The following is a 224,779-nucleotide window of genomic DNA, read 5'->3' as shown; positions in this document are numbered from 1 at the left end:
CACTCGACCTGCAGCATGAGGTCGCCGTCGTGTTCGGCGAGCTGCGGGTGGTAGATCTTCACCGGGCGCTTGTGCGACAGGTAGGCGATGCAGCCGCGGGAGGAACCGATCTTCTCGAGGATGATCTCCACTGCGGGCACTGCTAGTTCACTGAGCGTGCGGTTCACCGTGTTGGGCTGGCCCACCTCGTCGCCGAGCCTCGTGGTGTCGCGGTCCGCGACCTCCTGCGCGGCCCAGCGCCACTGGCCCCAGACGCCTTTGCTCGCGAGGATGCTCGGCTCCTGGTTCACCGGCTGGGCCGCCGCGAAGTAGTGGGTGTCGAAGCGACGGTGCGCGAAGTCCGGAGTCAGCCAGTGCGAGAGCGGCTTGATGAGGTCGGTGCGCACGCCCAGTCCCCGTCGGGTGAGGATCTCCGAGAAGCGGCACTCACCCTCGTTGATCGCCTCGCGCGCCTTCATCCACTCCTTGGCCTGCGTACCCTCCACCAGCGACGAGGCATCGGGTCCGGCGAGCAGCACCCCGGTCTCCTCGAACAGTTCACGGATGGCGCACAGCACGTGCCGGCGGGCCATCCGGTGGTCGTCGACGCCGAGGGTCTTCGCCCACATCGAGGGTGGAGGGCCGAACCACGGGAGGTCGTCGTCGTCGGACTCCTCGATGCTCCCGCCCGGGAACCCGATGACGCCCAGGGGCGACTGCCCGCGACGATAGGAGAGGTAGGTCTCCGTACCGATCGCGCTGTCGCGCAGGAGGACCACCGACGACGCCGGCCGGGCCTTCAGGGGCGTGCGCTCCCCGTGCTCGATCCAGCTCTCCGCCGCGGTGCGCTGGTCCGGATGGACGGGGAAGAGCCGGGTGCTGAGACGGTCCACGGCCTAGACGAACTCCGCGATGACCTCGACCTCGACGGGCGAGTCGAGAGGGAGGACGGCCACGCCGACGGCGGACCGGGCGTGGACGCCTGCGTCTCCGAGGACTGCTCCGAGCAGCTCCGAGGCGCCGTTGATGACGCCGGGCTGGCCGGTGAAGGACGGATCGGACGCCACGAATCCCACGACCTTGACGATCCGCGTGATGCGGTCCAGGTCGCCGATCTGGCTCTTGATGGCGGCCAGGGCGTTGACCGCGCAGGTGGCGGCGAGGGAGGCCGCGGTCTCCGCGTCGACGCCGTCAGCAGCACCGACCTTGCCCGAAGCTGTGAGTTTGCCCCCAATAAAGGGCAGCTGGCCCGAGGTGTACACATGGCTGCCCGTGACGACGGCGGGGACGTAGGCGGCCACGGGCGGGACCACGTCGGGAAGGGCGATCCCGAGGTCCGCCAGGCGCGCCTCCACCGCCGAAACCGCGGTATTTCCAGCGGACACTGCTAGCTCTTCTCCCTCTTGAGGTACGCCACGAGACCGTTTCCGTCGGGTCCGGGAACCACCTGCACGAGCTCCCATCCGTCATCGCCCCACTGGTCGAGGATCTGCTTCGTTGCGTGGATGATGAGCGGAATCGTAGAGTACTCCCATTTCTTCATGAGGAAAGCCTAGCGCGTGCTTGTAAACTGGAATAATGGCTGCGCGCAAATCACCCCTGTTCGACACGGCAACCACCCTCGGCAAGATCATTGCATTCCTCGGGATCAGTGCGCTCGCCGGTGTGCTCGCCGCGGGCCTCCTGGTGCCCGTGGCCGCTGCCGCAGGAACGGGGGCTTCCGCGTCCATCCAGTTCTTCGAGGAACTGCCGGCCGAGCTCGAGCGCGAGGCGCTCGCCCAGCCGACGAAGATCGTGGCCTCCGACGGGTCCCTGATCGCGACCCTGTACGAGGAGAACCGCCAGCCGGTCACGCTCGACCAGGTCTCGCCGACCATGCAGGACGCGCTGGTCGCGATCGAGGACTACCGGTACTACGAGCACGGCGGCGTCGACCTCGAGGGCATCCTGGGTGCGATCGCCAGCAACGTCTCGAACGGCACCTCCCGTGGCGCGTCGACCATCACGCAGCAGTTCGTCAACAACGTCCTGATCGACACCGCCCGCCAGAACGGTGGAGCCATCACGCTGAGCGGCGGCGGGAAGACCGTGGGCGACAAGCTGCGCGAGATGAAGCTCGCCATCGCCGTCGAGAAGGAGCTCAGCAAGGACGAGATCCTCGAGGGCTACCTCAACATCGTGCCGTTCAGCGGCACCACCTACGGCGTGCAGGCGGCGTCGCGGTACTTCTTCAACGTGGATGCCAAGGACCTCAACATCCAGCAGAGTGCGATGCTGGCCGGCCTCGTCAACGGTCCGAGCGCGTACAGCCCCGAGTCCAACCCCGAGGGTGCGCTGCAGCGCCGGAACCTCGTCATCGACGCCATGCTCACCCGCGGGAAGATCACGCAGGAGGAACACGACGCGGCCATCGCCACGGATCTCGGCCTCGCCATCTCCCCGACCCTCAGCGGATGCGTCGGCGCAGCGCAGGCTCCGTACTTCTGCGACTACGTCACGCACCTGATCCTCAATGATCCCGCCTACGGCGACACGGAGGATGCCCGCCGGAAGGTCCTGTACCGCTCGGGCCTGACCATCAAGACCACGCTGGACCCCCGCGTGCAGAACGCCGCGCAGACCGCCGTGACCGAGACCGCGAACCCCGACACCACGGACGGCAAGGTGGGGCACACCATGCTGAGCCTGGATCCGAAGACCGGCAACATCCTGTCGATGGCGCAGAACACCCGCTACAACCCCGAGGCGGCCCAGGGCAACACGGTGCTCAACTTCAACGTCGACCAGTTCGACGGCGGGGACCCGAGCAAGAGCCTGGGCGGCGGCGGCGGCTTCCAGCCCGGTTCGACCTACAAGCCCTTCACGGTCGCGGCGTGGGTCGAGAACGGCAAGAGCCTGAACCAGGTCCTCGACGGCACCAAGAAGACCTACCGCCAGTTCGACAAGTGGAAGGCGAGCTGCGCGCAGGGCGGGGAGTTCCTGATCCAGGAGGAGGACGGCTACACGCCGCAGAACTACGGCGACATCAACTACCGGTTCACCACCGTGCTGGACGGCCTCGCCCAGTCGCTGAACACCATCACCATGGCGAGCGCCAAGCAGCTGGACCTGTGCCGCATCCGGGACATCGGCTACGACCTCGGCGTACACCAGGCGAAGAGCTCCGAGGGCGAGGAGGTCCCGTTCGGCTTCGGGCCGTCCTCGCTCATCGGTGGTGGCGGTGAGGCCGCGCCCATGTCCATGGCCAAGGCCTACTCCGGCTTCGCCAACGAAGGCGTGGTCTGCGATCCCCGCGCCCTCACCGAGGTGACGGCCATCGACGGGACGAGCTACCCCGTCCCCGCCGTGTCCTGCGAACGCAAGATCGCCGCGGACGTGGCGCGTGGCGTGAACTACGCGACGCAGCGCGTCATGACCAACGGCTCCGGGCAGCTCCTGGAGTACGGGGACATCCCCATGGCGGGCAAGACCGGCACCAACGACGCGCGTTCGCAGACCTGGTTCATGGGCTACAACTCCGGGATGGTGACCGCGAGCTGGGTCGGCAACTGGCAGGGCGAGGGAGACACCAGTTCGCTCGGCGGACTCGAGATCGGCGGGCAGGTGTACCCGGAGATCGACGGCTCGCTCATCGCCGCCCCGTCCTGGGCGCGTTTCATGCAGCAGATCCCCGGCCTGTACGTCGGGGCGCCGTTCGCCAACCCGCCCGCCGGCATGATCAGCGGCCAGCGCTCGACGAACCCCGGCCGGAACTCGGGCAACAACAACGGCACCAACAACGGTGGCACTGGCACTGGCGGTACCACCGGTGGTACCACTGGAGGACAAGCGGGCAACAGCGGCAACGGAGGCAACGGCTAGCGTGGAATCGACTCAGACAACCCGGAGCGGGGCACCGCTCGGCTGGATGGCAGGCCTCACCCTGACCGCCGCGGCCGCAACCCTCGCCTACGCCTCGGCTGTCGAGCGCACGCTGTACCAGCTCCGGGAGGAGACGGTGCCCATCCTGCCGCCGGGCGCCGCTCCCCTGCGGGTCCTCCATCTCTCGGACATCCACATGGTGCCCGGCCAGAAGTCGAAGGCCGACTGGCTGCACAGCCTCGCCAGCCTGAATCCCGATCTCGTGGTCAACACGGGCGACAACCTCAGTTCCAAGAAGGCCGTCGGCCCGCTGCTCGAGGCGCTCGAGCCCCTCCTGAAGGTCCCGGGCGTGTTCGTACCCGGATCCAACGACTACTACGCGCCGGTCTTCAAGAACCCGCTGCGGTACTTCGCGGGACCGTCGATTCCTCCGAAGAAGTCGAAGGCGCAGGATCTGCCCTGGGCCGACATGTTCAGCGCCTTCGGTGCAGCCGGCTGGGTGGACCTCACCAACAGGTCCCAGTCCGTCGGCTTCGGGAACCTGCGGATCGACTTCACGGGGGTCGACGATCCACACCTCGACCGGGACAGGTACGCGCCCTACCCCCCGGGCAGCAGCACCTCGGCGGACGCTCCCCACATCCGGGTGGCCGTCGCTCACTCGCCCTACCAGCGCGTCCTGGACTACTTCACCGCCGGCGGCGCCGACCTCATGCTGGCCGGCCACACGCACGGCGGGCAGGTGTGCATCCCGGGCTACGGGGCGCTCGTCAGCAACTGTGATCTGCCCACCTGGCGTGCCCGCGGTCTCACCCAGTGGGACTCCGACGGCCGCACCGTGCCACTGAACGTGTCGGCCGGCATCGGGACCTCACGCTTCGCTCCGGTCCGCTTCGCCTGCAAGCCGGAAGCCGTGCTGCTGACGCTGACTCCCCGGACGGCCCGCTAGCCCCGGCATCCTGCCGGCTTCTTCCCGACGTGTGAGCTGGGTTACAGCCCTCTTGGCCTAGGATGGTTGCTGAAGGACACCAACAAGCACCGATCACCGAAGAGTTGGCATGACGAACCAGAACACACTGTGGGAATCGCTCGGACGGCTCTATCCGCACGTCCGGCCCATCATCCCCCGGCTGCTCCTCGGCCTGCTCTGCGCCCTCGGGGCGAGCGTCATGGCGCTCGCCATCCCCCAGGTGCTGCGCGTCCTCATCAATGACGCGCTGGCGGAGGGAGGATCGGCCCGGACCGTCTGGATCGCCTCCGGCGTCGTCCTGCTCCTCGGCGTCCTCGAAGCCACGTTCGTCGCGTTGCGCCGGCAGTTCGTCATCGCCCCGGCGACGACGGTCGAGACGAACATGCGGACGTCCTTCTACCGCCACCTGCAGGACCTGACGATCGAGTTCCACGACCGGTGGGGCAGCGGGCAGCTGCTCTCCCGCGCGATGAGCGACCTCAACCTGATGCGTCGGTGGATGGCCTTCGGCCTCATCATGCTGGTGGTCACCTCCCTGACCGTGGTCATGGGCGTGGTCGTCATGTTCCTGACCAGCTGGGCCCTGGCACTGATCTTCGTCGCAGCCGCCGTGCCGCTCATGGTGTACGGCTACCGCTTCCGCACCTCCTACAGCCGCGTCTCCCGCAAGAGCCAGGACCAGGCCGGGGACCTCGCCACGACGGTCGAGGAATCCGTCCACGGCATCCGTGTCCTCAAGGCCTTCGGGCGCAGCCGTGAAGCGCTGGAGGACTTCGAGGAGCAGGCCGAGGAGCTGCGCCGCACGGAGATCTTCAAGGCGAGATCGCTCGCGAACTTCTCCATGGTGGTCACCCTGCTGCCCGAGCTCGCCCTCGGCGCCTCCCTGGTGGTGGGCGTGACGCTGGCCGCGAGCGGCGACGTGTCCATCGGCGCGCTCGTCGCCTTCTTCGCGACGGCGGCCGCCGTGGCCGGACCCGTCGAGTTCATCGGTCCGCTGCTCGCCATGACCTTCACGGCCAAGACGGCGATCGACCGGCACTACGAGGTCATGGAGTCCGAGAACACCATCACCGATCCCGCCGAGCCGGTACACCTCGAGGCGCCGCGGGGGGACGTGGTGTTCGACGCCGTCCACTTCCGCTACCCCGACGCGCAGGACGGCACCGGTGATGTCCTGGACGGCATCGACCTGACGCTGCGGGCCGGGGAGACGATGGCACTGGTCGGCGTCACGGGCTGCGGGAAGAGCACCCTCCTCCAGCTCGTCCCCCGGCTCTACGACGTCACGGGCGGCAGTATCAGCATCGACGGTGTCGACCTCCGCGAGCTCGCCCTCGCCGAGCTGCGTACCCTCGTGGCGGTCGCCTTCGAAGACACGACGCTCTTCTCGAACTCCGTCCGCGACAACGTCCTGATGGGCTCCGACACCGAGGGCCCGGAGGCGGACAGCGTGCTCGCCGAGGCACTCGAGGTCGCCCAGGCGCAGTTCGCCTACGACCTGCCCGAGGGGCTCGACACCCTCATCGGCGAGGAGGGCCTCAGCCTGTCCGGCGGCCAGCGCCAGCGGATCGCCCTCGCCCGGGCCATCGCGGCCCGGCCCACCGTGCTGGTGCTCGACGATCCGCTCTCGGCGCTCGACGTCGCCACGGAGGAACGCGTCGAGGAGGGGCTGCGCGCCGTCCTCGGCTCCACCACGACGCTCATCGTGGCGCACCGGCCGTCGACGGTCGCGCTGGCGGACCGCGTGGCCCTGCTGCAGGACGGGCGCATCACCGACGTCGGCACCCACTCGGAGCTCCTCGCGCGCAGCGACCACTACCGCCACGTCATCGCAAGCCTCGACGACGAGGAGATCGCACAGCTCGGACGGTCGGTCCTGTCCGACCACGACGACGAGGAGGCACTGGCATGAGCCGCACCACGACGACCCCCGGGGGCGATCCGCCCAGGAACGGGAAGGGCGCCACCTCCGCCGGAGTCCTCAACGAGGACGACGTCCTCCTCGACCGCGCGCAGAGCAGATCGGTCCGCTCGAGGTCCTTCCGGCTGCTCGGGTCCCTGATCCGGCCGAACCGACGCCAGTTCGTCTGGACCGTGCTGCTCGTGGTCATCTCGCAGGCCGCCCGGGTGGCCGGCCCGGCCATCATCGCCTTCGGCATCGACCGGGCGCTGCCGGCCCTGATCGACGGCGACCCGCTCCTGCTCTGGGTCGCCGGCGGCACCTACCTGCTGGCCGCCGTCCTCGCCTCCGTCCTCACGGCCGGCTACGTCCGGGCCACCGCACAGCTCAGCCAGGCCATGCTGCTGGACCTCCGAGTGCGCGTGTTCCGCCACACCCAGCGACTGAGCCTCGAGTTCCATGAGAAGTACACGTCGGGACGCATCATCTCGCGGCAGACCTCCGATCTCGAGGCGCTGCGCGAACTGCTCGACTCGGGCGTCAGCTCCCTCGCCTCGGGCGCCATCTTCATGCTGTTCACCGCGGCCACCATCTTCGCCCTCGACTGGCGGACGGGCCTCCTGATCCTGGCGGCCGCCGTCCCCATGTTCCTCCTGGCCCGCTGGTACCAGAAACACTCCCAGATCGCGTACCGGGAGTCCCGCGTGGTCTCGGCGAAGCTGATCGTCCACTTCATCGAAACCATGACCGGCATCCGCGCCGTCAAGGCCTTCCGCCGCGAAGCGGTCAACGGGAGGCGCTACGACGAACTGGCCGAGGACTACCGCAGGGTCACCGTCCGGTCCATCAACCTCAACGGCGTCTTCCAGCCCGGACTCGTGCTGATCGGCAACGTGACGGTCGCCGTCGTGCTGGTGTTCGGCGGTTTCCGGGTCCTCGGCGGCACCCTCGAGGTGGGCGCCCTGCTCGCCCTGCTGCTCTACAGCAAGCGGTTCTTCCAGCCGGTGGACCAGATGGCCATGTTCTACAACTCCTTCCAGTCGGCCGCCGCGGCGCTCGAGAAGGTCTCCGGCCTGCTCGAGGAGGTACCGACCGTCCGCCCGCCGAAGAACCCGGTGGCGCTCCCGCATCCGCGCGGTGCGATCGACTTCCGGAAGGTCGCGTTCCGGTACGGGACCGGACCCGTGGTGCTGCCCACCATGGACCTGTCCATCCGCGCCGGACAGACGGTCGCGCTCGTCGGACAGACGGGTGCGGGCAAGTCCACACTGGCGAAGCTCATCGCCCGCTTCTACGACGTGTCCGAGGGCGAACTCACGCTCGACGGCGTGGACCTGCGGGACCTCGCGCCGAAGGACCTGCGGCGCGCCGTCGTCATGGTGACGCAGGAGGCGTTCCTCTTCAGCGGCTCGGTGGCGGACAACATCGCCCTCGGCAAGCCCGAGGCCACGCGGGAGGAGATCGTCGCGGCGGCCCGGGCCGTGGGCGCGGAGGACTTCATCCTCGAACTCCCCGAGGGCTTCGACACCGATGTCAACAAGCGCGGCGGCCGCGTGTCCGCGGGCCAGCGCCAGCTCATCAGCTTCGCCCGGGCGTTCCTCGCGGATCCCGCGGTCCTCATCCTCGACGAGGCGACGTCCTCCCTGGACATACCGAGCGAGCGCCTCGTGCAGGAGGGCCTGCAGAAGCTCCTCGGCAACCGGACGGCGCTGATCATCGCGCATCGCCTGTCCACCGTGGCGATCGCCGACCGCGTGCTCGTGGTGCACGACGGCCGTGTCGTGGAGGACGGGACTCCCGCGGAACTGATCGGCGGTACGGGCCGGTTCGCGACCCTGCACGCGGCCTGGAAGGACTCGCTCGTCTGAGGAGCCGGCCGAGGCTGCGGTCCCGGTTTTCCTCGCCGCGCATCCTCGGCTATTCTTGGACAGTTGCTGTTCGGGAGGTTCCCGCCTTCCGTCCGCGACACCGGGGTGTGGCGCAGCTTGGTAGCGCGCGTCGTTCGGGACGACGAGGTCGCAGGTTCAAATCCTGTCACCCCGACCGTAGTCACCACAGAAGGGCCCGTCGGCGGAAGCCGGCGGGCCCTTCTCGTCGTGGTCCCGGTTCAGCGTGCGCCGACCGTCACGACCTCGTACCCGTCGGGATCCACTGCCCCGAACTTCGCGTTGGCGAGCGCCAGGGTGCTGCCGAAGAGCGCCACCGTGGTGGGGACGTCGAACAGCGGACTCGTGATGACGTCCTCGACCTCGCCGGCGGAGAGGTCCTTCGCCAGGTCGATCCTGCTGACCTGGTTGATCCGGTTCTGGACGGCGTAGACGGTGTCGCCCTTCGCGAGGATGCCGTCGACGTTCGGCAGCGGTGCTGTCGTGATGACGGCGCTGGCCCCGGTCTCCGGGTCCACGGTGTAGATCGCCTGGTTGGCCGAGTGCGCCACGATCAGCGTCCTGCCGCGGTCCACGGAGGTGATGCCGTTGAGGTTGAAGGCCGGTGCCGGTGCGACCTCCGCTGCCGGCCCGCTGAGCTGCAGGGTGCGCGGCTCTCCGAGCGCTCCCTTCTTCCCGACCGGGAGGAAGTAGAGTTCGGCGCTGCGCGAGTTCGTGAAGTAGGCGCCGTCCTTCGTGAGTGTGACGTCGTTGATGAACGCGCTGCCCGTGGTCAGCTCGATGTCGGCCACCGTGGCTCCGGTCCGCGTGTCGTAGACGTACGCATGGCCGGTTCCGCCACCCGCGACGAACAGCAGGTCGTTCCTCACATCCGCCTTCAGGCCGACGGCCGCCCTGCCCTCCGGCGCGTCGATGAACAGTTCCGCCGTTCCCCGGCGGATGTCGCCGCGGAAGATGTCCCCGAGGCCGAGGTCGCCCGCGTAGAACGTGGATCCCCTGCCCGCCGCGATCCCCTCGGCCGACGACGCGCCGGGCAACGGGATGCTGAGGCCCTGCTGCCTGTGTGACGTGCTCTGCGACGACGGTCCGGGCGACGGTGGTGCAGCGACGGCCCCCGCGGCCGGCAGCAGGAGAGCGCCGATGGCGAGGACGGCGGCGGCGGCGCGTACGGTGCCCCGCCGGGAGGCCGACGGATGGGATGTGGTCCTAGTGGTGGTTCTCACTCTGTGCTCCTCGTTGGTCCGGCGCTGGAGCGGCCCTCCACGGGTTCCGCACAGCGCTGTGTCGGAAGGGATCGTCGATCATCGTGAACTGCGGCCGGGGCCGGGTGCCGGCCTGAACTGACCGGGCCGTAACCATAACGCTCCGGTTGCGACCATCGTCCCCGGATCGCCCGGTGAAGGACCGGCCGGCCTGTCTCCCGGTACTCTGGTCTACCAGCGCGGAGCCGCCGGAGCCCGCCACCGCGGTGCACGTCGCACCGCCGTTCGAAGGGAAGTGGCGTGCACGAGGCACACCCGGAGTACGCGGCCGCGGCATCGCCGGCCGGTAGCACCGTCCAGGAGGCGGACGCCCTGTGAACCGGGACCGGCTCGTCGGCCTCGGTGCGATCACCGCCACCTCCCTGCTGTGGGGGACCACGGGAACCGCAGCGACCTTCGCCCCCTCGGCCGGCCCGTTGGCGATCGGCGCAGCGGCACTGGGCATCGGCGGACTGCTGCAGGCCCTGATCGCCGTCCCGGCGCTGGCGGCGGCCCGCGCCGCGCTGCGGGCGAACCTCCCCGCCGTCCTCCTCGGCGCCGTCGCCGTCGGGATCTATCCCCTCGCGTTCTACAGCTCCATGCACCATGCCGGCGTCGCGGTCGGCTCCGTGGTGTCCCTCGCCTCGGCGCCCCTGGCCTCGGGAGTCCTCGAACGCCTCATCGACCGCCACCCGTTGAGCAGGTGGTGGATGCTCGCCGCCGGTCTCGGCGTGCTGGGCAGCGTCCTGCTGTGCCTGTCGAAGGTGCAGGGCCCCGCCGCCGACGCTTCATCGACCATCCTCGGCACGGGCCTCGGCCTGGTGGCAGGGGCCACCTATGCCACGTACTCGTGGGCCGTCCACCGCCTCATGGCCCGGCGGATCAGCCGGGCAGCCTCGATGGGTGCGGTGTTCGGCGGCGGCGGTCTGCTCCTGATGCCGGTCCTCCTCATCACGGGAGCCCCGCTCGTCGCCACCCGCGAAGCGTTCCTGGTCGCCGCCTACATGGCGCTCGTGCCCATGTTCCTCGGCTACCTGCTGTTCGGCTTCGGCCTCGCACGGGTCTCGGCGAGCACCGCGACCACGGTCACCCTCACGGAACCCGCGGTCGCCGCGATCCTCGCCGTGGTCGTCGTCGGGGAACGCCTCCCGGCCCTGGGCTGGACGGGCCTGGGCATCATCGGCGCAGCGCTGCTCGTCCTCGCCGTGGCCCCGACGAATGCGACGGCACCCGGGGACACGCGGTCGGCGACGACGCCGCCCGATCCGTCCCCGGTGCCCGGGGACACGCGGTCGCCGACGACGCCGGTCGGTCCCGCCCCTGCGCGCGAGGCGCCGACGGGGAGCCGTCCGGCGCGGCGCTGAGCCCCGGGCGGAGCGGACGCGTCAGGCGAAGGTGCGGCCGGTCAGGCGTTCGTAGGCCTCGATGTACCGGGTGCGCGTGCGCTCGACGACGTCGTCGGGCAGGGCCGGTGGTGTGGACCGCCGGTCCCAGCCCGAGGCGTCCGAGGTCAGCCAGTCGCGCACGAACTGCTTGTCGAAGGACGGCTGCGCCTGCCCCGGCGCGTAGAGGGCGGCGTCCCAGAACCGCGAGGAGTCGGGCGTCAGCACCTCGTCGCCCAGCGTGATGCGGCCCGTCGCCGGATCGAGGCCGAACTCCACCTTGGTGTCCGCGAGGATGATCCCGCGCTCCCGGGCGATCGCCTCCGCGCGGGTGTAGATGTCGAGCGTGAGCGACCGCAGTTCCGCGGCGGCGTCGTCGCCCACGGTCATGACCACGGCGTCGTAGGTGATGTTCTCGTCGTGCTCGCCCACCTCGGCCTTGGCGGACGGCGTGAAGAGCGCCGGTTCGAGGCGTGATCCGTCCACGAGCCCGGCGGGCAGCGGCAGGGAGCAGACGGTCCGTGACTCCCGGTACTCGAGCAGTCCGCTCCCGGTCAGGTAGCCGCGTGCGATGCACTCGATCGGGTACATGGCGAGTTTCCGGCAGATCATGGCACGCCCCTCGACGGCCGCGGGGACGCCGCCTGCCACGTCGGAGGCGAGCACGTGGTTGGGGATCCCGGCGAGGCGTTCGAACCACCACAGGCTGAGCTGCGTCAGGACGCGTCCCTTGTCCGGGATCTCGGAGGACAGGACGTGGTCGTAGGCGCTGATGCGGTCGCTCGCGACCACGAGGACCACGTCGTCGCGTCCGTCCTCCGGCTCGTAGAGGTCCCGGACCTTGCCGGAGTAGACGTGCCGCCAGCCCGGGAGCTCGACGTGTGCCGGGGCGAAGGTGCTCATGCCGGTGCCGCCGCGGGTCCCGTGACGGTGACTTCGGAGCGGGAGGCCTTCAGCGCGATGTCCGTGCGGAACCGGCCGCCCTCGAGTTCGATCAGCGAGAGGCTGTCGTAGGCGGTGGTCCGCGCGTCCGCCAGCGAATCCCCGAGCCCGACGACGGCGAGCACGCGGCCGCCGGCGCTGACCACCTTCCCGTCGCGGAGCGCCGTGCCGGCATGCAGCACGTGCGCTCCGTCGACCTTCGCGGCCTTCCTGAGGCCGCGGACACGGCGACCGGTCGCGGGAGCATCGGGGTAGTTCTCGGACGCGAGCACGACCGCGACGGCGGTCCTGGGCGACCACTTGAGCTGGTCCACCTGGTCGAGGGTTCCCTTCGCGGCAGCGAGCAGCACCCCCCCGAGCGGTGTGGACAGCCGGGCGAGCACCGCCTGCGTCTCGGGGTCGCCGAACCGTGCGTTGAACTCGATGACGCGCATGCCGCGCGAGGTGAGGGCGAGGCCGACGTAGAGGACGCCCGCGAAGGGCGTGCCGCGGTGTGCCATCTCGTCGATCACGGGTTGCGCCACGCGGGACACGACCTCGTCCACGAGGCCCGCGGGAACCCATTCGAGCGGCGAGTAGGCGCCCATGCCACCGGTGTTCGGACCCCGGTCGCCGTCGGCGATGCGCTTGAAGTCCTGCGCCGGCGCGAGCGGGACCACGGTGCGCCCGTCGGACAGGACGAACAGGGAGACCTCGGGCCCGTCGAGGTACTCCTCGACGACCACGGTGCCGCCGGCCCGGAAGCACGACGAGGCGTGGGCGCGGGCCTCGTCGAGGTCGTCCGTGACGACGACGCCCTTGCCCGCGGCGAGTCCGTCGTCCTTCACCACATAGGGAGCCCCGAAGGTGCAGAGCGCCTCGTTCGCCTCCTCGTCCGTGGCGGCGACCCGTGCCATCGCCGTCGGGACCCCTGCGGACGCCATGACCTGCTTGGCGAACGCCTTGGACGCCTCGAGCTGGGCAGCAGCCTTCGTGGGCCCGAAGACCGGCATCCCGGCGTCGAGCAGGGCGTCGGCGACGCCGGCGGCGAGCGGGGCCTCGGGGCCGATCACCACGAGGTCCGAACCGAGCCGTCGGGCCAGGTCCGTCACGACGGCGGGATCGTTCGCGTCGATGTCGTGGGTCGGCACGTCCGCCGCGATACCGGCGTTGCCGGGGGCCGCATGCACCTCGCCGACGAACGGGTCGGCCAGCAAGGCCCGGACGATGGCATGTTCGCGGCCTCCGGGGCCCAGCACAAGTACCTTCACAGTAGGACAGCGTACTGGAGGGGCCCGCGCCCTCCCAGCGTGCGGGCCCTGTTACGCGGGGCCCTACCCATACCCTTCGCGGCCTTCTCCGAATACTTCGCATGAGCAACTCGACCGGGCCCCGCCGCGGCATCGCCCTCCTCGCCGCCCTCGCCGGGATCATCGCCGCCGGCGTGGTGCTCGGTGTCGCCGAACTCGCCGGCGCCTTCTTCCGGGCGAGTGCCACCCCCGTCATCGCGATGGGTTCCACCTTCATCGACTTCACCCCGCCATGGCTGAAGGACTTCGCGATCGCCACCTTCGGCACCCATGACAAGCTGGCGCTGCTCGTGGGCATGGCTGTCACCATCGCGATCCTGGCCGCCGTGCTCGGCGTCGTCGCCTACCGGCGCTGGGCGCTCGGTGCCGCCGGGGTGATCCTCATGGGCGCGATCATCGTGGCGTGCGTCCTCACACGTGCCGGTGCCTCCCTTCCCGACGCCGTCCCCTCGGTGGTCGGCACCGTCGCGGGGCTGCTCGCCCTGCGCCTGCTCATCGCCCGTCTCCGCCACGGCGCCGTCGTCCCCGCCGCCGATTCCGGGACACCCGCTCCTGCGGGGATCACGGGAACCGGATCCCCCACCGACACGACGGACGGCGTCGTCCACCCGTCCGGCAACCGGTCGGCAGCCACGGCCGCGAAGCCCGGCGGTACCACCTCCCGCCGCGGCTTCTTCGCCGCCGCCGGGGCCACCGCCGTGGTCGCTGCCGCCGCCGCCGGCGGTGGGCGGCTGCTGTCCGGAGCGCGCAACAATATCGCCGCCCTCCGCGACAGCCTGCAGTTCCCCGCGCCCGCCAGCCCCGCGCCGGCCCTTCCCGCCGGCGTGCAGTCCCCCGTCCCGGGCGTGACACCGTTCGTCACCCCGAACGGAGACTTCTACCGCATCGACACCGCGCTCAGCGTCCCGCAGCTCACCACGGACGACTGGGTGCTCCGCGTGCACGGCATGGTCGAGGAGGAGTTCGAGCTGTCCTTCCAGGATCTCCTCGACGCAGACCTGATCGAACGCCACATCACCCTGACCTGCGTGTCCAATCCCGTGGGCGGCTACCTGGCCGGCACCGCGAAGTGGCTGGGCTACCCCCTGCGGGAGGTACTGGCGCGTGCCAGGCCGCTCGACGGCGCCGACATGGTCCTGTCCACCAGTTCGGACGGCTTCAGTGCCTCCACCCCCCTGCCCGTCCTGCAGGACGACCGCGACGCCATCCTCGCCGTCGCCATGAACGGTGAGCCGCTGCCGGTGGAGCACGGATTCCCCGTCCGCATGGTGGTTCCCGGGCTCTACGGCTACGTGTCCGCCACCAAGTGGGTGGTGGACCTGGAGGTCACCCGCTTCGCCGACAGGACCGCATACTGGACGGACCGCGGCTGGTCCGAGGAAGGCCCCATCAAGACGATGGCCCGCGTGGAGGTGCCACAGTCCTTCGCATCGGTGGATGCCGGCACGGTCATGATCGGCGGTGTGGCCTGGTCGCAGCAGCGGGGAATCACCGCGGTGGAGGTCTCCGTGGACGGCGGCGACTGGGAAGCCGTGGACCTCGCGGCCGAGGCATCCGTGGACACGTGGCGGCAGTGGTCGTACGGCGTGGATCTCGAGCCCGGACTCCACACCGTACGGGCTCGGGCCACCGACGCCGCCGACGGCCTCCAGACCGACCAGCGCGCGGACACCGTGCCGAACGGCGCCTCGGGCTGGCAGTCGGTGCAGTTCACGGTCAAGTAGACCTCCGATGCACGGAAGGCCACGGAAGGCTCCGGGGCCCGCGCCCACCGGAAGACCGTCCCTCCGGTGGGAGCAGTCGTACCGGGACGGCGGCCCCTGATGGGGAATACTGGGACCATGCCCTCCACCTTCACCACGGCTGACGCCGTCGACTTCGCCGTCCTCGAACGCAACGGCTTCATCGAATCCCGCCACGTCGGTGCAGCCGTCGTCCTCGCGGCGGACGGTTCCGTGGTCACCGGACTCGGCGACATCGACAGCCCGGTCTTCCCCCGCTCGACGCTCAAGCCGTTCCAGGCGCTCGCCAGCATGAAGGCGGGCGTACCGCTGCGCGGCCCCCAGGTGGCCCTCGCCGCCGCGAGCCACGTCGCGAGCAACGAGCACATGGAGGTGGTGCGCACCATGCTCGACGCCGCGGGCGTCACCGAGGACGACCTCCAGTGCCCCGAGGACTGGCCGCAGGACGAGGAGGCCCGCAACGACCTCGTGCGCAGCGGCAAGGGCAAGCAGCGCATCGCCTTCAACTGCTCGGGGAAGCACGCCGCCTTCCTGTGGGCCTGCACCGAGAACGGCTGGGACACGGCCACCTACCTCGAGCCCACGCACCCGCTCCAGCGCTCCGTGGCGTCGGTCATCGAGGAGTACACCGAGGAGTCCGTGGCGGCATGGGGCATCGACGGCTGCGGCGCCCCCGTCGCCGCGGTGTCGCTGAAGGGGCTCGCCCGCGGCATCGGCAGGATCGCGAAGGCGCCGTCGGACAAGCACGCCGACGCGCGTGCGGCGACGATCGCCACGGCGATGCTCGACTACCCGTGGGCCGTGCACGGCAACGGCATGGAGAACTCGGTGGTCATGGAGGACCTCGGCGTCCTCGCCAAGAGCGGGGCCGAGGGTGTCCTCGTCCTCGGCGCGCGGAACGGTGCATCCCTGGCCCTGAAGGTCCTCGACGGCAATGCCCGTGCGGCGACCCTCGTCGGCCTGACGCTGTTCGCCGCATCGGGGGCGATCGACGCCGAGAAGGTCGGCGCGGTCCTCGAGAAGGTCGTCCCACCGGTCCTCGGCGGCGGACGTCCGGTCGGCAGCCTGCGGCTCGCCGCCCCGGTCCTGGCCCTGCTCGACTAGGGCCAGACCATGGCGCGACGACGCATCTCCGCAGAGGACGGCCACCGGGCCCTCACACGCGTGGCCGAGGGCTCGGCCGGCCGACCCGAGCTCGCGACCGCCGTACGGTTCACGCTGGAGGAGCTCGCCGGACTGGCGCCCGGCAACAGCGTCGAGGTCCGTGTGCCGCCCTTCGGCGTCACGCAGTGCGTCGAAGGGCCGCGCCACACCCGCGGCACCCCGCCCAACGTCGTCGAGACGGACGCCGCCACCTGGCTCGCCCTCGTCACGGGAACGACGACCTGGCCGGAGGCCGTCGCCGCGGGCAAGGTCGCGGCGTCGGGCCAGCGCGCCGACCTCGGTGCCTGGCTCCCCCTCTTCGGACGCCGCACATGAACAGGGACGGCACGGACACGACGGCGTCCACCGCGAGGGACATGCCTCCCCGTGCCGGGGACCGCCCGGGTGCCCGGCGCAAGAACCTCGTCGCGGCACTCCGGAGCCGGCCCGCCGGGGCGTGGGCGACCGGCCTCGCGGCCACCCTCCTCTACACCCTCTTCTCCGTCACGCAGTGGTACCGGCTGGACTCACCGTCCTGGGACCTCGGGATCTTCACGCAGCTCGCGAAGGCCTACGCAGCGCCCGGCGCCCCGATCGTCCCGATCAAGGGCGAGGACTTCAACCTGCTGGGCGACCATTTCCATCCGCTGCTCGTACTGCTCGGACCGGCCTACGCCCTCGCGCCGTCGGGCCTCACCCTCCTGGTCGTGCAGGGCCTGCTGTTCGGCCTGTCCGTGGCGGTGGTGGCGCGGACGGGGATGACGCTGCTCGGGCGCGCCGCGGGGATCGGGGTGGGGATCGCCTACGCCCTGTCCTGGGGCCTGCAGTCCGCGGTGGCGGCGCAGTTCCACGAGATCGCGTTCGCCGTCCCCCTCCTCGCGCTCAGCCTCGAGGCGGTGCTGCTGCGCCGCGTGCTGCCCGCCGTGGTGTGGGGCGGGCTCCTCGTCTTCGTCAAGGAGGATCTGGGGCTCACCGTCATCGCCCTGGGACTGGTCCTCGCATGGCGCCTCCGCACCATCGCCGGACTGTGGCTCTCCCTGTGGGGCGCCCTGTGGCTCATCGTCTCGGTACGCGTGATCCTCCCGGCACTCAACACCTCCGGCCAGTACGACTACTCGGACCGCATCGACGTGGGTGGCATGATCGCGGACCCCGCCGGCGCCGTCGTCGACCTCGTCTCCGGGACCGCGAAACACGAGACGCTGCTGCTGCTCCTGCTCGCCGGTGGTGCCCTGTTCCTCCGTTCCTCGCTCAGCCTCGTCCTGCTGCCGACGATCCTGTGGCGGTTCGCCTCCGGCCAGGAGGGGTACTGGGGGCCGGAGTGGCACTACAGCGCGGTCCTGATGCCCGTGCTCTTCCTCGCACTGGTGGACGGCGTGCGGACCCTGCGGATGCACCGCCGCACCTGGGTGCGCACCACCGCCCTGGTCGGCGTCCCCGCCGCGGTGCTGGCCTGCCTGGTCCTGCTGCCGGGCCAGAAGTTCGCCGCCCTCGCAGAACCGGAGACCTACCGACCGTCGGACCGCTGGGACGCGGCCCACCGCATGATGGACCTCATCCCCGCTGGATCCAGCGTGGAGAGCGGGGTGGTGCTGATGGCCTACCTCGTCCCCGAGACCCGGGTGTACTGGCTCGGCAACCCCAATCCGGCGCCGGACTACCTCGTCGTCGACGCGGAGGACTGGAGCTGGGGCCCCGTCCGGCCGAGCGACGCGGAGGCCCATGCGGAGCAGCGCTTCCCCGGGACCGACTACACCCTGGTGTTCGACGAGGCGGGCTACCAGCTCGTCGAGCTGGGACGCTGATGCCCGGTAGCCTTAAACCATGACCGCCGAGCAGCCCCCGCCGAACAGCACCCCCGAGCAGCCCGATACGCGCGGCGCGGTGCCTGCGGACGGGCAGCCGGCGCCCGCCGACCGGGAGGGCACGCAGGAGCCCGGCACGGCTGTCCCCGCACCCGATGCCCCGGCTGTCCGGGAGGTGACCGTCCGGAGAGCCCCGAAATTCATCCCCTTCATGGCCATCGGGGCGATCCTCGGCTTCCTCGCGGCACTCGTGGTCGCCTACACCGGGCCCGCCGATCCCACCCTCACGCGCGAGTCCGTCCTCGGCTTCTTCACCGTGGCGTTCGCCCTGCCGGGACTGCTCCTCGCGGCCCTGGTGGTGCTCGTCGTCGACCGTCGCAGCGTCCGGCGCGCCGAGCGCGCCCGCGCCGAGCGCACGTACGACGACGATTCCGCCTAGGCCTGCCGACGGCGCCCCCACCGCTCCTGATCGGATGCGGCGGTTCGGCTAACGGTGCCGCCCGACCTGACGACAGTAGGGATGGGGGCAATCGATCAGGCTGGTCCGCGGGCCGCGGAAGAGGGAGTTTTTCATGAAGGCATTCGCATGTGGAGATGTCGTACCGGGGTGTGAAGCCCGCTGGGTCTGCAGTTCCGAGGATGAGATCCTCGCCCGCGTCGGCGAGCACGCCGCCGCCGTCCACGGACTGACGGATCTCGCACCCGAGCTCGTCGGGGCCGTGCGCACCCGCATCGTCGCCGCCTGACGCCGCCGGCCCCGATGCAGGCCCTCGGGCAGGACCAGGCTTTCCGCGAGGCCACCGAGCTGGACGCCGCATGCCGCGGCGAGGGCATCTCCTCGGCGTACCAGCCCATCATCGACACCGTCCGCGGCTCGGTGGTCGGCTACGAAGCCCTCGTGCGTTTTCCCGGGTACGAGGAGAAGAACCCCGAGGCATGGTTCGCCCGGGCACGCCGGGAGGGTCGGGACGCCGAACTCGAGGCGGCAGCCCTGCGCAGCGCCTTCGCGCACCGCGCGGGCCTGCCGGGCAACTGCTTCCTCACCGTCAACGTGTCGCCCCACCTGCTGCCCTCCCCCGTGGTCCGGGACGTCTGGGCGGAGCAGGGCAACCTGGGCGGCGTGATCGTGGAGCTCACGGAACAGACTCCCATCGACTCGTACCTGCAGCTGGAACCCCATCTGGACGCGCTGCGGTCCGCGGGCGCCCTGATCGCGGTCGACGACGCCGGGTCGGGGTACGCGGGCCTGCAGCACCTCCTCGCGCTCCGACCCGCCATGATCAAGGTGGACCGGGAACTGGTCCGCGGGATCGACACGGACGAGGCCAAGCGCGCCCTGATCGAGATGCTCGGGCTCTTCGCGGGAAGGGTCGATGCGTGGCTCCTCGCGGAGGGCATCGAAAGGGTCGAGGAACTCGACGCCCTGGCCGCCCTCGGGGTACCCCTCGTCCAGGGGTACCTGCTGGGCCGTCCGGCACCCCCGTGGTCCACCCTCGACGTCGATCTGGCGCTGCGGCTGTCCGCATCCCCGCGCTCGACGTCGTCGCAGACCGTGCGCGGCGTCGTCGAGCCCGCCGCCACGGCCCCGTCCCCGGCGCAGGCCGCAGCACTGTTCGCAGCGAACCCGTTCCTCGCCGACGTCGTGCTCCTCGACGGCCGCCGGCCCGTCGCCGTCCTGCCCGAGGAAGCAGCGCGGCTCGGTGTCGTCACGGCCGGGCTGGTCGTCAACGTGGACACCCCCATCGGCGAGGCGCTGTCCCGCGCCATCACCCGGGACAGCAGTGCCCGCTTCGCTCCCCTGCTCGTCACGGACAACGCGGGCCGCTTCGTGGGCCTCGCACGGATGGAGCGGCTGATCGGAAGGATCGCGGGTACGCCGCACGTCCCGGCCGTGTGACGGGCGTCGTCGCGGCCGCGCGTCCCGGGCCAGCGGCCCGACGCCGCCCATCGCGCGGCCGCCATTGCCTGCCGTGAGAGAATGGGCGCATGGTGCGCGGCGACGGACAACTCTCCCACGATCTTCTCCCCGGCGAAAAAGGACCCCAGGACGCCTGCGGCGTCTTCGGTGTCTGGGCGCCCGGTGAGGAAGTAGCCAAGCTCACCTACTACGGGCTGTACGCGCTGCAGCACCGGGGCCAGGAATCCGCCGGTATCGCGACGAGCGACGGCCAGCGGATCAACGTCTACAAGGACATGGGCCTCGTGTCCCAGGTCTTCGACGAGGCGACGCTCAACACCCTGACCGGCCATATCGCCGTCGGGCACTGCCGCTACTCCACCACCGGGTCATCCCACTGGGCCAACGCGCAGCCCACGCTCGGCGCCACCGCTGCCGGCACGGTCGCCCTGGCGCACAACGGCAACCTCACGAACTCCGCCGAGCTGTACCAGATGGTCCTCGACCGCCACGGCAAGCCCCGCGCCGGCGAGCTCGCGCAGGGCAACACCACCGACACCGCCCTCGTGACCGCGCTGCTCGCCGGGAACGACGGCCGCTCGCTGGAGCAGACGGCCATGGACCTGCTGCCGAGCATCCGCGGCGCATTCTGCTTCGTCTTCATGGACGAAGGAACCCTGTATGCGGCGCGCGACGCCTACGGTGTCCGTCCCCTCGTCCTCGGCCGCCTCGAGCGCGGCTGGGTGGTCGCCTCGGAGCAGGCGGCCCTCGCGACCGTCGGCGCGAGCTACATCCGCGAGATCGAGCCCGGCGAGTTCATCGCCATCGACGAGGACGGGGTGCGCAGCAGCCGCTTCGCCGCCCCGACCGCCGCGGGCTGCGTGTTCGAATACGTCTACCTCGCGCGGCCCGACGCCGCGATCGCCGGCCGCTCCGTGTACGAGTCCCGCGTGGAGATGGGCCGGCAGCTCGCCCGCGAGAACTCCGCCGCCGCGGACATCGTCATCCCGGTCCCAGAGTCCGGCACCCCGGCCGCCGTGGGCTTCGCGGAGGAGTCCGGCATCCCCTTCGCCCACGGCTTCGTGAAGAACGCCTACGTGGGCCGTACGTTCATCCAGCCCAGCCAGACCCTGCGCCAGCTCGGCATCCGGCTCAAGCTCAACGCCCTCGAGTCGGTCATCCGGGGCAAGCGCATCATCGTCGTCGACGACTCGATCGTGCGCGGCAACACGCAGCGCGCCGTCGTCCGCATGCTGCGCGAGGCGGGCGCGGCCGAGGTCCACGTGAAGATCTCCTCGCCCCCCGTGCGCTGGCCCTGCTTCTACGGGATCGACTTCGCCTCCCGAGCGGAGCTCATCGCCAATGGTGCCGCGATCGACGAGATCAGCAAGTCCATCGGCGCCGACAGCCTCGCGTACATCTCCGAGGACGGCATGATCGACGCGACGCAGCAGCCCCGTGAGCGCCTCTGCACGGCATGCTTCACCGGCACGTACCCGATCGAACTGCCCGACGACGACCGCCTGGGCAAGAACCTGCTCGAGCGCACCAACCCCGCCGACAAGTCCGGGGCCACGGGATGCGATCCCGGACCGGACGCAGAGTTCGAAGCCGTACTGACCGACGAAGACAAGAAAGAGCGGGTATGAGCGCGTCCAACCCCATCACGTACGCCAGCGCAGGAGTGGACGTCGAAGCGGGTGACCGCGCCGTCGAGCTCATGAAGGACGCCGTGCGGGCGACGCACGGCGAGCAGGTTCTCGGCGGGGTGGGCGGTTTCGCCGGGCTCTTCGACGTGTCCCGCCTCCTCACCTACACGCGGCCGCTGCTCGCGACGTCCACCGACGGCGTGGGCACCAAGGTGGCCATCGCGCAGGCCATGGACATCCACGACACCATCGGGTTCGACCTGGTGGGCATGGTGGTCGACGACATCGTGGTGGTCGGCGCGGAGCCGCTCTTCATGACCGACTACATCGCGTGCGGGAAGGTGGTCCCCGAGCGCATCGCGGACATCGTGCGCGGCATCGCGGCCGGCTGCTCGGCCGCCGGCACGGCCCTGGTGGGCGGCGAGACCGCCGAACACCCCGGCCTGCTCGGTGAGCACGAGTACGACGTGGCAGGCGCCGCGACCGGCGTGGTCGAGGCCGATCGGGTCCTCGGTCCCGAGCGCGTCCGCGAGGGCGACGTCGTGATCGGCATGGCGTCCTCGGGCCTGCACTCGAACGGGTACTCGCTGGTGCGGCGCGTCATCAACCAGGCCGGCTGGGCGCTGGACCGCCAGGTCTCCGAGCTCGGGCGGACGCTCGGCGAGGAGCTGCTCGAGCCCACCCGGATCTACGCGGCCGACTGCCTGGCACTGGCCCGGAACGACGCCGCGCAGGTCCACGGCTTCAGTCATGTCACCGGCGGCGGGCTCGCGGCGAACCTCGCCCGCGTGCTGCCCCGCGGGCTGGAAGCAACGGTGGACCGCTCCACGTGGGAACTGCCCCCGGTCTTCACGCTCGTCGCGCAGCTCGGCTCCGTCCCGCTGCCGGATCTCGAGCGCACCCTCAACCTCGGGGTCGGGATGGTCGCGATCGTCGGGGCCGAGGGCGCGGACGCCGCCCTCGCCCAGCTCACCGCGGCAGGTGTCCCCTCCTGGGTCATGGGCAGCGTGCAGGTGGCCGGGAACGGGAGCACCGACGGGCCGGACTACGTCCAGGGCGCCAAGGGCGTGGACGGCGGCTCGGTGCGGCTGCTCGGCGCCTACGCCTGACCCGGAACGTCCACAGCACCGCTGCCGGAGTACGGCAGGTCCGGATCCTCCTCCTGATCGAGCCCGGACAGTGGGCATGTTCGAACATTCCCACCGGACGACGGCGAACGGGAGGAGCGAGCCACCCCGCCGAGCACGCCCAGCATCGGACTCCACGACGAAGCCCCTGCCCTCCGGAGAGGACAGGGGCTTTGTCATGGTCGGTGCAGGCCGGTCAGTGCTTGCCCGCCTGCTTGCGGGTCACGACGACGTCGAACGAGCTGGTCCGGGTGTTGCCGGCCTCGTCCGTCGCCGTGCACGTGACCGTCGTGGTACCGACGGGGAACCGGCCGCCCGGTGCGGGGAGGCACGTGATCGGCACGACGCCGTCGAGCGTGTCGATGGCCGACGGCGAGACGTAGCTGACCTTGGCGCCGCTGGCCCCGTTGGAGACGGCGGTGATGTCCGACTGGTCGGCGATCCGCGGCGGCAGCACATCGGCGGGCCGGGCGGGCAGCCTGGACGGATCCACGATGCCCCAGTAGGCCGGCGTGACCTGCAGCTCGTCGTCGAAGGGCAGCGGCTGCTCCCAGGGTCGGGCCATGGGCCAGGTCCGCAGCCAGGTGCGGGCATTGCTGATCCCCCAGAAGGTCACCGAGTCCACGGACGCGTTGTGCTCGCGCAGCATCGCGAAGAGGTCGCGGTAGTAGTAGCCGACCTCCGCTGCGGCGTCCGCGTCGTCCTCGAACGCCGGGCTGTACGGATCCGCCGGGGCGCCGCTGACATCGGCGCCCTGGTTCTCCGTGGAGGCGTTGACGTCGAGTTCCGTGATGGCCTGCAGGAGCGCGGGGTCCAGCGCCTCGACGGCCTCGATGGAGTCCTCGAGCCACTGCACGGGCCGGGCGACGTCCACGTGGGCCTGGTGGCCCACGCCGTCGATCGGCACGGCCCGGGCCTTCAGCGCACGGATCAGGTCGAGGTAGTCGGCCCGCTTCTGAGGCATCTCCGTGTTGTAGTCGTTGATGAACAGGGCCGCCTCGGGGAAGTAGCGGTCCGCCAGGCGGAAGGCCTCGTCCACGAAGCCCTCGCCGAGGACCTGGAACCAGCGGCTGTCGCGCATGTCGTGCGGGTTCGCCGTGTCGCCGTCCGCGATGACCTCGTTGACCACGTCCCAGGCCCAGATGGGGCTGTCCCCCTCGGGGTAGCGGGCGTCGATGTGGTCGGCGATGCCCTTGATGTGCGCTTCCATACGGGCCTTGAGCAACGCCTGGTCGGCGGGGCTGTCGGTGAGGTCGCGGGTGCCGTCCTTGAAGAACCACGCCGGGGTCTGCGAGTGCCAGGCGAGGACGTGTCCGTAGACCTGCACATTGTTGGCATCCGCGAAGTCCAGCAGCTGGTCCAGCTGCGTGAAGGCGAACTGGCCCTCGACCGGCTGGACGCTCTCCGGCTTGCCCGCGTTCTCCGGTGTGAAGGCGTTGAAGTGCTTCCGCACGAGGTCGGCGGCCGTTCCCACGGTCTCCCGGGCATCGATGGCGACACCGACGTGCTCGATGCCGTCCGCGCCGAGCACGTCCTTCAGTCCGGGGACGTCCGACTGGATGGGCTTCTCGACGATCGGGGCGAGGCTGAAGTCGTCCAGCAGGAAGTCCGTCCCCACCGGTCCCTCGACGTACACCTGGGCCTTGTCCGCGGCCGCACCGAGCGTGTAGGTGCCCTTGAGCTGGACCCAGCCGTCGGCCGTCACGGAGGCACTGGCGCCGGCGACGCCGTCGTACGCGCTTCCGCCGCCGTTGTCACGCTGCACGGACACCTTGAGCGAGGCCGGGGCCTCGCCGGGAGCGAGCTTCGCCCACACCGATACCTGCACGGCGGTCCCGACGGGCAGGCCCGCCGTGACGTCGAGCGCGGCACCGTGCCAGGGCTGGGTGCGGTTCGTGACGAGCAGGCTGCCGGTGCCGGTGCGGGCATCGCTGCTCGTGGCGACGGAGACGCCGTCGCCCCGGGCCGTCCAGCCGTCGGTGCCGGTCTCGAAGCCGGAGGTGACCTCGACGGGTGCCGCTCCCGCGCCGCCCTGCGGCAGGGTGAAGGTCCATCCCTCGGCGAGCTTCTCGCTCACCACCGTCGTGACGGCCCGGACCGTGTTGGAGCGGTCGCCGCCGCCGTCGTGGGCGAGGACCACGGCGCCGGGGGTGAAGGCCGCGCGGAGGTTGGCGGTCAGGGTCGCCTCGCTGAGGTCGTTGCCGTCCCAGTCGAAGATGACGTTGCCGAGGCCGAGCGGCTGCATGCCGAGCGCCGCGGCCACTTCTCCGGTGGCACCCCAGCTGCCGTTCGGTGCACGGAAGTAGGGCACCTGCAGGGACGGATCACCGACGGCGGCCCGGATGATGCGCAGGTTCTCCTTCAGGTCGGTCTCGACCTGGGTCTGCGACCAGGAGCCCATGTCCGCGTAGGACGTGCCGTGGTTGCAGAGCGTGTGGCCGTCGGCGACGATCTGCCGCAGCAGGTCGGCGCCACCGGGAGCCTGGACGTTCTGCCCGATGATGCAGAACGTCGCGGTGATGCCCTTGTCCCGCAGGAAGTCGAGGATCGCTGCGGTCTCACCCGGGTTCGGCCCGTCGTCGAACGTCAGGGCGACGGTGTTCCCGGTGCCCCGCGCCGCGGCGAGGGGGGTGCTCGTGGGGTTCGCTGCGCCTCCCGGCACGAAGGACGCGTCGGGGGTGGGTTGCCAGGCTCCGCCGTCGGCGGGCCCGGCCGTCCCGGTGATCACGACGTCGTCCACGAGGTAGTCGTAGGGTGCACCCAGGTCTCCCGTTCCGAGGTAGGCCCGCAGCGTCGCCGGGTCGGCTCCGGCCGGGGCGTTGAAGGTGCCGGTCACCGTGGTCCAGGCATCCGCGGACACCGTGGTGTTGCCCACCCAGCTGTAGGCGGGTTCCACGACGAAGCGCGCCGACGTCGTCGTTCCTGCCGGCGCCGAGAGTTTCACCTGCGCGGAGAGCGTGTAGGTCCCGCCGGCCTGCAGGAGGTCGGCCGGCGTCTTGATGCCGTCGTAGTCGTTGACCCGGCCCTTCACCAGCAGGGCCTTGTCGCCGTCGGCGTCGACGACCGACAGCGTGGGCCCGCCGTTCTGCGCCAGCGGACTGAAGCTGCCGTCCTCGAAATCCTCGCTCAGCAGCACCGACGGTTCGTCCGCCTGGGCGGCCGGCAGCGTCAGCACGCCGGCTCCCGTGATCAGACCGAATGCCGTGGCGCCTGCGATCAGACGTCCTTGTCTCATGGTTCTCCTTGATGGTGTGGCCCGCCCGTGGAGGGGCGGGCCACCGACTGCTGGGGGTGGTCGTGCTGGTTGTCGTGCTGGTGCTGCCTAGCGGTTACCGCGCCCCGGGGACGCCTGCTCGAGGCTCTCCTGCAGTGCGTAGTAGGCCGGCTTGCGGGTGAAGTCGTTCCACATGACGGTCGCCTCCCCCTCACCGGAGAAGAACACCGGCACCCAGGAGTACTTGTCGGTGAAGCCCCAGATCGTGAAGGAGTTGCACTCCTCCACGGCGATGCAGGCGTCGAGTGCCCGCTGGTAGTAGCTCGCCTGCTTCTCGAGCTGCGCCGCGGTGGGCTGGGTCCCCGCTGCGACGTCCATCCGGACGTCGATCTCGGTGATCGCGGTCTCCAGCCCGAGGTCGTCGAAGCGCTGGAGGTTGGTCCGGAGATCGCCCGGAAAGCCGTAGCGCGTGCTCAGGTGCCCCTGGATGGCGAAGCCGTCCACGGGGACGCCCTGGGCCTGCAGCCGCGGGATGAGCTCGAGGTAGGCGTTGCTCTTCGCGTTGACGCTCTCCACGCCGTAGTCGTTGAAGAAGAGCTTCGCCTTCGGATCCGCCTCGTGGGCCCAGCGGAACGCGTCGGCGATGATCTCCGGGCCGAGTTCGCGGATCCAGATGTTGTCCGTGGTGCGCAGGGTGCCGTTGTCGTTGAAGATCTCGTTGGCCACGTCCCACTGCTGGATCTTGCCGGCGTACCGCCCGACGACGGTCTGGATGTGGTCCTTGAGGATGGCGCGCAGCTCCTCCTTGGAGAAATCGCCCTCCTCCAGCCAGGCGGGGTTCTGGCTGTGCCAGAACAGGGTGTGGCCGCGGACCACCTGCTTGTTCTCCTGCGCGAACTCGACGATGGCGTCCATCTCGGCGAAGCGGTAGGTGTCGCGCTCGGGGTGCACGAACTCCCACTTGAGCTGGTTCTCGGGCGACACGGAGCTGAACTCGGCGGCGAGGTGCTGCAGGTACTCCCGGTCGTTGGGGAACGGGGCCGGATAGGGCTGGGTCTCGTGGTGGCCGCCGCCTGCGACGGCGGTGCCGATCTTGAGATCGTTCGGGGCGACCCAGCGGAGGGTGTCCTGCTTCTCGATCCCGGGCGGACGGGGGGCCTGGTGCTGTGCTGCGAGCGCGGGGGCGGCGGTGGGAAGGATCAGTGCCGAAGCGAGGACTGCGGCAGCGAGTGACTGGTGGACCTTCATGAGCTCTCCTTTGAGGTACCTGAGGTGCGGTCGTCCGAAACTTTCTTCGGATCCTTTCCGGAACTTTCCGGAAATACCGTTGCTGTAGGTTAGGAACACCGCGCAGGAGAGGTCAAGGGCGGAAGCGAAAACAGTTCCGGGAGACCTCGACGTTGCTCCAGGCGCCCCGAGGAGGATTTGTGCACGACAACACCCAACCCGCCGTGACGATCTCGGCGATCGCCTCGGCCGCCGGAGTCTCGGTCCCCACGGTGTCGCGCGTCCTCAACGGCAGGTCCGACGTCGCTCCCGCGACGCGGGAACGCGTGGAGGCTCTGCTCCGCGACTACGGGTACCGCCGCCGCGGCACGGCCCCGTCAGCCCCCTCCGGGCTGGTGGACCTCGTCTTCAACGACCTCGACAGCCCCTGGGCGGTGGAGATCATCCGCGGCGTCGAGGAGGCCCTGAACACCGAGGGAATGTCCGTGGTGGTGTCCGCCATCCACCGGCGGGGCAGCGCCGACTCGACGCGCAAGTGGCTCGACACCCTCGGAGCCAGGACCAGCGACGGCGCCATCCTGGTCACGACGGACCTCGACTCGTTCCTGCACGCCGAACTGCAGCGGCTCAACGTCCCGGTGGTGGTCGTCGATCCCGCCGGCGTGCCGGATCTCGAGGTGCCGACGATCGGGGCGACCAACTGGACCGGCGCGGTCACCGCCACGGAACACCTGACCCAGCAGAACCACCGCCGCATCGGATTCGTGGCCGGACGCCCGGGGCTGTGGTGCAGCCGTGCGCGCCTCGACGGCTACCGGGCCGGGCTCGACGCCGCGGGCATCGCCTTCGATCCCGCCCTCGTGATCAGTGGGGACTTCGACTACGCCTCGGGGTTCGCGGCAGGGATGGAACTCCTCGGGCGCGCCGACCGGCCCACCGCGGTCTTCGCGGCCAGTGACCAGATGGCCCTCGGCGTGTACGAGGCGGCCCGCCAGCAGGGACTGCGCATTCCTGACGACCTCAGCGTCATCGGCTTCGACGACCTGCCCGAGGCGGGGTGGGCGTCCCCTCCGTTGACGACGGTCCGGCAGCCGCTCTCGGAGATGGGGGCGCTCGCGGCCCGCACCCTCGTGCGGCTGATCGCCGGCGACGCCGTCGACAGTCCACGGATCGAGCTGTCCACCCGGCTGGTCACCCGGGCGAGCGTGGGAGCACTCGGCGCCTGACGCGTGTCCAGCATCCCTGGCATGGATACCGGCTCGTGATCCGGGCTTGACTCTGGCGGTAAACCTAATATGTTTGTAACGGCAACATATTAGTCACACACACTTCCTGGAGCACTCAATGGCGATCGAGCCCACCCGCGACGACAAATTCTCCTTCGGACTCTGGACGGTGGGCTGGGAAGCCCAGGACCAGTTCGGATCCGCGACCCGTGCACCCCTCGACGTCGTCGAGGCGGTCAACCGCCTGAGCGACCTCGGCGCGTACGGCATCACCTTCCACGACGACGACCTCTTCCCCTTCGGCTCCTCCCCGGCGGACCGCCAGCGCGAGATCGACCGCCTGAAGGGCGCACTGAAGTCCACCGGGCTGATCGTGCCCATGGTCACCACCAACCTCTTCAGCCACCCGGTCTTCAAGGACGGCGGCTTCACGAGCAACGACCGCGGCGTACGCCGGTTCGCCCTGCGCAAGGTGCTGGACAACATCGACCTCGCGGCAGAGCTCGGCGCGAAGACGTTCGTCATGTGGGGCGGACGCGAAGGCAGCGAGTACGACGCCGCCAAGGACATCCGCGGCGCCCTCGAGCGCTACCGCGAGGCCGTCAACCTGCTCGGCGACTACGTCACCGACAAGGGGTACGACATCCGCTTCGCGATCGAACCCAAGCCCAACGAACCCCGCGGCGACATCCTCCTGCCGACCCTCGGTCACGCGATGGCGTTCATCGAGACGCTGGAGCGCCCCGAACTCGTGGGCATCAACCCGGAGACGGGCCACGAGCAGATGGCCGGGCTGAACTTCACCCACGGCATCGCGCAGGCCCTCTACCAGGGCAAGCTGTTCCACATCGACCTCAACGGCCAGCGCAGCATCAAGTTCGACCAGGACCTCGTGTTCGGGCACGGCGACCTGCAGAACGCCTTCTCGCTCGTGGACCTGCTGGAGAACGGCGGCCCCGCGGGCGGTCCGTCCTACGACGGCCCCCGCCACTTCGACTACAAGCCGAGCCGCACCGAGGACATGGACGGCGTCTGGGACTCGGCCGCAGCGAACATGCAGACCTACCTGCTGCTCAAGGAGCGTGCCGCGGCCTTCCGCGCGGACCCCGAGGTCCAGGCCGCGCTGGAAGCATCCCGCGTCTCCGAGATCAACGTGCCCACGCTCAACGAGGGCGAAGGCTACGACGCGCTCCGCGCGGACCGCGCGTCCTACGAGGAGTTCGACACGGACGCCTACTTCAACGGCAAGGGCTTCGGCTTCGTGAAGCTGCAGCAGCTCTTCATCGAGCACCTGCTCGGCGCCCGCTGATCCATGGCCCTCGTTGCCGGCGTCGACTCGTCGACGCAGAGTTGCAAGGTCGTCGTCGTCGACACCGGGACGGGCGCGGAAGTCCGGACCGGCCGTGCCCTCCACCCGGAGGGCACGGAGGTCGACCCCGGCGCCTGGTGGAAGGCCCTGCTGTCAGCGCTCGACGCCGCTGACGGACTCGGCGACGACGTCGACGGGCTCGCCGTCGCGGGCCAGCAGCACGGAATGGTGCTGCTGGACCGCGAGGGGCGGGTCCTCCGCGACGCCCTGCTCTGGAACGACACCCGGTCCGCCGGTGCCGCCCGGGACCTGATCGGTGAACTGGGCGTCGACGGCCTCGTGGAGCGGACGGGCTCCGCCCCCGTGGCGTCCTTCACCAGCACCAAGGTGCGCTGGGTGCGCGACGCCGAACCGGACGTCGTCCCGGCCATCGCGGCCGTGGCGCTGCCGCACGACTGGCTGACGTGGCGCCTGCGCGGCTTCGGGCCCGAGGGGGATGCCCCGCTCGGGCCGGTGCTGGAGGAACTCGTCACGGACCGCTCCGACGCGAGCGGCACGGGCTACTGGAACCCTGCCACGAACGCGTACGACCTCGCCCTCTTCGAGGACATCCTCGGCCGCCCGGCGCGTGAAGCCGGACAGCCGGAGGGCGAGCCGGACCAGGTCGTGCTCCCCCGGGTCCTCCCTGCGGAGGCCTCCGCAGGGACCGTGCATCCCTCGTTCCTGTCGGGAGACCGCCGGATCGTCCTGGGATCCGGTGCCGGCGACAATGCGGGTGCCGCCCTCGGACTGGGCGCGGAGGAGGGAGACGTCGTCGTGTCCCTCGGGACGAGCGGTACGGTCTTCGCCGTCGCCCCGCAGGCGGTGGCCGACCGGTCCGGGACGGTGGCGGGGTTCGCCGATGCCAGCGGACTGTTCCTGCCGCTGGTGGCGACCCTCAACGCCGCCCGCGTGCTGTCATCGGTGGCCGGCATCCTCGGCGTGGACCACGACGGCTTCGCCGACCTGGCCCGCGAGGCAGCACCGGGGTCGGACGGTGTGGTCCTGGTGCCCTACTTCGAGGGCGAGCGCACGCCCAACCTGCCGACGGCGAAGGCCAGCTTCCACAACCTCAGCATCGCCTCCTCGACGCGCGCCAACATCGCCCGTGCGGCGATCGAGGGCATGCTGTGCGGACTGGCCGACGCCCTCGACGCGGTGCGGGCCGCCGGTGTCACACCGCGCCACCTGCTGCTGATCGGCGGGGCCGCACAGAACGCGGCGGTCCAGGAGGTCGCCGCCCAGGTGTTCGACCTGCCCGTGCGCATCCCCGCTCCGGGCGAGTACGTCGCGCGGGGGGCCGCCGTACAGGCCGCGTGGGTCCTGGCCGGCTCCCGGCCGCAGTGGTCGGTGGAGACGCTCGAGGATCGCGCGTCCGACCACCGGCCCGTCATCCGGACGCAGTACCGGGCCGCGGTGGCATCCGTGGCGTTCTAGCCGGTCCCGCACCCACGACGAGAGGCACCACCCCGCGGGGTGGTGCCTCTCGTCGTCGTGGGTGGTGCGGCGTCGCCCGGTCAGAGGCCTGCCTGGTGGTCGATGCCCACCTGGTCCACCTTGCGGTGGAAGCGCATCCCGGCCTTGCCCCCGAGGATCGCGCCGAGAAGGGGCACGAGGATCGCTATGGCCAGTCCGATGAGTCCGCCGGCCGTCAGGGCACTGCCGTCGACGGGGATGTTGGGCTGGCCCTGCACCTGCGCGAGGACGTTGAACTGGCTGCCCGCGACGGCGGCGAGGATCGCCAGGACGATCGCGACGACGATGCCCCACAGCCAGACGGCGACGCCCTGCTTGACGCCGTCGAAGCGTGCCATGCGACCGGCGACGTACCCGCCGCAGTAGTAGGCGACGAACAGGATGACGGCCAGGACGATACCGCTGGCGATGCCGATGGTCTGGGCGTTCTCCTGTGCCTGGTTGGCGGCGTCGGACGCGGTGCCCGTGTCGGCCGCTCCGATGCCGACGCCGATCGCCGTCGCCAGCGCACTGAGGATGACGGTGAGGCCGATCGCCGTCAGCCACCCGAAGAACGCCGACCCCCACTTGATGCCGCCGAACCGCTCCTTCTCCGCGGCGACGACGTCGTTGCGCCGGCTCCTCGGGGTGCTCGCGCCTGATGTGTCGTCTCGTGCCATGATGCTGGTGCCTCCTCGGTAGGGATGGTTGATCCTGCCGGGTCCGGACTGCGGGAGGCTCCGTAACCGGAAGATCAGTCTGCTTACTACCGTGACGCGCGGGGGCTCCGCGCGCAAGCACGTTCTTCTGCACGGCGTGCATCTTCCGGCGTGCATCCCCGGCATGCATCTTCCGGCGTGCAGGGACGGTCCCTGCAGGGATCCCGGCTCCCCGAGGCAGCTGCCGACAGGGACTGCACCAGCCACGGCCGCGGACGGTCCCGACCGGGTGGTCCCGGGAACGACGCAACCCGCCCCCTGCTGAGCGGGGACGGGTTGCGACGGGTTCCGACGGCCTGCGGGCGGGTGCTAGACGGCGTCCACCCGCACGTCGCAGTGGAGCCGCCGGGTGTGGTCCACGCGCCGCACCTCGCCCGTGAGGGTGAGGGGCACGGTCGCCCGGATGTCACTGCTCGATGCGCCGAGGCGCAGCTCCAGCTCCCCGGGTTCGACGATGCGCTGCCCGTCCCGCCCCGTGAAGGAGGTGACGTCGGCGGGCACGGTGAACGCGACCCTCGCGGAGGACCCCGCCGCCAGGGAGACGCGCGCGTACCCGATGAGACGCTGGACCGGGCGGACGACGGATGCCACCGGGTCGTGCAGGTAGAGCTGCACCACCTCGACGCCGTCGCGCTCCCCCGCGTTGGTCACCGTCACGTGCACGGCGACCTCGCCGTCGGTCGGTGCCGTTCCCGCCGTCGCTCCCGCGCCCTGCCACTGGAACTCGGTGTAGCCGAGTCCGTGGCCGAAGGCGAAGGCCGCTGTCGGATCGATGTTCGAGACGCCGTTCGACTGCGCCAGCGGTGCGGCCAGGTAGGTGGACGGCTGGGCGCCCGGCGTCCCGGGGATGCTGACGGGCAGTCGCCCGGCGGGGTTGATCCGTCCGCTGAGGACGCCGGCCACGGCGGCCGCACCCTCCTCGCCGGGGAAGAACCCCTGGACGATCGCGGCGGCGTCGGTGATCGCGGACCCGAGGGCGTACGGGCGGCCGGTCAGCAGCACGACGACGACGGGCTTGCCGGTGGCGAGCAGTTCGTCGAGGAGCTGCTGCTGCACGCCCGGGAGGGCCAGTGATTCGGCGTCGCATCCCTCGCCGCTGGTGCCGCGCCCGAAGAGCCCCGCCCGGTCACCGAGGACCGCGACGACGACGTCGGCTCCGCCGGCGACCGCGAGGGCCTCGTCGAACCCGGTGGTCGCGGAGCCGTCGATCGTGCACCCGGCCGCGATCGTGATGTCGCTCGCGCCGAACTCGCGCTGGAGTGCTTCGGCGACCGTCGGGATGGCGAGGCCGATCTCGACGTCGGGGTGCTGCTCGCCGACGTGCGCGGGGAAGGAGTAGCAGCCGAGGAACGCGCGGTGCGTGTCCGCGTTGGGGCCGATGAGGGCGATGCGCGGCGCGGCGGCGAGCGGCAGGATCCCGCTGTTCCTGACGAGGACGATGGACTGCTCCGCGAGCTCGCGGGCGATGTCCCGGTTGCCCGGGGAATCGAGGTCGACGACGGGCGTCCCGGCGCCGGCCCGTTCGAGGGCCGGCGGGACCGGCGACCACTCGGGATCCAGCAGGCCCAGGTCCAGCTTCTGCCGGAGGACGCGCCGGAGCGCGCGGTCGACGAGCCCTTCGTCCAGCCGCCCGCCGTCGATCTCGGCGAGGAGGTGCTCGCCGAAGGTGTGCACGGTCGGCAGTTCGACGTCGACCCCTGCGGTCAGCGCCGCGGCCGCCGCCTCACCGAGGGTCGCGGCCACGCGGTGCAGCTCCTTGAGGAAGGCGATGCCGAAGTAGTCGGCCACCACGGTGCCGTCGAAGCCCCAGGTGTCCCGCAGGAGCGCGGTGAGGAGCGAGGCGTCCGCTGCGGTCGGTACGCCGTCGATGTCGGTGTAGGCGTGCATGACCGACCGGACGCCGGATTCCCGGATCGCCATCTCGAACGGCGGCAGGAGGACGTCCGCCCGCTCGCGTTCCCCGATGGAGACGGGCGCGAGGTTGCGGCCGGCTTTCGACGCCGAGTAGCCGACGAAGTGCTTGAGCGTGGCGACGATCCCGCCGCGCTCGAGTCCCTGCACGTACGCCGTCGCGATGGTCCCGATCAGGTACGGGTCCTCGCCGATGGTCTCCTCCACGCGGCCCCAGCGGGCGTCGCGCACGACGTCGAGCACCGGGGCGAGCCCCTGGTGGACGCCGACGGAGCGGAGGTCCGCGCCGATGGCCGAGGACATGGTCCGGACGAGGTCGGGGTTGAAGGTCGCGCCCCAGGCGAGGGGGACCGGGTAGGCCGTGGCCTTCCACGCCGCGAACCCGGCGAGGCATTCCTCGTGAACGAGGGCGGGGATGCCGAAGCGGTTCGCCGCCGTGATGCGCTCCTGGGTGCGCTGCAGCGACAGGGCTCCGAGTCCCGGCTCCACGGGGGCGGTGCCGAAGGGGCGGGTGAGCTGGCCGAGTCCGTGCGGCAGGAGTTCGTCGAGGTCCACGGCCTCGTTCATCTCGTGCTGGTGGGGGGCCACCTCGCCGCCCTCGGTGTTGGCGCCGACCCAGACGCCGACCAGCTGGGCGACCTTCTCGCGCGGCGTCATCGCCTGGATGAGGGTCTCCACCCGGTCCTCGGGTGCGGCGGCGGTGTCCCGCCAGGGGACGTCGTTCAGTGTTGTCTCAGTCATGGTTACTTTCCGCCAGCGCCCATGAGGCCCTGGACAAGCGCGCGGCGCGCGAACAGGTAGACGAGCAGGACGGGCACCATCGACAGGGTGACCGCGGCGAGCAGGCCCGGGATGTTGATGCCGTACTGCGTCTGGAAGTTGAAGAGGCCGAGGGTCACCACGCGGGTGCTCTCGGACTGCGTGAGGATGAGGGGGAAGAGGAATCCGTTCCACGCCTGGAGGGCGGAGAAGACGGCGATCGTGGAGATGCCACCCTTGGACAGCGGCAGGACCAGCCGGAAGAAGGCCCGCGCCGGGCTCGCTCCGTCCATGGCCATGGCCTCGTACAGCTCCCCCGTGATGTCGCGCATCGTGCCGCTGAGGATCAGCGTGCAGATGGGCAGCGCGAAGGCCGCGGTGGGCAGGATGACGCCGATCAGGTTGTCGTACAGGCCGACGGTGTTGATCAGGTAGAACACGGGCACGATCACGGCCTGCGCCGGGATCGCGAGGCCCAGCAGGAAGAAGCGGAACACGAACGACGCCGCCCGGCTCTGGCTGCGCACGATCGCATAGCTGAGCGGGGGCACGAGCAGGAGCACGATCGCGACGACTCCGACCGTCACGACGACGGTGTTGAGGAAGTACCGGCCGAAGCCGCTCGTGATCGCATCGACGTAGTTCTGCAGCGTGAAGCTCGTGGGGAAGGACAGCGGGCCGTTGTCCCCGAACTCCTCACGCGTCTGGAAGGTACCCGACAGCATCACGTACAGCGGGATCGCGACGATCAGCAGCCAGACGAAGGAGCCGATGCCGGCGAAGTAGTTGGGGCGGGTCTTCATCAGAGTCCTTCCAGCGAGCTGTTCATCTTGTCGTAGCCGGACACCTTGACCACCACGAGGGAGATCAGGGTGGCGACGACGACGAGCACCAGGGCGATCGCGCTGCCGACGCCGAAGTCGAAGCTCTGGAACGCCTCCTGGTACATGTAGAAGGCGGTGATGGTGGTGTCGGTGCCGGGCCCGCCGTTGGTCAGGATGAGTACCGTCTCGAACGTCGTCAGGCCACCGACCACCATCAGGATGATCGAGGTGATGGCCGTGTTGCGCAGCTGGGGCAGCGTGATGGAGAAGAACTGGCGCACCATGCCGGCACCGTCGATCGACGCCGCCTGGTACAGCACGTTGGGGATGCCCTTCGCAGCGCCCTGGTAGATCAGGGTGTGGAACGGGGTGAACTGCCACATGCCCACGAAGATGAGGACACCGATCGCGCCGGACTGCGTACCGAGCAGGTTGCCGTCACCGAAGAGCCACGAGAGCTGTCCCGGGATACCGAAGTTCGGATCGAGCAGGGCACGCCACAGCACGGAGATGGCGGCCGAGGACAGCAGCAGGGGGATGAAGTAGATGGCACTGAGGACGGCGCGGTTGCGCTGGTTGCCCGCGGCCCAGACGCCGAGCAGGATGCTCAGCGGTGTCTGGGTGACCACCCCGAGGACGATGAAGAGCAGGCTGAGCCAGAGGCTCTTGACCATCACCGGATCGGAGACGAGCGTCTCCCAGTTCTCGAGTCCCACGAACTCCGGGTCACCGAGCCCACTCCACGAGGTGAAGGACAGAACGGCGACCGCGGCCAGCGGCACGAGGGCGAAGAGCGCGAAGAAGATGGTGGCGGGCAGGGCCCAGGCGAAGCCCGGACGCCCCACGGAGGAGGCGCCCGAGCGGGCCGGGCGGCTCGGAGTGGAGCCGCCCGGCGCTGCCTGCCTGCGCGTTGCAAGCGTTGTCATGGGAATGTCCTAGAGACTCTGCATGGCCTTGATGAAGCCGTCTTCATCGATCTGGCCGCTGAAGAACTGGGCCACGGCGGTGTGGATGGTCACCGTCGCCTCGGGCGGGTACGCCTGGTCCCAGGAGAGCTGGAAGTGGGGCGCTTCCTTCACGAGGTCGAACTGGTACTTCGCGTACTCGGGGTTGGAGGCCTCGCCGAGGAACTCCTCCGTGTTGGTGGTGGTGGGCAGGTTGCCGATGGCGATCTGCTCCTGCACGAACTCGTCCGAGTACATGAGCTTCAGGAACTCGCCGGCCTCTTCGGGGTAGCGGGTGTCCTTGTGGACCGAGTAGAAGTTGTTCGTGTTGCCGGCGAGGTTGTCGGGATCGCCCTCGCCGCCCTCGATCGCGGGGAACTCGCTGTAGCCGAGCACGTTCTCCGCGAACTCGGGATTGGCATCCAGGTGCGTCGCGTAGGCCCACGAGCCCATGAGCTCGAAGCCTGCCCGGCCGCTGGAGAGCAGCGTGGGGGACCCGCCGTCGGTGAACTTGACCGAGTCGAAGTTGGTGCCGAAGGCACCCGCGTCGATCAGTTCGCGCAGCTTGCCGAGGGCCTCACGGCTCTCCTCGGAGTCCCACACCTCCGTGTCGCCGTCGAGCGCCGACTGGAACAGGTCCTCGCCGGCGACGCGGTCGAAGACGTACTGGAACCACATCTGGGTGGGCCACTGGTCGGCGCCGCCGAGAGCGATCGGGGTGACGCCGGCCGCCTTCAGCTTCTCGACGGCCTCCAGCAGCTCGTCCCAGGTGGCGGGAGGAGCATCGATGCCGGCCTGCTTGAGCACCTCGGAGTTGTTGAAGAGCATCACGGGCTGCGTGCCGCGCATCGGGATGCCGTAGCTCTTGTCGTCGATGACGGCCGTCTCGAACACCGAGGGCAGGAAGGCGTCCTTCAGCTGCGGGTCCTCCTCGATGAAGTCGTCGAGGGGCATCAGCAGATCGGCCTTCACGAAGTTCGCGATGCTGCCACCGCCCCAGTTGAAGAAGATGTCCGGAGCGGAATCGGTGTCGATGATGGTCTGCAGCTTGGTCTGGTAGTCCGCGCCGGGGATCGTGTCGAGCACGACCTTGACGTCGGAGGTCTCGTTGAACTTGTCCACCATGGCCTGCTCGACCTTGTTGCTGGCATCGCCGTAGACGGCCAGGTGCAGCTCGTTCTCGGGCCGGCTCGACGCGTCGCCGCCGCCTCCGCCGCACCCTGCCAGGGTGAGGCCCAGCATCATGACCGCGGTGCCTGCAAGACTGCGGGACATCCAGGTTCGGTTGTTCATCGTTGAACGCCTCTCGAAAGTTTCGATAATAATATCGAAAGTTATGTAGTGGGATGAGTGTATGTAGCGCTCGCCCGCTTTTGCAACATCCGATGTGTGGGCGGTCACAAATCGTGTCCGACGCCCGCCGGGCCGCACTGGAGCCCACATGTAAGCTGGCCGCATGTCGATTTCGGCGGACGAACCGCGCGTCACCCTCGCCCAGCTCGCGACGGCGGCGGGCGTATCCCTCTCAACGATATCCAAGGTGCTCAACGGCCGCGCCGACGTGTCTCCGAAAACCCGGGCGAAAGTTGAGGAGCTCCTGGAGGAGCACGGGTACCGCCGGCGCAAGGTGTCGGCGGCCCGGGCGGCCCTCGTGGAACTCGTCTTCCATGAACTGGAGAGCGCCTGGGCGCTCGAGCTCATCCGCGGGGTCGAGAACGTGGCACGCGAGCACGGGATGAGCGTCGTGCTGACCGAGACCGGCACGCGGCATGCCCCGGGCTCGGAGTGGATCGAAGGCGTCATGGCCAGGCGGCCCGCCGGAGTGGTCCTGGTCTTCTCGGACATGCCGCAGGACTTCCGCCAGAAACTCGACGCGCGCGCCATACCGTTCGTCATCATCGATCCCGCCGGGGATCCCGCGCCCGACGTCCCGTCCGTCGGGTCCGCGAACTGGTCGGGCGGCATGATGGCCACGCGGCACCTGATCGACCTCGGCCACACCCGCATCGCAGCCATCAGCGGACCCGAGGACATGATGTGTTCCCTGGCGCGCATCGACGGCTACCGATCGGCGATGAGCATGGCGAACCTGTCCATCGACCCGGAGTTCATCCGCTACGGCAACTTCCACGTCGACGGCGGGCGCGACCACGCCTTCTCGCTCCTGCGCAGCGCCGAGCCCCCGACGGCGATCTTCGCGGGCAGCGACCTGCAGGCCCTCGGCGTCCTCGACGCCGCCCGCCAGATCGGGCTGCGCGTCCCCGACGAACTCTCGATCGTGGGATACGACGACCTCCAGCTCGCGCAGTGGTCGAGCCCCGCCCTGACCACCGTCCACCAGCCGCTCATCCAGATGGCGGAAGAGGCCACGCGCATGGTCCTGCGCCTGCGCGACGGCGAGCGGCCCAACAACCTCCGGCTCGACCTCGCCACCAGCCTGGTGGTGCGCCAGAGCACGTCCGCACCGCCCGTCCCCGCCGGGACCGCGCCGAGTCCCGCAGGGCAGCGAGCCTGAACGGCCGCCGGGCCCACCCGGCGCTTCTGGATACGATAGGGCCACACCAGGCGCACAGAGGGCTCCTGCAGGACGAAGGAGAACCGAGGGCCGTGCGCACACTACCCGGAGCGGTCAACGGCACCGAAGGCCTTCGCGCACAGAACCTCTCCCAGATCCTGACGATGGTGCACCGGGACGGACCGCTGTCCCGTTCGGAGCTCACGCGGCGCAGCGGCTTCAACCGCTCGACCGTCGGCGCCCTCGTGTCCGCCCTCGCCGAGAAGCAGCTCGTCCACGAGACGGAACCGGCGGTCGGGGGCAAGGTGGGGCGCCCCAGCCCGATCGTGCATGCCAACCCCGGCGTCGCCGTGATCGCGGTGAATCCCGACATCGACGCGCTGACGGCCGGCGTCGTCGGACTCGGCGGCCACGTCCACCGTCGGGTGCGCCGCGAGACCGACGGGGTGCCCTCCCTCGACGACGCCGTGCGGCTCACCCGCGACATCGTGGCCGACCTCCACCCCGTCCTGGCCGGGCTCGACCGGGTGCTCGGTGTAGGGATCGCGCTGCCGGGACTCGTCAACGCCGGGACGGGCCGCGTCCTCGTTGCACCGCACCTCGGCTGGCGCGCGGCCGACCTCACCGGGCCCTTCAGCAGGGCGCTCGGGCTCCCTGCGGTCGCCGCGAACGATGCCTCACTCGGCTCGATGGCCGAGAGCATCTTCGGTGCGGCGCTCGGTGTGGAGGACGCCGTGTACCTGAACGGCAGCGCGAGCGGTATCGGTGGCGGCATCGTGACAGGAGGCGCCCAACTGGTCGGCAGTCGCGGCTACGCCGGGGAACTGGGCCACACCCTCGTCCGTGCCGGCGGGTCGCCCTGCCACTGCGGCCGGTCCGGATGCCTGGACGCGGAGGTCCGCCTGGAGCGCCTGCTCGACGCGGCCGGCCTCGCAGGCGGCGGGATCGAGGCACTCGAGGACGTGCTGTCCGACGATCCCGGGCCCGGCGTCCAGCAGGAGGCCGAGCGCCAGCTCGACCTGCTGGCCGTGGCACTGGTGAACTTCGTCAACATCTTCGATCCCACGCGGATCGTGCTCGGCGGTTTCCTCGGCTCCCTGTTCGGCTTCCACGGTGACCGGCTGACCCATGCCGTGAACACCGGGTCCCTGGCGGGGGGCGTCGACGTGCGGCGGGCGACGCTCGGGCCGGAGCTCCTGCTGGTCGGGGCGGCAGAACTCGCCCTGCAGCCGCTCCTCGCCTCCCCACACTAGGAACGGACCGACCGCGGACGGGCAGTCCCGACCTGTCCACCGCGCGAGTCGGGGCGTCGCGAGCGCGGCGGCTCACCGGTTCCGGGATCCGGGCACACGAAACGGCGCATCGTCCCGCAAGGGGCCTGATGCGCCGGTTGTGGTGTCCCGGAGGACGGCGGACCGGGAGGTCAGCCGGTGCGGCGGGAGCCGCTCTCCTCGCCGTCGTCGTCGAGTTCGTCGGCGTACTTGTCCGCGTACTCCGAGTAGTCGGGTTCGACCGGCTCGAGAGGTTCGGTACGTCGAGTGGAAGCACGACTACCCGGGCCTGTGAGCTCTCGCTGCAGTGCCGAATAATCAGTGGCCGGGCTGAAGTACTTCATGTCCCTGGCCTGCTTGGTAGCTTTTGCCTTTTGACGGCCGCGCCCCATGGCGTGACCCCCTTTGTGCGTCGATCCGGAGGTGGTCACTGGGGCACGAGGCCCAAGGCTGCAGCGAGGCCCCGGAGTATTTGGTCAGTTTGTCGTATGTACAGGTTACATGCTTTCGGGTGCATCCGAGCGCGGGTGTCCCCGCCTCCTGCAAAGCATGGACGCGAAGCCGCCCCCGGTGCCCGAGCCTGCTCCAGCCGCGTCCCGACCCTTCCGGCGGCGATCTTGGCTAGAGTCGAAATCACGTCGGAGCGCCGGCCACGAGACACCAGGAATGCAAGGAGACAGCGGCCCACCATGAGCAACGAGGAGCAGGCACCCAGGGATCCCGGGCACGGTCCGGGCGGGAACGAACCCGACCGGCCCGACGGCCCCGACGTGGTCGATCCCGACGGCGTCGTGCTCGACGCCGGCACGCTACCTCCCGGGGCGCTGGAACCCGAGCTGTCGGTGTCGCCGGACAGCCTCGACCTGCCGGAGCCCGCCCTCGCGCCGGCGGAGATCAGCAGGGACACGGCGGAAGCGGCCTCCCTCGAGGACGCCGCGGCGGAGGCCCGCGCCGTGGCCGCCGAAGCGGAGAAGGCAGGGACACTGGTGGGTGGTCCCCTGCCGGCGGGCGCCCCGGTCGTCCAGGCGGCCCCGGACGGCACGGCTCCCGCCGGAGGTGTCGCAGGGGACGCGGACCCAGCCGCGGACCCAGCCGCGGACACGGCCGACGGGGCCGGCGTGCCGGCGGCGGGCACCGGCGACGACGTTCCTGCCGGCGGTCCGTACGCCTTCCCGCCCGAGGGCGGCGAGCAGGGCCTCGGCCACCCGGGCCTCTACCCCGGCACGGATCCGGCGTCGATCGGCCCGGCAGCACCGGCTTCCGCGGCGTCCCCGGTGGACCCTTCCCCGGGGTCGCGCGGCGCGACCGCGGCCGCGTGGGCCCCGGGGGCAGCCGGAACCGACCCGGAGGCGACGGACGCGGAGCCGAAGCGGGACCGGTCGAGGGCCCGCAGCAGCAACCTGCCGCTGCTGCTGATCATCGGCGGCGTCGTCGTCCTGCTCGGCCTGCTCGTCTGGCTGCTCGTCTCGCTCTTCGGCGGGGCGGAGGACGAGGAGCGCGTGGATCCGTCGTCGGTCGCCGCCGGCGACTGCCTCGCCGAGTTCACGGGCATCACCGAGGACGCGGTCCCGGTGGACTGCGGCGAAGCCCACAACGCACAACTGGTGGCGAGCGAGAACTACCCGGAGGACGCGGAGTTCCCCGGACGCGAGCAGCTCGGGCTGCGGGCAGAGGAGGCCTGCGCGGCGGCCTCCGCGGCCATCGACCCGGACGCGGTGACGGACGACCTCCGGATCACGCTGCTCCGCGCGACCCCGACCAGCCAGACCTGGGCCGACGGCGACCGCCGGGTGGACTGCTTCGCCGTCGTCGAGGACGGCGACACGATGAGCCGGAGCCTGCTCACCTCCTGACGGACCCGGGCCCGCAGGCGGGAGAGGAAGCAACCTGCGATTCCTCTCGTGCGCCGGGCCCGGCTACCGCGCGGCGTGCACCAGCAGGCCCCCCGCGTCGAGGCTGCCGTCGGCCAGCGCGCCGGCGTCCGGCTCCTGGCGGTCGACGACCACGGTGTCGCCGTCGACGATCTCACCGGCCAGGATGCCCTTCGCCAGCCGGTCGCCGATCTCACGCTGGACGAGCCTGCGCAGCGGACGTGCGCCGTATGCCGGGTCGAAGCCGGTGAGGGCGAGCCATTCGCTGGCCGCAGCGCTGACCTCGAGTTCGAGGCGGCGGTCGCGGAGCCGGTCCCCGAGCGCCCGAACCTGCAAGTCCACGATCCTCGAGAGCTCGTCGAGGCTCAGCGGGTCGAAGACGACGACGTCGTCGAGCCGGTTCAGGAACTCCGGCCGGAAGTTCGCGTTGACGGCGGCCATCACGGCGGAGCGCTTCGCCGCGTCGTCGAGCGACGGATCCACGAGGAACTGGGACCCGAGGTTCGACGTCAGCACGAGGATGACGTTGCGGAAGTCCACCGTGCGGCCCTGCCCGTCGGTGAGCCGCCCGTCGTCGAGCACCTGCAGGAGCAGGTCGAACACCTCGGGGTGCGCCTTCTCCACCTCGTCGAGCAGCACCACGCTGTAGGGCCGGCGCCGCACCGCCTCGGTGAGCTGGCCGCCCTCCTCGTAGCCCACGTATCCCGGCGGGGCGCCGACGAGGCGCGCCACCAAGTGCTTCTCCGAGTACTCCGACATGTCGATCCGGATCATGGCCCGCTCGTCGTCGAACAGGAAGTCCGCGAGCGCCTTCGCGAGCTCGGTCTTGCCCACGCCCGTGGGTCCGAGGAACAGGAAGGAACCGGTGGGGCGGTTCGGGTCGGACACCCCGGCGCGGGCACGGCGGACGGCGTCGGACACCGCGGACACGGCCCGCTGCTGTCCGATCAGGCGCGCGCCGATGACGTCCTCCATGGCGAGCAGCTTCTCGCTCTCACCCTGCAGCATGCGCCCGGCGGGGATGCCCGTCCAGGCGGAGATGACCTCGGCGATGTCGTTCGCGGTCACCTCCTCCGCGACCATCAGGTCGGGAGCATTGGTGGTCTGCTCCTCGGCGGCCTGGGCCTCCCGCAGCTCGCGCTCCAGCTGCGGGATGTCCCCGTAGAGGATGCGGGACGCCGTCTCGAGATCACCCTCGCGCTGGGCGCGGTCGGCCTGCGAGCGCAGGTCGTCGAGGGATGCCTTCAGGTCGCCCACGCGGTTGAGGCCGGCCTTCTCGGCCTCCCACCGGGCGTTCAGCCCGTCGAGCTCCTCCTGGCGGTCGGCCATCTCGGCACGCAGGGCGTCCAGCCGCTCCAGCGATGCCTCGTCCTTCTCCCGGGAGAGCGCCATCTCCTCCATGTGCATCCGCTCGAGGGAACGGCGCAGCTCGTCGATCTCCACCGGTGCGGAGTCGATCTCCATGCGCAGGCGCGAGGCGGCCTCGTCCACGAGGTCGATCGCCTTGTCCGGGAGCTGGCGGCCCGGGATGTAGCGGTGGGACAGGGTGGCCGCGGCGACCAGGGCGGAGTCCGCGATCGAGACCTTGTGGTGCGCCTCGTAGCGCTGCTTCAGTCCGCGGAGGATGCCGACGGTATCGTTCACGGACGGCTCGCCCACGTACACCTGCTGGAACCTGCGCTCCAGCGCCGGGTCCTTCTCGACGTTCTCCCGGTACTCGTCCAGCGTCGTCGCACCGATGAGCCGGAGCTCACCGCGCGCCAGCATGGGCTTGAGCATGTTGCCGGCGTCCATCGACCCCTCCGAGGCACCCGCTCCGACGACGGTGTGGAGTTCGTCGATGAAGGTCACCACCTGGCCGCCGGACGAGCGGATCTCGTCGAGCACGGCCTTCAGCCGCTCCTCGAACTCGCCGCGGTACTTGGCGCCGGCGATCATCGACCCGAGGTCGAGGCTGATGAGGGTCTTCCCCCGCAGCGACTCGGGCACATCGCCCGCGACCATGCGCTGGGCGAGCCCCTCGACGACGGCCGTCTTGCCCACGCCGGGCTCGCCGATGAGCACCGGGTTGTTCTTGGTGCGGCGGCTGAGCACCTGCACCACGCGGCGGATCTCCGCATCGCGCCCGATGACCGGGTCCAGCTTGCCGCTCCGCGCCACCTCGGTGAGGTCCACCCCGAACTTCTCGAGCGCCTGGAAGGTGTTCTCCGGATCGGGCGTGGTCACGCGCCGGTCACCGCGCACGCCCGGCAGGGCCGACGCGAGTGCCTCGCGCGTGAGCCCGACGGAGCGCAGGATGCCACCGGCCGCTCCGTTGTCCGCCGCCAGGGCGAGCAGGATGTGCTCGGTGGACACGAACTGGTCACCGAGGGCCTCCGCTTCCTGCTGGGCCGCGTTGATCATCTGGAGGGCGCCGCGGGAGAACTGCGGCTGCGCCACCGAGGAGCCCGACGACGACGGCAGGGCCTTGATCGCCGTGCTCGCCTGCACGCTCACGGTGTCGGGATCGGCGCCGGCCGTCTTGAGGAGCGCGACGGCGATGCCGTCCCGCTGGTCCAGGAGGGCCTTGAGGAAGTGCGGCGTATCGATCTGCGCATTCCCCGCCGTGGAGGCGTTCATGGCGGCAGCTGACAGCACCTCGCGGCTCTTGGTGGTGAAATTCGTGTCCACGCGCGGTTCCTTTCCGTCCTGACGTAGGTCTTGCATTGAGTGTACTCGACTCAACTTTCGGGCAAGGAGAGATATTCCCCCGCTTCGCCCCTGGCAGAGCGGGAAGGGACGACTGCGGCGGCGCCGGGGCCGCCCGGCACAGTGCGGTTTCCGGAGCCCGCTGTGATCTCGGACATAATGGCCCCTATGGGGAAACTCCGCCGCGCCACCGCCGTCCTGACCACCGCCGCCCTCACCCTCGCGCTCGCGGCCTGCACGGATGACCGCCCGACCGCGGAGGACGCGGCGCGCACGCTCGCCGAGGGACTGGCCCGGCTCGACGTGGGGCAGTCCGCGTTCACGTCGGTGGAGGCGTCCGAGGTGACCGGCGAGCTCGCCACGATCACCGAGGGGTTCGGGCCCGGAGCGCCGAAGGTGACGGTCGCAGGTGTCGAGGAGACCGGCGAGGACAGCGCGACCGCGACGCTCGACTACGTCTGGGACCTCGACGACACCGACTCCGACTGGACCTACAGCACGACGGCGGACCTCACGCGGGTCGAGGACGTCTGGCAGGCTGCCTGGGACCCTGCGCTGTTCGTCCCGAACCTCCTGCCGGACGAGAAGCTCACCCTCACCAGCGTGCCCGGGGACCGCGGCGACATCACCGGGGCGGGCGGCGAGGTCCTCGTCACCGAGCGGCCCGTGATCCGCGTCGGCATCGACAAGACGGGGGTCCCGGACGCGCAGTGGGCCGCCTCGGCCCGTGCGCTCGCCACCCTGCTCGAGCTCGACCCGGCGGCCTACGAGGAACAGGTCGCCGCCGCGGGTGCGGAGGCCTTCGTGGTGGCGGTCGTCCTGCGTGACGACGCGACGCGGACGGTCACCGACGCGCAGATCGATGCCGTCCCGGGTGCACTGCGGCAGGCCGACACCCTGGAACTCGCACCCACCCGCACCTTCGCCCGCGAACTCCTGGGCAGCGTGGGCGAGGCGACGGAGGAACTCGTGGAGCAGTCCGACGGTGCCCTCCGGGCGGGTGATGTCACCGGGCTCGGCGGGCTGCAGCTGCAGCACAACGACCAGCTGGCCGGCACCCCGGGCCTCTCGGTCGGCGCCGCGCCGGTGGCGGACCCCGGAACGCCCAGCCAGACCCTCTTCACCAAGGCGGCCGTGGACGGCACCGACCTCGCCACCACGCTCGATCCCCGCCTGCAGGGCCTCGGCGAGCAGGTTCTCGCGGACGAGCCCTCGGCGTCGTCGATCGTCGCCATCCGGCCCAGCACGGGCGAGATCCTCGCGGCGGCCAACGGTCCGGGCAGCGAGGGCCTGCAGACCGCGCTCCTGGGCCAGTACCCGCCGGGGTCCACGTTCAAGGTGGCCACGAGCCTCGCACTGCTCCGGAAGGGCTTCACGCCCGAGAGCCCCACGGAGTGCACCGAGGAAGTCTCCGTGGACGGCCGCACGTTCAACAACGCCAGCACCTATCCGGTGCAGTTCCTCGGGACCATCCCGCTCCTGGAGACCTTCGCGCAGTCCTGCAACACCGGCTTCATCTCGGCCCGGGACGAGATCAGCCAGGCCGATCTCGCGGCCGCCGCCACCGATCTCGGGATCGGCGTGGAGTCGCGCATCGGCACGCCCGCGTTCTTCGGCTCCGTGCCGACCGAGGCGGAGGGAACGGCCCACGCCGCCGCCATAATCGGGCAGGGCGAGGTACTGGTGTCGCCCCTGGGCCTCGCCACCATGGCCGCATCCGTGGGGGCAGGATCGCGCGTCACGCCGACCCTCCTCGCCGCGGGCGAATCCACCGAACTCGACCCCGGATCGGAGAGCGCCGCGGCCACGGAGGCCCCGTCGGGTGACGCGACGCCGTCGGCCGGGGAGTCCGAGGCGCCGCCCAGCGCGTTCACCGCCGACGAGTCGGCGACGCTGCGGACGCTCATGTCCGCCGTCGTCGAGCAGGGCGGGGCCCGGCTCCTGCAGGACGTGCCGGGCGATCCCGTCCTGGCCAAGACCGGGACCGCCGAGTTCGGGAGCGAGACTCCCCCGCGGACCCACGCGTGGGTCGTCGCCCTCCAGGGCGACCTCGCCGTCGCGGTCTTCGTGGAGGAGGGCGAACTGGGATCCACGTCCGGCGGCCCCCTCATGGAGGCCTTCCTGACGGGCGCAGCCACCGGCTGACCGCCGAGCAGCCACCGGCCCGCCCCAGTGCGCGGGTCCTCTCCTTCGACGACATGGGGGTCGGATCGACACAGTGAACGCAGTTGCTTGATCATCCTCCGGCGCCCGTACGCGACGCCGGAGGCCATCCGAAGACCGTTGAAAGGGTCCCCGTGGATCTCAGGTTCATCCCGCTCATCATCGGCGCCGTGGTGCTGCTCGTCATCATCATCGCCGCCGTCGTCCTCGCCCGCATGGCGCTGCACATCGCCAGCCCGGACCAGGCGCTCATCATCTCGTCCAAGGACAGCAAGGGGCAGCCCGATCCGGACAGCCAGCGCGTCGTCTTCGGCCGGATCTTCATCAACCCGTTCTCGCAGCGGGCCTATCCCCTGTCGCTCGCATCGCGCCAGGTGTCGCTGCGCATCGAGGGCATCTCCAAGAACGGCATCAAGCTCCACCTCACCGGCGTCGCCCAAGTCAAGGTCGGGGGTGACGCGGACGCCGTCCGCAAGGCCGCCCAGCGCTTCCTGAACCAGCAGGAGGCGATCGACCACTACACGCAGGAGACCCTGTCCGGTTCGCTCCGCTCGATCGTGGGAACCCTGACGGTCGAATCGATCATCCGGGACCGCGCGACCTTCGCCAAGAGCGTCAAGGAGGAGGCGGAACACTCCATGCACAACCAGGGCCTGGAGATCGACACCTTCCAGATCCAGTCCGTGGACGACGACTCCGGGTACCTGAAGAACCTGGGCCGCCCGGAGGCCGCCCTCGCGGAACGCAACGCGAAGATCGCCGAAGCCCGATCCATGCAGGAATCGGAGCAGGCACGCGCCCTGTCCGACGAGCAGGTGGCCCTCGCGCAGCAGCAGCTGATCATCCGCCGCGCGGAACTGAAGGAGGAGGCCGATGCCCGCCAGGCACGGGCCGACGCCGCGGGACCCCTCGCCCAGGCCGAACAGCAGGAGCAGGTCATCATGCGTGAGCAGCAGGTCGCCCAGCGGCGGTCCGAGCTCCGTGAGCGCGAGCTGGACACCGAGGTGCGCAAGCCCGCAGACGCCGAGAAGTACCGCCTCATCCAGCAGGCCGACGCGAAGCTCGAGGAGCGGCGCCGGGCATCGGAGGCCACGGAGATCGAAGCCCGCGTGGACCTCGCACGCCGCAAGCTCGTCGCCGAGGGTGACCGGGTGGCAGCCGAGGCGGATGCCGCGTCGAACACGGCACGCGGTACCGCCGAAGCATCGATCAACGAGGCCAAGGGCCGTGCCGACGCCGCGGTCATCGCGTCCCGCGGTGATGCCGAGGCGCAGTCGACGGAAGCCCGTGGCAAGGCGGAGGCCGCCGGTATCGCCGCGCAGGCGGAGGCCTACGAGAAGTTCAACCAGGCCGCCATCCTGTCGAAGGTCCTCGAGGTCCTGCCCGCGATGGCACGGGAGATCGCCGCGCCGATGTCGGCGATCGACACCATGACCGTCGTCTCCAACGACGGCGCGAGCCAGCTCAGCAAGAATGTCTCGAGCGGCGTCCACCAGACCACGCAGATGGTCAAGGACACCACCGGCCTGGACATCATCGCGCTGCTCGGCGACCTGCTCAAGAACTCGGACAAGCCCGGCCGGAACGGGGCCACCAGCCCGACCGTCGTCGGCGGCTCCGACTAGCGGGACCTGCAGGCCGCCGTCGGGGATCCGGCGGCGGCCGTCAGCGGTAGGTCGGCAGGTAGGTCCCCGACGAGGGGACGATCACCTTGCCGAGCGGCGCCAGCGACACCGGGATCAGCTTCAGGTTGGCGATGCCCAGCGGGATCCCGATGATGCTGACGAACATCGGGATGGCCGTGAGCACGTGGCCGATGGCGATCCAGATGCCCGCGACGAGAAGCCAGATGACGTTCCCGATCGTGGAGAACCCGCCCGGCCGACCGCCGCGGTTCACGACGGTCTGACCGAAGGGCCACAGCGCGTAGGCGCCGATCCTGAACGAGGCGATGCCGAAGGGGATGGTCACGATCAGCAGGCAGCAGATGATGCCGGCCGCGAAGTAGCCCAGCGCGAGCCAGATGCCGCCGAACAGGAGCCAGATGACGTTCAGGAGTGCGTTCATCCGCCCATTGTTCCCCACCCGGTGCGCCGGGGCACCCCCCCCGGACGAACGGAAGGCCCCCACCCGCGAGGGTAGGGGCCTTCCGTGGTCAGCGATGCTGCTAGCGGGACCGGCGATCGTTGGACGCAGGCGCGCTGGCCCTGCGGGAGCCGGCCGCACGGCGGGCCCCCTCGGTCCGCGGAGCCGAGGACGGCGCATGGCTGCGCTGCCCGCCGGCTGCGGGGGCGCCGGCCGCGGGACGGCGGACGGCGTCGCCCACGCGCTGGCCGGAGGCGGGACGGCGGCTGCGCGTCGTCGTCTCCGAGGCGGTGCGGGGCTCGTCCGTGCGACGGCGGGAACCTCCGGTCTTCGCAGCAGCACCCGAGTCGGTGCCGAAGCGCGGCGCCTGCGGCTGGTCCTTGCGGCGGTCGGCCCGGTTGCCCTGGGTCGCCTGCGTCTCGGCGGAGACGCGACCGCGTCCACCCCTGCCGCCACGGCCTCCCGCGGACGGGGCTGCGGTACCACGGCGGGCGCGCTTGCGCTCGGCGTTGGCGCCCGTCGAGGTACCTTCGCCGCGTGTGGCCTCACGCGAGGCGAGGAGCGCGGCGCGCGTGCGGGGATCGATCTTGTCGGCGACGTCGCCGACGAGCGACAGGACGAGCGGTGAGGTCGCCTTGACGGTCTCGAAGGCGACGTCGACACCGGCGGCCTTCATCAGCTTCTGCACCTCGGACTTCTGCTCGGGCAGCGTGATCGTGACCACGGTTCCCGAGGAGCCCGCACGAGCCGTGCGGCCCGAGCGGTGCAGGTACGCCTTGTGCTCCGTGGGCGGATCGACGTGGACCACGAGCTCGACGTCGTCCACGTGCACGCCGCGGGCCGCGACGTCGGTGGCCACGAGGACGCGGACGTCGCCGGTGGAGAACTCGGCGAGGTTCCGGTCACGGGCGTTCTGCGACAGGTTGCCGTGGAGGTCGACGGCGGGGATCCCGGCATCGGTCAGGGTCTTGGCGAGCTTCCGCGCGTGGTGCTTGGTGCGCATGAAGAGGAGGCGGCGCCCGGTACCGGACGCGAGCTGGACGATCAGCTGCTTCTTCTGCGTCTGGTCACCGATCATCAGCACGTGGTGCTCCATGGTGGTGACCGCTGCCTGCGGGTCGTCCACGGAGTGGGTGACGGGGTTGGTCATGTAGCGGTTGACCACCTTGTCCACGCCGTTGTCCAGCGTGGCCGAGAACAGCAGCCGCTGGCCGTCGGCCGGGGTGGTGTCGAGCAGCTTCTTGACGACAGGCAGGAAGCCGAGGTCGGCCATGTGGTCGGCCTCGTCGAGGATGGTGATCTCCACGGACTCGAGCGTGATGAGCTTCTGGCGCATCAGGTCCTCGAGGCGCCCGGGGCAGGCGATGACGATGTCGACGCCGGCGCGCAGAGCCTTCTCCTGGCGCTGCTGCGAGACACCACCGTAGATCACGGTGGTGTTGAGTCCGAGCTCCTTGGCCAGGGGCTCGACGGTGGCGTTGATCTGGGTCGCGAGCTCGCGGGTCGGCGCGAGGACCAGGGCCAGGGGGCGCCCGGGCTTGCGACGGTAGGCCGCTTCCTGCTCGGACAGGCGTGCGACCATGGGGAGCGCGAAGGCGAGGGTCTTGCCCGAGCCGGTGCGGCCGCGTCCGAGGACGTCGCGCCCGGCCAGGGAGTCGGGAAGCGACTTGACCTGGATGGGGAATGGTTCGGTGATCCCCTGCGCGGCGAGGTTCTCGACCAGCGCTTTGGGCACACCGAGTGCAGCAAAAGTAGTCATGTAGTTAACACGAACTTTCTTCTCATCTTCCCCGGCACCGGTTGGCGCAGGGGTTCGCCGAAGAAAAGTCAGACAGTGTCCACCGCGCTCACGATCCTCGGAGCTGGATGCGGGACAAAAGAATGCGTTCTATCGACGCAGGCTGCGCGTTCAACTGGCGGACGCGGTCCGCCGTGCGCAGGCAAGTGGTCCCACTTTATCAGGAGGTGCGCCCGAACCCCGCATCGAGTCCGCCCCGCTCTCACCGGCGGGGCGGGTGCGTCGTGTCGTGCACCGGATCAGGCGAGGGCCGGGGTCTCCCAGAGGTTCAGTACGGTGCCGATATTCTTCTCCTCGGCGGCGTGGAAGAGGTCTGTCGCCCATGCGACGTCCTCCACGGGCATCCCTCCGACGGAGTAGAGGATGATTTCCTCGTTGTTACGGCGACCGGGGAGCTTCCCGGTCGCGATGTCCGCGATCTCCTCGATCTTCGATGCCGGTATCGTGTGGTTCTCGAGCAGCCCATACCAGTGCGAACCCGGGATGCCCAGGATCTGATAGGCGGTGGGGCCGTACTCCTCGAGCCACGCCTGGTAGAGGCCTTCGGCATCGATCACCAGGCGTGCGTCCCCTGTGAGGAAATCGTCATCGAATCGCGCTGCGGCTGGAAGCAGCAGCAGAGCGCCGGGCTTGATGGCTGACTGCGGGAAGTAGGGGAAGGCCTCACTTCCCGCTGCGTCCGTGGTGGTGGTCGCCATCACGATGTCGGCATCGGCGATCGCCGCCTCGATCGTCCCGTCCGAGGTGATGCTGCTGAGCTGCGGGAACTTCGCTGTCGCCCAGTCGACGAATGCCTGCGTGCTGCCTTCGCTGCGGCCCTTGACCAGGACGGTGTCGATCGAGGGGCGCAGCGCCAGCGTCGTCTCGAGGACCGACCGGGCGATCACACCCGGGCCGATCACGGCCGCGACCTTCGCGTCGGCCCTCGCGAGGTGCTTCACCCCGACACCGGGTACGGCGCCCGTGCGGTAGGCACTGAGAAGATTCGCACTCATGATGGCAAGCGGCGCGCCCGTGTTCCGGTCGTTCAGCACGAAGACATGGACCGATCGGGGCAGGCCCTTCTGGCGGTTCTCCGCGTTGGAGCCGTACCACTTGACGCCCGAGGTGCCGAAGCGACCGCCGAGGTAAGCGGGCATCGCCATGAACCGGCGATCCGGCCCGTCCTTCGGCATGCCGTCGAACGCGGGGTGTTCGGGGAACGTGATCATCGCGCCGTGGGAGTTGCCGTTCTCTCCCGCCATCCGGTAGTCGCCCTGACGCAGGAGGACGAGGGCCTCTTCCATGACGTCGGTGCAGCGGACGACATCGCCGACGCCGGCCTCGATCATGTCGGGTTCACTGAGGTAACGGAAGTTGATCTCGGTCGACATCTGAGCTCCTTGGTGATTCATGAAGTGAAACAGCGATTACCTCAAGTAAACCCACACTGTATTTCCAGCCGGCGCTGTGGAGATTTCCGCCGTGTAACTTCCCTCCGGCCGGGAGGCATCGCGGAGAGCCCGTGATGCGTGCGGTGACGTAGTCACGGCCGCCTGTGGACGTCGATGAAGACGGCCACTGCGTCGGTGAAGTGCAGGTCCTCCACGCCGACACCACACAGGAGGAAGTCCATCGACTGAAGGATGTCCCCCCGGGAGGTGGTGGCGCTCCCCGCCAGCACCAGGACGGCAACAGTGCTGGGTGCGAGGCGCCGTCCTCCTTCGACGGGGAGCACCCTCATCACCCCCCGGCACGAGCGCCCGGTCATGAGATTGATGGCGGTGGCGGGACCTTGCGGAAGGGCGACGCTCACCTCGTCCTCCCCCGGGAAGGTGATCAGCCCCCACTCGTCGAGGGTCGTCGCGGCGCCGGCGACATCCAGTGCGACGCCCGCCCCGGAGGCGATGAGGAAGGTCCTGTCGATGCCGGGGAACCGGGAGAACGCTGCGTCACGCGTCAGATCCGCGACACTGATACGCCACCCGAGGTCGGTTGCGGATCCTACCGCGCCGCATGCGGCGATTTCCCGCGTCGTACCTGCTCCGTTCTTCCACGGGCCGGGTGGGACATCCCCCGTGCGGACGATCGAGCCCGCAGGGGGCCTCCGGGCGCCGACCGTATTCTCCTGGACCACCAATGTCCGCTTCCTCTCTCACGGCACGCATGTCAGTGACTGCGCGTCGTCGGCCGTGTCACGCAGAGTTAACACCCCGCATGCCTGTCGGAAACACCAGCTTGTCTACTGTAGTTCAACGACGTTTCACTAGAAGCAACAGTAGGCGACAGGAATCTCATGACAAGTCTTGCAACCCCGAAGGCGCAGACCGCCATGGCATCACCGGCTGAAGCGGGTCGCATCTCCCTGGCTGACATAGCGAAGGCCCACGACGTGCGCTTCCTGCTGGCCACGTTCGTGGACATGACGGGCAAGCCCTGCGCCAAGCTCGTTCCGGTGGAAGCGGCGGACGAGTTGGAGGCAGGAGGCATGGGCTTCGCCGGCTACGCGGCCGGCCTCATCGGGCAGAAGCCCCAGGACTCCGACCTCATCGCGGTACCGGATCTGACATCGTTCACACCGGTCCCCTTCATCAGGAAGGGCCTGGCGATCATCCACTGCGACCCGCACGTCGGCGGGAAGCCATGGCCGTACGCGCCGCGCGTCATCCTCAAGAACACCCTCGCAAGGCTGGCGGAGGAGGGTATGCAGGCGAAGATCGGGGCAGAAGTCGAATACTTCCTGGTGAACAAGAACCCGGACGGGACGCTCAGCACGGCCGACCCCAAGGATGATTCTCCCCACCCGTGCTACGACGCGCGTGGCGTCACCCGCATGTACGAGCACCTGACGTCGATCTCCGAGGCCATGAACGGGCTGGGCTGGGGCAACTACGCCAACGACCACGAGGACGCCGCGGGCCAGTTCGAGCAGAACTTCAACTACGCCGATGCCCTCACCACGGCCGACCGCGTCGTCACCCTGCGGTACATCCTGAACATCCTGGCCGAGCAGCGCGGCATGACCGCGACCTTCATGCCGAAACCGTTCACCGACCGGACGGGCACCGGGCTCCACTTCCATCTCTCGCTGTGGGGCGGGGACGAGGCGTTGTTCCCCGACGCGCACGACGCCAAGGGGCTCGGACTCTCCGCCCTTGCCTACTCCTTCATCGGAGGCCTCCTGGAGCACGCGCCGGCGCTGCAGGCCTTCCTCGCACCCACCGTCAACTCCTACAAGCGCACCGGTGCCACCACCAGCTCCTCCGGTGCAACCTGGTCTCCGCGCAAGGCGTCGTTCGGAGGCAATGACCGGACCCACATGGTCCGGGTCCCGGACGACAAGCGGATCGAACTGCGCTCCGGGGACGGCTCCGCCAATCCGTACCTGGCCATTGCCACTGCCATCGAGGCAGGGCTCGACGGCGTCAGGAGCAGGATCGATCCGGGATCCCCTTCCGGTCCCGGGGAGTCGCGCCCGGAAGCTCATCTTCTTCCCGCGACGCTCCTCCACGCGGTCGAGGCCCTGCGCCGCGACCCCGTCATCCTCTCCAGTCTCAGCGGCGACGAAAGCATCGGCCGGTACTACGCCGATGCCAAGGAGGAGGAATTCCTGAGCTGGCACAACCAGGTCAGCGACTGGGAAGTCCGTACGTACCTCACCTCCATCTGATCCGCCCTACATCACGAAAAGGACCCCATCATGTGCGGAATCGCCGCGCTGCAGCTGCGCAATCCCTCGCTGCACCCCCAACTGGGCACACTGCTGTCCTCGATGCTGTGCCAGATCGTGGACCGGGGACCGGATTCGGCCGGCCTGGCCGTGTACAACGTGCCGAATCTGGTCTCCGCCGGCACCTCGACCCTGAGCCTCCTCGGCAGGAACCAGGGCTCGGACCCTGCGACGATCACGGCAGCCCTCGACGATCTCCTGCCGTCGGATGCGGCCACGACCGTGCAGATCATCGGCGATACCACCTTGGTCAACGCAGCTGTCACGACCGACCTCCTGGTCAAGGCCGTCAGCGAGACCCTGCCCGGGTCGACCATCATCGGCCGGGGTGAGCACGTGGCTGTGATGAAGAGTGTCGGTCACCCCATGGAGATCGCCGCCGACCACGACCTGGCAGCGATGGGTGGGAGCCAGGGACTGTCCCATACCCGCATGGCTACCGAATCAGCGGTGACGGCCGGCGGCTCGCACCCGTTCTCCGTCGCGGACGACCTCTGCCTGGTCCACAACGGCTCGTTCTCGAACCACGCCACCGTGCGCCGCACCCTCCTGCGGGAAGGAGTGGTGTTCGACTCGGAGAACGATACCGAGGTGGGCGCCCGGTACGTCGCTTCCCGCCTGGCACAGGGCGACACGCTGGAGGAGGCCCTGGTCAACCTCGGGAGGGTCCTCGACGGCTTCTACACCCTCGTCGTCACCACCGCGGACAGCATGGCCGTGGTCCGTGACCCCATCGCCTGCAAGCCCGCCATCATTGCGGAGACGGACGACTACGTCGCGATGGCGTCGGAATACCGCGCCCTTGCCGCCCTGCCGGGCATCGAGCGCGCCCGCATCTTCGAACCAGAACCCGGAAAGGTCTACACATGGTCACTCTGACAGTCCCCGACGCCGCAGCACCTGGCTCGGACATCAGCACGGGCACCGACGAAGGAGGGGACGCAGCCGGGACGATCACGATCGATCTCGACCTGGCGGCGGTCCGGGAGCTGAACCAGACACTGCATGACGCCGTCGACGGCCAGTCCTGGACCGTCACCAGCCCGGGCGGCAAGCACAGCCTCGCTGTCGGTATCGACGCCGTCATCGACGTCACCATCGAGGGCCATGCCGGTTACTACGCCGCCGGCATGCACCAGAAAGGGAACGTCACCATCAACGGCAACGCCGGCGTCGGCCTGGCGGAGAACATCATGTCCGGCTCCGTCCACGTCACGGGCGATGCGTCCCAGTCCGCTGCCGCGACCGGTCACGGCGGCCTGGTCGTCATCGACGGCAACGCAGGAGCCCGCTGCGGGATCTCCATGAAGGGCGTGGACATCGTCGTCGGCGGAGACATCGGCCACATGTCGGCGTTCATGGCCCAGGCAGGCCGCCTCGTGGTCTGCGGTAACGCCGGTGACGCGCTCGGCGACTCGATCTACGAGGCCCGGATCTATGTGCAGGGCTCTGTCGCTTCGCTGGGTGCGGACTGCATCGAGAAACCGATGAGGCCGGAGCACATCGACGAACTCGCCAACCTGCTCGCCGTCGCCGGCCGCGCCGACGATCCGGCGGACTTCCGGCGCTACGGCTCTGCCCGGAACCTGTACCACTTCAACGTCCACAACTCGACGTCGTACTAGTAAGGACGAATCCATGACCCTCACCCCCCTCCAGCAGGACATCCCGGTTCAGACGCCTGCCCGCGACATCGCCGAACTGGGCCTGCGCGAATCCTCCACCTTCGACCGCGCCACCATCGCCGACATCCAGCGCGCCGCCGCCACGGGCGTCTATGACATCCGCGGGTGGGGGGCCAAACGCAAGGTCCCGCACTTCGACGACCTCCTCTTCCTGGGTGCATCCATGTCCCGCTACCCCCTCGAGGGCTACCGCGAGAAATGTGACACCGACGTCGTCCTCGGTGACCGCCACGCGTCCAGGCCCCTGCACCTGCAGACCCCGGTGACCATCGCCGGCATGAGCTTCGGCGCCCTGTCCGCCAACGCCAAGGAAGCACTCGGACGCGGTGCGAGCGAGGTCGGCACCTCCACCACCACGGGTGACGGCGGCATGACCCCCGAGGAACGCGGCCAGTCCAAGCACCTGGTGTACCAGTACCTCCCCTCCCGGTACGGCATGAATCCGGACGACCTGCGCAAGGCGGACGCCATCGAGATCGTCCTCGGCCAGGGCGCCAAGCCCGGCGGCGGCGGCATGCTGCTGGGCCAGAAGATCACCGAACGCGTCGCCGGGATGCGGACCCTACCCGTGGGCATCGACCAGCGTTCAGCCAGCCGCCATCCGGACTGGACCGGGCCGGACGACCTCGAGATCAAGATCGGCGAGCTCCGTGAGATCACCGACTGGAAGACGCCCATCTACGTCAAGATCGGCGCCTCACGCCCCTACTACGACACCGCCCTCGCCGTGAAGTCCGGAGCCGACGTCGTGGTCGTCGACGGCATGCAGGGTGGTACCGCCGCCACCCAGCAGGTGTTCATCGAGAACGTCGGGATCCCCACGCTCGCGGCCATCCCGCAGGCTGTGCAGGCGCTGCAGGAGCTCGGCGTCCACCGCAAGGTCCAGCTCATCGTCTCCGGGGGCATCCGCACCGGCGCCGACGTCGCGAAGGCCCTGGCACTGGGGGCGGACGCCGTCGCGATCGGCACCGCAGCCCTCATCGCGCTGGGGGACAACGATCCCCGTTATGCGTCCGAATACAGCGCACTCGGGTCCGCCGCGGGCTTCTACGACGATTTCCAGGACGGCCGCGACCCCGCCGGCATCACGACCCAGGACCCGGATCTCGCCTCCCGCCTCGATCCCGTTGCAGGCGGGCGGCGCCTCGCGAACTACCTCCGCGTCCTCACGATGGAAGCCCAGACCATCGCCCGGGCCTGTGGGAAGTCGCACCTGCACAACCTCGAACCGGAGGACCTCGTGGCCCTGACGATCGAGGCCTCCGCCATGGCCCGGGTCCCCCTCGCGGGCACCAGCTGGATCCCGGGCGCAGGATAGGGAACCCTTCATGACTTCCACCGATTATGTCGTCGTCGGTGCCGGCCTCGCCGGTGCCGCTACAGCCTGGCAGCTCGCAGCCCGCGGGTACCAGGTCACACTCGTCGAACGCACCACTCCGGCAAACCACGACGGCAGTTCCCATGGATCGGCACGCATCTTCCGCTACGCCTACCCGGACCCGTTCTACACCCGGGCCGTCATCGAATCCCGGGCGCTATGGGACTCGCTCACCTCGGCGGGCGGACACGACCTCATCAGCGCCGCCGGCGCCGTCGACCACGGTTCCGGACGCAAACCGGCACTGCTCGCTGATGTGCTGGCCCGCGCAGGAGTCGACCACGAATTGCTCAGCGCCGCTGAGGCACGCGATCGATGGCCCTCCATCGACTTCGACAGTGATGTCCTGTGGCACCCCGCCGCCGGAGTCATCGATGCCGAGACTGCTGTCACCACGATGGTCGGACTCGCCGCGGAGAACGGCGCGACCGTGGAGACTGGGTGGGAACTCCACCACCTCGAGCACCGCGAGAACGGCTACTGCTTGACCTCCACCTCCGGTGAGACCCTCAACGCCGGTAACGTCATCATCAGCGCCGGCGGCTGGCTGCCGCGCCTGCTCGACGGCCTGGCTCTTCCCTCGGGGTTCCTCGCCGGACTCCCGGAGATCACCGTCCGGCAGGAACAGGCGTACCACTTCCGGTACAGGGACCCGACAAGCGTAGGGACGTGGCCCACCTTCATCCACAAAGCCGCGACCATGCAGACCTACGGGCTCCCCGGAGGACGGGACGCCGGCCACGTCGGGCAGAAGGTCGCCGAATACAACGGCGGACCCAGCATCCCGTCCGCTGCGGAGCAGACCGGCCGCGTAGATCCCGCCAACCGGCACAGGGTGGCGGACTACGTGCGCCGGTACCTCCCCGGTCTCGATCCCGAACCATACGCCGAAACGACCTGCCTGTTCACCAACACGCCCGCCGAGGACTTCATCATCGACAGGGTGGACGGAATCACCATCCTCTCGCCCTGCTCCGGGCATGGGGCCAAGTTCGCCCCGCTCATCGGACAGTGGGCAGCCGATCTCGCAACCGGCTCGGGCAGTGTCCCGCGACGCTTCCGCCCGTCCCTGAACGTCAGCAGCCGCTGACCCCCGTTCGTCCTCGGTTATCCACGCTACGACAGAATCGGACCGATCATGGTGCCCTCCCCCGCTGCCCCGACCACCGACGTCACTGCTCTTACTGGACCCACGGGAACCAGGGGAACGACCGTCAGCGGTCTCCTGCGGAGCATCACCACTGTGGGCAGGGACCGGGCGCGGGGCGGTTTCACGCGTCCGGTGTTCTCCGTCGCGGAGATGGATCTGAGGACATGGTTCGTCGAGCAGGCAGAACTGCGCGGCCTGGAGGTGAGAACGGACTCCAACGGGATCATCTGGGCATGGTGGGATACAGCCTCGGGAATCCGGGAGAACGCGGTGGTCACAGGCAGTCACCTCGACTCCGTGCCCGGCGGCGGAGAGTTCGACGGGCCCCTCGGCGTGGCCTCCGCCCTGGTCGCCGTCGACATCCTGCGTGCGCGAAAGCTCGAGCCCCAGCGGCCACTGGTGTTAGCGGTCTTCCCCGAGGAGGAAGGCTCACGGTTCGGAATCGCCTGCCTCGGATCACGCCTCCTCACCGGCGCGATCGATGCGGACAAGGCCCGCCTGCTCAAGGACGCGGACGGCACCACGTACGCCGATGCCGCGGCGTCCCAGGGCCAGGACCCCGGAATGATCGGCGTCGACCACCGCATCCTTGCGCAACTCGGCGTCTTCGTGGAGCTGCATGTGGAGCAGGGACGCGGCTTGATCGACCTCGACCAGCCCGTGGCCATCGGCTCGTCCATCCTGGGGCACGGCCGCTGGAAGCTCAGCGTCAGTGGCCAGGGGAACCACGCCGGAACCACGCTGATGACCGGCCGTCGGGATCCGATGGTCGCTGCCGCGAAGATGATCGTCGGTATCCAAGAGATCACCAGGTCATACCGGGATGCCCGCGCCACGGTCGGTCGGCTGCAGCCGGTCCCGGGAGGGACCAACGTCATCGCCTCCCGGGTGGACCTGTGGGTCGACGTACGACACCCCGATGACTCGGTCACGGCCGCCGTCGTCGAAGCCATCCAGGCCCGCGTTCTGGTGCACGCTGCCGAGGAAGGGTGCACCGCCCGCCTCACCATGGAATCCCTCAGCCCGACAGTCCACTTCGACGGTGCGCTGAGGGACCGCCTGCAGGAGCTTCTTCCCGCCGCACCCGTCCTGCACACCGGTGCCGGACACGATGCGGGGGTCCTCGCCGCCCACATCCCCACGGCCATGCTGTTCGTCCGGAATCCTACCGGCATCTCGCACTCGCCGGAGGAGCTCGTCGAGGACGACGATGCAGAAGCAGGTGCCGTTGCGCTGGCCGACTCACTCGCCGGGCTGCTCTCCTGAGACGCCCGGAGGCTCAGCGTGTGCCACCTCTGCTCATGCTTCTACCTAGGATGGCAGCTATGACCGAACATGCTCAGGACGACGATGGCGGCGGGAAGATCGAGCAGGTCATCGGCACCCAGGTGAGGCACTACCGGACGGCCCAGAACCTGTCGTCCGCCGAACTCGCGGCTCGGACAGGGCTGTCCAAGGGCATGATCTCGAAGATCGAGACCGCCAGCACATCCTGTTCGCTCACGACACTGCAGCGACTTGCCGACGGACTCACCATCCCGGTCACAGCGCTCTTCCGCGGAGCTGATACCGACCGTGATGCCACCTTCACCAAGAGTGGCGAAGGCAGCGTCACCGTCCGCAGCGGCACCCAGCACGGCCACGAATACCGCGTTCTCGGGACTCTCAAGGGCCGACCGGATGCAGTCGAGCCGACTCTTGTCACGCTCAGCAACGCCTCGGACGTCTTCCCCTTGTTCCAGCATCCAGGTACCGAATTCATCTACCTGCTCGCCGGCAGGATGACCTACGGGCATGGACCCTACGAGTACACGATGGAACCCGGAGACTCGCTCCTGCTCGACGGAGAAGGACCGCACGGCCCCCTCGAGTTGCTCGAACTACCCATCCGGTTCCTGGCCGTCGCAGCCCGCTGAGCGAGCGGTGGAGTCCTTCGTCATGGGTTCCGGCGGGCAGAGACTCACCGCGCACTCTTCGAGTCCTCGTCCGGTGTGATGAGGCACATCTCTCCAACGGCTGCGCGCGTTCCTAACGTTGCGACAGGTCGGCGCCCGCGTCCATCAGCAGTTCCAGGGACGGGTATCGATGACGAAGGTATTCCACCGGGAGTCGGGTCTGCCTGGCTACCCAGTCGTAGCTGAGAGCCTGCGCGGGGCAGGCCAGGACAGCGCGGGAGATCAGTTCCTGCCGTCGCTGATCGCGCAGGGCGAACTGCTGCTCCCGGTTCCGGGGGCGGGTGCGTCCTGTCGGGCCCCAGCCGCGGTGTCGATCCTTCTGAGCAGCCTCGGTTGTCCGGGGCAGGCCGTGCTGCTGCGCCCAGGCTCCGACGTCCGCGACGTCGCGGTGAAGCTGCCGTACAAGGTGCGACGAGTCCTCGAAGCCCCACTGGGGACGAAGGCGATGGATGAACTGCACCCGAACCCGCTGACCGTAGATCTGGTCATCGAAATCGAGGAGGAATGCCTCGATCAGACGCACTCCGTCCTCCGCGTAGTAGGTGGGCCGGCTACCCAGGGAGATCGCTGCAACATACTCTCGTCCGTGCTGGTGCGGGTTCACGTGAACCGTCCCTGCCCAGACGCCGTCCTCGAGCATCACCGATCCACCAGCGAGGTTCGCGGTGGGAAAACCGAGGAGACGACCACGCTTGTCCCCGTGAACCACAACTCCCTCGACCACACCGTTCTGCGGACTCGCTACTGCTGGGTGCCCGTTGTTGGGTGCCTGCATCTCTTACCTTTCCCTGAAGGACGATCAGAATGAGTTGGACTGTGCAACAGGTCAGCCGATGGCGGTCGGCCCACTCGTCGAGAACGGCGAAGAGCATCCAGCGTCAGGATGATGCGGACCAGGGGTTCTCGATGCCGATGTACTGGGTGGTGGTGTACTCGGCGATGCCTTCTGCTCCGCCTTCACGCCCGATACCCGACTGTTTCACCCCGCCGAAGGGTGCAGCTGCATTGGAGATGACACCGACGTTCAGGCCCATGAGCCCGAATTCGATACGGTCGCCGATGCGCAGGCCGCGGGAGATGTTCTCGGTGAACACGTAGGAGGCGAGTCCGTACTCGGTCGAATTCGCCAGGTCGACGGCTTCGTCCTCGGTCGAGAAGGTCACCACCGGTGCTACCGGACCGAAGATCTCCTCGCGCACGACCCGGGCGTCCCTGGGTACGTTCGTGAGCAGGGTGGGCTGGAAGAAGTACCCCGGGCCGTCGACGCGCGAGCCGCCGACGACCACTGTCGCCCCCTGCTCGACAGCGTCCTGCACGAACTTCTCGACGGAGTCCCGCGCCTTGGCTTCTACCAGTGGTCCGACGTTCGTCCCCTCGTCCGTTCCGTTGCCCACGGACAGCGCTGACATCTCGTCGGCGAGCTTGGCGACGAACTCGTCAGCGACGGATTCATGGACGAGGAGACGGTTGGCCGCGGTGCACGCCTCACCCATGTTGCGCATCTTCGCAGCCATGGCCCCGGCTACGGCCTTGTCGATGTCCGCGTCCTCGAAGACGATCAGCGGACCGTTGCCGCCGAGCTCCATCGAGGTGCGTAGCACGTTGTCCGCCGCCAGCTTCATCAGTTCCTTGCCGACGGGCGTGGAGCCGGTGAAGGACACTTTGCGCAGACGCGGATCAGCCATGATCGGCTCGGAGACGACCGAGGCCGACGCCGAGGAGACCACGTTGAGGACTCCGGCGGGGATGCCGGCGTCGATCATGATCTGGGCGAAGTACTGCGAGGTCAGAGGTGTGAGGCGGGCCGGTTTGAGCACCATGGTGCAGCCTGCAGCGACGGCAGGTGCGATCTTGCGGGTGGCCATCGCCAGGGGAAAATTCCAGGGCGTGATGAGCAGACATGGCCCCACCGGCTTGCGCGAGACGAGCATGCGCAGGTTGCCTTCCGGCGCCTCCGAGTATCGGCCGTAGTCGCGTACGGCTTCTTCGGAGAACCAGCGCAGGAACTCAGCGCCGTACTTCACCTCGCCGATGGCTTCTGGGAGGGGCTTGCCCATCTCGAGGGTCATCAGCAGCGCCAGGTCTTCGGCGCGAGCCCGGACCAGGTCGAAGGCCCGGCGCAGGATCTCCGAACGGGACCGGGAAGAGGCCCGCGCCCAGGGCTCCTGAGCCTCGGCGGCGGCATCCATTGCCGCTTGTGCATCCTCGCGGGTGGCAGAGGCCATGGTCGCTATCACCTCGGCGGTGGCGGGGTTCTCCACCGGAAAAGTGCCGCCATCCGAGGCGTCCTGCCACCTGCCGTCGATCAGGAGCCCGGTGGGGGTCTTCGCCAGTACTTCCTCGATCCTCTCCCGCATCGTCGGTGTTTCCAGGACCAGGGTGGGGTTGCTCATGTATCGGCCTCTTTGTTGGTGTCTTCGGGATGGGAAAGGTACGTCCCGGGGCGCTCGGATGCAGAGTCGACGGGCGAGGCAGGGGCATTGTGCCCGGCTCCTGCCCCGCCGTCGAGCTCAGCGCTGGTCCGCGCTGGAACCCTGGTGCGGGATGTCCCCGAGGCGGGCGCGACGCAGCAGTTCGAACTCCGGGTCCTTGCGTAGCTCGAGGATCAGCGAGATGCCAAGGATCGCCACGATGATCGTGAAGGGCAAGGCGGACAGCATCGCCGCCTGCTGCAGGGCTGCGAGTCCGCCGGCCGCGAGGAGAAGCACTGCGCAGAGCCCCGTCAGTACCCCCCACAGCGTGAGGACGGGCCTGGTAGGCGTCAGGGTGCCCTTGGACGAGAGCATGCTCAACACGTAGGTGTTCGCATCGGCACCGGAGATGAAGAACAGTGCAACCAGAAGCACGGTCAGCACGGCGGTGACCTCGGAGAGCGGGAGCTGATCGAGCATCGTGAAGAACGCGGAGTTGATATTGGCGGTGGTCGCTGCACCGATACCAGCCCCGTCCATGTCCATCTTGATGGCCGCGCCACCGAAGATGGTGAACCAGGCGAAGAACACCAGGCTGGGTACCAGGAGCACGCCGGCCACGAACTGCCGGACGGTCCGCCCCTTGGAGATCTTCGCGAGGAACACCCCGACGAAGGCCCCCCAGCTGAGCCACCAGGCCATCATGAAGTAGGTCCACCACTGCATCCATTGCAGATCCTCGGGCGTGGAGGGGGTGATCAGGCTGGTGGTGAAGAAGTCGCTGGCGTACTGGCCGACGGACCGGAAGAAGAGGTTCGAGATGAAATTCGTCGGCCCCATCACGAACACATAGACCGCCAGGAGGGCCGAAAGGCCCATGGTGATCTCACTGACGTACTTGATGCCCTTGTTCACCCCGGAGAGCGCCGAGAGGGTGAACAGGACGGTGATCACGGCGATGATGACGATCTGCACTGCCAGGTTGGTCGGCAATCCGAGGATGCGGTTCAGGCCCTCGGCGATCTGCGAGGCACCCAGGCCGAGGGAAGTGGTGGTCCCGAACAGTGTGGCGATGATCGCGAAGATGTCGATCGCCTTCCCGAACCAGCCATCGACGAGCCTGCCGAGTACGGGTCGGAGCATCGGTGATACCAGCCCGGGGCGCCCCTTGCGGTGGGTGGAGTACCCGATGGCCAGCCCGAAGACCCCGAAGACCGCCCACGCGTGGAGGCCCCAGTCGAAGAAGCTGTACTGCATGGCCAGGACGGCCGCGTCCATCGTCTCGGGTTCGGCCAAGGCGTGCGGTGGTGCCATGAAGTGGGAGATGGGCTCGGCGACGCCGTAACTGACCAATCCGATGCCCATGACCGCCGAGAGGATCATGGCCAACCATGCCCACGTGCTGTACTCGGGGCGGGCGTCGTTGGACCCGAGGCGTATGCTGCCGTACCGGCTGAAAGCCAGGAAGAGCAGCAGGCCGATGCTGAGCAGGGTCACGATCAGGTAGCTCCACCCGACGGAGCCCGCTGCCCAGTTGATACTCGCGGTCATGACCCCGTTCAGGGACGTCGGGGACAACGCGGCCCAGAAGACGAACGCCGCAATGAGTGCGATCGAGACGACGAACACTGCCCCCGGCTTGGTTCTCCGTGACAGGCGGCCGTTATGAGAACGGGTCGGGGTTTGTGGATCGAGGTGCTGGACCACGGTTTGCTCCGGTTTCTGTGGCGCGGGAGGAGGGCTCACTCTTCGGCTGGATTCACAGCTGGGTGAGGTCGTTGCTGTCGTAGAAGCGCCCCGCTTTGTAGATGATCGGGGTGGTCTCGACGACTTCTGCGTGGCGGACCCTGCAGATGAAGACGGTGTGGGTCTTGGCCTGGAATCGCTCACGGATCTCGGCCTCCAGTGAGGCCGGGGATCCGTCGATCAAGGGGCTTCCGTTCGGCCCTGCATGCCAGTCGACCTCGGCGAACTTGTCGGCGGACTTGGAGGCGAATGTCGCGATCGTCTCCCGCTGCCCGGTACCGAGGATGTTGATGCCCAGATGCGTTGCGGCGAACAGTGCCGGGTAGGTGGAAGAGGTCTTCTGTATGCACACCATGACCAGCGGTGGCTCGAGGGAGATGGAGGCGTAGGCGTTGACGGCCAGGCCCTTGGGCACCCCCTGATCCTGGGTGGTCACGACCGTCACACCGGTGATGAACTGGCGGTTGAAGGTTTTCATCACCTGCGGGTCGGGTTCGCCCGAGAAATCATCGAGCGTGATGTCGCCCGACGTCGATGGAGCATCGCTCAGATGACGGATGCCCAGGCTGTGCAGAAGCTCGGAGCCGTCCCACGTGACCTCTTCCCGGTCGATCTTTCCGTCCACGAGGTTCACATGGTTGCAGCCGCGGGTCTGCACACGGCGGTTCGTAGCCGGCACGCCGAGGAAGGTTTCCGTGTGGGTCCCGGTTGTCGTCCAGAAGATCGCAGCCGTGTCGCCCTCGGTGACCACTGAATCGATGGTCGTCACCAGATCCGGGAAGCCGGACCGAATGGTCTCGATCTCGTTCTGCAGATCGGCCAGTTCTGCGTGGTTGCCGGTGGAGCGGCTGACCCTCACGTAGTCGGGTGTGACGATCGATGCCAGAGCGGCCACGTCTCCGTGGTCCCAAGCAGCACCCCAGGTGGAATCAAGAGTCTCTCGAAATGTCTGTTGCATGGTAGACAACGTAATCCACATCACATAAGTGGTCAACAGCTTGAGCGGCTTTCCATGTTAAGTCGCGGTGAACGTCCTGTTTCGTGGGTTCGGGCCCTGTCGTCTTGACGCGCTTCACGCAGGTCCCTAACGTTTGTTGTATGCAACAGCTTCTACATTCCGAGGACCAGGACCTCAGCGTGAGCGAGACACCCCTGCTCGACCGTGTGCGCCAGTTGGTGCTCAGTGGCAGCTTCTCGCCGGGCGCGCCGCTCTCAGAAGTCTTCCTGGCACAGGAGTTCGACGTCAGCCGCACCCCCATCCGCGAGACGCTGAAGCAGTTGCAGCACGAAGGCCTCGTGGAGATACGCCCGAAGGTGGGGACTTTCATTCGCGAGCCCACCCGCCGGGAGATCGTGGAGCTCTTCCAGCTCAAGGAGAGTCTCGAGGGTCTTGCAGCGGGCCTTCTGGCCCGTCGTGGCTCGGTGCCGGAACTTGACGTGCTCGAGCACAACATCGAGGAGTCGGACCGTGCGACCGTGAACCAGGATGCGGCGCGGTACGCGGAACTCGTCCACGAGTTCCACCGCACCATCATCACCGGTGCGGAGAACTCCAAGCTGGTCGAGCACTACGACCGACTCATGAATCAGTTGGCCTACCACCGGCTCGTGCTGCGCACCGCTGAGCACCCTGGTCGTATCCGTGCTTCCACGGGTGAGCACCGTGTGGTGCTGACGATGATCCGGGACAAGGACCATTTCGGAGCCGAAGCGGCGATGCGCAACCACGTCCACGCGTCGGCTCGGGAAGTCCTCACCGACGCCCGCACCGCTCCCGTCCAGCTCTCCTCCTGATCATTGCTCACGCCCGCCGGCAGCCACGGAAGACCTGCGTCGTGCGCAGCCCCGAGCCTGTACCCCAGGCGGGCGAACCATCCCGTTGACGTCATCACCCCCCGGAAAGGCCCTACATGTCCATGACCGAGCGAACGGCCCCCGGAGCATCCGGTGCGGGCGTCCGGAAAATCGTCTACTACCAGGAGGACGTCCTCCTGGAGAACGGCCAGAGCCCGGCCGGGTCCATCAGGCGTGCGACTGTCGCAGCCGTGGTGTCCAACCCCTGGGCCGGAACCGGCCCGGACACGGATCTTGCCTCGGCCACGGAGGATCTTGCTCCGCAGTTGGCTCGCGTGCTCACCGACCGCCTGCTCGAGGGGCTGGGCGGAGCCGAACAGATCGAGGCTTTCGGCAAGGCCGCCATCGTGGGAACCGCAGGGGAGATCGAGCACGCCGGGGCTCTGATCCACACCCCGTTCTTCGGAAACCTCGTCCGCGAATTCCTGGAGGGATCATCGATCATCTGTTTCGCTGACGACCGCGCCGAGCCGGGTCAGCCGTTGGTGGTGCCGATGTGGCACAAGACCCACGCCGCGACCCGCAGCCACTACCAGACCATCACCACACGGGTGAGCGATGGTCCACGGGCCGACGAGATCGTCGTCGTCGTCGCTGCCTCCACCGGATCCCGACCCCACCCGCGCATCGGGGACCGTATCACCGACCCCGTCGTCACATCCGCCATCCTCGAAGGAGCTTCCGCATGAATACACGCAAGATCGTCACCCTGGTCGAAGAAGTCCTCACCGAAGGTGGCCGGCCTGTGGAGCCGGCAGCACGTGTAGCCGTCGTCGCGGCCGTCATCGCCAATCCCTGGGCGGGACAGGGGTTCGTCGAGGACCTCAACCCCGGTATCGACGCGACCGCGTCCGATGTGGGAGCCCTGTTGGCAGCTCGCGTGGTCGAAGCCCTCGGAGCCCCGGTGGAAGCGTTCGGCAAGGCCGCCATCGTCGGCCTCGACGGCGAGATCGAGCACGGTTCGGCGCTCATCCACACCCTCAAGTTCGGCAACCATTTCCGCGACGCCGCGTCAGCGACCACCCTGCTGCCCGCCGTGGAAAAGCGTGGACCCGCCGGGGTCGCCTTCGACATCCCCCTCAAGCACGTCACGGACGCCACCATCCGGTCCCACCACCAGAGCATCGAGGTGCGGCTGGCGGACGCACCCCACGCAGGTGAAATCGTCATCGCCCTTGCCGCAGCAGCCCAGGGCCGTCCCCAGCAGCGCCTGGCTCCCCTGAGCAGCGAGCAGTGACCCTCCCCCAGCCCCTCCCGATCGTCCTCCTCCACGGCGTGGGACTGGACCGAACCATGTGGGAACCCCTGACAGCCGCACTGCAGCCGCTGACTGGTCAACCCGTCGTCGCCCTCGACCTACCCGGCCACGGTGACCGGCCCGCACTCGAGGGCCCCACGACGCTCGGGGACCTGGCTGAGGATGTCGCCGGACGACTGCCTGGACGGTGCCACCTCGTGGGGTTCTCCCTGGGTGCCCTCATCGCACAGCACCTGACCCTGCATCGCCCCGAACTGGTGGCAACGCTGACCAGTGTGAGTTCCGTCTGCCGGCGCACCGCCGATGAGTCCCTCTCGGTGCATCAGCGACTCCAGGGTGCCAGGGCGGACTTCCGCGGCAGCGTGGAAGCCTCGATGGAACGGTGGTACCCGCAGGGCCACGGGGTGGACCAGGAACGGGTCGAACAGACCCGGACCACGCTTCTGGCGAATCCGGTGGAGTCCTACCTCCACGCATACGAGGTGTTCGCCACCGGGGACGCCGAGATAGGCCCGGATCTCGGGCTCATCGACATCCCCTCACTGGCTGTGACAGGAGAGCGTGATCCCGGTTCCACCCCGGAGATGACCCACCGGCTCGGCAAAGCCATCCCTGGGACGAGAACTGTCATCGTCCCCGGCGCCCGCCACATGCTCCCGGTGGAACAGCCCGACGAACTGGCGCGCATCATTCATCACTTCATCAAGGAATCGAGTCGAGAAGACCATGTCTGAGCGATACGACCACTTCATCGGCGGACACTATGTCGCGCCGGTCGCGAACGAATACTTCGCGAGCACCAACCCGGCCACCCTGGAAGTCCTCTACGAGGCTGCCCGCGGCACAGCCGCGGACATCGACACCGCAGTCACGACCGCCGGCCGGGCGTTCCACGACCCACGGTGGCGGGACCTCTCCCCGACCAGACGCGGGCACCTGCTCCGAAGCCTCGGTGACCTGGTCGGGCAGCACGCCGAGGAATTGGCGCGACTGGAGTCAGAGGACAACGGCAAGCTCCTCCGTGAGATGCGGGGTCAACTCACCAGCCTGCCCGAGTACCTGTACTACTACGCAGGGCTGGCCGACAAGGTCCAGGGCAGCCAGATCCCCACGAACTCGGTCCAGATGCTCAACTACACACAGCGCGAAGCACTCGGAGTGGTTGGCGCGATCACACCCTGGAACTCGCCCCTGACGCTGACCACCTCGAAACTGGCCCCGGCCCTGGCCGCCGGCAACACCCTGGTCATCAAGCCCTCCGAGTACACCTCGCGCACGGTCCTGCGTCTCGCCGAACTCGCCGTCGAGGCGGGATTCCCCGATGGGGTCATCAACGTGGTCACCGGATACGGCGTCGAAGCCGGAGCGCCGCTGGTGGACCACCCGGGAATCGCAAAGATCTCCTTCACCGGATCCACCGCCACCGGGTCGCGCATCGCCGCCTCCGCGGCCGCCCGCTTCATCGGCTGCACCTTGGAGCTGGGCGGAAAGAGCCCCAATATCGTCTTCGACGACGCGAACATCCCCAATGCCGCGATGGGCGTCGTCGCGGGCATCTTCGCCGCCGCCGGCCAGACCTGCATCGCCGGCAGCCGCGTCTTCGCCCACCGGTCGATCTACGAGGAGTTGCTGGAGAGGGTCGCGGAACGGGCACGCACCATCGTCATCGGCGATCCCCTGCTCGACGAGACGGAACTGGGGCCCCTGGCGTTCGCCGCGCAGCGGGACAAGGTCAGCTCCTATGTCGAGCTCGGCGTCAGCGAGGGCGCGACCGTTCTCACCGGCGGAAAACGCCCCGACGTCGATCTGCCGGGCTACTTCTATGCCCCGACCGTTCTGACCGGGGTGGACAACACCATGCGCGTCACCCGGGAGGAGATCTTCGGACCCGTCGCCGCGATCATGCCCTTCGACACCGAGGAGGAAGTCCTCCGGCTGGCGAACGACACCGACTACGGCCTGGCAGCCGGCGTATGGACCCAGAACCTCGCCCGCGCCCACCGCATGAGCCGTGGGCTGGAAGCGGGCACGATCTGGGTCAACACCTACCGGGCGATGTCCCCGATGTCCCCGCGCCAGGGCTACAAGAACAGCGGCGTGGGTATAGAGCACGGCGTCGAATCGATGCACGAGTACACACACCTCAAGAGCATCTGGATCAACACGGACGAAGGCCCCGTCGCCGATCCCTTCGTCATGCGCGGTTAGGGGAAGCCGATCATGCCCCTCATCGACGTGTCCATCGCCGAAGGACGCAGCCCTGACCAATTACGCGCCCTGGTGTCCGCCCTCCACAGGGCAGCGGAGGAGACGGTCGGCGCGCTCCCACAGAACACCACGGTCATCATCAGGGAAGTGCCCGACACCCACTGGTCGAAAGGGGACCTCACCATCGCCGAGATGAAGAGCCACCCCGAGCCACCCCGAGCCGATCCGAACGACCTGAACGACCTGACGACCTGACGACTTCGTAACCGCACCACAGGAGGTACCAACAATGCGTTTCTCGCTATTCGCCCACATGGAACGGTGGGACACCGCCGTGAGCCACCGACAGCTCATGGAAGATCTTGTCGAGCTGGTGCAGATCGCCGAGGTCGGCGGGTTCTCCACCGTCTGGACCGGCGAGCACCACGCCATGGAGTACACGGTCTCCCCCAGCCCCATGCCCGTGCTCGCCTACCTCGCCGCGAAGACGACGACCATCCGCCTCGGTGCGGGGACGCTCATCGCCCCGTTCTGGAATCCCATCCGTGCCGCTGGGGAGTCCGCCCTCGTGGACGTGATCAGCAACGGACGACTCGAACTCGGGATAGCCCGAGGGGCCTACCAGTTCGAGTTCGACCGCCTCGCCGGAGGCATGCCCGCGGCCGCCGGCGCTCAGCACCTGCGCGAACTGCTCCCGGCGATGCAGGCCCTGTGGCAGGGTGACTACGCCCACGACGGCGAGATCTGGCAGTTCCCCACCTCGACCAGCGTGCCGAAACCGGTTCAGGACACCATTCCGATCTGGGTCGCGGCACGCTCCCCCGAATCGCACGAATTCGCCGTGGAGAACGGCTTCAACATCATGGTCACCCCGCTGATGAAGGACGATGCCGAAGTCGCCGACCTCACCGGCAAGACCCGGGCCGCTGTGGAGAAGTTCCCGGGCGCGAAGAAGCCCGAGGTCATGTGCCTGCGTCACACGTACGTGCACGCAGCCGACGATACCGAAGGCTGGCGCCCAGGGGCCGCCGCGATCAACCGCTACTACAGGTCCTTCGACGCGTGGGCCGGCAACAAGACGACGCCCGTCGACGGATTCCTCGACCCCTCACCCGAGGAGAAATTCGCGGACCGGCCGGAGTTCGAGCCGGAAAGCCTCCACAGGTCAGCGATGATCGGGACCCCTGACGAGGTGGTCACCCGTATCAAGCACTACCAGGAGCTGGGCATCGACGAATTCAGCTACTGGATCGACAACGGTATGACTCACGAGGAGAAGAAGAAGTCCCTTGAACTGTTCGTGAAGGAGGTCGTTCCGGCCTTCAGTGCGTGACTCGGATATCGTGTCGCAGCCGACGATGCGCGAGCGTCGAGCGAAGATGCTCGGGATCTTCGGAGCGGGCTCGGGCGTCGGCCCTGGCCGCCTGGCTCTGTAGCAGGCCCACCGTGCTCCCGGCACTTCGATGACCGGGAGCGCGGTGGCCGGGACCTCGCCTCCCCGGGCGACTTCTGCAAGGGTGGGAGGACCAGCCCTGCCAGGAGGATCTCCATGCCGCTGTCCCCCGCCGTTCTGCTCGAGGATGCCCGTGCCCTCGTCGGTGACATCACTGACCTGCGCCACCGCCTCCACCGCGAACCCGAGCTGGGCCTCCACCTGCCGCGCACCCAGGAGAAGGTGCTCGACGCCCTGGACGGCCTGCCCTACGAGGTGACGCTCGGGACGGACACGACGTCGGTCACCGCGGTGCTCCGCGGCGGAGCGGCGCAGGGCGACGACACCCCGGTGGTCCTCCTTCGCGGCGACATGGACGCGCTGCCCGTCCAGGAGGCGACCGGCGTCCCGTACAGCTCCCGGGTGGAGGGCGTCATGCACGCGTGCGGCCACGACCTCCACACGGCGATGCTCGCGGGAGCGGCGACGCTCCTCGCCGAGCGTCGCTCCGAGCTGCCCGGGGATGTCGTCCTCATGTTCCAGCCCGGCGAGGAGGGCCACGACGGGGCGGGCGTCATGATCCGGGAGGGCGTCCTCGACGCGGCGGGCAGGCGCCCGGACGCGGCGTACGGGGTGCACGTGACGTCCTCCCTGATACCGGCCGGGATGCTGATGAGCCGCAGCGGACCGCTGATGTCGGCGTCGGACGGACTGATGGTGACGGTGTGCGGGGCGGGTGGGCACGGTTCCGCCCCGCACTCCGCGAAGGATCCGGTGACCGTCGCGGCGGAGATCGTGACCCAGCTGCAGGTTCTGATCACGCGGCAGTTCGACATGTTCGATCCCGTGGTGCTGTCCGTCGGCGTGCTGCACGCGGGCGCGCAGCGCAACATCATCCCGCAGACCGCGCGGATCGAGGCGACCATCAGGACCTTCTCGCCGGCGAACCGGGACAGGATGGCGGACGCCGCTCCGAGGCTGGTCCGGCACATCGCCGCCGCCCACGGGCTCGAGGCGGACATCGAGTACCTCCACGAGTATCCCGTCACCGTCACGGACCACGACGAGACGGCACACGCCGCGGCGCAGGTCGGGGAGTTGCTGGGCCCCGACCGGTACGTCACCATGCCGCAGCCGATGAGCGGCTCGGAGGACTTCTCGCGGATCCTCGAGGCGGTGCCGGGCAGCTTCGTGTTCCTCTCGGCAGTTCCCCCCGGCGCGGACCCGGTGACCGCGCCGTTCAACCACTCCCCCTACGCCGTCTTCGACGACGGCGTCCTGGCCGACGGCGCCGCCCTCTATGCGCAGCTCGCGATCTCGCGCCTCCGCCGGGCGACGGCGGGCTGATGTCCGGCCGGTAGCCTAGAAGGTGATGGAGCCACGAGAACAGACCCCCGACCATCCGCACCGCTCCCAGCCGGTGTCCTTCGTCCGACGGGGCTCGCGCCTTCAGGGCAGGCGCCGCGAGGCCTGGGACGAGCTCGCCGAGGCCTTCCTCATCGACGTGCCCCGCGTGGAGAACGCCGACACGTCGGTGGCACCCGGCTTCGTGCTCGACGTCGAAGCGGCCTTCGGCCGGACGGCGCCCCTCGTCGTCGAGGTGGGATCGGGCCTGGGAGAGGCCATCACCCACGCCGCGGAGCTCGATCCCGACCGCGACTACCTCGCCCTCGAGGTCTACCGTCCGGGACTGGCCCAGACCATGCTGCGGATCAGCCAGAAGGACCTGACGAACGTCCGGACCGCCCAGGTCAATGCCGCGGAGGCCTTCGCCGGGATGATCCCGGCGTCGTCCGTCGCCGAGCTGTGGACCTTCTTCCCGGACCCCTGGCACAAGGCCCGACACCACAAGCGCCGCCTGGTCAAGGAGGACTACGTGGAACTCGCCGCACGCGTCATCGAGCCCGGCGGCATCTTCCGCCTCGCCACCGACTGGTCCAGCTACGCCGTGCAGATGCGCGCCGTCCTGGACGCGAGCGGGCATTTCGAGAACCTGCACGACGGCGAACGCTCCGGCGCCGGGAGCCCGCTGACCCAGGTGTGGCAGAGCGGGGTGGAATCCGTGGTGGGTGGTGCGCCGGTCCGGGAGGGCCGCGACCCGGTGAGCACCGGCAACACCGGCGTCAACGAGGGGACCGACGAGCTCGGCGGGTGGGCGCCCCGTTTCGAGGGCCGCACCCTGACGAGTTTCGAGAACAAGGCGATCAAGGCCGGGCGGATGGTCTTCGAACTCACCTACCGCCGCCGCTGACGGGTCGGCGCCGATGGATCGACCTGGCAGACTCCCGTTCGATGACCGCTGATCCGGTCCGATGACGCAGGGGTCATGACCGGGGCGGCCGAGGACGAAACCGACACGTCAGGTCCCAGGTGCCGACCCTGCACCACCCGTTGGACGGTCGCTACTGCTCAGCACTCCACGACGTTGACGGCCAGCCCGCCCATGGCCGTCTCCTTGTACTTGGAGCTCATGTCCTTGCCCGTTTCCCGCATGGTGATGATGACCTCGTCGAGGGACACCCGGTGGACGCCGTCGCCCCAGAGCGCCATCTTGGCGGCATTGATCGCTTTCGCCGCGGCGATCGCGTTCCGTTCGATGCAGGGCACCTGCACCAGGCCACCGATGGGATCGCAGGTCAGGCCGAGGTTGTGTTCCATCGCGATCTCGGCCGCGTTCTCGACCTGCGAGGGGCTGCCACCCAGCACTTCGGCCAGGCCGGCGGCAGCCATCGACGATGCCGAGCCCACCTCGCCCTGGCAGCCCATCTCCGCGCCCGAGATCGAGGCCTGTTCCTTGTAGAGGACTCCGACAGCACCGGCGGTCAGAAGGAACGTGACCACCACGTCGTCGCGATCCTGCCGGCTGGCATTCTGCATCCCGGGCGCGAAATGCAGGGCGTAGTACAGCACGGCGGGGATGATGCCCGCCGCTCCATTGGTCGGTGCCGTGACCACCCTGCCGCCGGATGCGTTTTCCTCATTGACGGCCAGAGCGATCAGGTTCACCCATTCCTGCCAGTACGCGGGGTCGTGGTTCTTGTCCTCCTTCAGCAGGCGGTCATGCCAGTCGGGGGCGCGCCGGCGGACCTTGAGCCCGCCGGGCAGCAGTCCCTCGCGGGTGAGGCTGACCTGCGCGCAGCTCTCCATGACCGAGTAGATGTGGAGCAGGCCCTGCCGGATCTCATCCTCCGTGCGGCTGTCCTTCTCATTGGTCAGCATCACGTCGCTGATACCGAGGGAGGTTCGTCGGCAGTGGTCGAGCAGCTCTGCGGCGGTGCGGAACGGGAGCGGAAGCTCCTTCTTCGAGGACTCGAGTTCCTGCCGGGCGGCGTCCTTCTCCCCGTCCCGCACGATGAACCCTCCGCCGACCGAGAAGAACGTGGCCGTATGAAGGACCTGCCCGGCCGGGCCGTGGACGGTGAAGGTCATGCCGTTGGTGTGCCGGGGCAGGATCGTCAGGGGGCGCAGGACCATGTCCTCGACCCCGTAGGGCAAGGACACGCTTCCACCGAGGTCCAGGATGCCGGTGCCCGCGATGGCTGCCAGCCGCTCCTCCACCTCCTCGGGCTGGATCAGCTCGGGGTGGAACCCCTCGAGGCCGAGAAGGATCGCCGTCATCGTTCCGTGCCCGTGCCCCGTCGCAGCGAGGGACCCGTAGAGGTCGACCCGCAGTGATGCCACGTCGGCAAGGATGCCGGAGGCCTTCAGTTCCTCGCTGAACACCGCGGCGGCCCGCATCGGTCCGACAGTGTGCGAGCTCGAAGGTCCTATGCCGATGGAAAAGAGATCGAAGACTCCTACAGCCATGGTGCGGTTCCTTCGTGTCCGGAGTGGCCCGGCAGATGATCCTGTCGGAAAAGGGTATGGGCGATCCGTCCGACCGGGATGCACGAGGACCGGACAGGCGGATTCCAGGTCCGAGCTGTCGCCCCTCCCGGTGGCACCGAGCGATCCGGACAGCTCTGCCCGGACCGGGGACCGTCAGGGGACCTCGGGCGAGGCGTACTCGCGCATCGCGTCGAGGAGCCACCGGCCCAGGAAGTCCGCGAAGGATGCGCGGGGGAAGATCCGGAAGCTTTCCTTCCCGGTCTTCTCGAGGACCACCGGGATGTTGCCCACCTCGGTGCTCAGGGCTGTTCCCGGGGGGAAGCTGCGCGGGTGCAGGTCCAGGGAGCAGCCCTTCTCCAGGACGGCACGGGCCCGGGTGCCGGAGAGTTCGAACGTGGTGCGGTTCGCGGACAGGTCCACCACCTGGCCCGCACCCCCGCCCAGGGCGGCGGTGAGGGAATCGATGAGGGTGCCACCGAGCGAGTCGTGGGCGGCCTCGGATGCGACCACCAGGAACTCGGAGGGTCCCAGCCAGAGGATCCGGACGCCGTCGGCGCCGCCCACTTCACCGCAGCGGAGCGGCAGGCCGCCGGCCACCGCGGCGACCCGGGCGCCCTCCTCGGAGCGGGGGTCCACGCGGAGGCCCACCATGGTCCGGAACGGGCCCTCTCGGAGGACCACCGTCCCCTCGATGGAGCCGGCCTCCAGCGCGGCGGCCAGATGGGAGGCGGGGCTGCGCCGGAGGTGCCGCAGTCCATTGATGCCGTTGAGTGCTGCTGTGTCAGCCATCCTTGCGGGTCCCTTCGGGGTCGAAAAGTACGGTCTCGGCGATGACGACCTCGACCAGCCGGTCGCCTGCGGCGGCCACCAGGGTCTCACCGATGCGGTTGCGGCCGTTCTTGATCAGCGCCAGGGCGAAGGTCCGCTCCAGGGCGGCGCTGGAGTAGCTGGAGGTGACGAAACCCTGCATCGGGACGGGACCGGAGGCAGGGTCGGTGCTGATGCCCTGCTCCACCAGCTGGGTCCCTTCGGGGAGCCGGAAGGAACGGTCCACGGGCAGCACGCTGACCAGGTGCTTGCGGTCCTCGCGCCCGGCATCGGCCCGGGCGTAGGACCGCTTGCCGATGAAGTCCTTGGCCTTGGACACCACCCATTCCATGCCCGCGTCCTGCGGGGTGACGGTGCCGTCGGTGTCCTGGCCGACGATCGGGTAGCCCTTCTCGGCGCGGAGCACGTGCATGGTCTCGGTGCCGTAGGGGGTGATGCCGAATTCGGCGCCTGCGGCTGCCACTGCTTCCCAGGTGTTCAACCCGTACCAGGACGGCACGTTGATCTCGTAGGCCAGTTCGCCGGAGAACGAGATCCGGCAGATCCGGGCCTGCACGCCGGAGGCGAGGGTGGTCTCGCGGAAGGTCATGAACGGGAAGGCGTCCGCCTCCAGCCCCCCGTCCGCTGCCAGGTCCGGTGCCAGCTTGGCGATGACGGCCCGGGATCTGGGCCCGACGACGGCGATGGTGCTCCACTGTTCGGTCACGGAGGTACAGTGCACGTCGAGGTCGGGCCATTCGGTCTGGAGCCATTCCTCCAGCCAGTCCAGGACCTTGGCGGCGCCGCCGGTGGTGGTGGTCAGGAAGTAGCGGTCGTCATCGAGGCGGAGGGTCACGCCGTCGTCGAAGATCATGCCGTCCGCCATGCACATGACACCGTAGCGGGCGGAACCCGGGGCGAGCTTCTTGAAGGCGTTGGTGTAGATCCGGTTGAGGAATTCACCGGCGTCCTTGCCGCGGATCTCGATCTTCCCGAGGGTGGTGGCGTCCAGAAAGCCGACGGAGTCGCGGACGGCCGCGCACTCGCGCAGCACGGCTGCGTCCATGTCCTCGCCGGCGCGCGGGTAGTACCAGGGTCGCTTCCACTGTCCCACGTCCTCGAACCGGGCACCGTGGGCCTCGTGCCACGGGTGGATCGACGTCCTGCGGGCGGGGTCGAACAGTTCGCCGCGCTGGCGCCCGGCGAGTGCCGCGAAGGCCACGGGGGTGAACGGTGCGCGGTACGTGGTCGTGCCGATGTCGCCGATGCCGCGGGACGCTTCGCCCGCTGTGCGGAGTGCGGCGGCGATGACGCCGATCGCGTTGACGCCGGAGGTCTTGCCCTGGTCGTTGGCGGTACTGATCGAGGTGTAGCGCTTGATGTGTTCCACGGAGCGCATGCCGGCGCCGGTGGAGCGCAGGACATCGGCCACGGACTGGTCGCGCTGGAAGTCCACGAAGTGGGAGTGCCAGTCGTCCGGCGTGCCGGCCTGGCCCGGGACCAGCCACAGCTGGCGGGTCGGGGCGGAGGAGGCCGGCTCGCCGAGGGCGGACGGCTGCGTGGCGGACTCGAAGCCGGCGGCGGTGGCGGCGGATACCCCCGCGGAGATGCCTTCGGCCAGGACGTCCGCGAGGTCGAAGCTGCCGCGGCCGGAGCCGATGGTCTGCTGGTTCGGGACCACGGTGCTCGGCACGAAAGCGGCCAGCTCGTCGTCCCAGCGCAGCTTGCCCTGCCGCTGGGAGTGGAGGTGCACCAGCGGGCTCCAGCCGCCGGAGACCGCCAGCAGGTCGCAGGCGATCTCTTCGACGTCCGCGGTGAGTTCGCCGTCGTCGTTGATGCCGCGGACGGTGACGGCGTTCAGTCGGCCCGTGCGGTCCGCAGCGGTGTCCGCCACCGCACTGCCGGTCAGCACCCGGGTGCCGGCGTCGACGGCGGCGGCTGCCACCCCGGTGAGGCTGGGGCGGGCGTCGACGACGGCCGCCACCTCCACGCCGGCGGCGCGCAGGTCCGCGGCGAGTGCGTAGGCGCTGTCGTTGGTGGTGCTGATGACCACGCGCTGTCCGGCGGCGACGGCGTAGCGGTTGAGGTAGCTGCGGACGGCGGAGGCCAGCATGATCCCCGGGCGGTCGTTGTTCTCGAAGACCAGGGGCCGTTCGTGGGCGCCGGGGGCGAGCACCACCTGTGCCGCACGCACGTGCCAGATACGCTGCCGGGAGACGCCGGGCGCTGCGGGGCTGGACAGGTGGTCGGTGCGGTTCTGGACGGCGATCACGTAGTTGGCGTCGTAGGCGCCGAACGCGGTGGTCCGGTTGAGAACGGTGGACTCGGCACCGGACACCAGTTCCGCTTCGACGTCCGCCACCCAGTCCAGGGCCGGCTTCCCTTCGATGGTCTCTGCCGGCCCGGGAGCCGTGGACCCTGACAGGAGCGATCCGCCCAACTCGGGCTGGTCGTCCATCAGCATCACCCGGGCGCCGGTGCGAACGGCCTCGCGGGCGGCGGCCAGGCCGGCGGGACCGCCGCCAATGACCAGGACGTCGGTGTGGACGTACTTCTTGTCGTACTCGGCGCGGTCGTCCTCCGGGTCCAGCCTGCCCCGCCCGTCGAGCAGCTCCGCCGCCAGGCCGTCCACCAGGGTGACGGTCGTGGCCGGGAGCATGGACTCGGCCACGTGGCCGGGGAACCGTGGGTACACCTTCACCAGGGCGTTCGATTCCTCGACTCCGGCGGACATGATTCCTCGGGGGCGGTCCTCGTACAGCGAGTTGCCGACGGCGATCCGACCGTTGGCGAGCAGGGCGGAGGCGAGCGTGTCGCCGGGGTGGCCGGTGAACTCCTCGCCGTCCACGGTGAAACGCCAGGAGATGGTGCGGTCGATGCGTCCGCCGGTGGCGAGGCGGGCGTTCTGGGACGTCACTTTGATGCTCCTTCCGGGGCGGTGGTGCCGTCTGAGGTGGCGGGGGCCGTGCTCGTGCCGGAGATGTCGGGAGCGGCTGTCCCGGTGGTGGTGCTGTCCGGGGCTGTGCTGGCGGTGCCGGACTCAGGCGCCGCGGCGGCTCTGTCCGGGCGGGCCGCGCCCATCGGGTAGACGGCCTGGATCTCGTAGGTCACCGTGTCGCGGAGCATGTTGAACCACTGGCGGCAGCCGGTGCTGTGGAGCCAGCGTTCGGCGAAGGCCCCCTTGGTGTTGTCCCGGTAGAACAGGAACTCGGCCCACTGGCGGTCGTCCAGCGCTGCCGGATCCTCGGGGTAGGGCACGTGGGCCTGGCCACCGTAGTGGAATTCGGTCTCGTCGCGGGAGCCGCAGTTGGGGCATGAGATGAGGAGCATGTCCGGACTCTCTTCTAGTGGGCCACGGCGGCCGCGCCGTGTTCGTCGATCAGGGCGCCGGTCTCGAACCGCTCCAGCGCGAACGGCTTGTTCAGGTCGTGCGACGTCCCCGTGGCGATGGTGTGGGCGAAGGTGAGCCCGGCCGCGGGGGTTCCCTTGAATCCGCCGGTACCCCAGCCGCAGTTGACGAACATGTTGTCCACCGGCGTGGTGCCGATGATGGGTGAGGCGTCGAGCGTGGTGTCGACGATCCCGCCCCAGGTCCGCAGCACGTGCGCCCGCGCGAAGATGGGGAACAGCTCGACGGCGGCAGCCATCTGGTGTTCGATCACGTGGAAGGATCCGCGCTGGCCGTATCCGTTGTAGGAGTCGACGCCGGCGCCCATGACCAGTTCGCCCTTGTGGGCCTGGGAGACGTAGACGTGCACATGGTTCGACATGACCACGGTGGGGTGGACCGGTTCGTGCAGTTCGGAGACCAGTGCCTGCAGGGGGTGGGACTGGATGGGCAGCCGGAAGCCGGCCATCTCCGCCAGGACCGAGCTGTGGCCGGCAGCGCACAGCCCTACCTTCTCGGTGGAGATGGTCCCCCGGTTGGTCTTGACGCCCACGACGCGGTTCCCGTCCTTCAGGAAGCCCGTGACCTCGCAGTTCTGGATGATGTCCACGCCGAGCTCGTCGCATTTGCGCGCGAAGGCCCAGGCCACGTGGTCATGCTTCGCAATCCCGGCGCGCGGCTGGTACGTGGCGCCCATGACCGGGTAGCGGATGTTGTCGCTGATGTTCAGGATGGGGCACAGTTCCTTGACCTGCTGGGGGTCGAGCCACTCGGCGTCCACGCCGTTGAGCTTGTTCGCCCCGACCCGGCGCATGCTCTCGCGCACATCCCCCAGGGTGTGGGCCAGGTTCATCACACCGCGCTGGCTGAACAGGAAGTCGTATTCGAGCTCTTCGGGCAGGATCTCCCAGAGCTTGAGGGCGTGCTCGTAGATGGCCGCGCTCTCGTCCCAGAGGTAGTTGGAGCGGATGATGGTGGTGTTCCGGGCCATGTTGCCGCCGGCCAGCCACCCCTTCTCCAGGACCGCGATGTTGGTCATGCCGTGGTTCTTGGCCAGGAAGTAGGCGGTGGCGAGGCCGTGCCCGCCGCCGCCGACGATCACCGCGTCATAGCTCTTCTTGGGGTCGGGGTTGTGCCAGAGGAAGTCCGGGTGCTCCGGAAGAAGATCGGCCATCATGCCACCTCGGTCGCGTCGGAGGAGAGGTTGGGGTAGAGAGGGAACTTGTGGGCCAGGATCTCGACCCGCTGCCGGAGTTCCGCCACGGTCTCGTCGCTGAACTCGCGCTTGAGTGCTGCGGCGATGATGTCCGCGACCTCGGTGAACTCCGTCCTGCCGAAGCCACGCGTGGCCAGCGCCGGTGTGCCGATACGGAGACCGGACGGGACCATGGGCGGACGCGGGTCGAAAGGCACTGCGTTGCGGTTGACCGTGATGCCGATCCGGTGCAGGCGGTCTTCGGCCTGCTGGCCGTCCAGTTCCGACGTGCGCAGATCCACCAGGACCAGGTGCACATCGGTGCCACCGCTGACCACGGTCACCCCTGACTCCGCGACGTCGGCGGACAGCAAGCGTTCCGCGATGATGCGGGCCCCTTCCAGGGTGCGTTCCTGGCGGTCGCGGAATTCCGGCTCGGCAGCGAGCTTGAACGCGACAGCCTTCGCGGCGATGACGTGCTCCAGCGGACCGCCCTGCTGTCCGGGGAACACCGCGGAGTTGACCTTCTTGGCGATGGCGGCATCGTTGGTCAGGATCACACCACCGCGCGGGCCACCGAGGGTCTTGTGGGTCGTGCTCGTGACGATGTGGGCGTGAGGAACGGGGCTGGGATGGAGCCCTGCAGCCACCAGGCCTGCGAAATGCGCCATGTCCACCATCAGGTAGGCGCCTACCCGGTCCGCGATGCGGCGGAACTCGGCGAAGTCCAGCTGCCGGGAGTAGGCGGACCAGCCGGCGACGATCAGCTGTGGATTGTTCTCGACCGCCAGGCGCTCGACCTCGGCCATGTCGATCAGGTGGTCTTCCTCACGCACCCCGTACGGGACGACCTTGTAGAGCTTGCCGGAGAAGTTGATGCGCATCCCGTGTGTCAGGTGGCCACCGTGCGCGAGGTTCAGCCCCAGGATGGTGTCGCCGGGCTGGATGAGGGCGAACATCGCCGCTGCGTTGGCCTGGGCACCTGAGTGGGGCTGCACATTCGCGAATTCGGCACCGAACAACGACGTGAGGCGGTCGATGGCCAGCTGCTCGATGACGTCGACGTGCTCGCAGCCGCCGTAGTACCGCTTGCCCGGGTAACCCTCGGCGTACTTGTTGGTCAGGACGGATCCCTGCGCCTCCATGACCGCGGTCGGGGCGAAGTTCTCGGAGGCGATCATCTCGAGAGTGCCCTGCTGGCGTGCCAGTTCCTGCTGCACGGCGGCATGGACCTGGGGATCGGTCTCTGCGAGCGAGCGGGTCAGAACGTCGACCATCGTTGTCTCCTATGGCTGCAACTAATATCCGTTTGATATATTAGTAGTTGGCCATAAGTATTCTACTGTCCCCCAAGGGTGTCAACAGCGTGGCGCGGTTCGGGCGATACGCCTCAGGCGGCGAAGAGCGCTTCGCGCACCGCGTGCTCGAAACCACTGACGTGGATCCGCGCGAGTTCCGCGGCCCGGGCCTCGTCTCCGTCGATGACCGCGCGCAGCAGGTCCACATGCTCGTGCACATGACGGGAGAGGTCGGGCAGGCGGTCCAGGACCATGCACCAGATCCGCGTCGCCAGATTGTCGTAGCGGATCAGGACGTCCTCGAGGTGGGGGTTGCCGGCCGCCGCGTAGATGCCCTGGTGCACGCGGGCATCCAGGCGCAGGGTCTCGACGACCGAAGCAGCACTCGTGTCGAAGGACTCGACCGCGCGGATCACGGCGCGCAACTGCTCCTTCATCGACTCCGTCGCCACCCGCGCTGCCCGGGAGGCGGCAAGCGGCTCGAGCTGGGTGCGGATCTCGGAGATGAACGCGAGGTCGGTGACCTCCACCCGGGTGGCGAAAGTACCCCTCCGTGGATAGGAGACGACGAGGCGGTCCAGCTCCAGCCGCTTCAGGGCTTCACGCACCGGGGTCCGGCCGACGCCGAGGTCCTTGGCGAGGGCGTCGTCGTTGATGAGGTCGCCGGGCTTGATGTCGAGCATCAGCAGCCGGTCCCGGATGCGCTCGTAGGCCACATCGGCCAACGACCTCTTTGCCTCATCGGCGGCTGCCAGAACTTCCAAAGCCATGACGCGAATCCCTTTCCCCTTCGAGCCGGGAGGGCTCTTGACCCTCACCGCATCACCAGTATACGCTCTCATCCAGTTGTAATATATCAGTGTACGACGTTTGAATATATTCAGAAGGAGGAGACATGACCCTAGTGGCGACAGATTCATCGACCAGCACGCTGCCCCAGTCGGAGGCCCGTGCGGAAGACCAGACGCAGAGGTTCGTGCTGACGCTGTCATGCGTCGAACGTGCGGGCATCGTCCAGGCAGTCACCACCTTTCTCTTCGAACGTGGCTTCAACATCGACGAGCACCAGCAGTTCGATGACGGCCTCCGCCAGACACTGCATCTGCGCTCCGCCTTCTCGGGCTCCTCGGCCTACACCCCGGAGCGGCTCCAGGAGGAGTTCCGCCCCATCGCCGACCTCTTCGACATGAAGTTCAGCTTCCATGACCAGACGAAGCAACGCATCCTCGTGATGGTGTCCAAGTTCGGCCACTGCCTGAACGACCTGCTCTTCCGCTGGCGCGGCGGCAGCCTGGGGGGTGAGATCGCCCTCGTGGTCTCCAACCATGAGACCCACCGGGCCATGGCCGAGGCCGCCGGCCTCCCCTTCATCTACCTCCCGGTCATTCCCGAGACGAAGTCGGATGCCGAACGCCGCCTGCTGGAACTGGTGGACGAGCATGACATCGACCTCGTCGTGCTGGCCCGGTACATGCAGGTCCTGTCCGACGACCTCTGCCGCGCCCTCGAGGGTCGTGCGATCAACATCCACCATTCGTTCCTACCGGGATTCAAGGGTGCACGCCCCTACCACCAGGCCTACGATCGCGGCGTGAAACTGGTCGGCGCAACGGCCCACTACGTGACGGCGGAACTGGACGAAGGGCCCATCATCGAACAGGAAGTGATCAGGGTGGACCACAGCTATGGACCGACCGCCCTTTCGACGGTCGGCCAGGACGCCGAAGCACTGGCTCTCTCACGCGCGGTGCGGTGGCACTGCGAGCACCGCGTGCTGCTGGACCGGACCAGCACCGTCGTGTTCCGGTAAGCACGAGCCCCCCAGACCAGCACGGACAACCCATGGATATCAGCAGGAGAAGCCACATGGCATCGACGCCAAACATCGTCATCATCGGAGCTGGGATCGTCGGCACGAACCTCGCGGACGAACTGGTCACCCGGGGATGGAACACCATCACGGTCCTGGACCAGGGGCCCCTGAACATGCCCGGGGGTTCCACGTCCCACGCCCCGGGTCTCGTCTTCCAGACGAACCCCTCGAAGACCATGGCCTCATTCGCCAAATACACCGTCGAGAAGTTCCTGTCCCTGACCGAGGACGGCGTCAGTTGCTTCGACCAGGTCGGAGGCCTCGAAGTCGCCACCACAGAGGCACGCCTGGCGGACCTGAAGCGGAAGCTCGGATATGCCGCTTCCTGGGGAATCAGTGGGAAGATCCTCTCCAGCGCCGAGTGCAAGGAGCTCTACCCGCTCCTGAACGAGGAGGACATCCTGGGCGGGCTCCACGTCCCGACCGACGGTCTGGCGCGTGCCGCCCGTGCCGTCCAGCTGCTGATCAAGCGCACGGAAGCCGCAGGCGTCCAGTACCTGGGCAACACCACGGTCACGGGCATCGAGCAGTCCGACCGTCGTGTGACCGGGGTCGTGACTCCGGACGGTGTCATCCCCGCCGACATCGTGGTCTCCTGCGCAGGCTTCTGGGGCGCCAAGATCGGCGAGATGATCGGCATGGTCGTCCCCCTCCTCCCCCTGGCCCACCAGTACGTGAAAACCACTCCGGTGCCGGCCCGCACGGGCCACAACGAACTTCCCGACGGAGCGTCGCTGCCGATCCTGCGTCATCAGGACCGGGACCTCTACTACCGCGAACACGGCGACCGCTACGGCATCGGTTCCTACGCGCATCGTCCCATGCCCGTGGACCTCGATGACCTGGGCTCCTACGACCCGGCCGGCATCAGCGACCACAACATGCCCTCCCGTCTCGATTTCACCCTGGAGGACTTCCTCCCGGCCTGGGAGGACACCAAGCAACTGCTTCCGGCACTGCGGGAATGCGAGATCGAGGACGGCTTCAACGGCATCTTCTCCTTCACGCCCGATGGCGGGGCCCTGGTGGGTGAGTCCAAGGAGCTCGACAACTTCTTCGTGGCCGAAGCCGTCTGGGTGACCCATTCGGCCGGTATCGCCCGGGCCGTCGCTGAACTCCTGACCACCGGCACGTCCCAGATCGACCTCGGTGAATGCGACATCCACCGTTTCGAAGAGGTCCAGCTGACCCCCGAGTACGTCAGCGAGACGTCCCAGCAGAACTTCGTGGAGATCTACGACGTCCTGCACCCGCTGCAGCCCAAGCTGTCCCCCCGCAACCTCCGCGTCAGCCCTTTCCACGCCCGCCACAAGGCCCTGGGCGGGTTCTTCCTGGAGTCCGGCGGATGGGAGCGCCCCTACTGGTTCGAAGCGAACGCGGACCTGCTCAAGGAGATGCCGGCCGAGTGGCAGCCCCCGGCCCGCGACGCCTGGTCCGCGATGTTCAGCTCGCCCATCGCAGCCGCTGAAGCCTGGAAGACCCGCACCGCGGTGGCCATGTACGACATGACCCCACTCAAGCGCCTCGAGGTCTCCGGACCGGGAGCACTGAAGCTGCTGCAGGGGCTCACCACCGGGGACCTGTCGAAGAAGCCCGGGGCAGTCACCTACACCCTCCTGCTGGACAGCGCCGGCGGCATCCGGAGCGACATCACCGTGGCCCGGCTGAGCGAGGACACCTTCCAGCTCGGAGCCAACGGAAACATCGACACCGCCTACTTCGAGCGGGCCGCACGCCACCAGACCGAGAGCGGAACCGCCGGCGACTGGGTACAGGTGCGCGACACGACAGGCGGCACCTGCTGCATCGGCCTGTGGGGCCCCCTCGCCCGGGACCTGATCAGCACTGTCAGCAGCGACGACTTCTCCAACGACGGTCTTCGCTACTTCCGGGCCAAGCAGGTCGTCATCGGCGGCGTCAGCGTGACTGCGATGCGCTTGTCCTACGTCGGCGAGCTGGGCTGGGAACTGTACACGAGCGCGGACAACGGCCAGCGCCTCTGGGATGCCCTGTGGAAAGCCGGGCAGCCCTACGGCGTCATCGCCGCGGGTCGGGCCGCCTTCAGCTCGCTGCGCCTGGAGAAGGGCTACCGCTCCTGGGGCACCGACATGACCACCGAGCACGACCCCCTGGAAGCCGGCCTCGGATTCGCCGTGAAGATGACCAAGGAGGACTTCGTCGGAAAGGCTGCCCTGGAAGGCCGCACCGAGGAGAACTCCGCCCGCCGCTTGCGCTGCCTGACGGTCGACGACGGACGGAGCCTCGTACTGGGCAAGGAACCGGTCTTCTACAAGGACCAGGCAGTCGGCTACGTCACCAGTGCCGCCTACGGCTACACGGTCGCCAAACCGATCGCCTACGCGTATCTTCCTGCCGAAGTCAGCCTCGGGGACTCGGTGGAGATCGCGTACTTCGGACGGCGCATCCAGGCCACCGTCACCGCGGATCCGCTCTACGACCCCACGATGACCAGGCTCCGCGGCTGAGCGACCCCGCCGTGCCGGGCCGGCCGGCGCCGTTCGCAGGCTTCGTCGGGCAGGGAGCAGTAGCCATTGCCGCTACTGTCCGTACCGTTCTCGGTGCGACTTCTCCCGCATCCGCCCGTAGTGGGCGGGTACCTGTCCGGACTACAGCACAGCCCTGATGTGGTTCTCGAAATCGGTGACGTGGCGGCTGGTCAACCGCGCAGCAGCTTCGGAGTCCCCCGCCGCGATATGTTCGAGCAGCTCGATGTGCTGGGCGATGTGCTCGGACACCGGCGGGAGCTTTTCGAGCACCAGGCTCCAGATCCGCGTTGCGAGGTTGTCGTATCGGATCAGCACGTCCTCGAGATGCCTGCTTCCGGTGGCCCGGTAGATCATCCGATGGACCCGCATGTCCAGCCGCATGAGATCCTGCTGGGACTGCATCCCCGGCAACAGCTGCCCGACGTCCCGCGCAAAGTCCCGGAGCTCGCTCCGGAGCTGCGGCGAGGCATGTCGCGCAGCCCGCGCAGCTGCCGCCGGCTCCAGGAGCTGTCGGATCTCGGAGATCTCGGCCAGATCCGTGATGTCCACGCCGGCGGCGAACGTTCCGCGCCGGGGGTAGGCCACCACCAGATGGTCGCTCTCGAGCCGTTTCATGGCTTCGCGGATCGGCGTCCTGCCGACGCCGAGTCGGCGGGAGATGACGTCGTCGTTGAGGGGCTCGCCCGGCTTGATGTCCAGGACGATCAGTTCGTCGCAGAGAATCCGGTAGGCGAAGTCGGCGAAGGATTCGTCGTCCTGCCTTCGCGGCGCTGACGGATCCTCCGCCCGCACCGGTGCTCCGCCAGCGTCTGCCATCTCCAGGTCTCCTCCCGATGAGCCCCGGGCCTCGACGCCCCAGTTCCCGATCCATCCTATTCGCGCGCCCGACCTATGGACGTGCACCCCGCGGTGAACTAAAGTATCACTGATATATCAACGCTCCCGGGCAGGACATATCAGCGTTAATCCTCTGAACACGAAAGAAGTGTGTTCATGAAACATGATCCCCCGAAGGTGGAGGGGGTGAACCCACGAAGTTCACCTCGTCGGCGGCAGCATCGTGACCGTCGGATCATTCGAGGCCGCACCTTTTCCGCTCGGGCTGACGTCCGAGGGCCGCGGCCGATCGCAGACTCATGCCTCACCGAGCAAAGGACCCGCTCATGGCTTTTGATAGTGACCTGAAATCCCACGTACCCGAGGAGTTGCCTGCGGACGAAGGCGCCGGAGGAGACAGGCAACCTGCTGCCCTCGACCCGGACGCAGGAGTCGCACCCGTGGCCGACGCTGTGTCCGACGCCGGGTCCGACGCCGAGTCCGAACAGATCCTCGACGAGCTGCGTCACGCCAGGACCGAGCAGGAAGTCGCGGACCGCCGGAACCACAAGCTCGTTCTCGACAAGGTCACGTTCGGCATCACGGGCGCCATCGCCATCGCCTTCGTCATCTGGGGCTTCGCCGGCCGCGACAGCCTGTCCAGCACCTCCACCGGAGCCCTCAATTGGGTCATGGAGTACACCGGATGGTTCTTCATGCTCATGGCATCGCTCTTCGTGGTCTTCGTCCTGTGGCTGGCCGTGGGCAAGTTCGGCAACATCCCGCTCGGCAAGGACGGCGAAAAGCCGGAATTCCGGACCATCTCCTGGGTCGCGATGATGTTCGCCGCGGGCATGGGCATCGGGCTGATGTTCTACGGCGTGGCCGAACCGCTCTACCACTACATCTCCCCCCCGCCCGGAACAGTGGGTGGAAGGACACCCGCAGCGATCCAGACGGCCATGGCCACCTCGATCTTCCACTGGACCCTGCACCCCTGGGCCATGTACGCCGTCGTGGGTATCGCCATGGCCTACGGGACCTACCGGCTGGGCCGCCGGCAACTGATCTCCGTCGCCTTCACGTCTCTTTTCGGCGTTCGGACGGTCGAAGGGCCGGTCGGGAAGTTCATCAATATCCTGGCCATCTTCGCCACCCTGTTCGGCACCGCCGCGTCGCTGGGCCTCGGCGCCCTGCAGATCGGTAGCGGCATGACATCCAACGGTTGGTTCGGTGAGATCGGTACTCCCGTGCTCGTGGCGATCGTCGCCGTCCTGACCCTGTGCTTCGTCGCCTCTGCCGTCTCCGGGATCAGCCGTGGCATCCAGTGGCTCTCCAACATCAACATGGTCCTGGCCGTCGTCCTTGCACTGATCGTCTTCGTCGCCGGACCCACCCTTTTCATCCTCAACCTGATCCCCTCCGCGGTGGGCGACTACGTGCGGGACCTCGCCGAGATGTCCTCCCGGACCGAAGCGGTCGGCGATGAGTCACTGCGTAGCTGGATGACCAGCTGGACTATCTTCTACTGGGCCTGGTGGGTGTCCTGGACGCCCTTCGTAGGCCTCTTCATCGCCCGCATCAGCCGCGGCCGCACCATCCGCCAGTTCGTCACCGGTGTGCTGCTGGTGCCCAGCCTTGTCAGTGTGATCTGGTTCGCCATCTTCGGAGGCGCTGCCTTCAACGTCCAGCAGGAAGCCGACGAAGCGAACACGCCCGGCCTGGTCACCGTGGTCGACGGGACACCGACCGTCAACTTCGACGGGGCGCTGTTCGACCTGGTCAAGAACCTGGGCATGGCCGACTGGGCCACCGGTGCCGTGATCGTGCTGGCCATGGTCCTGGTCGCCATCTTCTTCATCACGGGCGCCGACGCTGCGTCCATCGTGATGGGATCACTCAGTTCCAATGGCGCCGAGCACCCCCGCCGCGCAGTCGTCATCTTCTGGGGCTGCCTCACCGGCGCCGTGGCGGCGGTCATGCTGCTGGCAGGCGGAGATGAACCGTCCGAAGCCCTGGCAGGCCTGCAACGGATCACCATCGTTGCAGCGCTACCGTTCGTCATCGTCATGCTGCTGCTCTGCTTCGCCCTCACCAAGGACCTGCGTCGGGACCCTCTCTCCTTGCGGCGTCGCCTGGCCACCTCCGTCGTGGAGCGGGCCATACGCACCGGCGTGGAACAACACGGCGGCGCTCAGTTCGACCTCGTGACGAAGCATGAGTGCGCGGAGAAGTGCTCCGACTCGGAGTGTCCCGGAGGGCCCGCGACGGGAATCATCCCGACCGTCGAGCACAGGGGCTCCAGACCGTCCAGTTGATGGCTGCGCAGCTCGGGTAGCAACCCACCTCGGCGGCATGCGGCCTGTCCCGGCCCATGCCGCCGAGGCATACGCAGGGCCGGCACGCCGCCGCCTCTCGCTCCCGCGACGGACTCCTGAACGCTTGCCGCGTCGGCAGCGTACCGCGGTCCGTGGTGTCAGGGATCGTCGCGGGGCCGGGCGGTGAGGATCCGGCGGGCGCGGGCCTGCAGGATGCCGAGCGCCTCCTGGATGAGGGGCGATGAGATGCTGCCCCTGCGCACAGCAGCGATGATGCGCCGTGAAGGCTTCCCCCTGCCGGTGATGCGTAGTCGAACCACCTTCTCGGCACTGTGCAGCGGCGCCAGGCGCGGCAACAGGCCCACGCCGAGTCCCGCGCCGACGAAGGCGATCTGGGTCTCCCATTCGACGGCCTCATGGGCGATGCGTGGCGTCATCCCGACTGCCGTGAAGGCCGCCGTGAAGAGGGAGCGGTAGGTGGAACCAGCAGCGTCGGTGATCCAGGTCTCCGACGCCAGTTCTTCGAGCGCCACCGTTTCCCGGGATGCGAATGGATGATCGGCGGGGATGATGACGTCCAGGGGATCGTCGAGGAGAAGTGTCTGCTCGAATCGCGAATCGTTCTCCACCGAGGAGTCCGACTGCATGGCGACGACGACCGCCAGGTCGATCCGCTCGGCGACCAGCAAGTCGAAGCAGCGCGTCGGGTTGGCCTCGAGTACCTGAACCTTCAGCAGAGGGTGTGTCGACCGGAGGGTGGCGGCCAGCGGCGCGAGCAATTGGGCGGCCGCCGTGGAGAATCCGCCGAGCCCGAGAGTGGACTGCATCCTGTCGCCGGCCTCCATGGCCGCAGCGCGGAGGCTCTCCCACTCCATGAGGAGGGTGTCCGAGCCCTCCACGAGGAAGCGGCCCGTGGCGGTCAGCCGTATGCCGCGACCGTCCTTGGTCAGCAGCTGCATTCCGAGTACGCGCTGGAGCTCCCGCAATTGCGAGGAGACGGCGGAGGGAGAGTAACCCGTCAGTTCCGCGGTGGCACTGATGGTGCCGCATTGGGCGAACACCCGGAGGGTTATGAGCCGTGGGTCGATCATGCACCCATGGTGCACTGTCCTCACCGGATTGTTGCGCTTTTATCGCAATGTGAATGGCCCTAACCTCGTGACAATACCGTTATCGGCTCCGCCTGTTCCGCCCGTGATCATTCTTGCGACCTGCACAGTTACCCCGTCCTTTTGGAGGAACCCATGTCTGCTCCAGTGAACGTGCCCGTCGACACACGCGGGAGACTTGTTTCCTCGGTGCCTGCCGAGCAGCTGGCAGAAATCAGCGAGTTGTTCGGTTTCCGGCGCGTTGGATTTTCGCTCGATGCCCCCTTCTACACCGATCCGACGATCTTCAGCATCGACATGCAGGCCATCTTCGGCCGGCACTGGATCTTTGCCGCCAGCATCGCCGAGCTCCCGGAGCCGGGCGACTACGTCACCGTCGACTACGGGCCCTACTCCCTGATCGTGCTGCGCAATGACGACGGCGGCGTGAACGTGCTCCACAACGTATGCCGCCACCGCGGCGCCCGCGTCCTGACCGAACCCGCGGGGACCACGGGAAACCTGGTGTGCGGTTACCACTCCTGGACCTACTCCCCCGAGGGCGATCTGATTCACGCCTCCGCACCCGGGGAGACGACGTTCGACAAGGGCTGCTTCGGCCTCAAGCGTGCCTCCAGCCGCGTGGTCGCCGGACTCGTCTTCGTCTGCATCGCCGACGAACCGCCGACCGATTTCGACGAGACCTCGAAGATCTTCGAGCCCTACCTCGCACCCCACGATCTGGCGACGACGAAAATCGCCTACCAGCAGAACATCATCGAAGAGGGCAACTGGAAGCTCGTCATGGAGAACAACCGTGAGTGCTACCACTGCGACGGCCACCCGGAGCTCGCATGTTCCCTCTTTCCCACCTGGGGCCTGACGGAGGGGCTGATCCCGGCACACCTCGAGGAAGTGTGGGACCGCAACAAGGAAGCGCAGTCCTCGCTCGAAGAGCGTTGCCGCCGCTACGGCCTTCCCTACGAGGTCGTCGAGGAGCTCGACACCCGCGTGGCGGGAATCCGCATCTCCAGGGAATCGCTCGACGGCGACGGCGAATCGTTCTCCCCCGATGGGCGCCGGCTCTCCAAGAAACTGCTCGGTGACCTGCGGGACTTCCGCCTCGGTCGCTGCTCGATGCACCTGCAGCCCAACAGCTGGTTCCATTTCCAGGGGGACCACGTCATCACATTCGCAGTCTTCCCTGTCAACGAACACCAGACACTGGTACGCACCACCTGGCTGGTGGCCGACGACGCCGTCGAAGGCATCGACTACGACCTGGAGAAACTCACCTATACCTGGAAGCAGACGAATCTGCAGGACAAGGCGTTCGTGGAACTGTGCCAGAAGGGCGCCGGCAGCCCCGCTTACGAGCCCGGCCCGTACATGAAGAGCGAATACCAGGTGGAGGCGTTCATCAACTGGTACGTGCAGCGCGTGCAGGAGCAGATGGCATGACCGAACCCCGGGCCGACACGGCAGCCCAAGAACCCCAGCGCATTCGCGGTCTCGAGATGCCTTGGAACAGGGTGATGAGCAGCACCGAAGGACCGGCCGGTGCCGCCCGCGCCTTGGGCCCCTGGCATCCGCAGGAGTTCCTGGCCGAATGTGTCGAGGTCGTTCCGGAGGCGGGCGGGATGATGACCTTCGTGTTCCGCCGCTCCGACGGGGCGCCTTTGGCGTTCCGCGCAGGCCAGTACGTGAACGTCGCCTTCCCCGTGCACGGTGAGGACCAGGACGCCGTGGACCGCAGCTACTCCCTGTCCAGTTCACCCACCAGGCCGTGGACCTTCGACATCACGGTCAAACGCGACCCCCTGGGACTGGTCTCACCATGGGTGCACGAGAACGTCCGACCCGGTACGGTCCTCGAGATGCTCGGCCCGATCGGGGCATTCCACCTTCCTGACGCAGACCGGAGGGCGAGATACCTGCTGCTGGCTGCCGGTGCAGGCATCACCCCCATCATGTCGATGGTGCGGACCATCCACTCGCTGCCCGGGAAGGCCGATGTCATCGTGCTCTACCACGGAGCGGCGGCCGGAAACTTCGGTTTCCACAAGGAACTGGCTTACATCGTCTCCGTGGACTCACGCATCAGGGTCTTCTACTCACTGGGAGACCGCCAGAAACCAGAGGGGTGGGAATGGCTCACCGGGAGGCTGGCGGCGGACATGCTCGACGAGGTGGCCCCCGACGCGAACGGCCGGCAGGTCTATGCCTGCGGCCCCGAGGCTTACCTGAACACTGCCGCCGAACTCCTCGAGAAGGTCGGCGTCGACGACACCTCCGTCCACATGGAGTTCTTCTCGGGAGACCGCCAGACGCTCCTCGAATACGAGGTGGAGCTCGCGCACGCAGTGGACATGGCGGAGGAGATGGCGGAGGAGATAGCCGGTTCCGCCGAGGATCACTACGAGAGCCGGCCCAGCGCCTTCGGGCTCTACGAGCCCGGCTACGACGCCGAGGGAACCCTGAAGGCCACGGGACTGCCGCTGGAAACCTTCGACCCGCATGCGCCCGGCCCCGAGGCCCCCGACGGCAGTCCGGACGGAGGGCCGGACGCGGTCCCCCCCGATGCCTCGAGCTTCGACACGGTCGGGACAGGGGACCTCACCCTGTCCTTCCTGCGCACCGGCGTCAATGTGCGGATCGACCCCACCGAACATATCCTCGGGGTGGCCCAGCGTGCCGGCGTCCGGATCGGCGCGAACTGCAAGGAAGGCATGTGCGGCTCCTGCAAGGTCGTCAAGCTCTCCGGGGAGGTCGAGATGAACCACCAGGGCGGGATCCGGGCACGGGAGATCGACGCCGGCAAGTTCCTGCCCTGCTGCTCCACCGCGCGGACCGACCTCGTGATCGATGCGTAGCCCTTTCCAGCTGCCCTCCGCCGTAGACCTCCTGTGCGGTGCGCGCCGTCCCTGCCGGCGGCATCTCCCCCACGCAGGGCCCGACCCGGGTAGATTCTCTGGAGTCGGAGCGGCTGGAGGATCCCGGACGCGCACACCAGGGGAACGCAGGTCGTCATGGGTATCTTCAGCCGCCGGGGAGCATCCGGCCGCGTAGCGGGCAGGGACCCGATCGCGGCCTTCTGGCAATGGTGGGCCGACGACGGCGAGGAGCTGCTGACGACCGCCACGAGGGCCGGGGACTTCGACGCCTACGTCGACGTCGTGACGCGGCACGTCAGGGCGATCGCCCGCGGCCTCGAATGGGAGACGCGATCCGGCGCCGGCGCCGAGCACACCCTCTGCGTCTCCAGCGGCGGGGACGCCTCCCTGCGGCCGGTGGCCGAGCGGTGGTACCGCGCCGCCCCGCCGCCGAGCAGCCGCTGGTCCTTCGTGCCCGCCCGCAGCGCCAAGCCGGACATGCTGGAGTCGATCATCACCTACCGCGGCAGGACCTTCGACCTGAGTCTCACGCGCGTGCACGCGGCGGTGGCCCGCGCGGGTGATGGCTTTATCCTGTCCGTGCACAACCCCGGTTTCACGGGGCAGTGGGACGACGAGCACGGCCTCTGCGTCCTGCTGCTCGAGTGGCTGCTCGGCGAGGACGACGTCGAGCGCTGGGTACGCCGTGTGGACTGCCTCGTCCACGACGTCGAGGACAGCATCCCCGCCGCCGAGCTGCCCGCGCGCGTGGCGGAGCTGGCGCAGGCATCACCGGAACCGCACTGGTTGCTCATGCAGGGGACACTGGGATCCGGCGACCCCATCCTCGTGCGGGTCCTGCGGCCGCTGCGGTGGATCGACCACCCGCGCTTCGACCTCCACACGGCGCTGCGGGTCCCGTTCGACGCCGACGAGCAGGGACTCCCCCGAGCCGCGGCGTCCGACGACCTGGGCGGGCTCGAGGACAGCCTGGTGCGGGCCCTCGGGATGCGGGGCATGCTCGTGGCGACAGAGACCTCGAAGGGCGCCCGGACCTTCCACTTCTACTCGGACGCCGAGGACCAGAACGGCCGGGACGCCCTCGACGCCGCCGCACGTGAGCGCCGGTCCGTCACCGCGAAGCACTCGCTCGACCCGGGCTGGAGGAAGGTGCAGGACTTCGCCTGACCGTCCGCATCCCGCCACCCACCGGCGGGGCCCACAGGCCCCGTACAGCTAGGCGTCGGCCGTCCCGAACGCGGAGACGGTGATGGCGGCGATACGGCGGCCGTCGGCGATCGCGGTATCGGCGTCGGCGCCGCGGAGGATCATTCCCAGGACCCCTGTATAGACCAGGACGAGGTGCTGCGCCAGGTCCTCGGATCGGCCGGCTCCGACCAGGCCTGCAGCAAGCTCCCCGAGCCTGTCGGCCAGCAGCCATGTGTCACCCGCCAGGATGTCCTCCAGCTCTGGCCCGCGGGACGGCGCCTCGGCGGTCACGCCGAGGAAGACGCACCAGCGCGACGGGTGGAGGCCGCGCCGGTGCAGCGCCAGTGCGTCGAAGACGGCGAGCACCTTCTCCTCGGGTGTGTCCGCAGTGTCGATGCACTGCTGCCACGTGCGGTCCCATGCCGAGAGCCGGCGCTGGAGGGCCTGGGTGATGAGACCCTCCTTGTTCCCGAAATGCGCGTACAGGGTCGCCGGCGAGACCCGGGCGCGCTCGAGGATGGCATCGACGGGGGTGACGGTGACACCCTGCATCGAGACCAGTTCTTCTGCTGCATCGAGGAGTCTCTCCCGTGCGGATGGTTGCGTCGTCACGCCACAAGGATATAACGTTCGTTTCAATGAAACGATCGTTATGGTCCCGCCGTCCGGCACCCTCCACCGGGTTCGCCGTGTCGGCCGTCGCCCTCATCGCCGCCACCTACGGCCTGGCGCGCCTGGGGTACGGCCTGTTCCTGCCCGCCTTCTCCGCGTCGTTCTCCCTGTCCCCCACCGTGGCCGGGCTGACGTCGTCGGGCGCCTCGGTGCTGTACTGCGTCTCGGCGGCCCTCGGCTTCCGGTACGCACCCGGCCATCCCCGCGCCGTGACCCTCCTCGCCGGTCTCTCGGCGGCGCTCGGCAGCATCGGGGTGGCCTGTGCCCAGGACACGGCGATGTTCACCGGTGCCGTGCTCCTCGCCGGAACGGGTGCGGGGTTCGCGTCGCCGGCCCTGGTGGAGCTCGTGCAGCGGAACACCGCCCCTGCCCGGGAGGGGAGGCTCCAGTCGGTCGTCAATTCGGGGACGGGGTTCGGCGTCGTCGCCGCGGGCATCCTGTCCCTCGTGCTCGGCGACGCCTGGCGGGTCGCCTGGCTCCTGATCGCGGGCATCGCCCTGGCCTCGGTACTGTCCGTCCTCCGCCTGGACAGGATCCTGGCAGTACCGGCAGGGAACGATCCGCGGAGACGCGAGGCGCCGTCACTGGTCGCGCGATCGAGCGTCCGGGGGCTCGGCAGGCCGCTCGCCGGCGCCTTCGTCTTCGGCCTCGGCTGCGCCGCCGTGTGGGTGTACGGACGGGCGACCCTCGAGGAGAGCGGCATGACCGCGTCCATGTCGGCCGGCGCGTGGATGGCGCTGGGGGCCGGCGGCGCCTGCGCGATCCTGGCCGCCCGCTGGCTCGCGGACCACCGCGTCCCGATCACCTGGTCGGTGACGGCCCTCGGCACGGCGGGGGCGACAGCGCTTCTCGGGACAGCGGCCGGCAATCCCGTCCTCGCGTACCTGGCGGCGGCCGTCTTCGGTCTCGCCTACACGGCGGCGACCTCCGTCCTGATCCTGTGGGCGTCGTCCGTCGCCGAGAACAGCGCGGGCGGAACGTCCCTGCTCTTCACCGCGCTCGTCCTCGGACAGGCGGCCGGGGCCCCCCTCGTGGGTTCCCTGATCGAGGCCGCCGGTCCCGCACTCGCCTTCTCCGCGGCCGCTGTCGCCTGCGCAGCCGGCACCGTCGTCACCGCCGGGCCGGCCGCAGCGGCCCACCTCCGGACCGGCCGACGGGCAGGCGTGCCGTCGTGACCGGCAGCCGCGGGTCGTCGGCAGGCCCGCCGCCGCGTCCCGCCACCGACCCTCGGCGCACGACGGTCAGAACGCCGACGACGGCAGGTCCCGCTCACCCTCGCGGATGGCAGTGACGACGCGGCCCGCGACGGCCACGGGGTCCTTGCCCTGCGGCAGCTTCGGGGCCGAGCCCGCGATGGGCCGGGCGGCCAGCCCGGTCTCCGTGTGCGGCGGCCGCACGTCCAGGACCCGGACACCCTGCCTCCGGAGCTCGAGCGTGAGGGCTTTGCCGTAGGCGCTGAGACCGGCCTTCGTCACCGAGTACGCGGCCATACCCGCCGTCGGGCTCTCCGCGACGACGGCGCTGATCTGCGCGATGAACGAATCCCGGGCGAGCCTCGGCGCGATGTCGCGCACGAGCCGCATGTAGCCGAGGAGGTTCACGAGCAGGAGCTCGTCGAGGGTGTCGTCATCCACCTCGACGGCGGGGCCGAAGGCGACGACGCCCGCGGCGAACACCATGCCGTGGAGTTCGCGGCCGTACACGGCAGCGGCGATGTCCGCAGGGCCCGTCGGCCGGCCGAGATCCGCGACGACCTGCCCGACGACGGCGTCGCCGAGTTCGTCCGCGAGCTGCGCCAGCTTCTCCTCCGACCGGCCGGTCAGGGTGAGCTGTGCGCCGTGCGCCGCCAGCTGACGGGACAGCTCCGCACCGAGCACCCCGGTGGCGCCGACGACGAGGACGTGGGAACCGCTCAGCTCAGTCATTGGCAGAGTGTAGCAACGCACCGGCACCGCTCCGGGCGTGCAGCGGCGCCACTACAGTGTGGGGATGGGCGAGATGCAGAGCTGGCAGTCGATGGTGGACACGAACGCGGCCCGACTCCTGCGCACCACCGGCCGGACGCCGGCGGAATGGGCGGCTGAAGCACGGCAGGCAGGGGTGACCAGCCGCGAGGACCTGTCCCGATGGCTGAAGGGCCAGGGCGTCACGGGGTACAACCTCATGAGCGTCGACTGGGAGGTCTTCGGACTGCCCGACTTCTTCCTCCGCTCCGCCGACGAGCTGTACGACGCGCAGTACCATGACCGGCCGCTCCTGAAGCCCATCGCGGACCGCCTCATCCTCTGGGCTGCGGAGACACCGGGGGTCGTGATCCAGATGCGCAAGACCTATGCGTCGCTGCAGACCACCCGGCGCAAGTTCGCGCAGATCACCCCGGGCACCAGGACGGCGGTGGACCTGTACTTCCGTCTGGCGGCACCGGAGCTGCCCGGCCTCGAACCGGTGCGGGCGAATGATCCGTTCGCGTGGCGCGTGCGCCTCCGCGCCGTGGACGACGTCGACGACGCCGTCCTGCAGGCGCTCACTGTTGCGCTGGAGGATAGCCTCGCGCGTTCCTCCGCTTGAGATCCTCGAGTTCCTGCTGGGCCGCGGCGTCCGCTTCGAGCTCCTCGAACGCCTGCTGCAGGCGCGGCGACGAAGGATCTGTCCAGGACAGCTCCTCACGGGCCTGGGCCTGCGCCTCGAAGCGGCGCACCTCGAGCTCGGCGTTCCGGCGCGCGGCGTCGATCGCCGCGGCTTCCCTCGACGACGACGCCAGCGCGTCGTGCACGCCGATGGCGGCCTGGGCGGCCGCGCGCCGGGCGAGCAGGGCGTCGTACTCCATCGCGTTCTGCTGCACACGCTGTTCGAGCCGCTGCACGTCGTCGTGGAGCCGGCGGGCCTGCTGCTCCGCTTCGTGCAGTTGCCGGGTCAGCGTCTCGAGACGCCGTCGCGCCGTCATCGACTCCCGGATCGCCGCCCGGGCGGCGTCGTCGTCGCCCCGCTGCACGGCGGCGGCCGCAGCAGCCTCGACCCGGTTGAGGTAGGCGGCGGCCTCGTTCGCGGCGAGGCCCACCCGGTGATGGTGCGCGGCGACATCGGCCGCTCCACGCCTCGCCCGGTCGAGCAGCGAGCGCTGCGCCAGTTGGGCGTTCTGCGCCTGGACCCGCGGATCTTGCTTCGCTTCGGTCGCCGCATTGCGGTTGGCCTGCACGATGCGCGTGATGCGGCGTTTGATCGACACGGTCGGACCCCCGGGGTGACTGGATGGAGTGTGCTACCTAGTGGAACCGGTCACCAGCCCTGCCGGTTCCCGTAACTGTCCCGCCACGTGCTCATGGCGGAGATCTCGGTGCGGAGGCGGCTGGTGGCCTGATCGAGCTGGAGTGTGTCGATGGACCGCGACGTCTGGAGGAGGCAGCGGCGGAGATCGGCGGAGAGGTCGTCGAGGGCACGCGCCTGAGCGGCCAGATCCGTGGTCAGCTCCTGCTTCAGTGTCCGGTTCGGCTCGCGGTCCGCGACCCTCAGCAGGTGTTCGAGGGAACCCGCCGCCCGGTCGATCTCGGCAGCGGCCCGGGGCAGGTCACCGACCGGCCGCCCCTGCGCCGTGGCCTCGGCGAGCGCGAGATGCGTGGCACGCGAGGAGCGCTTGAGCTCACCGATGAGCCGGGCGGGTTCACGGGTGAGGCGGTCGGGCGCGTAGGCGCGGGCGGCCATCAGTCCCCGGTCCCTGGTGCGCTCGATGATCCGCGACCGACGGACCTTCCGCACCACCAGCCAGCCGGCAACCCCGGTCCCGGCACCCATGGCTGCCAGCACGCCGGCGCCGATCGCCAGGGCTTCGACGAAGGTCTCAAGCACGACACGACTCCGGAGTCTGTTCCATCCCTCCAGTCTGCCCGCGTGCCGGGACAAATTCCACCCGGGGTCCCGGCACCGGACGGGTCCTCGCCCTGCTCCTCGCCCTGAGCGCCGACCATCGGGGGAACTGTAGTTGTAAACGTTTACACCGTACTGCTCAGTAGGCTGGTGATCTCCTGACAATTTCCGCAGGAAATGCGCAAGGACAGTAGGCTGAACATTGGAAGCGCTTCCATCTTTTGGTCTCGACGGGTCTAGGATGATCGGCATGTCTGAGATCGCCCCCGTCCTGCACGGCGAGCACCTGTCCACGTCCGCCGCGTTCCATGCGCCCCTGCACGCCGCCTCCGAGGACGACCGGTGGTGGCGCTCCTCCGTCATCTACCAGGTGTATCCGCGGTCGTTCCGGGATTCGAACGGCGACGGCATGGGTGACCTCCCCGGCATCACGGCGGAGCTGGGGCGCCTCGCGGACCTCAGCATCGACGCCGTCTGGCTGTCGCCGTTCTACACCTCGCCCCAGCGCGACGGCGGATACGACGTCGCCGACTACTGCGACGTCGATCCCCTGTTCGGCACCCTGGCCGACTTCGACGCGCTGGTGTCGCGCGCCGACGCCCTCGGCATCCGCGTCATCGTGGACCTGGTGCCCAACCACTGCTCCAGCGACCACGTCCTCTTCCAGGCCGCCCTCGCCGCTCCCGCGGAATCGGCGGAGCGCGGGATGTTCGTCTTCCGGGACGGCCGGGGCACCGACGGCAGCGAACCGCCCAACAACTGGCAATCGCACTTCGGTGGCCCCGCGTGGACCCGCACCGTCGACGCGGACGGCATGCCCGGCCAGTGGTACCTCCACCTCTTCGACTCCTCCCAGCCCGATTTCAACTGGGACAACCCCGCGGTGCGCGCGGAGTTCGAGAGGGTCCTGCGATTCTGGCTCGATCGCGGCGTCGGCGGCTTCCGCGTGGACGTGGCCCACGCCCTCGTGAAGGCGCAGGGGTTGCCCGACTGGGGCGGACGCGCCGACGGTTGCTCGTCCGAGGGCTTCCCCGGCTGGGAGGCACCCATGTTCGGCCAGGACGAGGTCCATGCGATCTACCGGCAGTGGCGCGGCATCCTCGCCGAGTACGACGGCGAGCGCATCCTCTGCGCGGAAGCGTCGATCGACCCCCTGCCCCGGCTCACCGACTGGGTGCGGTCGGACGAGATGCACCAGGCCTTCAATTTCGCCTACCTCCACCACCCGTGGAACGCGCACAGCCTGCGCCATGTCATCTCGTCATCGCTCACCGCCTTCGATGCCGTCGGCGCGCCCACCACATGGGTGCTGAGCAACCACGACGTCGTCCGGCACACCAGCCGCTTCGGCCTCGCCGAGGGCGCTCCCCGTGGTGGTGACGGGATCGGCCGGTCGGACGCGCAGCCGGACACGGGAACAGGTCTCGCCCGTGCCCGCGCCGCGTCGCTCGCGATGTTCGCCCTGCCCGGCGGCATCTACCTGTACCAGGGCGAGGAGCTCGGCCTGCCGGACCACACCGCCATGCCCGACGCCGCGCGGCAGGATCCGACGTTCGTGCGCACCGGGGGCGAGCGCCTGGGCCGCGACGGGTGCCGGGTCCCCCTCCCGTGGCGGGCCGGGGCGCCGTCGTTCGGATTCGCGGACGTGGACGGTTCGGCGCCGTGGCTGCCGCAGCCGGAGGACTGGGCCGGGTACGCGCGCGACGTGCAGTCGATGGACGACGATTCGACGCTGTCGCTGTACCGCACGGCCCTCCGGCTCCGCCGCGACCTGCGCCTCGGAGCCGGTTCGCTGAGCTGGTCCCGCGCACTCGAGGCGACCGACGTCGTCGCCTTCCGGAACGGCGACGTCTTCGTCCTCCTCAACATGGGCGAGTTCGCGACCCCGCTGCCGGAGGGCACGGTGATCGCGGCGAGCACGCCCGGCGCGGCCGACGGCGGGCACCTCGTACCCGACGCCTGCGTCTGGATGCTGACCAGCGCCGGATAGCGGATCCATGCCTGATCCGGAATGATCGAACGGGGACACGTCGAGCGGACTGTCCCCGGGCACGGGAGGAGAGGACACCATGGCCGGCATCAAGGACGTCGCCCGCCTGGCCGGTGTCTCCACCGCCACCGTATCCAGGGCGCTCAGCGGCAACGGCCGGGTCTCCGAGCAGTCCCGCGCGCGCGTGCTGCAGGCCGCGAAGACGCTGGACTTCGTGGTCAGTTCGACGGCTTCCTCGCTGGCGTCCGGGCGCCACCGCAACGTGGGCGTCGTCGTCCCGTCCGTAGCCCGCTGGTACTACTCCCAGATCGTGGACAGCGTGGCCGCGTCATTGCTCGAGGCGGGCTACGACCTGACGCTCTACAACCTCAACGAGGACGCCGGGCACCGCGACCGGGTCCTCTCCGAATTCCTGCTCCGGCAGCGCTGCGACGGCGTCATCCCCGTCTCGCTGGAACTGGGCCGCGAGGAACTGGGACAGCTGTTCGCCGTCGGCAAGCCCGTCGTCGGCATCGGCGGCCCCCTCCCCGGGGCCGAGACCTACAGCGTCGACGACCACGCGATCGCCGGACTGGCCACGGACCACCTCATCACGCTCGGCCATCGCCGGATCGCTCACATCGGCGGGACCGACGCCTTCGAGAACGACTTCCGGATCGCCGGCACGCGCCGCCGCGGCTACGAGGCGGCGATGGACGCCGCGGGCCTCGGGATCCTGGACTCGTGGCGCCTGGATGCCGACTTCACCATCCAGGGCGGCTACGGCCAGGCGAAGCAGCTGCTCGGCTATCCGCGGGACACCCCGACGGCGGTCTTCTGCGCCTCGGACGAGATGGCGATCGGTACCATCCTCGCCGCGCGGGAACTGGGCCTGCGCGTTCCGGAGGACATCTCGGTCATCGGGATCGACGGCCATGAACTCGGCGAGACCCTCGGCCTCACCACCGTCGCGCAGTTCCCGCAGCAGCAGGGCCAGCGGGCGGTCGAACGCCTGCTGCAGATCCTGCAGGGGCCCGATACGTGCGAGCCCGTGAACCACGCGGCCCGGACGGCCCTCATCGTCCGCTCGAGCACGGCTGCGCCGAGGGACTGACGCGCGTCGTCTGCCCGGAGGCAGGCCACGCCGCCGGTGGGCGGCTAGTTCGCCGCGCGGGCCGTGTCGGGGCGCCAGACGACGAGCGCCTGGCTGCGGGGGCGGGGACGCTGGCCGCGGGCCAGCGTGACGACGTCGCCGGCAAGTCCGGCCGCGAAGACCCTGCTGGTTTCGGACTGGACGCGGCGGGATGCCAGCTCCGTGGCGAGCTCGGTGATCCGCGACTGCAGTGCCGACACCTGGTTCTCGAGGTCGAGGATGCGCCGGATCCCCTCCAGGGAGACGCCCTCCTGGGACAACCGCTGGATCTCGCGCAGCGTGCTGACGTCCCTCTGCGAGTACCGCCGGGCACGTCCCGGCGCCCGGCTGGGCGTCACGAGGCCCAGCCGGTCGTACTGCCGGAGCGTCTGCGGGTGCATGTCGGCGAGCTCGGCGGCGACGGAGATGACGTAGATGGGCATCGTGTAGTCCATGGCAGTGCCTCCTTCCGTTGCCGGCGTTGCCGGCGGTGGCTCAAATGTACTGTTACAGGCGCGCCTTCGCAGCGAGGCCGGATCGCGGATCGGCGTCCTTCGTCGCGATCTGGAAGGCTTCGACGGCGGCCTCCGCCTCCTTGGACAGATTCTGCGGGACGACGACGTCGACGGTCACCAGCAGGTCACCCGTCGCCTTCGAGGTCTTCACGCCGCGGCCCTTGAGCCGGAGCGTGCGGCCCGACGGCGTGCCGGCCGGGATCTTCATCTTCACCAGCTCTCCGGTGACGGTCGGGACCTCGATCTGGGCCCCGAGGGCCGCTTCGGGGAAGCTGACCGGCACGTGCACGCGGATGTCGTCGCCGTCGCGCTTGAAGAGCGGGTGCTCCTTGACCTTGACCGTGACCATGAGGTCACCGGGGCCGGCCTGGCCCGGCTGTCCCTTGCCCTTCACCCGGACCTTCTGGCCGTCGCGGATGCCTGCAGGGATGCGGACATCGATCTGCTCGCCCGAAGGCTCGCGCAGGCCGATGGTGGTGCCGTTGATGGATCCGCCGAAGGAGATGGACGTGCTGGCCGTGCGGTCCGCGCCCTTCTGCGGGCGGGTGGACTGGAACCCGCCCGGGAACCCGCCACCCATGCCTCCGCCGCCGAACAGGTCGGCGAACTCGGGCGGCAGGTCGCTGTTCGAGAACCCGGTCCGCTGGCGCGTCCCCGTGCCCTGGCCGAAGAGGTTCCCGAAGATGTCCTCGAATCCCGCGTTGCCGCCGGCGCTCCCGCCGGACCCGCCGGCGGAGAACCTGGCTCCGCCGCCCATCGCGCGGATCGCGTCGTACTGCTGGCGCTGCTCGGCGTCGGACAGGACGGAATAGGCCTCCGATACGTCCTTGAACGTCTTCTCGGAGGCTGCATCGCCCTGGTTCTGGTCAGGGTGGTACTTGCGTGCGAGCTTCCGGTACGACTTCTTGATGTCTGCGTCGGACGCATCTTTGGAGACACCCAGGATCTTGTAGAAATCCTTGTCGACCCAATCCTGACTAGCCAATTGGCGTCTCCTTTCGTCGTTCTTCAAATAGAGAGGTGAGTGAGCGGCGGAAGCCGGGGCAGTCCCCGAGGAAGGCGGCTTCAATATTCCAAGGGCCGCCAGGCCCGCAGGAATTTCGTTGCCGCCGTTCGGGGACCGTCCCGGCGATCATGCTGCTGATTACTCCGGAACCGCCACGATGACCTGCGCGGCCCGGAGGACGCGCTCGCCCTTGCGGTAGCCCGCGCGGAGGATCTGGCTGACGCTGTCGACCTGGACGTCCGCACTGGGCTGCTGCATGAGCGCCTCGTGGATGTTCGGGTCGAACGCGACGCCGACCTCGTCGATGCGGGTCAGCTCGTACGTCCGGAGGACGTTCTCGAGCTTGCCCGCGATCGCCGCGAAGGGTCCTTCGGCGAGGTCGCCGTGCTGGCGTGCGGCGTCGATGTCGTCGAGCACGGGCATCAGCGAGTTGATCACGCCGATGACCGCCTGGTCCCGCGCCACGTCCCGGTCACGCTCGACGCGGCGCCGGTAGTTGACGTACTCGGCCTGCAGCCGGAGCAGGTCATTGCGGAGCTCCGCGACGACGTCGACGGCGGGATTGCTCTCCCCGTCGGCGCCGGCCTCGTTCAGGATCGCCTCGGCCTGCGCCAGGGCGTCCCCCTCGGAGGAGTCGCCCGCGGGGGAAGCCTGCCCCCCGGCCGCGGGGTCTTCCGCGGCCGGGGTGTCGGCGTCGTTCTGCTGCCCACGGACTTCGCCCGTCTCCGGGTCGATCTTCCGGTTGTCGCGAAAGCTCACCGGCTCTGACTGGTGCTCTTCTTCATTTCCGTGGTGCGGCATGACTACTTCTTCTCGTTGGTGTCTTCGTCGACCACCTCGGCGTCGACGATGTCCTCGTCGCTGCCGGTGGAGGCTGACTGGTCGTCGTCCGGGGCGCCGGCGGAGCCCGCGTCCTGCTGGGCGGACGCGTAGATCGCCTCACCGAGCTTCGACTGGGAGGCCTGCAGCTTCTCGAAGGCCGACTTGACCTCGTCGTCGTTGTCCTGCGACTCGAGCGCCTTCTTGAGGGCGTCGACGTCGGCCTGGACCTCGGTCCGGACGTCCTCGGGCAGCTTGTCCGAGTTGTCGGCGATCAGCTTGTCCACCGAGTAGGCGAGCTGCTCGGCACCGTTGCGGGTGTCGGCGGCCTCACGGCGCTTCTTGTCCTCGGACGCGTGCTCCTCGGCTTCGCGTACCATGCGGTCGATGTCCTCCTTGGAGAGGGACGAGCCACCGGTGATGGTCATCGACTGCTCGGTGCCCGTGCCCTTGTCCTTCGCGGACACGTGCACGATGCCGTTGGCGTCGATGTCGAAGGTGACCTCGACCTGCGGGACGCCGCGCGGAGCCGGCGCGATGCCGGTCAGCTCGAACGTGCCCAGCGGCTTGTTGTCGCGGGTGAACTCGCGCTCGCCCTGGAAGACCTGGATGGCCACGGACGGCTGGTTGTCGTCCGCCGTGGTGAAGGTCTCGCTGCGCTTGGTGGGGATGGCCGTGTTGCGTTCGATGAGCTTGGTCATCATGCCGCCCTTGGTCTCGATGCCGAGGGACAGCGGCGTGACGTCGATCAGGAGGACGTCCTTGCGCTCGCCCTTCAGGACACCGGCCTGCAGGGCGGCACCGACGGCGACGACCTCATCGGGGTTGACGCCCTTGTTGGGTTCCTTGCCGCCCGCGAGCTCCCTCACGAGTTCGACGACGGCGGGCATGCGGGTGGATCCGCCGACCAGGACGATGTGGTCGATGTCGCCGACCTTGATCCCGGCCTCGGAGATGACGTCGTTGAACGGCTTCTTGGTGCGGTCCAGCAGGTCCTTGGTGAGGTCCTGGAACTTGGCGCGCGAGAGGTGCTCGTCGAGGTGGACGGGGCCGTCCGCCGTGACGGAGAGGTACTGCAGGGAGATGTTGGTGGACGTCGCCGAGGACAGTTCCTTCTTGGCCTGCTCGGCAGCTTCCTTCAGGCGCTGCAGGGCGATCTTGTCCTTCGACAGGTCCGCGCCCTTGGCCTTCGCCTGCGACAGCAGGTAGTCGACCACGCGCTGGTCCCAGTCGTCGCCACCGAGGCGGTTGTCACCGGCGGTCGAGCGGACCTGGATGGTCGAGAACGCGTCCTCGTCCTTGCCCACCTCGAGGAGGGAGACGTCGAACGTTCCGCCGCCGAGGTCGAACACGAGGATGAGTTCGTCCTCCTTGCCCTTGTCCAGTCCGTACGCGAGGGCTGCCGCGGTGGGCTCGTTGACGATGCGCAGGACCTTCAGGCCGGCGACCTCACCGGCCTCCTTGGTGGCCTGGCGCTCGGCGTCGTTGAAGTAGGCGGGAACCGTGATGACGGCGTCCGTGACCTTCTCGCCGAGGTAGCTCTCCGCGTCGGTCTTGAGCTTCTGGAGGATGCGGGCCGAGATCTCCTGCGGCGTGTACTTCTTGTCGTCGATGCCGACGGTCCAGTCGGTGCCCATGTGGCGCTTGACCGACGAGATGGTGCGGTCGATGTTGTTGACGGCCTGGCGCTTGGCGATCTCGCCGACCAGGACCTCGCCGGACTTGGAGAAAGCGACGATCGACGGCGTGGTGCGTGCGCCCTCGGCGTTCGCGATGACGGTGGGCTCGCCACCTTCGAGAACCGAGACGACCGAGTTGGTGGTTCCGAGGTCAATACCTACTGCACGTGACATGCAAATTCCTTTCGACTGCCCGGGATTTGCGAGGCGCTCATCCGCCGGGCGCGTAGATTGAGCGTTCTGCACTCAAGTATAGGCCCGGTAGCCCCCAGGGGCAAAATGAAGTTGAGCCTTGCGGACTCAACTTCTTCTGGTCATGCTGCGGGGACGGCGCTGATGAGGCCCTCGCGGAAGGCGTCGACGAAGAGGGCATGGTCCTGCCGGACGGTGTCCGCATACGCCTCGCCGAAACCGACGATGTCCTCCAGGAATCCGTCCCGGTCGCGGTCGACGGCGGCCATGATGGCCGTCTCGGTGCGGAACGGCACGAGGTCGTGGTCGCTGTCCTCGTCGGTGGAGCAGTGGATCTTCGCCGTGGCCTGTCCGAGGGCCTCGAGCACGGGATCCATCTGCTCGGGTTCGGTGAGGTCGTCCCAGGACAGGTCCCGCTTGTAGGGGGAGAGTTCGGACACCACGAACGAGACCCCCCGGATGGTCGTGTACCCCAGGAAGGGGTCGGTGTGGGATTGCAGGGAGCGCTGGCTGATGACGGCGCGGTGCCCGTCGTCCTCGAAATAACCGCGCACGCGCTCGTCCCGGACGATCCGGCTGGGCGCGGCGATGTTGGACTGCTTCATGGTCAGGATGATGTCGTTCTCCTGGGCCTCGTCGAAGCCCTCGATCAGCACGTTGTAGGTCGGAAGTCCCGCACTGCCGATGCCGAAACCCTTCTTGCCCACGATGCCCTTGATCCGGTAGAACACCCGGCGGCGCGACCGCTCGCTGTCCGGGACGGTCCCGAGGTAGCGCTCGAAGGCGTCGGCCACCTCGGCGTACTCGTCGTCGTCGAGCGCCCGGATGGATCCGTCGTCGCGGAACGTCCGCTCGTAGTCCTCGATCAGGGTGAGCGAGTCGAGCAGCCCCGTCCGCCGGGCCGCGCGGGCCTGCTGCAGGACGCGGTAGATGGAGCCCTCGGCGTTGTCGAGCCCGAAGGCGAACGTGGACTGCTCGTTGTCCACGTAGTCCTCGACCCGGCCGAGATACGCCTCGAGATAGGTGTGCGCCAGGTCCCGGACCGCCCGTGACGGCAGGGCCTTCTGCCAGCAGAGCAGCGTCAGCGAGGCGACGAAGCGGCGCAGGTCCCAGGAGAAGTGGCCCACGTACGCCTCGTCGAAATCGTTGACGTCGAAGGTGAGCCGCCCCTGGTTGCTCATGTAGGTGCCGAAGTTCTCGGCGTGGAGGTCCCCGTGGATCCAGACCCGGCCCGTGCGCTCGTCCGCCCAGGCGTCGTCGAGCTCCGCCATGTCCGTGTAGAACAGGGCCGCGCTGCCGCGGTAGAAGGCGTAGGGATCCGCCGCCATCTTCCGGAACCTCGCACGGAAGGCGAGGGGATCCACTTCCATGAGGTCCTGGTGGGCCTCGACGAGGGTGCTGACGATGTGCTGCTGACGGGAATCTGTGTCTGCCATGCGCCCACGGTACGCCTGCGCCCTGTGGCCGGCCGGTACGCGTCAGTGATCGGCGAGGACCCGGCGCGGCGACGCCGCACCCGATGCACGCCCTGCCTTCAGGAAACCGTCGGCGACATCCCAGACGGCGAGGACCAGGACGGATGCGGTCACGATGGTGCTGACGGTCCAGCCCTCCGTCGCGACGCCGGGATCCCAGCCGGTGGCGTCGAGGAAGGCCGGGTTCAGGAGGTCCCCCGCGGCCCAGAGCTGGAGCGCCGGTACCGTGAAGGCGACGCCGAGGACGAGGTTCACGGCGGCTGCGGACCAGGACCACCCGCGCCGGAAGATCCAGGTCGCGAAGAATGCCTCGGCGACGATCAGCCCGAGGAACCACGGAAGCCAGGAGGTCCAGAGCGCGGGGTCGAGGAGCGGTATCCCGCTCCCGTCCTCGGCGCGGACCGCAGGTCGCACCTGCTGCCACAGGATCAGGCCCGCGAATACCGCAAGGAACACCAGCGAGGCGACCAGTTCGGACCGGCGGCCGTCACGGGAGCCGTCGGGCAGCTCCGGGAGCCGGTCGACCGTCCACTCCATCCCGGCCTCCGTGGAGCCCGTGCGCTCCAGGATGACGAACAGCAGGGTGGTCCAGAAACCGACGTGCACCGTCACGCTGATCGCCGTCGCCGCCGCGCTGCCGATCGCGCCGCCGACGCTGCCCGTGGTGAAGAGCTGGACGACGAACACGGCGGCCGCGGCGATGGGGACGGAGATGAAGGCGATGGTCTTCAGGAGGCGCAACCACTCGAGGTAGTACCGCGGACCCACCAGCACCAGCGGGCGGTCCACGTAGTCGGCGGCGAGGCGCTCGGGGTCACCCAATCCGGTGAGGGTGGCCCGTTCGGCGGAGGCCGGATCATCGCCGGCGGCGAGGCGGACGTCGATGGATTCCTCGATCATCTCCCGGATCTCGGGTTCGAGGCCGGAGCGCTGGGCCTCCGGGACGGTGCGGACGGCGGCCCAGATGTATCGGTCGGTGAGGCTGGTCATGATCTGTCCCCTTCGGCGAGGCGATGCAGCGATGTGGTCAGCCGATCCCAGTCGGCCGTGAGGGTGGCGGCGAGGTCGTCGCCGGCCGGACTCGTCCGATAGAACTTGCGGGGACGGGATTCGGCAGTGTTCCACTCGCTGGTCAGCAGGCCCTGCTTCTCGAGGCGCCGCAGGAGTGGATAGAGGGTGTTGGCGTCGACGTGGATGCCGGATGCCTCGAGGGACTCGAGCAGGGCGTACCCGTAATCGGGATGCCGAAGGCGACACAGACAGGCCAGGACCACGGTGCCGCGTCGCAGCTCCTGGAGGTGGCCCTGGAGGAGGTCGTCGCTCATGGCCGTTACTATACTGTGCGTCGCACACTATAGGAAGGACTGACGGTTCGAAGACTCCCGCGATGCGATACTGCGGGCATGGAACTCGACGAGTGGTGGAACGATGTGATGCCGGAGACGCGGCAGTGGCTCATCAGCAACAACGGGACGGCCCTGACGCCCGAGGTCGTGGCGGACATCAGCCGGGCCGGTGGCCTGATCGCCTCCGATTCCTGGTGGATGGGTGAGCGCGGGCCCGAGGGCGTCTTCCTCTCCGATGCCGCGACGGACTGGATCGAGGAACGGGCCGACAACGGGCGGTAGCGGGGAAGCCGGGGCCTCCCCGCTCCTGCCGCGCCGTCAGCGTCCGCCGGGGCCTTCGGACTGCGTGTACTCGCCGGCCGTGACGCTGCCGAGTTCCTCGGCACCGTCCAACGTGCCCTCGGTGACGCCCTCCGTGGCGACCGTGGTGCCACCCGTGTAGACGATGTAGGTCCCACCCTCGGTGATCGCCGCCGAGGAGAAGATCAGCGACGCGAGGTCCTTGCTCGCCACGAAGGAACCCACCACGGTGCCGTCCGACGACGCGATCTGGATCGCGGTACCGGCCGGGATCGTCGCGCCGAACGTCAGCTGCACGCCCGACTGCGTCGACGACGCACCCGGGGTGACGACCATGCCGGAACTGCCCGCTGCGGTGACCGTCCCGCCGTCGACCGTCAGCTCGCCGTTCACGTCCAGGGCGCCGTTGCCCTGGCCCGTCGGTCCGTTCACGACGACGGTGCCTCCGGTGATGCTCGCGTCGCCGTTGGAGTCGAGGCCGTCTCCCTCCGAGTCGATGGTGAGCGTCCCGCCCGTCACGCTGACCGTGTAGTCTCCGGCCGCCATGGACCCGCCGCCCATGCCGCCCCCGCCGCTGGTGGCACCGGACGACCCACCTGCCGCGTTCACGCCGTCGTCGCTGGAGGTGACGTCGACCGAGCCTCCGTTGACGGCGATGTGCTGGGCCTCCAGGCCCTCGACGGAGTCGGTGACCTCCACTGCCCCCGCATCGACGGTGAGCAGGGTGGCCGCCTTGACGCCGTCGTCGCCCGAGGACACCACCAGCTGCCCGCCGTAGACGGTGAACCAGCCGCGGCCGTCCTCGTCCTCGTTGGTGGCCTTCACGCCGTCGCCGCCGGCCGTGACGTCGTAGGTGCCGCCGAGCAGGGCGATGTAGTCCTTGCCCTCGATGCCGTCGTCCACGGCCTCGACGGTGACGTTCCCCGCTGCGAGGACGAGTCCGTCCTTCGACACGATGCCGTTGTCGGCATGGCCGGTCACCGTGAGGGTGCCTGCGCCGGCGATGGTGAGGTCGGCCATCGAGTACAGGGCCGCATCCGGGGCGTCCGTGCTGGTGTCCGCATAGCTGTCGGCGTCGCTCAGCGTATTGGCGGTGCCGTCCTCGAGGTGGACCAGGGCCTCGTTCGCGCTCGTGACGACGAAGGGGGATCCGGTGCTGCTGGTCAGCTCGACGCCGTCGAGGACGATGCGGACCACGTCCTCCTCCCCTGCTGCGACGACCACCCGGCCGTCGGCGAGGCTGCCGGACATCCGGTAGGTGCCGGCGGCCGTGATGGTGACGGTGTCGCCGTCGACGGTGACACCGTCGGCGGCGACACCGTCGTCCGTGGCGCTGCTGGCACCGTCCGCGAGCGTGACCGCTACTTCCTCCGCGGCGTCCCAGGTGAGGTCGTCGGCGTCGTAGTGGGTGTCCTCGGTGATGTCGGCCGCACCGGCGACGACCGCGGTCGCGTCGGTGGTGTCGCCGGTGTCGGTCGTGGTCGCGTCCGTTGTGGTGGTGTCGGTGGTGCCGTTCGCGGTACCGGCGTTCGTGGTCCCCGTGCTGCAGGCGGCGAGAGAGAGTGTGAGCGCGAGTGCGGCGACGGAGGTCTTCAGGGCTGTGCTGCGGTGTGCAGTGAGGGAGGGGATGCGCATGGGGGTCCTTCGGGACGTGTGGTGTCAGAGGGAGACGAGTCCGAGCGGAAGTCCGGTGGAGACGGTGCGGTGCCACCGGTTGGCCGGAAGCGTCGGATCGAGGACGGCCATGCCGGTGGCGAACTTGGAGATCCTGCCGGGCCGGATGCCGGAGGCCCAGAGGTGGCGGTCGAGGGCGCCGGCCGCGCCGCCGGACTTCGTCTCGATGATGACGGCGCCGTCGAGTTCGTGGGCCTGGCCACCGGGCCTGCGCCAGGTGACGCCGAGGTCGATCGTGGCCCGGCTCCCCGACGCGGGGAGGTAGAGCGTGATGCGTCGGTAGCGCGTCTCGATCACGGGCCGCAGGACGCCGGAGGGCACCGACCCGATGGAGCAGGCGAGTGTCTCGTGGACGTAGTCCAGGCCCCGAGGGGTGAGGCGGTGGCTGTCGGAGAGCGCGTAGGGGATGCGCTCCTTGACGGTGGCCGCACGCGCCCCCTCGGTCTTCACCTCGAGGAAGCCGGCAGCGCTGTCCACGTAGGTGCGGGTGCGGACCTTGTAGCGGCGGCGCCTGCCATGGGCGGCGAGGAGGTAGCTGTCCAGGGTCGGGGTGTCGAAGTAGACCGAGTCGTAGGTGAAGGACCGCCGCCCCAGCATCTCGAGGACGCGGACGTCGGCGTCGAACGATCGGAGGACGTTCGCGGCGAGACGCGTCCCGACCACGTACTTGCGGTCCATCCTGGTCTGCAGGGCGGCTGCGCTGTTCAGGTCCTCGAGGCTGACGGACGCCCTGCGGTCCAGGCCGGCGAAGGCACCGGCATTCACGACACACCCACCGTCGCCCGTGCACTGCCGGCCGGATCCTCCTGAACCGGCGGCAGGGACGGGACGTGCGCCGGATCGGCTGCGGGCATCGCCTCGGGCAGGTCGGTGGAGCAGGTGGTCCCGGCCGGGGCCTGCGGCGGCATGGCGGTCGACGGTGGAACGGGGGCCCGCCGCGCGTCGGCACCGGCGGTGCTCGCCTCGTAGCGGACCTCGACGGTGGTCCTGTCGTTCACGAGGTCCAGCTCGGACACGGTGGCGGAGTGGATCCGGGCGTTCAGCACCTCTGCGAGGCGGACCCGGAGCATCGTCTCGTCACTGATGGCCCGGTCCAGCACCACGACCTGGTGCCGGTAGGCCGGGAGCACCCGTGCGTGGTCACCGATGACCATGACGGCGAGGACCAGCCCCATGAGGGCGAGCGGGAGCCACAGCGGCTCCGCGCCGAGGCCCGCGATCAGCCCGAGGGCGAGCGCGGAGAAGTAGTAGGCCACTTCGTGCTGTGCCAGCTCGGTGGAGCGGAGGCGGATGATGGAGAGGACACCGAACAGCCCGAGGCCCAGGCCGACGCCGGCCGCGGATCCCGAGAGGGCCGTCGCCACTGCGAGGACTCCGACGTTCATGCCGAGGTAGGAGACCACGAGGTCGCGACGGCGGTGCCGGCGCAGGTACAGGCCGATGGTCAGGAGTGTGATCGCCAGGAGGTCTGCGGCGATGAGGATCAGGATGTTCATGGGCTGGTCTCCGGTTCGTGGGGAAGGATTCTTCTCCTACGTTCCGGGGGCACCCTGTGCCACTGCTGTGTCGGACCAAGGCCCGGCATATGAGGTGGCGCCCGTGCCGCCCCTGGTGAGGACGTGATGCCGTTCAGTGCTGGTCCGCCCTGACGGCGCGGTCGCGGCCCAGTTCCTTGGCGGTGTAGAGGGCCACATCGGCGGCTGCGATCGCGTTGCCGATGCGGTCGGGCCCGGGCGGCAGTGCTGCCAGTCCGTAGCTGATGGTGGGGAGGGGGAAATCGAAGGCGGGTTGGCTCATGCGCAGGGTCTTGCTGATCAGCTCGGTGACCAGCTCCGCGCTGTCGAGCCCTGCGCCGGGGAGCAGGAGGACGAATTCCTCCCCACCGTAGCGTCCGACGAGGTCCGTCGAACGGACCGAGCGGGTACAGGCTGCCGCGACCGCCTGGAGGACCGAGTCTCCTGCAGGATGTCCGTGCGTGTCGTTGACCTGCTTGAAGTTGTCCATGTCGGCCAGGACGAGGGTGCTCGGGGTGTCCCGGGTCGGCAGGTTGCGTATCTCGGACTCCGCCAGTTCGAGGAAACCGCGGCGGTTCAGGATCCCCGTCAGTTCATCGTGGCTGGCCTGCGCCCGAAGCTCCTTGAGGGCCTGTTCGTTGCTGAGGGTCGCCATGGTGAAGGACACCACGATCAGCAGGACCATGGTGAACAGGGTCGTGGGAACGGTGCCGAAGTAGGTCTGGAAGGTCGACGAGGAGGGGCCGGTGGCCACGAAGGCGATCCACCGGCACAGGTAGTACAGACCCAGGGCACCGGACGCGACCGCGAGCGGACGCTGCGTGGTGGTCGTGTTGGGGTCCAGCCGCCAGATCTCGAGGGAGGCGCGTCCGATGAAGAACGTCATGAAGGCGAGGAGGAACCCTCCGGCGGACCAGGTGTTCGTCGACGGGCTGTCGAAGGCGGAGGCCACCACCGTGATGACCGGTGCGATCAGGATCTGCCACGGTCTCGGTGCCGTCGTGCGCAGGGCCCGCGCGCCGGCCCACACGCATGCGGCTCCTGCCACCAGCAGGGCGTTGCCGGCCGGGTTGGCCCAGACCTGGTGGACCGTACCATCACACAGGTAGAGACCGGTGCCCGTGAGGAACGAGGCGATCGCCGCGCACCACCAGGTGCTGTAGGTGGAGTGGCTGCGCCGCACGCTCACGCCGTAGAACAGCACCAGCAGGGTCAGCGCGATCACGCCGAACGCAACCTGCAGCGTCACAACATCCAGCCTCATGCAGCTCCCGCCATCGCGCGATGTCCCTCCGGCCGCCCAGGCAGCTCCCCGAAGCCTGACCGGATACGGCCTCGCCGCAACGATCGACCGCCCCTGCACAGGCCATGCCCGGTCCTCGCGCAGGTCGTGCACCGCCCGAGGTGGTGCTACCGATGGTAGCGAACGCGGACGCGGGGGCCGATCCGGGCGCGGACGAGGCACACCCCTATCGGATGGTCCGGTCTGCCTCCCCGCCCTCGAGGGGCGTGTGGAGGCCGATGAGGTGCTTCCCGAGCCGCTTGATCCGTGCACTGCTGCCGGGATCGATGCCCACACCCGAGACGACGGCGCCCTGCATGAGGACCAGCCAGCAGTAGGCGAAATCCTCCGCGTCGGTCAGGCCCATCGCCGTGGCGGCCTTCTCGACCGTGGAACGGATGTCGTCCAGGTAGAGGACGGCGGCCGCCCCGATCGCATGCCGCGGGCCGGTTTCCAGCAGGGCACGGATGTAGGGGCAGCCGGCGAAGTCCGGCGTGTGGAACCACTCGTCGAAGATGTCGAAGATCGCCAGCAGCTGTCCGCGGGGCGTATCCGCGCGGCGCTCGCTCTCCGCCCCGAGATAGCCGATCGTGAAGAGGCGCTGACGGCGCTCGAAGAACGCCATGACCAGATCGTCCTTCGACGGGAAGTGATGATAGAAGGTCGCCTTGGCCACGCCGGCCGTCGCGATGATCTCGTTCACCCCGACAGCCCGGACCCCGCGCTGCAGGAACAGGTCGTACGACGTCCCGAGGATCCGCTCCCGGGCGTCCTTCGTCTGGACTGCCGCCGCTGCAACCATGGATCTCCCCTGCTGTCGACTCGTCCGTCCATCCTAGGGTAGACAGACCGGTCTGCCCGTCGGGTACGCTGGACCGTCCGGCGGTTCCCCCAGCCGTCGGACACCTGGAGAGGCGTGAGACCCGATCCACGGTGCCGGCGGCCCCGGAAGAGGCCGCCGGTACCGCTTCCCCGGGAGGACAGAGCCGGCCCGACAGCCGCACGAGGGAGGAGGTGCCCGGTGACTCCACCTTCCGCGGAGACCGCCAGGTTCCACCTGGAGTACCTCGCGACCGGCGTGCTGACGCTGCGCTGGGCGAGATCCATCGAAGTGACCGCGGGCGACATCGAGGCACTCGGGGTCCGCGTGCAGGCACTGGCCCCGGGATGCCTTCCTCCGATCCTGGCCGACCTCAACGGCATGGTCACCCTCTCCAGGGAAGCGTTCACCGCACTGTCCTCCGCGCGGAACCTCCCGGCGGTCGCCGTCGTCGGCGCTTCGCCCGTCGAGAGGGTGCTCGTCGCCCACTTCCAGGCGGTGCACCGGCCGTCGTACCCGATCGAGTACTTCGAGCGACGGGACGAGGCCCTGACCTGGTTGCTCCGACGGTCACCCCGCACCGCGGTCGGCCCGATCCCGGCAGCACAGGCGATCGTCGGCTCCTGACGTCAGCCGCCCTTCCGGCCGGTGGGACGTCCGCCGTCTCCCGACGCCTGCCTCCGGCAGACCGCGCCGACGGCGTTGCCGCGGTGGTGCCCCGCCCGCTCGCCCGCGCGGCTACACGACGAGCATCACCGCGAGGACGAGCATGACGACGGCGATCGACCCGTCGAGGACACGCCAGGCCCACCGTCGGGTGAAGACCGGGGCGAGGTACCGCGCGCCGACACCGAGTGCCGTGAACCAGAGGATGCTCCCCAGGCCGGCTCCCGCTGCGAACCACCACTTCCCCGGGGTCCCGTGGGTGCTGGCCAGCGATCCCAGCAGCAGCACGGTGTCGAGGTAGACGTGCGGGTTCAGCCAGGTGAGGGCGAGGCAGGTACCGAGCGCGGCCCGCCAGGAGGTGCCCGTCCGGCTGTCGGCATCGAGCGTGCCACCCCGGACGGCCCGGCGCGCGGCAACCACCGCATAGCCGGTGAGGAAGGCTGCCCCTGCCCAGCGCACCACCTCGAGGACGACGGGGGCGCCGGTGACCACCACACCCAGTCCGCCGACTCCGAGGGCGATCAGCACGAGATCCGAGAGTGCGCACACGGTCACGACCAAGGCCACGTGGGACCGCCGCAGGCCCTGGCTCAGGACGAAGGCGTTCTGGGAGCCGATGGCGACGATCAGGGTCAGTCCGGCAGCGAGGCCGGTAGCAGCGGAAGCAATCACACCACCACGGTAGGAGTGGAAGGACCCTCAGGCCAGCTAATGATTCTTCAGTGTGGTAAGACGGGCTCATGTTTAGCATCGAACCGGCGCAGGCAAGGGCCCTCGCGGCCATCGTAGGGGAGGGTAGCTTCGAGGGGGCCGCCGCCCTGCTCTCGGTGACGCCCTCGGCGGTGAGCCAGCGCATCCGCGCACTCGAGGTGGCCGTCGGGCGTCCGGTGATCACACGCACCCGTCCGCTGCGTCCCACCGAGGCCGGCGAGGCCATCGTCCGCTTCGCACGTCAGTTCGACCTGTTGTCCGCGGACCTCGCCTCCGAGCTGGGAGCCGCCGGCGAACGGCAGCACCAGCGCATCACGATCGTCATCAACGGGGACTCGCTGCACACCTGGGTCCTGCCGGCCCTGGCACCACTCGCCGAGAGCCTGCAGGTCGAGATACTGCGGGAGGACCAGCAGCATTCCCTCGATCTGCTGCGCGACGGGACCGCCGCCGCAGCCATCACCTCCATCGCCGAGCCCGTGCAGGGATGCTCGTCCCGGCCCCTGGGCATCATGCGCTACGTCCCGGTGTGCGCGCGGGCTTTCCGGGAGAAGTGGTTCCCCGACGGTGCGGGCCCGGACCGCCTCGCGGACGCTCCCGTGATCGTCTTCGACCGCAAGGACGACCTGCAGGACCGCTACCTGCGCACCCTTACCCGGCGGCCCGTCTCCCCGCCCCGCCACTTCGTCCCGGCAGCGCAGGAGTTCGCCGACGCGATCCGGCTCGGCATGGGGTGGGGGCTGATGTCCGAACTCGAGCTGGAGGCCGGACCACCCACCGGCGACGTCAGCCCCCTCGAGCCGGGTGGCCACGTGGACGTCCCGCTCCACTGGCAGCAGTGGCGGCACGGCTCCCGGTCCCTCGATGCCGTCGGCGAGGCGGTCCTCCGCGCGTCCGCCGTCCTGCGCCGGCCGGGAGCAGGGACGGCGTGAGCGTCTCGGGCCCCTTCGGACCGGCTTCTCCTGCTGCGCACCCGCAGTGGCAGAAGTGTCACCCGACATTGCTAAGATCGTCGGGCGGGCAGCCGCTCGTCGACAAAGGCAAACCCGGTGCGAACCGGGGACGCAAAGCCACGGAACCCACGAGGTCAGCCGGGCCGCCGAAGAGAACAGGTCCACGGAGTATGCCTCGGACACGCCAAGTCAATACAGTCCTCCCAGCACGGTACTCCCCGGGGTCCACACGGACGGCGGCGGTCCTGGTGACGCCGCGCTGGGCCAACCGCCACCATCAGGCACCCGGTCATGAATAGCCCCCTCTCCGGTGACCGCCGGGCCGCCGTCGTGATCGAGGACGATCTCGACATCAGGAACCTCGTGTCCGCCATCCTCGAGCAGGGTGGCTTCCAGGTCAGCGGCGTGTCCAGCGGCCGCGAGGGTGTCGACGTCGTCCGCCGGGAACACCCGGCCGTGGTCACGCTGGACATCGGACTGCCCGATATCGACGGGTACGAGGTCCTACGGCGGATCCGCTCCACGACGGACTGCTACGTGATCGTCCTCAGCGGACGCACGGACGAGATGGACATCCTCACGGCGCTCCAGGCCGGCGCCGACGACTACGTGCTGAAGCCCTTCCGCCCCCGCGAGTTCAGGGCGCGCATCGACGCGATGCTCCGCAGGCCGCGCATCGGCCAGAACGCGCAGCACCCTCCGACACAGCCGCCCGCAGCAGCAGGACCTGCGCCAGGACCTGCGACTGCACCCGATCGTCCCACGGACGCCGGGACCGCCAAGGGGACGGCAGGCCTCCTGCGGAACGGCAGTCTCGTCGTGGACAGCGAAGCCCGCACGGCGACCTGCTCCGGCGTCGAGCTGCCGCTCACGAAGACCGAGTTCAACCTGCTCCACGAGTTGATGGCGAGCAACGGCGCCGTGCGCACGAAGGAGGAGCTGGTCCGCGTGTCCCGCGGCCGTGACTACCGCGGGTACAACTTCGTGAGCCGCACGGACGAACGTGCCATCGAGGTGCACATCGCCAACCTGCGCCAGAAACTCGCCCGATCGGAAGGCGACCCCGAGCTCATCACGACGGTGCGTGGCGTGGGCTTCCGGATCATGCCGAGGCGCGTCGATCCGGGGCAGGAGCGCGCGTCCGGCTAGTGGCGTCCCAGGTAGGTGTCGAGCAGTTCACGGACGGTATCGGTCGCACAGCCCCGGAGCAGCGCGACCGACCGCTGAGCGGCGCCGAGGTCGTCGGCAGCGAGGAAGCGCTGAGTGGCGAGTGCGGCCTGCTTCAGGCGGGTGGCTCCCACCATCGCCGCCGACGTCGTCACGCTGAGCACGGCGTCCTGGGCGGCCATGGGGTCGCCGTCCTGCAACCAGGCCTCCAGGCGGTCGATCTTTCCTTCCAGCGTCTCGGAGAAGTCGCGGGCGAAACGCTCGACGACGAACGTGTCCGGGAAGTCGCGCTCCATGTCCCGCAGGACGTCGAGGTCCAGGAGAGGCGCAGCCCTGCCCGGCGCGTCCGGGGCCCGGACGGCGTCGCCCTGTGGGAGCGCCGTCCCCTCCTGGTGCTGGCCAGGAGGCGGGGTCGGATGGATGGGCACAGTTCAAGGGTAGCGACGGCGGGAGGAGGCGGCGCGGTATCCACAGCTTCTTGCGCAAAGCTTGTGGAATGGCGGAGGCGCCCCTAGGGAGCCATCCGGCGCGTCGGGCCACTGCGCTGATTGCGGCACCGGTCGGGCAGCGTTCTTCCTCCGGGCGTTCCCTCCCGGACCGGGCATCGGCCCCGGTTCGCCGGTGACACGTACTCGCCAGTAGTCCGCAGACTGCTTATCATCGGGGTTTGGGTGTGGCTGGGGTCACATGGGGCAAGCCCTATTCCGTCACCGGGCCAGACGGGACTCGGCCTCGAGTCCCGGATTCGACAGCGAGCCCGAGCAGTCCTTCTGTCCGGGCCGATTGCAGGGGGCACCATGGCCGCGGCGTTCGAACTCTTCCATGATCGGGACGATGCCTTCAGGTTCAGGTTGAGGACACCGGACGGGACGGTCATCGCCGTGTCCAAGCCGTTCCCGGGGAAGGCGGCGGCCGTGGCGGGCATCCGGGCCGTCCGGGAGTGCGCCGGGACCGGCCTGATCACGGACCTCTGCCCGCCGACGCCTTCTGCCGAGGACGCCCCGCAACGCTCCGCCGGACCCGCTCCCGGCTAGTCCGTCCGAAGGAGGCGAAGCACGCCCGCTCCTAGGCCCTCCAGTCCTGGCGGTAGGCGGTATGACCTGCCCACGGCAGGGCCACGAGCCGGAGGACCGCGAGCCCGTCCGATTCGTCGAGGCCGGCACTCACGTAATCGATGAGCTTCCTCTTCGACCGGCACTCCGCAAGGACACGCTCGGGGTCGTACCACCCGCGGGCACCCCACACCTCCTCGGGAAGGTTGCCCACGCGGGCGGCCTTCTCGTCCTCGGTGATGCGTGCGTCCAGGAAGTCGGCGAGTTCGTTCATACCCCTGACCCTATCGAGCGACCACGGCATGGCCGTACTCCACGTGGGCGCGGTCTGCCTAGGAGCGCTCCTGGTCGGGGTCGCGACCCGCCGGCGGGAGCGGCAGGTTCACGGTGAACCGGGTCCGGCCGGGCTCGCTGGTCACGCTGATGGTTCCACTGTTGGCCTCCACGAGCGCCTGGACGATCGCCAGCCCGAGACCGGTGCTCCCTGCGCTCGCGCTCCGCGCGGCGTCGCCCCTGCTGAAGCGCGTGAAGATCGTGTCGAGGAACGCCGGGTCGATGCCGGGACCCGAGTCCGTGACGGTGATGCTCGCCCTGGCGTCGCCGACTGCGAGCGCCGTGGAGATCGCGGTACCCGGCGGGGTGTGCCTGTGTGCGTTGGCGAGCAGGTTGATGAGCACCTGGCGGATCTCGGCCCCGACGGCGCGTACCTCGACGGGCTCGTCCGGCAGGTCCAGGCTCCAGGCATATCCCGGGGCGGCCACCCGGGCGTCGCTCGTCGTCTCGATGACCAGTTCCGTCAGGTCGACGTCGGACGCCTCGCCGCGCTGTCCCTCGTCGAGTCGCGCGAGCAGCAGGAGGTCCTCGACGAGGGAGGACATGCGCTTGGACTCGCTGTCGACGCGTTCGAGCGCGGCACGCCCGGACGGACTGACGGTCTCACTCATCAGGATCAGCTCGGTGTAGCCGCGGATGGAGGTCAGGGGGGTGCGCAGTTCGTGGCTCGCGTCGGCGACGAACTGCCGCACCTTCGTCTCGCTCGCGTGGCGTTCCCTCAGCGCACTGGTGACGTGGTCGATCATCTCGTTCAGGGCCAGCCCCACCGTCCCGACCTCCGTGCCCGGCTGCGCTGCGGCAGGCGGGACCCGCACGGGGATGGCCACCTCCCCCGAGGACAGCGGGAGCTGCGAGACGGACGTCGCCACGGCGGAGAGTTCCTCGAGCGGGCGCAGGGACCGGCGGATGATCACCGTGCCGGCAAGGCCCGTGAGTGCCAGCCCGGCGAGGGAGAGCGCGGCGACGGTGATGTCCAGGGACACGAGGGTGCTGTCCCGCTCCACCGTGGACAGGCCGGTGACCAGGACGCCCCCGTCGGGGTCGAACGCGACGGGGAGGTCCGCCGCGTCCACCCGGTAGCGCCCGCTCGAGAGCACCAGTTCCTCGGGACCGTCGGCGGGTTCGATGCCGGCCAGCAGGCCGAGATCGGCTCCGGTGAGGGGCTCGGTCGTGCCGTCGTCCTGCACGAGCGCGGAGTTCCGCGCCTCACCGTCGTCGAACACCGCGTTGAGGGTTCCCGGTCGCTGGCCGGCTGCGTTCTCCGGGTCGACGTCACGGGACGGCCGCTGGTCGTTCCCCGGTGGTCGCCCGCCGGGGTAGCCCGCCCGGCCGGCGGCGGGCTCGAGGGCAGCATCGAGCTGGCGGGTCAGGTAGCTGCTCATGGCGAGGTGGCTGAGGACGGCGATCGCGATGCAGATCGCCGTGAGCAGGGCGAGGGTCGCCAGGATCAGTTTCGTGCGCAGGTGCAGCGGCCGGCGGCCCGGTCGATCGCCGGCGGGGTCCTGCGGGGTCATGAGGCGGCGGGTTTGAGGACGTAGCCGGCGCCCCGAACGGTGTGGATCATCGGTGTACGCCCGGCGTCGATCTTCTTGCGGAGGTAGGAGATGTACAGCTCGACGATGTTCGCCTGGCCGCCGAAGTCGTAGTTCCAGACGTTGTCGAGGATCTGCGCCTTGCTGACCACGCGGCGCGGGTTCTCCATGAGGTAGCGCAGCAGCTCCCACTGGGTCGAGGTCAGGGCGATGTCCTCTCCGTTGCGGGTGACCTCGCGCGTGTCCACGTTCATCACGAGGTCGCCGACCACCAGTTCCGCGGAGTCCGACGCCGCGACGCCGGAGCGCTGGACGAGGCGGTGGAGGCGCAGCATGAGTTCTTCCATGCTGAAGGGCTTGGTGACGTAGTCGTCGCCGCCGGCGGACAGCCCGGAGATGCGGTCCTGCACGGCGTCCCTGGCCGTGAGGAAGAGGGCCGGGACGTTCGGTGCGAAGGTGCGGATCTTCTTCAGCGCCTCGATGCCGTCCACACCGGGCATCATGACGTCGAGCACGAGGACGTCGGGGCGGAAATCCCGTGCCGCGGATATCGCCGTGGCTCCGTCGCCGGCGGTCGTCACGCTCCAGCCGGCCATCCTCAGGCCCATGCTCACGAGTTCCGCGAGGCTCGTCTCGTCGTCCACCACGAGCGCCCGGATAGGGCTGCCGTCCGGGTGCGCCAACCGCGGCAGGTTGTCGGTCATGGAGTGGTGCGTGGCGTCGGCCATCGTGTCTACCTTGGTGTCGTCTGGATGCGGCGGGGCCGGCGTGCGCTGCGGGCGGAGCGGGGCGGAGCGGTGGGGTCGGTCGAAGGTCCCGTCCAGTATCCCGCACGGGTCCGGAGGAGCGGGGTCTCAGGCGGAGAGGGGTCCCGCTGCAGCGCCCTGGTCGAGCGAGCCGCCGGGATCCTGCCTCCGGACGATGGCCTGCTCCGCCGGGAGGGTGGTCCCCACGACGACGGCGGTCCGGGCGCCGGCGACGGGCGCCGTGGGATCGGCGCCGACCGGAGCGAACGCCGTGGTGCCGAGCACCGCGACCAGGGCCATGGCACCGATGGCCGCCCTGATGCCCTTGCGTCCAGGGGTGAGTTCGGGGGTGAGTTCGGGGGTGGGTCGGTAGCTGATCACGGCGTCCTCCTGCGGGCTGGTGGTGTTCCTCCAGCCTGGTGCCGACACCTGGGGCAGGGCTTTCCCGTAGCTGTGCGGTCGCTGTGCAGGAAACGCACAGCTACGGGCTGTCAGCGACCGGTGCACGGACCCGGCGGTGGCCACCGGCGGACGCGCGCGGCTACCGTGGCGACGCGACCCTGCCCAGCCCGGACGGCCACCAGATCTTCGGTCCGATGTCGTAGGCGAGCGCGGGGATCAGCAGCGAGCGGACCAGCACGGTGTCCAGCAGCACGCCGAACGCCACGATGAACGCGATCTGCGCGAGGAACAGGATCGGGATCACGCCCAGCGCGGCGAAGGTCGCCGCCAGGACCACGCCGGCAGAGGTGATCACCCCGCCCGTGACGCCGAGCCCCCGGAGGATGCCCGGCCGCGTGCCGATGCGCAGCGACTCCTCGCGTACCCGGGTCATGAGGAAGATGTTGTAGTCCACGCCGAGCGCCACCAGGAACACGAAGGCGAAGAGCGGCACGGAGGCATCGGCGCCCTCGAACCCGAAGATGCCGTTGAACACCAGTGCGGAGACGCCCAGGGCCGTGGCGTTCGAGAGCGCCACGCTGGCCACGAGGAGCACGGGTGCGACGACGGAGCGCAGCAGGACGATCAGCACTCCGAGGATGACGAGCAGCACGATCGGGATGATCTTGACGAGGTCCGCGAGGGCCGTGTCGTTGGTGTCGATCGCCACCGCGGTGACGCCGCCCACCAGCGCGTCGGGACTGGCGTCGTCGAGCGCCGTCCGCAGCTCCCGCACCACGTCCTCCGCCTGCCCGGAGTCCGCCTGGAACTCGAGCGTCCCGCTGATCAGGACCTGCCCGTCCTCGACGGCGGGCACTCCCGCGGCGTCGACGGTCAGCGCGGCGCCCGAGATGCCGTCCTGCCCGGTGACCACATCGAGGGCGGCGTCGGAGTCGGCCTCCGGTGCGACCACGTAGACGGGGCTGCCGGAGCCGGCGTCGAAGTGGCGACCGAGGGCCTCCTGCCCGTCGACGGCGTTCGACGGCGCGAGGATCAGTGCCGACTGCGGCACGCCACTGGCCTGGAGCTGGGTGAGGCCGAGCGCACCGGCGACGAGGATGAGCAGTGACGCGATCCACAGGACGCGGGGCCGGCGGGCCACCAGCAGTGCGACCCGCTTCCAGATGCCCCTGAGCCGCTCCAGGCCGATCTCCGCGCCTGCGGCGGTGGGTGCGGCATGCCTGCCGTGCTGGGGGGTGACGGCGGTCGAGAGCCCGGCGTCGTAGCGCGGCCGCAGCGGCCAGAACGCCGCCCTGCCGAACAGCAGGAGGAGCGACGGGAGGAGGGTCAGCGCTGCGGCCAGCGAGAAGACGATGCCGATGGCCGCGATCGGCCCGAGGCTCCTGTTCGAGTTGAGATCGGAGAACAGCAGGCACAGCAGCCCGAGGATCACCGTCGCGCCGGAGGCCAGGATGGGTTCCACCGACCCGCGGTAGGCCACCCGCATGGCGTACCAGGTGGTCTCGTGCTCGGCGAGCGCCTCCCGGAACCGGGCCACGAGCAGCAGCGCATAGTCGGTGGCCGCACCGATCACGAGGATCGACAGGATGCCCTGGCTCTGCCCGCTGAGCTGGATCCAGTCGAGCTTCGCGAGACCGAACACCAGCAGGATCGACGTCGCCAGCGCGAACACCGAGGTCAGCAGCACCAGGAACGGCAGCACGATGGAGCGGTAGACGGCGAGGAGGATGAGGAACACCGCTCCGAGTGCCACGCCGAGCAGGATCCCGTCGATACCGCCGAAGGCCTCCACGAGATCGTTGGTGAAGCCCGCCGGTCCGGTCACGTAGCCGGTCACGCCGTCGGGTAGTTCGTCCGCAAGGACGGTGCGCAACTCCCCGACCACCTCTGCGAGTTCGGCGTCGGAGGAGACGAAGGCGATGTACTGGACGGCCAGCCCGTCCTCGGACGGGATGGGTCCGGCGACGGCGGGCGCTCCCTCGGCCGGGGGTTCCAGCCCCTCCACCGCGCCGAGCGCCACCCCGACCTCCTCGTACAGGCCGAGGTCCTGCGGCTCGATGGCGGTGTCCGACTCGGCGACGAGGACCGCGGGGACGGCGTCCGAGTCGCTGAACCGCTGCTGCAGCTCGCCCGCCTCGGTGGATTCGGCGCTCGCGGGCAGGAACGACGCCTGGTCGTTGCTCGAGACCTCCTCGAGGCGCCCGAACGTCGGACCGCCCACCGCTGCCCCGACCAGCCAGATCAGTACGACGACGACGGGCAGCAGGACCCTCAACCAGCTGTTCCTCATGATCTCTCCATCTCCCAGAAATTATCTCTATCGTAAAGTATATCTATCATGGAGATAATAGGAACCAGCCTAAACTGGAGGCGATAGAAGGCGAGGGATCATGGCTGCGAGGGACGAGCTCATGGCACTCATGCAGCAGTTCACGGTCGAGACGGACCGCTATGTCGACGTCGCCAGCGAACGGGACAGCCTCTACCGCACGGACCTCCACGCCCTGGGCATCATGATGGGCGCGGCACGCGCCGGCCTCACGGTCACGCCCGGGCTCCTGCGGGAGGAACTGAACCTGAGCTCACCGGCCACCACCGCACTCGTCGACCGCCTCGATTCCGCCGGCCATGTGACCCGCCGGCGCAGTGAGGTGGACCGGCGGCAGGTCCACCTCGAGATGACGGAGAAGGCGCGCATCACGGGTGCCATGCTGTTCGCGCCGCTCGCCCGCCACATCAACGCAGTTTTGGACGTGTACTCGGACGAGGACCTGGCGCTCCTGCGGGACATGATGCGGAAGGTGACCGAGGCCACGGTCGCGGCGAAGAATGAGGCGCTGCACGACGCCGACGCAGACTGACGGACCCGCCACCGGCTAGCCTCGAGGTATGAACGACGAGGTCTACTCCCACGGACACCACCCGAGCGTGACGGCAGCGCATGCGGCACGCACCGTCGCGTCGTCGGCCGCCTATCTCGAACCCTTCCTCGAAACCGGCCTCGACCTGCTGGACATCGGCTGCGGCCCGGGCAGCATCACGGCGGGGTTCGCCGACATCGTCGCACCCGGGTCGGTGCTCGGCATCGACAGCTCGGCGGACGTCGTGGCCCAGGCGTCCGAGGCCCACGCGGACGTGGCGAATGTCGAGTTCCGCGAGGGCAACGTGTACGACCTCGACGCCGCCGACGAGTCCTTCGACGTCGTCCACGCCCACCAGCTCCTGCAGCACCTGGCCGACCCCGTGGCAGCACTGCGCGAGATGCGCCGCGTGGTGCGGCCCGGCGGCATCGTGGCCGTCCGCGAAGCGGACTTCGGAGCGATGACCTGGTACCCCGCCATCGACGAGCTGGACGAATGGCGCGAGCTCTACGGCACGCTGGCGCGCGGCAACCGTGGCGAGCCCGACGCGGGACGGAGACTCCCCGGCTGGGCGGCCGAGGCCGGCTTCGCGGACGTCGAGGTGTCGTCGTCGAACTGGACCTACGCCACCGCCGAGGACCGCCGCTTCCATGCCGAATCCTGGGCGGAACGCGTGCTGCACTCGGCCTTCGCCGAACAGACGCTCGACCGCGGCCTCGCCGACCAGCCGACCCTCGACCGGCTGGCCGACGGGTGGCGCCGGTGGGCACGCAGGGACGACGGCGTGTTCCTCCTGCCGAGCGTGGAGATCCTCGCGCGCGACTAGCTCCGGACCGCGGCGCATGCGGCCCGGGGCAGGCCGCGGAGCGCGACCGCCGCTAGGCTGGCGGGATGTACCGCATCGTCACCGTCTGCACAGGCAATATCTGCCGCTCGCCCATGGCCGAACTCATGCTGACCCATGCGTTCGGCAAGGCGGGCCTGGGGGACGACGTGGTCGTCGACTCCGCGGGGACCACCGACTGGGAGGCCGGCAGGCCGATCGACGAGCGTGCCGCGGCCAAGCTGACCGAGCTCGGCATCGAGAGCCACCTGCACCGGGCCCGCATGTTCGAACCGGACTGGTACCGCGAGCGCGACCTGATCCTCGCCCTCGACCTCGACCACTACCGTGAGCTGCGCCGGGACGCGCCCGACGACGACGCGCGCGACAGGATCCACCTCCTGCGCGAGTTCGACCCCTCGACCACGGACACGGAGCTCGACCACCTCGGCATCTACGACCCCTGGTACGGCGATGCCAGCGACTTCGAGGCCACCTGGAAGATGGTCGACGGCGCGGTGGACGGCGTGGTGCGTTACGTCCGGAACGAGCTCGACGCCGACGGTTCGGAGGCCTGACGCCCGGCGCTTACCATGTACGGGTGAATCCCTCCCTCTGGCTGGCGCTGCTCGGCGCCGGAACGCTCATCAGCTTCGTCCCGGGTGCCGGTGCCGTGAACACGATGAGCAACGCCCTGACGGTCGGCTTCCGGCGTTCCATCTGGGGCATCCTCGGCCAGCAGGCGGCCCTGGTCGTCCACATCGGCATCGCCGCGGCCGGTGTCGGGATCCTCGTCACCAACTCCCCGCTCGCCTTCAACCTGATCCGCTATTCCGGCGCCGCCTACCTCGTGTACCTCGGGATCCGGAAGTTCCTGCAGAAGCCCGAGCACAGCGAGGTCCGGGCGCTGCTGCACAGCGAGGGCGCCTTCTCGATGTTCCGCCGCGGCGTCTGGGTGAACCTGCTCAACCCCAAGGCGATCGTGTTCTTCCTCGCCCTCATCCCCCAGTTCATCCGCCCGGATCAGCCCCTGCTCGGCCAGTACGGCGTGCTGGCAGCCACCGTCATCGCCATCGACGTCCTGGTCATGTGGTTCTTCTACGCCGGCACGGCACGCTCGTTCCGGCGCTTCACCCGCGACGACCGCGGTCAGGTGATCCTCAACCGCACCTTCGGGTCGCTGTTCGTCGGTGTCGGCGCGCTGCTCGCCCTGGCCTGACCCATGCCCACCTCCTCCTCGCTGCTCATCGCGATCGACGGCCGGTCCGGTGCGGGCAAGACGACCCTCGCCGTCGAGCTCGCCGCGCTCCTCCGTGAGCATCACAGCGTCAGCCTCTTCCACCTCGAGGACGTCTACCCCGGGTGGGACGGGCTCGCGGACGGCACGGCACGCTACGTCGAGCGCGTCCTGCGTCCCCTGGCGGCAGGGCGGACCGCCCGCTGGAATGCCTGGGACTGGGACCGGGGGCGGGACGGCGCCGAGCACACGACACCGGCGGCGGAGATCGTGCTCCTGGAAGGCGTGGGTGCCGCGGCCGCGGCGGCACGCGCGCACCTCGACGCCGTCATTTGGGTCGAGGCGGCCGATGCGGTCAGGATGCGCACGGCACTGGAACGCGACGGCGACACCTATGCGCCCTTCTGGCAGCGGTGGGCGGACCAGGAGGACGCCTGGCTGGCGGAGGACGATCCGGCTGCCGCCGCCGACGTCCTCGTGCAGGGCCACCGCGGTCCGCCGTCACCGCAGGCCGTGCGCCTGGCCCTCACCGGGCTGCCCTCGTGCGCCGTCCTGCTGGCTCCGGAGCGTGCCGGGCGGCGCGGGCTGACACTGGACTGCGAGCGCATCGACGCGGTGCCGGACCCGGCCGCCCTGTTCTCCACGCTGTACGGGGCCTCCCCGGCCGCGGTGTGGCTCGACAGCTCCGACGCCACGGGAACGACCGGCCGGGACCAGCGCAACCGGTTCAGCATCCTGGCCGATTCCGGCGGCGTCTTCGGGCAGCAGGCCCTGCATCGCGCCGGGGTCACCGAGATCACGGCGGGTGCGGTCACCACGCGCATCCGCGAGCCCTTCTTCCGATGGCTCGACGACGCCTGGGGTCGCCGGGCCGTGCGTACCCCGGAGGGCCTCGGGTGCGAGTTCGGGCTGGGCTGGCTGGGCTACCTGGGCTACGAGCTGAAGCGGGAGACGGGCGGCGAATCCACCCCGCCGGTGGAGGGGGCCCTCCCCGATGCCGCTCTGATCTTCGCCGGCCGCGCCGTCGTCCTCGACCACGCCGAGCGCGCCGTGTTCCTGCTGACCCTCTCCGACGGCCGTCCCGACGCCGAACTCGGCGTCTGGCGTGCCCGCGCGCGCGAGGCCCTCGCCACGCCGGCCCCCGCCCCGCCGCCCCTCCCCCTGCCCGTGCCCGTGCCGCGGTTCGCCGCCCGGGACTCCCGCGAGGAGTACCTCGCGAAGGTGCGCCGCGCCCAGGCGGAGATCACCGAGGGGAACACCTACGAGGTGTGCCTGACCACCTCGCTGTCCGCCCGCACGGACGCCATCGATCCGCTCAGCGCGTACCTCCGGCTCCGCACCGGCAGCCCTGCCCCGTTCGCCTCCTTCCTCCGCTTCCCGGGTTTCGCCGTCGCGAGCACGTCCCCCGAGCGGTTCCTGGAGCTGACCGCCGACGGCCGGATGCGGGCCGAGCCCATCAAGGGGACGCGCGGCCGGTCGGCGGACCCGGCGACCGACGCCCTCCTCCGCGAGGAGCTGCGCTCGTCGGAGAAGGACCGCGCGGAGAACATCATGATCGTGGACCTGCTGCGCAACGACCTCTCGCACCACGCGGTGCCGGGATCCGTCACGGTCAGCAGGCTGTGCGACATCGAGACCTACGCCACCGTGCACCAGATGGTCAGCACGATCGACGCGCGCCTCCGGCCCGGGAGTGCCCGGGCGGGCGTCGTGGCCTCGGCGTTCCCGGCCGGATCGATGACCGGAGCACCGAAGATCAGCACCGTGGCCATCCTCGACGGCCTGGAGGGGGCTCCCCGCGGCCCCTACTCCGGCGCAGCCGGATACTTCAGCCTGACCGGCGCCACGGACCTCGCCGTCGTCATCCGCACCCTCGTCCTGCGGGAGCACGACGGCGGCACGCACCTCACGCTCGGCGTCGGTGGGGCGATCACCGCCGATTCCGATCCTGCCGAGGAGTGGGACGAGGTCCGGACGAAGGCGCGCGGTGTCCTCTCGGCCCTGGGTGCCGGGTTTCCTGGCGACCGCGCGCCCGTCGGTGACCCCCTTCCCCTCCCCGATCCCGTCCCGACCCGTGCCGACCAGGAGACCCTCATGACCACGGACACCACCCCGCCGGCCGGACCCGGACCTGCGGACACCGCCTCTGCGGCGAAGCCCTCCGTCCTGTTCGTCTGCGTCCACAACGCCGGCCGCTCCCAGATGGCCGCGGCCTACCTGCACCACCTCTCCGAAGGACGCATCGAGGTGCTGTCCGCCGGTTCCCGGCCGGCGGGCCAGGTCAACCCCGCAGCGGTGGAGGCCATGGCGGAAGAGGGCATCGACATCGCCGCCGAGACCCCGAAGATCCTCACCACCGACGCGGTGGAGGCCTCGGACGTCGTCGTGACCATGGGCTGCGGGGACGAGTGCCCGTACTTCCCCGGCAAGCGGTACGAGGACTGGGTGCTCGACGACCCCGCCGGCAAGGGAGTCGAATCCGTCCGACCGATCCGGGACGAGATCAAGCGCCGCATCCAGCACCTCATCGAGGACCTCCTGCCCGGCTAGGACCTGCTCCGCAGCGCCGGACGACACCGTCCGCAGCCGCTCCGGCGGCCGGGATCGCCGCACGGCACGAGCAGCGCGGCACGAGCAGCGCGGCACGAGCAGCGCGGCAGCAGGATGTTCCCCGTGCCGGTGCCGGTGGGTAGAGTGGAGTGCGGTGAGCCGGGAAGTCTGGTCGGCAGATTGTGTCGTCGACCCCGATTCCAGGAGGAATCCTCCCATGGCCGAAGAAGCACCCGAGCCCACACCCGCACCCCGATCCGGCATCCTGGGCCGGGGCTCCTACTCGGAGGTCCTGCGGATCGGCGAGATCCTCCGCAAGGAGACCGTCGGCGGGATCCTGCTCGTCCTCGCCGCAGCCGTGGCCCTGATCTGGGCCAACTCCCCTGCCTCGGCAAGCTATTTCGCCCTGCGGGACTTCCGGATCGGGTACGAGCCCTGGCATCTGGAGCTGAGCCTCGGGGCATGGGCGGCGGACGGTCTGCTCGCGGTCTTCTTCTTCCTCGTCGGGCTGGAACTCAAGCGGGAGTTCGTCGCCGGGGATCTGCGCAGCTTCACCAGGGCGGTCGTGCCGGTCGCCGCAGCTTTCGGCGGGGTCGCGGTACCGGCCCTCGTCTACGCGGTGATCAATCTCTCCAACCCCGAGACCCTGCAGGGCTGGGCGACACCCACGGCCACCGACATCGCGTTCGCGGTCGCGGTCCTGGCCATCGTCGGCTCCCACCTCCCCAGCGCCCTGCGCATCTTCCTGCTCACCCTCGCGGTGGTCGACGACCTGCTGGCCATCACCATCATCGCGGTGTTCTACTCGGACGACCTGCACCTCGCGCCGCTGCTCCTGGCCCTGATCCCGCTGGCGCTGTTCACGGTCCTCGCCCAGAAGTACCGGCGCTTCTTCGGCCTGAAGCCCGCCGCGGCCTGGTTCATCCTGCTCCCGATCGGCTTCGCCGTCTGGGCGCTCGTGCATGCCGGGGGCATCCACGCGACGGTCGCAGGAGTCCTGCTCGGGTTCGCCGTACCGGTGATCCGCAGCCGGGCGAGCGGTGGACCCGGTGCAGGGCCCGGGCTGTCCGAGATCTTCGAGCACCGCTTCCGCCCCCTCTCGGCCGGCTTCGCGGTGCCCGTGTTCGCGTTCTTCTCCGCGGGCGTGGCCGTGGGCGGCTGGAGCGGTTTCCTGTCTGCCCTGACCGACCCCGTCACCCTGGGCATCATCGCCGGACTGGTGGCCGGCAAACCCATCGGCATCGTCGGCACCACCTGGCTGCTCACCAGACTCACCCGCGTCACCCTCGACGCATCCCTGAAGTGGGTGGACCTGGTCGGGGTCGCCCTGCTCGCCGGCATCGGATTCACCGTCTCCCTCCTCATCGCCGACCTGAGCTTCGGCGACGGCGGGACCACGAACGACCACGCCAAGGTCGGCATCCTCACCGCGTCGCTGACCGCGGCCCTCCTGTCCGCGATCATCCTGCGCAGCCGCAACAGGCACTACCGCACCGTCCAGGCCGAGGAGGAGATCGACGCGGACGACGACGGCACCCCCGACGTCTACCAGCACGGGCAGCCCCACCACCCCTGACCACGCCTGGTCCGGGCAGGGGCACCGCCTCGTCGGTGCATCGGCAGGCCGTCCTGCGATTCCATGCCGCCCGCAACTCGAGCCGCCCGCAGGGAACCACACCGCCGTGGCGCCTCCCGGCGCACCCGCACTAGGGTCGGTGCATGGCCTCCCTCGAACCGACCACCCTGCAGGGAGACCGCGTCGTCCTCCAACCCCTCGCCCACGAGCACCACGACGGCCTGGTGGCCGCGGCCGCCGACGGCGAGCTCTGGAACCTCTGGTACACCTCCGTGCCGACCCGGGAAGGGATGCGGCAGGAGATCGACCGGCGCCTCGCCCTGCAGGACACGGGCTCCATGCTGCCCTTCACCACACGCCTCGTCGAGCCGGGCAGCGGCGGGCCCGGCAGGATCATCGGCATGACCACCTACATGAACATCGACCGGGACACCCCGCGCGTCGAGATCGGCTCCACCTGGAACGCCGCCTCGGCCCAGCGGACCGGGACCAACACGGAATCGAAGTACCTCCTGCTCCGCCACGCCTTCGAGGAGTTCCGGTGCCCCGCCGTCGAGTTCCGCACGCACTGGCTCAACCACCAGTCGCGCGAGGCGATCTCGCGACTCGGCGCCAGGCAGGACGGCGTCCTCCGCAGCCACACCCGCGCCCGGAACGGGGAGCTGCGCGACACCGTCGTCTTCTCGATCCTCGCCCACGAGTGGCCCATGGTCCGCGACAGCCTGCTGTACCGGATGCGGCCCCGCGGCTAGGACCGCATCCGGAGACGGCGGACACGTCAGCACCGTTGTCAACCAGGGGTTCGCCGCACCGTCGGGCATGCGATCGGGTCACCATGGAGGGGTCAGACCGCGGCGGTCACGGGAGCCCGCGGACCAGTTCGACTGAAGGGTCACTACATGGCAGACATCGGTGGAATGGCCGACAAGGCCAAGGACTACGCGCAGGACAACCCCGAGAAGGTCGACCAGGCCAAGGACAAGGCCAAGGACACCTTCGACGGCAAGGACGGCGACCAGAAGTAACACCTCCCTTCGACGGAGGCCGGACCGCGGGATGCGGTCCGGCCTCTCCTGCGTCCCGGCAGGGTATGCGCCGAGGGATGACCAGCGGGCCGCCCTCAGTGCGGCAGGGCAGGTCCCGTGCTCCCCCTGATGACCAGGCGCAGCGGGCCCGCGTCCGCCGCGCTCCGGGCCCCGCGGTCCATCAGGGCGTCGATGCAGGACCGGCCCAGGTCGTGGAACTCCTGCCGGACGGTGGTCAGCGACGGCTCGTAGAACTCGGCTTCGGGAACGTCGTCGAAACCGACGACGCTCACGTCGCGGGGAACGCTGCAGCCCCGCTCACGCAGCGCCTTCAGCAGTCCCAGGGCCATCTGGTCGTTCCCGGCGAAGACCGCGGTGGTGCCGTCGGAGACGTCGAGCCGCATCCCGGCGTCGTAGCCGGACCGCGCACTCCAGTCCCCCTGGTACAGCGCTCCGTCCCCGAGCCGGTGTGCGCGCAGCACCCTGCGCCACCCGTCCACCCGGCGCTGCGCATCCACCCAGTCCAGCGGCCCGGCGAGGTGCGCGATCCGGCGGTGTCCGAGCTCCACGAGGTGCTCCACCGCCCGCGCCGCTCCACCCTCCTGATCGAGCGAGACGTCGCCGTCGATCCCGCCGCCGCCGCCCACCATGACCATCGGGATGCTGGTCTGGACCTTCGCGAGCACCTCGAGGGCCGAGACATGCGGGGTGACCGCGACGACGGCCTCGACCCCGTGGTTGAGCAGCCCGCTCAGCCCTTCGTCCACGGCGGCCTCGGAGTAGTCCTTGAGGGTCACGACGGTCAGGAAGTAGCCGGCACTCCGGGCCGCGTCCTGGATGCCCATGAGGACGCTCGACGGCCCGTACTGCGCCAGTTCGCCGGCGAGGATGCCGATGGAATGGGTCCGCCCCGTGGCGAGCCAGCGCGCGGCGGCGTTGGGACGGTAATCGAGTTCCGAGATCGCCGCCCGCACCTTCCGACGGGTCGCGTCGCTGACGTTGGGGTGCCGGTTGACCACACGGGACACCGTCTGGTGCGAGACCCCTGCGAGCGTCGCCACGTCCGTGAGGCTCGGTCCCCGCGGTGCTGTTACTTCGGCCATCGAGTTGTCGCCCATCTCCCCACGTGGTCCCAGTATGCACGAAACCCGGAGCGTGTATCGCCCCCGGCGACGTCGTTCCGAGGCGTTCCACACCGTGTCAAAAATGTGACCGGAATCACTTGACCGTCTAATTGTTAGCGTTCACAATTGCAGCCAGGGCACGACGCCCGCGCAGCAACGACGGTGCAGGTGCTCCTTGCTGCGGTTCCGAATTCCAGGAGGCAGCAGTGTTCAAGAAATCCTTCGTGACGGTCATCGCAGCGACCACCCTCGCGCTGACGGCGTGTGGTGGCGGCTCGGACGCAGGAGGCGGTTCCGATGACGGGATCACCATGGGCTTCGCACAGGTGGGCGCCGAGAGCGGCTGGCGCACGGCCAACACCAAGTCGATCCAGGACTCCGCCAAGGAGGCAGGCGTCGACCTCAAGTTCTCCGACGCGCAGCAGAAGCAGGAGAACCAGATCAAGGCGATCCGGTCCTACATCCAGCAGCAGGTGGACGTCATCGCCTTCTCGCCCGTCGTCGAGTCGGGCTGGGACACCGTCCTCAAGGAAGCCAAGGATGCCGACATCCCCGTGATCCTGACGGACCGCTCCGTCGACTCCGCCGACACCTCCCTGTACAAGACCTTCCTCGGGTCCGACTTCGTCGAGGAGGGCAAGAAGGCCGGCGACTGGCTCGTCGAGGACTCGGCGTCGACGGACGGCCCGATCAACATCGTCGAGCTGCAGGGCACCACGGGAGCGGCCCCCGCGATCGACCGGAAGGAAGGGTTCGAGGCGGCCATCGCGGCGGATCCCGACCTCACGATCGTCGAGTCCCAGACCGGCGACTTCACCCGCAGCGGCGGCAAGCAGGTCATGGAGGCGTTCCTCAAGAACACCCCGGACATCGACGTCGTCTACGCCCACAACGACGACATGGGACTCGGGGCGATCGAGGCGATCGAAGCCGCGGGCAAGGTGCCGGGCAAGGACATCAAGATCATCACCGTCGACGCCGTCAAGGACGGCATGACGGCGCTGTCCGAGGGCAAGATCAACTACATCGTGGAGTGCAACCCCCTCCTCGGGGAGCAGCTGATGGACCTGGCCGCGAAGGTGGTCGCCGGCGAGGAGGTGCCCGCCCGCGTCGTCACGGAGGAATCCGCCTTCACCCCGGAGCAGGCCAAGGAAGTCCTGGCCAGCCGCGAGTACTAGGAGCTCGACCGGATCCGGCACACCGGAAGCGGGTGTCCGGGTCGACGACGGGGGATGCGGTAGCCGGGCCACCGCATCCCCGACAGAAGGGCAGGACAATGAACGAGATCGTCCCCGTGGTCGCGATGGCCGGGATCTCCATCGAATTCCCCGGCGTGAAGGCGCTCGACGGAGTCGACCTCCGGCTGTTCCAGGGTGAGGTCCATGCCCTGATGGGGGAGAACGGCGCCGGGAAGTCGACACTGATCAAGGCCCTGACGGGCGTCTACGCGATCGACGGCGGGACGATCACCGTGATGGGCTCGGACCACCGCTTCACCTCCCCTGCGGAGGCACAGGCCGCAGGCGTCAGCACGGTCTACCAGGAGGTCAATCTCTGCCCCAACCTGTCGGTCGAGGAGAACATCCTCCTGGGGCGGGAGCCGCGCAGGCGCGGGGGCATCTCCTGGAAGGAGGTCCGCCGGAAGGCGAGGGAGGTCCTCGGGCAGCTCCAGCTGGGGCACATCGACCCCGGGTCCGTCCTGTCCTCCCACTCGATCGCCCTCCAGCAGCTCGTCGCGATAGCACGGGCGGTGCAGGTGGACGCCAGGGTGCTCATCCTGGACGAGCCCACCTCCAGCCTCGATGCCGACGAGGTCCAGCAACTGTTCGCGGTCATCCGGACGCTGCGCGACCGTGGCGTCGCCATCCTCTTCGTGTCCCACTTCCTCGAGCAGGTGTACGAGATCTCCGACCGCATGACCGTCCTGCGCAACGGGAAGCTGGTGGGCGAATACCTCACCCGGGACCTGCCGCGCATGGCACTCATCTCGAAGATGATCGGCAAGGAGATGGACGCCCTCGCCGAACTCGAGGACGCCGAGGGCCGCCGCCAGTCGGACCGCACGCAGGATGCCCCCTTCATGCAGGCGGAGGGCCTCGGCCGCAAGGGCTCCGTCCGTAACGTCACCGTCGCCATCCACGCCGGTGAGATCCTCGGCCTGGCAGGATTGCTGGGTTCCGGACGCACGGAGACCGCGAGGCTGCTCTTCGGGGCCGACCGGTCCGATCAGGGCAGCCTGCGGATCGGCGGAACGGTCCGGACGCTCCGGACTCCCCGCTCCGCGATCGACCGGGGGATCGCCTTCTCCTCGGAGAACCGGAAGGAGGAAGGACTGATCGGCGACCTGTCCGTCCGCGACAACCTGGTCCTGGCCATGCAGGCCAGCAAGGGATGGCTGAGGCGGATCCCCCGGGCGACGCAGGACCAGCTGGCCGAGAAGTTCATCAGGGCCCTGGACATCCGTCCGGCCAGCAAGGACGCCCTGATTCGAAATCTGAGCGGCGGCAACCAGCAGAAGGTGCTGCTCGCCCGCTGGCTCATCACGAACCCCAGGCTGCTGATCCTCGACGAACCCACCAGGGGCATCGACATCGGCGCGAAGACGCAGATCCAGAAGCTCATCAGCACCCTCGCCTCCGACGGCATGTCCATCATCTTCATCTCGGCCGAGCTCGAGGAAGTGCTCCGGCTGAGCGATCGGATCGCCGTGCTCAAGGACCGGGAGATGGTCGCCGACCTGGCCAACGACGGAGTCACCATGGAAGACGTCATGACGATCATCGCGGGGACGAACGCATGAACGCCCTCCTGAAGCACCGGCTGACCTGGCCCGTACTCGCACTGGTCCTCCTGCTCCTCCTCAACCAGCTCTTCCGCGCCGACTTCCTGGCCGTGCGCGTCCAGGACGGGCACCTGTTCGGGAGCCTCATCGACATCCTCCGGAACGGTGCACCGACGATCCTCATCGCCCTGGGCATGACGCTCGTCATCGCATCGCGCGGTATCGACCTGTCCGTGGGAGCCGTGGCCGCCATCTCCGGGGCGGTCTCCTGCACCTACATCTACAACTCCCCGGATCCCTCCTCCTTCCGCACGGCGGCGGTGGCGGTGGTCATCGCCGTGGCGGTGGGACTGGCCCTCGGTCTGTGGAACGGCTTCCTCGTCTCGGTGGTCGGCATCCAGCCCATCATCGCCACCCTCGTCCTCATGACGGCCGGGCGGGGACTGGCGCAACTCGTCACCGACGGCCAGATCATCTCCGTGTCCAACGACTCCTACCAGGCGATCGGCGCCGGATTCTTCCTCGGCCTCCCGATCTCCATCCTCATTGCGGCGGTCGCCTTCGGCGTGGCCGGGCTGCTGACGCGGCGTACCGCCCTCGGAACGCTCATCGAAGCGGTGGGCATCAATCCGGTCGCCAGCAGGCTGGCAGGGCTCAACGCACGCAACATCACCTGGACCGTCTACGTCTTCAGCGGTCTGTGCGCAGCCGTCGCCGGCCTGATGATCAGTTCCAATGTGACGGCCGCGGATGCCAACAACGCCGGTCTCTACATCGAGATGGACGCCATCCTCGCCGTCGTCATCGGAGGAACCTCCCTGGCGGGGGGCCGGTACAGCCTCGTGGGTACCCTCGTCGGCGCCCTGATCATCCAGACACTGACGACGACCGTCTACACGCTGGGGATCCCGCCCGAGGTCACCCTGGTGTTCAAGGCGCTGGTCGTCATCATCGTCTGCCTCCTCCAGTCCAGCAAGGCCCGGGCGCTGCTCGGCCGGCGCCGGCGTCCCGTGACAGAACAGTCCGAAGTGAAGGTGTCCATCTGATGTCGGTCCTCACCCGCACCCCGGCGCCGCTGAACCGCAGCCGGATCAGCCGCCTCCAGGGCAAGGCGCGCTACGCGCCGGCACTCGCCACGACCGGGTTGTTCCTCGCGATGTTCGCCGCCGGCGCCGTGATGTACCCCGGGTTCCTCTCCGGCCAGGTGTTCCTCAACCTCCTGATCGACAACACCTTCCTGATCGTCCTCGCCGTCGGGATGACGTTCGTGATCCTCACCGGCGGGATCGACCTCTCGGTCGGATCCGTCGTCGCGCTCTCCATGATGATCGCCGCAGCACTCCTGCAGGCCGGGTGGAACCCGATAGCCGTCATCGCCCTCGTGATCCTGACGGGTGCGACCTTCGGGCTTCTCATGGGGCTGGTCATCCAGGTCTTCGAGATCCAGCCCTTCATCGTCACCCTCGCCGGGCTGTTCCTGGCACGGGGCCTCTGCTACATGATCAGCGTCGACTCGATCACCGTGACCGACCCCTTCTTCACCGCGATGGCCCAGGCGAGGATCCCGCTGGCCGACAGGCTCTTCATCTCCCCCGGCGTCGTGATCGCACTGGTGGTCGTCGCCGTCGCCTTCTACGTCCTGCACCAGACCCGCTTCGGCCGGACGGTGTACGCGATCGGCGGCGGCGAATCCTCGGCGCTGCTCATGGGACTCGCCGTCCCCCGGACCAAGGTCCTCGTCTACGGGATCAGCGGGCTGTGCTCGGCGGTGGCCGGGATCCTCTTCTCGTTCTACAGCCTTTCCGGGTACAGCCTGGCGGGCACGGGCCTGGAACTGGACGCGATCGCCGCGGTGGTCGTGGGCGGCACGCTGCTCACCGGAGGATACGGCTACGTCCTCGGCTCCCTCGCCGGGGTGCTCATCCTCGGCATCGTCCAGACCTTCATCTCCTACGAGGGGACGCTGAGTTCCTGGTGGACGCGCATCGTGATCGGCGCGCTTCTCCTCGCCTTCATCCTGCTGCAGAAACTCTTCACGCGGAAGGCCAGACTCACCTGACGGCCCCGCCGCACCGGTCCGCCCCGCTCCCGCGACCCAGCCGATACGCTGGAGCGCATGACTGTTCTCGTGTTCCTCGACCCGGCCCACGACGACGGCAGGGTCGTCGACGCGTCCCAGCCGCAGCTCCTGGCCACCGATCTGGGCGCCACCCGCGGTGACGGCATCTTCGAATCGCTCCTCGCCGTCGGAGGATCCCCCCGCAAGGAGCAGGCGCACCTCGCGAGACTCGCGTCGTCGGCCGCGGCCCTCGACCTGTCGGTGCCCGACGCCGAGGCCTGGAGCCGTGCCATCCGCACCGGCCTGCGGGAGTTCTCGGCAGCGGAACCGGGTGAGGACCATGCCGTCGTGAAGCTCGTCGCCACCCGCGGCGTCGAGGGTGCCGGCCGGGCCACGGCCTGGGTCTCGGTGGCACCCGTTCCGGCGTCGACCCTGGCGCAGCGGGAGGCAGGCCTGAAGGTGCTGTTCCTCGAGCGCGGCTACGACAGCACGGTGGCGCAGCGTGCTCCCTGGCTGCTGATGGGGGCGAAGACGCTCTCCTACGCCGTCAACATGGCCGCCATCCGCCATGCGAAGGCGCACGGCGCCGACGACGTCATCTTCATCTCCTCGGACGGGAAGGTCCTCGAGGGCCCCACCTCCACCGTGCTCCTCGCGTACGACCGCGACGGTCGGAAGACGCTCCTCACGCCGCAGCTCGAGAGCGGCATCCTGGCGGGCACCTCCCAGAGCGCACTGTTCGCCGCAGCCCGGGAACAGGGGTGGGAGCTCGGCTACGGACCGCTGGAACCGCACCACCTCCTCGACGCCGACGCCGTGTGGCTGATCTCGAGCATCCGGCTCCTCGCGCCGGTCCTCTCGCTGGACGGCACGGAGCTCCGGACCTCCGCCGCCCTGACCGCAGAACTCACCGGACTGGTGGATCGTTTCGTGTAATCTCCACCACAAAAGGGCCCCTCCGGGGCCCTTTGCTACGTCAAACACCACTTTCCCGGCATCCGCGTTTTGACCCGACGCTTCGTGCTGCCCTACCGTTTTCCTGAAATCAAGAGTTCCAGCCATCGGCCCTGGCCGGCTGGACAGCAACCCTCTCCCGTAGTGGGGTGCTCCAGGTGAAGATTCGGCCGCCGGGCCAAGTCCCCCGGTTGGCAAGTACGGCGTCGTGCGGCCTGTCCCGAGGTAGACGGAGGACACCACCGCCACAGCGCGCACAGCCCAGAACAGCGAGCGTGTCACCCAGCAGCCAGCAGCCTCCCCCTGCCGCCATCCGGCATCCCCGAACACCCAGCGCCCGCACCCGGGCCGGCATCGAAATGAAGGACACCATGAACATCTCCCGCAAGGTCCTCGCTGCACTCACCGTGCCGCTCCTCGCCCTGACCGTCTCCTGCGGCAGTGACAGCGGAAGCACGCCCACCGAATCCGCCGACGCCCTGGCCGGCAGCGACCAGCAGTCGCTCGACCAGTACACCACCGAGGACACCACGCCGATCGACGAGATCGACACGTCCGGGCTCGGCCTCATCACCGACGGCACCCTGCGCGTCGGCACGCTCTCGGACGCCCCGCCGAACATCTTCCTCGAGGACGGTGTCTTCACCGGCTACGACAACGAACTGCTGCGCGCCATCGGCGAGAAGCTCGACCTCGAGGTCGAGTTCGCCTCCACCGACTTCTCCGCCCTCCTCGCGCAGGTCCAGAACAAGCAGTTCGACGTCGGGTCCTCCTCGATCTCGACGACGGCGGCCCGCCGCGAGAACGTCGGCTTCACCAACGGCTACGACTTCGGCTACATGGCCGTCGTCACGAAGAACGGCTCCTCGGTGAGCGGCTTCGACTCCCTCTCGGAGAGCACCCGCATCGGCGTGGTCCAGGGCACCGTCCAGGACGACTACGTCTCCAATACCCTCGGCCTCGAGCCCGTGCGCTTCCCGGACTACAACACGGTGTACGCCAACGTGAAGAACGGGCAGGTGGACGCCTGGGTCGCCCCGTCGCAGCAGGCCACCGGCCAGGTGAAGGAGGGCGACGACACCACGATCGCCGAGACCATCATCAACACGGAGAACTTCACGGCGTACGCGGTCAACAGCGACAACCAGCCCCTCATCGACGCCCTCAACGCGGGCCTCGACGCGGTGATCGCCGACGGCACCTGGTCCGAGCTCACCAAGGAGTGGTACCCGGACCGCGAGATGCCCACCGACTGGAAGCCCGGCAGCAAAGCCGTGGACGTAAAGTAGCCGGCCCTGCATGGATGCCCTCGAACAGCTCGGCAAGACGTTCTTCGACTGGGAGGCGATGGCCGCGGTCCTGCCGGACCTCCTGACCGTCGGACTGCCCAACACCCTCCTGCTCGCCCTGGCCTCGGGGATCATCGGGACGATCGTCGGCATGCTCCTCGCGATCATGGGGATCTCCCGCAACCGGGTGCTCCGGTGGATCGCACGCATCTACACGGACATCTTCCGCGGCCTCCCCGCCGTCGTGATCATCCTGCTCATCGGACTGGGCCTCGGTCCCATCCTCCGGCAGGTCACGGGCAGCACCAGCCCCTACCCGCTGGGCATCCTCGCCCTGTCGCTGATCGCCTCGGCCTACATCGGGGAGATCTTCCGCTCCGGCATCCAGAGCGTGGAGAAGGGTCAGCTGGAGGCCTCGCGTGCGCTGGGCTTCAGCTACGGCGCATCCATGCAGCTCGTGGTGGTGCCCCAGGGCGTGCGGCGCGTGCTGCCCGCCCTGGTCAACCAGTTCATCTCGCTCATCAAGGAGTCGTCGCTCATCTACTTCATCGGCCTCGTCGCCAGTGAACGCGAGCTCTTCCGGGTGGGCAACGACGCCGCGAGCAACACCGGCAACCTCTCGCCCCTGATCGCGGCCGGCGTGCTCTACCTCTGCCTGACCATCCCGCTGACGCACCTGGTCAACTTCATCGACACCAGGCTCCGCGTGGGCAGGAAGCAGAAACCGGAACCGGACGAACTGGCCGCGGTGATTCCGACGAGCGGAGGAGCGAAGGCATGAAGACCATCGAATCGGGAACACTGACGGGCAAGGGCCTGCACCTGTCCTTCGGCTCCAACCACGTGCTGCGCGGGATCGACCTGCACGTGGAACGGGGGACGACGGCGTCGGTCATCGGGCCGTCCGGCTCCGGGAAGTCCACCCTGCTGCGTGTCCTCAACCGGCTGATCGAACCCGACCAGGGCGATATCCTGCTCGACGGCCGCTCCGTCCTCAAGGACAACCCGGACGAGCTGCGCCGCCGCATCGGCATGGTGTTCCAGCAGTTCAACCTCTTCCCGCACAAGACCGTGCTGGACAACGTGTCCCTGGCGCTGCGCAAGCTCCGGAAGATGTCCGCCGGCGAGGCACGGGAGAAGGCCCTCGCCCAGCTCGACCTGGTGGGCCTCAAGCACAAGGCCGACGTCCGGCCGGGCAACCTCTCCGGCGGGCAGCAGCAGCGCGTGGCGATCGCGCGGGCGCTGGCCATGGACCCCGAGGTGATGTTCTTCGACGAGGCCACGTCCGCGCTGGACCCGGAGCTCGTGAAGGGCGTCCTCGCCCTCATGGCGGACCTCGCCTCGGCGGGCATGACCATGGTCGTCGTCACGCACGAGATGGGCTTCTCACGCAACGTCTCGGACACCGTGACGTTCATGGACGGCGGCGTCGTCGTGGAGTCGGGACCACCGTCCGCGATCTTCGACGACGCGCAGACGCCCCGCCTGAGGTCGTTCCTCTCGGACGTCCTCTAGCGGTCCTGCCGGGGCCGGGATCCGCTCGCATGCCACAGGGGCTCCGCATCCGCGGAGCCCCTGTGGCATGTCCGGCGCCTCCCGGTCAGGAGAGGAGGAAGTTCCAGGTCCCGGCCAGGACCGCCGCCGCTACCGCGCCCGCCGCGACCACGAGCCCGACGGCGGCGACGCCGAGGTCGAGGGACGAGAACGTGCTGGTCCGCGCCCAGGTGCGCGTCGCACCGCCGAAACCGCGCGCCTCCATCGCCGTCGCGAGCCGCGTGGCACGCCGGATCGCCTGGACGATCAGCCCGAAGGACTGCCCCAGCAGATTCCGCGTGCGCGCGACGACGGAGCCGTCCGAACCGATGCCCCGCGCGTGGCGTGCCAGTCCGAGGGACTCCCACTCCTCCAGGAGCAGGCCCACGAGCCGCAGCGAGGCCAGCCCGCCGAGGACGAAGCGGTGCGGCAGGTGCAGCTTCTGGGCGAGGGCGTCGGCCAGGTCCGTGGGGTCCGTGGTGAGCAGGAGGAAGATGCCGGGCAGCGCGAGCGCGAGCCCCCTCAGCCCGACCGCGACCCCGGCCGCCACCGAGCCCTCGGTGAAGAGGAACGGCCCGACGTCGATCAGTACCGTTCCGCTCTTCTCCGCGAGCAGCGCGGTGCCGTAGGCGCCGATCGACGCCGCGACCAGCAGGGGCCAGATGCGCCGGGCGAGGCCCCACGCACTGATGCCCAGCAGCGGCATCAGCGCGAGCTCGCAGGCCAGGACCACGGCGGCACTGACCCAGTCGATGCTCGCCATGAGGGCGAGCGTGATGACCGCGGCGGCGAACAGCTTGGACACGGGGTTGGCGCGCAGGAGCGTCTTCCCGGTCAGCACCGGGGTCAGGTGATCGGTGCTCATCGGGCCACCAGCCGTCCCGCCCCGTCGGCGATGTGCAGGGTCCTGCCGCCGAGGGCGGCGATGAAATCGGCGTCGTGCGTGACGGAGACGACGGCCACGCCGTCGTCGATCAGCTCGCGCAGCAGGGTGACGAGTTCGGCCCAGGTCCCGGCGTCCTGGCCGAAGGTGGGCTCGTCGAGGATCAGGAGGCGCGGGGCCGTGGCGAGCATCGTCGCGACCGACAGCCGCCGCTTCTCGCCGCCGGAGAGCGTGAACGGATTGGCCTTCAGCAGATGGGTGAGGCGGAGGCGCTCGGCCAGCTCGGTGATCCGCCGCGGATCGGCGGTCCCGCTGACGCGTCGCGGCCCGAACTCCAGTTCCTCGCCCACGGACGCCGTGAGGAACTGGTGCTCGGGCTCCTGGAAGACCGTGCCGATCCGCTGCACGAGCTGGGCCGACCGCCAGCGGAACGGGTCGCTGCCCGCCGCTCCGGCGAGCGGAGGCGCGGCGTCCACCCGGCCGGCGCGCGGCCGGAGCAGGCCGCCGAGCGTGAGCGCCGCCGTCGACTTCCCGGCGCCGTTCGGCCCGGTGATGCCCAGTGCTTCCGCCTCGTGCACCCGGAGGTCGAGGTCCTCGACGGCCGCGGGGCCCCGCTTGGTCCTGGCCACCGTGAGGGAGCGCGCCGACAGCAGCGGGCCGCCACCGGCGCCGGGTACGGGCCCTCCCAGGGGCGGCCGCCGGCCCGGGACCCAGACGCCGGCGCGTGCCAGCCCGGCACGCGTGGCCTCGTGCCCCAGGATGTCCGCGGGGGAACCGTCGGCGAGGACGCCTCCCCCGGCGTCGAGCACGATCACGCGGTCCACCACATCGGCCCAGACCGCCACGCGGTGCTCGACGACGACGAGCGTGGCACCGGTGCGCTCCAGGACGCGGACGACGGCGTCCCGCACCTCGAGGACGCCGTCGGGGTCGAGGTTCGCGGTGGGTTCGTCGAGCAGGAGCAGCCCGGGCTCCATCGCGAGGACGGACGCGAGCGCGAGGCGCTGCTTCTGCCCCCCGGACAGCGCGGTGGTGGGGTGGTCGAGCGGGAGGTCGAGGCCGACGTCGTCGAGCGCCCTGCCGACGCGCTGCCAGATCTCCTCGCGGGGCACGGCGAGGTTCTCGGCGGCGAAGGCCACCTCGTCGCCGACGCGGGCGAGCACCACCTGCGTCTCGGGGTCCTGGAGCACCAGCCCAGCCCTCCCCCGCGCCGCGGCCGGGGGGACGCCGTCGAGCAGGAGTCCGCCCTCCTGTTCGCCCTCGTCCTGCGCGCCGAGCACCCCGGCGAGTCCGTGCAGCACGGTCGACTTGCCCGCCCCGGACGCCCCGAGGAGCAGCACGCGCTCTCCCGGCCCGATGTCGAGGTCGAGGTGGCGTGCCGCGAAGGCCTTCCGGCCCGCGTGGCGCCAGCCCCAGCCGCGGGCGCTGACCTGCACGGCCCCCGCGGCCGGTGGGTGTGCTGCCGTCACACGTCCGCCGAGCGGCCCGCGGCGAAGGAGGACAGCGCACCCGTCCTCGCGAGGCCCCGCATGGCCAGCCACGAGAGCAGGCCCGCGATGACGACGCCGGAGATGGCCGCGAACACGGTGTAGAGGAGCTTGAACTCGAAGGTCCAGAGCGCGTTGTAGAGGATGTTCTCGCTGATCGCGAGGGCGAGGCCCGCGCCGAGGCCGGCCAGCAACGCGACCGGCAGGTTCCACTTCCGGTACAGGAAGAGCAGGAAGACCAGTTCGGCGCCGGCTCCCTGGATCGCTCCGGAGACGAGGACGCCCACGCCCCACTGCGTGCCGATCAGGGCGGACACAGCCGCCGCGAGCATCTCGCAGTAGAGGGCGGCACCGGGCTTGCGGATGATCAGTCCCCCGAGGACGCCGGCGATCAGCCAGCCCCCGGAGTAGAGGCCCGCCAGGGGCGGGAAACCGGCCGTCAGCAGGCTGATGCCGGAGTATCCCGCGGACCAGGCGAAGAACAGGACGCCGACGGCGACGGCGATGACCGAGGCCACCACGATGTCGACGACGCGCCACTGGCGGGTGCGCCCGGAGGTGGTCTTGAGGGCGGTGGATGATGCCATGGTGAATCCTCCTGAGGTACAGGAGGGGATAGTGCCGGGGCCGCCGGAGCAGCGCCGTGCACTCTGAGAACTCGACTCCCTTCGCCGGTACTAGCCGGATCAGGTTCGAGGGTCTGCGGCGGTCCGCACTCTCAGCGCCCGTCCCCGCAGCATGCTGCGGATCGGCGCTCCCCTGTCGCTTGTTGGTTGAGCGCTACCGATCCTACACCGGTGGACCGCGACGCCGGGCTCGGCCCCGCACCTCCGGAACCGCTTGCGGGCCGGATCGTCCCTGCGGCGGGGTACGCACCGCCGCTAGGCTAGGCGCAGGAGTATCGGACAAGAAGGAGAGACCATGAACGTACTGTTCAAGCTGCTCGGCGCAGGAATGAGTGTCGGCGCCGGCTATGTGGGGACCAAGCTCGTCGACTTCCTCTGGGAGAGGATCACGGGCGAAGCGCCGCCGAAGAGCAAGGACGGCCTGGAGAACACGCTGCGCTCGGCCCTCGTCTTCGCGATCATCTCGGGTGCGGTCAGCACCACCATCCAGGTGCTGACGAACCGTTCCACGCAGAAGGCCATCGACCGGTTCGCGAAGAGCCGCGACCTGACCTGAGCAGCCCCGTGGGGATCGAGGGGCACCCTCCGGGGTGCCCCTCGTCGTTCCCGGGTTCAGTCGGCCCCGTCGGTCCGCTGCTCCTGTGCGACCGTCTGCAGAATGCGGTGCAGGTTCATGCCGATCGCGGCCGCAGCACCGAAGGGGACCTCCTTCGACGAGGTCTCGTACGCGCTGATCTCGAGGTCCTTCAGGCTCCGCTCGGCGACCTGCAGCGCCTCGGCGTCGAGGTCCTCCACCGTCCACAGGTCCAGGACGTCGCCGACGGCGGTGAACGCCTGCTGCAGGGGCGGCCGGACCGCGGCGGGCAGGGGGTGCTCACGGGAGGTCCCATGGAGCGCGTCCTGCAGCATGTTGGTGATGTTCAGCGTGTGGATCGCCACGGTCTCGAGGACCTCGACGTGCCGGTGGTCGCGGCGGGCGTCGTGCGGGTGGAAGCGCCGCCGGAGATTGCCCTTCCTGCTCTCGTCCGCGAACTGCAGGGCCTCGCGGGCATTCCGTGCCGTGGCGGTGAGGTCGTCCCGCCGTTCGGGCCAGCGCGGGTCGTCCGCCGGCCAGTCCTCCTGCAGGGCCTCGCCCATCTCCTGGAGCTGACGTGCAGCCGTCCTGCGGAGCCGGCTCATCTGCCCCACCGCGTCGTTCAGGTTGAGCGGCGGCAGGATCAGCGCGCTGACGGCGACGCCCACGCCCACGCCCACGACGGTCTGCACGAAGTAGCCCAGCGAGTACCCCAGGTTCTCGTTGCCGATGACCAGGACGAACAGCCCGGCGGACGCGATCCCCGAGCCGCCGCCCGCAGTCCTCTTCAGGGGGCCGGCGAGAAGCACGCCCGCTCCGACGACGAAGGCGATCGTCAGCCAGTTGGGGTCTCCCGCCCAGACCGCGATGTGAGCCAGGACGATCCCGATCGTGAGTCCGGCGACCGTCTGCAGACCTGACTTGAGCGTTCCCGCGACCGTCGGGTACATCGCCAGCAGGGCGCCCAGCGGAGCATAGTACGGATACCGGGAGGCCTCTCCCGGGATGGCGAGCGCGAAGGTCCAGGCAAGGGCGGCCGCGAGGGCGGCCTTGCCCGCGAGGAGGAGGTGGGGATCGACCACGGCGGCGCGCAGCCGCTCCTTCAGGTCGTCGTCGAGACGGGCTGCGAGGACGCCACGGCCGCGGAGGATCCTGTTCTTGGCCATCCCAGCAGTATGACATCCCCCCTTGTGCACACCCCGGGACGACGAAGGACCGCCCCCTGCGGGACGGTCCTCACGTATCGGATGGAGCGGGACTAGCGGGCTGCAGCGGCGGAGCGCTCGGACCGCAGTGTCGCCTTGTGCTCCTCGATGCGGGCCTGCTGCAGCGGTGTCCTGCGGTTCAGGTACCAGGCAGCACCCAGCAGGATGAACCACAGCGGTGTCACGACCAGGGCCAGCCGGGTGTCCTCGGCTTGTGCCAGCGCGAAGAGCATGAACAGGAAGAAGGCCAGGACCACGTACGGCATGAAGGCCGAACCCGGCATCTTGAACGTCGAGCGCTCGTGCAGTTCGGGCCGGCGGCGCCGGAACGCCAGGTAGCTGAGCAGGATCATGGACCACACGAACATGGTCAGCACCGAGGCCACCGAGGTGACGACGGTGAAGGCGCCGATCACGGAGTCGCCCGAGTACAGCAGGATCAGGCCGGCGAGCAGGAAGATGCAGGAGAACAGCAGCGCGTTCTGCGGCACCTTGCGTGGGCTGAGCTTCCCGAAGGACGTCGGGGCGTTGCCGTCCTGCGCGAGGCCGTAGACCATGCGCGAGGTCGAGTAGATGCCCGAGTTGGCGCTGGATGCCGCCGAGGTGAGCACCACGAGGTTGACGACGACGGCGGCGACCCCGAGGCCCGCCAGGGTGAACATGCCGATGAACGGGCTGTTCGCTGCATCGATGGTCCGCCAGGGGTTGACCGCCATGATCACCGTGAGGGCTCCCACGTAGAAGAGCAGTACACGGATGGGGATGGAGTTCACGGCACGGGGCAGCGTCTTCTCGGGGTCCTTGGTCTCCGCGGCGGCGGTGCCGACCAGCTCGATACCGGCGAAGGCGAAGATGGCGATCTGGAAGCCGAGGATGAAGCCGAAGAGTCCGTGCGGGAACATGCCGCCGTCGTTCCAGATGTTCGCGAGGTCCGCGACCGAGCCGCCCGGTGAGGTGAAGCGGGTGGCGATCATGACGATGCCGGTCCCGATCAGCGCGAGGATCGCCACGACCTTGATGATCGCGAACCAGAACTCGGCCTCACCGAAGGCCTTCACGGTGGGCAGGTTCAGGAGCAGGAGCACCACGGGCGTGGCCAGTGCCGGGATCCAGAGCGGGGTGCCGGGGGCGAGGATGTCGACGTAGCCGGCGATGGCGACGATGTCGGCGACACCCGTGACCACCCAGAAGAACCAGTAGGACCAGCCGGTGAAGAAACCGGCCCACGGGCCCAGGAGGTCACCGGCGAAATCGCTGAAGGACTTGTACTCGAGGTTCGAGAGCAGGATCTCGCCCATGGCGCGCATGACGAAGAACAGCATGAAGCCGATGATCATGTACACGAAGATGACCGAGGGCCCGGCGAGGGAGATGGTCTTGCCGGAGCCCATGAAGAGGCCCGTGCCGATGGCACCACCGATGGCCAGCAGCTGGATGTGGCGGTTGCTCAGCGCCCGGGTGAGGTGGGGCGGCCGGCTGGAGTCTCCAGCGGCGTGCTGGGTGGAGGGCGGCGCCGAGGATGCGGAGTTCTGCATGGGGTGGATGTTCCTTCCGCGGCCGCGGGCATGCAGGGATGCCGCGGCGATCGCGTGGGTGGAGGACTGGGACTGACATAAAACCCTGAACCGTGCGGAACCGGGAGTCAAATTCCGGCCTCCCGCGGAGGGTCCGTCCTGCGGCCGGCCGCACGCCCGAGGGGTGCTTCGAGGCCGCGAGCGCGACGGAGGCCTCAGGCGGGTACCTTCGTCTCCTCGACGACCGGGAGGTCGCGGAGGAGCCTGCGCGGTCGGGTCGCCTGCCACGCCAGCCACGTCGCGACCGCGCCCAGGGCGAAGCCGGCGATCACGTCGACGAGGTAGTGCCACCCGAAGTAGACGGTGGCGAGGGCGGTGAGCAGGAGGTACGTCCAGAGGATCGCCCGCAGGACGACCGGCAGGCGGATCAGGTGCGCCACCAGGGCCGCGGTGAAGACCACGGAGACGTGGAGTGAGGCGAAGGCCGCGATGCCGTGGACCGACTGCGTGGCGTGCGGATCGGCGAGGACGCGCACCCGGCTCCGGTACAGGGATTCCCCGAGATCCGTGACGGCCGTGCGGGGCAGGTCCGTGAAGTGGGTCCGCTCGACGAAGATCGGGCCGAGGGAGGGAATCGCGTAGTAGCTCGCCGCACCGAGGATCCAGTTGAACGACAGCGCGGCGACGTACCACGCGCCCTGCGACAGCTGCCGGGACCAGACGAGGGCCGCAGCGACGGACATCGGGACGAAGATCAGATAGGACACGTACACACTCGACAGGACATGTGCGCTGACCCCGGTCCCGAGGATCTGCTGCAGCACGTCGCCCGGGTGGTGCCCGCCCGTGAGCCACCGGTCGCTCGCCTGCAGGAGGGGATCCGCCACCCGATCGCGGACGAACGGCAGGAAGCTTTTCATGTTCCGGTACGAGACGTACGCGAGGTAGAACGTGAGCAGCCCCATGGCTGTCACCACGAGCCGTGACACGGGCCAGCGGCGATGGAACTCGATCGCCGCGACTCGATGGATGGTGCGGACGGAAGGCCGCCTCAGCAGCGTCCGTGGGGCGACGTCGGCGAGGACCATCAGCGCCAGGATCGCGGGGAGGCGGACATAGCTGGGACCCAGGAAGCCGTCCGGGTCGCGCAGGGGCAGTCCGAAGCCCACGGCCGTCCCGATGGTGAGGACGGTGAAGGAGGCCGCAACGGCGAACGGGACGCGAAAGAGCCCGGACGGGACCGACGCCGACGTCGAGGGTTTCAGCATCATCAGATAGTACTAGCTTCCCACAGCGCCGATCGTTGCGATTCTCGCTGATTGCATGATCCCGTCCGACGCGTGCGACCAGCGCGACGCCGGCTGCTCTCCAGCCCCCGGGCCTCGCCAATCCGCGGGCTCTGACGTTACGCTAAGCGTGCTTATGAATTGGGATGGGCAGTCATCCCTGTCTGTCATGTCACGGACCAACCGAAGGAGATGCCATGAGCACGAAGGTCGAAAAGCGGATTCTCGTCAACGTACCCCTCAGCGTGGCCTACAACCAGTGGACTCAGTTCGAGGAGTTCCCCCACTTCATGGGCGGCGTCAGATCCGTCACGCAGCTCGACGAGGAGCGCCTGAACTGGGTGGTGGAGATCGGCGGGATCCGCCGGCAGTGGGAAGCGAGGATCCTCGAGCAGGTGCCGGACGCCAGGGTGTCGTGGGCCGCGACCGAGGGCGCGACGAATGCCGGTTCGGTGTCGTTCGAGGACGTCGGGGGCGGGCAGACCCAGGTCCACCTGGTGCTCGAGTACGAGCCCGAGGGCCTGGTCGAGAAGATCGGCGACAAGCTCAACGTCGTGGAGAACCAGGCCGAGGGCGACCTGGAACGGTTCAAGGCGTTCATCGAGGACGAAGGCTATGCCACCGGAGCCTGGCGCGGATCGGTGGGCTCCGGCACGGTTGCCGGAGAGCCCGGTGTGGAGGCTGCCGCCGCGTCCCGTGGTGACAGCGGCAAGGCCGGGATCTCCGGCAAGGTCGCAGCCGGTATCGGCCTGGCAGCTGCCGCAGCGGCCGCCGGTGTCGCCGCCGGGAAGAAGAGCCAGGCACCGACCGGGGACACCACGCCCGATGCCACCATCACGCCCGCGGACGGCGGCGCCGCGGAGGTGTACACCGGCGCGGACGACGGCCTCTCGCCCCACGGCGCGGAGACGCTCGTTCCGGTCGACGAGGGCGTCTCCACCGAGGGGTCGGGAACAGGAGCCGGTGAGCCCGGCAGGACCGCCGACGTCCTGGACGATCCGCTCCTCGACAAGAACCGGACGACGGGCGGGGCACTCTAGGTACCCGATCGGCAGGTACCCGATCGACACCGGGCCCGGTGCCCGGTCGGACCGCTGCCGGATGCCTCCCGAAGGTGTCCGGCAGGGGTCCGGGACCTTCTCTTCCCCTCCCCGCGCGCCCGCGACATACTGGCGGCATGACCATCCTCAGCACGCAGGAGATCCTCGACGCCGGCCTCGATGACTGGCGGAAGCTGCCGCAGGCCCTGCACGCCCGGTTCCTGACCGGGGACTTCACCACCGGCCTGGCCTTCGTCTCGGGGGTCGGTGAACTGGCGGAGGCGGCCGGCCATCATCCGGACATCGCCCTGGCCTACCCCCATGTCGATCTGACACTCGTCAGCCACGACGCCTCCGGCGTGACGGGACGCGATGTCGACCTCGCCCGGCGGATCAGCGACCTGGCGGGACGGCGGGGCATCAGTGCCGATCCTGCAGCGCCCACCGTCGTCGAACTCGCCCTCGACACCGCCGACCCGGCGGCCATCGGCCCGTTCTGGGCCGCCCTGCTGACCGGCGATGCACACGCCGTGGCCGGGGACGACGTCGTCGACCCGACCGGGCGCGTGCCCCTGCTCTGGTTCCAGCACACCGGGGCGCACGAGACACCGCGGCAGCGCTTCCACCTCGACGTCTGGGTACCGCACGACGCGGCGGAAGCACGTATCGCCGCAGCGGTCGCCGCCGGGGGCACCGTGGTCGACGACGCCGCAGCGCCGTCGTTCACCGTCCTGGCCGATGCAGAGGGCAACCGGGCCTGCGTCTGCACGACGCTCGACCGCTGAACCGGCGGTCCGGGCGATGACCACGGCGGAGGACGGGACCGGCCGGGAGGCCGTGGACGTCCTCGTGGTCGGCGCGGGCCCCACCGGCCTGATGCTGGCGAACTGGCTGGTGACGCTGGGCCTCGACGTCGCGCTGCTCGACGGCAAGGACGGCCCCACGCGGGAGTCCAGGGCCCTGGGCGTCCATTCGCGGTCCATGGAGATCTACGACCAGCTCGGCGTCGTCGACCGCGTGCTCGCGGAGGCCGTCCGTGCCGCATCCCTGCGGCAGGGTTTCGAGCGCCGATCGTTCGCGCCCATCCCGCTGACAGGGCTGGGGCGCGGACTCACGCCCTACCCCGGGATGTACATCCTGGAGCAGAGCGCCAACGAGCGCATCCTCGCCGACAACCTCGGCGCGATCGGAGGGTCCGTCCGGTGGAGGCACCGGGTCTCGTCGCTGCAGCAGGTGGACGGCGGCGTCCTCGCCGTCGTCGACGGGCCCGGCGGCTCCTCGCCCCTCCGGGCGCGCTTCGCCGTCGGGTGCGACGGGGCGTCGTCGACCGTCCGCACCTCGACCGGTACGGCGTTCGAGGGCACCACCAGCAGGCAGACCTTCTACCTCGTGGATGCGCTCGGCGTCAGCGGACTCGCCCCCGCCTCCGTCAACATCCGCCAGGGTGCCGCCGAGTTCCTCCTCGCCTTCCCCATGCGGTCGCACGGCGGCAGGAACGGCCAGCGGCTCATCGGAGTCGCCGGCGACGATGCGGCCGCCATCACCGAGGCCTTCGCCCGGCGGCGGATGGCGGAGACGTTCGGGGTCACCTACGAGGACTCCCGCTGGTTCTCCACCTACCGCGTCCACCACAGGATCGCCGCGCGCTTCCGCATCGGCGCCGTGCTCCTCGCCGGCGATGCGGCCCACGTCCATTCCCCTGTCGGCGCGCAGGGCATGAACACGGGACTGCAGGACGCCCACAACCTCGCCTTCAAGCTCGACGACGTCATCTCCGGGCGCGCGCCCGCCACGCTCCTCGACCGCTACGAGACCGAGCGCCGGCCCGTGGCCGTGCGTCTCCTGAAGACCACGGACCTCGTGTTCCGCGGCGTCACGTCCCGCTCGGCAGCGGTGGGGCTCGTGCGGAGGTACGCACCGCGGATCGTCCTGCCCCTCGGCGTGGCACTCCTCCCCCGCCTGCCGGTCGGACGGCGCCTCGCGGGCTACCTCGGCCAGATCCGCATCCACTACCGGATGGACGGAGGGAACCGGCCCGGACGACGGGACGCCGTCGTGGGGCGGCGCCTGCACTGGACCGGGTCGAACTTCGATGCGCTGCGCACCGCTGCCTGGCAGCTGCATCTGTACGCGCCGGACGACACCGCGGTACGGCGGGCGCGCGCCGCCGCGGAGGACCTCGACCTGCCCCTCCACGTCTTCCCCACGGTCGGGGCGACCCCGCTCCGGCCCGGCATGCTCTACCTCGTGCGTCCGGACGGATTCGTGGCCGCGGCAGCGCGTCCGGACGACGCCGCCGGGGCCTTCGGCGCACCCGGCGGCTTTCCCCCGGCACGACCCCACGACAGGAGACGGCCATGACGGACGCCATCGACACCGGCGCACACCCCTCGGGTACCGGCTGCAAGGAATGCGGGGACTCGGGCGGCTGGTGGGTCCACCTCCGCCGCTGCGCCGCCTGCGGGCATGTGGGCTGCTGTGACAGCTCACCCGGCCGGCACGCCTCCGCGCATGCCGCCGACACCCTGCATCCGGTGGTCATGTCCTTCGAACCGGGTGAGGACTGGTTCTGGGACTACCGCGTCCAGGAGTTCGTCGAGGGCCGCCCGCTCGCCGCGCCGACCAGCCACCCCTCGGACCAGCCGGTGCCCGGACCGGCAGGGCGTGTGCCCGAGGACTGGCGGGCCCGCATGTCCTGACATCCTGCGGGAGCGGGACGCAGCCGTGGTCGACCGACGTCCCGGCGGGGGGGTCCTCCGCCGAAGCCCCGACGCGGGCCCGGGACGTCCGGTCAGGCGGCGCTCGCCCGGGGGAAGACACCGTCGAGGTACGCGCCGAGGAGCCGTGGGCTGAAGGGCTTGGCCATGAAGTGGTTCGACCCTGCGGCCAGGCACTGCTCCTCCGTGAGCTGTGGAGGCCGCGCGGAGATCGTGAGGATGTGGGCGTCCGACCCGACCCTGAGGTGGGCGCAGACATCGATGCCGTCCGAGTCCGGGAGGTTCAGATCGAGTGTGACGAGCTGCGGGTCGACGGTCTCCACGAGGCGCTCCCCCTCGGCGCCGGTCACGGCCTCGTGCACCGTGAAACCCCGTGAGGACAGGACGATCACGAGGAGCTGGCGGATGTCGGCGTCGTCCTCGATGACCACGGCGTTCCGCTGCTCGTCCATTCCACCACCCTGCACTGTCGTGTCGACCCGTCGATATGAAGCAACCTTACCTTCCGGTACCGAAGCATCGCCACCGGGCGGCGCTCCGGGCGCCGTAGGTATCGGTCCGGGGCCTCCGGGTGCCGGAGGTATCGGTCCGGCGGGACGACCGGACACCGGGCAGCCCGTCCCGGCTGCTCAGGAAGCGTCGTCGTCCCGTTCGACGGGTGCGTCCGGTGAGCGGCGGGACCCGGGGTGCGCCCGGTCCCCCGCAGCATGCGCCACGACGTCGTCGAGCTCGTCGAGCGTGAGGAGGTCGCGCCGGAGGTGCCGCGTGCGGTAGCCCGCCCGGCCGACCATGTGCGCGGACACCGGGCTCGTGAGCAGCTGGAACACCCAGCACAGCACGAGGAGCGGGACCAGGGCCCAGCTCCCGGAGTCGACCGCGAGCGCCAGCAGGAAGAGCAGGAGACCGAGGACCTGCGGCTTGGTGGCTGCGTGCATCCGCGAGAGCAGGTCCGGGAAGCGCACGAGGCCGATTCCCGCGGCCAGGGACATGAGGGCTCCGCCGATCAGGAGGACGGACACGACGACGTCGACCATGGCGCTACTTCCTGTCCGTGACGAACCGCGCCACCGTGACGGACCCGATGAACCCGATCAGCGAGACCGCGACGAGCAGGACCAGGTTGTCGAGATGCTGGTTCACCACCATGTTCAGCACCAACGCCGCGCCGATGATCGCGACGATGACGTCGAGGGCGAGGACCCGGTCGAGGATCGACGGACCGCGGACCGCCCGGTACACGGCCAGGACGGCCGCGACGGAGAGTATTCCGCCGACAACATATATGACCGCCGTCATCGCCGTGCCTCCTCGGACCGGAGCGCGGCGAGATCGGCCCGGCTCCCCATGATGCGGATGAGCCATGCCTCCGTCGCGAGGACCTCGGCACGCACCGCCTCCGCATGCTGTTCCGTCTCGACGTCGAGGCAGTGCAGGTAGAGCGTCGAGGTGGAGCGGTCCACCTCGAGGACGAGGGACCCGGGGATGAGCGAGATCGCGTGACCGGTCGCCGTGACGAGGAAGTCCGAGTGGCTCCGGAGCTCCACGGCCACGACCGCATTCCGGAGGGACGGCCCCTTGCGGATGGCGAGCCAGAACACCTGCACGCTCGCGAACACGAGCTGGAGGAGGAACCGGCCGATGAACGGCAGGAGCCAGAGCACGTTGAAGCGGCCCGTCAGCTCCACCGGGGGCAGGTAGAAGAAGTTGACGATCCCGTACGCGATGATCGCCCCGAAGACGAGGTTCCCGGGACCGAAGTCCTGCCAGAGCGCCCCCCAGACGAGGACGAGCCAGACGACGAGCGGGAGCTCGGTGATGAGGGGGATGCGCTGGCGGCTCATCCGTCCGCCCCCGGCCCGAGGACGGCCTCGATGTAGGGTGTGCGCTCGAGCATCTCGGAGGCCGCGTCGTCGCTGAGCGTGAACAGCGGCCCTGCCAGGAACGTGAGGGCGAGCCCGAGTGCCACGAGCCCGATCGTGGGACCGGTCATGGTGCCCGGGAGCAGCGTCACGGGGTCCTTGCCCGCGAACCGTCCCGTGTCCTCGCCCGTCACATGGCGGGAGGTACCCACGCTGGAGCCGTCGGCCTTGCTGGCGAGCAGGATCGGATCCGGGTCCTCCGCGTCGGCCGGGCTGCGCCAGAACGCCCTGTTCCAGACCCGCGCCATGACCAGGAGCGTCAGCAGGCTGGTGAGCACTCCGCCGGCCACCAGCACGTACGCCAGGGGGGTCCCGAGGGCCACTCCCGCCTGGATGAGTCCGAGCTTGCCGAGGAAACCGGAGAACGGCGGGATGCCGGCGAGGTTCATGGCCGGGAGGAAGAAGAGGATCCCGAGGAGCGGTGACAGCTTCGCCAGCCCGCCGAGCCGGTCCACGTTGGCCGTCCCGCCCCGGCGCTCGATCAGGCCCGTGACGAGGAAGAGGCTCGTCTGCACCGTGATGTGGTGCGCCACGTAGTAGACCGCCGCTCCGAGGCCCACCCGCGTCGAGATGGCGAGCCCGAAGACCATGTACCCGATATGGCTGACGAGCGTGAAGGACAGGAGCCTCTTGATCTCCGCCTGGGCCAGCGCTCCGAGGATCCCCACCACCATGGTCAGCAGCGCGACCACCATCAGGAGGGAGTTGATGCGGTCGCCCGGGAAGAGCAGGGTCTCGACGCGGACCATGGCATAGACGCCCACCTTGGTCAGCAGGCCGGCGAACACGGCGGTCACGGGTGCCGGCGCGGTGGGGTAGGAGTCCGGGAGCCAGAAGGAGAGCGGGAAGACCGCGGCCTTGATGCCGAACGCCACGAGCAGCATGAGGTGGAGCACCATCTGCGTCGCCGGGTCCACGGCCTCCAGTTTCACGGCGAGGTCCGCCATGGTGATCGTGCCGGTCGCCCCGTAGATCATCGCGATGGCGATCAGGAAGAGCATCGATGACACCACGCTGACGACGACGTACGTCACCCCGGCGCGGATGCGCGGCGCCGTGCCGCCCAGGGTCATCAGGACGTAACTCGCGGTGAGGAGGATCTCGAACCCCACGTACAGGTTGAAGAGGTCACCGGTGAGGAACGCGTTGGACACCCCGGCCACGAGGATCAGGTAGGTGGGGTGGAAGATCGACACCGGTCCGTCCTCGTCGCCCTCGGACATCCCCTGGCCCGTGGCGTAGATGAGCACCGAGAGACTGACGGCGGACGACACCACGAGCATCAGGGCGGAGAACTGGTCCACCACGAGCACGATGCCGAAGGGTGGCTCCCACCCGCCGAGCCTCACCGCATGCGTCCCCTCCGAGGGCGCGGCGAGGAGCATCACGACCTCGATGAACAGGGTGACGCTGAGCGTCGTGATGCTCACGGCCCGCTGACCGCGGGAGTGACGGATGAGGATGAAGGTGACCGCCGCTCCGAGGAACGGCAGGACGACGGCGAGGGGCGCGAGGTCGGCGGCGATCATCGGCGGACCCCGGCCGTCGGCCCGTCGGGCCCGGGCCCGCCGTCGGGCACGGTCGCGGAGCCCTCGTCGTCGGAGAATTCGGAAGTATCGGCAGCGATGTCGGCGTCGTCCTCGTAGTCGTAGCTGTCCTGGTCCGCGACGCGGCGATCCTCGGGATCGTCCTGGACGCTGTCCTCGCGACCCAGCACCCACGAGCGGTAGATGATGCCCAGCATGAAGGCCGTCACGGCGAAGGTGATGACGATCGCCGTCAGGATCAGCGCCTGCGGCAGGCTGTCCGTATACCCCTCGGCCGGTGTCCCCGCGACGTAGAGCGGGGACTTCCCGCCGCCTCCGCTCATCGCGAGGATCAGGATGTTGGCCCCGTTGCCCATCAGGATCAAGCCCAGGAGCACGCGGGTCAGGCTCCGTTCGAGCAGCAGGTAGATCCCGGCGGCGAAGAAGGCGGCCATCAGCACGATCAGGGTGATGTTGACGGTCATGGCTGTGCTCCTTCCACGGCGGGCGGGACGAGGGCATCGGAGCCGGGGTGTTCCTCGACCGGGCCCTCGGTCTCGCTGCGCTCGTCGATCTCCGACCCGAGGCTGCGCAGGACGTCGAGGACGAGACCGACGACGATGATGTAGACGCCGATGTCGAAGACGGTCGAGGTCACGAACTTCACGTCGCCGAAGACCGGCAGCCAGAACTCCAGGATGTAGCTCTCGAGGACCGCTCCGCCGAACAGGAGCGGGGCGGCGGCCGTCAGCGAGACGATCGCGAGCCCCACGCCGAGCAACGCGCCGGCGCTGACCGGGCTGGCCTCCGCGAGTTCGAACCGTCCACCGGCGAGGTAGCGGACCGCGAGCGCGATCCCTGCCATGAGCCCGCCGGCGAACCCGCCGCCCGGGAGGTTGTGGCCGGCGACCAGGAGGTAGATCGACAGGAGGATGATCGTGTGGAAGAGCAGGCGCGTGATGACCTCGAAGATGATCGACCGCCGCTCGGGCGCGAGGGTCCTGCCCGCGACGAGCCAGGGGTCCCGCGGAACATCGGCGAAGCGGGCCGCGAGCAGGCGGGCGGCGGACTCCCGGCCCCCGGCGTTCAGCGGCTCCTGGCCCCGGTCGACCGACCCGTCCTCGACGTCATCGGCGCGTCGCCTCCGGTCACCGCGTCCGCGGATGAAGATCAGGCTCGCGATGCCGGTGGCGGCGATCGCGAGCACGGTGATCTCGCCGAGCGTGTCCCAGGCGCGGATGTCGACGAGCAGGACGTTGACGGCGTTCGCCCCGCCGCCCTCGCCGTACGCCAGTTCCGGGTAGGCGAGGGAGATGGGCGCGGCATTCCGGGAGGCCATGGCCGACATCGCGATGACGGCCATGATGCCGCCGAACGCGATGCCGAGACCCGCCCGGAGCAGGCGATGGCGGCTTCCGCTGCTGTTCCACAGGCGGGCCGGCAGCGAACGCAGCGCGAGGACGAATGCGACCAGGACGATCGTCTCGACGAGCATCTGGGTGAGCGCGAGGTCGGGTGCGCCGTGCAGGGCGTAGATGACCGCCATGCCGTATCCGGTGATGCCGACCATCAGGACGGCCATGAACCGCTTGTCGGAACGCAGCGCCGCCAGGATCCCTCCGAGGATGACGACCGCCGCGACGACCTGGGCCGGCGATTCGGCGATCCGGAAGTCCGAGGGCAGCGGGGCATCGAACAGGATCAGTGCCGCGAGCGGTGTGGCGACGGCGGTGGCCAGGATCACGAAGAGGTAGAAGGACAGCGAGCCGCGCTGGGTGCGCCCCGTGATCCAGACGGCGACGTCGTCCAGGACGCCGATCAGGGAACGGTAGAGCACCTCCGCTTCCCGCACGGCCGGCAGGCGGCCCTGCAGCCGCTCGAAGGGCCGCCGCAGCAGGTAGAGCGCGACGCCGGCACCGATGGTCACCATCGAGAGCAGCAGCGGGAGGTTGAACCCGTGCCACAGGGCCAGGTGCGGGGTGGCGGCCCCGTCCGGGAACAGCCGGGCGTACGGCTGGATCGCGGCATCCAGGGGTGCCGGCCACAGCCCGAACAGCACCGAGGCGACGGCGAGCAGGGCCGGCGCGAGCAGGAAGGAGATCCGGACGCGCTTGAACGGCGTCTGCGGCTCGCCGTGCTTCAGCGCGAAGGCACCCCACACGAACCGCGCGCTGTACGCGAAGGTGAGGATCGAGCCGAGGACGATCCCGCCCAGCAGGAGCGTCCCGGCCGGACCGTCCTCGGCGCGGTGCGCGAAGGCCTCGAGGACGGACTCCTTGGCCACGAACCCGAGCAGGGGCGGAACGCCCGCCATCGATCCGGCCGCCACCAGCGCGACCGCGAAGAGCGCCGGTGACGTGGCGCCGACGCCGGACAGCACCCGGAGGTCGCGCGTCCCGGACTGGTGGTCGATGATCCCGACCACCAGGAAGAGCGTCGCCTTGAAGAAGCCGTGTGCCAGCAGCAGCCCGAGGCCGGCCACCGCGCCGTCGGGCCCGCCGAGCCCGACCACCATGGTCAGGAAACCGAGCTGGCTCACGGTTCCGTAGGCCAGGACGAGCTTGAGGTCGAACTGGCGCAGCGCGCGCCACCCGCCGAGCAGCATCGTGGTCATCCCGAGGACGAAGATCACGGGATACCAGAAGGTGGTCTCGCCGAACCCCGGGGCGAAGCGCGCGACGAGGAAGACCCCGGCCTTCACCATGGCCGCTGCATGGAGATACGCACTCACGGGCGTGGGCGCGGCCATCGCTCCCGGCAGCCAGAAATGGAACGGGACGAGCGCGGACTTGGTGATGGCGCCGACGAGGACCAGCGCGATCGCGATGTCGACCAGCGCCCCCCGCCCCGCGAGCGCCTGGGCCCCGGCGAGGATCTCGGAGATCCGGTAGGTGCCCGCCGCCTCCCCGAGCATCACCAGGCCCACCAGCATCGCCAGTCCGCCGAAGGTCGTGACGATGAGCGCCTGCAGCGCCGAACGCCTGGCCGACAGTCGCTGGCGCGCATAGCCGATGAGCAGGTAGGACAGGATGGTCGTCAGTTCCCAGAAGATGAACATGAGGATCAGGTCATCGGCGGTGACCAGCCCGAACATGGACGCGGCGAAGGCCAGCAACTGTGCGCCGAAGGCACCGACGTCCGGGTCGTCACTCTTGAAGTAGCGCGCGCAGTAGAAGAGGACCAGTGCTCCGACGCCGAGGATCAGGATGCACAGGACGGCGGCGAGCGCATCGAGCCGGAAGGCGAGCTCGAGCTGCAGGCTGGGGATCCACGGGATCACCACGGACGGCGGCGCACCGGGCCGGCCGTTCGGCGCACCCTGGTCCGCCGCGAGGACCTGCGGCAGCTGGACCAGAAGCCAGGCGAAGCCGGCAGCAGGGGCGGCGGCGAGGATGAAGAAGGCCGACCGGCCGAGCCGCGAGAAGAGGAAGGGCGCTCCGAGTGCCAGCGCGAACATCGCTAGCAGCACGGGGATCATGGGAGTCTCGATCTTCCACTGGGGGTCGGTCGGGCTTTCCCCAGTCTATCGAACGAATGGGCGCGGCCTTCCACGGATACCGGCCGGTCCGGCTCGCCGCGCGCCTTCGACGGGTGCGGGCGTGACCAGGATCATACGGCGCTAGCATTCACCGTATGAGTACCCATCAGCAGGTTCCGCCCCCCGCGGAGGCCCCTGCTCCCCTTCCGGCCGTGGGCTCAGGCCGCATCTTCAGCAAGCCCGTCCTCGCCTGGGCGTCGTGGGACTGGGGCTCGGCGGCCTTCAACGCCGTCATGACCACGTTCGTCTTCACGGTGTACCTCACGTCGGACGCCTTCGGCGGTGAGGAACGGGCCTCACAGGTGCTCGGCTGGGGCCTCGCGGTCGCCGGCCTGCTGATCGCCCTCCTGGCTCCGGTCACCGGGCAGCGCTCGGACAGCGGGGGGCGCCGCAAGCTGTGGCTCGGCGTGAACACCCTGATCGTGGCCGTGCTGACCGCGCTGTGCTTCTTCGTGTTCCCGAGCCCCGGGATGCTGGTCCTCGGCGTCGCGCTCATCGCCGCCGCCCACATCTTCTTCGAGTTCGCGGGCGTCAACTACAACGCGATGCTGACCCAGATCTCGACCCCGTCGACGATCGGCCGGGTCAGCGGTTTCGGGTGGGCCATGGGCTACGTGGGCGGCATTGTGGCACTCGTGGTGGTCCTCGTGGTGTTCATCCAGCCGGTCGTCGACTGGGCGGGTGCCTCGAGCGAGGACGGCCTGAACATCCGGCTGGTCGCCGTCTTCTCGGCCCTGTGGTTCGCCGCGTTCGCCCTGCCCGTGATGTTCGCCGTGCCGGAGGTCCCCCGCCGGGCCCGGGCCGCCCAGCTGGGGTTCCTCGCCTCCTACGGTCTGCTGGTGCGGCGCGTGAAGGCCATCTACCGGGAAAGCCCCCACACCATCTTCTTCCTGCTCGCCAGTGCCATCTTCCGGGACGGCCTCGCCGCGGTCTTCACCTTCGGCGGGATCCTGGCGGCCGGTGCGTTCGGGTTCTCCGCGAGCATGGTGATCGTCTTCGCCATCGCCGCCAACGTCATCGCCGCGGCGGGCGCCGTGATCGGCGGCTTCCTCGACGACCGCATCGGCCCGAAGCGTGTGATCATCGGCGCCCTGGTGGGCCTGCTGGTGGCCGGGACGGCGATCCTCCTGCTCGGGACCGAGACGCATTCCTTCTTCGGCATGGACTGGACCTCCGACACGACCTTCTGGGTCTTCGGGCTGCTGCTGACCCTGTTCGTCGGACCGGCGCAGGCGTCGTCGCGGGCCTACCTCGCGCGGCTGGCGCCGGTCGGCGACGAGGGCGAACTGTTCGGCCTCTACGCCACGACGGGCCGTGCGGTGAGCTTCCTCGCCCCGACGCTGTTCGCCCTGTGCATCGGGGTGTTCGGCTCGCAGCTGTACGGCGTGATCGGGATCCTCGTGGTCCTGCTCGCGGGACTCCTCGTCCTGCTGCCCGTCCGGCCGCCGGCCCGGGTGGTGCGTGCCGTCGTGCCCGAGGCGTGAGGGCTCAGATGCCCGTGCGGTGGAAGTTGAGGTGGCTGCGCGACGCCGTCGGGCCCCGCTGTCCCTGGTAGCGGTTGCCGTACTCCCCCGACCCGTAGGGGTGCTCGGCGGGCGAGGTCAGCTTGAAGAAGCACAGCTGGCCGATCTTCGAACCGGGCCACAGCTTGATGGGCAGGGTCGCCATGTTGGAGAGCTCCAGGGTCACGTGCCCGGAGAAGCCGGGATCGATGAAGCCCGCCGTCGAGTGCGTGAGGAGCCCGAGCCGGCCCAGCGACGACTTGCCCTCGAGCCGCGCCGCGATGTCGTCGGGAAGCGTGACGGTCTCATAGGTGGACCCGAGCACGAACTCCCCCGGGTGGAGGATGAACGGCTCGTCGGGTCCGACCTCGACCAGGCGCGTGAGGTCCGGCTGGTCCTCGGCTGGATCGATGTGGGCGTACTTGTGGTTGTCGAAGAGCCGGAAGTAGCGGTCGATGCGGACATCGACGCTGGAGGGCTGCACCATCGCGGGATCGAAGGGTTCGAGGACGATCCTCTGGGCGGACAGTTCTGCTCGGATGTCGCGGTCGGAGATCAGCACCGTCCAAAACTACCAGCACCGATCCGCGCCCTTCAGCGGCCGATCTCGGTGCGGACGGCGAAGAGCTCGGGAAAGAAAGTCAGCTCGAGCGCCCGCTGGAGGAACCCGACGCCGGACGACCCCCCGGTGCCGGGCTTGAATCCGATCGTCCGCGCGACGGTCTTCAGGTGGCGGAAGCGCCACAGCTGGAAGTTGTCCTCGAGATCCACGAGCTCCTCGCAGGCCTCGTAGATGTCCCAGTGGCCCGCGGCGTCCTCGTACACCTCCTTGTAGACGGCGACGAGCGCGGGATGGAACTCGTGCGCCACCCGGACGTCCCGCCCGAGCAGGTCTGCCGGGATCGCATACCCGCGCCGTGCCAGGAGCGCGATGAACTCGTCGTACACGCTGCTCCGGTCCAGGAGGTCCGAGAGGAGGGCCTCGGCCGCGGGGTCCGCCGCGAACACCTGGAGCATGGCCTCGTTCTTGTTGCCGAGCAGGAACTCGACGGCGCGGTACTGGTAGGACTGGAAGCCGCTCGAGGACCCCAGGTCGCCGCGGAACTCCGCGTACTCGGACGGCGTGAGGGTCGCCAGCACCGACCACTGCTCCGTCAGGGAGCGCTGGATGTGCTTGATGCGTGCGATCCCCTTCATCGCCGCCCTCAGGTCGTCCCTCTGCAGCTTCAGGCGCACGGCCGTGAGTTCGTGCAGCACGAGCTTGAGCCACAGCTCGGAGGTCTGGTGCTGGATGATGAACAGCATCTCGTCGTGGTGTTCGGGCGAGCTCACGGGATGCTGCGCGTCGAGCAGCCGGTCCAGCTCCAGGTACGACCCGTAGCTCATCTTGTCCGAGAAATCCCGCTCGATGCCCTGCTCCAGGCTGCGCGTGTTCCGCTCTGCACTCATGGCGCAAGCCTACGTGCCGAGGATTGTCGGCCTGCGGGTCTAGGTTGGGTCCAACCCGAAGGAGGCCCCATGCAGCGAATGCACTGCAGCATCGTCCCACCACACCTTCTCACGCGCCTCGCGGCCCTTCAGGATCCACGGCTCACCGTCGCCGCCCGGGCGGCGCGGCACGCCCTGCTGGAGCTCGACCCCGTCCTGCAGGTCCGCTCGGAAGCCCTCAGCGCCCCCGTGCGGAGGGCCGCCGTGGTGGGGACCCTGACCCGGCGCATCTCCGACGCGGGCGGCCGCGAAGAGCTCCCCGGGAACCTCGTGCGGGCCGAGGGCGCACCCGCCACGGGCGACGTCGCCGCGGACGAGGCCTACGACGGCCTCGGCTCCACCTACCGGCTGTTCAGCGAGGAGTACGGGCGGTCCTCGATCGACGGCGCCGGCAGGCCGCTCGAGGCCACGGTGCACTACGGCACCGGCTACGACAACGCGTTCTGGGACGGCGGGCGCATGGTGTTCGGCGACGGCGACGGCGAGATCTTCGGGCGTTTCACGGCCTCCCTGACCGTCATCAGCCACGAACTGACCCACGGCTTCACGCAGTACTCGACCAACCTGGAGTACCAGGGCCAGTCGGGCGCTCTCAACGAGTCGCTGTCGGACGTGTTCGGTGTCCTCGTGGAGCAGCGGGAACTGCGGCAGGACGCGGCCGACGCGTCCTGGCTCGTGGGAGCCGGCATCTTCACCGCCCAGGTGCAGGGGGAAGCGCTCCGCTCACTGCGGGCACCGGGCACCGCGTACGACGACGACGTCCTCGGCAAGGACCCGCAGCCCGCCACCATGGCGGACTACGTGGAGACGACGTCGGACAACGGCGGCGTGCACATCAACTCCGGGATCCCCAACCACGCCTTCTACCTCGCGGCGACCGCCCTCGGCGGACGGGCCTGGGAGGGCGCCGGACGCATCTGGTACGACGCCGTCCTCGGGGGCACCATCCCACCGGACTGCGACTTCCCGGCCTTCGCGCGTGCCACCGTCGGCGCCGCGGAGAAGCGTTTCGGCGCCGGCAGTCCCGAGGCCGGAGCGGTCACCGGCGCCTGGTCCCAGGTCGGCGTGCTGCCGTGAGGATCGAGATCACCCGCTCGGGCGGCTTCGCTGGGCTCACCCGCACCTGGAGCATCGAGGTGAGCCGCACCGAGGCCGAGGAACGCTGGCTGCCGCTCGCGGAGGCGGAAGCGGGTGCGGCCGGCCCGGAGGGCGGTACCCGCGCCGGGGGACCTCCTGCCGGGGATGCCGCGCAGGCGGCCGGGTCCGCGCCGGGCGCCCAGCGCGACCGCTTCACCTATCGGATCGCCATCGGCTACACGGAGGTGTACGTGCCGGAGAGCCGGCTCGAGGAGCCCTGGCGGGAACTGATCGAGCGGGCCCGGGCTGAGGCGCGCGCCGCTCCCGCGGCCGCAACTACGGACGGGGCACCGGTCACGGCCGGAGAGCGTGAGGGGTCCCGGGCCGGCCGGGCAGCGTCCGGGGCGGCTGACGGAGCCGACGCAGCGGGTCCGGACGGGGGTCCCGAGCACGCAGGCGACGCCGGTCCCGGGAAGCCGCAAGAACTGTTGTAAGGTGATGGAGCGGTTCCAACCGTGCGGGCGTAGCTCAATGGTAGAGCGCTAGCTTCCCAAGCTCGATACGCGGGTTCGATTCCCGTCGCCCGCTCTCGACCCCCGGCGGGGTCCGTCCCCGGGGCTCCGGGTGTGCCCAAGGACACCTTCCGCCGCTCCGCGGCATGCGCCCGACCGGCGTATTCTTGAGGCGATGAATCGCACAATGTTCAAGTCGAAGATCCACCGCGCCACGGTCACCCATGCCGACCTGCACTACGTCGGGTCCGTGACGGTGGACCTGGACCTGCTCGATGCCGCGGACATCCTGCCCGGCGAGCTGGTGTCGATCGTCGACATCACCAACGGCGCGCGGCTCGAGACCTACACCATCGCCGGCGAGCGGGGATCCGGCGTCCTCGGCATCAACGGCGCCGCGGCGCACCTCGTCCAGCGCGGCGACCTCGTCATCCTGATCACCTACGCGCAGATGACCACCGAGGAAGCGCGTGCCTTCGTCCCCACCGTCGTGCACGTGGACGCCGGCAACCGGATCGTCGAGCTCGGCTCCGATCCTGCCGAGGCGGTCACCGGTGACCTCGAGCGCCCGCCCTTCGCGCTGGACAACTCCGCCGTCTCCGCCTGAACCACCTCGCACCTCCGGCATCTCCCGTCGGTCCTGCACGCCCTTTTGCGCGATGGTCAGCAGACTGCCTAGCGGTTTGGGGCGGCAAGGCATAGGGTCGAAAAGCAAGCTTGCTTAGGCTGTCGATTCGCTCGAACCGTCAGCCGGGCTGTCTACGAGGATGTGGAGGCTCGGTACGAATGCCGACTAGTCGAAGAACACGCAAGAGCCGTCCGAAGGCCGCCGTCGTCGTGAGCATGATCATGGGGACACTCGCCATGAGCGGCTGCGGTCCGGCACAGGCGGACAACTCCCTGACCTGGTACATCAACCCCGACAACGGGGGCCAGGCCGCAATAGCGCAGAAGTGCAGCGACGAATCGGGCGGGCGCTACCGCATCGAGACCTCGCTCCTGCCGAGCGACGCCGCCTCCCAGCGGGAGCAGCTCGCACGGCGCCTCGCCGCGGGGGATTCGTCGCTCGACATCATGAGCCTCGATCCCCCCTTCATCCCGGAACTCGCCGAGCCGGGCTTCCTGGCGCCGGTGCCCGAGGAGGTCGCGGAGAGCACGACGGAGAACGTCGTCGAGGGTGCCCTCGCCGGGGCCACCTGGAAGGACGAACTCGTCACCGTCCCGTTCTGGGCCAACACGCAGATCCTCTGGTACCGCAAGTCGGTGGCGGAGGCCGCCGGCCTGGACATGAGCAAGCCCGTCACGTGGGAGCAGATCATGGAGGCCGCGAAGAGCCAGGACAAGTCCCTGGGCGTCCAGGGCGCGCAGGCGGAGTCGATGACGGTCTGGGTGAACGCCCTGATCGAGTCGGCGGGGGGCTCCATCATCGTCGACCCCGAGGCGACGGCGGACACCATCGAGCTCGGCCTCGACTCCGACGCCGGTGTCGCTGCAGCCGAGGTGATCTCCACGATCGGCAAGGACGGACTGGGCGGCCCGGGGCTTCCCACCCAGGACGAGAACGCCTCGCTCATCGCCTTCCAGGGCGACTCCGGCTCCTTCATGGTCAACTACCCGTTCGTCTGGCCGGCGACCACGGCCGCCGTCGAGGCGGGCACGCTGGACCAGGCGGTCGTCGACGACCTCGGCTGGGGCATCTTCCCGCGCATGACGGCGGACCAGGAGTCGGCGCCCCCGCTCGGCGGTATCAATCTCGGCGTCGGAGCCGAGAGCGACAACCCCGACCTCGCGTACGAAGCGGTCCAGTGCATCGTCTCCGTGGAGAACCAGGCGGAGTACTTCGTGACCAACGGCAATCCGCCGTCCAACACGGAGGCCTACGAGGACCCCCGGATCGAGGAGACCTTCCCCATGGCCGAGACCATCCGGGATTCCCTCCAGGTAGCAGCACCCCGTCCGCAGACCCCGTTCTACAACGAGGTCTCCACCGGCATCCAGCAGCGCTGGGCGCCCCCCGCCGACGTCGACCCGGACAGCACCCCGGAGACGTCGAGCGACTTCATCACATCGGTCCTTCGAGGGGAGCAACTCCTGTGACCTCCGCCATCCCAGCGAAGACGACGACGGCGTCGTCCACCGAGCCCGGCCCGCGCGTCGAACGCGACACCGGCACGGGCAACGGCAAGACCAAGAAACCCCAGAAGCAGTACAGCGACCGCGTGCGTGCCGAGCGTCGGCTCGGCTGGATCCTCGCCGGGCCGGCATTCGTCATCATGCTGCTCGTGACGCTGTACCCGATCCTGCAGGCCATCTACGAATCACTGTTCCGCTTCCGCCTCACGGCCCCCGGCGAGCGCGAGTTCATCGGTCTCGGGAACTACGCCGTGATCCTCTCCGACCCGGTCTGGTGGTCGGGCCTGTGGACCACGGTGTTCATCACCGTCGTCACCGTGATCGTGGAACTCGTCCTCGGCTTCGCCCTCGCCCTCGTGATGCACAAGGCCCTGAAATCCGTGCGCGGTCTGCTGCGCACGGCGATCCTCGTGCCGTACGGCATCATCACCGTCGTCTCCGCGTTCGCGTGGTTCTACGCGTTCGACATCAACTCGGGGTACGTCAACAACTGGTTCGGCTGGCTTCCCGGCATCGACGAGAACCTGAACTGGTTCGCGCAGGGGCCCACGGCCCTCTTCGTCATCATGGCGTCGGAGATCTGGAAGACAACCCCGTTCATCTCGCTGCTCCTCCTCGCCGGCCTCGCGCAGGTACCCGACGAACTCAGCGAGGCGGCGAAGGTCGACGGAGCCACCTGGTGGGAGCAGATGCGCAAGGTCATCATCCCCAACATGAAGGCCGCGATCATGGTCGCCGTGCTCTTCCGTGCGCTGGACGCCTTCCGGATCTTCGACAACGTGTTCATCATGACCAACGGGGCGTACGGCACGGAAGTGCTGTCGCTGCTCGCCTACCGACAATCGATCAGCCGGCTCGAGATCGGGCTCGGCTCTGCCGTCTCCGTCCTCCTGTTCCTGTGCGTCCTGCTGATCTGCTTCATCGCGATCAAGCTGTTCAAGGTCGATCTCGCCGGATCGCAGGGAGGAAAGTAATGACGAACACCAGTACCCGGGGCAAGATCCTCTGGGCGATCGTGACGGTCCTCGTCCTGATCTACGCGCTGTTCCCCGTGGTCTCGATCCTCGCCACGTCGTTCAAGGCCCCCAGCGACCTCACGAGCGGCAAGTTCCTCCCGACGTCCGGCAGGGCCACCACCTCCAACTACGAGCAGATCCTGGTGGGAGACGCCCAGGGGCTGTTCCTCTCGGCCCTGCGCAACTCGATCGGCATCACGCTGATCGCGACCTTCATCGCCGTCGTCCTGGCCACCCTGTGCGCCTATGCGATCGCGAGGCTGGACTTCCCGGGCAAGAAGCTGGTCCTCACCACGGCGCTCGCGGTCTCGATCTTCCCGGTCATCTCGATCGTGACGCCGCTGTTCAACCTGTGGCGCACCATCGGGCTCTACGACACGTGGCTCGGCCTGATCATCCCGTACCTGTCACTGACCCTCCCGATCTCCATCTGGACCCTCGCCGCCTTCTTCCGGCAGATCCCGTGGGAGCTCGAGCAGGCCGCACAGGTGGACGGCGCGACGACGTGGCAGGCGTTCCGCAAGGCGATCGTGCCCCTGGCAGCGCCGGGAGTCTTCACCACCGCGATCATCGCGTTCTTCATCGCCTGGAACGACTTCGTGTACGGCATCTCGCTCACCTCCACCGAGGCGGCGAGGCCGGTGCCCGCCGCCCTCGCCTTCTTCACGGGTGCATCGCAGTTCGAGGCACCGACGGGGGCGATCTCCGCGGCGGCGATCATCGTCACCATCCCGATCGTCCTCCTGGTCCTGCTCTTCCAACGCCAGATCGTCTCGGGCCTGACCTCCGGCGCCGTCAAGGGCTAACGCCCCCGGTTCAAGTAAAGGATTTCGCACCATGGCTTCCATCACCCTCAATCACCTGGTCAAGAAGTACGGCGACGGCTTCCCCGCCGTCAACGACGTCAGCATCGATATTGCCGACGGCGAGTTCATCATCCTGGTCGGCCCCTCGGGCTGCGGGAAGTCCACGCTGCTGCGCATGATCGTGGGCCTCGAGGACATCACCGACGGCGATCTCCTCATCGACGGCCAGCGCGTGAACGACAAGGCGCCCCGCGACCGCAACCTGGCGATGGTGTTCCAGAACTACGCGCTGTACCCGCACCTCACGGTGTACGAGAACATCGCGTTCCCCCTGCGCCTGGCGAAGGGCAAGCATTCCGACGAGCAGGTCGACAAGCTCGTCACCGAGGCGGCCGCGACCCTCGAACTCACCGACCACCTGCAGCGCAAGCCGGCGAACCTCTCCGGCGGCCAGCGGCAGCGCGTCGCCATGGGACGCGCGATCGTGCGGCAGGCGGACGCCTTCCTCTTCGACGAGCCGCTCTCCAACCTCGATGCGAAGCTCCGCGGCCAGATGCGCTCGGAGATCTCCCAGATGCAGCGGCGCCTGGGCGTCACGTCGGTCTACGTGACGCACGACCAGACGGAGGCCATGACGCTCGGCGACCGCGTGGCCGTGCTGAAGAAGGGTGAACTGCAGCAGATCGCCTCGCCGCGTGAACTGTACGAACAGCCGGTCAACCTGTTCGTCGCCGGCTTCATCGGCTCTCCGTCGATGAACTTCCTGCCGGCGACCCTCGAGGGCAACCTGCTCAGGACGGCCATCGGCGACCTCGAGATCCCGGAGGACAAGGCGCGGAAGGCGGCGGGCAAGAAGGTCGTGCTCGTGGGCGTCCGGCCGGAGTTCTTCGAGGACGCCAAGCTCGTGGAGGACCACAAGAAGTCGAACGGGTCCACGTTCACGGCCACGCTGACCCACACGGAGTGGCTCGGGAACGAGCAGTACGGGTACATCAACTTCGATCCGGCCCCGGAGATGAGGGAACTGCTCGACAGCCTGGCCCGGGACATGGACGCGGACGAACTGCGGCCGCAGGTCGTCGTCACCCTGGACGCGGCGAGCCGCATCCGCGGCGGGCGGGAGGCGGAGATCTGGCTCGACACGCGCAAGCTGCACCTGTTCGATGCCGAGTCGGGAGAGAACCTCACCCGCGACGCCGAGGCCGGCGCCGAGCTGACGCGGGAGGCGGCCGAGGAACGCGCCGAGGAGATCGCGACCGCGCAGCAGGCGGACGGACGCAGGGACGGCAACGGTTCCGCCGACGGCACTCCCGGCCGGCGCGAGGACACCACGGTGAAGGCCGGGGCGGGCTCGTCAGGGGGCGCGACGGCGGCCGGCGGGCGACACACCGCGGGCTGACCGGACCGTTCCCAGCCCGCGCAGGCGGGCGCGACCACAGCAGGGCCGGCACCGGATCGGGTGCCGGCCCTGCTGTGTAGTCTGACCCTATGGTCGAACACGACGGCGCCGACCAGGTCGCCGACATCACTGCCGGATACGTCTTCGGGGGACCGACCCTCCAGCTCGGGGCGGCCCTCGTGCACGGGACGCTGCACACCGGCGCCCAGGTCCGGCTCCCCCTCGCCATGATGAACCGCCACGGGCTGATCGCCGGTGCCACGGGTACCGGCAAGACCGTGACGCTGCAGGTCCTCGCGGAACAGCTCTCGGCGCACGGCGTCCCGGTCTTCCTGTCGGACATCAAGGGTGACCTGACGGGTCTCGCCACGCCGGGCACCGCCTCGGAGCGGCTGGCGAAGCGCACCACGAGCGTCGGTCAGGACTGGGTTCCCGCCGCCTTCCCGGTCGAATTCCTCTCGCTCGGCCCGGACGGGAACGGCATCCCGGTCCGTGCCACGATCTCCTCGTTCGGGCCGCTGCTCCTGAGCCGTGTGATGGACCTCAACGAGACGCAGGAATCCAGTCTGCAGCTGGTGTTCCACTACGCCGACCGGAACGGCCTCGAACTCTACGACCTCGCCGACCTGCGCGCCGTCATCGGCTTCCTCACCTCGGCCGAGGGCAAGGAGGCCCTCGAACTGCTCGGCGGCCTCTCGAAGGCGACGGCCGGGGTGATCCTGCGCGAGCTGGTCGCTCTCGAGGCGCAGGGCATGGACGCCTTCTTCGGCGAACCGGAGTTCGACACCGCCGATCTGCTGCGCACCGCCGCGGACGGCCGCGGCATCATCACGGCGCTCGAACTCGTCGCGGTGCAGCAGAAACCCCGGCTCTTCTCCACGTTCCTGATGTGGCTGCTGGCGGACCTGTTCGCCGAGCTGCCGGAGGTCGGCGACGTCGACAAGCCCCGCCTCGTGTTCTTCCTCGACGAGGCGCACCTGCTCTTCACCGGTTCCTCGAAGGCCTTCCGTGAGTCCATCCAGGCGACCGTGCGGCTCATCCGGTCCAAGGGCGTCGGCATCTTCTTCATCACCCAGACACCCAGGGACCTCCCGGGAGAGATCCTGGGCCAGCTGGCCAACCGCGTGCAGCACGCCCTGCGCGCCTACACGCCCGACGACGCCAAGGCCCTGCGTGCCACGGTGTCGACCTTCCCGACGAGCCCCTACGACCTCGAGGAGGTCCTCACCTCCGCGGGCATCGGCGAGGCCGTGGTGACCGTGCTGAACGAGCACGGCGCTCCCACCCCCGTCGCCTGGACGCGCCTGCGCTCCCCCGCATCGGTCATGGGCCGCGCACCCGAGGGCACCGTGCCGGCCGCCGTCGCGTCATCACCGCTCCTCGCCAGGTACGGCGAGTCCGTCGACCGGCACTCGGCCTTCGAGACACTGGCAGCACGGGATGCGCCCGGAGGCGCTGCCGACGGCGGATCAGGCACCCGCGCCGATCCCCCGGCCGGGACGGGCGTCGCCTCGCGACGGGAGGACCGCGACGCGGAGGCCCGCCGCATCGAGGACGAGATCCTCGGTACGTCCTCGCCTCCCGCGGGTCCCGGGACCGGGTACGGGAGCGGCGGCCGCGGGGAGGGCGACGGACGGCGCTCCGGGCAGGGTCGTGCGCAGAGGACGGACCGGTGGGCAGGGCGCGCGCCCGACCGGGACGAGATGGCCGACCTCGCGCTCCGGGCTGCAGGGGTGATCGGCAAGGAACTGGCCCGCGGACTCTTCGGGACCAGGCGCCGCAGGCGCCCGTGGTCCTGAGGACCATGGCACGCCCTGTGGCGCCGAAGGACGCACCGATGGTCGTGACCGAGATCGTGAGCTCCACCCTCACGGCCCTGGGTGTGGGGCTGCTCGTCGCGGCACTCGTGATCCGGCTGGTCTACGGCTCGTGGGCCAGGACCCAGGCCGTCACGTACGAGCACGAGGGCCACCCGTACCTGCGCTGGCACGACAGCCGGTACAGGATCGTCGAGGCCCTGTGGTCGAGCTGCATGCGGCGGCGCCGCTCCGTGCCGGCTCCTCCACCGCCCGCTCCGGGCGAGGACGTCACCATCTTCTACCACGCCCGCAATCCCACGCGCTGGTCGCTCGAGGAGCCCTACCGCGGCACCCGGGTCATCGCCGGGATCGGGCTCGTGCTCGCCGTCGGAGGTGCCGCACTGGGCTTCCTGCCCGGCTGAACGGCGCAGCCGGTACCGTTGAGAGGTGCATACCAGCCCCGTAGTGAAGGTCGTCGCAGCATGGCTGCTCGCCCTCATGCTCGTCGCGGCAGCCTTCATCGCGGCCGTCGTGATCCTCAACGGACGGCTCTACAGCCCGGAGCACCAGGTGGGCCTGTACCTCGAAGCACTCCGCGACGGTGACGGCGGCAAGGCACTGGGCCTGCTCAACGCGTCAGTACCCGAGGGCTCGAATCCGGCCCTGCTCGAGGGTGACGCGCTCCGCAGGGCCAGTGCTCCGTTCGCCGACGTCGAGGTGGGCGAGGCACGCGACACGGGCGGGGACCGCGTCGAGGTTCCGGTGACCTACACCCTGGACGGCACGGAGTCGACGACGGTCTTCCCGCTCCGGCGCACGGGCACGGAGTGGGGCTTCTTCAACGTGTGGCGGTTCGAGCCGACCGTCCTGCCGACGGTCGAGGTGTCCGCCCTGAACAGCGTCGAAGCCGCGGTGAACGGCATGGACGTGGGCCTTCCCGACGGCAGGGCCGCGCTCGCGTCCTTCTACCCCGCGGTCGTCGACGCCGTGTACGAGGGACGGTACTTCCGGGCGCCGGCGCATTCGGTGACGGTGACGGGCCGGGACGCCCCGCCTCCGCCGCTGGCGCTCGCGACGGAGGCGACGCCGGAACTGACCTCGGCCGTGGACGACCGGCTGCGGGCCTTCCTGGATGACTGCGCGGCCCAGACGGTCTTCCAGCCGACCAACTGCCCGTTCAACTATCCGACGAACGAGCGGTTGGCGGGCGAGATCGCGTGGTCCATCGAGGAGTACCCGACGGCGACGATCACACCGACCGACGGCGGATGGTCGCTGGCACCGCTGCGCGGGTCGGCGCGTATCGAGACGCAGCTGAGGGACTTCTTCTCCGGTGCGGTCCGGGACGTCTCGGAGTCCGTCCCGTTCGATTTCGAGGCCGACCTCCGGGTGATCGGGGACGAGGTCACCGTGACACCCGTCGTCCGCTACTAGGAGAACCGCGCGGACAGCCTCGGCGGCCCGCGCGGTTCTCCTCCGCGTCAGGGGATGAGGTTCTCGGCGCGGTACCGGTCGAAGAGCGCGGTGAAGGCGTCGAGCGTCCGCCGGTAGCCGGTGAAGCCGGCGTCACGGCTCTTGCCCATGTCCGTCACCACCTCGATGTCGCGCCCCAGGTCGCTGTCCGTGTGCCACCACGATGCCACGCGGTCCAGGCGCGGCTCCGCGAGCCCGTAGCGCCGCGCGAGCTCCGCCCACTGCTCCTCGCGCCCCGCCATCGCCCGCTCGAGCGGCCGTGGCGACCCGGCATACCCCTCCCAGTCGACGCCGAAGTAGGCCGCGAGCCGGGGCCACATCCAGCGCCAGCGGAACACGTCCCCGTTGACGATGTTGTAGGCCTCGTCGGCGGCTCCGGGCGTCGTCGCGGCCCAGAGCATGTGCTCGGCGAGGAGGCCGGCGTCCGTCATGTCCGTCAGCCCGTTCCACTGGGTCTCCGAGCCGGGGAAGACGAACGGCTCACCCGTCTCCCTGCACAGCGCCGCCTGGGCCGCGAGGGTCAGGCCCATGTTCATCGCGTTGCCGACGGCGTGGCCGATCACGGTGTGCGACCGGTGGACCGACCAGGTGAAGCCCTGCGCGGCGGCCGCCGCGAACAGCTCGTCCTCCTGCGCGTAGTAGAAGTTCGCGACGGGCAGCCGCGGCTCCTCCTCGTGGAACGGGGTGTCGGCCATCTCACCGGCGGCGTAGGCCTCGAAGGGACCGAGGTAGTGCTTGAGGCCGGTCATGAGGGCCACGTGGGCCACGTCCTTGCCGCGCAGGGCGGCCAGGAGGTCGCGCAGCATGCCCGCGTTCACGGCGATGTTCTCCTCCTCGGTGTCCCGCCGGGACCACGCCGTGAAGAACACGTGGCTGGGGTCCACGGGGGCGAGGGCGGTGGACAGGGACTCGGCCGATGTCAGGTCCGCCGACAGCCAGCGCACGCCGCTGCGTTCCGCGCCGGCTGTGCGGGACAGTGCGAGCACCGACCATCCCTCGGCGAGAAGCTGCTCGACGAGCGCGGACCCGGCGATGCCGGTCGCTCCCACGACGAGTGCCGTCCGCTCTCCCTGCGATGCTGCTGCCGTCCCTGCCGTCATCCTGCGCTCCTTCTCGTCGTGTCGCGTCCTGCCCGCGGATGCCTGCCTGCCGCGGACGTCCTGGCCGCCGGCGGAGGCATCGATCGTCGCGGGCTCCGAAGGCGACAAGCCGACCTGCCGGGAAGATATTCCGGCGGCAGCGAGGCGTGGGGGGATTTCCTGCTCCGGCCAGGGTCGGCATCGCCGTGCCGGACACCCGCACGCACCGCCCGCCCCGCGCCCCCTCGCGCTACGTTCCGGCGCCGAGCCGCGGGCGCCGGACACACGAAGGGCACCGGCCGCGGCCGGTGCCCTTCGATGCGACCCGGACCGGCAGGTCAGTCGAGTCCGCGCAGATCCAGCGTCAGGACCGTGTCGCCGTCGGCCGTCACCGAGACCGGGATGCCCCAGTCCTGCTGGTAGAGATGGCACGCCGCGTGGTCGGGGATCTCGCCGCCCGGCTCGCCGTCGCAGGACGCCGCGCGTGCCGTGATGTGCAGGACGCCGTCGCCCGCGTCCGGTGAGAGGACGAGCTCGCGCGTCAGTCCGGTGGACGTGCCGCCGCCCGAGACGAGGAGCGACTCCGGCGAGGCGCTGATCTTGAGCTGCGTGGGATCGCCCCAGCGGTCGTCGAGCTTCTGGCCCGTGGGCGCGGTGAAGCGCACCGTGAGGGCCACGGGGCCGGCCGCCATCGGCGTCTTCGGGCGCTGTGTCTGTGACGCTCCCTCGTCGACGGCCAGCGCCTCCTTGGGCAGCGGCACCCGGACGAGCTGGTGCCGGTTGGTCTCCACGACGATCAGCAGGGGGTCCCCGCCGTCGGCCACCGGCGTCATGTCGACCAGGACGTCGGACGGCTCGGCGAGGCCGCGCAGCAGCGTGGACACCTGGCGCGTGACCGGATCGTACCGGCGGACCGCGCCGTTGTAGGTGTCCGCGATGGCGATCGATCCGTCCGGCAGTGCCGTGACGCCCAGCGGATGCTGCAGGCGTGCCTGCTCGGCATCGCCGTCGCGGAAGCCGAAGTCGAACAGGCCGGTCCCCACGGCGGTCTGGACCTGGACCCCGCGGCGTCCGTTCACTTCGACGAAGGACAGGAGGCGTACCGAGGAGGTCTCCGAGTCGGCGATCCAGATGGTGCCGTTGGCGTCCTCGGCGAGGCCGGAGGACTGGGCGAACCAGGCGGCCGAGGCGTCGCCGTCGAGCAGTCCCTCGAGGCCGGTGCCGGCCAGGACCTCGACGGCGTGCGTGCGGGGGTCGTAGCTGAAGATCTGGTGGGTACCGGCCATGGCGATGACCACGCGGTCCAGGACCGACGAGTACAGCACGTCCCACGGCGAGGACAGCGAGAGATTCAGGGCATCGGTGCCGAGCTGCGTCTCGGTGAGCCGGGGCGTCTCGCTGGGGGCACCGATCTCGTGGGAGTTCTCCTGCGGCCCGGTCTTGGTGTGGTTGCCGGCGTCGAGCAGTCGCTGCGTCCCGTTGCCCGCGAGGGTGCGCACCTCCCCCGTGGCGAGGTCCACGCCGCGCAGGCGGTGGTTCACGGAGTCGGCGACGACGACGTCGTACCCGACCTCGGCGGCCAGTTCCGCCGGCAGCAGCGCGACGCCCTGGGGTTCGTTGAACTCGGCCTCGTCCGCACTGCCGTCACGGAAGCCCTTGGTGCCCGAGCCGATGGTGCGCCGCACGGTGACGAGGTCCGCTTCGAGTTCCACGAGCCGGTGGTGCCCGGTGTCACCGGCGAGGAAGGTGCCGGTGGCGGGCAGCGCGAGGAGCTTGCCGGGGAACTTCAGGTCGCCCGCGGTGCTCTCGGCCGGGACGTACGGGCCGTCCCCGCGGTGCAGGGTCCCCTTGGCCTCGTGCTCGGCGACGAGCTCCTCGACGAGCGAGGTGAGCCCTGCGGCGTGGCCCTCGCCGGAGAGGTGCGCCACGATGTACCCCTCGGGATCGATCACCACGAGCGTGGGCCAGGCCCGCGCCGTGTAGGCCTGCCAGGTAGTGAGCTCGGGGTCGTCGAGGACGGGGTGGTGGATGTCGTACCGCTCGACGGCGGCGGCGAGAGCCACCGGGTCGGCCTCGTGCTCGAACTTCGGCGAGTGCACGCCCACGGTGACGAGGACGTCCGAGTACTGCTCCTCGAGGGGTCGCAGTTCGTCGAGGACGTGCAGGCAGTTGATGCAGCAGAACGTCCAGAAGTCGAGGATCACGATCTTCCCGCGGAGATCCTCGAGCTGCAGCTGCCTACCGCCGGTGTTGAGCCAGTTACGGCCGGTCAGGGCTGAGCCGCGCACGCGGTAGTTCACTCGGGCGCGGACGGTGGTCTCGGTCATTCATCGTCTCCTGCTGTGGTGGTCACCCGCGTCGCGCCCTGGGAGCCCGGACGGGATCCGACGTCGCGCGCGGCGAGGTCGGCGAACATGTTGTTGTAAGCCGTGAGATCGGCGTCGTTATTCCTGTCCGCCGCGCGGTCCTTGCGCTTCGTCTCGCGCGCGTCCGAGCGGGACCACATGATGGCCACGCCGATCGCGAGCAGGAGCGTGGGCAGTTCCCCCACGCCCCAGGTCACGGCGCCGCCCACCTGCTGGTCCGCGATGGCGGACGCACCCCAGTCGCGGCCCATGTTGCCGAACCAGGAGGCCTCGAGCAGCGACGTCGAGCCCATGAGCGTGACGCCGAAGAAGGCGTGGAAGGCCATGGTCGCGAAGAGCAGCAGGATCCGCATCGGGTACGGGGCGCGCAGCGGAACGGGATCGGAACCGATCATCGAGAGCACGAAGACGTAGCCGGTGAGGAGGAAATGCGTGATCATCAGCTCGTGGCCCACGTGCTCGCGGAGGGCGAAGCCGAAGAGCGGCGAGTAGTAGAAGACGATGATCGAGGCCACGAAGTTGCCCGCGGCGACGAGGGGGTGCGTGATGATCCTCGACGGCCAGGAGTGCACGATCACCAGGATCCACTCCCGCAGCCCCCGCGTGCCGTCGCGGCGTGCCCCCAGTGCCTTGAGCGCGAGGGTCACGGGCGCGCCCAGCACCAGGAACAGCGGCACCACCATGGTGAGTGCCATGTGGTCGATCATGTGGGCGCTGAAGAGCACCATCCCGTAGATCGCCGGCGCGCCGGACGTGAAGTAGGTCAGCAGGGCCAGGCCCACGAGCCAGCTGAGGAGCCTGGGCACGGACCAGGAGTCCCCGCGGCGATGGAGTTTCACCATGCCGAGGACGTAGGCGACCCCGAAGGTCAGCGCGACGGTGATCCACAGCCAGTCGGGCCGCCACTCGGTGAGCCAGCGGGCGGCGGTGGGCTCGGGCGGGAGGTCGTAGCCGGTCAGGACGCGGGCCGGGCCGGCCTCGGTGGGCAGTTCCTCCGCACGGGGCGGGGCCGTGCGTCCGAGTGCCCCGGCCACACCGGATACCGCTCCCATGAGGACCAGCTCGACGGCGATCAGCTGCCACAGCACACGGCGCGCGGAGAGCTTCGACCCGGTGGTGGCCGCAGGATCCCCGAGCTGCGGGATGATCCATTGCCGGTGCATCCAGCCGATGCCGCCGAGGAGCAGCGTGGCGATCGTCTTGAACGTGACCAGCAGTCCCCACTGGGAACTGAGCTGGGCGAGGTCGGTGATGCGGAGGCCGGCGTTCACGACGCCCGAGCCCACCACGAGGACGAACGCGAAGCCGGCCAGGGCGGAGAAGCGCCTGAGGACCGGGAGCGCCTGGTCCCCCAGCTTCCCGCTGACGACGGCGAGGGAGATGATGCCACCCACCCACAGGCAGACACCGACGAGGTGCAGGGCGATCGAGTTCACCGCCGCGTTGTGGTCGTCGCCGCTGGCCGAGTGGCCGATCAGCGCCATGGGCAGCAGATTCAGGAGTGCGAACACCAGGGTGAGTGCCAGTCCGGTCTGCGAGCGGACCCCGAACAGGATCGTGGCCAGCACGGCCGAGACGATGGAGGTGACCAGCCAGGCGCGGCCGGTGGAGAAGTCGGTGAGGAACGCCGCGAGCCCCTGCGTGTACGCGGGGTCGGTGCTGAGCGGCAGGCCTGCGGCATCGGAGTAGGTGAAGACCATGACGCCCAGCGCGCCGAGCGTCCAGGCGACGGCGGAGACGGAGGCCAGGAGCAGAACGCGGGCGAAGGCAGGATGCTCGGCCGCGTCGGCCGTCGGTCTGCGGCCGTTGGCGCCGACCGTGCGCGGCAGCATGATGACCGCGAAGACGAGGGCGCCGATGGTGCCCGCGGCTGCGGTGTTGTTCAGCACCTTGGCGACGGGCAGTCCCCAGCGCGTCAGGGCGCCGGGGTCGCCGAGCTGCCGGGCAGCGGCCGCTCCCGAGTAGAACAGGGCGATGACGAGTGCCGCGAGGACGACGACACCCGCGAGGGTCAGCCAACCGGCTCCGAGCGCACGCTCCACGGGGGCGCTGGCGGACTTCTCGCGCGGTTGCCTACCGGTCGTCGTCATATACACCATTCTCTACCCGCAGTAGAAATAGGGCCAATCCTCCGTCCGGCGTCGTTAACGACGGAGGGCCGCTGCCGTCGTGGCAGCGGCCCTCCAGTACGTGGACTACTTGGCGGAAGCCTTGAGCTTCGAGCCTGCGGTCAGCTTGACGCTGTGGCCCGCGGCGATCTGGATGGTCTCACCGGTCTGGGGGTTGCGTCCGGTGCGTGCTGCACGGCTGGTGCGCTCGACGGCGAGCCATCCGGGGATGGTGATCTTCTCGTCCTTGGCGATGGACTCGGCGAAGACATCGAACAGCGCGTCAAGAACGCTGTTCACCGACGCCTGGCTGGTGTCAGCCTTCGCTGCTACCTCGGCAACAAGTTCACTACGGTTTTTAGCCATTTTGGGTCCTCCTGGACGTCACTCTTCTGAACGAGCTCTTCACGGTATTCGAAGAGCCTCTGTCCGAAAACCTATCAGCTCGGGCGCCCCGCCCCGCGTGTTTTCGCGGCTTTTCGGCTTAAACACAGCCTTTTCGGCCCTCTTTCGGGCCCGGCGGGACCGCTTCCGGGAGAAAGGAAAAGCCGGCGACCCGGAGGTCGCCGGCTTCCCGGGTCACCGCGCGGGGCGGTGGATGATGCTGTCGGGGCAGGACGCCCCGGGCGCTGCTACCAGCTCGACTTGGTCACGCCGGGCAGTTCGCCCTTGTGAGCCATGTCGCGGAAGCGGACACGTGAGATGCCGAACTTCTGGAGGGTGCCACGGGGGCGCCCGTCGATCTGGTCGCGGTTGCGCAGGCGCACCGGCGAGGCGTTGCGGGGGAGCTTCTGCAGGCCGAGGCGTGCCGCTTCGCGTGCTTCGTCGGTGGCGTTCTCGTCGACGAGGGTCTTCTTGAGCTCGAGGCGCTTGGCCGCGTAGCGCTCGACGATGACCTTGCGCTGCTCGTTGCGAGCAATCTTTGACTTCTTGGCCATGGTTTAGCGCTCCTCTCGGAATTCGACGTGCTTGCGGATCTTGGGGTCGTACTTCATCAGGACCATGCGGTCCGGATCGTTACGACGGTTCTTGCGCGTCACGTAGGTGTAGCCCGTCCCTGCGGTGGACTTCAGCTTGATGATCGGACGTACGTCCTTGTCCTTTGCCATTAGAGCTTCACTCCCCTCGCGAGGATCGACGCGACGACAGCATCGATGCCGCGGACGTCGATCGTCTTGATGCCGCGGGCGGACACCTGCAGCGTCACGTTGCGGCGCAGGGAAGGCACGTAGTAGCGCTTCTTCTGAATGTTGGGGTCGAACCGGCGCTTGTTGCGGCGGTGCGAGTGCGAAATGCTGTGTCCAAAGCCGGGCTCGGCTCCGGTCACTTGGCAGTGGGCTGCCATAACTCTCCTCCAGATTAGATGAACGTGACGGAATCACTTGTGAGGCGTCCCGCCACCAGTAATGACACCGTTATTACTGCAGCTTTCCGGAGGTTGGCCTGGCAGGGTGAGAACCTGCCGAAGCGCCTCGCCGCGGGGAAGACGGTGAAGATCGGGCGCCACGGCCTCTCGGCCGGCGCAGCCCTACATTCCAGGTAGTCGCGGGTAGCCGGACGGACTCCGCCCCGTCCGTGGACGGGTCGGCGTCAGCCACAGCCAAACGCCCTACCATACTACCGGCAGGATCAGGCCTGGCCAAAACGGGTCAGTCGCCGAGCTGCCCGGTCCGGTCGACGACGGCGGGATCCTCGGGAGCGGTCCCGGCGTAGTCGCCGGAGAGGTCCGCATCCGAATCGACGATCGCATACCGGACGTGGGTGCCGCTGCGCAGTCGGACCCGGTTCAGCAGGACGGAGTCCTCGACCACGGCGCCTGCTTCGACCGTCGCCCCCGAACCGATCACGCTCCGGCGGACCGTCCCGTGCACGGTGGCGCCGGGCGCCACGAGCGAGTTGCTGACGACGGCGCCCTCGCCGATGAACGCCGGGACCAGCTGCGGCGGTTCCGTGAGGAGGGGCCATTCCGGGTCCGCGAGCTCCAGCCCCTTGCCGTCCACCAGATCGAGGTGGGCGCGCAGGTAGTTGGCGGGCGTCCCGAGGTCGCGCCAGTATCCGTCGAGCCTGTGCTCGACGACGGACCCCTGCTCCACGAGGTGGGGCACCAGATGGTGGCCGTAGTCGCCGAGGCCGTCGTGGCTGTCCTGCAGGTGCTCCAGCGACTCCAGCAGGGTTCCGGCCGTGTACAGGAAGACCTCGGCCGTGACGATGTCAGACTGCGGCTCCTCGGGTTTGTAGGCGAAGCCGGTCACCCTGCCGCCGTCGCCCACCGTCACGACCCCGTGGTGGGAGGCGTCGCCGTCGAAGTCGACGGTGACCATCGTCAGTGCGGCTCCCGTCCGGAGGTGCGTGTCGACGACGTCGCGGTAGTCGAGCCGGTACAGGTGGTCGGAGCTGAGCACGAGGACCAGGTCCGGCGCGAAGTCCCGGATGAAGGACGCCTGGCGGAGCAGGCCGTCGGCGTTGCCCTCGGCGAACCCCTCACCCTCGTGGCCGCTGAACGGGGGCAGCACGAGCAGCCCGCCGCGCGTGCGGTCGAGATCCCACGGCCGTCCGTTGCGGAGGTGGTCGTTGATGGTCTTGGGCTGGTACTGCTCCATGATCCACACGTCGGAGATCCCGCTGTGGTGGAGGTTCGACAGGGAGACGTCGATCAGGCGGAAGCTGCCGCCGAGCGGCATGGCCGGTTTCGCGCGGTGGTCGGTGAGGGCACCGAGGCGCCCACCCGCCCCTCCTGCCAGCACGATCGCGAGGATGCGGGGCTGACGCCGGAACTGTGCCTGCTGGTCCATCTGCCGTCCTGTCCGCGCCGGGTCACTGCCCGGTGCTGTGTGCTTCGTGGTGCCCGGGCGCAGCTCCCGCGCCGGCGGTCGGGTCCCCGGCGAGCGCGGCCTCGACAGCCGGCTCACCGTCGGACAGGATCCAGTGCGCGCCGTCCATGCCCCGGAGGATCTTCCGGCCCACCCGCTCGAGGTCGGCGACGTCCCGGGCGTCCAGCGCGTCGAAGACCGTGGAGCGGACCTGTGCGACATGGGCCACCGCGAGACCGGCCAGCATCTCGAGCCCTGCGGGAGTCAGGGACGCGGTGGTGACGCGGCCGTCGGAGTCGGACGGCAGCCGGGCCACCCACCCGCGTCCCTCGAGCTTCTTGACCACGTGGCTGAGCCGCGAGAGCGACGCCGTCGAGCGGGCGGCGAGCTCACTCATCGGCAGGCTCCGCCCCTCCGACTCGGAGAGCATCGCGAGGACGTGGTAGTCGAACAGGGTGATCCGGGCCTCCCGGAACAGGTGGGCGTCGAGCGTCGCGGGGAGCAGCGACGTCAGCGCATAGAGGGCCAGCCATGCCCGCCGCTCGTCGGGTGTGAGCCAGTGCGCCGCCATCCGCTCATTCTGGCATACCGCTCCGGCGGGTACCGGGCGGGGGCGGGGAGCCACCCGACGGTTGCGGGGGACGGCGCCGAGTGCCATTCTCGACGATCCTCCCTGCACTGCGGCTCCGGTCCCTCCCCGGTCCGGGCACCTCGCGCTGCTCTGGTCCGGGACGGAGATGGACAGTAGGCTTACCGTACTGGTCGGCGGCCCACCGGCCACACCCTGGAGGAGAATCCGATGCCCCGAGACTCTCGTGCCGTATCCATCGCCCTCGGCGCTGCACTGGCCCTCGCCCTGCTCACCGGGTGCACCGACGGCACCACGCAGCCGCCGGCCAACGCGCCCACCGGAACGGCCAGTGCGGACGAGCCGGCTCCGGTGACACCCGAGGGTACGGGGAGCCCGTCCACTGCCGCCCCGACCGGGTCCGGCAGCCCCGCGAGCTCCGGCGCCCCGTCGGCATCGACGGCGACGGCGTCCGCGACGGACGCGCCGGTCAGCCTCAGCCGGGGTGACGAGCGCACGATCGGGACACCCGGTACCACCGTCAGCATCAGCTGCAGCGGCGGCGGCGACATCGACATCGAAACCGATGGCACCACGATCGACATCACCGGCGGATGCGAGGACATCGACATCGACGGCGACGACAACACCATCACCGGCGAATCCGCCGAGGCCCTCGACGTCGAGGGGGACGGCAACACGGCCACCCTGACGAGCGTGCCCGACGTCGACGTCGACGGTCGGACGAACGTCGTCACGGTCGACGACACCCGGGACATCGACGTCGACGGTGAGGACAACACCGTCACCTACAGCACCGGCGACCCCGCGGTCGACACCGAGGGCAGCAACTCCGTCGCCGCCCGCTAGACGCCGCGACGGCGGTACGGACCAGCCAGGCGGTGTGGATCATCCATCTGCCGCGCTCCGACGGCCGCGCACCTGCGACGGCCCGGCCGGAGCGCGGACCGTCAGGCGGGAACGGACGCCCAGTGCGGGTGGACCGGCACCGGATACTTCGGTGCGAGATCGTCGCCCGAGGAGACTCCGCGCAACCGCCTGCCCACCCAGGGCGTCAGGTATTCCCGCGCCCACTGCGCGTCGGCCTTCAACTGCTCCACGCGCCGGAGGACGGGACGTGCCTCCAGTTCCGGCAGGTCGATGGCGTGCGAGGCCTCCATGGCCTCCAGCACCCGGGCGGCCATGAGGGTGTGCCCTGCGGTGGACATGTGCATGCGGTCGACGTCCCAGTAGCTCCAGTCCTGGAACTCGCGCAGGCGCCAGTAGTCGACGACCGTCGCGCCCCGCGTGTCGGCGATCTCACGCACCCACTCGTTGTAGACGGCGGTGCGTCCCCGGGTCGTGCCGAAGACAGCGGACCCCGAGGCATCGAATCCGGTGAACAGCACGACGGCCGCACCGGCCTCGCGAAGCCGGCCGATCCCTTCGTCGTAGTGGCCCATGAGCCGGTCGATGTCGACCCGTGGCCGCAGGATGTCATTGGCGCCCGCATAGAGGGTGACGAGCGTCGGCTCGAGAGCCAGGGCGCCGTCGATCTGCTCGTCGAGGATCTGGCGCATCTTCTTGCCGCGGATGGCGAGGTTCGCGTACCCCCAGGACCTGTCGGCGAGGACGAGCTGCTCCGCGACGCGGTCCGCCCAGCCACGGACGCCGTTGGGCGACGCCGGATCCCAGTCACCCACCCCTTCGGTGAAGGAGTCGCCGAGTGCCACGTACCGCTGGGAGAAGTTCACCGTCAAAGATTACCCTCGGCACCCGGGTCCGTCGGGATAAGCTCGACGGACCCGCCCGTTGACTCCCGCACGAAGGACATCATGCCCACCGACGCAACAATCGAAGCGACCACCGACGTGGCTGCGGATGCCGGATCGGGTCGCCGTCGCGCCGCGCTCATCATCAATCCCATCAAGGCCACCACGTCCGACGTGCAGGGAGCGGTGGAGCGCATCTCCGCCGAGGACGGCTGGGACGCGCCCCTCGTGATCGAGACCACGGCGGACGACCCCGGGCACGGGCAGGCCCGCGAGGCCCTCGAGGCCGGGGTGGACCTCGTGATCGCGGCCGGTGGCGACGGTACCGTCCGGTGCGTCGCCGAGGAGCTCGCCGGCAGCGGGACCATGATGGCCCTCGTTCCGCTGGGCACGGGCAACCTCCTGGCCCGCAACCTCGACATCGCCGTCGACGATCCGGATGCCGCCGTCGAGGCCGCGTTCCGCGGGACCGAGCGGTCCATCGACGTCGTGCACGTGACCGTGGATCGTGCGCAGGACGCCCACGTGTTCCTGGTCATGGCGGGCATCGGCTACGACGCCGCGATCATGTCCGACACCAGGGACGACCTGAAGGACAAGGTGGGCTGGCTCGCCTACGTGGACGCCGGGATCAGGAACCTCCCGGGCCGGCCGGCGCGGACCACCATCTCCGTGGACGGTGGCAGGCCCTTCGAGCGCCGCCTGCGCAGCGTGATGGGCGGCAACTGCGGAAAGATCATGGGGGGGCTGGAGATCTTCCCCGGCGCCAAGATCGACGACGGGCTGATGGACCTCATGACCGTGGCGCCGAAGGGCAAGCTGGGCTGGCTGGCGGTCGCGGGCAAGCTCTTCGCGCGTGGGAAGGGCAGGAGCAAGGACCCCTCGCTCGAGTACTTCCAGTGCCGGACCGCCGAGGTCACGCTGCGCGAGCCCCTCGAGGTGCAGCTCGACGGCGACCCCCTCGGGAAGGCGACGCACATGGCCTTCGAGATGAAGCCCAATTCGCTCCGCCTCCGGATGCCCCTGGGCTACAAGGATCCCGCGATCGTCAGCGATCCACTGCCCTAGGGTTGCGGGCAGGCCCGGTCCATCGGCCTGTCTACCCGTCCGGCGGCCCGTCCGCCCGTCCGCCTACGGACGCTGGAGGTCGGCCGTCGGTCACAGCCAGGGTTGCGGGTCGACCTTCTCGTCATTGACCAGGACCTCGAAGTGGAGGTGGCACCCGGTGGAGTTCCCCGTGGTGCCGACGGCTCCGAGGAGGTCGCCGCGCGCCACCGTCGTGCCGGCGGGCACCTCGAGCACGCTCAGGTGGTTGTAGGTGGTCTTCAGGCCGTCACCGTGGTCGATCACGATGCGCAGGCCGCCGCCATAGGCATGCTCGCCGGAGTCGACGACGGTGCCGGCATCGGCGGCCATGACCGGGGTCCCGCACCCGCTCGCGTAGTCGAGGCCGGTGTGCAGTTCGGGTCCGTATCCGCCCAGGGGGTTGACGCGGTATCCGAAGGGGGAAGCGACGACGGGGCTGTCCACGGGGACGCCGAACGCCTTGCGCTCCTGGGCTGCGGGAGTCAGGGACGCGGAGAGGGCCCGTGCACTGGCGATACTCGGCGTGATGCCCTCCGCGGCCTGTCCGGCGCTCTCGAGCCGGAAGGTCACCGACGCCCCGGCGGGCGCCGTGACGGCCGGTGCGACACCCGAGGCGAGGGCTGTGCCGGGGGTTGCGGCGGTCGGGGCGGTGGCGGCCGACGGCGCCACTGCCCCCATGACCAGCCCTGCCGAGGCGAGCACGATCCCTGCCGTCGCGGCGTTGTCGCGCAGCCGGGAGAACGACGCCGGCCGAGGTGCGTGCGGGCGGAGCGAGCGCCGCGGACCCGAGCGCAGGCCCGGATGCAGGTCCTCCCTCAACTCCGGATGCCGATCCGCATGCGCAACGGGCACGGAACGGCGGGCACTGCGCCGTGTCGGCAGGACTGCTGCGGCGTCCCGGGCCGCTGCCTGCTGCTCGCGGAGCCCGCGTCGGGTCGTGGGCTCCGGGGCAGCGGGTGCGGTCGTCGGAAGGGCGGGTGCAGCGACGGACGGGACGGGCGGAAGGGCCTCACCGGCGACCGGGACCCGGAGCGAGCGGCGGCTGGGCGGGCCGGGATGAGCGGGGCGGTGGGAAACCGGGTGCTGCTGCGCTCGATCGTCGGACGCGCGGCGGCGCCCGGACGTAACCGTCTGGGTCAACTGCTTACCTCTCTCGGACGCCCGCGAGGTCGGCTGCCGGATTCGAGCAGGAGTCGGCTCGACCTCCACGCGGTCCGGATCGCGAAGGAGCCGCAGACGGGACCGTACAGAGGAGCAGTGCGGAAGGGCTTCACCTCCAGGCGGCTCGAGCCGCGTCGGACGTGGATCCTCCACCCCTGTCACACAGTGTTCAGGCGGTCCGCTGACAGGGTCGGGCGTGCGGACCTGGATTCCGTGGAACCAGCTTTGACTGCTCAAACCCTAGGCCACGGGGTCCGAAGTTACAATTCCGTTATCCTGCCTGTGGATCATCCGTGTCATACTGCGTTCCGTCACCGGGTTCCTGCGCGAAGACGCTGAAGAACCTGCGCCTTCCGGCTTGGCCGGCGCCTCAGGCGAGCTCTGCGCGGCCCTTGCGCCAGTACCCCATGAAAGCGACCTGCTTCCGGTCCACCCCGACGTCGCGCACGAGGTACCGCCGCAGGCCACGGACGACGGCGGCTTCCCCTGCGATCCACGCGTAGAAGGGCTGGGTGCCGGCAGGGCGCCCGGAACCGACGGTCGACTGCACGATGGCCGCCTCCATCCGCTGCGGCGTCTCCCACAGGATCGTCCGGTCGATGTCGACCTCCTCGGGCTCGCTTCCTCCCCGCGCACCGGCGGGACCGGCGAGCGACACCCAACCCGGCACCCGGACGGCGTCCCGGACTGCGGCCTCCAGCTGCTCGCCATGCGGCCGGTCCCCACGCGCCAGCCAGGTGATGGCCACGGAGGACTTCGTGGAGATGGCCTGGACGTCCTGCAGGTCCGGCACTTCGAGGAAGGCGGACCCGCTGATGTCCTCGGGCAGGGCCTCGAGGATCGCGCTGATGGCGGGCACCGCCGTCTCGTCACCGGCGAGGAGGACGTGCTGGGCGAGGCCCGGGCTCCACTCGATGCCGCCGTAGGCACCCGCCGTCGCGCACTGCGCCGCCGAGGAATTGGGCCCGATGATGCAGACCCGGTCACCGGGCCGGGCCGCCGAAGCCCACTCCGAGGCCGGGCCGCCCCGGCCGTCCTCGTCGAGGTGCATCACGAAGTCGACGTCGATCTCCGGGCGCGGACCGCCGCAGCGCACGTTCCGCACCGTGTAGGTGCGCATGGAACCACGCTCCTCCGCCTCCAGGCCCAGCCACAGCTGGTACCAGTTCGCCGAGTCCCCGCGCTTCATCATGCCTGCGATGTCCGGGCAGTCACGGCCCTTCGACGGGATGACGATCTTGATCCGGAGGTCGAGGGTGTCCCCTGCCACCCCGAACGCCTCGAGGCATGCCCCACCGAACGTGATGCGGCGGAAGGTGGCACCGAGATCCTGCACGGCGGTGACGACGACGTCGAACGCGAGCACCATGGGCTCGGTGTCGGCGACGGTCCGCAGTGCGTTCCGATGGGTCACTTGGGTCATGATGCTGCCTCCACGGGGGCGGGAACGGCGTCCTGCGGGTTGGGTCGGTACCCCGTGGCCTGCTGCCGGCCGGCGGGGGGAGTCTGGGGACGGGCGGGTGCCGGAGGGCTGTGGTGCCTGCCCACCGGGATCACCATCGGCGTGCCGGAGACCGGGTCCTCGATGATCCGGCACTCCAGGTCGAAGACGCCCGAGACGGTCTCCTGGGTGACGACGGCGGCGGGGGGCCCGGCTGCCACGATCCGTCCGTCCCGCATCGCGATGAGGTGGTCCGCATAGCGTGCGGCGAGGTTCAGGTCGTGCAGCACCATGACGACGGTGGTGCCGGACCGCCGGTTCAGGTCCGTGATGAGGTCCAGCACCTCCACCTGGTGCGTCACGTCGAGGAAGGTGGTGGGCTCGTCGAGCAGCAGGATGCCCGTCTGTTGCGCGAGGGCCATCGCGATCCACACACGCTGTCGCTGCCCACCGCTGAGCTCATCCACGTTGCGGTCGGCGAGGGCCAGCGTGTCGGTGGCCTCCAGCGCGTCCGCCACCGCCTCGTCGTCCTCAGGGGTCCACTGGCGGAACCAGCCCTGGTGCGGGTAGCGGCCGCGCCCCACGAGGTCGGCGACGCTGATACCGTCCGGTGCCACAGGGGTCTGGGGCAGTAGTCCGAGGACTCGGGCGACGGCCTTCGTGGACTGGGCGGAGATGTCAGACCCGTTGAGCACGACCGCGCCCTCGACCGGCTTGAGGAGACGGGCGAGTCCGCGCAGCAGGGTGGACTTGCCGCAGGCGTTGGCCCCGACGATCACCGTCACCCGCCCGGCCGGGAGCGTGAGGGAGAGCCCGTCGACCACGGTGCGCTGGTCGTAGGCGAGGGTCAGCCCTTCGGCGGACAGGGCATCCCCCGACGTGGGTTCCTGACGTGCAGCCATGCTCAGCCTCCCTGGCCTGATCGGTTCGCCGTGGCCAGCAGCCACAGCAGGAACGGGGCACCGAGCGCGCCGGTCACGACGCCGACGGGCAGTGACGCCCCGGGGATGAGGTTCGCGGCGATGAAATCGGCCCCGAGGACGATTCCTGCCCCCACCAGGGCCGCCATGACCAGCGAGGGCCGGTTCCCGAGCAGCCTGCGCGCGATCGGTCCGGACAGGAAGGCCACGGACGCGACGGGCCCTGCGGCCGCGGTGGCCACGGCCGCGAGGGCGACGGCGGTGGACATGAGTCCCAGCCGTGAGGCCTCGACCCGGAGCCCGAGGCCTGCTGCGGCGTCGTCGCCCAGGACGAGGCCCTGCAGGCTGCGCGAGAGGACCGCCGCGGCCGGCAGCAGGACCACGAGGGCGGCGACCAGGACGGCCGCACGGTCCCAGTTGCTCGAGTTGAGCGAGCCGTTGAGCCACAGCAGTGCTTCCGATGCCGTCCGGAGGTCGGTGCGGGTGATCAGGAAGTTGACCAGCGCGTGCAGGACGGCCGCGAAGCCGATGCCGACGAGGATGAGGCGGTAGCCCGCTACTCCCCCCCGGCGCGAGATCAGATAGATCGCCGCGGCGACGACCATCGCGCCGACCAGCGCGGAGAGGGACACGGCGGCGCCGGCGGCGCCGAAGAGGACGATCGCCGTGACCGCCGAGGCACTCGCTCCGTAACTGATCCCGATGATGTCGGGGCTCGCGAGGGGGTTCCTGAGCATGGTCTGGAACACGGCTCCGGCGAGTCCGAAGCACACACCGACCAGGACCCCGATCACCGAGCGGGGAAGCTTGTTCTCCATCACGATGAAGCTGGCACCCGGGATGTCGGCACCCCCGAGGATCCGGAAGACGTCGGGGATGGTCACCGTGTAGGAACCGAGCAGGACGTTCGCGGCGAACAGGACGACGACGACCGCCCCGACCGCGGCCAGGCGGAGCCCGCTGCTGCGTCGGCGACGGGCACGGACGAGGGCCAGCCCTGCGGCCGGGGGTGCCGGGGCAGGCGGCGGGGGGACCTGCGAGGAGTCGAGCGTCGTGCTCACAGGTGGGCCATCCTGCGTCGGCGCACGAGCCAGATGAAGAAGGGGGCGCCGACGACCGCGGTCATGATGCCCACCTGCACTTCTCCGGGCGGCAGGATGACCCGGCCGATGATGTCGGCGCCGAGCAGCAGGACCGGGCCGAGGAGAGCGGAGAACGGGAGGATCCAGCGGTAGTCGGCCCCGACGACGAGGCGTACGACGTGAGGGATCACGAGGCCCACGAAGGCGATGGGGCCGGCGGCGGCGGTGGCGGCCCCGCACAGGATCACGACGCCCAGCGCCGTGATGCCCCGCGCGAGGTTCACGTTCTGCCCGAGTCCGCGCGCCACGTCGTCGCCCAGCGCGAGGCCGTTGAGGACCTTGCCCGTGGCCAGCGTCATCACGAGGCCCACCAGCAGGAACGGGGCGACCGTGCCGATCACGTCCCAGCCCCGGCCGGACAGCGTGCCGACCTGCCAGAAGCGGAAGGCGTCGAGAGTCTCCTGGCTGGAGACGAGGACCGCATTCGTGAGGCTGGCGAGGCCGGCGGCCAGTGCCGCGCCGGCGAGCGCGAGCTTGACCGGCGTCGCGCCCTCCCGTCCGAGGCTGGCGACGGCGTAGACCGCGAGGGCTGCGGCGCCCGCACCGGCGAAGGCGCACCAGATGTACCCGGAGGCGGTGGTGAGGTCGAAGAGATGGATCCCGACGACGACGGCCAGTGACGCTCCGGCATTGATGCCGAGGATCCCCGGATCGGCCAGCGGATTCCGCGCGATCCCCTGCAGGGCTGCCCCGGCCGTTGCCAGGGCCGCTCCGACGAGCAGGCCGATGACGGTGCGCGGGACACGGGAGAGCACGACCGCGTGGTCGCCGTCGGCGGGATCGAAGGCCAGGACGGCGTCGATCATGGTGCCGGGACCGACCGAGCGGGCCCCGATGGTGAGGGAGGCGACGCAGAAGGCGAGGAGGACCAGCGCGGTGAGGACCAGCTGCGCGGCGGTGCGGGGAACCGAGGACCGCCGCCGGGCCGACAGGGGCCGGTCGCCGGTCGAGGGGCGCGAGGCGGCGGCCTGGACTGCCATGGTGCTCCCCTCAGACGGTCGATGAGTCTGAAGTAAGGCTAGCCTATGCTGCTGACGATTAAGAAACGAGTTTGTTCGCTAATTGGGACGGCCGCTGCGGCGGACGCAGGCGGCCCCGCCTGCGTCCACCCCCACTACTCGGGGGTCGGCGGGGTGCCGTCGCCGAAGGGCCGTCCACCCAGGGATGCGCGTCCGTGGTCCGTGGTCCATCCCGCGAGGTCGGGACCTTTGGGGACGATCCCGGTGGGGTTGATGTCCTCGTGCACGATGTAGTAGTGCTGCTTGATCTGCTCGAAGTCGATCGTGTCGCCGAAGCCCGGCGTCTGGAACAGATCGCGGGCGTAGCCCCACAGCGCGGGCATCTCCGTCAGCTTGTTCCGGTTGCACTTGAAGTGGCCGTGGTAGACCGGGTCGAACCGGACGAGCGTGGTGAACAGGCGGACGTCGGCCTCCGTGATGGTGTCCCCCACGAGGAACCGCTGGGTGGTGAGCCGTTCCTCGAGCCAGTCCAGAGCCGTGAACAGCCGGTCGTAGGCGGCGTCGTAGGCCTCCTGCGATCCCGCGAAGCCGCAGCGGTAGACGCCGTTGTTGACCTCGGTGAAGACCCGCTTGTTGACGGTGTCGATCTCCTCCCGGAGCGCCTCCGGATACAGGTTCGGAGCACCCTCGCGGTGGAATTCCGTCCATTCGCCGGAGAAGTCCAGGGTGATCTGGGGGAAGTTGTTGGTCACGACCGCGCCGGTGGTCGTGTCCACGATCGCCGGAACCGTGATGCCGCGCGCGTAGTCCGGATCGCGCTTGAAGAAGGCTTCCTGCAGCCGCTCGATACCGAGGACCGGGTCGCGGCCGTCGGGATCGAGGTCGAAGGTCCAGGACCGGCTGTCGTGGGTGGGGCCCGGGGTGCCGAGGGAGATCGCGTCCTCCAGCCCGAGGAGACGGCGCACGATGATGGTCCGGTTGGCCCAAGGACAGGCGCGGGCCGCGATCAGGCGGTAGCGCCCGGCCTCGACGGGATAGCCGTCCGCTCCGTCCCGCGTGATCCGCGTCTCGATGTACTGCGTGTCCCGCGTGAACTCCTGGCCGTCGGTCACGTAGGACCCCTTGGTGCTGTGCCCTGACGTGTCGGCCTGCTGGGTATCGGTCATGCAGCCAGTCTAGGACCGCGGACATGCAGGAGGCCCGGCCGTTGACACGTCCGGGCCTCCTGGTGCAGGGTGCGGTCGGCCTACCGGCGGGCCGACTCCCGCTCGTACTTCTCGCGGAGCTCGCGACCCTCGTTGACGAGCTTGCGGTACTTCTCGCGCTTCTTGTCGGCAGCCTTGGTGTCGCGGGGCGGCAGCTGGATGCCGTCCTCCGCCTCGATGCCGCCCTGCAGTTCCCTGCCGCGTTCCATCTCGGCGTCGAACTCGACACCGAACAGGAGCGAGAGGTTCGCCAGCCAGATCCAGAGGAGCAGGACGATCACGCCGGCGATGGCGCCGTAGGTCTTGTCGTAGCTGCCGAAGTTGGCCACGTAGAGGGAGAACGCCGCGGTGGTGATGGCGAGGACGATCAGGGCGATGAACCCGCCGAGACTCATCCACCGGAACTTGGGCTGCTTGACGTTCGGCGAGCCGTAGTAGAGGACGGCGATCATGAGGACCGCGAAGAACACGACGACGGGCCACTTGGCGATGTTCCAGATGGTCAGTGCGGTGCCACCGAGTCCGATCGTGTTCCCGACGGCCTCGGCGACGGGCCCGGAGAGCACGAGCATGAGGCCCATGACGACGATCAGGACGAGGACGACGACGGTGACGAGGAGCATCTGCGGGCGCAGCTTGAAGAAGCCCCGGCCCTCCTCGACCTCGTAGACGCGGTTCATCGCCCGGGAGAAGGCGTTCACATAGCCCGATGCCGACCAGATGGCGCCGAGGAGGCCGATCACGAAGGTCAGTCCGGCCGCCTGGTTGGAGGCGAGGTCCTCGATCGTGGGCCTGATGGTCTCCAGGGTGTCCGGCGGCGCGAACTGGCCGACGATCTCCAGGACCTGGTTGGTGGTGTTCTGGGCCTGTCCGAACAGCCCGAGGAGGGACAGCAGGGCGAGGATCCCGGGGAAGATCGCGAGGACCGCGTAGTAGGTCAGCGCCGCGGCCAGATCGGTGCACTGGTCCTTGCCGAACTCGTTGAGCGACCGCTTGAACACGTACTTCCAGGCGGGCTTCCCGACATCCTTCGGATCATCCGGCTTCCGGGGATCGTTCGGATCGGGCGCGGTCTGCGCCTTCTGCGAGGCGTCACTCTTCGGCTCACTGCCGACCTTGCTGTTACTGCTCACGGATACCTCCCGCTATGGCCCTGGAAAGGGCGTCGTGCGCCCTTGCGGCTGTACGTCTCCTTCAACTGCACCATAAGCTTGCTTAGTAGTCCAGTTCGGATCAGCGCCCTCCCCCGTCCCCACAACCAGCAGGCCAAGGAGTAGAACCATGCGCATAGCAGTCATCGGTGCCACCGGGAACGTGGGCACCGCGGTCCTCTCCCGCCTCCACCGGGCAGCGCGGGACCGCGAGGCCATCGAGCGGTCCGGCTACGACACCTCGGGGGACACGGGCGGCATCACCATCACCGGGATCGCCCGCACCATCCCGGACACGACGCAGGCCCCCTACGACGGCGTCGACTGGCATGCGATCGACATCGGGACCGACGAGGGCAGGGAGGCCCTGGTGCTCGCGCTCGCGGGAGTGGACGCCGTCGTGCACCTCGCTTGGGCCATCCAGCCGAACCACGACGAACCCGCCATGCGACGGACCAACGTCACCGGGACGGCCAACGCCCTCCACGCAGCCGCCACCGCCGGTGTGCGGCAGTTCGTCTGCGCGTCCTCCGTCGCGGCCTACTCGCGTGCCGGCAAGGACACCCGCAGGGGCGAGGCATGGCCGACCGACGGCGTCCGGTCCTCCCAGTACAGCCGCCAGAAGGCCGAGCAGGAACGCCTGCTGGACGCGTTCGAGCAGGCCTACCCGGAGATCGCGGTGGCCCGCCTCCGGCCGGCCCTGATCTTCCAGAGCGGAGCGGGCAGCGAGGTGGGCCGCTATTTCCTCGGCCCGCTCGTCCCGAAGGTCCTCCTGGGCGTCCCGCTTCCCGTGCTGCCCGTCCCGGCAGCCTTCATCTTCCAGGCCGTGCACGCGGAGGACGTCGCCGACGCGTACTGGCGGGTGCTGGCGCGACGCGCTTCCGGCGCGTTCAACATCGCCGCGGAGCCCGAACTCACCCCCGCGCGCCTCGCCGACCTGCTCGAGGCGCGTCGCGTGATCGGATTCCCGGTGCGCGTGCTGCGCTGGATCGTCGGCGCGAGCTGGTGGCTCCGCATCCAGCGCACCGATCCGGGGTGGATCGATCTGGCGGCGCAGAGCCCGGTCATGGACACGGCCCGGGCGAGGAGCGAACTGGGCTGGGAACCGCGCCACTCGTCCCGTGACGCGATGGCCGAGGTGCTGGCGGGGATGCGCCACGGCGACGGGCACGCAGGATCTCCCAAGCTGTACCCGAGGTCGAAGAACTGAGCCGGCAGCGCGAGGGCTACTGCGCCGGGATCCTCGGAGCATCGTCCGCGGCGACCAGTGGGATACCCCGGGGGAGCTGATCGGGCGCGCCGGGCAGACTGACGGTGAACTCGGCGCCGCCGTGCTCGACGTTGCGGACGCTGATGCTGCCTCCGTGGCTCTCGGCGATACGGCGGCAGATGGCGAGCCCGAGTCCGGTCCCGGTGGCCTGGCCCAGCCCGTTCTCGGAGCGGTGGAACTCCTCGAAGACGCGCTGGAGATCCCCTTCGGGGATGCCGATACCGTTGTCCCGGACGTGCACGAGGGTCCTCCCCGCGATGTCGACGGTCGTCTCCACCACCACCTCGCCGGTTCCATCGGTGCGCCCGTACTTCACGGCGTTACCCACGAGGTTCTCCATCAGCTGCAGGAAGAGCCGCTCGTCGGCGTAGACGGGATGCGGCGCACGCACCTCGAACCGCATGGCGGGGAGTTGCGTGCCCGGGAGGGCGGTGCGCAGGTCCACGATGCCCTCCATCACGCGGGGGACGTCGATGCGGGTCGCCGTGAGCCTCTCCTCCTTGGCCAGGCTGTAGGCGAGGAGATTCCGGATCAGGGTCCGCATCCGCAGGCTCGCGTGCTGGAGGCGCCCGATGCTGGCCTGCCGCTCGGCGGCGGGCAGGTCCGGATCCTCGAGCAGCTCGAGCCAGCCGTCGAAGACGGTCAGCGGGGTCAGGAGGTCGTGCGCCACGACCGAGGCGAAGCGCCCGAGGTCCCGCTGGTGGACACGCTCGTCGGTCACGTTGCGCGTCACCACCACGGCCCCCCGTTCGCCGGGAAGCGGCATGGCGTCGACCGAGAGGTGCATCACCTCGCCGGACCGGTGGGTGAGGTTCAGGTCCATCCGCTCGGTGACCGTGCCCTCCAGCGCCAGGGTCAGGGGATTGTCGGCCTCGGCCAACGGCTGCCCTTCCGGCGTCGTCACCTCGTAGTCGCGCTTCCACACCTCGCCGGGCCGTGCCGTGCCGTGCCCCAGCCAGCGCTCGCTCGTCGCGTTCTGGAAGATCAGTCGGCGGTCCGGTCCCGCGACGAGGACACCGTCGTTCATCCTGCCGATCACGAGGTCACGGAGGTCCGCCGCTGCCTTCGCCTCCTCGTTGGCCCGGTACAGGCGGGCGATGAGACGGCGCCGCTCGTCCATGCTGAGTGCCAGGACGGCGGACAGGGAGAACGCGATGAACATGAACGACTGGGCGACATAGGCGGCGACGCCGGGGCCCAGGTCCTGGAACGGGCCGCGGCCCGCGAGGGTGAAGAGGACGAGGAACGCGCCGCTGGCGAGGCCGTGCAGCATGGCCCATCCCGCGCGCAGCCGCAGGCCCGCCCACATGTGCGCCGGGATGGTGGTGTAGGCGATCGGCAGCGCGGGGCCGGCTCCGAACGTGAGCACGTAGAGCACCAAGGAGACGACCGTGAGGAGTGCGTACTCGGCGCGCCGCGCCGCTGTCAGCGGCGGAGTGACCTCCCCGCGCGCGCGGGCCGTGACGCTCGAGGCGACCACGATACCCAGTGCTCCGAGGGCCGTCAGGGACACCGCGTGCCGGACCAGCCAGGGGATGAACGCCGAGAACGGGTCCGCCCCGCCCTCCAGTGCGACGCCGGCGACGATGAACAGCGCGCCGAGGGAACAGGAGACGAGCGCGACACCCCCGAGCCGCAGGTAGTCACCGACGGTCCGTACGTCGAGGCCGGGAACCAGTCCGCGGAAGAGGCGGACGGCCAGGGCCGTCTGGGCGAGGCTCCCGAGCGCTACCGACAGGGCGAGGGTGGGGCTGAGTCCCGTGGCGAGGTTGACGACGGTCAGGATGGGAACACTGGCGACGAGCGCGACGGCGAGGTCCCGCCGGGTCCGTGAACCCCAGAGCGCCCACAGGAAGCTCGCCCCCGCCGCAGGCCAGACGAGGGCCAGGCCCGGCGCGTCGAGCATGGTGTGGCGGCCGGTCAGGGCCGCCGCCGCGAGCATCAGGGCGAACAGGACGTGGAGGGACGCCGGCGACAACGCTGCCAGCCTTCCTGAGACCCCCTGCATCCGCTCCTCGCCCATGCCACTACCTGTTCAGAAATGAGATCCGTGCTGCCGGATCGGACCAGAACCGGCGGGACGTGGCTGTGAGACGAGCCACTCCGGCACTCAGCTTACTTGCTGTCCACCACTTACCGTGCGCTTCGACCCGCCGCCCCGCAACCGTCACCGGTCCGTGCCGCGAACGACCGGCGCTGGTCGGGCAGCGTGAACACGTGCAGCGGCAGGGCGTCCGCCGGGGCTCCCGCATCGACCATGGTCCCGTCACCCCGTCGGGGAGTCACCGACGGAGGCCCCACCCGTCAACCAGGCGATCGCCTCCGCCTCGTTCGTGAAGTACCGGCTCGGGGTCACCGAGCGGTAGTTGAAGGCGGTGAGCACCCTGCCCACGTCATCCACGCCGACCACGCCGGTCCGGCACGAGCAGTCGTCCTCGATGAGCAGGTGCCGGGCTTCCGCGGTGATCGCATCGACGAGTCCGATGTTCACCAGGAGCGGCCGTCTCCCGGCGGGCGATGCGGCCGTCACGGCCGCCGTCGTCGAGCGGACGTCGTCTCCTCCGATCGTGACACCCGCGGCCCACCGCAGGCGCAGGAAGGCGCCGTCGTCCGTGAGCGTGTAACGGAGCTCCCCAGCATCCCCAGCCATGTCGATCCATTCGTGTCGTACCCGAGGTCCTGATCCTAGGCGCAGGAGCGTGCCCGGGACAGCACCGCACCGCCACCGCGCACGCGCATTGTGGGCCCGTACGTATCCGGTGGAGGATGGGAGGCGCCACCACCGACCGAAGGAGCCTTCCATGGACCACGAGTTCGATGTCCTCGTCATCGGCGGCGGACCTGCCGGCATGGCGGCCGCCACACGCGCGGCCGAACTCGGCGCGCGCACCGCCGTCGTCGAACGCTCCGCGCTCGGCGGCACGTGCGTGAACTCGGGCTGCGTCCCGACGCGCGTCCTGGCGAAGACCGCCCGGCTGTTCCGGGAGGTCCGCACCGCGTACGACTACGGGATCGTCGTGGACGAACCGTCCGTCGACTGGGCCAGGACGGTCGACCGCGTGCGCACCACGGTGGCCCGGGTCCTCGACGCCAAGGGCTACGGAGCCACCATGGAGCGCCTCGGCATCGAACTGATCGAGGGCGACGCCGAGCTCACCGGCGAGCACGGCGTGGTCGTGGGTGACCGCCGGATCACCGCGGCGTCGATCATCCTCTGCATCGGCGGCAGCGGGCGTCGGCTGCCCGTCGAGGGCGCCGAGTACGCCGTCCTGCCGCACGAGGTGCTGGGCCTCGAGAGCCTGCCCGGAAGCGTGGCCATCATCGGAGGCGGGCACACCGGGGCGCAGATGACCACCATCTTCGACGCGATGGGCTCCCGGGTCCTCCTGCTGGACCTCGCGCCACGCATCCTGATGACGGAGGACGAGGACGTCGCCGCGGCCGTCACCGGGAGCTTCACGGGCAAGGGCGTCCAGGTGGAGACGGGCATCGGGGGGATCGACAGCATCCGGAAGGAGGCCGACGGCCTCACGCTCACCTGGACGCGCGACGGCGAGCCGCTGGCCCGCACGGTGGACGCCGTCATCATGGCGGCCGGCTGGCCCGCCAACCTCGCCGGGCTGGGCCTCGAGGCGGCGGGCGTCCGGACCGCACGATCCTTCATCCCCGTGGACGAGTACCTGCGCTCCAGCGTTCCGCACATCTTCGTGGCGGGTGACGCCAACGGCACGAGCATGCTGGTGCAGGCGGCCGTCTTCGAGGGTGAGACCGCGGCCGAGAACGCGGTGCTCGGCGCCACGCGCACCACGCCGCACCACCTGCTGCCCGAGGGCGGCTTCACGGATCCGGACTACGCAGGCGTGGGGCTGACCGAGACGAAGGCGAGGGAGCGCGACGCCGAATGCCACGCGGTCTCCGTGCCGTACGCGGTCGTCGAGCGGCCCATCATCGACGACCGCGAGCAGGGATTCCTCAAACTCGTGATCGACCGGCGCCGCGAGCTGATCCTCGGTGCGCATGCCGTCGGTGAGAACGCGGTGGAGGTCATCACCGCGGTGGCGTCCGCGATGGCGGCGGGCACCGACCTCGCCACGCTGGCCCGGGTGAAGTTCGCCTACCCCACGTACAGTGCCGTGATCGGGCATGCCGCACGGGCCGCACTGCGCGGCTGACGGGTGGGGTCCGCGCCGACGGGACGCGGAACCCCGCTAGCTGCGGAGCAGCACCAGCTCGTCCAGCGGAAGGCGCGTCCGGGGTGCGGTCTCCCGCTCCGCCAGGGCGCCGGGAAGCTTGCCTGCCTCGTCCACCGTGCCGACGGCCGTGATCGTCAGGGGCTTCAGGTTGTCGGCCAGGTCGAAGGCCGCCACCACCCTGTCCCACTCCACCCCTGCCATCTGATGGGTCGCCAGCCCCTCGGCCTGCGCCTGCACGCTCAGGTGCGCGATGGCCTGGCCGAGGTCGTACTCGGCGTAGGGACGCAGATCGCCCTCCACGGACGATGTCTCGGCGATGCCCACGACCAGTACCGAAGCGTTGTGGGCCCAGGCGGCGTTGAATCCCACGAGGGCCGAGACGATCGTCTCGAACGCGTGGGTCCCGCGCCGGGCGACGATGAAGCGGCGGGGCTGGTTGTTGCTCGCGGACGGCGCCCAGCGCGCGGCCTCCAGCAGGGCGTCCAGCTGGGGCTCCGTGATCGTCGCCTCCGGATCGAAGGACCGTGGGCTCCAGCGCCCGGCCAGCTCGCTGGTGATCGGAACGCTGGTGTCGGCGATGCGGGTGGTGGTCATGGAAGTGCTGAGCGGCATGCGGGTGCTCCTGTGCGTCGATCGGAAGGGCGGCGCACCATCGGGCCTCGCTGGGGACAACACAGGTGACGGCCGCACCATTCCTGCCGCCAGCCCCTGCATCAGCGCCGGGGGTCGTCCCGCCGACGTGGGCCGCGCGCCAGCGCCAGGTACTGCGGATTCCGCTCCAGGAACTCCCGCGCCGGAGCGCAACCCGGGATCACGTCGATGCGCCGTCGATGGGCGTCGAGCATCGCTCCGCGCATCAGCACCCGTTCCAGTCCCCGTCCCTCGAAGCCCGCGTTCTCGACGACGGCACGCAGGGTGAGCCGGCCCGCGCGGATCGAGTACCTCAGGTACGCGGCGAGGTAGCCGTCGAAGTAGAGCTCGAAGCGGGAGCCTACGGGCGAGTCCCTGAAGACCCTCCGGACCGAGGCACCGCGCTGAGCGGCGATCCTGCCCATACGCCGCTCGATCTCGTCCACCACCGCACCGTAACGCTCCGATGCCCACCGTGGCGGGGCATCGGTGTCCAGCGAGCGGAACATCGCGTTCGCCAGGACGCGCAGTTCGGCGAGCGGGACGACCGCCAGGTCGCCGCCGTCCAGCACGGATGCCATCGACAGTGCTTCGCGCTCCCGCTTCGTGGGAGGCGCGTCGTCGAAGGGCTCAGGAAGGAGTGCGAGAAGGGGTGCCGGTTCCGGATCTGCCGAGCGGGGCTCACCGGCGGAAGCACCGGTGATACCGGACAGGATCGAGATGTCGGTCATGAGGATCCGATGATGGTCGGGTCGCGGCCCTCTGCTGGACCGTGGTGGTGCGACTGTAGCCCCTCCCACCCCCAGAATTTTTCCGGGTCGCGTCTTCCGCCCCTTCGGGACGGCGGACTCCCGGAAATCGAACACATGTCCTATTGTTGAGCCAATCAGCACGAGAACCGGAGGATCAGGGATGACGGCACAGACGGTCGGAACGGGCGACGGAACACCCCGCCCGCTCGATGAGCCCGCATCGGTGCGCTTCACGCCCACCGGCACGCCCCTTGCACTGAGGTGGCGCGGCAGCATCTGGCAGGTGGTCGGTGAGTCCACCCCGTGGCGCGCGTCGTCCACCGAGCGCTCCATGGCCGCCTTCCCGATATCCGGAGCCGACGGGCCGGCCCCGCGGTCCTGGCGGTTCCAGGCCCAGACGGGTCCCGCCTCCCCCGTCCTCGATTTCGTGATCGGCCTCGACGACCGGCACGGTGAGTGGCGGCTGCTGCGCGTCGGCGGCGTCGGCAGCTGACCCGCCCGAGGCCGTCCCTGCTCAGCGGTGCGCAGCGCCTACCGGCGAGTCCGCGCGCGCGTCACGGCGGCGCCAGTAGGCCGCCATGGCCGCCCCGGACACGTTGTGCCACACCGAGAAGATCGCACCGGGCAGTGCGGCCTCCGGGGTCAGGTAGGTCCGGGCGAGTCCGGCGGCGAGCCCCGAGTTCTGCATTCCCACCTCGATCGCCGTGGTGCGTCTGGCGGGGGTCGGCAGCCGGAAGGCGCGCGCCGCGCCGTAGCCCAGGGCGTACCCGAGGCCGTTGTGCAGGATGACTGCGGCGAACACCAGCAGCCCGGCGGAGAAGATGATCCCGGCGCTTCCGGAGACGACGGCGATCACGACGACGGTGATCGCCCCCACGGAGATCCATGGGAGGGCGGGGAGCAGCCGCTCGACGAGACGGGGCAGGAAGTAGCGGACGACGAGGCCCGCGACGACCGGGATCAGCACGATCTGGAGGATCGACAGGCCGATGGCCGCCGCGTCCACCGGCATGTACCGGCCCGCGAGCCACAGGGTCAGCAGCGGAGTCAGCACGGGCGCCAGGATGGTCGACACCGAGGTCATCGCGACGGACAGGGCCACGTCGCCGCGCGCGAGGTAGGACACCACGTTCGACGCCGTCCCGCCGGGACAGCAGCCCACGAGGATGACGCCGGCCGCGAGGGCGGGCGGGAGGCCGAGCGCCATCGAGACGCCCCAGCCGAGGAGCGGCATGATCACGTACTGGGCGGCCACACCGATCACCACCGGGATGGGCCGCTTCCCGACGAGCGCGAAGTCGACCGGCGTGAGGGTCAGGCCCATGCCGAACATGATGACGCCGAGCAGGGGATTGATCAGCGGACCGAGGCCGGTGAAGGTCGCGGGCGTCAGGACGGCCACGAGTCCGCCGGCGAGGATGAGGAGCGGGAACAGCGTGACCGCGATCCTCGCACTGCGTTCTTCGGCGGCCTGAGGTCGGGACGGATCTTTGCTCATTGTTAACCGAATACCATGCGCCGCCCCATATGACCCACTGCTAAAGTATCTGTCACCCGAAAGGCAAGGGTACTTGGTTCCTAACCAACGGGAGGTATGGCGATGGCGACGACCGACAGGAAATTCACCGCTACGGAGGAGTCGACGAGCAAGCATCCGCACGACTGGGGGCGGGCCATGGCGGTCGCCATCTGCCGACTCACGGACATGGCACGGGAGGCCGGCGACCCGGTCCACCACGAGGCGCTGATCGGTGAGGACCTCCACCTCTTCGTCGAGGACACGGAGGACGGTGTGGCCATCACGATGTCCTGGACTCCGCGTGAGCAGGGCGCCGTGGCGCCGGCCGCGATCGCCCTGCCGCCGACCGACGGCGATGCGGACGACGACACGGAGACCCCGCACAGCGCCTCGGGCCAGCGATTCGACCCGACCGGCGGCAGTACGGCAGGGGTCGGCCAGTAACTCCGCACCCGTGTCCAGCCCCTCCGGTTGCTAAGCCTGCTGATGATATGCGGGGTAGGGTGAGACGGAATCACCCAGCCAACCATGTGGAGGACAGCATGAGTGAACGCCCGGATCCCTCGAACGCAGGCAATCCCGACCCCCTCGAGAACCACATCACCGGCCTGGAGCCCGGCGGCGGTGTGCCACCGGGTGAGACGCCGCCGGCAGAATCCAGCACGGCCTGGCAGCAGCAGGGCCACGCGGACGAGGAGAAGCCCTCGAAGGGCCGCCAGGCGATCTGGGTCACCGTCATCGGGATCGTCGTGCTCCTGGCACTGCTGTACTTCGTCGGCTACATCGTGGGGATCATCGACCTCTTCTAGAGTCCTGCGTGAAGCACGAAGCCCCCGTCCGCCGGAGCGGACGGGGGCTTCCTGCTCGGCGGCCTAGGGTGCCTCGGCGCCGTCGCGCAGCCGGTAGTAGTCGATCAGCGCCGACTCCTCCGCGGGCGAGAGCTCCGCGGTGTTCGCCGACCCCGGCGCATCGGCGATCTCGCTCTTCGACCAGGCGAGGTGGAGGGCGTCACCCTCGAAGCGTGAGTTCGCGAGGGGCACGAAGTGCTTGCGTGCGTTCAGCAACCCGAAGGAGACCGTGACCCAGGCCGGGACGCCGGACTCCTTCTCGAGGTGTACGTCGTTGACGTCGCCGAGCTTCTTGCCCTTGCTGTCCCAGGCCGTTGCCGCCTGGAGCTTGTTGATTTCCGCCTGAGCCATCGAGGTTCCCTTCATCGGACGCGAGTACTCCCATTCCAGCCGAGATGCCGCGGAAGGGCAATCGGCGGTCCCCGTCAGGCCTTGTCGGCAGCCTCGCCGAGCATCGGCACGAAGCGGTCGAGCGCCCAGACCAGGCTGAGGGGGTTGGCCGCCGAGATGGAGAGCGTCAGGGTGTTGTCACTGTCGGCGACGAGCGCACCGCTCTCCACGGCAGGGATCTGGCTGAGCAGGGGATCGCTCGCGATGGCCTCCTCGGTGGCCTCGTCGGGGACCCAGGTGACGAAGACGTCGGAGTCGAGCTCGTTGGCACGCTCGGCGGACCATGGGATGAAGAACTCCTCCGAACCCTTCGTGTTCTCCGTGACGACGTCGGCCTGCACCATGCCGAGCTCGGTCAGGAAGCGCGGGCGGTTGTCGTTGGCGGTGTAGACGCTGACGCCCTCCGCGCTGCCCGGCTCGAGGTTGCCGTAGATGAACGTCTTGCCCTCGAGCTGGGGGTACTCGGCGGCCGCCTCGGCGATGGCCTGCTCCGTCTCCGTCACGAGCTGCTCGGCGTCGTCGGACAGGCCGAGCGCCTCGCCGATGATCCGCGTCGAGTCCTGCCAGGCGGTGCCGTACGCGACCTCGGGGTAGGCGACGACCGGCGCGATCTTGCTCAGGGTGTCGTAGTCCTCCTGCGACAGGCCGGAGTACGCGGCGAGGATGACATCCGGGGCCGTGGCGGCGATGTCGTCGAACGCGATGCCGTCCGTCTCCGTGTACTGTGCGGGCGCGCTCTCCGTTCCGATCGCGGCGCCGAGCTCCTCGAGCTTCGCGTCCTTCCACGGCGTGGACTGGTTCTCGTTGCCGCCGTAGGTGTCGGCGGGCATGCCGACGGGCACGACGCCGAGGGCGAGGGACACGTCCGCGTTCACCCACGACACGGTCGCGACGCGCTCGGGCTTCTCGGTGAGGGTGGTCTCGCCGAAGGCGTGCTCGATCGTGACGGGGAAGGCATCCGCGCCGGCGGAGGCACTGCTGCCACCGGTGGCCGCGGCCCCACTGTCGGCAGGGCCGGTGGAGCAGGCGGAGAGCGAGAGGGCGGCGACGGCGACGGCGGCGACGAGGCCGCGCAAGCGTGAGGGGGCCATGGGGGTCCTTGACTTCTGTGGCCTCGGAGGAGGCCGTGGAACGGGGTAGAAGTAAGGCTAACCTAAGCCGATCTGGATTACGAAATGCTTTCGTTGCGTAATAGCTACCGCTCGCGCGCCTTGCGCGTCGCCCGGTCGTTCGCCTTCTGCAGCGCCTCGACGAGATCCGCCTTGGACATCGTCGAACGCCCGGGCACGTCGAGCTTCTTCGCGAGGTCGTAGAGGTGCTGCTTGGAGGAGTTGGCGTCGACGCCTCCGGCCGTCGGCCGCGCTTCCGCCCGCCCTCCGGCCGCCTGGTCGTCCGACGGGCCCTTCTCCTCCTTCGGCTCCCAGTGGTCCCCCACCTTCTCGAAGCCGTGCTTCAGGGAGGCGAAGGCGGTACGGCGCGCGCGCTCGCCGTCGCCGTACTGCTCCTCGGCCGCGTCCAGCGTGGCCGCGAACGTGTCCTGGGCCTTCTCGTCGGAGCGCTGCAGCGTGCTCGGCAGCGTCTCCGGCTTGACCTTGCCGTCCTTCGTGAAACGTGACATTCCAGCAGCCCTCCGGGAGATCGACGGCGGCCCTGCGGGACGGCCGGGCCGGTACGAGCAACCTACCGCAGGGGAACAGGCGGATTCGAGCACGGACAGCACCCTGTGCATCGGCGCCCATCCGCTGTAGCGTGAAGCGCACCAGCCATTGGGGACTGCCAACCGCAGGGGGACGCGGTGTCCGGCCCCAGGGCCGGACCATCACCTACGCGCCAATGGAGGACATTTGTGATTCCGAGCAACACCACCGCGTCCGGTACGCCCGGCAGGGCGAAGAACCGGGCCCTCGCACTCGGCATGGCGGCGCTCATCGCCCTGCCGCTGCTCGCCGCGGGACCAGCCCGGGCGGACGGCAATTTCCCCTCCCCGGGGGGCACGACGAACACCGCCAGCATCCTCACGTACGCCGACACCGTGAAAGAGCTCGAGAAGATCGAGGCGACGTCGCGCTACGGCGTGGACGTCTTCACCCTGGCCGAGGCCGGGACCGCCGTCGACACCAGCGAACAGGGCCGGAACCTGTACGTGGCGACCGTGGGCACGGGTCCGAAGGACGTCTGGGTACAGGGCCGCATCCACGGCAACGAGCCCTACGGCGCCGAGGCGATCCTCAGTCTCCTCAAGGACCTGGGCACCAACGGGTCGCCGGAGTACAAGGCGATCAGGGACGCCTTCACCATCCACTTCATCCCCATGTACAACCCCGACGGCAGCGAGCTCAACATCCGGCAGACGGTCCTGTGGGACACCGCGGCGGACGCACCCCGCACGGACGCGAACGGGCGGGACCTCATCGTGGACCTGAACCGCGACTGGGTGGCCGGCAAGTTCCAGGCACGCGAATCGCTCGCCTTCTACGAGTACTGGACCCTGGTGGATCCGGACTACGGCATCGACATCCACCACCAGGGGCTGAAACAGCAGTACGGCACGGGCGACGACGTCACGCTGTCCCTCGGCATCTCGCTCGCCCCGGGCGGTCCCACCCTGCCGACGATCGAGGGCGGCGCCTACGACATCCTGACGCGGCAGATGCACGGCTACGTCTACGAGGAACTCGAGGACACCGGTTTCATCACGATGGACCGCTACCAGGTGGGCAACAGCCTGGAGATCGACATCAAGGGCGGCGTCGTCTCGGCGATGATGCTCGGGCTGAACTACCAGGGCCTCAATCCGGAGGGCCACTCCAACCCCGTGGTGTTCTTCGAGACGTCGGGCAACACCAGTGACGGCTCGCTGGGCCAGAAGGCGCGCGGCAAGAGCATCCAGCAGAACATCCTGGCCATGCGGACCCTGCTCACCGGCCTCGCCAGCGGCGAGGTCCAGCAGACCGACCCGGAGGTGTGGGAGGAGATCCCGCACGCTCCGGTCACGGGGTACAGCACCGACTACGCCGGGACCATCCCCGTCACGCCCTAGCTCGAACGAGCAGATGCACGACGACGGCGCCTCCGCAGCCTCGCGGGGGCGCCGTCGTCGTGCCGGTCCCGATCCGCGCCCGGGCCCGACCTGCGCGCCCGGATCCGCGGCATCAGCCCCGCGCGGCGAGGAAGGCCTGAAGTGCCGGCAGGTCGTCCGTGTTGATGTGATCCACTCCCGCCGCGGCGAGCTCTGCCCAGACGGCCTCCCGGGCGGGGCCGGGGAGGTCCGGCGTGGCCCAGAAGCGGACCCGCGCGCCCTGGGCGTGCGCCGTGGCGACATAGGCCCGGAGCTCGGCCCGCTCGGTCGCCGGCATCTCACCGACCCCCTGCCAATCGAAGAGCTGCGTCCAGTTGTTGCTGATCAGCGGCATGAGGCTCGACGGCAGGGCGGAACCGAGATCGGCGGCACGGCCGTCGTAGAAGCTCAGTCGCTGCCGGTCGGCCGCCATGGTGGCCAGCGGCCGGTTCCCACTGATGACCACGCTGACCGCACCCTGCTTGACCTTGCCGTTGCTGAAGCGCGTCAGCATGACGCGGTGTTCCTCGAGGTCCGACTCGATGGCGGCCCACGTCGCCTCGGCGTCGCCCTTGATGTCCACGAGGAGCTGGAACTCACCGTCCCATCCCGGGTAGACGCTGCCGGCCCTGCCGCGGACGAGCTCGTCGAGCGGATCGAGGTACAGGCTCTCGAGGGTCACGCCCGGCGTCACGTCCTCGGCGTCATGCGCCACGAGGAGTTCCCCGTCCACGAGGTGGACGTCGGCCTCGACGCTCGTGAAGCCGTGCTCGAGCGCGTCGTGGAGCGGGCGGTCGTGCTCGTAGTCGTTGTGCGCGTGGGCGGCGGCCTGCGGCGTCCCGAGCACGACGTCGTCGCGATTGGAGGCGGCCGACGCCGGCACGGCGGCGGTGAGGGCGAGGGGCGCGGCGAGCAGCACGGCGATGGTACGTCCGATGGTCATGGGTCGTCAGCTTCCTGCAGGGTTCGGGGACGGTTCCGAGGCTAGGAAGCGGACATGATCAGGAGACGGACTCCGGCCGACCCGGGGGTGAACACCTGCGGACCGGCCGGGCCCTCAGCCGAGGGTCGCGAGATACCGGACGAGTTCCCGGGGAGCCGACGTCGGCGCCACCGCCTCGACCGCCGCGTTGTAGTTGGTGTTCGTGTTGACGTCGTACGTCAGGACCCGCCCGTCCGCGGTCTCGATGAACTCGATGCCGCAGACCTCGAGGTGGTTGCGCCGCGCGAACTCCTCGAACTGCGCGATGACGGGGTGGTCGAAGTCCTCGCGGAGGCTGAAGAGCTGCTGGTCCGGCTCAGGGGCGATCGTCGCGCCGGGCGGCATGATGGGCTTGCCGGTCTCCGGGTCGATCGCGCAGGCGTCCGCAGGGCAGAGCTGGAACCCGCCGCGTGCGGTGTCGGCCTTGATCGCATAGACGAAGCGCCCGCCGACGATCTCGGCGCGCGTGATGAAGGGCTCCGCTGCCTGGATGAATTCCTGCACCAGGGTGATGCCGTCCGCCGGCTCCTCGAACTCCTCCGACGCCACGTAGGCGGCGAGCTCGTCATGGGACTCGAACTTGCGCACCCCGAGGCCCTTCCCGCCCTGGTTGTGCTTCACGATGAACGGTGCGTCGAAGCCCTGTGCCGCCTCGACGATGCGCTCGCGGCCGACGGCGGCCACGGTGCGCGGCGTATCGATCCCAGCGGCCCTCAGGGCGGTCAGCTGGTCCACCTTGCTCATCTCGAGCTCGAGGACCCGGCGCCCATTGACCGTCCGGCGGCCGTGCGCCTCCAGCCATGACAGCACGGAGCGCGCGTAGTCCTTGGACAGGCCGTGATCCCGGGTGTGCGCCGACGCGCTGATGCGGGACCAGAAGATCCCCTCAGGAGGGACCGAGTCGAGATCCAGCACCCCGTCGGTGAGCAGCCATTCGACCACCTCGACCCCCTCGGCCTCGAAGGCGCGGGCGAAGGGCGGGAACCATTCAGGGTTCTCGTGCAGGGCGTAGACCGTTGTCACGGAGGTCCTTCCGATCGGGAGTGGGACGGCTGGCGTTCATCGTCATAACCGGACCCGTCGGACACCTATTCCGTGCTCCGCGCACAGGCGTCCTCCCGCGGGACCGGCCAGCGGGCGTCAGTCCTCGATGAAGATGTCATTGCCCGGCCCGAGCGGCAGGTCGAGGTAGAAGAACACCGTCAGGATGGCCACCCACGCCAGCCAGAACGGCACCACGAAGGGCAGCATCCGGGCCATCAGGGTGCCCAGGCCCGCTTCCGGTTCGTACTTCCTCAGCATGGTCAGCAGCACGATCATGTAGGGGTTCAGCGGGGTGATGACCTGCGTGGCCGAGTCCCCCACCCGGAACGCCCCCTGGATGAAGGCCGGCTCGTACCCGAGCAGCGCGAACAGGGGGACGAAGACCGATGCCATGAGCGTCCACATCGAGGACCCCGAGATGATGAACAGGTTCAGCACGGACGCGAGCAGGATGAACGCGAGGACCGCCGGGTACCCGGTCAGCCCGATTCCCTCCAGCGCTCCGGCACCCGCGACAGCGATCCAGGAGCCGATACCGGACCAGTTGAACAGCGCGATGAACTGGCCGAGGATGAATGCGAGGACCAGGAAGCCGGCCATGTCCTTGATCGCCTCGCCCATGACACGGGGGACGTCGCGCCCCGTGGTGATGGTGCCGACGACCCGCCCGTACACGAGTCCCGGAATGGTGAAGAGCAGGAAGACGATGAAGACGATCGAGCTCAGCAGCGGCGAGCGCGGCAGGAACCCGCCCGTCTCGTTCCGCCAGGGCGAGTTCGGCAGGAGCACGGCCACCACGATCGCCAGCGCCACGACGACGCCCACGATCATCGACCACCGCAGGCCGCGCGCCTCCTGCGGCTCCAGTTCGGCCTTCAGGACCACGGGTGCCGCGGCGTGCTCGCCGTCCTCCACCACCTCGTCGACGGGGACCGCCTGCCGGGCGAGCCGGGGTTCGAGCACCTTGTCGATGATGAACCCGGCGATGACGATCAGCACGAGCGAGGACGCGATGTTGAAGTAATAGTTCGAGAGCGGCGTGACGGGAGCGCCGGCGTTGGGCAGGCTCTCCGTGACCGCCGTCGTGATGCCGGCGAACAGGGCGTCGAGGCTCGTGACGAGCAGGTTCGTGGAGTATCCCGCGCCCGCCGCCGCGAAGCCGCCGAGCAGCCCGGCCACCGGGTGCCGCCCCGCGGCCTTGAAGACGAGGGCCGCGAGCGGCGGGATGATGACGAAGGCGGAGTCGGACATGACGGAACCGACCACGCCGACGAAGCCCACCGCGTACGGCAGGGCCCAGCGGGGTGCCGAGCCGAACACCTTGCGGATCAGGGCACCCAGCAGGCCGGACTTCTCGGCCACGCCGACGGCGAGCAGGATCGGCAGCACCGTGGCCAGCGGCGGGAAGCCGAGGTAGTTGGCACCGAGGTTCTCCGTGAGCCAGGTCATGCCCTCGCCCGTGAAGAGACCCTTGATGACCGTCGCCTCCTCGGCGCCCGGCACCTGCACGGTGACGTTGCCGAGCGCCATGCCGGTGGTGACCACGGCCGTGATGCCGAAGAGGATCAGGAAGAGCATGAACGGGTCGGGCAGCTTGTTGCCCACCCTCTCCACGCCCGTGAGGAACCGGTCCGTCAGTCCCGGGCTGGGTGCTGCAGTGGTCGACATGCGTTCTCCTTGGCGGTCGGTGCTGCGGGTGCTGCGGGTGCTGCGGGTCGTCCGGGGGCCGGCGGGTCCGGCACCCGGCGGGCAGGGCGGGTCAGTCGAAGTAGGAGGGCACGTCGATCGCGCCGCCCTGGTCCTCGAACTCCTCGTGCACGGCGGTGCGCAGGGAGGCGTCGACGAGGTAGTCCAGCGCGGTGAGCGCCAGCCCGACGGCGCCGTCGAGCGCCCCCTGCTCCGCCTCGGCGCTCCTGGCCGCCTCCGCGAAACCCCGCGTGTGCAGCGCCGTGGCCGGCTCGGCGATGCGGATGAGGGGATGGATCCCCGGGATGCGGTAGCTCACGTTGCCGAAGTCGGTGGATGCAGCGAGCGCCTCGGAGACGACGCCGAGCGGAAGCGGGGAGCGTCCCCGGCGCTGCTGCGCGGCCACCCAGCGGCCCGTGAGCGCGTTGTTGGTGCGGATGGGCAGGGACGGCGGATGCTCGTCCCACTGCAGGTCCACGCCCGTCCCCGTCATCAGGGCAGCGCCGCGGGCGACGTCCTCGAGCCGCCTGCTCAGGTCCTTGAGGGTCGCCGGCTGCTGCGAGCGGGCATAGAGCTTCAGCACGGCACGGCCCGGGATGATGTTGGGGCTCTTCCCACCCTCGGTGATGTTCGTGTGCACGCGGTCCGACGGCGGCAGCTGCTGCCGGAGCAGGCCGATGCCCTGATAGGCGAGGCTGGCGGCGTCGAGCGCGTTCCGGCCCATGAACGGCTGGGCGGACGCGTGCGCCTCGACCCCCGTGAACGTGATCGTGAGCAGCCTCCGCCCGAGCCACACCTGGTCGGCGAGGTCGTAGCCGTAGGGGTGCACCATGATCGCGGCGTCGACGCCGTCGAACGCCCCGTTGCGGGCCAGCACCTCCTTGCCCGAGTGCCCCTCCTCGGCGGGGGTCCCGAGGAACACGACGCGGCCGGGCAGCCGGTCGGCCACCGAGGCCAGGGCCAGGAACGCGCCGAGGCCCGCGGCCGCGATGACGTTGTGGCCGCAGGCATGGCCGATCCCGGGCAGGGCGTCGTATTCGGCGAGGACCGCGATGGTCGGGCCCGCGTCCGCATCGCCCACCTCCGCGCGTACCGACGTCTCCACCCCGTGCACCCCGAGGCGGGCGTCGATACCGTGCCGCGTGAGTTCCTGGTGCAGCAGCATCGCACTGTGGTGCTCCTGGAACGCGGTCTCCGGATGGGCATGCAACTGCTGCACCACGTGCCGGAGGCGCTCCGCGACGGCCTCCGCGCCCCGCTCGACGTCGTCGGCCAGTGCGGACGGCGCGCCGTGGAACGCGGACGGGACCGGTACCGCATCGGCGAGGAGCCTCCGCGTCCGCTCGTCGATGGATTGCAGGTACGCCGCGTCCGGCGGTGTGGGATGAGCCATCCGAGTAGCCTAAGCAACAATCAGCGGGCTGCGCACTCCCGGAACCCGATGTCCGGTGTTCCAGCGGCCCTGCTCGCCGAAAGATAATCTTCCGGAAATATCCCTGCAACACCGCTCCCGAATCATGGAGGAAGTCGCCCGCCAGTCTCAGCGGGCCGCACCCTGAACCACCGAGGAGCACCCATGACCGCCATCGCCACCCCCAGCACCGCCCGCGTCCTCGACCTCGGCGCGCTCAGCACCGGAACGGTCGTCGAGGCCCGGCGGAAGAACGAGGTGCACTACCGCGGGTGCGTCGAGGACACCGCGCCGGGCCTGGGCGTCGTGTGGATCCGCGACGACATGGCCGGGCATCGTGCCATCCTCCACCTCGACGAATACAGCATCTGGCACGTGGCCGCCTGACCCGCGGCGCTCCGGCCCCTCCTAGACTGGAGGAATGACTGCAACCCTCGTGGCGAAGGACCTGTCCGGGGGCCACGCCCACCGCACCCTCTTCTCGAAGCTCGACCTCACCGTCGCCCCCGGGGACGTCGTCGGGGTGGTCGGGGCGAACGGTGCCGGCAAGACCACGCTCCTGCGCCTGCTCGCCGGCGCGGACGCGCCCCTCGCGGGCACCGTGCGCACCACCCCACCCGACGCGTTCGTCGGCTGGCTGCCGCAGGAGCACGAGCGTCTGGACGGTGAGACGGTCGCAGCGTACATCGGCCGCCGCACCGGCACGACGGCGGCGACCCTCGCCATGGAGGACGCCGCTGCCGCGCTCGGCAGTGGGCTGAAGGGCGCCGACGACGCCTACGCGGCCGCGCTGGACCACTGGATGGCCTCCGGCTCCGTGGACCTCGAGGACCGTATGCCGTCCGTCCTCGCCGACGTCGCCGGCGGCATCGACCCGGCCACGGCGACCACCGCCCTCTCCGGTGGGCAACTCGCCCGCGTCGCCCTGGCCGCGCTGCTGCTGAGCCGCTTCGACGTCGTGCTGCTCGACGAACCCACCAACGACCTCGACCTCGCCGGCCTCGAGCGCCTCGAATCCTTCATCCAGAACCTGCGCGGCGGCGTCGTCCTCGTGTCCCACGACCGCGAGTTCCTCGCCCGCTGCGTCACCACCGTCGTCGAGCTGGACCTCGCGCAGAACAGGGTGGCGGTGTACGACGGCGGCTACGACGCCTTCCTCGAGGAGCGGGCCGTCGCGCGGCGCCATGCGCGCGAAGCGTACGAGGAGTACGCGGAGAAGAAGCAGGACCTCGTGGGGCGGGCGCGGACGCAGCGGGAATGGAGCTCCCAGGGCGTCCGCAACGCGATGAAGAAGAGCCCGGACAACGACAAGATCCGCCGCAGGGCCAGCATGGAGTCGTCCGAGAAGCAGGCCCAGAAGGTCCGCCAGATGGAGTCGCGCATCGCTCGGCTGGACGAGGTCGAGGAGCCGCGCAAGGAGTGGCAGCTGCAGTTCACCATCGGCGCCGCGCCGCGGTCGAGCTCCGTGGTGGCGACGCTGAACAACGCATCCGCCACGCAGGGCGGATTCACGCTCGGTCCCGTCTCGCTGCAGGTCAACGCCGGCGAGCGCATCGGTATCACGGGTCCCAACGGCGCGGGGAAGTCCACGCTCCTGCGGCTCCTGCTGGGCCACCAGCAGCCCGACGGAGGGGTGGCCACCCTCGGATCGAGCGTGGCCGTCGGCGAGATCGACCAGGCGCGCGGACAGCTGGACGAGGCCCTTCCCCTCGGCGCCGCCTTCGAGGCACTGGTGCCGGAGCTGTCCCAGGCCGAGGTGCGGACCCTCCTCGCGAAATTCGGCCTCAAGGCCGATCAGGTGCGCGCCGTCGTCGGGTCCCTCTCCCCCGGCGAGCGCACCAGGGCCGGGCTGGCCCTGCTGCAGGCACGCGGCGTGAACCTGCTGGTCCTCGACGAGCCGACCAACCACCTCGACCTCCCCGCGATCGAGCAGCTCGAGGACGCCCTCGAGTCCTACACCGGCGCGCTCCTGCTCGTGACGCACGACCGCAGGTTGCTGGAGAACGTCCGGCTGGACGAGCGCTGGCAGGTGGCGGACGGCCGGGTGACGGCGGGCTAGGCGGACCGGCGAGCGAGGCGGGACGACGGGCCAGGCGGACCGGCGTCCGATCCTCCGGCGCGCGCCCCGTCCCCCGTCCCCCGTCCCCCCCCTCCCGGCCTTCCCGGGCCGCACCACTGATCCCGTTTCCGTGACAGCATGGAGACCGGGGCGGGAACCACCGCCTCCCGGACGATGGGTGCCGTACCCGGTGTGCGACAAGACGGCCCAGGGAGAGAATCATGGCCTGGATCGTCCTCGTCGTCTCCGGAGTCCTCGAAGCCGTATGGGCCACAGCCCTCGGCAAGTCGGAGGGCTTCAGCAGACTCGCGCCCACGCTCGTGTTCGGCATCGCCATCGTCGCGAGCATGGCCGGCCTGGCCTACGCCATGCGGACCCTGCCCGTCGGGACGGCCTACGCCGTCTGGGTGGGGATCGGCGCGGCCCTCACCGTCATCTATGCGATGGCCACCGGCACCGAACCCGCCTCGCTGCTGAAGATCGTGTTCCTGCTCATGATCGTCGGGGGCGTCATCGGGCTGAAGCTGAGCCACTAGCCCCGGCCCGGTCGGCGGCACCCGGACGGCCCCGCAGGAGCGGATGCTGCGGGACGCCGGTTTTCCTCTGCTTTTTCCGCAATGCCTTGAGGTGGGACCGTCCGCTTGCGCCAAAACTGAGCGCGACAGACCGGTTCAGTTGAGGTGCGTTCGGGAGGATTGAGGAAGGCTCAGCTGGGGGCCGTGACAAGGAGTTGAGCACTATGCAGAGCGACGAGACCCTGACGGCGATGGAGTTCGCCGGACTCTCCTCCTACGAGTCCTGGATGCACTACTGCAACATGGGAGGCTTCACGGACTACTTCGAGTTCGATGCCTACCTGCACGGCGTCTACGCCCTCGACGCGGGGGACGCCGACCTCGTCTCCCAGGCGGTCAACGAGCTCATCGACGACGTCACCCCCGGCGAGGACGCCCTGCTCTGCCGCGCCCCCTACTCCTGGACGCCCGCGCTGCGCCACCTGCCCGGGGATGCGGCTGAGTCCGAGGACGTCGACGGCCCGATCCAGGTACCGGTGGACGACCTCGTCGGCCCGCACTCGCCCACCACCTTCGGCTCGCGCTTCCTGACCGGACTCGACGTCAGCGCGCTGGCCGGCCGTCCCGGCATCCCGCTGCCTCCCGGCGCTCCGCTGGAACTGCTCGGCGAGATCCTCGACAGCGGCGTCATCGGCCGTATCTTCTCCGGCCGGCGGAACTAGCGCTACCGGCCCGGTTCCCGCTCGAGCGCCTCGTCGTGCTCGGCGTGCGCCCGGCGGATCATCTCCATGAACTCCGTCTCGTTGCGGATCAGGCGCTTGTACTTCTCGGGTAGCTTCCGGAGGTCCGCCTCCTCGGCGCACAGCCTCGCGAAGATCTTCTCCCGCTCGTCGATGTCCGTCTCGTAGGTGAGGTCCAGGTATTCGACGGCGTGGCGCTTGGCACCGGAGATGGCGTTCTTCGCCTTGCCCTTGGGGCTCAGCACGGAGGCCAGGACGGTCACGACCAGCACGCCGAGGATGACGCCCAGCGACAGGCCCGTGCTGATCTCGACGACGTCGACGTGCTCGCCGTTGTTGATGAAGGGCAGGTTGTTCTCGTGCAGCGCGTGGAGGATCAGCTTCACGCCGATGAAGCCGAGGATCACCGCGAGGCCGTAGGAGAGGTAGATGAGCCGGTCCAGCAGCCCGTCGATGAGGAAGAACAGCTGGCGCAGCCCCATGAGCGAGAACGCCGTGGCGGTGAAGACGATGAAGGTGTTCTGGGTGAGGCCGAAGATCGCCGGGATGGAATCCAGGGCGAACAGGATGTCGGTGGCGCCGATGGCCACCATGACGAGCAGCATCGGGGTCAGAACGCGCTTGCCGTCCTCGACCGTGAACAGCTTGTCGCCGTCGTAGTGCTCCGACGCCGGCAGGAAGCGCTTGGCGAGCCGGATGATCACACTCTCGTCGTCGTCGTGCCCACCGGGCTTGAGCAGGTTCCCCGCGGTCAGGAGCAGGATCAGGCCGAAGATGTAGAACACCCAGGCGAAGCTGTTGATGAGGGCCGCGCCGAGGAAGATGAAGCCGGTCCGGGCGATGAGCGAGAACACGATGCCGAACAGCAGCACCTTCTGCTGGTCCGCGCGCGGCACCCGGAAGCTCGACATGATGATGAGGAACACGAAGAGGTTGTCGACCGAGAGCGCCTTCTCGGTGACGTAGCCGGCGAAGTACTCGGTGCCCATGGTGGGCCCGCCGAGGACGAGGACGCCGACACCGAACAGCAGGGCGATCCCCACGTAGACGGAGGACCAGATCGCCGATTCTCGCAGGGTCGGGGTATGGGCCTTCCGCACGTGGAAGAAGAAGTCGAAGACGAGCAGGCCCACGATACCGATGACCGTGGCGGTCCAGACGAAGAGCGGTACTTCCATGCTGCAGGCCTCCTCGAAGCGTGGTGCCGGCGCGGTGCCGATGACCCGCGGATCCGGTGGTGCACGTAAGGGTAGCCGCCGCGCCTAGACTGGCGCAGTCCGTACCCCGATGACGAGGAATGCCATGAGCCCGATGATGCGCGCCGCGGTGCTTCGCTCCGCCGAACTGCCTGCTCCCTACGCCGGGAGCAACCCGCTCGCCCTGGAGACGGTTCCGGTGCCCGAGCCGCGGCCCGGCGAGGTCCTGGTGCGGATAACCCGGGCGAGCCTCTGCCACTCGGACCTGTCGGTGATCAACGGTTCGCGTGTCCGCCCGCTCCCCATGGCCCTCGGCCACGAGGCGACAGGCGTCGTCGAACGCGTGGGCGACGGCGTCACCGACGTCCGCGACGGCGACCACGTGGTCCTCGTGTTCGTCCCCGCGTGCGGAGCGTGCCGCGCGTGCTCGGCGGGGCGGCCGGCGCTCTGCTACCGGGGGGCGGAATCCAACGGGAGCGGGGACCTCCTGCACGGACCGGCCGTCCTGCGCACCACCGACGGCGAGCGCATCAACCACCACCTCGGTGTGTCCGCCTTCGCGGAGTACGCCGTCGTGGCCCGCGAATCCGTGGTGGTGATCGACCGCGACGTGCCCTTCGACGTCGCCGCCATGTTCGGCTGCGCCGCCCTGACCGGCATCGGCGCCGTCCTCAACACCGCCGCGCTGCAGGAAGGGCAGTCCGTGGTCGTCTTCGGCCTGGGCGCGGTGGGACTGATGTCGGTGATGGCGGCCGCCCAGGTCCCCGGGACCACGGTGATCGCCATCGATCCCCTCGCCGCCAAGCAGGACCTCGGCCTGCGCTGCGGCGCGTCCCTCGCGGGAACACCCGACGACGCCGCCGGCCTCGTGCGGGAGGCGACGGACGGTGGTGCCGACGTCGTCATCGAGGCGGTGGGCAGTGCCCGCGTGCTGGAGGCCGGACTGCAGCTGCTCGCACGCGGAGGTGCGGTGGTGTCCGTCGGCCTCCCGCATCCGGACCAGCAGATCACCGCACAGGCTCTCCAGTTCGCCGGCATGGGGCGGCGCCTGCTCGGCTCCTACATGGGTGACGCCGTACCCGAGCGGGACATCCCCGCCTACCTGGACCTGTGGCGGCGCGGCCTGCTGCCCGTCGAACTGCTCCACACGGATACGCACCCCCTCGAGGATCTCAACGAAAGCCTCGACGCGCTCTCCGAGGGCCGCGTGGTACGACGGATCTTCACGCTCGGCAAGTGATTTGTTGCCGTGGGGACCAAAACCCGGTCCGTGCGTACGATGACAGCTGCACGTCTATCCAGAGGAGAACGACAATGCAGCAACGCACACTCGGCGGTATCACCGTCAGCGCCCTCGGACTGGGCGGAATGCCCATGTCCATCGAGGGACGCCCCGACGAGGACCGTTCCATCCGCACCATCCATGCAGCGATCGACGCCGGGATCACCCTGATCGACACCGCAGACGCGTACCACCGCGACGCGGACGAGGTGGGCCACAACGAGGCGCTCATCGCGAAGGCACTGGCCACCTACGGTGCCGACAGCTCGTCCGTGCTGGTCGCGACCAAGGGTGGCCACCTGCGGCCCGGCGACGGCTCATGGACGCTGAACGGTCGCCCGGACTACCTCAAGGAGGCCGCGAAGGCGTCCCTCAAGCGCCTCGGCGGCGACGCCATCGACCTGTACCAGTACCACCGTCCGGATCCGGAGGTCGCCTACGAGGATTCCATCGGTGCCCTCAGGGACCTGCTGGACGAGGGCGTCATCCGCATGGCCGGCATCTCGAACGCCACCGTGGACCAGATCCGGCAGGCCAACGAGATCCTCGGCGGCCGGCTGGTATCCGTGCAGAACCAGTTCTCGCCGGCCTTCCGGTCCAGCGAGGACGAGCTGAGGTACTGCGGCGAGAACGGCATCGCCTTCCTGCCGTGGAGCCCCCTCGGCGGCATCAAGAAGGCAGGCGGACTCGGCGAGCACTTCACGCCGTTCCAGGAGATCGCCGACAGGCACGGCGTCAGCCCCCAGCAGGTATGCCTGGCCTGGGAACTGGCCCTGTCACCCACGGTTCTCCCGATCCCCGGCGCGTCGCGGCCCGAGAGCGTGCAGGACTCGGCACGCGCCTCGGACCTCGAACTCTCGGCCGACGAGATCGGGACATTGTCCGGCACGAAGTAGGCCCGTTCCCGCACACGGAGATGCCCGCACCCGCCAGGGGTGCGGGCATCCCCGTGACGTAGGGGTGCCGTTCTCCGTCGGGGCCGGACCGCCCCGGGAGGGCCCGCCGGCACCCGCCCCGACGACCGGAACGGGGGCTAGCGGCCGCCCGGCCCGTCCGGCTGCATGGCGACGGCGCGGACGGGAGCCCCGTCCGCCCCGGCGAGGGCGAGCGGCAGCACGGAGACGACGGGCTGGTCCCAGGTCACGGCAGCGAGACCTGCGAGGTTCTCGATGATCACGCCGCCGGCCCCGAGCAGTGCCGTGTGGAACGGCAGCCGTCCGCCGTTGCGCAGGGTCGAGTCGGGATTGAGGGTGTCCACGCCGACCACCGTGATACCCGCCGCGAGCAGCCGTTCGGCCACCTCGGGCGCCAGGACGGGGTGCTCCAGATAGTGTCCGCTGCCGAACCAGGCGGACCAGCCGGTATGGAACAGCACCATCGCCTGGCCCGTCAGGTCCTGCAGCTGGCCCTCCACGGAGGCCCAGGTGATGATCTCGTGCGGAGCCAGGCCGGTGCACCGCACGATGCGTGCCGGCCCCACCAGCCGGCCGAGGTCGATGTCGTCCACGGCCTGCCCGCCCGCGATCGAGTGGAGGGGCGCGTCGAGATGGGTGCCCGTATGGGACCCGGCGTGGAGCGAGGCCACCTGGTACCCGTCCTCGGCGACCGTCGCGACGGTGGTCAGGACGACCTCCGGATCACCCGGGTAGACCTGCATCCCGGTATGGACGGGCTGCGAGAGGTCAACGATCCGCACGGACGCCCTGCTCCTCCGGGAGATCCAGGAGATGGACACGCGGGTGCCCGTCGCGGCTGATACGTCGTGACGCCGCCGCCCAGGCGAAGTAGAGCAGGGCGGACAGCACGAAGGTCGGGATGGTCGCTCCGATCGGACTGGGGACGACATAGGTGAGGAGCAGCGATGCGCCGGCTCCGAGGAGCCAGACCAGGACCGCGGCCACGTTCACTCCCCCGGTGTACCAGTACTCACCGCCGCTGGCACGGAGGATGTCCCGGCCGTAGTGGCGGGAGCGCACCACGTAGTAGTCGACGATCATGATGGCGAAGACGGGGATGAACAGGGCGCCGATCACCGTCAGGAAGGCCGTGAACTGGTTCAGGAGCGCGAGCCAGGTGGAGCCGAGGATCGAGATGACGCCGAGCACGATCGCGGTCGGCAGGAACGTGACGCGCCGGGAGGGCACCATGTTCACGACGGAGGCCACCATGCCGTAGACCACCATGGTGTTGGTGGCCATGACGGACAGGAAGATCACGACGGCGAGCGGAGCACCGAAGGAGGCGACGATCACGGTGGGATCGAACGGCACGGCCTCCCCGCCGTCGAGCACCACGTAGCCGATGGCCGTCGCGCCGAGCGTCATGGCGAGCACGGTGGAGAGCATGTACCCGATCCCCGAACCGATCATCCCCGCCGACTGCGTGCGCGCGAGGCGGTTGAACTCCGCGGACAGCACCGTCCAGGAGATCGCCGTCGCGATCACGACGTCCAGGGCGGCGACACCCGTCCAGCCCGCTGCCGTGTCCTGCGGGATGGCGGCGATGTCCGCGGGGCTGTAGGCGAGGAACGCGGTGGTGAAGATGTACGCCATGAAGGCGAGGATCACGAGGGCGAGCCACGGCTCCACGCGGGCGATCCCGGTGTGGCCGAAGATCGCCAGGCACACCACCAGCAACTGGCACAGCACCGAGAAGAGGACGGGGCTCGAGAACCCGGTGGCCTGCTCGACGAGGAAGTTCACGGTCACGCCGGCGAGCATCGCCTGCACCCAGCTCCAGCCCATGAGCGTGATGACGTTCGCGGCCACCGGCAGGAAGGACCCCCGCAGCCCGAAGGACCCCTTTGTCAGGGACATCGTCGCCAGGCCGGTGCGCGTGCCCATGTTGCCCACCAGGACCAGCACCGAGCCGCCGATGAGCGTGCCCAGCACGATCATGGCGACGGCGAGCGGCCAGCTGATGCCGGGGACGAACAGGGTGCCGGTGAGGAGGGTGGTGACCACGAGGTTCGCGGCGAGCCAGATCATGCCCATCCGGGCCGTACCGAGCGTGCCGCGCAGTGGGCCGTAGCCGTCGGAGTTCCGGTCGAGGTGGTCCGACAGGCGTCGGTAGGCCGAGGTGGGAGGGGTTCCTGCCGTCATGGTGGTCTTACTTCCGGTCGTCGTGGGGGGTGGGGCTGAGGTGTTCGTGGACCGCCGTGATGGTGCCGTCCGAGCGGCGGAAGACGATCGTCTCGCGCTCCCGGGTGGTCTCCGACTCTCCGGCGGTCTCCGTGGTGGTGCGGACGTCATGCGTGAAGACCGCCACGTCCCCGAGCAGCTGCACGCGCCGGTCGCTGCTGGAGCAGTCCGTCACGCGCCACCCCGCATCGAGCCACGTCGACCACAGCTGCTCGTAGGCGGCCCTCGACCCGAGCCTGCGGTCCTCGGTGTGGAAGACGAAGGTCGCGTCCTCGGCGAAGCAGGCGAAGTATGCCTGCGTGTCGGTCGCACGGAAGGCCTCCACGAGGGCGTTGGCCGCGTGGAGCACGTCCTCCTCCGTGAGATGTGCATCGGTCATCGAGCGTCGTCCCTTCCACCGTCACCCTCGGGTTGCCCACAGGTGAACATTTGTTGTCCAGTGAGTGTGTGTGACGTGGGCGACGTTGTCAACGGAGCACGGCCTCGCCGTCGGCCGGGGAACGCCGGACGGCCTCCCCCGCATTGCTAGGGTGAGGGCATGTCACCGAACCCCGTCGCCCTCATCACCGGCGCCTCCCGCGGTATCGGCCGCGCCATCGCCGACGAGCTCGGCTCCACGCACCACCTGCTGCTCGGCGGCCGCGACCTCACCGCCCTGGCGGACCTGTCGTCGTCGTTCCCGTCCGCGGAACCCTTCGCGGCGGAACTGCGCGACGCCGGGCAGGTGGCCGCCGCCGTGGCAGGGATCCCGCGCCTGGACGTCCTCGTCCACTCGGCGGGCGTGCTCCGGATGGGGCCGGTCGCGGAACTGTCCGACGATGCCTGGCGCGAGAGCTTCGAGGTCAACGTGTTCGCGGTCGCGTCCCTCACGCGGGCGCTGCTGCCGGCACTGCGCGCCGCTTCGGGCCAGATCATCGCCATCAACAGCGGGTCCGGGTACACCTCCGGCGCCGGGTCGGCCGTCTACAGCGGGACCAAGTTCGCGCTGCGGGCCCTCACGGACGCGCTGCGGGAGGAGGAGCGGCCACACGGTGTGCGGGTCAGCTCCATCCACCCGGGCAGGGTCGCCACCGACATGCAGGAGGAACTGCATGCATGGGAGGGCAGGGACTACCGGCCTGAGGCATGGATCCGCCCGGACCAGGTGGCGAAGGCCGTCCGGCTCGCCGTCGATGCGACACAGGAGTCGGCGATCGAGACCCTCAGCATCCGGCCCTCCGGCATCACGCTCGGCTGACCCACACTCCAGCGGCGGCAGCCGACCGGCACAGGTCCTGCGTCCAGGGCCGCTAGCCGACCACTCGGGGCCTGCCGAACTGCGTCTGCACTCCCGGGGAGAACAGCACCGACTCCGGCGGACCCTCGACCCGGAGCCCCGCCGCACCGAGCAGTCCGTCGTCGAACTCGGTCAGCGTGGCCGGGTGGAGCGGCCAGGGGGAATGGGTGTTGGGGATGTAGATCGTCCGGCCGGCCAGGGTGCTGTGCAGGCCGAAGCGGGCGGTGAGTTCGAGGGACAGGACGTCATCCGCGGTGCGCTCCAGCTCGGGGCGGGCGACGAAGCGGGACGTCGCCTGCCGGCGGTACCGGACGACGTCGTACCCGTACTCCCGCTGCGCACCCCCGCCCCGCTGGAGCGGTGCGCATCTCGACCACACGTAGGGGATGCCGCCCGCCCGCGCCGCGAGCACCACGGCGAGGCGGGACGCGTCGAGGGTCACGAAGACCACGCCGCGCGTACCGTCCGGGCCCCGCGAGTAGAGCCGCACATTGATCTCGGTGAAGGACCCGAGATGGGGCACGGGCAGGCCCCGCCCGAGCCCGGCTCCGACCATCCGGAAGCCGATCAGTCCGACCCAGGACGAACCGTCCACCACGTCCGGGGTGACGCCGGGAGGCATGAAGCGCTGCACGGCGTCAGCGGCGATCCGCCAGTGCAGGAACACGGCATCCGCCCAGAACTGGTCCATGATGACGGGCGACGGCAGGTCGGGGGCGAGCTGCCAGCCGGGGTCCCGGCCGTCCGTGGTCATGACAGGGGCTCCCCGCACTCGTCGCGTTCCGCCGCGAAGCGGTACCACTCGGGCAGCGCGGCCGTGAAGGCCGAGCGGATGTCCGGGTCCTCGGCCACGGTCCAGTCCACAGCCGCGCCCACCTCGGGTTCCACCTTGTTCCACTCGAACCAGTTCACCATCCGCAGCTGCGGGAAGTGCTCGTGCACGGCCGGGTCGAAGACCTGCTCCCACCAGGCACGCTTGATGTTCAGTGTGCGGAGCCCGCCGATGTCATCCGTCACGAGCGCCGCGGTCTCCGGGATGGCGACGGGCTTGCCGTGGCCCACGCCGTAGTCCGCGTAGAAGTCCGGCAGCATCGATTCATCGCCGTTGCTGCCGCGGTAGGTCCCGGTCAGCTGATCGATGAACTTGCCATCCTCCGGCATCTCGCTCTCCCCCCACGGATAGGTGCTCCCCCAGTGATACAGGGACATCCCCACCCAGTCCACGGCGTCGTCGCCCGGGTAGTACGGCGCGTAGGGGTCGTCGAAGGCCGTCAGGAACCCGTCCGCGGTGGTGTCGAGCTCCGCGAACCCCGTCGCGCCGGGGAGTGCTTCGTAGGTGCCGCCCGCGAAGGGGTAGCCGCCGGCGTAGTTCGGCGCCCACATCATGGCGGAGCCGGGCGCGTCACGGTGGACGGCGTCGGCGACCCGCCGGAAGGCGGCGATGTACTCGCCGGGCTGCTGTCCCCACGGGTACCACGAGCCGTTCATCTCGTGCGCGAAGCGCACGATCACCGGGACACCATTGGTGTTGAAGTCCGCAAGCATCGCTGCGAGATCATCGGCATGCTGGCCGGTCACCGCCTCCAGGCCCTCCATCGGTTCGAGAGTCAGCAGCAGCGTGCCGCCGTTCTGCCGCAACTGTTCCGCGGCCGACGCGATCAGACCCGGATCCTCCTCCCTGAACGGGAAATCCGCGAACGTCACGGCGACCGCGGGACGCTCGCCGAGCTTGTCCGAGTACTCGGCGAGCGTCTCCCTGCCCCAGTCGAGGTTCACGCCCATGAGCGTGCCCTCCGTCGGAGCGAGTTTCCGCCCGTCGACGACCTCGCAGGGGACCGCCGAGGGATTGATGTTGCATGCGCACAGGGCAAGGAGGAGGAGCACGGTAAGCATCCGCGCAAGGTGTGAGACCACGGAGCCAATCTACAACCGGATCGGCGGCCCGGCGTACCACCCCCGCCGCCGCTGCTAGAACGCGTAGCGGATCCGGCAGTAGGGCAGCTCGGCCGAGGCCAGGCGGAGGAGCTCGTCGAGATAGCCCCGCTTCTCGTAGGCGATGTACCGCACGTTGGTGAAACCGTTCTGGGATCGCTTGGTCTCCTGCAGGTCCGGGCGCCAGAGGATCTCCTCGGCCTGCGGGTGCCAGCCGAGGTTGACCTCGTGCAGCTGCTGGTTGTGGGTGAGGAAGATGACCTCCGCGGCGAGCTGCTGCTTCGCCGCGGGCGAGAGCGACGCGTCGAGTTGGCGGAAGAGCTCCCGCCAGTCCTCCTGCCAGCCCGGCGTGATGATGACCGGCGAGAAGTTCACGTGCACCTCGTAGCCGGCGTCCACGAAGTCGTTGATGGCGGCGATCCGCTCCGCCACCGGCGTCGTGCGGACGTCCACCGTGCGCGCGAGTTTCTCGGGCATGAGCGAGAAGCGGATCCGGGTGCGCCCCTGCGGGTCCCAGGTCAGCAGGTCCCGGTTCACGTACTTGGTGGCGAAGGAGAGCTTGGCCGTGGGCAGCTCGCGGTAGAGGTGCACGAGGTCGCGCACGTTGTCGCTGACGAGCGCATCGACGGAGCAGTCGCTGTTCTCGCCGATGTCGTAGACCCAGGCGTGGTCGTCGCACTGGTTCGGCTCCAGCTTGAGGCCCTGCCGCGCGACGTGTCGTTCGAGGTAGCCGCCGATCTGGTCGATGTTGGCGAAGACGGTGATCGGGTTGCTGTACCCCTTGTGGCGCGGCACATAGCAGTACGCGCAGGCCATGGCGCAGCCGTTCGCGGTGGAGGGGGCGATGAAGTCGGCGGATCTGCCGTTGGGCTTGGCGGTGAGGGTCTTCTTGACGCCGATGATGAGCGCCTCGGTCTTGATGCGGACCCAGCGACGCACGTTCGCCTCGTCCCCGCTGAGTTCGGGGATGCGCCAGTGGCTCGCCACCTCGACGACGTCCGCCTCCGGCCAGCGCGCGAGGATCTCCTGGCCCCGGGGCAGCGCGGCAGCGGCCGGCTCGACATAGATCCTGCTGATCTGGAGCAGCTTGTTGGCCTGCAGCATGCAACCCTTCGTGTCG

207 protein-coding genes, 2 tRNA genes, 1 pseudogene and 4 riboswitches (1 of these 214 cut by a window edge) are annotated in these 224,779 nt (G+C 69.5%); of the genes and pseudogenes, 103 read left to right on the top strand and 107 right to left on the bottom strand.

The window, feature by feature from the left end; all coding sequences use genetic code 11:
• The 3 genes in view from ACX80U_RS08595 to ACX80U_RS08585 are tightly spaced (at most 3 nt apart) and all read right to left on the bottom strand, a layout consistent with a single transcriptional unit that may run on beyond the window.
• Window positions 1-872: the 5' portion of an NUDIX hydrolase gene (locus ACX80U_RS08595; protein ID WP_133081196.1), read on the bottom strand. The gene continues 43 nt to the left of window position 1, outside the view; only the first 872 of its 915 coding nucleotides appear in the window; it begins with the start codon at window positions 870-872; its stop codon lies beyond the left edge, outside the window.
• A 3-nt stretch (window positions 873-875) separates the two neighbouring features.
• Window positions 876-1,364: a RidA family protein gene (locus ACX80U_RS08590; RefSeq protein WP_459268092.1), complete on the bottom strand. Its 489-nt coding sequence runs from the start codon at window positions 1,362-1,364 to the stop codon at window positions 876-878.
• Between the two features lie 2 nt (window positions 1,365-1,366).
• Window positions 1,367-1,522, bottom strand: coding sequence for a DUF4177 domain-containing protein (locus tag ACX80U_RS08585; protein WP_087074509.1), 156 nt, complete (start codon window positions 1,520-1,522; stop codon window positions 1,367-1,369).
• A 35-nt stretch (window positions 1,523-1,557) separates the two neighbouring features.
• Between ACX80U_RS08585 and ACX80U_RS08580 the strand changes: the two genes are divergently transcribed.
• From ACX80U_RS08580 to ACX80U_RS08560, 5 genes are all read left to right on the top strand, one after another.
• A complete protein-coding gene (locus ACX80U_RS08580) occupies window positions 1,558-3,840 on the top strand; it encodes a transglycosylase domain-containing protein (protein WP_133081198.1) in 2,283 nt (760 codons plus the stop codon).
• 46 nt (window positions 3,841-3,886) lie between these two features.
• The gene (locus tag ACX80U_RS08575; RefSeq protein ID WP_208739195.1) at window positions 3,887-4,789 is read left to right on the top strand and encodes a metallophosphoesterase; all 903 of its coding nucleotides are present in this window, start codon (window positions 3,887-3,889) and stop codon (window positions 4,787-4,789) included.
• Between the two features lie 109 nt (window positions 4,790-4,898).
• Complete coding sequence (locus ACX80U_RS08570; RefSeq protein WP_459268091.1) at window positions 4,899-6,722, top strand: ABC transporter ATP-binding protein; 1,824 nt, start codon at window positions 4,899-4,901, stop codon at window positions 6,720-6,722.
• A complete protein-coding gene (locus tag ACX80U_RS08565; protein ID WP_459268090.1) occupies window positions 6,719-8,578 on the top strand; it encodes an ABC transporter ATP-binding protein in 1,860 nt (619 codons plus the stop codon). Before ACX80U_RS08570 ends, ACX80U_RS08565 begins: the two co-directional genes overlap by 4 nt.
• A 101-nt stretch (window positions 8,579-8,679) precedes the next feature.
• Window positions 8,680-8,753 (top strand) — tRNA-Pro (locus tag ACX80U_RS08560).
• A gap of 64 nt (window positions 8,754-8,817) precedes the next feature.
• Here ACX80U_RS08560 and ACX80U_RS08555 read toward each other — a convergent pair.
• Entirely contained in the window at window positions 8,818-9,819 is a 1,002-nt protein-coding gene (locus ACX80U_RS08555) for an NHL repeat-containing protein (protein WP_459268089.1), read from the bottom strand.
• A gap of 353 nt (window positions 9,820-10,172) precedes the next feature.
• Between ACX80U_RS08555 and ACX80U_RS08550 the strand changes: the two genes are divergently transcribed.
• A complete protein-coding gene (locus ACX80U_RS08550) occupies window positions 10,173-11,201 on the top strand; it encodes a DMT family transporter (RefSeq protein WP_459268088.1) in 1,029 nt (342 codons plus the stop codon).
• A 21-nt stretch (window positions 11,202-11,222) separates the two neighbouring features.
• Here the strand turns inward: ACX80U_RS08550 and ACX80U_RS08545 are convergent, their stop codons facing one another.
• Window positions 11,223-12,122: a phosphoribosylaminoimidazolesuccinocarboxamide synthase gene (locus tag ACX80U_RS08545; protein ID WP_459268087.1), complete on the bottom strand. Its 900-nt coding sequence runs from the start codon at window positions 12,120-12,122 to the stop codon at window positions 11,223-11,225.
• Window positions 12,119-13,411, bottom strand: coding sequence for a phosphoribosylamine--glycine ligase (gene purD, locus ACX80U_RS08540; RefSeq protein WP_459268086.1), 1,293 nt, complete (start codon window positions 13,409-13,411; stop codon window positions 12,119-12,121). Before purD ends, ACX80U_RS08545 begins: the two co-directional genes overlap by 4 nt.
• Window positions 13,412-13,512: 101 nt before the next feature.
• Between purD and ACX80U_RS08535 the strand changes: the two genes are divergently transcribed.
• The 9 genes from ACX80U_RS08535 to purM all read left to right on the top strand — a co-directional run bounded on the left by ACX80U_RS08535 (window position 13,513) and on the right by purM (window position 22,795).
• A complete protein-coding gene (locus ACX80U_RS08535; protein ID WP_459268085.1) occupies window positions 13,513-15,174 on the top strand; it encodes a molybdopterin-dependent oxidoreductase in 1,662 nt (553 codons plus the stop codon).
• 117 nt (window positions 15,175-15,291) lie between these two features.
• Window positions 15,292-16,296: an asparaginase gene (locus ACX80U_RS08530; protein WP_208739202.1), complete on the top strand. Its 1,005-nt coding sequence runs from the start codon at window positions 15,292-15,294 to the stop codon at window positions 16,294-16,296.
• A gap of 9 nt (window positions 16,297-16,305) precedes the next feature.
• Window positions 16,306-16,671 (top strand): sterol carrier family protein, encoded by a 366-nt coding sequence (locus ACX80U_RS08525; protein ID WP_133081208.1) that lies wholly within the window; start codon window positions 16,306-16,308, stop codon window positions 16,669-16,671.
• On the top strand, window positions 16,668-18,140 hold the full coding sequence (locus ACX80U_RS08520; protein WP_133081209.1) for a DUF2079 domain-containing protein: 1,473 nt from the start codon (window positions 16,668-16,670) through the stop codon (window positions 18,138-18,140). The genes ACX80U_RS08525 and ACX80U_RS08520 overlap by 4 nt, the downstream gene beginning before the upstream one ends.
• 19 nt (window positions 18,141-18,159) lie before the next feature.
• A complete protein-coding gene (locus ACX80U_RS08515) occupies window positions 18,160-18,579 on the top strand; it encodes a hypothetical protein (RefSeq protein ID WP_459268084.1) in 420 nt (139 codons plus the stop codon).
• 133 nt (window positions 18,580-18,712) lie between these two features.
• A complete protein-coding gene (locus ACX80U_RS08510; protein WP_133081210.1) occupies window positions 18,713-18,886 on the top strand; it encodes a DUF1059 domain-containing protein in 174 nt (57 codons plus the stop codon).
• A gap of 14 nt (window positions 18,887-18,900) precedes the next feature.
• Complete coding sequence (locus ACX80U_RS08505; RefSeq protein WP_133081211.1) at window positions 18,901-20,037, top strand: EAL domain-containing protein; 1,137 nt, start codon at window positions 18,901-18,903, stop codon at window positions 20,035-20,037.
• 89 nt (window positions 20,038-20,126) lie between these two features.
• Complete coding sequence (gene purF / locus ACX80U_RS08500; RefSeq protein ID WP_133081212.1) at window positions 20,127-21,686, top strand: amidophosphoribosyltransferase; 1,560 nt, start codon at window positions 20,127-20,129, stop codon at window positions 21,684-21,686.
• Window positions 21,683-22,795 carry a phosphoribosylformylglycinamidine cyclo-ligase gene (gene purM, locus ACX80U_RS08495; protein ID WP_208739270.1) on the top strand — a complete coding sequence of 371 codons (1,113 nt, stop codon included), beginning with the start codon at window positions 21,683-21,685 and terminating at the stop codon, window positions 22,793-22,795. The genes purF and purM overlap by 4 nt, the downstream gene beginning before the upstream one ends.
• A 214-nt stretch (window positions 22,796-23,009) precedes the next feature.
• On the opposite strand, the gene ACX80U_RS08490 is transcribed toward purM, so the two are convergent.
• The gene (locus ACX80U_RS08490; RefSeq protein WP_459268083.1) at window positions 23,010-26,048 is read right to left on the bottom strand and encodes an endo-1,4-beta-xylanase; all 3,039 of its coding nucleotides are present in this window, start codon (window positions 26,046-26,048) and stop codon (window positions 23,010-23,012) included.
• Between the two features lie 87 nt (window positions 26,049-26,135).
• Window positions 26,136-27,275, bottom strand: a complete 1,140-nt coding sequence (locus ACX80U_RS08485) for an endo-1,4-beta-xylanase (protein ID WP_133081215.1) — start codon at window positions 27,273-27,275, stop codon at window positions 26,136-26,138.
• 179 nt (window positions 27,276-27,454) lie between these two features.
• Between ACX80U_RS08485 and ACX80U_RS08480 the strand changes: the two genes are divergently transcribed.
• The 3 genes from ACX80U_RS08480 (at window position 27,455) to ACX80U_RS08470 (ending at window position 31,265) form a co-directional block, all read left to right on the top strand.
• On the top strand, window positions 27,455-28,480 hold the full coding sequence (locus tag ACX80U_RS08480) for a substrate-binding domain-containing protein (protein WP_133081216.1): 1,026 nt from the start codon (window positions 27,455-27,457) through the stop codon (window positions 28,478-28,480).
• Window positions 28,481-28,598: 118 nt separating this feature from the next.
• Window positions 28,599-29,789: a xylose isomerase gene (gene xylA, locus ACX80U_RS08475; RefSeq protein ID WP_133081217.1), complete on the top strand. Its 1,191-nt coding sequence runs from the start codon at window positions 28,599-28,601 to the stop codon at window positions 29,787-29,789.
• 3 nt (window positions 29,790-29,792) lie between these two features.
• Window positions 29,793-31,265, top strand: a complete 1,473-nt coding sequence (locus ACX80U_RS08470; protein ID WP_459268082.1) for a xylulokinase — start codon at window positions 29,793-29,795, stop codon at window positions 31,263-31,265.
• Between the two features lie 80 nt (window positions 31,266-31,345).
• Here ACX80U_RS08470 and ACX80U_RS08465 read toward each other — a convergent pair whose 3' ends face one another.
• The 5 genes from ACX80U_RS08465 to ACX80U_RS08445 form a co-directional block, all read right to left on the bottom strand.
• Entirely contained in the window at window positions 31,346-31,963 is a 618-nt protein-coding gene (locus ACX80U_RS08465; protein WP_459268081.1) for a hypothetical protein, read from the bottom strand.
• 348 nt (window positions 31,964-32,311) lie between these two features.
• Window positions 32,312-34,654 carry a beta-xylosidase/alpha-l-arabinosidase gene (locus ACX80U_RS08460; protein ID WP_459268080.1) on the bottom strand — a complete coding sequence of 781 codons (2,343 nt, stop codon included), beginning with the start codon at window positions 34,652-34,654 and terminating at the stop codon, window positions 32,312-32,314.
• 2 nt (window positions 34,655-34,656) lie between these two features.
• On the bottom strand, window positions 34,657-35,475 hold the full coding sequence (locus ACX80U_RS08455; protein ID WP_133081221.1) for a carbohydrate ABC transporter permease: 819 nt from the start codon (window positions 35,473-35,475) through the stop codon (window positions 34,657-34,659).
• Window positions 35,475-36,422, bottom strand: coding sequence for a carbohydrate ABC transporter permease (locus ACX80U_RS08450; RefSeq protein WP_133081222.1), 948 nt, complete (start codon window positions 36,420-36,422; stop codon window positions 35,475-35,477). The genes ACX80U_RS08455 and ACX80U_RS08450 overlap by 1 nt, the downstream gene beginning before the upstream one ends.
• A gap of 9 nt (window positions 36,423-36,431) precedes the next feature.
• Complete coding sequence (locus ACX80U_RS08445) at window positions 36,432-37,733, bottom strand: extracellular solute-binding protein (protein WP_459268079.1); 1,302 nt, start codon at window positions 37,731-37,733, stop codon at window positions 36,432-36,434.
• A 163-nt stretch (window positions 37,734-37,896) separates the two neighbouring features.
• Between ACX80U_RS08445 and ACX80U_RS08440 the strand changes: the two genes are divergently transcribed.
• Window positions 37,897-38,955 (top strand): substrate-binding domain-containing protein, encoded by a 1,059-nt coding sequence (locus tag ACX80U_RS08440; RefSeq protein WP_133081224.1) that lies wholly within the window; start codon window positions 37,897-37,899, stop codon window positions 38,953-38,955.
• A gap of 92 nt (window positions 38,956-39,047) precedes the next feature.
• Entirely contained in the window at window positions 39,048-40,208 is a 1,161-nt protein-coding gene (locus ACX80U_RS08435; protein WP_459268078.1) for an ROK family protein, read from the top strand.
• Between the two features lie 170 nt (window positions 40,209-40,378).
• Here ACX80U_RS08435 and ACX80U_RS08430 read toward each other — a convergent pair whose 3' ends face one another.
• Window positions 40,379-40,618 carry a DUF3073 domain-containing protein gene (locus ACX80U_RS08430; RefSeq protein ID WP_104167997.1) on the bottom strand — a complete coding sequence of 80 codons (240 nt, stop codon included), beginning with the start codon at window positions 40,616-40,618 and terminating at the stop codon, window positions 40,379-40,381.
• A gap of 297 nt (window positions 40,619-40,915) precedes the next feature.
• On the opposite strand from ACX80U_RS08430, the gene ACX80U_RS08425 reads away from it, so the two are divergent.
• Window positions 40,916-42,079 carry a septum formation family protein gene (locus ACX80U_RS08425; RefSeq protein ID WP_133081225.1) on the top strand — a complete coding sequence of 388 codons (1,164 nt, stop codon included), beginning with the start codon at window positions 40,916-40,918 and terminating at the stop codon, window positions 42,077-42,079.
• 63 nt (window positions 42,080-42,142) lie between these two features.
• On the opposite strand, the gene clpB is transcribed toward ACX80U_RS08425, so the two are convergent.
• Window positions 42,143-44,767 carry an ATP-dependent chaperone ClpB gene (gene clpB / locus ACX80U_RS08420; protein WP_459268077.1) on the bottom strand — a complete coding sequence of 875 codons (2,625 nt, stop codon included), beginning with the start codon at window positions 44,765-44,767 and terminating at the stop codon, window positions 42,143-42,145.
• A 186-nt stretch (window positions 44,768-44,953) separates the two neighbouring features.
• Here clpB and ACX80U_RS08415 point away from each other — a divergent pair, with 186 nt between their 5' ends.
• Window positions 44,954-46,930, top strand: a complete 1,977-nt coding sequence (locus ACX80U_RS08415; protein ID WP_459268076.1) for a penicillin-binding transpeptidase domain-containing protein — start codon at window positions 44,954-44,956, stop codon at window positions 46,928-46,930.
• Between the two features lie 152 nt (window positions 46,931-47,082).
• Complete coding sequence (locus ACX80U_RS08410) at window positions 47,083-48,573, top strand: flotillin family protein (RefSeq protein WP_459268075.1); 1,491 nt, start codon at window positions 47,083-47,085, stop codon at window positions 48,571-48,573.
• A gap of 40 nt (window positions 48,574-48,613) precedes the next feature.
• Here ACX80U_RS08410 and ACX80U_RS08405 read toward each other — a convergent pair whose 3' ends face one another.
• The 4 genes from ACX80U_RS08405 to ACX80U_RS08390 all read right to left on the bottom strand — a co-directional run bounded on the left by ACX80U_RS08405 (window position 48,614) and on the right by ACX80U_RS08390 (window position 52,947).
• On the bottom strand, window positions 48,614-49,015 hold the full coding sequence (locus ACX80U_RS08405; protein ID WP_208739277.1) for a YccF domain-containing protein: 402 nt from the start codon (window positions 49,013-49,015) through the stop codon (window positions 48,614-48,616).
• Window positions 49,016-49,115: 100 nt separating this feature from the next.
• Complete coding sequence (locus ACX80U_RS08400; protein WP_459268074.1) at window positions 49,116-50,792, bottom strand: DEAD/DEAH box helicase; 1,677 nt, start codon at window positions 50,790-50,792, stop codon at window positions 49,116-49,118.
• Between the two features lie 278 nt (window positions 50,793-51,070).
• On the bottom strand, window positions 51,071-52,204 hold the full coding sequence (locus ACX80U_RS08395) for a tyramine oxidase subunit B (protein WP_459268073.1): 1,134 nt from the start codon (window positions 52,202-52,204) through the stop codon (window positions 51,071-51,073).
• A 152-nt stretch (window positions 52,205-52,356) separates the two neighbouring features.
• On the bottom strand, window positions 52,357-52,947 hold the full coding sequence (locus tag ACX80U_RS08390; protein WP_459268072.1) for a HutD/Ves family protein: 591 nt from the start codon (window positions 52,945-52,947) through the stop codon (window positions 52,357-52,359).
• Window positions 52,948-53,106: 159 nt separating this feature from the next.
• Between ACX80U_RS08390 and glnT the strand changes: the two genes are divergently transcribed.
• Genes glnT through ACX80U_RS08355 form a run of 7 tightly spaced genes read left to right on the top strand, consistent with a single transcriptional unit; the run spans window position 53,107 to window position 60,669 of the window.
• Window positions 53,107-54,480, top strand: a complete 1,374-nt coding sequence (glnT, locus tag ACX80U_RS08385) for a type III glutamate--ammonia ligase (RefSeq protein WP_133081233.1) — start codon at window positions 53,107-53,109, stop codon at window positions 54,478-54,480.
• Window positions 54,481-54,510: 30 nt separating this feature from the next.
• The gene (locus ACX80U_RS08380; protein WP_459268071.1) at window positions 54,511-55,419 is read left to right on the top strand and encodes a class II glutamine amidotransferase domain-containing protein; all 909 of its coding nucleotides are present in this window, start codon (window positions 54,511-54,513) and stop codon (window positions 55,417-55,419) included.
• Window positions 55,407-56,165, top strand: a complete 759-nt coding sequence (locus tag ACX80U_RS08375; RefSeq protein WP_459268070.1) for a GltB/FmdC/FwdC-like GXGXG domain-containing protein — start codon at window positions 55,407-55,409, stop codon at window positions 56,163-56,165. The genes ACX80U_RS08380 and ACX80U_RS08375 overlap by 13 nt, the downstream gene beginning before the upstream one ends.
• Window positions 56,166-56,178: 13 nt before the next feature.
• Entirely contained in the window at window positions 56,179-57,543 is a 1,365-nt protein-coding gene (locus ACX80U_RS08370) for an FMN-binding glutamate synthase family protein (protein ID WP_459268069.1), read from the top strand.
• Between the two features lie 10 nt (window positions 57,544-57,553).
• Window positions 57,554-58,693 (top strand): FAD-dependent oxidoreductase, encoded by a 1,140-nt coding sequence (locus ACX80U_RS08365; RefSeq protein WP_459268068.1) that lies wholly within the window; start codon window positions 57,554-57,556, stop codon window positions 58,691-58,693.
• Window positions 58,694-58,741: 48 nt separating this feature from the next.
• Window positions 58,742-60,019, top strand: coding sequence for an allantoate amidohydrolase (locus ACX80U_RS08360; RefSeq protein WP_459268067.1), 1,278 nt, complete (start codon window positions 58,742-58,744; stop codon window positions 60,017-60,019).
• Window positions 60,020-60,078: 59 nt separating this feature from the next.
• On the top strand, window positions 60,079-60,669 hold the full coding sequence (locus tag ACX80U_RS08355) for a helix-turn-helix domain-containing protein (RefSeq protein ID WP_459268066.1): 591 nt from the start codon (window positions 60,079-60,081) through the stop codon (window positions 60,667-60,669).
• 112 nt (window positions 60,670-60,781) lie between these two features.
• On the opposite strand, the gene ACX80U_RS08350 is transcribed toward ACX80U_RS08355, so the two are convergent.
• From ACX80U_RS08350 to ACX80U_RS08335, 4 genes are all read right to left on the bottom strand, one after another.
• Window positions 60,782-61,483 (bottom strand): riboflavin kinase, encoded by a 702-nt coding sequence (locus ACX80U_RS08350; RefSeq protein ID WP_459268065.1) that lies wholly within the window; start codon window positions 61,481-61,483, stop codon window positions 60,782-60,784.
• Window positions 61,484-61,586: 103 nt separating this feature from the next.
• Complete coding sequence (locus tag ACX80U_RS08345; protein ID WP_459268064.1) at window positions 61,587-63,101, bottom strand: NAD-dependent succinate-semialdehyde dehydrogenase; 1,515 nt, start codon at window positions 63,099-63,101, stop codon at window positions 61,587-61,589.
• Window positions 63,102-63,218: 117 nt separating this feature from the next.
• A complete protein-coding gene (locus ACX80U_RS08340; RefSeq protein WP_459268063.1) occupies window positions 63,219-64,748 on the bottom strand; it encodes a BCCT family transporter in 1,530 nt (509 codons plus the stop codon).
• Between the two features lie 130 nt (window positions 64,749-64,878).
• Complete coding sequence (locus ACX80U_RS08335; RefSeq protein ID WP_459268062.1) at window positions 64,879-65,859, bottom strand: flavin reductase; 981 nt, start codon at window positions 65,857-65,859, stop codon at window positions 64,879-64,881.
• Between the two features lie 143 nt (window positions 65,860-66,002).
• Here ACX80U_RS08335 and ACX80U_RS08330 point away from each other — a divergent pair, with 143 nt between their 5' ends.
• The 9 genes from ACX80U_RS08330 (at window position 66,003) to trmB (ending at window position 73,868) form a co-directional block, all read left to right on the top strand.
• Window positions 66,003-66,659: a GntR family transcriptional regulator gene (locus tag ACX80U_RS08330; RefSeq protein ID WP_459268061.1), complete on the top strand. Its 657-nt coding sequence runs from the start codon at window positions 66,003-66,005 to the stop codon at window positions 66,657-66,659.
• Window positions 66,660-66,781: 122 nt separating this feature from the next.
• Window positions 66,782-67,408 carry an amino acid synthesis family protein gene (locus ACX80U_RS08325; RefSeq protein ID WP_459268060.1) on the top strand — a complete coding sequence of 209 codons (627 nt, stop codon included), beginning with the start codon at window positions 66,782-66,784 and terminating at the stop codon, window positions 67,406-67,408.
• Entirely contained in the window at window positions 67,405-67,956 is a 552-nt protein-coding gene (locus ACX80U_RS08320) for an amino acid synthesis family protein (protein ID WP_133081243.1), read from the top strand. Before ACX80U_RS08325 ends, ACX80U_RS08320 begins: the two co-directional genes overlap by 4 nt.
• A complete protein-coding gene (locus ACX80U_RS08315; RefSeq protein ID WP_459268059.1) occupies window positions 67,953-68,711 on the top strand; it encodes an alpha/beta fold hydrolase in 759 nt (252 codons plus the stop codon). Before ACX80U_RS08320 ends, ACX80U_RS08315 begins: the two co-directional genes overlap by 4 nt.
• On the top strand, window positions 68,704-70,185 hold the full coding sequence (locus ACX80U_RS08310; RefSeq protein WP_459268058.1) for an aldehyde dehydrogenase: 1,482 nt from the start codon (window positions 68,704-68,706) through the stop codon (window positions 70,183-70,185). Before ACX80U_RS08315 ends, ACX80U_RS08310 begins: the two co-directional genes overlap by 8 nt.
• A 12-nt stretch (window positions 70,186-70,197) precedes the next feature.
• Window positions 70,198-70,440 carry a tautomerase family protein gene (locus ACX80U_RS08305; RefSeq protein ID WP_459268057.1) on the top strand — a complete coding sequence of 81 codons (243 nt, stop codon included), beginning with the start codon at window positions 70,198-70,200 and terminating at the stop codon, window positions 70,438-70,440.
• A gap of 34 nt (window positions 70,441-70,474) precedes the next feature.
• Window positions 70,475-71,518: an LLM class flavin-dependent oxidoreductase gene (locus ACX80U_RS08300; protein WP_459268056.1), complete on the top strand. Its 1,044-nt coding sequence runs from the start codon at window positions 70,475-70,477 to the stop codon at window positions 71,516-71,518.
• A 216-nt stretch (window positions 71,519-71,734) separates the two neighbouring features.
• Entirely contained in the window at window positions 71,735-72,964 is a 1,230-nt protein-coding gene (locus ACX80U_RS08295; RefSeq protein WP_459268055.1) for a M20 metallopeptidase family protein, read from the top strand.
• Between the two features lie 25 nt (window positions 72,965-72,989).
• Entirely contained in the window at window positions 72,990-73,868 is an 879-nt protein-coding gene (trmB, locus tag ACX80U_RS08290) for a tRNA (guanosine(46)-N7)-methyltransferase TrmB (RefSeq protein ID WP_459268054.1), read from the top strand.
• A 158-nt stretch (window positions 73,869-74,026) separates the two neighbouring features.
• On the opposite strand, the gene ACX80U_RS08285 is transcribed toward trmB, so the two are convergent.
• The 7 genes from ACX80U_RS08285 to ACX80U_RS08255 form a co-directional block, all read right to left on the bottom strand.
• Entirely contained in the window at window positions 74,027-75,424 is a 1,398-nt protein-coding gene (locus ACX80U_RS08285; RefSeq protein ID WP_459268053.1) for an L-serine ammonia-lyase, read from the bottom strand.
• 174 nt (window positions 75,425-75,598) lie between these two features.
• A complete protein-coding gene (locus ACX80U_RS08280) occupies window positions 75,599-76,234 on the bottom strand; it encodes a sarcosine oxidase subunit gamma (protein ID WP_459268052.1) in 636 nt (211 codons plus the stop codon).
• Window positions 76,227-79,169: a sarcosine oxidase subunit alpha family protein gene (locus ACX80U_RS08275; protein WP_459268051.1), complete on the bottom strand. Its 2,943-nt coding sequence runs from the start codon at window positions 79,167-79,169 to the stop codon at window positions 76,227-76,229. The genes ACX80U_RS08280 and ACX80U_RS08275 overlap by 8 nt, the downstream gene beginning before the upstream one ends.
• Window positions 79,166-79,582 carry a sarcosine oxidase subunit delta gene (locus ACX80U_RS08270; RefSeq protein ID WP_459268050.1) on the bottom strand — a complete coding sequence of 139 codons (417 nt, stop codon included), beginning with the start codon at window positions 79,580-79,582 and terminating at the stop codon, window positions 79,166-79,168. Before ACX80U_RS08270 ends, ACX80U_RS08275 begins: the two co-directional genes overlap by 4 nt.
• 14 nt (window positions 79,583-79,596) lie before the next feature.
• Window positions 79,597-80,817: a sarcosine oxidase subunit beta family protein gene (locus ACX80U_RS08265; RefSeq protein ID WP_459268049.1), complete on the bottom strand. Its 1,221-nt coding sequence runs from the start codon at window positions 80,815-80,817 to the stop codon at window positions 79,597-79,599.
• Entirely contained in the window at window positions 80,814-82,112 is a 1,299-nt protein-coding gene (gene glyA / locus ACX80U_RS08260) for a serine hydroxymethyltransferase (protein WP_459268048.1), read from the bottom strand. Before glyA ends, ACX80U_RS08265 begins: the two co-directional genes overlap by 4 nt.
• A 113-nt stretch (window positions 82,113-82,225) precedes the next feature.
• Window positions 82,226-82,903 (bottom strand): GntR family transcriptional regulator, encoded by a 678-nt coding sequence (locus ACX80U_RS08255; RefSeq protein WP_208739291.1) that lies wholly within the window; start codon window positions 82,901-82,903, stop codon window positions 82,226-82,228.
• A gap of 125 nt (window positions 82,904-83,028) precedes the next feature.
• Here ACX80U_RS08255 and purU point away from each other — a divergent pair, with 125 nt between their 5' ends.
• Together purU and ACX80U_RS08245 are read left to right on the top strand one after the other, a co-directional pair.
• A complete protein-coding gene (gene purU / locus ACX80U_RS08250) occupies window positions 83,029-83,943 on the top strand; it encodes a formyltetrahydrofolate deformylase (protein WP_133081256.1) in 915 nt (304 codons plus the stop codon).
• A gap of 56 nt (window positions 83,944-83,999) precedes the next feature.
• A complete protein-coding gene (locus ACX80U_RS08245; RefSeq protein WP_459268047.1) occupies window positions 84,000-86,492 on the top strand; it encodes a GcvT family protein in 2,493 nt (830 codons plus the stop codon).
• A gap of 141 nt (window positions 86,493-86,633) precedes the next feature.
• Here the strand turns inward: ACX80U_RS08245 and ACX80U_RS08240 are convergent, their stop codons facing one another.
• Entirely contained in the window at window positions 86,634-87,329 is a 696-nt protein-coding gene (locus ACX80U_RS08240; protein WP_208739336.1) for a GntR family transcriptional regulator, read from the bottom strand.
• A 347-nt stretch (window positions 87,330-87,676) separates the two neighbouring features.
• Here ACX80U_RS08240 and ACX80U_RS08235 point away from each other — a divergent pair, with 347 nt between their 5' ends.
• Window positions 87,677-89,647 (top strand): BCCT family transporter, encoded by a 1,971-nt coding sequence (locus ACX80U_RS08235; RefSeq protein ID WP_459268046.1) that lies wholly within the window; start codon window positions 87,677-87,679, stop codon window positions 89,645-89,647.
• A 158-nt stretch (window positions 89,648-89,805) separates the two neighbouring features.
• Here ACX80U_RS08235 and ACX80U_RS08230 read toward each other — a convergent pair whose 3' ends face one another.
• The gene (locus ACX80U_RS08230; protein ID WP_133081260.1) at window positions 89,806-90,738 is read right to left on the bottom strand and encodes a LysR substrate-binding domain-containing protein; all 933 of its coding nucleotides are present in this window, start codon (window positions 90,736-90,738) and stop codon (window positions 89,806-89,808) included.
• Between the two features lie 153 nt (window positions 90,739-90,891).
• On the opposite strand from ACX80U_RS08230, the gene ACX80U_RS08225 reads away from it, so the two are divergent.
• The 3 genes from ACX80U_RS08225 (at window position 90,892) to ACX80U_RS08215 (ending at window position 94,796) form a co-directional block, all read left to right on the top strand.
• Complete coding sequence (locus tag ACX80U_RS08225; RefSeq protein WP_459268045.1) at window positions 90,892-92,196, top strand: aromatic ring-hydroxylating oxygenase subunit alpha; 1,305 nt, start codon at window positions 90,892-90,894, stop codon at window positions 92,194-92,196.
• On the top strand, window positions 92,193-93,608 hold the full coding sequence (locus ACX80U_RS08220) for a ferredoxin reductase (protein ID WP_459268044.1): 1,416 nt from the start codon (window positions 92,193-92,195) through the stop codon (window positions 93,606-93,608). Before ACX80U_RS08225 ends, ACX80U_RS08220 begins: the two co-directional genes overlap by 4 nt.
• Window positions 93,609-93,764: 156 nt before the next feature.
• Window positions 93,765-94,796 carry a DUF695 domain-containing protein gene (locus ACX80U_RS08215; protein ID WP_459268043.1) on the top strand — a complete coding sequence of 344 codons (1,032 nt, stop codon included), beginning with the start codon at window positions 93,765-93,767 and terminating at the stop codon, window positions 94,794-94,796.
• A gap of 48 nt (window positions 94,797-94,844) precedes the next feature.
• On the opposite strand, the gene ACX80U_RS08210 is transcribed toward ACX80U_RS08215, so the two are convergent.
• Entirely contained in the window at window positions 94,845-95,429 is a 585-nt protein-coding gene (locus tag ACX80U_RS08210) for a TetR/AcrR family transcriptional regulator (protein ID WP_459268042.1), read from the bottom strand.
• Between the two features lie 26 nt (window positions 95,430-95,455).
• Between ACX80U_RS08210 and ACX80U_RS08205 the strand changes: the two genes are divergently transcribed.
• Complete coding sequence (locus ACX80U_RS08205) at window positions 95,456-96,664, top strand: MFS transporter (protein ID WP_459268041.1); 1,209 nt, start codon at window positions 95,456-95,458, stop codon at window positions 96,662-96,664.
• 66 nt (window positions 96,665-96,730) lie between these two features.
• On the opposite strand, the gene ACX80U_RS08200 is transcribed toward ACX80U_RS08205, so the two are convergent.
• Window positions 96,731-97,414, bottom strand: a complete 684-nt coding sequence (locus ACX80U_RS08200) for an SDR family NAD(P)-dependent oxidoreductase (protein WP_459268040.1) — start codon at window positions 97,412-97,414, stop codon at window positions 96,731-96,733.
• A gap of 64 nt (window positions 97,415-97,478) precedes the next feature.
• On the opposite strand from ACX80U_RS08200, the gene ACX80U_RS08195 reads away from it, so the two are divergent.
• The gene (locus ACX80U_RS08195; RefSeq protein WP_459268039.1) at window positions 97,479-98,057 is read left to right on the top strand and encodes a DUF5655 domain-containing protein; all 579 of its coding nucleotides are present in this window, start codon (window positions 97,479-97,481) and stop codon (window positions 98,055-98,057) included.
• Here the strand turns inward: ACX80U_RS08195 and ACX80U_RS08190 are convergent.
• Both ACX80U_RS08190 and ACX80U_RS08185 read right to left on the bottom strand, forming a co-directional pair.
• A complete protein-coding gene (locus ACX80U_RS08190) occupies window positions 98,014-98,715 on the bottom strand; it encodes a PspA/IM30 family protein (protein WP_459268038.1) in 702 nt (233 codons plus the stop codon). The two genes, ACX80U_RS08195 and ACX80U_RS08190, sit on opposite strands and share 44 nt — an antisense overlap.
• 50 nt (window positions 98,716-98,765) lie before the next feature.
• Window positions 98,766-99,332 (bottom strand): hypothetical protein, encoded by a 567-nt coding sequence (locus ACX80U_RS08185; protein WP_459268037.1) that lies wholly within the window; start codon window positions 99,330-99,332, stop codon window positions 98,766-98,768.
• Window positions 99,333-99,600: 268 nt separating this feature from the next.
• Between ACX80U_RS08185 and ACX80U_RS08180 the strand changes: the two genes are divergently transcribed.
• Together ACX80U_RS08180 and ACX80U_RS08175 are read left to right on the top strand one after the other, a co-directional pair.
• Window positions 99,601-101,340 carry a glycoside hydrolase family 13 protein gene (locus ACX80U_RS08180; RefSeq protein WP_459268036.1) on the top strand — a complete coding sequence of 580 codons (1,740 nt, stop codon included), beginning with the start codon at window positions 99,601-99,603 and terminating at the stop codon, window positions 101,338-101,340.
• 79 nt (window positions 101,341-101,419) lie between these two features.
• Complete coding sequence (locus ACX80U_RS08175; RefSeq protein WP_459268035.1) at window positions 101,420-102,433, top strand: LacI family DNA-binding transcriptional regulator; 1,014 nt, start codon at window positions 101,420-101,422, stop codon at window positions 102,431-102,433.
• 44 nt (window positions 102,434-102,477) lie between these two features.
• Here ACX80U_RS08175 and ACX80U_RS08170 read toward each other — a convergent pair whose 3' ends face one another.
• The 7 genes from ACX80U_RS08170 to ACX80U_RS08140 form a co-directional block, all read right to left on the bottom strand.
• On the bottom strand, window positions 102,478-102,906 hold the full coding sequence (locus tag ACX80U_RS08170; protein ID WP_208739314.1) for a heat shock protein transcriptional repressor HspR: 429 nt from the start codon (window positions 102,904-102,906) through the stop codon (window positions 102,478-102,480).
• 52 nt (window positions 102,907-102,958) lie between these two features.
• The gene (locus ACX80U_RS08165) at window positions 102,959-103,951 is read right to left on the bottom strand and encodes a DnaJ C-terminal domain-containing protein (RefSeq protein WP_208739315.1); all 993 of its coding nucleotides are present in this window, start codon (window positions 103,949-103,951) and stop codon (window positions 102,959-102,961) included.
• A gap of 159 nt (window positions 103,952-104,110) precedes the next feature.
• The gene (locus ACX80U_RS08160; protein ID WP_208739316.1) at window positions 104,111-104,773 is read right to left on the bottom strand and encodes a nucleotide exchange factor GrpE; all 663 of its coding nucleotides are present in this window, start codon (window positions 104,771-104,773) and stop codon (window positions 104,111-104,113) included.
• 2 nt (window positions 104,774-104,775) lie between these two features.
• Entirely contained in the window at window positions 104,776-106,644 is a 1,869-nt protein-coding gene (dnaK, locus tag ACX80U_RS08155) for a molecular chaperone DnaK (protein WP_208739317.1), read from the bottom strand.
• A gap of 140 nt (window positions 106,645-106,784) precedes the next feature.
• Window positions 106,785-108,098, bottom strand: coding sequence for a DUF2252 domain-containing protein (locus ACX80U_RS08150; protein ID WP_208739318.1), 1,314 nt, complete (start codon window positions 108,096-108,098; stop codon window positions 106,785-106,787).
• Window positions 108,099-108,140: 42 nt separating this feature from the next.
• Window positions 108,141-109,127, bottom strand: a complete 987-nt coding sequence (locus ACX80U_RS08145) for a hypothetical protein (protein ID WP_208739319.1) — start codon at window positions 109,125-109,127, stop codon at window positions 108,141-108,143.
• Window positions 109,124-109,462: a PadR family transcriptional regulator gene (locus ACX80U_RS08140; protein ID WP_133081278.1), complete on the bottom strand. Its 339-nt coding sequence runs from the start codon at window positions 109,460-109,462 to the stop codon at window positions 109,124-109,126. The genes ACX80U_RS08145 and ACX80U_RS08140 overlap by 4 nt, the downstream gene beginning before the upstream one ends.
• A gap of 78 nt (window positions 109,463-109,540) precedes the next feature.
• Here ACX80U_RS08140 and ACX80U_RS08135 point away from each other — a divergent pair, with 78 nt between their 5' ends.
• Window positions 109,541-109,765, top strand: a complete 225-nt coding sequence (locus ACX80U_RS08135) for a hypothetical protein (RefSeq protein ID WP_208739320.1) — start codon at window positions 109,541-109,543, stop codon at window positions 109,763-109,765.
• Between the two features lie 36 nt (window positions 109,766-109,801).
• Here the strand turns inward: ACX80U_RS08135 and ACX80U_RS08130 are convergent, their stop codons facing one another.
• From ACX80U_RS08130 to ACX80U_RS08110, 5 genes are all read right to left on the bottom strand, one after another.
• On the bottom strand, window positions 109,802-111,418 hold the full coding sequence (locus ACX80U_RS08130; protein ID WP_459268034.1) for a carbohydrate-binding domain-containing protein: 1,617 nt from the start codon (window positions 111,416-111,418) through the stop codon (window positions 109,802-109,804).
• 24 nt (window positions 111,419-111,442) lie between these two features.
• Complete coding sequence (locus ACX80U_RS08125; RefSeq protein WP_459268033.1) at window positions 111,443-112,222, bottom strand: polyphosphate polymerase domain-containing protein; 780 nt, start codon at window positions 112,220-112,222, stop codon at window positions 111,443-111,445.
• A complete protein-coding gene (locus tag ACX80U_RS08120) occupies window positions 112,219-112,953 on the bottom strand; it encodes a DUF4956 domain-containing protein (RefSeq protein WP_459268032.1) in 735 nt (244 codons plus the stop codon). Before ACX80U_RS08120 ends, ACX80U_RS08125 begins: the two co-directional genes overlap by 4 nt.
• A 133-nt stretch (window positions 112,954-113,086) precedes the next feature.
• Window positions 113,087-114,235, bottom strand: a complete 1,149-nt coding sequence (locus tag ACX80U_RS08115) for a GGDEF domain-containing protein (protein ID WP_133081282.1) — start codon at window positions 114,233-114,235, stop codon at window positions 113,087-113,089.
• Window positions 114,236-114,440: 205 nt separating this feature from the next.
• Window positions 114,441-115,055, bottom strand: coding sequence for a TetR/AcrR family transcriptional regulator (locus ACX80U_RS08110; protein WP_208739323.1), 615 nt, complete (start codon window positions 115,053-115,055; stop codon window positions 114,441-114,443).
• Window positions 115,056-115,274: 219 nt separating this feature from the next.
• Here ACX80U_RS08110 and ACX80U_RS08105 point away from each other — a divergent pair, with 219 nt between their 5' ends.
• Window positions 115,275-115,700 (top strand): DUF7793 family protein, encoded by a 426-nt coding sequence (locus tag ACX80U_RS08105; protein WP_459268031.1) that lies wholly within the window; start codon window positions 115,275-115,277, stop codon window positions 115,698-115,700.
• 111 nt (window positions 115,701-115,811) lie between these two features.
• Here the strand turns inward: ACX80U_RS08105 and ACX80U_RS08100 are convergent, their stop codons facing one another.
• On the bottom strand, window positions 115,812-116,411 hold the full coding sequence (locus ACX80U_RS08100; protein WP_208739325.1) for a LysE/ArgO family amino acid transporter: 600 nt from the start codon (window positions 116,409-116,411) through the stop codon (window positions 115,812-115,814).
• Window positions 116,412-116,479: 68 nt separating this feature from the next.
• Here ACX80U_RS08100 and ACX80U_RS08095 point away from each other — a divergent pair, with 68 nt between their 5' ends.
• Both ACX80U_RS08095 and ACX80U_RS08090 read left to right on the top strand, forming a co-directional pair.
• Window positions 116,480-117,382 (top strand): ArgP/LysG family DNA-binding transcriptional regulator, encoded by a 903-nt coding sequence (locus ACX80U_RS08095; RefSeq protein ID WP_459268030.1) that lies wholly within the window; start codon window positions 116,480-116,482, stop codon window positions 117,380-117,382.
• A gap of 97 nt (window positions 117,383-117,479) precedes the next feature.
• A riboswitch (cyclic di-GMP riboswitch) is annotated at window positions 117,480-117,554 on the top strand.
• Between the two features lie 140 nt (window positions 117,555-117,694).
• Window positions 117,695-118,552: a response regulator transcription factor gene (locus tag ACX80U_RS08090; protein ID WP_459268029.1), complete on the top strand. Its 858-nt coding sequence runs from the start codon at window positions 117,695-117,697 to the stop codon at window positions 118,550-118,552.
• Here the strand turns inward: ACX80U_RS08090 and ACX80U_RS08085 are convergent.
• Window positions 118,549-118,998, bottom strand: coding sequence for an Hpt domain-containing protein (locus tag ACX80U_RS08085; protein WP_459268028.1), 450 nt, complete (start codon window positions 118,996-118,998; stop codon window positions 118,549-118,551). The two genes, ACX80U_RS08090 and ACX80U_RS08085, sit on opposite strands and share 4 nt — an antisense overlap.
• 369 nt (window positions 118,999-119,367) lie before the next feature.
• Here ACX80U_RS08085 and ACX80U_RS08080 point away from each other — a divergent pair, with 369 nt between their 5' ends.
• Window positions 119,368-119,604 (top strand): YegP family protein, encoded by a 237-nt coding sequence (locus ACX80U_RS08080; protein ID WP_459268027.1) that lies wholly within the window; start codon window positions 119,368-119,370, stop codon window positions 119,602-119,604.
• 31 nt (window positions 119,605-119,635) lie between these two features.
• Here ACX80U_RS08080 and ACX80U_RS08075 read toward each other — a convergent pair whose 3' ends face one another.
• The 5 genes from ACX80U_RS08075 to ACX80U_RS08055 form a co-directional block, all read right to left on the bottom strand.
• On the bottom strand, window positions 119,636-119,896 hold the full coding sequence (locus tag ACX80U_RS08075; RefSeq protein ID WP_133081290.1) for a DUF6221 family protein: 261 nt from the start codon (window positions 119,894-119,896) through the stop codon (window positions 119,636-119,638).
• A 58-nt stretch (window positions 119,897-119,954) separates the two neighbouring features.
• Window positions 119,955-121,469: a sensor histidine kinase gene (locus ACX80U_RS08070; protein WP_459268026.1), complete on the bottom strand. Its 1,515-nt coding sequence runs from the start codon at window positions 121,467-121,469 to the stop codon at window positions 119,955-119,957.
• The gene (locus ACX80U_RS08065) at window positions 121,466-122,215 is read right to left on the bottom strand and encodes a response regulator transcription factor (RefSeq protein ID WP_459268025.1); all 750 of its coding nucleotides are present in this window, start codon (window positions 122,213-122,215) and stop codon (window positions 121,466-121,468) included. Before ACX80U_RS08065 ends, ACX80U_RS08070 begins: the two co-directional genes overlap by 4 nt.
• A 126-nt stretch (window positions 122,216-122,341) precedes the next feature.
• Window positions 122,342-122,614 carry a hypothetical protein gene (locus tag ACX80U_RS08060; protein ID WP_208740146.1) on the bottom strand — a complete coding sequence of 91 codons (273 nt, stop codon included), beginning with the start codon at window positions 122,612-122,614 and terminating at the stop codon, window positions 122,342-122,344.
• Between the two features lie 160 nt (window positions 122,615-122,774).
• The gene (locus ACX80U_RS08055) at window positions 122,775-124,925 is read right to left on the bottom strand and encodes an MMPL family transporter (protein WP_459268024.1); all 2,151 of its coding nucleotides are present in this window, start codon (window positions 124,923-124,925) and stop codon (window positions 122,775-122,777) included.
• 100 nt (window positions 124,926-125,025) lie between these two features.
• On the opposite strand from ACX80U_RS08055, the gene ACX80U_RS08050 reads away from it, so the two are divergent.
• From ACX80U_RS08050 to ACX80U_RS08010, 9 genes and pseudogenes are all read left to right on the top strand, one after another.
• Complete coding sequence (locus ACX80U_RS08050) at window positions 125,026-125,496, top strand: MarR family winged helix-turn-helix transcriptional regulator (protein ID WP_459268023.1); 471 nt, start codon at window positions 125,026-125,028, stop codon at window positions 125,494-125,496.
• 28 nt (window positions 125,497-125,524) lie between these two features.
• Window positions 125,525-126,322, top strand: a complete 798-nt coding sequence (locus ACX80U_RS08045) for a methyltransferase domain-containing protein (RefSeq protein WP_133081295.1) — start codon at window positions 125,525-125,527, stop codon at window positions 126,320-126,322.
• Between the two features lie 65 nt (window positions 126,323-126,387).
• Complete coding sequence (locus tag ACX80U_RS08040; RefSeq protein WP_133081296.1) at window positions 126,388-126,897, top strand: arsenate reductase/protein-tyrosine-phosphatase family protein; 510 nt, start codon at window positions 126,388-126,390, stop codon at window positions 126,895-126,897.
• Between the two features lie 23 nt (window positions 126,898-126,920).
• Window positions 126,921-127,538 (top strand): LysE family transporter, encoded by a 618-nt coding sequence (locus tag ACX80U_RS08035; RefSeq protein WP_459268022.1) that lies wholly within the window; start codon window positions 126,921-126,923, stop codon window positions 127,536-127,538.
• 3 nt (window positions 127,539-127,541) lie between these two features.
• A pseudogene (gene pabB, locus ACX80U_RS08030) lies at window positions 127,542-129,530 on the top strand (aminodeoxychorismate synthase component I); the annotation flags it as partial.
• Window positions 129,531-129,650: 120 nt separating this feature from the next.
• Window positions 129,651-130,106: an arsenate reductase ArsC gene (locus tag ACX80U_RS08025; protein ID WP_459268100.1), complete on the top strand. Its 456-nt coding sequence runs from the start codon at window positions 129,651-129,653 to the stop codon at window positions 130,104-130,106.
• A 217-nt stretch (window positions 130,107-130,323) separates the two neighbouring features.
• Entirely contained in the window at window positions 130,324-131,682 is a 1,359-nt protein-coding gene (nhaA, locus tag ACX80U_RS08020; protein ID WP_459268021.1) for a Na+/H+ antiporter NhaA, read from the top strand.
• 143 nt (window positions 131,683-131,825) lie between these two features.
• Window positions 131,826-132,434, top strand: coding sequence for a GNAT family N-acetyltransferase (locus ACX80U_RS08015; protein WP_459268020.1), 609 nt, complete (start codon window positions 131,826-131,828; stop codon window positions 132,432-132,434).
• A 147-nt stretch (window positions 132,435-132,581) separates the two neighbouring features.
• Entirely contained in the window at window positions 132,582-132,707 is a 126-nt protein-coding gene (locus ACX80U_RS08010; protein ID WP_279628586.1) for a hypothetical protein, read from the top strand.
• A gap of 95 nt (window positions 132,708-132,802) precedes the next feature.
• Here ACX80U_RS08010 and ACX80U_RS08005 read toward each other — a convergent pair whose 3' ends face one another.
• Complete coding sequence (locus ACX80U_RS08005) at window positions 132,803-133,825, bottom strand: LacI family DNA-binding transcriptional regulator (RefSeq protein WP_459268019.1); 1,023 nt, start codon at window positions 133,823-133,825, stop codon at window positions 132,803-132,805.
• A 212-nt stretch (window positions 133,826-134,037) separates the two neighbouring features.
• On the opposite strand from ACX80U_RS08005, the gene ACX80U_RS08000 reads away from it, so the two are divergent.
• The 8 genes from ACX80U_RS08000 to ACX80U_RS07965 all read left to right on the top strand — a co-directional run bounded on the left by ACX80U_RS08000 (window position 134,038) and on the right by ACX80U_RS07965 (window position 142,430).
• Complete coding sequence (locus tag ACX80U_RS08000; protein ID WP_133081302.1) at window positions 134,038-135,009, top strand: substrate-binding domain-containing protein; 972 nt, start codon at window positions 134,038-134,040, stop codon at window positions 135,007-135,009.
• A gap of 98 nt (window positions 135,010-135,107) precedes the next feature.
• Window positions 135,108-136,631, top strand: coding sequence for a sugar ABC transporter ATP-binding protein (locus ACX80U_RS07995; protein ID WP_208740301.1), 1,524 nt, complete (start codon window positions 135,108-135,110; stop codon window positions 136,629-136,631).
• Window positions 136,628-137,659 (top strand): ABC transporter permease, encoded by a 1,032-nt coding sequence (locus ACX80U_RS07990; RefSeq protein ID WP_208740302.1) that lies wholly within the window; start codon window positions 136,628-136,630, stop codon window positions 137,657-137,659. Before ACX80U_RS07995 ends, ACX80U_RS07990 begins: the two co-directional genes overlap by 4 nt.
• Window positions 137,659-138,672: a galactofuranose ABC transporter, permease protein YjfF gene (gene yjfF / locus ACX80U_RS07985; RefSeq protein WP_133081305.1), complete on the top strand. Its 1,014-nt coding sequence runs from the start codon at window positions 137,659-137,661 to the stop codon at window positions 138,670-138,672. Before ACX80U_RS07990 ends, yjfF begins: the two co-directional genes overlap by 1 nt.
• A 57-nt stretch (window positions 138,673-138,729) precedes the next feature.
• Window positions 138,730-139,608 carry an aminodeoxychorismate lyase gene (locus ACX80U_RS07980; RefSeq protein ID WP_459268018.1) on the top strand — a complete coding sequence of 293 codons (879 nt, stop codon included), beginning with the start codon at window positions 138,730-138,732 and terminating at the stop codon, window positions 139,606-139,608.
• Window positions 139,609-139,715: 107 nt separating this feature from the next.
• A riboswitch (SAM riboswitch) is annotated at window positions 139,716-139,833 on the top strand.
• A gap of 164 nt (window positions 139,834-139,997) precedes the next feature.
• Entirely contained in the window at window positions 139,998-140,915 is a 918-nt protein-coding gene (locus tag ACX80U_RS07975; protein ID WP_459268099.1) for an ABC transporter substrate-binding protein, read from the top strand.
• A gap of 10 nt (window positions 140,916-140,925) precedes the next feature.
• On the top strand, window positions 140,926-141,696 hold the full coding sequence (locus ACX80U_RS07970) for an amino acid ABC transporter permease (protein WP_133081308.1): 771 nt from the start codon (window positions 140,926-140,928) through the stop codon (window positions 141,694-141,696).
• Window positions 141,693-142,430, top strand: coding sequence for an amino acid ABC transporter ATP-binding protein (locus ACX80U_RS07965; RefSeq protein WP_208741576.1), 738 nt, complete (start codon window positions 141,693-141,695; stop codon window positions 142,428-142,430). Before ACX80U_RS07970 ends, ACX80U_RS07965 begins: the two co-directional genes overlap by 4 nt.
• Before the next feature lie 85 nt (window positions 142,431-142,515).
• Here the strand turns inward: ACX80U_RS07965 and ACX80U_RS07960 are convergent, their stop codons facing one another.
• From ACX80U_RS07960 to ACX80U_RS07950, 3 genes are read right to left on the bottom strand one after another with little or no spacing between them, the layout of a single operon-like run.
• Window positions 142,516-143,313 (bottom strand): energy-coupling factor transporter transmembrane component T family protein, encoded by a 798-nt coding sequence (locus tag ACX80U_RS07960; protein WP_459268017.1) that lies wholly within the window; start codon window positions 143,311-143,313, stop codon window positions 142,516-142,518.
• Window positions 143,310-144,800, bottom strand: coding sequence for an ABC transporter ATP-binding protein (locus tag ACX80U_RS07955; protein ID WP_459268016.1), 1,491 nt, complete (start codon window positions 144,798-144,800; stop codon window positions 143,310-143,312). Before ACX80U_RS07955 ends, ACX80U_RS07960 begins: the two co-directional genes overlap by 4 nt.
• Entirely contained in the window at window positions 144,797-145,405 is a 609-nt protein-coding gene (locus ACX80U_RS07950; RefSeq protein WP_133081312.1) for an ECF transporter S component, read from the bottom strand. Before ACX80U_RS07950 ends, ACX80U_RS07955 begins: the two co-directional genes overlap by 4 nt.
• 59 nt (window positions 145,406-145,464) lie before the next feature.
• Window positions 145,465-145,589: riboswitch (TPP riboswitch) on the bottom strand.
• A 150-nt stretch (window positions 145,590-145,739) separates the two neighbouring features.
• Between ACX80U_RS07950 and ACX80U_RS07945 the strand changes: the two genes are divergently transcribed.
• The gene (locus tag ACX80U_RS07945; protein ID WP_133081313.1) at window positions 145,740-146,000 is read left to right on the top strand and encodes a DUF4235 domain-containing protein; all 261 of its coding nucleotides are present in this window, start codon (window positions 145,740-145,742) and stop codon (window positions 145,998-146,000) included.
• 56 nt (window positions 146,001-146,056) lie between these two features.
• Here the strand turns inward: ACX80U_RS07945 and ACX80U_RS07940 are convergent, their stop codons facing one another.
• The 3 genes from ACX80U_RS07940 to ACX80U_RS07930 form a co-directional block, all read right to left on the bottom strand.
• On the bottom strand, window positions 146,057-147,184 hold the full coding sequence (locus ACX80U_RS07940) for an FUSC family protein (protein WP_459268015.1): 1,128 nt from the start codon (window positions 147,182-147,184) through the stop codon (window positions 146,057-146,059).
• A 92-nt stretch (window positions 147,185-147,276) separates the two neighbouring features.
• Window positions 147,277-148,758, bottom strand: coding sequence for an amino acid permease (locus tag ACX80U_RS07935; protein WP_459268014.1), 1,482 nt, complete (start codon window positions 148,756-148,758; stop codon window positions 147,277-147,279).
• A 194-nt stretch (window positions 148,759-148,952) separates the two neighbouring features.
• Window positions 148,953-150,008, bottom strand: coding sequence for a phosphatase PAP2 family protein (locus ACX80U_RS07930; protein ID WP_459268013.1), 1,056 nt, complete (start codon window positions 150,006-150,008; stop codon window positions 148,953-148,955).
• 212 nt (window positions 150,009-150,220) lie between these two features.
• On the opposite strand from ACX80U_RS07930, the gene ACX80U_RS07925 reads away from it, so the two are divergent.
• The 4 genes from ACX80U_RS07925 (at window position 150,221) to ACX80U_RS07910 (ending at window position 153,762) form a co-directional block, all read left to right on the top strand.
• Complete coding sequence (locus ACX80U_RS07925; protein WP_459268012.1) at window positions 150,221-151,063, top strand: SRPBCC family protein; 843 nt, start codon at window positions 150,221-150,223, stop codon at window positions 151,061-151,063.
• Window positions 151,064-151,200: 137 nt separating this feature from the next.
• Window positions 151,201-151,848 carry a 4a-hydroxytetrahydrobiopterin dehydratase gene (locus ACX80U_RS07920; protein ID WP_459268011.1) on the top strand — a complete coding sequence of 216 codons (648 nt, stop codon included), beginning with the start codon at window positions 151,201-151,203 and terminating at the stop codon, window positions 151,846-151,848.
• A 16-nt stretch (window positions 151,849-151,864) separates the two neighbouring features.
• The gene (locus ACX80U_RS07915) at window positions 151,865-153,424 is read left to right on the top strand and encodes an FAD-dependent monooxygenase (RefSeq protein WP_459268010.1); all 1,560 of its coding nucleotides are present in this window, start codon (window positions 151,865-151,867) and stop codon (window positions 153,422-153,424) included.
• Entirely contained in the window at window positions 153,421-153,762 is a 342-nt protein-coding gene (locus ACX80U_RS07910; RefSeq protein ID WP_459268009.1) for a UBP-type zinc finger domain-containing protein, read from the top strand. The genes ACX80U_RS07915 and ACX80U_RS07910 overlap by 4 nt, the downstream gene beginning before the upstream one ends.
• A gap of 92 nt (window positions 153,763-153,854) precedes the next feature.
• On the opposite strand, the gene ACX80U_RS07905 is transcribed toward ACX80U_RS07910, so the two are convergent.
• From ACX80U_RS07905 to ACX80U_RS07875, 7 genes are all read right to left on the bottom strand, one after another.
• On the bottom strand, window positions 153,855-154,232 hold the full coding sequence (locus tag ACX80U_RS07905) for a response regulator transcription factor (protein WP_133081321.1): 378 nt from the start codon (window positions 154,230-154,232) through the stop codon (window positions 153,855-153,857).
• A 177-nt stretch (window positions 154,233-154,409) separates the two neighbouring features.
• Entirely contained in the window at window positions 154,410-154,814 is a 405-nt protein-coding gene (mnhG, locus tag ACX80U_RS07900; RefSeq protein WP_459268008.1) for a monovalent cation/H(+) antiporter subunit G, read from the bottom strand.
• Between the two features lie 4 nt (window positions 154,815-154,818).
• Window positions 154,819-155,076, bottom strand: coding sequence for a monovalent cation/H+ antiporter complex subunit F (locus ACX80U_RS07895; RefSeq protein WP_133081323.1), 258 nt, complete (start codon window positions 155,074-155,076; stop codon window positions 154,819-154,821).
• Window positions 155,073-155,621: a Na+/H+ antiporter subunit E gene (locus ACX80U_RS07890; RefSeq protein ID WP_459268007.1), complete on the bottom strand. Its 549-nt coding sequence runs from the start codon at window positions 155,619-155,621 to the stop codon at window positions 155,073-155,075. Before ACX80U_RS07890 ends, ACX80U_RS07895 begins: the two co-directional genes overlap by 4 nt.
• Complete coding sequence (locus ACX80U_RS07885; RefSeq protein ID WP_459268006.1) at window positions 155,618-157,228, bottom strand: Na+/H+ antiporter subunit D; 1,611 nt, start codon at window positions 157,226-157,228, stop codon at window positions 155,618-155,620. Before ACX80U_RS07885 ends, ACX80U_RS07890 begins: the two co-directional genes overlap by 4 nt.
• Window positions 157,225-157,710: a Na(+)/H(+) antiporter subunit C gene (locus ACX80U_RS07880; protein WP_459268005.1), complete on the bottom strand. Its 486-nt coding sequence runs from the start codon at window positions 157,708-157,710 to the stop codon at window positions 157,225-157,227. Before ACX80U_RS07880 ends, ACX80U_RS07885 begins: the two co-directional genes overlap by 4 nt.
• Complete coding sequence (locus ACX80U_RS07875; RefSeq protein ID WP_459268004.1) at window positions 157,707-160,703, bottom strand: Na+/H+ antiporter subunit A; 2,997 nt, start codon at window positions 160,701-160,703, stop codon at window positions 157,707-157,709. Before ACX80U_RS07875 ends, ACX80U_RS07880 begins: the two co-directional genes overlap by 4 nt.
• A 155-nt stretch (window positions 160,704-160,858) precedes the next feature.
• On the opposite strand from ACX80U_RS07875, the gene ACX80U_RS07870 reads away from it, so the two are divergent.
• A complete protein-coding gene (locus ACX80U_RS07870) occupies window positions 160,859-162,247 on the top strand; it encodes an MFS transporter (protein WP_208739329.1) in 1,389 nt (462 codons plus the stop codon).
• 4 nt (window positions 162,248-162,251) lie between these two features.
• Here ACX80U_RS07870 and dcd read toward each other — a convergent pair whose 3' ends face one another.
• Together dcd and ACX80U_RS07860 are read right to left on the bottom strand one after the other, a co-directional pair.
• Entirely contained in the window at window positions 162,252-162,827 is a 576-nt protein-coding gene (dcd, locus tag ACX80U_RS07865; protein ID WP_459268003.1) for a dCTP deaminase, read from the bottom strand.
• A 32-nt stretch (window positions 162,828-162,859) separates the two neighbouring features.
• Complete coding sequence (locus ACX80U_RS07860; protein WP_459268002.1) at window positions 162,860-163,714, bottom strand: tryptophan 2,3-dioxygenase; 855 nt, start codon at window positions 163,712-163,714, stop codon at window positions 162,860-162,862.
• A gap of 69 nt (window positions 163,715-163,783) precedes the next feature.
• Between ACX80U_RS07860 and ACX80U_RS07855 the strand changes: the two genes are divergently transcribed.
• The 11 genes from ACX80U_RS07855 to ACX80U_RS07805 all read left to right on the top strand — a co-directional run bounded on the left by ACX80U_RS07855 (window position 163,784) and on the right by ACX80U_RS07805 (window position 173,929).
• Window positions 163,784-164,830 carry a M4 family metallopeptidase gene (locus tag ACX80U_RS07855; protein WP_459268001.1) on the top strand — a complete coding sequence of 349 codons (1,047 nt, stop codon included), beginning with the start codon at window positions 163,784-163,786 and terminating at the stop codon, window positions 164,828-164,830.
• The gene (locus ACX80U_RS07850) at window positions 164,827-165,324 is read left to right on the top strand and encodes a protealysin inhibitor emfourin (RefSeq protein WP_459268000.1); all 498 of its coding nucleotides are present in this window, start codon (window positions 164,827-164,829) and stop codon (window positions 165,322-165,324) included. Before ACX80U_RS07855 ends, ACX80U_RS07850 begins: the two co-directional genes overlap by 4 nt.
• Before the next feature lie 23 nt (window positions 165,325-165,347).
• A tRNA-Gly gene (locus tag ACX80U_RS07845) sits at window positions 165,348-165,418 on the top strand.
• A 99-nt stretch (window positions 165,419-165,517) separates the two neighbouring features.
• Window positions 165,518-165,949 carry an aspartate 1-decarboxylase gene (panD, locus tag ACX80U_RS07840; RefSeq protein ID WP_208739348.1) on the top strand — a complete coding sequence of 144 codons (432 nt, stop codon included), beginning with the start codon at window positions 165,518-165,520 and terminating at the stop codon, window positions 165,947-165,949.
• A 236-nt stretch (window positions 165,950-166,185) separates the two neighbouring features.
• Entirely contained in the window at window positions 166,186-167,439 is a 1,254-nt protein-coding gene (locus tag ACX80U_RS07835; protein ID WP_244186327.1) for an extracellular solute-binding protein, read from the top strand.
• 122 nt (window positions 167,440-167,561) lie between these two features.
• Complete coding sequence (locus ACX80U_RS07830) at window positions 167,562-168,449, top strand: carbohydrate ABC transporter permease (RefSeq protein ID WP_244186328.1); 888 nt, start codon at window positions 167,562-167,564, stop codon at window positions 168,447-168,449.
• Window positions 168,449-169,297: a carbohydrate ABC transporter permease gene (locus tag ACX80U_RS07825; protein WP_208739350.1), complete on the top strand. Its 849-nt coding sequence runs from the start codon at window positions 168,449-168,451 to the stop codon at window positions 169,295-169,297. The genes ACX80U_RS07830 and ACX80U_RS07825 overlap by 1 nt, the downstream gene beginning before the upstream one ends.
• Window positions 169,298-169,328: 31 nt before the next feature.
• Window positions 169,329-170,696, top strand: coding sequence for an ABC transporter ATP-binding protein (locus ACX80U_RS07820; RefSeq protein ID WP_459267999.1), 1,368 nt, complete (start codon window positions 169,329-169,331; stop codon window positions 170,694-170,696).
• A gap of 89 nt (window positions 170,697-170,785) precedes the next feature.
• On the top strand, window positions 170,786-172,495 hold the full coding sequence (locus tag ACX80U_RS07815) for a helicase HerA-like domain-containing protein (protein WP_459267998.1): 1,710 nt from the start codon (window positions 170,786-170,788) through the stop codon (window positions 172,493-172,495).
• A gap of 5 nt (window positions 172,496-172,500) precedes the next feature.
• Window positions 172,501-172,917 carry a hypothetical protein gene (locus ACX80U_RS07810; protein WP_133081336.1) on the top strand — a complete coding sequence of 139 codons (417 nt, stop codon included), beginning with the start codon at window positions 172,501-172,503 and terminating at the stop codon, window positions 172,915-172,917.
• Between the two features lie 25 nt (window positions 172,918-172,942).
• The gene (locus tag ACX80U_RS07805; protein WP_459267997.1) at window positions 172,943-173,929 is read left to right on the top strand and encodes a hypothetical protein; all 987 of its coding nucleotides are present in this window, start codon (window positions 172,943-172,945) and stop codon (window positions 173,927-173,929) included.
• 47 nt (window positions 173,930-173,976) lie between these two features.
• Here the strand turns inward: ACX80U_RS07805 and ACX80U_RS07800 are convergent, their stop codons facing one another.
• The 9 genes from ACX80U_RS07800 to ACX80U_RS07760 all read right to left on the bottom strand — a co-directional run bounded on the left by ACX80U_RS07800 (window position 173,977) and on the right by ACX80U_RS07760 (window position 182,902).
• Window positions 173,977-175,068, bottom strand: coding sequence for an SDR family oxidoreductase (locus ACX80U_RS07800; RefSeq protein WP_459268098.1), 1,092 nt, complete (start codon window positions 175,066-175,068; stop codon window positions 173,977-173,979).
• A gap of 317 nt (window positions 175,069-175,385) precedes the next feature.
• On the bottom strand, window positions 175,386-177,374 hold the full coding sequence (locus ACX80U_RS07795) for an NHL domain-containing thioredoxin family protein (protein ID WP_459267996.1): 1,989 nt from the start codon (window positions 177,372-177,374) through the stop codon (window positions 175,386-175,388).
• Window positions 177,371-179,503: a cytochrome c oxidase assembly protein gene (locus ACX80U_RS07790; protein WP_459267995.1), complete on the bottom strand. Its 2,133-nt coding sequence runs from the start codon at window positions 179,501-179,503 to the stop codon at window positions 177,371-177,373. The genes ACX80U_RS07795 and ACX80U_RS07790 overlap by 4 nt, the downstream gene beginning before the upstream one ends.
• Before the next feature lie 105 nt (window positions 179,504-179,608).
• A complete protein-coding gene (locus ACX80U_RS07785) occupies window positions 179,609-179,887 on the bottom strand; it encodes an HU family DNA-binding protein (protein ID WP_087074140.1) in 279 nt (92 codons plus the stop codon).
• A gap of 266 nt (window positions 179,888-180,153) precedes the next feature.
• Entirely contained in the window at window positions 180,154-180,459 is a 306-nt protein-coding gene (rpsN, locus tag ACX80U_RS07780) for a 30S ribosomal protein S14 (protein ID WP_133081339.1), read from the bottom strand.
• Window positions 180,460-180,462: 3 nt separating this feature from the next.
• Entirely contained in the window at window positions 180,463-180,630 is a 168-nt protein-coding gene (gene rpmG, locus ACX80U_RS07775) for a 50S ribosomal protein L33 (RefSeq protein ID WP_019481734.1), read from the bottom strand.
• Window positions 180,630-180,866, bottom strand: a complete 237-nt coding sequence (rpmB, locus tag ACX80U_RS07770; RefSeq protein WP_043441573.1) for a 50S ribosomal protein L28 — start codon at window positions 180,864-180,866, stop codon at window positions 180,630-180,632. Before rpmB ends, rpmG begins: the two co-directional genes overlap by 1 nt.
• A 304-nt stretch (window positions 180,867-181,170) precedes the next feature.
• Window positions 181,171-182,313 (bottom strand): glucose-1-phosphate adenylyltransferase family protein, encoded by a 1,143-nt coding sequence (locus ACX80U_RS07765; protein ID WP_459267994.1) that lies wholly within the window; start codon window positions 182,311-182,313, stop codon window positions 181,171-181,173.
• A 22-nt stretch (window positions 182,314-182,335) separates the two neighbouring features.
• Window positions 182,336-182,902, bottom strand: a complete 567-nt coding sequence (locus tag ACX80U_RS07760) for a MarR family winged helix-turn-helix transcriptional regulator (RefSeq protein ID WP_133081341.1) — start codon at window positions 182,900-182,902, stop codon at window positions 182,336-182,338.
• A 228-nt stretch (window positions 182,903-183,130) separates the two neighbouring features.
• Between ACX80U_RS07760 and ACX80U_RS07755 the strand changes: the two genes are divergently transcribed.
• Complete coding sequence (locus ACX80U_RS07755; RefSeq protein WP_459267993.1) at window positions 183,131-183,769, top strand: DUF3060 domain-containing protein; 639 nt, start codon at window positions 183,131-183,133, stop codon at window positions 183,767-183,769.
• A gap of 101 nt (window positions 183,770-183,870) precedes the next feature.
• On the opposite strand, the gene ACX80U_RS07750 is transcribed toward ACX80U_RS07755, so the two are convergent.
• A complete protein-coding gene (locus ACX80U_RS07750; RefSeq protein WP_133081343.1) occupies window positions 183,871-184,653 on the bottom strand; it encodes an SGNH/GDSL hydrolase family protein in 783 nt (260 codons plus the stop codon).
• A gap of 81 nt (window positions 184,654-184,734) precedes the next feature.
• Between ACX80U_RS07750 and ACX80U_RS07745 the strand changes: the two genes are divergently transcribed.
• A complete protein-coding gene (locus tag ACX80U_RS07745) occupies window positions 184,735-185,739 on the top strand; it encodes a diacylglycerol/lipid kinase family protein (protein WP_208739392.1) in 1,005 nt (334 codons plus the stop codon).
• 90 nt (window positions 185,740-185,829) lie between these two features.
• Here ACX80U_RS07745 and ACX80U_RS07740 read toward each other — a convergent pair whose 3' ends face one another.
• From ACX80U_RS07740 to ACX80U_RS07710, 7 genes are all read right to left on the bottom strand, one after another.
• Complete coding sequence (locus ACX80U_RS07740) at window positions 185,830-186,897, bottom strand: M23 family metallopeptidase (RefSeq protein WP_459267992.1); 1,068 nt, start codon at window positions 186,895-186,897, stop codon at window positions 185,830-185,832.
• Window positions 186,898-187,288: 391 nt separating this feature from the next.
• Window positions 187,289-188,341, bottom strand: coding sequence for a siderophore-interacting protein (locus tag ACX80U_RS07735; protein WP_459267991.1), 1,053 nt, complete (start codon window positions 188,339-188,341; stop codon window positions 187,289-187,291).
• Entirely contained in the window at window positions 188,338-189,261 is a 924-nt protein-coding gene (locus ACX80U_RS07730) for an ABC transporter ATP-binding protein (RefSeq protein ID WP_459267990.1), read from the bottom strand. The genes ACX80U_RS07735 and ACX80U_RS07730 overlap by 4 nt, the downstream gene beginning before the upstream one ends.
• Window positions 189,262-189,263: 2 nt before the next feature.
• Complete coding sequence (locus ACX80U_RS07725) at window positions 189,264-190,274, bottom strand: FecCD family ABC transporter permease (protein ID WP_133081594.1); 1,011 nt, start codon at window positions 190,272-190,274, stop codon at window positions 189,264-189,266.
• A 62-nt stretch (window positions 190,275-190,336) separates the two neighbouring features.
• Window positions 190,337-191,401, bottom strand: a complete 1,065-nt coding sequence (locus ACX80U_RS07720; RefSeq protein WP_208741140.1) for a FecCD family ABC transporter permease — start codon at window positions 191,399-191,401, stop codon at window positions 190,337-190,339.
• A gap of 134 nt (window positions 191,402-191,535) precedes the next feature.
• On the bottom strand, window positions 191,536-192,546 hold the full coding sequence (locus tag ACX80U_RS07715; protein ID WP_459267989.1) for a glutathione S-transferase family protein: 1,011 nt from the start codon (window positions 192,544-192,546) through the stop codon (window positions 191,536-191,538).
• A gap of 80 nt (window positions 192,547-192,626) precedes the next feature.
• Window positions 192,627-193,718, bottom strand: coding sequence for a YhjD/YihY/BrkB family envelope integrity protein (locus tag ACX80U_RS07710; RefSeq protein ID WP_133081347.1), 1,092 nt, complete (start codon window positions 193,716-193,718; stop codon window positions 192,627-192,629).
• 148 nt (window positions 193,719-193,866) lie between these two features.
• Here ACX80U_RS07710 and ACX80U_RS07705 point away from each other — a divergent pair, with 148 nt between their 5' ends.
• A complete protein-coding gene (locus ACX80U_RS07705) occupies window positions 193,867-194,946 on the top strand; it encodes an NAD-dependent epimerase/dehydratase family protein (RefSeq protein ID WP_133081348.1) in 1,080 nt (359 codons plus the stop codon).
• A 16-nt stretch (window positions 194,947-194,962) separates the two neighbouring features.
• Here ACX80U_RS07705 and ACX80U_RS07700 read toward each other — a convergent pair whose 3' ends face one another.
• Both ACX80U_RS07700 and ACX80U_RS07695 read right to left on the bottom strand, forming a co-directional pair.
• Window positions 194,963-197,029 carry an ATP-binding protein gene (locus ACX80U_RS07700; RefSeq protein ID WP_133081349.1) on the bottom strand — a complete coding sequence of 689 codons (2,067 nt, stop codon included), beginning with the start codon at window positions 197,027-197,029 and terminating at the stop codon, window positions 194,963-194,965.
• Between the two features lie 243 nt (window positions 197,030-197,272).
• Complete coding sequence (locus tag ACX80U_RS07695) at window positions 197,273-197,656, bottom strand: hypothetical protein (RefSeq protein WP_133081350.1); 384 nt, start codon at window positions 197,654-197,656, stop codon at window positions 197,273-197,275.
• 151 nt (window positions 197,657-197,807) lie between these two features.
• Here ACX80U_RS07695 and ACX80U_RS07690 point away from each other — a divergent pair, with 151 nt between their 5' ends.
• Entirely contained in the window at window positions 197,808-199,178 is a 1,371-nt protein-coding gene (locus ACX80U_RS07690) for a dihydrolipoyl dehydrogenase family protein (RefSeq protein ID WP_459267988.1), read from the top strand.
• 36 nt (window positions 199,179-199,214) lie between these two features.
• On the opposite strand, the gene ACX80U_RS07685 is transcribed toward ACX80U_RS07690, so the two are convergent.
• Together ACX80U_RS07685 and ACX80U_RS07680 are read right to left on the bottom strand one after the other, a co-directional pair.
• A complete protein-coding gene (locus ACX80U_RS07685; RefSeq protein ID WP_133081352.1) occupies window positions 199,215-199,811 on the bottom strand; it encodes a nitroreductase family protein in 597 nt (198 codons plus the stop codon).
• Window positions 199,812-199,912: 101 nt separating this feature from the next.
• A complete protein-coding gene (locus ACX80U_RS07680) occupies window positions 199,913-200,560 on the bottom strand; it encodes a GNAT family N-acetyltransferase (RefSeq protein ID WP_459267987.1) in 648 nt (215 codons plus the stop codon).
• A 181-nt stretch (window positions 200,561-200,741) separates the two neighbouring features.
• On the opposite strand from ACX80U_RS07680, the gene ACX80U_RS07675 reads away from it, so the two are divergent.
• Entirely contained in the window at window positions 200,742-201,074 is a 333-nt protein-coding gene (locus tag ACX80U_RS07675; protein WP_208740565.1) for a hypothetical protein, read from the top strand.
• 21 nt (window positions 201,075-201,095) lie between these two features.
• On the opposite strand, the gene ACX80U_RS07670 is transcribed toward ACX80U_RS07675, so the two are convergent.
• The gene (locus ACX80U_RS07670) at window positions 201,096-202,079 is read right to left on the bottom strand and encodes a bile acid:sodium symporter family protein (RefSeq protein WP_459267986.1); all 984 of its coding nucleotides are present in this window, start codon (window positions 202,077-202,079) and stop codon (window positions 201,096-201,098) included.
• Window positions 202,080-202,181: 102 nt separating this feature from the next.
• On the opposite strand from ACX80U_RS07670, the gene ACX80U_RS07665 reads away from it, so the two are divergent.
• The gene (locus ACX80U_RS07665) at window positions 202,182-202,544 is read left to right on the top strand and encodes a hypothetical protein (RefSeq protein WP_459267985.1); all 363 of its coding nucleotides are present in this window, start codon (window positions 202,182-202,184) and stop codon (window positions 202,542-202,544) included.
• A 98-nt stretch (window positions 202,545-202,642) separates the two neighbouring features.
• On the top strand, window positions 202,643-202,909 hold the full coding sequence (locus tag ACX80U_RS07660) for a DUF6480 family protein (RefSeq protein WP_133081356.1): 267 nt from the start codon (window positions 202,643-202,645) through the stop codon (window positions 202,907-202,909).
• Window positions 202,910-202,972: 63 nt separating this feature from the next.
• On the opposite strand, the gene ACX80U_RS07655 is transcribed toward ACX80U_RS07660, so the two are convergent.
• The 3 genes from ACX80U_RS07655 to ACX80U_RS07645 all read right to left on the bottom strand — a co-directional run bounded on the left by ACX80U_RS07655 (window position 202,973) and on the right by ACX80U_RS07645 (window position 204,956).
• Window positions 202,973-203,299, bottom strand: coding sequence for a PRC-barrel domain-containing protein (locus tag ACX80U_RS07655; protein WP_208740568.1), 327 nt, complete (start codon window positions 203,297-203,299; stop codon window positions 202,973-202,975).
• Window positions 203,300-203,373: 74 nt separating this feature from the next.
• On the bottom strand, window positions 203,374-204,429 hold the full coding sequence (locus ACX80U_RS07650; protein ID WP_459267984.1) for an ABC transporter substrate-binding protein: 1,056 nt from the start codon (window positions 204,427-204,429) through the stop codon (window positions 203,374-203,376).
• 104 nt (window positions 204,430-204,533) lie between these two features.
• Window positions 204,534-204,956, bottom strand: coding sequence for a ChaB family protein (locus tag ACX80U_RS07645; RefSeq protein WP_133081359.1), 423 nt, complete (start codon window positions 204,954-204,956; stop codon window positions 204,534-204,536).
• A gap of 228 nt (window positions 204,957-205,184) precedes the next feature.
• Between ACX80U_RS07645 and ACX80U_RS07640 the strand changes: the two genes are divergently transcribed.
• Complete coding sequence (locus tag ACX80U_RS07640) at window positions 205,185-206,378, top strand: M14 family zinc carboxypeptidase (RefSeq protein WP_459267983.1); 1,194 nt, start codon at window positions 205,185-205,187, stop codon at window positions 206,376-206,378.
• A gap of 112 nt (window positions 206,379-206,490) precedes the next feature.
• Here the strand turns inward: ACX80U_RS07640 and ACX80U_RS07635 are convergent, their stop codons facing one another.
• The 4 genes from ACX80U_RS07635 to ACX80U_RS07620 form a co-directional block, all read right to left on the bottom strand.
• Complete coding sequence (locus tag ACX80U_RS07635; RefSeq protein WP_459267982.1) at window positions 206,491-207,339, bottom strand: phosphatidylinositol-specific phospholipase C/glycerophosphodiester phosphodiesterase family protein; 849 nt, start codon at window positions 207,337-207,339, stop codon at window positions 206,491-206,493.
• Between the two features lie 114 nt (window positions 207,340-207,453).
• Window positions 207,454-208,401 carry an ATP-grasp domain-containing protein gene (locus ACX80U_RS07630; protein ID WP_133081361.1) on the bottom strand — a complete coding sequence of 316 codons (948 nt, stop codon included), beginning with the start codon at window positions 208,399-208,401 and terminating at the stop codon, window positions 207,454-207,456.
• Window positions 208,402-208,518: 117 nt separating this feature from the next.
• Window positions 208,519-210,090 carry an AbgT family transporter gene (locus ACX80U_RS07625; RefSeq protein ID WP_459267981.1) on the bottom strand — a complete coding sequence of 524 codons (1,572 nt, stop codon included), beginning with the start codon at window positions 210,088-210,090 and terminating at the stop codon, window positions 208,519-208,521.
• A gap of 91 nt (window positions 210,091-210,181) precedes the next feature.
• Entirely contained in the window at window positions 210,182-211,501 is a 1,320-nt protein-coding gene (locus ACX80U_RS07620) for a M20 family metallopeptidase (RefSeq protein WP_459267980.1), read from the bottom strand.
• Between the two features lie 183 nt (window positions 211,502-211,684).
• Between ACX80U_RS07620 and ACX80U_RS07615 the strand changes: the two genes are divergently transcribed.
• The 4 genes from ACX80U_RS07615 to ACX80U_RS07600 all read left to right on the top strand — a co-directional run bounded on the left by ACX80U_RS07615 (window position 211,685) and on the right by ACX80U_RS07600 (window position 214,815).
• A complete protein-coding gene (locus ACX80U_RS07615) occupies window positions 211,685-211,906 on the top strand; it encodes a hypothetical protein (protein WP_133081364.1) in 222 nt (73 codons plus the stop codon).
• 34 nt (window positions 211,907-211,940) lie between these two features.
• Complete coding sequence (locus tag ACX80U_RS07610) at window positions 211,941-213,578, top strand: ABC-F family ATP-binding cassette domain-containing protein (protein ID WP_459267979.1); 1,638 nt, start codon at window positions 211,941-211,943, stop codon at window positions 213,576-213,578.
• Window positions 213,579-213,722: 144 nt separating this feature from the next.
• Window positions 213,723-213,790: riboswitch (guanidine-III (ykkC-III) riboswitch) on the top strand.
• 9 nt (window positions 213,791-213,799) lie between these two features.
• Window positions 213,800-214,114 carry an SMR family transporter gene (locus ACX80U_RS07605; RefSeq protein ID WP_133081366.1) on the top strand — a complete coding sequence of 105 codons (315 nt, stop codon included), beginning with the start codon at window positions 213,800-213,802 and terminating at the stop codon, window positions 214,112-214,114.
• Between the two features lie 203 nt (window positions 214,115-214,317).
• Window positions 214,318-214,815 (top strand): hypothetical protein, encoded by a 498-nt coding sequence (locus tag ACX80U_RS07600; RefSeq protein WP_208740027.1) that lies wholly within the window; start codon window positions 214,318-214,320, stop codon window positions 214,813-214,815.
• A gap of 2 nt (window positions 214,816-214,817) precedes the next feature.
• Here the strand turns inward: ACX80U_RS07600 and ACX80U_RS07595 are convergent, their stop codons facing one another.
• On the bottom strand, window positions 214,818-216,011 hold the full coding sequence (locus ACX80U_RS07595) for a TerC/Alx family metal homeostasis membrane protein (protein ID WP_133081368.1): 1,194 nt from the start codon (window positions 216,009-216,011) through the stop codon (window positions 214,818-214,820).
• A 136-nt stretch (window positions 216,012-216,147) separates the two neighbouring features.
• Here ACX80U_RS07595 and ACX80U_RS07590 point away from each other — a divergent pair, with 136 nt between their 5' ends.
• Both ACX80U_RS07590 and ACX80U_RS07585 read left to right on the top strand, forming a co-directional pair.
• Window positions 216,148-217,269, top strand: coding sequence for an alcohol dehydrogenase catalytic domain-containing protein (locus ACX80U_RS07590; protein WP_133081596.1), 1,122 nt, complete (start codon window positions 216,148-216,150; stop codon window positions 217,267-217,269).
• A gap of 74 nt (window positions 217,270-217,343) precedes the next feature.
• Window positions 217,344-218,207 carry an aldo/keto reductase gene (locus ACX80U_RS07585; protein WP_459267978.1) on the top strand — a complete coding sequence of 288 codons (864 nt, stop codon included), beginning with the start codon at window positions 217,344-217,346 and terminating at the stop codon, window positions 218,205-218,207.
• A 137-nt stretch (window positions 218,208-218,344) separates the two neighbouring features.
• On the opposite strand, the gene ACX80U_RS07580 is transcribed toward ACX80U_RS07585, so the two are convergent.
• The 3 genes from ACX80U_RS07580 to ACX80U_RS07570 are packed head-to-tail and all read right to left on the bottom strand — an operon-like array spanning window position 218,345 to window position 220,830.
• Window positions 218,345-219,007, bottom strand: a complete 663-nt coding sequence (locus tag ACX80U_RS07580) for a cyclase family protein (protein ID WP_459267977.1) — start codon at window positions 219,005-219,007, stop codon at window positions 218,345-218,347.
• Window positions 218,994-220,412, bottom strand: a complete 1,419-nt coding sequence (locus tag ACX80U_RS07575) for a cytosine permease (protein ID WP_133081371.1) — start codon at window positions 220,410-220,412, stop codon at window positions 218,994-218,996. Before ACX80U_RS07575 ends, ACX80U_RS07580 begins: the two co-directional genes overlap by 14 nt.
• Before the next feature lie 7 nt (window positions 220,413-220,419).
• A complete protein-coding gene (locus tag ACX80U_RS07570) occupies window positions 220,420-220,830 on the bottom strand; it encodes a YybH family protein (protein ID WP_133081372.1) in 411 nt (136 codons plus the stop codon).
• Window positions 220,831-220,989: 159 nt separating this feature from the next.
• Here ACX80U_RS07570 and ACX80U_RS07565 point away from each other — a divergent pair, with 159 nt between their 5' ends.
• Window positions 220,990-221,688: an SDR family oxidoreductase gene (locus ACX80U_RS07565; RefSeq protein ID WP_208740057.1), complete on the top strand. Its 699-nt coding sequence runs from the start codon at window positions 220,990-220,992 to the stop codon at window positions 221,686-221,688.
• Between the two features lie 52 nt (window positions 221,689-221,740).
• Here the strand turns inward: ACX80U_RS07565 and ACX80U_RS07560 are convergent, their stop codons facing one another.
• The 3 genes from ACX80U_RS07560 to ACX80U_RS07550 are packed head-to-tail and all read right to left on the bottom strand — an operon-like array spanning window position 221,741 to window position 224,760.
• The gene (locus ACX80U_RS07560) at window positions 221,741-222,481 is read right to left on the bottom strand and encodes a YqjF family protein (RefSeq protein WP_459267976.1); all 741 of its coding nucleotides are present in this window, start codon (window positions 222,479-222,481) and stop codon (window positions 221,741-221,743) included.
• Window positions 222,478-223,641, bottom strand: coding sequence for a glycoside hydrolase family 26 protein (locus tag ACX80U_RS07555; RefSeq protein WP_459267975.1), 1,164 nt, complete (start codon window positions 223,639-223,641; stop codon window positions 222,478-222,480). The genes ACX80U_RS07560 and ACX80U_RS07555 overlap by 4 nt, the downstream gene beginning before the upstream one ends.
• Before the next feature lie 54 nt (window positions 223,642-223,695).
• Complete coding sequence (locus ACX80U_RS07550; protein ID WP_133081598.1) at window positions 223,696-224,760, bottom strand: spore photoproduct lyase family protein; 1,065 nt, start codon at window positions 224,758-224,760, stop codon at window positions 223,696-223,698.
• Between the last annotated feature and the right edge of the window lie 19 nt (window positions 224,761-224,779).

Source organism: Arthrobacter sp. TmT3-37, assembly GCF_054510835.1.
This window is presented reverse-complemented; position numbering and strand designations above follow the sequence as displayed.

What these genes read in the sequence shown, in the direction of transcription:
- ACX80U_RS08320 (WP_133081243.1), top strand. Translation starts at nt 67,405, where the DNA reads ATGAATACACGCAAGATCGTCACCCTGGTCGAAGAAGTCCTCACCGAA.
- ACX80U_RS07755 (WP_459267993.1), top strand. Translation starts at nt 183,131, where the DNA reads ATGCCCCGAGACTCTCGTGCCGTATCCATCGCCCTCGGCGCTGCACTG.
- ACX80U_RS08240 (WP_208739336.1), bottom strand. Translation starts at nt 87,329, where the DNA reads ATGGCAGACGCTGGCGGAGCACCGGTGCGGGCGGAGGATCCGTCAGCG.
- ACX80U_RS08570 (WP_459268091.1), top strand. Translation starts at nt 4,899, where the DNA reads ATGACGAACCAGAACACACTGTGGGAATCGCTCGGACGGCTCTATCCG.
- ACX80U_RS07940 (WP_459268015.1), bottom strand. Translation starts at nt 147,184, where the DNA reads ATGGCCAAGAACAGGATCCTCCGCGGCCGTGGCGTCCTCGCAGCCCGT.
- ACX80U_RS08380 (WP_459268071.1), top strand. Translation starts at nt 54,511, where the DNA reads ATGTGCGGAATCGCCGCGCTGCAGCTGCGCAATCCCTCGCTGCACCCC.
- ACX80U_RS08520 (WP_133081209.1), top strand. Translation starts at nt 16,668, where the DNA reads ATGAACAGGGACGGCACGGACACGACGGCGTCCACCGCGAGGGACATG.
- ACX80U_RS08535 (WP_459268085.1), top strand. Translation starts at nt 13,513, where the DNA reads ATGAGCAACTCGACCGGGCCCCGCCGCGGCATCGCCCTCCTCGCCGCC.
- xylA (WP_133081217.1), top strand. Translation starts at nt 28,599, where the DNA reads ATGGCGATCGAGCCCACCCGCGACGACAAATTCTCCTTCGGACTCTGG.
- ACX80U_RS07970 (WP_133081308.1), top strand. Translation starts at nt 140,926, where the DNA reads ATGGATGCCCTCGAACAGCTCGGCAAGACGTTCTTCGACTGGGAGGCG.
- ACX80U_RS08170 (WP_208739314.1), bottom strand. Translation starts at nt 102,906, where the DNA reads ATGGACTACACGATGCCCATCTACGTCATCTCCGTCGCCGCCGAGCTC.
- ACX80U_RS08235 (WP_459268046.1), top strand. Translation starts at nt 87,677, where the DNA reads ATGGCTTTTGATAGTGACCTGAAATCCCACGTACCCGAGGAGTTGCCT.
- ACX80U_RS08205 (WP_459268041.1), top strand. Translation starts at nt 95,456, where the DNA reads ATGAAACGATCGTTATGGTCCCGCCGTCCGGCACCCTCCACCGGGTTC.
- ACX80U_RS07715 (WP_459267989.1), bottom strand. Translation starts at nt 192,546, where the DNA reads ATGACCGATACCCAGCAGGCCGACACGTCAGGGCACAGCACCAAGGGG.
- ACX80U_RS07595 (WP_133081368.1), bottom strand. Translation starts at nt 216,011, where the DNA reads ATGGAAGTACCGCTCTTCGTCTGGACCGCCACGGTCATCGGTATCGTG.
- ACX80U_RS07760 (WP_133081341.1), bottom strand. Translation starts at nt 182,902, where the DNA reads ATGGCGGCGCACTGGCTCACACCCGACGAGCGGCGGGCATGGCTGGCC.
- ACX80U_RS07565 (WP_208740057.1), top strand. Translation starts at nt 220,990, where the DNA reads ATGTCACCGAACCCCGTCGCCCTCATCACCGGCGCCTCCCGCGGTATC.
- ACX80U_RS08415 (WP_459268076.1), top strand. Translation starts at nt 44,954, where the DNA reads ATGGGGAAACTCCGCCGCGCCACCGCCGTCCTGACCACCGCCGCCCTC.
- ACX80U_RS07890 (WP_459268007.1), bottom strand. Translation starts at nt 155,621, where the DNA reads ATGAGCCGCCAGCGCATCCCCCTCATCACCGAGCTCCCGCTCGTCGTC.
- ACX80U_RS08045 (WP_133081295.1), top strand. Translation starts at nt 125,525, where the DNA reads ATGAACGACGAGGTCTACTCCCACGGACACCACCCGAGCGTGACGGCA.
- ACX80U_RS07680 (WP_459267987.1), bottom strand. Translation starts at nt 200,560, where the DNA reads ATGACCGACATCTCGATCCTGTCCGGTATCACCGGTGCTTCCGCCGGT.
- ACX80U_RS08120 (WP_459268032.1), bottom strand. Translation starts at nt 112,953, where the DNA reads ATGAACATCCTGATCCTCATCGCCGCAGACCTCCTGGCGATCACACTC.
- ACX80U_RS07605 (WP_133081366.1), top strand. Translation starts at nt 213,800, where the DNA reads ATGGCCTGGATCGTCCTCGTCGTCTCCGGAGTCCTCGAAGCCGTATGG.
- ACX80U_RS08200 (WP_459268040.1), bottom strand. Translation starts at nt 97,414, where the DNA reads ATGACTGAGCTGAGCGGTTCCCACGTCCTCGTCGTCGGCGCCACCGGG.
- ACX80U_RS07675 (WP_208740565.1), top strand. Translation starts at nt 200,742, where the DNA reads ATGACGGCACAGACGGTCGGAACGGGCGACGGAACACCCCGCCCGCTC.
- ACX80U_RS07915 (WP_459268010.1), top strand. Translation starts at nt 151,865, where the DNA reads ATGACCACGGCGGAGGACGGGACCGGCCGGGAGGCCGTGGACGTCCTC.
- ACX80U_RS08490 (WP_459268083.1), bottom strand. Translation starts at nt 26,048, where the DNA reads ATGAGACAAGGACGTCTGATCGCAGGCGCCACGGCATTCGGTCTGATC.
- ACX80U_RS08255 (WP_208739291.1), bottom strand. Translation starts at nt 82,903, where the DNA reads ATGGCTTTGGAAGTTCTGGCAGCCGCCGATGAGGCAAAGAGGTCGTTG.
- panD (WP_208739348.1), top strand. Translation starts at nt 165,518, where the DNA reads ATGAATCGCACAATGTTCAAGTCGAAGATCCACCGCGCCACGGTCACC.
- ACX80U_RS08585 (WP_087074509.1), bottom strand. Translation starts at nt 1,522, where the DNA reads ATGAAGAAATGGGAGTACTCTACGATTCCGCTCATCATCCACGCAACG.
- ACX80U_RS08090 (WP_459268029.1), top strand. Translation starts at nt 117,695, where the DNA reads ATGAATAGCCCCCTCTCCGGTGACCGCCGGGCCGCCGTCGTGATCGAG.
- ACX80U_RS07855 (WP_459268001.1), top strand. Translation starts at nt 163,784, where the DNA reads ATGCAGCGAATGCACTGCAGCATCGTCCCACCACACCTTCTCACGCGC.
- ACX80U_RS07975 (WP_459268099.1), top strand. Translation starts at nt 139,998, where the DNA reads ATGAACATCTCCCGCAAGGTCCTCGCTGCACTCACCGTGCCGCTCCTC.
- glnT (WP_133081233.1), top strand. Translation starts at nt 53,107, where the DNA reads ATGACAAGTCTTGCAACCCCGAAGGCGCAGACCGCCATGGCATCACCG.
- purU (WP_133081256.1), top strand. Translation starts at nt 83,029, where the DNA reads ATGACCCTAGTGGCGACAGATTCATCGACCAGCACGCTGCCCCAGTCG.
- ACX80U_RS08065 (WP_459268025.1), bottom strand. Translation starts at nt 122,215, where the DNA reads ATGGCCGACGCCACGCACCACTCCATGACCGACAACCTGCCGCGGTTG.
- ACX80U_RS07980 (WP_459268018.1), top strand. Translation starts at nt 138,730, where the DNA reads ATGACTGTTCTCGTGTTCCTCGACCCGGCCCACGACGACGGCAGGGTC.
- ACX80U_RS07960 (WP_459268017.1), bottom strand. Translation starts at nt 143,313, where the DNA reads ATGAGCACCGATCACCTGACCCCGGTGCTGACCGGGAAGACGCTCCTG.
- ACX80U_RS08345 (WP_459268064.1), bottom strand. Translation starts at nt 63,101, where the DNA reads ATGAGCAACCCCACCCTGGTCCTGGAAACACCGACGATGCGGGAGAGG.
- ACX80U_RS08370 (WP_459268069.1), top strand. Translation starts at nt 56,179, where the DNA reads ATGACCCTCACCCCCCTCCAGCAGGACATCCCGGTTCAGACGCCTGCC.
- ACX80U_RS08135 (WP_208739320.1), top strand. Translation starts at nt 109,541, where the DNA reads ATGGAACTCGACGAGTGGTGGAACGATGTGATGCCGGAGACGCGGCAG.
- ACX80U_RS08215 (WP_459268043.1), top strand. Translation starts at nt 93,765, where the DNA reads ATGGGTATCTTCAGCCGCCGGGGAGCATCCGGCCGCGTAGCGGGCAGG.
- ACX80U_RS07670 (WP_459267986.1), bottom strand. Translation starts at nt 202,079, where the DNA reads ATGAGCAAAGATCCGTCCCGACCTCAGGCCGCCGAAGAACGCAGTGCG.
- ACX80U_RS08365 (WP_459268068.1), top strand. Translation starts at nt 57,554, where the DNA reads ATGACTTCCACCGATTATGTCGTCGTCGGTGCCGGCCTCGCCGGTGCC.
- yjfF (WP_133081305.1), top strand. Translation starts at nt 137,659, where the DNA reads ATGTCGGTCCTCACCCGCACCCCGGCGCCGCTGAACCGCAGCCGGATC.
- ACX80U_RS07860 (WP_459268002.1), bottom strand. Translation starts at nt 163,714, where the DNA reads ATGAGTGCAGAGCGGAACACGCGCAGCCTGGAGCAGGGCATCGAGCGG.
- ACX80U_RS08005 (WP_459268019.1), bottom strand. Translation starts at nt 133,825, where the DNA reads ATGGGCGACAACTCGATGGCCGAAGTAACAGCACCGCGGGGACCGAGC.
- ACX80U_RS08130 (WP_459268034.1), bottom strand. Translation starts at nt 111,418, where the DNA reads ATGCGCATCCCCTCCCTCACTGCACACCGCAGCACAGCCCTGAAGACC.
- ACX80U_RS07635 (WP_459267982.1), bottom strand. Translation starts at nt 207,339, where the DNA reads ATGACCATCGGACGTACCATCGCCGTGCTGCTCGCCGCGCCCCTCGCC.
- ACX80U_RS07660 (WP_133081356.1), top strand. Translation starts at nt 202,643, where the DNA reads ATGAGTGAACGCCCGGATCCCTCGAACGCAGGCAATCCCGACCCCCTC.
- ACX80U_RS08305 (WP_459268057.1), top strand. Translation starts at nt 70,198, where the DNA reads ATGCCCCTCATCGACGTGTCCATCGCCGAAGGACGCAGCCCTGACCAA.
- ACX80U_RS08070 (WP_459268026.1), bottom strand. Translation starts at nt 121,469, where the DNA reads ATGACCCCGCAGGACCCCGCCGGCGATCGACCGGGCCGCCGGCCGCTG.
- ACX80U_RS07875 (WP_459268004.1), bottom strand. Translation starts at nt 160,703, where the DNA reads ATGATCCCCGTGCTGCTAGCGATGTTCGCGCTGGCACTCGGAGCGCCC.
- ACX80U_RS08465 (WP_459268081.1), bottom strand. Translation starts at nt 31,963, where the DNA reads ATGGCACGAGACGACACATCAGGCGCGAGCACCCCGAGGAGCCGGCGC.
- ACX80U_RS07870 (WP_208739329.1), top strand. Translation starts at nt 160,859, where the DNA reads ATGAGTACCCATCAGCAGGTTCCGCCCCCCGCGGAGGCCCCTGCTCCC.
- ACX80U_RS08075 (WP_133081290.1), bottom strand. Translation starts at nt 119,896, where the DNA reads ATGAACGAACTCGCCGACTTCCTGGACGCACGCATCACCGAGGACGAG.
- ACX80U_RS08350 (WP_459268065.1), bottom strand. Translation starts at nt 61,483, where the DNA reads ATGCAGGCACCCAACAACGGGCACCCAGCAGTAGCGAGTCCGCAGAAC.
- ACX80U_RS08280 (WP_459268052.1), bottom strand. Translation starts at nt 76,234, where the DNA reads ATGGCTGACACAGCAGCACTCAACGGCATCAATGGACTGCGGCACCTC.
- ACX80U_RS07920 (WP_459268011.1), top strand. Translation starts at nt 151,201, where the DNA reads ATGACCATCCTCAGCACGCAGGAGATCCTCGACGCCGGCCTCGATGAC.
- purM (WP_208739270.1), top strand. Translation starts at nt 21,683, where the DNA reads ATGAGCGCGTCCAACCCCATCACGTACGCCAGCGCAGGAGTGGACGTC.
- ACX80U_RS07885 (WP_459268006.1), bottom strand. Translation starts at nt 157,228, where the DNA reads ATGATCGCCGCCGACCTCGCGCCCCTCGCCGTCGTCCTGCCGTTCCTC.
- ACX80U_RS07625 (WP_459267981.1), bottom strand. Translation starts at nt 210,090, where the DNA reads ATGTCGACCACTGCAGCACCCAGCCCGGGACTGACGGACCGGTTCCTC.
- ACX80U_RS07650 (WP_459267984.1), bottom strand. Translation starts at nt 204,429, where the DNA reads ATGGCCCCCTCACGCTTGCGCGGCCTCGTCGCCGCCGTCGCCGTCGCC.
- ACX80U_RS07600 (WP_208740027.1), top strand. Translation starts at nt 214,318, where the DNA reads ATGCAGAGCGACGAGACCCTGACGGCGATGGAGTTCGCCGGACTCTCC.
- ACX80U_RS07815 (WP_459267998.1), top strand. Translation starts at nt 170,786, where the DNA reads ATGGTCGAACACGACGGCGCCGACCAGGTCGCCGACATCACTGCCGGA.
- ACX80U_RS07945 (WP_133081313.1), top strand. Translation starts at nt 145,740, where the DNA reads ATGAACGTACTGTTCAAGCTGCTCGGCGCAGGAATGAGTGTCGGCGCC.
- ACX80U_RS07570 (WP_133081372.1), bottom strand. Translation starts at nt 220,830, where the DNA reads ATGACCGATGCACATCTCACGGAGGAGGACGTGCTCCACGCGGCCAAC.
- ACX80U_RS07695 (WP_133081350.1), bottom strand. Translation starts at nt 197,656, where the DNA reads ATGGCTGGGGATGCTGGGGAGCTCCGTTACACGCTCACGGACGACGGC.
- nhaA (WP_459268021.1), top strand. Translation starts at nt 130,324, where the DNA reads ATGGCCGAAGAAGCACCCGAGCCCACACCCGCACCCCGATCCGGCATC.
- rpsN (WP_133081339.1), bottom strand. Translation starts at nt 180,459, where the DNA reads ATGGCCAAGAAGTCAAAGATTGCTCGCAACGAGCAGCGCAAGGTCATC.
- ACX80U_RS07950 (WP_133081312.1), bottom strand. Translation starts at nt 145,405, where the DNA reads ATGGCATCATCCACCGCCCTCAAGACCACCTCCGGGCGCACCCGCCAG.
- purF (WP_133081212.1), top strand. Translation starts at nt 20,127, where the DNA reads ATGGTGCGCGGCGACGGACAACTCTCCCACGATCTTCTCCCCGGCGAA.
- ACX80U_RS07620 (WP_459267980.1), bottom strand. Translation starts at nt 211,501, where the DNA reads ATGGCTCATCCCACACCGCCGGACGCGGCGTACCTGCAATCCATCGAC.
- ACX80U_RS07820 (WP_459267999.1), top strand. Translation starts at nt 169,329, where the DNA reads ATGGCTTCCATCACCCTCAATCACCTGGTCAAGAAGTACGGCGACGGC.
- ACX80U_RS07745 (WP_208739392.1), top strand. Translation starts at nt 184,735, where the DNA reads ATGCCCACCGACGCAACAATCGAAGCGACCACCGACGTGGCTGCGGAT.
- ACX80U_RS07905 (WP_133081321.1), bottom strand. Translation starts at nt 154,232, where the DNA reads ATGGACGAGCAGCGGAACGCCGTGGTCATCGAGGACGACGCCGACATC.
- ACX80U_RS07790 (WP_459267995.1), bottom strand. Translation starts at nt 179,503, where the DNA reads ATGACGACGACCGGTAGGCAACCGCGCGAGAAGTCCGCCAGCGCCCCC.
- ACX80U_RS08175 (WP_459268035.1), top strand. Translation starts at nt 101,420, where the DNA reads ATGGCCGGCATCAAGGACGTCGCCCGCCTGGCCGGTGTCTCCACCGCC.
- ACX80U_RS08055 (WP_459268024.1), bottom strand. Translation starts at nt 124,925, where the DNA reads ATGAGGAACAGCTGGTTGAGGGTCCTGCTGCCCGTCGTCGTCGTACTG.
- ACX80U_RS07800 (WP_459268098.1), bottom strand. Translation starts at nt 175,068, where the DNA reads ATGACGGCAGGGACGGCAGCAGCATCGCAGGGAGAGCGGACGGCACTC.
- ACX80U_RS08445 (WP_459268079.1), bottom strand. Translation starts at nt 37,733, where the DNA reads ATGAACAACCGAACCTGGATGTCCCGCAGTCTTGCAGGCACCGCGGTC.
- ACX80U_RS08110 (WP_208739323.1), bottom strand. Translation starts at nt 115,055, where the DNA reads ATGGTTGCAGCGGCGGCAGTCCAGACGAAGGACGCCCGGGAGCGGATC.
- ACX80U_RS07700 (WP_133081349.1), bottom strand. Translation starts at nt 197,029, where the DNA reads ATGGGCGAGGAGCGGATGCAGGGGGTCTCAGGAAGGCTGGCAGCGTTG.
- ACX80U_RS08530 (WP_208739202.1), top strand. Translation starts at nt 15,292, where the DNA reads ATGCCCTCCACCTTCACCACGGCTGACGCCGTCGACTTCGCCGTCCTC.
- ACX80U_RS07810 (WP_133081336.1), top strand. Translation starts at nt 172,501, where the DNA reads ATGGCACGCCCTGTGGCGCCGAAGGACGCACCGATGGTCGTGACCGAG.
- ACX80U_RS07685 (WP_133081352.1), bottom strand. Translation starts at nt 199,811, where the DNA reads ATGCCGCTCAGCACTTCCATGACCACCACCCGCATCGCCGACACCAGC.
- ACX80U_RS08015 (WP_459268020.1), top strand. Translation starts at nt 131,826, where the DNA reads ATGGCCTCCCTCGAACCGACCACCCTGCAGGGAGACCGCGTCGTCCTC.
- ACX80U_RS08220 (WP_459268044.1), top strand. Translation starts at nt 92,193, where the DNA reads ATGACCGAACCCCGGGCCGACACGGCAGCCCAAGAACCCCAGCGCATT.
- rpmB (WP_043441573.1), bottom strand. Translation starts at nt 180,866, where the DNA reads ATGGCAGCCCACTGCCAAGTGACCGGAGCCGAGCCCGGCTTTGGACAC.
- ACX80U_RS07730 (WP_459267990.1), bottom strand. Translation starts at nt 189,261, where the DNA reads ATGGCTGCACGTCAGGAACCCACGTCGGGGGATGCCCTGTCCGCCGAA.
- ACX80U_RS08230 (WP_133081260.1), bottom strand. Translation starts at nt 90,738, where the DNA reads ATGATCGACCCACGGCTCATAACCCTCCGGGTGTTCGCCCAATGCGGC.
- ACX80U_RS08225 (WP_459268045.1), top strand. Translation starts at nt 90,892, where the DNA reads ATGTCTGCTCCAGTGAACGTGCCCGTCGACACACGCGGGAGACTTGTT.
- ACX80U_RS07705 (WP_133081348.1), top strand. Translation starts at nt 193,867, where the DNA reads ATGCGCATAGCAGTCATCGGTGCCACCGGGAACGTGGGCACCGCGGTC.
- ACX80U_RS08460 (WP_459268080.1), bottom strand. Translation starts at nt 34,654, where the DNA reads ATGACTGAGACAACACTGAACGACGTCCCCTGGCGGGACACCGCCGCC.
- ACX80U_RS08010 (WP_279628586.1), top strand. Translation starts at nt 132,582, where the DNA reads ATGGCAGACATCGGTGGAATGGCCGACAAGGCCAAGGACTACGCGCAG.
- ACX80U_RS08425 (WP_133081225.1), top strand. Translation starts at nt 40,916, where the DNA reads ATGAGCAACGAGGAGCAGGCACCCAGGGATCCCGGGCACGGTCCGGGC.
- ACX80U_RS07720 (WP_208741140.1), bottom strand. Translation starts at nt 191,401, where the DNA reads ATGGCAGTCCAGGCCGCCGCCTCGCGCCCCTCGACCGGCGACCGGCCC.
- ACX80U_RS08525 (WP_133081208.1), top strand. Translation starts at nt 16,306, where the DNA reads ATGGCGCGACGACGCATCTCCGCAGAGGACGGCCACCGGGCCCTCACA.
- ACX80U_RS08400 (WP_459268074.1), bottom strand. Translation starts at nt 50,792, where the DNA reads ATGACTACTTTTGCTGCACTCGGTGTGCCCAAAGCGCTGGTCGAGAAC.
- trmB (WP_459268054.1), top strand. Translation starts at nt 72,990, where the DNA reads ATGGAGCCACGAGAACAGACCCCCGACCATCCGCACCGCTCCCAGCCG.
- ACX80U_RS08050 (WP_459268023.1), top strand. Translation starts at nt 125,026, where the DNA reads ATGGCTGCGAGGGACGAGCTCATGGCACTCATGCAGCAGTTCACGGTC.
- ACX80U_RS07665 (WP_459267985.1), top strand. Translation starts at nt 202,182, where the DNA reads ATGGCGACGACCGACAGGAAATTCACCGCTACGGAGGAGTCGACGAGC.
- ACX80U_RS08375 (WP_459268070.1), top strand. Translation starts at nt 55,407, where the DNA reads ATGGTCACTCTGACAGTCCCCGACGCCGCAGCACCTGGCTCGGACATC.
- ACX80U_RS07990 (WP_208740302.1), top strand. Translation starts at nt 136,628, where the DNA reads ATGAACGCCCTCCTGAAGCACCGGCTGACCTGGCCCGTACTCGCACTG.
- ACX80U_RS07645 (WP_133081359.1), bottom strand. Translation starts at nt 204,956, where the DNA reads ATGTCACGTTTCACGAAGGACGGCAAGGTCAAGCCGGAGACGCTGCCG.
- ACX80U_RS07585 (WP_459267978.1), top strand. Translation starts at nt 217,344, where the DNA reads ATGCAGCAACGCACACTCGGCGGTATCACCGTCAGCGCCCTCGGACTG.
- ACX80U_RS07785 (WP_087074140.1), bottom strand. Translation starts at nt 179,887, where the DNA reads ATGGCTAAAAACCGTAGTGAACTTGTTGCCGAGGTAGCAGCGAAGGCT.
- ACX80U_RS07880 (WP_459268005.1), bottom strand. Translation starts at nt 157,710, where the DNA reads ATGACCGTCAACATCACCCTGATCGTGCTGATGGCCGCCTTCTTCGCC.
- ACX80U_RS08510 (WP_133081210.1), top strand. Translation starts at nt 18,713, where the DNA reads ATGAAGGCATTCGCATGTGGAGATGTCGTACCGGGGTGTGAAGCCCGC.
- ACX80U_RS08285 (WP_459268053.1), bottom strand. Translation starts at nt 75,424, where the DNA reads ATGGCTGTAGGAGTCTTCGATCTCTTTTCCATCGGCATAGGACCTTCG.
- ACX80U_RS08485 (WP_133081215.1), bottom strand. Translation starts at nt 27,275, where the DNA reads ATGAAGGTCCACCAGTCACTCGCTGCCGCAGTCCTCGCTTCGGCACTG.
- ACX80U_RS08310 (WP_459268058.1), top strand. Translation starts at nt 68,704, where the DNA reads ATGTCTGAGCGATACGACCACTTCATCGGCGGACACTATGTCGCGCCG.
- ACX80U_RS08040 (WP_133081296.1), top strand. Translation starts at nt 126,388, where the DNA reads ATGTACCGCATCGTCACCGTCTGCACAGGCAATATCTGCCGCTCGCCC.
- ACX80U_RS08270 (WP_459268050.1), bottom strand. Translation starts at nt 79,582, where the DNA reads ATGCTCCTCATCTCATGCCCCAACTGCGGCTCCCGCGACGAGACCGAA.
- ACX80U_RS07895 (WP_133081323.1), bottom strand. Translation starts at nt 155,076, where the DNA reads ATGACGGCGGTCATATATGTTGTCGGCGGAATACTCTCCGTCGCGGCC.
- ACX80U_RS08095 (WP_459268030.1), top strand. Translation starts at nt 116,480, where the DNA reads ATGTTTAGCATCGAACCGGCGCAGGCAAGGGCCCTCGCGGCCATCGTA.
- ACX80U_RS08360 (WP_459268067.1), top strand. Translation starts at nt 58,742, where the DNA reads ATGGTGCCCTCCCCCGCTGCCCCGACCACCGACGTCACTGCTCTTACT.
- ACX80U_RS08440 (WP_133081224.1), top strand. Translation starts at nt 37,897, where the DNA reads ATGTCGATTTCGGCGGACGAACCGCGCGTCACCCTCGCCCAGCTCGCG.
- ACX80U_RS08355 (WP_459268066.1), top strand. Translation starts at nt 60,079, where the DNA reads ATGACCGAACATGCTCAGGACGACGATGGCGGCGGGAAGATCGAGCAG.
- ACX80U_RS07765 (WP_459267994.1), bottom strand. Translation starts at nt 182,313, where the DNA reads ATGGACCAGCAGGCACAGTTCCGGCGTCAGCCCCGCATCCTCGCGATC.
- ACX80U_RS08245 (WP_459268047.1), top strand. Translation starts at nt 84,000, where the DNA reads ATGGCATCGACGCCAAACATCGTCATCATCGGAGCTGGGATCGTCGGC.
- glyA (WP_459268048.1), bottom strand. Translation starts at nt 82,112, where the DNA reads ATGGTCGACGTTCTGACCCGCTCGCTCGCAGAGACCGATCCCCAGGTC.
- ACX80U_RS08150 (WP_208739318.1), bottom strand. Translation starts at nt 108,098, where the DNA reads ATGGCAGACACAGATTCCCGTCAGCAGCACATCGTCAGCACCCTCGTC.
- ACX80U_RS08430 (WP_104167997.1), bottom strand. Translation starts at nt 40,618, where the DNA reads ATGGGGCGCGGCCGTCAAAAGGCAAAAGCTACCAAGCAGGCCAGGGAC.
- ACX80U_RS07615 (WP_133081364.1), top strand. Translation starts at nt 211,685, where the DNA reads ATGACCGCCATCGCCACCCCCAGCACCGCCCGCGTCCTCGACCTCGGC.
- ACX80U_RS08450 (WP_133081222.1), bottom strand. Translation starts at nt 36,422, where the DNA reads ATGACAACGCTTGCAACGCGCAGGCAGGCAGCGCCGGGCGGCTCCACT.
- ACX80U_RS07925 (WP_459268012.1), top strand. Translation starts at nt 150,221, where the DNA reads ATGAGCACGAAGGTCGAAAAGCGGATTCTCGTCAACGTACCCCTCAGC.
- rpmG (WP_019481734.1), bottom strand. Translation starts at nt 180,630, where the DNA reads ATGGCAAAGGACAAGGACGTACGTCCGATCATCAAGCTGAAGTCCACC.
- ACX80U_RS08470 (WP_459268082.1), top strand. Translation starts at nt 29,793, where the DNA reads ATGGCCCTCGTTGCCGGCGTCGACTCGTCGACGCAGAGTTGCAAGGTC.
- ACX80U_RS08580 (WP_133081198.1), top strand. Translation starts at nt 1,558, where the DNA reads ATGGCTGCGCGCAAATCACCCCTGTTCGACACGGCAACCACCCTCGGC.
- ACX80U_RS08160 (WP_208739316.1), bottom strand. Translation starts at nt 104,773, where the DNA reads ATGCCGCACCACGGAAATGAAGAAGAGCACCAGTCAGAGCCGGTGAGC.
- ACX80U_RS07735 (WP_459267991.1), bottom strand. Translation starts at nt 188,341, where the DNA reads ATGACCCAAGTGACCCATCGGAACGCACTGCGGACCGTCGCCGACACC.
- ACX80U_RS08025 (WP_459268100.1), top strand. Translation starts at nt 129,651, where the DNA reads ATGACCACGGACACCACCCCGCCGGCCGGACCCGGACCTGCGGACACC.
- ACX80U_RS08575 (WP_208739195.1), top strand. Translation starts at nt 3,887, where the DNA reads ATGGCAGGCCTCACCCTGACCGCCGCGGCCGCAACCCTCGCCTACGCC.
- ACX80U_RS08545 (WP_459268087.1), bottom strand. Translation starts at nt 12,122, where the DNA reads ATGAGCACCTTCGCCCCGGCACACGTCGAGCTCCCGGGCTGGCGGCAC.
- ACX80U_RS07690 (WP_459267988.1), top strand. Translation starts at nt 197,808, where the DNA reads ATGGACCACGAGTTCGATGTCCTCGTCATCGGCGGCGGACCTGCCGGC.
- ACX80U_RS07835 (WP_244186327.1), top strand. Translation starts at nt 166,186, where the DNA reads ATGATCATGGGGACACTCGCCATGAGCGGCTGCGGTCCGGCACAGGCG.
- ACX80U_RS08265 (WP_459268049.1), bottom strand. Translation starts at nt 80,817, where the DNA reads ATGATGGCCGATCTTCTTCCGGAGCACCCGGACTTCCTCTGGCACAAC.
- ACX80U_RS08115 (WP_133081282.1), bottom strand. Translation starts at nt 114,235, where the DNA reads ATGAGGCTGGATGTTGTGACGCTGCAGGTTGCGTTCGGCGTGATCGCG.
- ACX80U_RS07610 (WP_459267979.1), top strand. Translation starts at nt 211,941, where the DNA reads ATGACTGCAACCCTCGTGGCGAAGGACCTGTCCGGGGGCCACGCCCAC.
- ACX80U_RS08565 (WP_459268090.1), top strand. Translation starts at nt 6,719, where the DNA reads ATGAGCCGCACCACGACGACCCCCGGGGGCGATCCGCCCAGGAACGGG.
- ACX80U_RS08455 (WP_133081221.1), bottom strand. Translation starts at nt 35,475, where the DNA reads ATGAAGACCCGCCCCAACTACTTCGCCGGCATCGGCTCCTTCGTCTGG.
- ACX80U_RS08515 (WP_459268084.1), top strand. Translation starts at nt 18,160, where the DNA reads ATGACCGCCGAGCAGCCCCCGCCGAACAGCACCCCCGAGCAGCCCGAT.
- ACX80U_RS08180 (WP_459268036.1), top strand. Translation starts at nt 99,601, where the DNA reads ATGTCTGAGATCGCCCCCGTCCTGCACGGCGAGCACCTGTCCACGTCC.
- ACX80U_RS08395 (WP_459268073.1), bottom strand. Translation starts at nt 52,204, where the DNA reads ATGTCGACCGAGATCAACTTCCGTTACCTCAGTGAACCCGACATGATC.
- ACX80U_RS07935 (WP_459268014.1), bottom strand. Translation starts at nt 148,758, where the DNA reads ATGCAGAACTCCGCATCCTCGGCGCCGCCCTCCACCCAGCACGCCGCT.
- ACX80U_RS07995 (WP_208740301.1), top strand. Translation starts at nt 135,108, where the DNA reads ATGAACGAGATCGTCCCCGTGGTCGCGATGGCCGGGATCTCCATCGAA.
- ACX80U_RS07930 (WP_459268013.1), bottom strand. Translation starts at nt 150,008, where the DNA reads ATGATGCTGAAACCCTCGACGTCGGCGTCGGTCCCGTCCGGGCTCTTT.
- ACX80U_RS08145 (WP_208739319.1), bottom strand. Translation starts at nt 109,127, where the DNA reads ATGACCAGCCTCACCGACCGATACATCTGGGCCGCCGTCCGCACCGTC.
- ACX80U_RS07825 (WP_208739350.1), top strand. Translation starts at nt 168,449, where the DNA reads ATGACGAACACCAGTACCCGGGGCAAGATCCTCTGGGCGATCGTGACG.
- ACX80U_RS08080 (WP_459268027.1), top strand. Translation starts at nt 119,368, where the DNA reads ATGGCCGCGGCGTTCGAACTCTTCCATGATCGGGACGATGCCTTCAGG.
- ACX80U_RS07965 (WP_208741576.1), top strand. Translation starts at nt 141,693, where the DNA reads ATGAAGACCATCGAATCGGGAACACTGACGGGCAAGGGCCTGCACCTG.
- ACX80U_RS08300 (WP_459268056.1), top strand. Translation starts at nt 70,475, where the DNA reads ATGCGTTTCTCGCTATTCGCCCACATGGAACGGTGGGACACCGCCGTG.
- ACX80U_RS07655 (WP_208740568.1), bottom strand. Translation starts at nt 203,299, where the DNA reads ATGGCTCAGGCGGAAATCAACAAGCTCCAGGCGGCAACGGCCTGGGAC.
- ACX80U_RS08325 (WP_459268060.1), top strand. Translation starts at nt 66,782, where the DNA reads ATGACCGAGCGAACGGCCCCCGGAGCATCCGGTGCGGGCGTCCGGAAA.
- mnhG (WP_459268008.1), bottom strand. Translation starts at nt 154,814, where the DNA reads ATGGTCGACGTCGTCGTGTCCGTCCTCCTGATCGGCGGAGCCCTCATG.
- dnaK (WP_208739317.1), bottom strand. Translation starts at nt 106,644, where the DNA reads ATGTCACGTGCAGTAGGTATTGACCTCGGAACCACCAACTCGGTCGTC.
- ACX80U_RS08195 (WP_459268039.1), top strand. Translation starts at nt 97,479, where the DNA reads ATGGGCGAGATGCAGAGCTGGCAGTCGATGGTGGACACGAACGCGGCC.
- ACX80U_RS07590 (WP_133081596.1), top strand. Translation starts at nt 216,148, where the DNA reads ATGCGCGCCGCGGTGCTTCGCTCCGCCGAACTGCCTGCTCCCTACGCC.
- ACX80U_RS08505 (WP_133081211.1), top strand. Translation starts at nt 18,901, where the DNA reads ATGCAGGCCCTCGGGCAGGACCAGGCTTTCCGCGAGGCCACCGAGCTG.
- ACX80U_RS08140 (WP_133081278.1), bottom strand. Translation starts at nt 109,462, where the DNA reads ATGAGCGACGACCTCCTCCAGGGCCACCTCCAGGAGCTGCGACGCGGC.
- ACX80U_RS07910 (WP_459268009.1), top strand. Translation starts at nt 153,421, where the DNA reads ATGACGGACGCCATCGACACCGGCGCACACCCCTCGGGTACCGGCTGC.
- ACX80U_RS08295 (WP_459268055.1), top strand. Translation starts at nt 71,735, where the DNA reads ATGCCGCTGTCCCCCGCCGTTCTGCTCGAGGATGCCCGTGCCCTCGTC.
- ACX80U_RS08405 (WP_208739277.1), bottom strand. Translation starts at nt 49,015, where the DNA reads ATGAACGCACTCCTGAACGTCATCTGGCTCCTGTTCGGCGGCATCTGG.
- ACX80U_RS07560 (WP_459267976.1), bottom strand. Translation starts at nt 222,481, where the DNA reads ATGACCACGGACGGCCGGGACCCCGGCTGGCAGCTCGCCCCCGACCTG.
- ACX80U_RS07575 (WP_133081371.1), bottom strand. Translation starts at nt 220,412, where the DNA reads ATGACGGCAGGAACCCCTCCCACCTCGGCCTACCGACGCCTGTCGGAC.
- ACX80U_RS07795 (WP_459267996.1), bottom strand. Translation starts at nt 177,374, where the DNA reads ATGACCGAGACCACCGTCCGCGCCCGAGTGAACTACCGCGTGCGCGGC.